Here is a 223,210-nt window from a genome sequence, read left to right as displayed (position 1 = left end):
ACGCGCCGCCGTCAGGACGACGAGGACTGAGGCCCGGCGGGAGCGCTCAGCGCTCGAGCGTCGGGTCCCCGGAATCGACGGGTGTGAGCCGACGCCGCTCTGCCATCGGCTCGGACGCGGGCAGGCCGTGGGCGGCCGGGTCCGTCTCGGCGACGTGGCTCACGGCCTCGGGCGTGTGGTCCCCGTACTGCCGGTACTCCTTCACGCACAGCACCGGCTGATCGATCTCCTGCAGCAGCTCGTCCGAGACCGATCCCATGACGAACCGGCCGAAGCCGCCGCGGCGGCGCACGCCGATGACCACGATGGACGGGTCCAGCTCCGCGGCCACGTCCTTCATCTCCTCCACCGTGGACCGGCCGCGCGCGTACTGACGGAACTCGGCCGTCACGCCGGAGGCGTCCAACCGGGCCTGCACGCCGCGCTGCTGCTCCTCCGTGACGAGGGACTTGGTGCGGTGCTCGCCGCCGGGGCCCGCATTGACCACCACCACGTGCTCGCCGGTGGAGCGGGCGATGTCCAGGGCGGTGTCCAGAGCGGCGTCCGCGGCCTTCGAGGGGGCGTAGCCGACGAGGATGGTCATGGGGTGCCTCCGCGGGGTCGAGGGGACGGATCTGAGGTCAGCGTAGTGCGGGCCGGGCCCGCGGCGGAGGGGCTCAGCCCTCGCGCAGGTGGCGCAGGTGCGCGGCCACCGTCTGGACGGCCACGCGGGCCACGGTGCCGGTGAGGCCGGGGTAGATGCGCGGGGCCAGGTCCTCGGGCGTGATCGTCGCCGCCTCGGTCTCGGGCAACGCGGCCAGGGCGGCGCGGATCTGCTCCAGGCGGCCCTCGCGGTGGTGCCGGTAGTCGCGGGCGACGACGTCCAGCGGCTCCGGCACGGGCCCGTGCGCGGGCAGCACCGTGAGCGGGCCCGCCGCCTCGAGGCGGCGCAGGCTGGCCAGATAGTCGGTGAGGGTGCCGTCCGGGTGGTCGAGCATGGTGGTGCCCGAGCCGAGGATGGTGTCGCCCGTGATGACCGCGCCGTGCGCGCCCGCGTCCGGGACGGCGAACGAGTAGGAGTCCGAGGTGTGGCCCGGGGTGTGCCAGGCCAGCACCGGGGTGCCGGCGACGTCGATCCGCTCGTCCGGCGTCAGGACGGCCGCCCCGCCGCGGCACCAGTCCGGGTCCGCGGCGCGCACGGGCGCGCCCGTGGCCGCGTGGAACGCGTCCACCCCGCCGGTGTGGTCGGCGTGCCGGTGCGTCACCAGGATGAGCGCGATCCGGCGCCCCTCGGTCGCCGCACGCACGCGCTCGAGGTGGGCGGCGACGTCGTCCTCCGGGCCCGGGTCCACCACGACGGCCGCGTCCGAGTCCGGTGCGGCGACCACGTACGTGTTGGTGCCCGCGAGGGTCATCGGGGAGGGGTTCTGGGCGGTCACGCAGCGCACCAGCGGGGCGGGCGTGGGGCCGGGCGTGGCGGTGGTCGTCGTCATAGGCTCGAGTGTATGGAGAACCAGCAGACCGGCCAGGCCGCGGACCGCGGCACCATCGACACGCGCGAGGGGCTCACGGGCAACTACGTGCAGTCCGGGGCGGAGTTCACGCGGGACACGAACTACATCGCGGACCGGATCGTGGCGGATCCGGAGGCCGTGCGGGCCCTGCCCGTGGCCGAGCCGTCCACGGTCGGCCGCGTGGGCGGCGGGCTCACCGAGGGGGCCGAGGCGTGGCCCGTCGAGGCGGGCCGCTACCGGCTCGTGGCGGCGCGGGCGTGCCCGTGGGCGAACCGGACGATCATCGTGCGGCGCCTGCTCGGCCTGGAGGACGCGATCTCGCTGGGCACCCCGGGGCCGACCCACGACGAGCGGTCCTGGACCTTCGACCTCGACGAGGGCGGGAAGGACCCCGTGCTGGGCACCGAGCGGCTCCAGGAGAACTACTTCAAGCGGTTCCCGGACTACCCGCGGGGCATCACGGTGCCGGCGATCGTGGACGTGCCGACGGGCGGCGTCGTGACCAACGACTACCCGCAGATCACCCTCGACCTCTCGACGGAGTGGACCGCGTTCCACCGCGACGGCGCCCCGCAGCTGATCCCCGACGCCGGGCCGGAGCGGGACGAGATGTTGGAGGTGATCGAGCGCGTGTTCACCGAGGTGAACAACGGCGTGTACCGGTGTGGCTTCGCGGGCTCGCAGGAGGCGTACGACGCCGCGTACGAGCGGCTGTGGACCGCGATGGACTGGCTCGAGGAGCGCCTGACGACGCGCCGCTTCCTGATGGGGGAGCGGATCACCGAGGCCGACGTGCGGCTGTTCACCACGCTGGTGCGGTTCGACCCCGTGTACCACGGGCACTTCAAGTGCAACCGGAACAGGCTGACCGAGATGCCGGCGCTGTGGGGCTACGCGCGCGACCTGTTCCAGACCCCGGGCTTCGGCGACACGATCGACTTCGCGCAGATCAAGGAGCACTACTACGTGGTGCACGAGGACATCAACCCGACGCGCATCGTGCCCGCGGGCCCGGAGCTGGGGAGCTGGCTGATCGAGCACGGGCGTGAGGCGTTCGGCGGGGACCCGTGGGGCGGCGGCACCGCACCCGGGCCCGTGCGCGAGGGCGAGCGCGTGGACCCGGAGCACACGCCGCTGCGGTGACGTCGCTCGGCCCGGCCCGCAACGCGGGTTGAGTTATCGCGGGTGGCGCGGCTGGACACCCGCGATAACTCAACCCGCGTTGGGGTGCGGACCGGGTGAGCGCCAGGAGGACGCGGCGAGGATTGTTGAACAATCATCCTTCATGCCTCAAGATTGTGTGACCGGCACCTCAGCCGGGCCCGATCCGAGAGGACTGCACTGTGTCTCACGCGCCGCAGATCGACCTGAACTCCGACGTCGGCGAGTCCTTCGGCTCGTGGACGATGGGGGACGACGCCGCCATCATGCCCTCCGTCTCCTCCGCCAACGTCGCGTGCGGCTTCCACGCGGGCGATCCCTCGGGGATCGCCCAGACCTGCCGTGACGCGGTCGCCGCCGGCGTCACGATCGGCGCGCACGTGGGCTACCGCGACCTCGCCGGCTTCGGCCGCCGCTTCCTGGACTGTACGCCCACCGAGCTGGCCGACGACGTCCTCTACCAGATCGGCGCCCTCGACGCGCTCGCCCGCGCGGCCGGCGGCCGGGTCCGCTACGTGAAGCCGCACGGCGCCCTCTACAACACGATCGTCCGTCACGAGGCGCACGCCCAGGCCGTCGTCGACGGCGTCAGGGCGTTCGGCTCCGACCTCCCGCTGCTGCTCCTGCCCGGCTCCGTCGCCCTGGACAAGGCGGCCGCCGCGGGGCTGCGCGGCGTCGCCGAGGCCTTCGCGGACCGCGGCTACAACCCGGACGGCACGCTCGTCTCCCGCCGCGAGCCCGGCGCGGTCCTCCACGACGAGGACGACGTCGCCGCCCGCATGGTGCGCCTGGCCACCGAGGGCGTCGTCGCGGCGGTGGACGGCACGGACGTGCGCGTCGACGCCGAGAGCATCTGCCTGCACGGCGACACGCCCGGCGCCGTGGCCATGGCCGCGGCCGTGCGCCGCGCGCTCGAGGGCGCGGGCGTGTCCATCAAGGCCTTCGCATGAGCGCCCCATATCACCCCGCCGCCGAGCCGCCGGCCCGCCCGATCCGCTGGGTCGGCACCCAGGGCTTCCTCGTCGAGTGCGCCTCGCTCGAGGACGTCATGGCCGTCCACGCCCACCTCACGGCCCACCCGGAGCGCGGCCAGCGCCAGGTCATGGCCGCCGCCGCGACCGTCCTGGTGACCTTCACCTCGCAGGCCGCCGCCGAGCACGCCGCACCGCGGGTCAGCACTCTCACCCCCGACGCCGGTGAGGTGACGGGGGGTCGGATCGTCGAGATCCCCGTGGTCTACGACGGCGAAGATCTCGCCGAGGTCGGCCGGCTCACCGGGCTCGGCGTCGACGGCGTCATCCGGGCCCACAGCGAGGCCGACTGGTTCGCCGCGTTCGGCGGCTTCGCGCCGGGGTTCATGTACTGCGCCTCCGAAGCGGCCCCGTTCGAGGCGCCCCGCCGCAGCTCGCCCCGCACGGCCGTCCCCGCGGGCGCCGTCGCCGTCGCCGGGGCCTTCTCCGCCGTCTACCCGCGCACCTCGCCCGGCGGCTGGCAGCTGCTCGGGCACACCACCGCGGCCCTGTGGGACCTCGGCCGCGAGCAGCCCGCCCTGCTGCAGCCCGGCGACCGTGTCCGCTACGTCCCCGTGCGCCCGACGGCGTCCGTCACCTCCGGCACGGACGCGGCGGTCGACGCCACCCCGCCCGCCGACGCCGCGGCCGGCCTCCCGTCCGTGGCCGGCCGCCGCGGCGTCACCGTCGTGGACCCGGGGCTCCTGACCCTGGTCCAGGACCTGGGCCGCCCGGGCCTGGGCGACCTCGGCGTCGTCGCGTCCGGCGCGGCCGACCGGGACGCGGCACGCCAGGCGAACCGGCTCGTGGGCAACCGCTCACGCGAGGCGGTGCTGGAGACCGTCCTGGGCGGCCTCACCCTCACCGCGCACGGCCACCAGGTGATGGCCCTGGCCGGCGCCGAGGCCGGCGGGACGATCACCGCGGCCGACGGCGCCACGCGCCGGGTGCTCGCCCGCACGCCGTTCGTCGTGCTGGACGGCCAGACGCTGACGGTGGACGAGCCGGTCGGCGGCCTGCGCGTGTACGTGGGCCTCCGGGGCGGGATCGACGTGCCGCCCGTGCTCGGCAGCCGCTCGACCGACACCCTGTCCGGGCTCGGCCCCGCCCCGCTGACGGCGGGGGACCGCCTCGCCCGCCGCGTCGGCCCGGATGCGAGGGGCGCCGCCGGCGCCTCCGCCGCGCGCCCGACCGCCGCCGGCGCCCCCGCCTCGGCGGAGGCCGGCGTCGCGACGGTGGGGGACCCGGAGACCTCGCTGCGCCCCATGCCCGCGCCCGGCCAGGTGGCCGTGCTGCGCGTGGTCCCCGGCCCCCGCGACGACTGGTTCGGCGAGGCGGGCCTGGAGCGCCTGTTCACGCAGGACTGGGACGTGAGCCAGCAGACCGACCGGATCGGCGTGCGCCTCACGGCCCCCGACGACGGCGCGCCGCTCGAGCGCGTGCGGGAGGGCGAGCTGAAGTCCGAGGGCGCCGTGCGCGGCGCGCTGCAGGTGCCGCCCTCGGGTGAGCCCGTCCTGTTCCTCTCCGACCATCCGGTCACCGGCGGCTACCCGGTGATCGGCGTCGTGGCCCGCGCGGACCTCAGCCTGGCGGCCCAGCTGCCGCCGGGCGCCCGCGTCCGCTTCGTCCCCCATCCCCGCCCCGGCGCCGAGACCGTCGTCGACTCCGCATCGCCCTCCGAGGAGACCCCCGCATGACCACCACCCCCGCCGCCCGCCCCGTCACGCGGGTGCTCATCGCCAACCGCGGCGAGATCGCCGTGCGCGTGGCCCGCGCCGCCCGCGACCACGGCATCGCGTCGATCGCCGTCTACTCGGATCCGGACGCCGACGCCCTGCACGTGGCCGTCGCGGACGAGGCCTTCCACCTGCCGGGCGCGTCCTCGGCGGACACCTACCTGAGGATCGACGCGGTCCTCGACGTCGCCCGCCGCGCCGGCGCCGACGCCGTGCACCCGGGCTACGGCTTCCTCTCCGAGAACGCCGACTTCGCGCAGGCCGTGATCGACGCCGGGATGACCTGGATCGGCCCGTCGCCGGACGCGATCCGCGCCCTCGGGGACAAGATCACCGCCCGCTCCCTCGCCCAGCAGGCGGGCGCCCCGCTCGTGCCGGGCTCGGACGGCCCCGTGCCGGACGCCGCCGCCGCGCGCACGTTCGCCGAGGAGCACGGCCTGCCGATCGCCATCAAGGCGGCCTTCGGCGGCGGCGGCCGCGGCATCCGCGTGGTGCGTGAGCTCGGCGACGTCGAGGACGCGTTCGAGGCGACCGTCCGCGAGGCCGTGGCCGCGTTCGGCCGCGGCGAGTGCTTCGTGGAGCGCTTCCTGGACCGCCCCCGCCACGTGGAGGCCCAGGTCCTCGCCGACGAGCACGGCCACGTGGCCGTGCTCGGCACCCGCGACTGCTCCCTGCAGCGCCGCAACCAGAAGCTCGTGGAGGAGGCCCCGGCGCCGTTCCTCACGGACGAGCAGCGCGAGCGCATCCACACCTCCGCCCGCGAGATCTGCCGCGCCGCCGGGTACACCGGGGCCGGCACGGTCGAGTACCTCGTGGCCCCGGACGGCCTCATCAGCTTCCTGGAGGTCAACACCCGCCTGCAGGTGGAGCACCCCGTGACCGAGGAGGTCTTCGGCGTGGACCTGGTGCGCGAGCAGTTCCGCATCGCCGCCGGCGAGCCGCTGAGCATCCCCGAGGACCCGACCCCGCGCGGCCACGCCCTCGAGTTCCGACTCAACGCCGAGGACCCGGCGTACGGCTTCCTGCCCGTGCCCGGCCCGATCGACGCGTTCGAGGCCCCCACCGGCCCCGGGGTCCGCATGGACTCGGGCGTCCGCACCGGCTCCGTGGTGCCGGGCGAGTACGACTCCCTGCTCGCCAAGCTCATCGTGTGGGGCGAGGACCGCGCCCAGGCCATCGCCCGCGCCCGCGACGCCCTGGCCGAGCTGCGCATCGACGGCGTGCCCACCGTGGTGCCGTTCCACCGCGCCGTGCTCGAGCAGGACGCCTTCACCTCGGGGGACCGCCTCGGCGTCTACACCACGTGGATCGAGTCCGAGTTCGCCGAGCCGCTGGCCGAGTCCCCCTACCTGGGCGCCGAGGTTCCCGCGGGCGGCCGCACCTCCGTCACCGTGGAGCTGGACGGCCGCGCCGTGCGCCTGGGCCTGCCCGCGGATCTCTACGCGGCCCTCCTCGGCGGCGGCGGTGCGGGTGCCGCGGCCCCGGCTGACGCCGCGGGCGCCGGGAAGCCCGACGACGACGGCGCCGTGGCCTCGCCGGTCACCGGCACCCTGGCCTCGTGGAAGGTCGAGGACGGCGCCGAGGTGGCCGAGGGTGACACGGTCGCGATCGTGGAGGCGATGAAGATGGAGACGCCGATCCGTGCCCCGCGTGCGGGCCGGATCCAGCTCCTCGTGGCCGAGACCCCGGCCTCGGTGACGCGCGGCCAGGCGATCGCCCGGCTGGGGGCGTGAGGGTGCCGACGCGCGACGGTGTCACCGGGGACGACCTCGCGCCCGGCGCCGGTGACGGGGAGTCCGCCCCGGCGCCGGCTCCCGTGGCCGCGGCCGCGCAGCTGCGGCAGCGGATCGCGGCGGCCGGGCTCGTGCCGGGGGAGCGGCTGGGGGAGGTGGCGCTGGCCGCCGAGCTCCAGGTCAGTCGCAACAGCCTGCGCGAGGCGTTCACCATGCTGGCCTCGGAGGGCCTCGTGGAGCGACGGCCGCACCGCGGGGTGTTCGTGGCGGCGCCGGGTCCGGAGGACGTGCGCGGGCTGTACCGCACGCGTCGGGTGATCCAGCTCGGCGCCCTCGAGCACGGAGAGCTCACCCCCGGCGCGGCGCGCCACCTGCGCTGTGCCCAGGACCTGCTCTCGGGCGGCCCGGACACCCCCGCGCGGGTCCTGGGCGACGCCAACCATCGCGTCCACGTCGGTATCGTGGACCTGGCAGGCGCCCCCGAGCTCACGCGGCTCATGGCGTCGGTGCAGGCCCGCGTGCGCCTGGCGTTCCACCCCATGGACGAGCAGACGCGCCTGCACGTGCAGTTCGCGGACCGCAACCGGTGGATCGTGGAGCGGCTGCTGGCCGGCGACCTCCCCGCGGTGCACGCCATGTTCGGCGACTACCTGGACGAGGCGGAGCAGTTCGTCCTGGCGCACCTCGCCGCCGTGGGGGACTGACCGCCTGCCCGGGCCCTGACGGTCACGGGACCTGGAACATCCGGTCCGGCAGGTCCGTGATGAGCATGTGCCCGGGCGCGTGCGTGATGGCCAGCGGCGGGCGGGACTCCATGATCGCCGCCTGCGGCGTCACCCCGCACGCCCAGAACACGGGCAGGTGGCCCTGCGGGACCTCGACGGCGTCGCCGAAGTCCGGTGCCGACAGGTCCGTGATCCCGAGGCCGGCCGGGTCGCCCACGTGCACGGGCGCGCCGTGCACCGCGGGGTAGCGGGAGGTGATGCGCACGGCGTCGGCCACACGGTCGGCGGGGATGGGGCGCATCGAGACCACGAGCGGGCCCGAGAGGCGGCCCGCCGAGGCGCAGCGCCGCGTGGTGCGGTACATCGGCACGTTCACACCGGCGTCCTGGTGGGCCATCCGGATGCCCTCGGCCACCAGGGCGGACTCGAAGGTGAACGAGCAGCCGATCACGAACGTCACGAGGTCGTCCCGCCACACGTCGAGCAGATCCGTGGGGCGGTCCGTCTCGACGCCGTCGCGGTACACCACGTACTGCGGCACGTCCGTGCGGACGTCGCCGTCCAGCGCGGGGCCGTTGACCTCGCCGGCCTCGAACACGCCGAGCAGCGGCAGGGCCTGGGGGTTGCGCTGGGCGAAGAGCAGGACGTCGTAGGCGTGGTCCTGCGGGATCGAGACGAGGTTCGCCTGCGCGTAGCCGTCGGCGATCCCCGAGGTCGGCCGCACGAGCCCCGCGCGGAACCGCTCGCGGGCCTGCGCGGGGGTCGTGGCGCCGTCCAGCGGCGGCAGCGGCGTCGTCGTGGTCATCTCAGGCACCGGTGATCATCTCGACCATGGGGATGAACCCGCGCACCGCGATGAACACGGAGACGATCCACGCGAGCGCGCCGATCACGAGCAGCCACCCGGGGTAGCGGTAGCCGTGCAGCAGGTCGCGGCGGCGCCAGGCCACGTACAGGAGGGCGGCGAAGCCGACCGGCAGGATCATGCCGTTGAACGCGCCGGCGAACACGAGCAGCGTCTGCGGGGCCTGGCGCAGCGCCAGGTAGAGGGCGGTGCAGACCACGATGAAGGCGACCGTCAGCAGGTTGCGGGTGCGGGCGCTGGTGGTGGAGCGGGTGACGAAGCTGATCGAGGTGTACGACGCGCCGATCACGGAGGTGACGGCGGCGGCCCACAGGACGATGCCGAACATGCGCAGGCCGATGTCGCCGGCGGCGGCCTGGAAGGCGGAGGCGGCCAGGTTGTCCTTGGACAGCACCGCCCCCGAGGCGACGACGCCGAGGATCGCCAGGAACAGGAGGGCGCGCATCAGGCCGGTCACGAGGATCGAGGCCACGGAGCTGCGGGTGATGTCCTGGACGTCGTCCACGCCCTTCACTCCGGAGTCGATCATGCGGTGGGCACCCGCGTAGGTGATGTAGCCGCCGATGGTGCCGCCCACGAGGGTGACGATCACGAAGAAGTCGACCTCCTCCGGCATCACGGACTGGCGCAGGGCCTCGCCCACGGGCGGGGCGGAGGTGATGGCCACGTACAGCATCAGCAGGATCATGACGGCGCCGAGCGCCACCACGATCCGGTCCAGGGCCACGCCGGCGCGCTTGGAGAGGAAGATCAGCAGCGCGATGAGCGCGGAGACGCCGCCACCGATCAGGGGGTCGACGCCGAGCATGGCGTTCGCGCCGAGGCCGGTGCCGGCGATGTTGCCGATGTTGAAGACCATGCCGCCGAGGAACACGAGCGCGGCGAGGACCCAGCCGAGGCCGGGCAGGACGCGGTTCGCCAGCTCCTGGGCGCGCATGCCGGAGACGCCGATGACGCGCCACACGTTCATCTGGACGGCGATGTCGATGAGGATCGAGACCAGGATGGCGAACGCGAACGCGGCGCCCATCCGGACGGTGAACGTGGCGGTCTGCGTGATGAAGCCGGGGCCGATGGCCGAGGTGGCCATGAGGAACATGGCGCCGAGCAGTGCGGTGCGCCGGGTGGCGCTCGCGGCACGGGAGTCCGTCTTCGGTGCGGTGCCCGAGGGGGTCGCGCCGTCCGGCCCGGCGTGGGGGATGTCTGCGTGGGACACGGTGGTCACCTTCGTCGAGGGCGCCGGGCGAGGTGACGGGCGTCACGAGGCGCTGGGGGAGACGGTAGCTGTTGTTGAACAATCCTGGCAACAGCGAGACCGGGTGTCGTGGCGTCCCCGTCCGAAGGAACGCCTCACCTGTCTGGCGCGCCCCGCCCGGCGCCGCGAGCATGGAGACATGTCGCACACGTCTGAACAGTCCTCGCCCCTGGCAGATCAGCTCCCGCCGGGCGGTCCCGACGAGCCGCACGCCACCGGCGGCGTGCATGCCCGCCTCAACTGGCTCCGCGCGGGCGTGCTCGGTGCCAACGACGGCATCGTGTCCGTCGCGGCCACCGTCGTCGGTGTCGCCGGTGCGACGACGGCGTTCACCCCGATCCTGCTGGCCGGCGCCGCGGCCGTGGTCGGCGGCGCCTTCTCCATGGCGCTGGGCGAGTACGTGTCCGTCTCCTCGTCCTCCGACTCGCAGAAGTCGCTGATCGCCAAGGAGCGCCGTGAGCTCGAGGAGGATCCCGAGGGTGAGCTGGAGGAGCTCGTGCAGCTCTACGAGGCGGACGGCCTGAGCCGGGCCACGGCCGAGGCCGCCGCGCGGGAGCTCACCGAGAAGGATGCGCTCGCCGCGCATCTGCGCATGGAGCTGGGCATGGCGGAGGAGGACGTCGTCAGCCCGTGGGCCGCCGCCGGGGCGTCCTTCCTTGCGTTCCTCGTGGGCGCGCTGCTGCCCTTCCTGACGGTCGTCCTGGCGCCGGTGGGCCTCCGCGTCCCGTTCACGTTCGCCGTCACCCTCGTGGCCCTCGCCGTCACCGGCTGGGTCGGGGCCCGGCTCGGCGACGCGCCCGCGCTGCGGGCGGCCGTGCGCGTCGTCCTCGGCGGCGCCCTGGCGCTCGGCCTGACCTTCGCGGTGGGCTCGCTGCTGGGGGCGTCGGTCGCCTGATCCACGCCGGAGGGGTGGGCCGGCCCAGCGCCCGTGGCCGCGCCGTGGCGCGCGCGGAGCGGCCCCGGGGGCCGAGGACCGTGCGCATACCACAGGCGCCCCCCCGTCGAGTTGAAGCGACGCCCACGGTTCGCGTAAGGTGGGACGGCGCACGCCGCGTTGTTCTCGTCGTTCCATCGGTCAGGTGACCGGGCGGACGGCGGGTCGGAAAAGCAACGCGCTCCCGCAGACCGGATCCCGGGACGTCCTCAGGGCGGACCGGGGCTCACCGTCCACACCAGCGATCCCATAAGGAACTTCGGTTGGCTCTCACCCAGCCTGGTCCCCCTTTTCGAGAAGTCGCAGTAAGAGTGCGGTGTCCACACCCGGGGCGGGGCTCACAACAGGTGTCCGCGGACAGGTCCGCGGCTCGCCGCCATGCGGGTTCCGCCCGTCCTTTTACTACTACTTGCCACGAGGAGTGATCATGGCAGCTCACTGCCAGGTAACCGGGGCTGGGCCGGGATTCGGCCACAGCATCTCCCACTCGCACCGTCGCACCAAGCGCCGGTTCGACCCGAACATCCAGAAGAAGACCTACTGGGTCCCCTCCCTGCGCCGCAACGTCACGCTGACGCTGTCCGCCAAGGGCATCAAGACCATCGACGTGCGCGGGATCGACGCCGTCGTGGCGGACCTGATCGCGAAGGGAGTGAAGCTCTGACATGGCCAAGGACAAGGACGTTCGTCCGATCATCAAGCTGAAGTCCACCGCCGGGACCGGGTTCACCTACGTGACCCGCAAGAACCGCCGGAACAACCCGGACCGCATCACCCTGAAGAAGTACGACCCGGTGGTCCGCAAGCACGTCGACTTCCGAGAGGAGCGCTGAGATGGCCAAGAAGTCCAAGATCGCCAAGAACGAGCAGCGCAAGGCCATCGTCGCCCGCTACGCCGAGAAGCGTCTCGAGCTGCGCAAGACCCTCGTGGACCCGAACGCCTCGGACGAGGCCCGCGAGGCCGCTCGCCTGGGCCTGCAGAAGCTGCCCCGCGACGCCTCCCCGGTGCGCGTGCGCAACCGCGACGCCATCGACGGCCGTCCGCGCGGCACCTTCCAGCGCTTCGGCATCTCCCGCGTGCGCTTCCGCGACATGGCGCACCGTGGCGAGCTGCCCGGCGTGACCAAGTCCTCCTGGTGACCCGCGGCCCGGTCTCCGGGCGTTAGGCACCACCACGACGGCGGCGCCCCTCCTTGAGAGGGGCGCCGCCGTCGTCGTGCATCGGGGGCGAAGGCCGTCAGGGTCACAGGAAATCGCGGATTCTCGCCGTTCGGGGGGCGAATCGCCGGCCCGGAGGTGGTACGTTCACAACTGGCAGCCCGGTCCGAACGGTCCGGGAACCGTAACCGACGTCCCATAGGGAGGACCCATGGCCATGAACCGCAAGGAACTCGTCGCCGCCGTCGCAGAGCGCTCCGGCAACACCCAGGCCGCTGTCAGCGACGTGCTGGACGCCCTTTTCGAGGTGTTCACCGCTCAGGTCAAGAAGGGCGAGAAGGTCTCGATCCCGGGCTGGCTGGCCGTGGAACGCACCGAGCGCAAGGAGCGCACCGGTCGCAACCCGCGCACCGGTGAGGAGATCACCATCCCGGCCGGTCACTCCGTGAAGGTGACCGCCGGCTCCAAGCTCAAGGCCGCCGCCTCCGAGTGATCCCGGTCGCGACGCGGGTCCCCGGACCCGCGTCGGACACCGCAGGACGGGCGCCCCACCCTCGGGTGGGGCGCCCGTCGTCGTGTCCGGCCGCGTAGGATGGGCGGACGATCGTCCGGCCGACGTGGACCGGGGCCGTCAGGAGAGGAGTCGTGGCATGCGCAGCGCCGTCGCCGCCGCTCCGTGGGCCCCGTCCGGCCTCGAGGACGCCCCTCCGCGCGTCGTGCGTGGGCCGGCCCGTCTGGCCCGGGGCTGGGCCGGGGCCCTGGCGATGACCGCCCTGGCCGCGCTGTTCCACACCGCCGCCGAGCCCGGCCACGGGTTCCCCGAGGTCGGCGTGGTCGCCTTCGCGGCCGTCCTCGCCGCCCCGCTCTGCACCGCCCTGGCGGGCCGCGCCCTCTCGCTGTGGCGCACCGCCGCCGCCGTCGCGATCGCCCAGGGGCTGTTCCACGTGCTCTACGGGCTCGCCGCCGGCGGCCACGCCGTGGCGCCTGCCGCCGGCGTCGACCCCGCCCACCTCGGCCACGCCCGTCCCGGCGCCGGGGCCCTCCTGGCACCGGGGGAGGCCCTGTCCGGCGCCCCCGCCGGCCACCTGACCGACCTGCGCATGCTCGCGGCCCACGTGATCGCCGCGGTCCTCACCGTGCTGGTGCTGCGGCGCGGTGAGGCCCTCGTGCTCACCATCGCCGAACGCGTGGTGGCCGTCGTCTGCCCGCCGCCGGCCGCGCACGGCCCCCTGCCGACGCCGGCCCGCCTCCGTGTCCCCGTCCCGCCGGTGCTCCGGCCGGCGACGTCCCTCGCCCTCCTCAGCTCTCCGGGGCGGCGCGGCCCGCCGTTCGCCCTCGCGGCCTGAGGACGCCGGCTCCGTCCGCGTCTCGAGGCCCGACCGCGCCCGACGACCCTTCGGAACGGTCCGCCCGCGACTCCCGTCCGGGACCGCGGCAGACCCGTGAGGACACCACCATGCATCACCAGACCGCCCCTGTCCGCCGCGCCGCTCGCGCCGCCGCCGGACTCACCCTGCTGCCTGCCCTCGTCGTCGCCGGAGCCGCCCCCGCGGCCGCGCACGACGAGCTCATCCGCACCGCCCCCGCGGTCGGCGAGACGGCCACGACGGCGCCGTCGGAGGTCTCCCTGACCTTCAGCGGCGAGCTGATCGACGGCGAGGGCATCCAGAACCTCCTGCAGGTCCGCGACGCCGACGGCAACCAGTGGCAGTCCGCTGCCGGCACCGTGGACGGCCCCACCTTCTCCGCGCCGCTGTGCGAGGGGCTGCCCAACGGCGACTACGAGGTCGCCTACCGCGTCGTCTACTCGGACGGGCACTCCGAGGAGCGCTCGTTCGACTTCGCGGTGGACGACCCGGCCGCACCGGCCGCCGGCACCGCGCCCCAGGGCTGCGGCACCGCCGTCGCCGGGGCCTCGACCGCCGCCTCCCCGGAGGCCACGGCAGGTCAGGGCGACGCCGCCTCGGCCGAGGCGACCGCGCAGGCGGACGCCTCCGACGCCGCGCAGCCCGCGGACACCGACGCGCTGCCCGCCTGGGTGTGGGTCGCCGGCATCGCCGGCCTGGCCGTGCTCGTCGTGGCCTTCCTCCTGATGGGCCGCCGCGCCCGCGCACTCGGCCACCTCGACGACGGCCGCTGACCTCTGATCCCCGGTCGGCCCCCTGAGGGGGCCGGCCCCGCCCTCGCGCGCCCGAACGCCCCGCGCGTCGTCGCGCGCCCGCCTGACAAGGAACCCCACAGACGTGACCACCACCTCCCCCCGCGCCCCTCGCCGCCTCGGCGCCGCCGCCGTGCTCGCCGTCGCCGCCCTCGGCCTGACGGCCTGCGCCGGAGACGACGCCGGCTCCGCCCCGAGCGCGTCGGACGCCTCGAGCGTCGCGCCGGCCACGGACGCCGCCCCGGCCTCGGATGCCTCGCCGGCCGCGTCCACCGCGGACGGCCAGGCCGCCGGCCTCACGATCACCGACCCCTGGACGAAGGCCACCGAGGAGGGCATGACCGGCTCCTTCGGCATGCTCGAGAACTCCTCGGACCAGGACCTGCACATCGTCGGCGTCCGCTCGGAGCTGGGCGAGACGGTCGAGCTCCACGAGATGGTCTCCGGCGAGGACGGCCAGATGGTGATGCAGGAGAGCCCCGACGGCTTCACCGTGCCCGCGGGCGGGAGCCTCGAGCTCGCCCCGGGCGGCAACCACGTGATGTTCATGGGCCTGACCGACCCGATCGAGCCGGGTGAGGACGTGACCTACGACCTCGAGCTGGAGGACGGCTCCACCCTCGAGGTCACCTCCGTGGTCCGGCCCTTCACCGGCGCCAACGAGTCGTACCACGGCGGCGAGTCCCACGAATCGGAGGACCATGCCGACCACTGACCCCGCCGTCCGGCCGGACGACCACCACGGGTCGGGCGGGCGCGAGGGCGCCCGCCCGGCCCCGGGGGGCCCCTCCCGCCGCGGCCTGCTCCTCGGGGCGGGCGCGGTGGGCGGCGGCCTGCTGGGCACGGCGCTCGGCTACGGCGCCGGCCACGCGTCGGCCTCGACCGCCCCGGGCGCGTCCGCCGCGCCCGGGGCGGGGGCCTCACCCTCCGAGGTCATGGGCGACACCGGCATCGAGGGCGACGTCGGCCGGGCCGGCTGGGCCGAGCCCGGCGGCCAGGCCGCCCGGGTGGCCGTCAGCTCGCCCGTGGGCACGGACACCGTGCCGTTCCACGGGCCGCGCCAGGCCGGCGTCGACACCCCCGCCCAGGCCCACGCCGTCTTCCTCGCCCTCGACCTGCGCGAGGACGCGGACCGGGTGCGCATCGAGCGGATGCTGCGCCTGCTCACCGACGACGCGGCGCGTCTGACCCAGGGCCGCGCCACGATCGCCGACACCGAGCCGGAGCTCGCCGCCGCCCCCGCGCGGCTCACCGTGACGTTCGGCTTCGGCCCGGAGCTCGTCCGCCGCGTGGCCCCGGACCGGGCCCCGGCCTGGCTGCGCCCGCTGCCGGCGTTCGAGCAGATCGACCGCCTGGACCCCGCGTTCAGCGACGGCGACCTGCTGCTGCAGATCTGCGGCGACGACCGGATGTCCGTGGCCCACACCCGGCGCATGCTCCTCAAGGCGGCCCGGCCGTTCGCCACCGAGCGCTGGGTGCAGGAGGGCTTCCGCTCCGCCCGCGGCGCCCACCCCACCGGCACCACGATGCGCAACCTCTTCGGGCAGGTGGACGGCACCGGCAACCCGGCGGCGGACACCCCGCACCTCGACCGCGTGGTGTGGGGCGTGGGCGCCGAGCAGGTGGGCGTCACCCCGTGGATCCCGGACGGCACGTCCGTGGTGATCCGGCGCATCGAGATGCTCATGGACACGTGGGACGAGCTCGACCGCCCGGCCAAGGAGAAGGTCATCGGCCGTCGCCTCGGCACCGGCGCCCCCCTCACGGGGGAGCAGGAGCACGACGAGCCGGACTTCGACGCCGTCGGCCCCACGGGCTTCCCGGTCATCTCGGACATCGCGCACCTGCGGCGGGCCCGTGGGGAGGAGCCCGAGTACGGGATGCTGCGTCGCGGCTACAACTACGACGACCCGCGCGGGGCGCTGGAGGCGGGCTCCGGCCTGATCTTCGCCGCCTACCAGGCGGACGTGGACCGACAGTTCGTCCCCGTCCAGGCCCGGCTCGCGGAGTCGGACCACCTGAACCTGTGGACCGTGCCCGTCGGCTCGGCGGTCTTCGCGATCCCGCCCGGCTGCGCCGAGGGCGGGTTCGTGGGCGACGCCCTGTTCGCCTGACCCAGGGGCCCGACGACGGCGGGGCCGCTCCCGTCGTCGCCGGGCGTCCGCATGCTTTGAGAGGATGGACCCCATGTCCGCCGCCACCGCCCCCGCCCGGGGCAGCCACCCCGCCGAGAACGACGACGCCGCCCGCCCCGGTCCGTCGGGGCCGGTCGGTGTGCCCCGGTGGATCTGGATGCTCGTGGCCGCCGCGGGAGCCGCCGGCCTCGCCGCCGCCGGCTGGCTGACCGGGGTCACCGCCGCGCGCCAGCTCTCCGACCCGGGGTGGATCACCCGCTGGGGCGTGCCCGTGGGGGAGCTCGTCTCCAACCTGGCGATGTCCCTGACCATCGCCGCGCTGATCTTCGCGGCCGGGGTCCTGCCGCCGCACGCAGCGGGCACGGAACGGTGGCACCGCTCCGCCCGGCAGCGGCGCGAGGACGCGGACGCCGCACCGCTGCCCGAGCACCCCGCGTTCACCCGCGTGATGCGGATCGCCGCCGTCAGCGCCGGCGTGTGGACGGTGGCCGCGCTGGCCGTCGGCGTGCTGTCCTACTCGGATCTCGCCGGCATCCCCGTCACGGCGGGGCAGGGCTTCACGGACGGCCTGGCGGCCTACGTGGTCGGCATCTCGGTGGGCCAGGCGTGGTTCTGGGTCACCGTGATCGCCGCCGTCGTGACCACGTTGGCGATCGCCGTCCGCTCCCACAACGGCCTGTTCTGGACCGGCATCCTGGCGATGCTCGCCCTCGTGCCCCTGGCCCTGATCGGGCACGCGGCGGGCGGTGACGACCACACCGGCGCCGTGAACTCGATCGGCCTGCACCTGCTCGGCGTCGTCGTGTGGGTGGGCGGACTGCTCGTGCTCGTCGCGATCTCGGACACCCTCGTGGGGCCCAACGGGGCGCAGGGGCGGGGCCGCAGCCTGCGCCGGCAGGGCCCGGCGCCCCTGCTGCACACGGTCCTGACCCGCTACTCCGTGCTCGCCGGGCTGGGCCTGGTCACGGTGGCGCTGTCCGGCGTGGTCAACGCGTCGATCCGCATGGACGATCCGGCCCAGCTGCTGAGCCCCTACGGCATCCTCGTCTCGGCCAAGTTCCTGGCGGTCCTGGGCCTCGGCCTGATCGGCCTGCTGCACCGCCGGTGGGTCATCCCCCGCCTCGACGCCGGCCCGGACCGTCCCAGCCCCGCCCCCGCGCGTCGCCTGCTGTGGCAGCTCATCGCCGTGGAGGCCGTGATCATGGGCGCCGTCATGGGCGTCTCCTCCGTGCTCTCCCGGACGGCCCCGCCCGTGCCGGAGGAGATCGCGCCGGACGCCTCCCCGGCCCGCATCCTCACCGGCTACGAGCTGCCGCCGGCCCTCGAGGGCGCCCGGTGGATCACGATGTGGCGGTTCGACTGGCTGTGGGTCGCGATCATCGCGTTCCTGACCCTCTGGTACCTGCGCTCCGTGTGGCAGCTGCGCCGCCGCGGCGACCGCTGGCCCGTGCTGCGCACCGTCGCGTGGCTCGCGGGCCTGGCCGTGCTGCTGTGGGCGACCTCCGGGTCCCCGGCCGTGTACGGCCGCGTCCTGTTCAGCGCGCACATGGTGGGCCACATGACGCTGACGATGCTCAGCCCCGTCTTCCTCGTCCTGGGCGCGCCGATCACCCTGGCGCTGCGGGCCCTGCCGTCCCGCACGGACGGGACGCGCGGCCCGCGCGAGTGGATCCTGTGGATCGTGCACTCCCCGTGGGGGCGGTTCATCACGAACCCGATCGTGGCGGGGGTCAACTTCGCCGGCTCGATCCTGGTGTTCTACTACACGGACTTCTTCCGGTTCTCGCTGGAGACCCACGTGGGCCACGAGTTCATGAACGTCCACTTCCTGCTGACCGGGTTCCTGTTCGCCCTGGTCATGATCGGCTCGGATCCGCTGCCGCGCCGGCCCCCGTACGCCCTGCGGCTCGTGCTCCTGATGGCCACGATGGTCTTCCACGCCTTCATCGGCGTCGCCATGACCACCTCCACCGGTCTGCTGCAGGCGTCCTGGTTCGGCAACATGGGCCGCGACTGGGGCCCCACCGCCCTCGAGGATCAGCGCATCGGCGGCGCGGTGATGTGGGGCATCGGCGAGTTCCCCACCGTGATGATGGCGGTGATGGTGGCCGTGCTCTGGTATCGCAGCGACCGCAAGAACGCGGTCCGGCTGGACCGGCAGGCCGACCGCGACGGCGACGCGGAGCTGCGCCGCTGGAACGAGATGTATGCCCGCATGCACGGCACCCCGGCCACCGACGCCCCGAGCGGCGCCGAGCCCGCGGCCCGTGACTCCTCCACCGGCCCCGAGGAGGCCCGTGATGTCCGCTGACCGTGTCCGTCCCCTCCGCCGCCCGGCCGCGCCCCGGCGTGGTCGGCTGCGCCTCGTGGCCGCCGTCGCCGCCGGCCTGCTGGCCCTGACGGGCTGCGGGGCCGGGGACAACGATCCGGCCGCCGCGTCCGTGCCCGCGGACGGGGTCCACGACGACGCCGGCACCGCGGTGCACACGGAGTCGGCGGCCCCGGAGGGGCTCGGCCTGGGCGACCGTCAGGACGAGCGCATGGCGGAGGCCGCGGCCGAGCGTGCGGCCACGTTCGGCTTCGTCCGGCAGCGGGCCGCCACGGCGGAGGAGATCGACGCGGCCCGCGAGGACTCCCGGGACCGGCGTGCGGACGCGGACCGGACCACCGTGCAGCCGGCGCAGTGCAAGGCGCCGCTGACCGCCCTGGACTTCTCTCCGATCGCCCTCGACGGGGCCGAGGCCACGCGCGTGGACGTCGGCGCCGACACCTTCACGGGCACGGGCACCGTGGAGGTCGCCCGGCTCACGGGCCAGGGCCGCCAGGACGTCGAGCGGCACATCCAGACCGTCAACGCCCTGCGCGCCGACTGCCGCGAGATGACCATGACCGTGCAGGAGGGGGACGCGACCGTCGACTACCGCCTCGAGGTCTCCGACGCGCCGCTGTCCGACGGCACGCCGGCGCAGTCCGCCCTCGTGTGGGAGCGGACCGTGGCCTCGGAGTCCGAGCCCCAGCTCACGGCCCAGGTGCTCACCGCCGTCACCTCCGACGCCGTGGTGATGGTCTCCTTCGTGGGCCGGCCCGAGGCCGGGCGCAAGGAGTTCACCCTCATCGCGGAGGAGATGCTGGCCGCCGCCCTGGCCGCCGACTGAGCCGGACCCGCCCGGCGGCGTCGTCTTTCCCCCTGTGACGCCGCGGCGTCCGCTCACGGCTGACGCGTCCGGGACGTGCGCCATGATGGTGGGCATGACCGCACCGCAGACCCCGAACCCCGCCCCGTCCGCTGACGCCCCCGCCGCCGTGCCGCGCGCGGCCACCCGGGTGCGCGCGTCCGAGCTGGTGGGCCGCGGCTGGCTGAACACCGGCGGTGAGCAGGTGACCCTCGAGGACCTGCGCGGCAAGGTCGTCCTCCTCGACTTCTGGACGTTCTGCTGCATCAACTGCCTGCACGTCCTGGACGAACTGCGCCCGCTCGAGGAGGAGTTCGCGGACGTGCTCGTCACGGTGGGCGTGCACTCGCCCAAGTTCGAGCACGAGGCGGACCCGGACGCGCTCGCGGCCGCCGTCGAGCGCTACGCCATCGAGCACCCCGTGCTGGACGACCCCGAGCTGACCACGTGGCAGGCGTACTCGGCGCGCGCGTGGCCCACCCTCGTGGTGGTGGACCCGGAGGGCTACATCGCCGCGCACCTGTCCGGAGAGGGGCACGTGGCCGGGCTCTACGGGCTCGTGCGCGAGCTCGTGGCCGAGCACGAGGCCAAGGGCACGCTGCACCGCGGCTCGGGCCCCTACGTCCCGCCCGCCCCCGTGGCCCGGGACCTGTCGTTCCCCGGCAAGGCCGTGTCGCTCGGCGGCCGCGGCTCCCGCCCGGGCACGTTCCTCGTCTCGGACACCGGCCACCACCGCCTCCTGGAGGTCGCCGAGGACCTGACCACGGTGCTCCGCGCGTTCGGCGGCGGGGACCCCGCCACGGCGGACGCGGGCCAGGCCGAGCTCGCATTCCCCACGCCCGGGGAGAAGGGCCACGCGGACGGCGGGCCGGACCAGGCGCTGTTCAACGAGCCGCAGGGCCTGGCGCTGCTGCCCGAGGACGTCGCCCAGCGCGTCGGCTACGACGTCGTCGTGGCGGACTCCGTCAACCACCGGCTGCGGGGCCTGCGCCTGTCGGACGGGCACGTCAGCACCCTCGCCGGCAACGGCGTGCAGAAGCTCATCGACTCCGAGCGCGCCAAGGAGGCCGCCGCCGTCGACGACGAGGGGGACGTCGCCGTCGACCTCGCGGACCTGCCCGGGGAGCCGACCGCGATCTCGCTGTCCTCCCCGTGGGACGTCGTGTGGCACCCCGCCCTGGGGCGTGTGGTGATCGCGATGGCCGGCACGCACCAGCTCTTCGACTTCGACCCCGTCACAGACGCGCTCGCGGTGCACGCGGGCACGGCGCTCGAGGGCCTGCTGGACGGCGACGCCGGACGGGCCTGGTTTGCGCAGCCCTCGGGGCTGTCCGTGGGCGCGGACGGCACGCTGTGGGTCGCGGACTCGGAGACCTCCGCGGTGCGCTGGGTGCGGACCGGGGAGGACGGGCGCCGCGAGGTCGGGACCGCCGTCGGGGCGGGCCTGTTCGACTTCGGCCACGTGGACGGGGAGGCGGACCGCGCGCGCCTGCAGCACGCGCTGGGCGTCACGGCCCTGCCGGACGGCTCCGTGCTGATCGCCGACACGTACAACGGCGCGATCCGCCGGTACGCGCCGGCCGGCGAGGACGCCGCGGGCCGGGCGGTCCCGGCCACGGTGACCACGGTGGCGCGCGGGCTGCTCGAGCCCTCGGACGTGCTCGTGGAGCACGACGCGGACGGGAACGACACCGCGATCGTGGTGGTCGAGTCCAACGCCCACCGGCTCACGCGGCTGGCGGTGCCGGAGGAGTTCCTCACCGTGGACGAGGGCGCGCGGCAGACGCAGCGTCCCCGCACCCCGGTGGTGGCCGGCGACCTGGACCTGACGATCGGCTTCGCCGCGCCCACGGGGCAGAAGCTGGACGACCGCTGGGGCGATCCCACGCAGCTGAAGGTCTCCTCGTCCCCGGAGGAGCTGCTGCTCGAGGGCGCCGGCACGTCCACGGGGCTGCACCGGACGCTGCGGCTGAACCCCGAGGTCGAGGAGGGCGTCCTGCACATCACCGCCCGGGCCGCCGCGTGTGACGGGGAGAAGGGGCAGCCCATCCCGGACCACGCCGCCTGCCACCTGTACCAGCAGGACTGGGGCATCCCGGTCACGGTGCACACCCCGGACCGGGCCCCGGAGGGCGCCGAGACCCGCCTGGACCTGGACCTGCGCGGGATACACTGAGCGCGTCGTCCGCCCCCGACCCCGAAGGCTGCGCCCCACCATGACCACGCTCATCGTCACCTCGTCCGCCCACGGATCCACGCGAGAGATCGCCGAGCGGGTCGCGGAGGTGCTGCGCACGTCGCAGGCCGTCCCGACCGTGGTGGAGGACGTCAAGGGCGCCGCTGCGTGGCTGGCCACGGCGGACGCGGTGATCGTCGCGGCCCCGGTCTACACGGGCTCGCTCGCCGCCGACGCCCGGGCGTTCCTCGACACCCGTCGGGCCGAGCTGGCGGACCTGCCGCTCGTGATCCTGGCCTCCGGCGGCGCGCCCGAGCTGGCCCGGCCGGTGCGGGAGAAGCTCGAGTCCTACGGCCCGCGCGAGGTGGCGTACTTCCGCGGGGCGCTCGTCGAGGAGCGCCTGGGCCGGCTGGAGAAGCTCAAGCTCAAGCTCTCCCGCAACGAGCACTACGGCGACTTCCGCGACTGGGACGCCATCGAGGCCTGGGCCAAGACCCTCTCCGGCGCCGGCGTGCGCTGACCTCACCCGCCGCGCTCGTCGACGAGACGGCGGAGGCGCCTCCGCAGACGCTGTCGTTGAGGAAACGGCGCCGGAGGCTCTCGTGTCCGCAGCGGAGGCGAGCGGTTAGCCTGGCCGCATGTCCCCATCCGCCCGTCGCCCCGCCGCGTCCTCCCGCCCCGCCCGGCCCCGCCCGACGACGGCGCCCCTCGCCCTGCCCGACCGGCCCGGCTGGGTGCGGCTCGCCGCCGGTGCGGTGGTCCCGGGCGTCGTCGCGGCCGTCGCGGCGCTCGCGGCCCTGCAGGTGTTCGTCCTCAACCCGTTGGCCGCCGCGCCCGGCGACCGCGGCCTCGGGAGGATCTACGCGGACCTGAGCGCGGCGGGCCAGCTCGGCGTCCCCTTCGTCCTGTCGGCCGTGATCCTGGCGGCCGGGCTCGGTGTGGCCGCGATCCTGTGGTTCCTCACGTGGCGTCGCGAGGAGGTCGACCCGCTGGCGGTCCTCGCCCTGGGCCTCGCCTCGCTCGTCGCCGCGTCTCCGGCCTACTTCATGGCCTCGTTCGGGCCGGGCATGGCGCTCGCGGACACCTACGGCATCGGCGGGGGAGACCACAGCCCGTGGGCCTGGCCGATCTACGTGGTCAGCGTGCTGGCGTTGGCGGGGCTGGTCGCCGTCGTCGTGCTCCTGCTGCGCGGTCCGGCCGGCGGACTCGGCGCCCCGCGGCGCCGGGCCTAGGCTGGCGGGACCGACCTGACCACGACCCCTCCAGGAGGACGCACATGACCATCCGCGCCGGCATCGTCGGATACGGGAACCTCGGCCGCAGTGTGGAGAAGCTCGTGAAGCTCCAGCCGGACATGGAGCTGGTGGGCATCTTCTCGCGCCGCACCGGCCTGGACACGGACACGCCCGTGCTCCCGGCGGAGCGGGCCGCCGAGCACGCCGGGGAGATCGACGTGCTGTTCCTCTGCCTCGGCAGCGCCACGGACATCCCCGAGCAGGCGGCCGGCTACGCGCGGCACTTCACCACCGTGGACACCTACGACAACCACCAGCTCATCCCGCGGCACCGCGCCGAGATGGACGCCGCGGCCCGGGAGGGCGGGCACGTGGCGATGATCTCCACCGGCTGGGACCCGGGCCTGTTCTCGGTGAATCGGGTGCTGGGCGCGGCGCTGTTCCCGCAGCCGCAGCAGAACACGTTCTGGGGCAAGGGCCTCTCGCAGGGCCATTCCGACGCCGTCCGGCGGGTCCCCGGCGTCCGGCGCGGCGTGCAGTACACGATCCCCAGCGAGGAGGCGATCGCCGAGGCCCGCGCCGGTCGGGGCGCCGAGATCACCGGCGCCTCCGCGCACGTGCGTGAGTGCTACGTGGTGGCCGACGAGGCCGACCACGCGGCCATCACCGAGGCCATCACCACGATGCCGGACTACTTCGCCCCGTACGAGACCACCGTGCACTTCATCTCCGAGGAGGAGTTCGAGCGCGACCACCAGGGCATGCCGCACGGCGGCCACGTCGTCACCTCGGGCGACCTCGGCGGCTCGCGCAGCGCGGTCGAGTTCGTGCTGGAGCTGGAGTCCAACCCCGACTTCACCGCCGCCGCGCAGGTCGCCTACGGCCGTGCCGCCGCGCGCCTGAAGGCCCAGGGGGAGACGGGGGCGCGCACCGTGCTCGAGGTCGCTCCGTACCTGCTCTCGCCCACGGGGCTGGACGAGCTGATCCGCCGGGACGTCTGAGCCGCGGCGAGGCGCCCGGCGCGTGGCACCGGGCCGGGCGCCGCCGTCGTCGGCCTCAGGCCAGCAGCAGGGCGACGGCGATCATCGCCGGGATCGCGACGATCGTGGTGACCAGGATCGTGTCCTTCGAGACGCGCAGGCCCGTGTCGTAGCGGACGGCGGTGACGAACACGTTCTGTGCGGTGGGCAGGGAGGCCAGGACGACGGCGACGAACACGTGCCGCGCATCCAGACCGAACACGAACTGCGCGAGCAGCCAGGCCAGCAGCGGATGCACCACCAGCTTCACCGCCGAGGCGAGCAGCACGTCCGCGCGTCGCCCGCCGGCCCGCTCGAGCGGCCGCGAGCCGACCAGCGACATGCCGAACGCCAGGAGCATCGCCGGGATGGACAGTCCGCCGATGAGCTCCACGGACTCCATGAGGGGGCCCTGCAACGACCAGCCGGTGAGGGAGAAGACCAGGCCGGCCACCGAGCCCAGGATCAGGGGGTTGGTGACCGTGTGGCGGACCTGGTCGGCCACGGCGCGCCCGGGGGAGCGGCGCACCGCCCGGCGCCGGCCCGCCGTCGTGCGTCGTCGGGCCTCGCGCGCGGTGGCGGCGTCCATCGCGGCCACGTAGAGCGGCGTGTAGATCGCCAGCTGGAAGATGAGCGCCGGGGCGGCCAGGGCGGCGTCGCCGAGGACGTAGGCCGCGATGGGGATGCCGAGGTTCGCCGAGTTCACGAGCGAGGCGCTGAGCGCGGACATGATCCGCTCCGAGGCCGACCTGCCCTTCAGCAGCGGGACCGTCACCGCGAGGTACAGTGCGGCCGCGGTGAACGCGGACAGCGTGGCCACCCACAGCTGGGGGCCCAGCACGGCGCCCACGTCCGCGCGGGAGAGCGTGACGAACAGCAGGGCCGGGTTGCCGATGAAGAACGCCGCACGGGAGAGCACGGTGCGGCCGTGCTCGCCGAGCACCCCCGTGCGCCCCACCAGGACGCCCACGAGGATGATCACCCACACGACCGCGAAGCCGGAGAGCACCTGGGTCACGGACGGGCCTCCACGGGTCGGGGTGGGGCGGTCCGCGGCGGGGTCAGGTGCATGGCGCGATCCTACGCGGCGGGCTTCGGCTAGCCTGGATCACGACGGCGGCGCCCACCGCCGAGCGCGCCACGCGGCCCGGCCCCGCGCGGCAGGGCCCGGCGGCCCGGCGCGAAGGGGAGCGGATCCTCGGGCCCACCGCACGCGACGGACGTCGTCCCCGACCCGCGGCGCGGCATGGCCGGGAGCGCGCCGGCGAGGATGCACCATGACCCGTCAGTCCGACCTCAAGACCCTGATCCGTGCCCGCATGGCCGTCACCGGTGAGCGGTACACCGCCGCGGCGGCGGCCCTCGCTGACGAGTGGCAGTCCGCCGAGCGCTACCACGCGACCGTGCTTGCCCGCTTCTTCGACGGGGACCGGCTGCGCTCCATCCCTGCGCGTCGCAAGCCGCGGGTGGCCGTCCTTCTCGAGCTGTTGCGTCGCTTCAGAGCGGGCCGCGCCTACGCGGAGGCCGAGGTCAACGACCTGCTGCGCCCCGCCCACGAGGACGTGGCCACGCTGCGTCGCGAACTCGTGGACTACGGGTTCCTCGCCCGCGCCGACGGCGTCTACCGACTGGCGGACGCCGGGCCCGACCTCGACCCGCGCTTCGCCGCGGACCTGCCGGTCGACCTGGAACGCCGGCTGCGCGAGATCCGCGCGGGCCGTTGAGGGGAGCGGGACCCCGCACGTCGACCTGGAACGCCAGCGGTCGCCATGACGCCGGAATGTGGCCGTATTCCGACGTCTTGCGTTCCCGGTGCGGCCGTGGCGGGGCGACGTGGACCGACACGGCCCCGGGTCCCTCGCGTGAGGGGCCCGGGGCCGTCGTCGTGGTGTGGAGCGGGCGACGGGAATCGAACCCGCGTATCTTGCTTGGGAAGCAAGCGCTCTACCATTGAGCTACGCCCGCGCAACCGCTCAGCTTCCGCCTGCGGCGCGGGCACCACCATACACCAGCCCGGCCGGTGCACCGGCCCCGCGTCGTCATCGAGCCCCGCGGACCCGTACGTCAGTGCACCGGGTCCGCTGCGGCGACCTCGCGCGCCCGCACCCGCCGCGTCGCCGCCCGGGCGCGCGAGCGACCGAACGCGTCCGCGTACCGCGTGAGCACCGGCCCGGCGATCACGATGGAGAACTCCCCGCGGATGGTCAGGGCCGCACCCGCGCGCCAGCGGCCGGCCACGCCGTTTCCCGAACGAAAGCGCACCAGGGGCCGCCGTTTCCCGAACGAAAGCGCGCCGGGGGCCGCTGGTAGAGTCCGAACCGCGCCCGGCCGCGGCCGGACGCGTCCGGCAGCCCCTGTCCCGGAAGGACGTCCCATGCGCGACACCACGGCCGACGCGGCCCAGGTCCCCGCCCGCCCCGACGACGCGGCGGTGTACCGCTACCTCGCGTTCGGGGAGGCGGACCGCCCCTTCCTCGTCGGCGGTCCCCGGCCCGCACCGCTGGCCCCCGCCGCGACGCCGTCCCCGGTCGCCGACCTCGAGTCGGTCCGCGCCGCGATCCGCGCCCACGGCGGCCCCCTGGCCTCGACCGCGCACGTGTGCGGCCGCCCCGCCCCGACGCCTTCGGCCGCCGACGCGCCCCGCGGCCTGCGCGGTGCCGCGCGCACCCTGACCGCGACCCGCCGCGACGTCGCCGCACGCCTGGCCGACTCCCGCGAGCGCGCCGACGTGCCCGTCGAGGCGCTGCTGAACTCGGCCTTCGTCGACGCCCACGCGGACGAGCGCCCCGCCGATCGCGGCGTGCCGCGCGGGCGGCTCGCCGGCCTGGTGGACGCCGTCCTCCCGCCGGCCCGCCACGCGGACGACGACGCCGCGGCCGGCCTGCTGCTCGCCCTGCGCGAGCCGGTCCGCGAGGTGTTCGCCTCCGACTCGTTCGCCGCCCGCCCGTACGCCGACGCGCCCACCGTCCGCGCGCTCTTCGAGGACTTCCTCGCCCACCCGCGCCGGCACGACCCCGAGCGCTTCTGGCGCCTGCTCAACCTCGAGCTCTGGCTGCGCGACGCGGTGGACGCGGACGCCGCCCCGGCCGGCCCCGCCACCGCGGTCGACGAGGCCCCCACCGCCCCGGCACCGGCCAAACCGGACCACGAGCCGAACCCGGGCAAGGAGCTCGACCTGGTCTCCGCCGAGGACGGCCGCCGCTACCGCCGCTTCCCGGTGCAGACCGGCCTGGTGGACCGGGACACGGACCTGCAGGCCTACCTGCGCGGCGAGATCGAGGACTTCTTCCGCGACCTGCCCGCGGACGCGATGCCGCAGGACGCCCCGTGGCACTTCTCCGTGTCCGAGAAGATCGTGGCCATCACCCAGGGTCGCTCCTACTACACGTGGGAGGTCCGCCCCTCCGTGGCCGCCCGCGTCCTCTCCCGCCTGGTCACCCGCACGCCCGCGGGCATCGGCCTGGGCGATCCCACCACCATGCAGCTGGCCATCCAGGAGGCGGGCCTGCCGCGCATCGTGCTCTCCGCGGCGGCCGGCGCCGCCGGCAAGGTCGCCGGCAAGCGCGGTGTGTTCTACAACGTGGTGGGCGGCAACGTCCGCGCGATCGACGGGCCCACCACCTACTCCACGTTCCCGGCCAACGTCTCGGCCAAGCTGCCGCCGGCCGAGCCGGACCGGGTGGCCGCCGAGGTCTCGGCGATGATCCGGGCGGCGGACATCCCGGCCTGGGCGAAGGCCTCCTTCGCCGGCACCGTCGTGATGGACGCCAACGACATCGGCCGCAACGCCCTCGGCAAGGACACCGCCGCGTCGGCCGCCGTCCTCGAAGCCGCCTTCGCGGACAACCCGCTGGGCCAGGGCCGCGAGCGCACCCCGCTGGCCGTCGTCGTGCGAATGGACTGAGCCGTGCTGCTCTCCGACCGCGACATCCGCGCCGAGCTCGACTCCGGGCGCGTCGGCCTGGACCCCCTCGACCCGGCGATGGTCCAGCCCGCGTCCGTGGACGTGCGCCTGGACCGGTTCTTCCGGCTCTTCGACAACCACCGGTACGCGCACATCGACCCGCGCCAGAAGCAGGACGAGCTGACCCGGCTGGTGGAGGTGGACCCGGACGAGGCGTTCATCCTGCACCCGGGGGAGTTCGTGCTCGGCTCCACCTATGAGCAGGTCACCCTGCCGGACGACCTCGCCGCCCGCCTCGAGGGCAAGTCCTCGCTGGGGCGGCTGGGCCTGCTGACGCACTCGACCGCCGGGTTCATCGACCCCGGGTTCTCCGGGCACGTCACGCTCGAGCTGTCCAACGTGGCCACGCTGCCCATCACGCTGTGGCCGGGGATGAAGATCGGCCAGCTGTGCTTCTTCCGGCTCTCCTCGTCGGCCCAGTCGCCGTACGGCACCGGGGCCAACCAGAACCGGTACCAGGGTCAGCGCGGGCCCACGGCCTCCCGGGCGCACCGGGACTTCCACCTCACCCGCATCGAGCGATGACCGACGTCGCGCTCCCGCCGGTCGCCTCCGCCGCCCCGCGCCGCCAGGTGGCCGCGTGGGCGCTGTGGGACTGGGGCTCGGCCGCGTTCAACGCGGTCATGGTCACCTTCGTGTTCGGCACCTACCTGGCCTCGGACGCGTTCGGGCCGGACGAGCGGGGCACGGCCTGGCTCTCGACGGCGATGGCGGTGGCCGGCGTCGTCATCGCGGTCACCGCGCCCGTGCTGGGGCGTCGGGCGGACGGCGCGGGACGGCGCCGCCTCTGGCTGGCGCTGACCACGGGCGCCGTGATCGCGTGCACCGCAGCTTGCTTCTGGGTCACCCCGGAGGAGTCCTCCCTGCTGCTGGGCGTCACCCTGATCGCCCTGGGCACGGTGTTCTTCGAGTTCGCGGAGGTGCAGGTCAACGCGATCCTCGTGCACATCTCGACGCCGGCCACGATCGGCCGGATCTCGGGCATCGGCTGGGGCGCGGGGTATCTCGGCGGCATCCTGCTGCTGCTGATCGTGTTCGTGGGCTTCGTCTCGGGGGACGCGCACTGGTTCGGCGTCACGGAGGACGCGGCGCTGAACATCCGGGTGGTCGCGCTCGTGGCCGCCGCGTGGTTCCTCGTGTTCGCGATCCCCGTGCTGGTGGCCGTGCCGGACCCGGCCCCCGCCCCGGCGGCGGACGGCGGGCCGCGCCGTGAGTCGGTGCTGGGCTCCTACCGCGAGCTGGGGGCCACGCTGGCCCGGATGTGGCGCGAGGACCGGAACACGCTGTGGTTCCTCGTGGCCTCGGCGGTGTTCCGCGACGGCGTGGGCGCGGTGTTCGTCTACGGCGCCATCCTGGGCACCACGGTCTACGGGCTGGCGGCCTCGGACGTGATCCTGTTCGCGATCGCGGCCAACGTGGTGGCCGCCCTGGGCGCCTTCGTGGGCGGGCGGCTCGACGACGCGGTCGGTCCGCGCCGGGTGATCCTCGGTTCGCTGGCCGCCATGGTCCTCGTGGCCGGGGCGCTCTTCTTCGCCTCGGGCACCCTCGCGTTCTGGGTCGGCGGGCTGGCGCTGTGCCTGTTCGTGGGCCCGGTGCAGTCGGCCTCGCGCGCGTTCCTGGGCCGGCTCACCACGCCGCGGACGGCTGGCGAGGTGTTCGGGCTGTACGCCACCACGGGCCGCGCGGTCGGGTTCATCACGCCCGCGCTCGTCACGCTCGCGCTCGCCCTGCACCCGGACAACCGGGTGGTCATCCCCGTGATCGCCGTCGTGCTCGTGGCCGGTGGGCTGCTGTTCGCCCGGGTCACGGAGCCGATCACGCGGAGCGCGGAATCGGTCCGCTGACCCCGGGTGGGGCGCATCCCTCCGTTAGGCTGGACCGGACCCTCGCCCGTGCCTGACGAAGGGACCGCATGCTCGTCATCCTGACCGCGCTCTTCGTCGTCGCGCTCGCCGCCCCGGTGCTCTTCCGGTGGACGGGACGTCAGGGGTTCTATCTGCTCGCCGCCGCTCCCGCGGCGGGCTTCGTTTGGCTGCTCACTCAGCTGCCGCACGTGTTCGCGCTGCAGGAGGCGCTCGACGCCGGCCGGCCGGTCCCGGCCTCGGCGGCGCGCCTGGACCGCGCCGTGCCGTGGGTGCCGTACCTCGAGACCGAGCTCGCGTTCCGCATGGACGTGCTGGCCGCGTTCATGTCCCTGATCGTGCTGGGAGTCGGCGCGCTGGTCCTGGCCTACTGCGCCCGCTACTTCCGGGAGCACGAGCCGCGCAACGCGGTGTTCGGCGGGCAGCTGCTGGCGTTCGCCGGCGCGATGTTCGGGCTCGTCACCACGGACGACCTGATGGTGCTCTACACCTTCTGGGAGATCACGTCCGTCCTGTCCTTCCTGCTGATCGGCTACTCGGGCCACCGCATCTTCGCCCGCCGCTCCGCCATCACCGCCCTGATCGTCACCACGTTCGGCGGCCTGGCCATGCTCGCGGGCCTGATCATGCTGGCCCACTTCGCCGGGTCCTGGCGGATCTCCGGGGTCCTCGAGGCCGCCCCCGCCCTCATGGCCGACGCCGGGCTGCGCGGGCTGCTCGAGGTCGCCGTCGCCCTGGTGCTGATCGGCGCCCTCACGAAGTCCGCCCAGGCCCCCTTCCACTTCTGGCTGCCGGGCGCGATGGCCGCGCCGACCCCCGTGTCCGCGTACCTGCACGCGGCGGCCATGGTGAAGGCCGGCGTCTTCCTCGTGGCCCGCCTGGCCCCGGAGTTCCACGGCCTCGCCATGTGGCAGGTCCTCGTGATCGGCGTGGGTCTGTGGACCCTGCTGCTCGGCGGCTGGCGCGCCCTGCGGCAGACAGACATCAAGCTCGTCCTCGCGTATGGCACGGTCTCCCAGCTCGGCTTCCTCATGGTGGCCAACGGGCTGGGCACCCGCGACGCCGCCATGGCCGGCCTCGCCATGCTCCTGGCCCACGCGGTGTTCAAGGCCCCCCTGTTCATGGTGGTCGGCATCATCGACCACGAGGCCGGCACGCGCGATCTGCGCCAGCTCTCCGGGATCGGCCGCCGCCACCCGGCCCTGGCCGCCGTCGCCGTGGTGGCGGGCCTGTCCATGGCCGGCCTGCCTCCGCTGTTCGGCTTCGTGGCCAAGGAGTCCGTCCTGGAGGGCCTGGCCGCCCACGGCGTGGCGCACGCGGACGTGTGGGGCTGGACGCCGCTCGTGCTCATGACCGTGGGCTCGGTGCTCACCTTCGCCTACACGTGGCGGTTCCTGTGGGGCTCGTTCGCCGCCAAGCGGGACGAGGAGGGGGCCGCGGTCCCCGTCACGCGCTTCCACACCCGCGTCACCACCCTCGAGCTGGCCCCGGCCGCGCTGCTCGCGCTCGCCGGCCTGGTGCTCGCCTTCCTGCCCGGCCCGGTGGAGGGGATCATCACCGCCCACACGGGCTCCCTGCCGCCGCTGGACCCGGAGGAGGCGCCGGCCTACCTGGCCCTGTGGCACGGCTGGACGCCCATCCTCGCCCTCTCCGCGGGGGTCTGGGTGCTCGGCGCGCTGCTCGCCCTCGGCCGGCCGGGAGTCGAGGCGTTCCAGCGCCGCGTCGAGTTCCCGGTCGACGCCCTGCGCACGTACCGGAAGATCACCGGCGCCCTCGACGAGGTCGCCATCTGGGTCACGGGGCGCACCCAGACCGGCTCCCTGCGCCGCTACCTGGGCATCATCCTGGCCACCGCGTTCCTGCTGCCGGCCGCGTTCCTGCTCTTCCCCGTGGGGCGCAGCGAGCGCACGCTGGCCACCTCGTTCCTCTCCGCGGACGTCGCCTGGTTCCAGACCCCGGCGCAGCTGGTCGTGGTGCTGATGATCGCCGTCGCCACCTTCTTCGCCGTCCGCGCGCGCCGCCGCTTCAAGGCGATCATGCTGGTGTCCGTGACCGGCTACGGCGCCGCCGCCCTGTTCGCGATGCGCGGCGCCCCGGACCTCGCGATCACCCAGGTGCTCGTGGAGACCATCATCCTGGTCACCCTCATCCTGGGCCTGCGCGTGCTGCCGCCGGACTGGTACGACCGCCGCACCGGCTCGCGGCGGCTGGGCCGCCTGGCCGTGGCCGTCGGGTTCGCGCTGACCATGATGTGGATCGCCGCCACCGCGCTGGCCGCCCGCACCGCCGAGCCCATCTCCCTGGCCATACCGGAGCAGGCCTATGTCCACGGCCACGGGCTGAACGCGGTCAACGTGACCCTCGTGGACCTGCGCGGGTGGGACACGTGGGGCGAGATCACGGTGCTGGCCGCCGCGGCCACCGGCGTGGCCTCCCTGATCTTCCTGCAGCACCGCGACGGGCGCACCCGCAGCATCGACGACGTCGCCCCCGGCTCCGTCGGCGACTTCGGCGCCGACTCCTCGCTCGGGGCCCGCGAGCTGTCCGTCGTGCGCAGCTTCGCTGTGGACGATCGCAAGGGCCAGTGGCTCGTGGCCGGCCACACGATGGCCCCCGAGCGGCGCTCGATCATCCTCGAGGTCGTCACCCGCTTCATGTTCCCGATCATGATGCTGCTCTCCGTCTACCTGCTGCTGGCCGGGCACAACACCCCCGGCGGCGGCTTCGCCGGCGGCCTGCTCGCAGGCCTGGCCCTCACGCTGCGCTTCCTCGCCGGCGGCCGGTACGAGCTGCAGGAGGCCTCCGTGATCCCGGCCGGGCCCATGATCGGCCTGGGCCTGGCGATCGCCACGCTCACCGGGATCGCCCCGCTCTTCTTCGGCGGGCAGATCCTGCAGTCCTATGTGGTGGAGTTCACCGACCTGCCGCTGTTCGGCGACGCCCTCAAGCTGGTCTCGGCCACGGCGTTCGACATCGGCGTGTACCTCGTGGTGGTCGGGCTCGTGATCGACGTGCTGCGCTCGCTCGGCGGTGAGGTGGACCGCCGGGGCGAGGAGGCCCGCCGCGCCCGCCTGCGCGCCGCGGCCCGCCGTCGCCATCCGCGCATGCCCACCCCGTCCACTCCGTCCACCCAGGAGGCCGCCCGATGATGACCGTCGACCTGGCCCTGCTCCTGGCCATGGGCGTGATGTTCGCCGGGGGCATCTACCTCGTGCTCGAGCGCAGCCTGACGCGCATCCTGCTCGGCATCGTGCTGATCAACAACGGCGCCATCATGCTGCTGTTCCTCTCCTCGGGCGGCACGGGCCTGGCCCCGCTGTTCGTGCGCGGACGGGACCCGCACGAGTACGCGGACACGCTGCCGCAGGCGCTGATCCTCACCGCGATCGTGATCGGCTTCGCCGTGATCGCGTTCCTGACCGCCATGATCTACCGCTCGTGGCTGCTCGTCCGCGAGGACGAGGTCGAGGTGGACGCGGAGGACGTCAAGATCGCCCGGATGCCCGCCTGGGACGCGGAGGACGACGCGGAGCTCGTGGAGGAGTCCTCGGAGTTCCTGGACGACGCCGCGGACCCCAACGCCCACTACGAGCACGCCACGGAGTCCCGACCCCACGTGCGCCACGCCTCACCCACGCCGCCCGCCCATCCCGGCCCGGCGTCCGCCGTCCGTGCCCACCGCGCCGACGGGGGGCCGCGCCCGTGAGCATCGGCACCCTCCCCCTGACCGACCTGGCCCCGCTGGCCGTCATGCTGCCCGTGCTGGGCGCGGCCGTGACCTTCATGCTCGTGCGCCGCCCCCGCGCGCAGATCACCGTCACGGTCTCCGCGCTCGTGCTCACCCTCGTGCTGGACGCGCTGCTGCTGGCCGCGGTCTGGGACACCGGGGTCGCGGCCGTCCACCTCGGCGGCTGGCCGGCCCCGCTGGGCATCAGCCTCGTGGTGGATCGGCTCTCGGCCCTCATGCTCGTGGTGTCGGCGCTGATCACCCTGGCGGTGCTGCTGTACGCCTCGGCGCAGGGGCTGATCAACCGGGACGAGGGTGGGCCGGTCTCGATCTTCCACCCCACGTTCCTGATCCTCGTGGCGGGCGTGTCCAACGCGTTCCTCGCCGGCGACCTGTTCAACCTCTACGTGGGCTTCGAGATCCTCCTGACGTCCTCCTACGTGCTGCTGACCATGGGGGGCACCGCCCAGCGCATCCGCGCGGGCGTCACCTACGTGGTGGTCTCCGTGCTCTCCTCGGTGGTGTTCCTGATCGCGATCGCGATGATCTACGCGGCCACCGGCACCGTGAACATGGCGGACCTGGCCGTGAAGCTGGGCGAGCTGCCCACCGACGTGCAGATGGTCCTGCACGTGCTGCTCCTGGTGGGCTTCGGCATCAAGGCGGCCGTGTTCCCGCTGTCCTTCTGGCTGCCGGACTCGTACCCCACCGCGCCCGCCCCGGTGACCGCGGTGTTCGCGGGCCTGCTCACCAAGGTGGGCGTGTACGCGATGATCCGCACCGAGACGCTGCTCTTCCCGGGGGAGCACGTCAACGCGCTCCTGCTCGTGGTGGCCGCGCTGACCATGGTGGTGGGCATCCTCGGCGCGCTGGCCCAGACGGACATCAAGCGCATCCTGTCCTTCATCCTCGTCTCCCACATCGGCTACATGATCTTCGGCCTGGGCCTGGCCACGGAGGCGGGGCTGGCGGCCACCGTGTACTACGTGGCCCATCACATCACCGTGCAGACCGCGCTCTTCCTCGTCACGGGCCTGATCGAGAACCGCGCCGGCACAGCGAACATCGACCGCCTCGGGTCCCTGGCGAAGGTCTCCCCGTTCGTGAGCGTCCTGTTCCTCGTGCCCGCGCTCAACCTCGGCGGCATCCCGCCGTTCTCCGGCTTCCTCGGCAAGGTCGGCCTGCTGCGCGGCGGCGTCGAGCAGGCCACGCCCCTGGCCTACACGCTGGTGGGCGTGTCCCTGCTCGTGTCCCTGCTGACCCTGCTCGTGGTGGTGCGCGTGTGGACCCGCGCGTTCTGGCGCCGCGTCGAGGACGTGGAGCACCCGCCCGCCCAGCTCGTGGCCGCCTACGAGCGGGCCGTCGCCCGTGGCGAGCGCCCCCGCCCGCTCGAGCCGGGCCTCGTGCTGCCCACCACGGCGCTCGTGGGCCTGACGCTGGTGTTCACGGTGGCCGCCGGTCCGCTGTTCGCGCTGGCCGACGAGGCCGCCACGGACATGCTCGACCGCTCGCCCTACATCGCGGCGGTGCTCGACGACGCCGCGGCCGAGCGGGCCGCGGCCACCCTCAGCGTCGACCCGACGGAGGTGCACGATGCCCGGAAGTGACTCCGCCCGCCGCGGCGTGGTGCGCCCCGACCGGATCCGGGGCATCGTGGCCCAGTGGCCGCTGATCCTCGTGATGGTGGCCGTGTGGTGCGCCCTGTGGCAGGACTTCGCTCCGCACGTGGCCCTGACCGGCCTCGCCTTCGCGCTGCTGATCATCGGGCTCTTCCCGATGCCGAGCATCCCGTTCAGCGGCCGTCTGAACCCCTGGTGGTCCCTCGTGTTCACGGTGCGGTTCCTCGTCGACGTCGTGCGCGCCTCAGTCAACGTGGCCGGGACGGTGCTGCTGCGTGGCCGCCGCGCCCGCGGCTCGATCGTGGGCGTCCCGCTGCGCAGCCACGACGACCTCATCATCACGCTCGTCAGCCACGCCCTGGCCCTGGTGCCGGGCTCGATCGTGCTGGACGTGGACCGGGTCCGCTCCGTCCTGTACCTGCACGTGCTCGACGCGACCACGGACGAGGACGTGGCGGGCTTCCGCGCCAAGGCCCTCGACGTGGAGGCGGGCATCATCCGCGCCGTCGGCACGCGTGAGGACCTCGAGCTGGTCCGCCGCTTCCCGAGTTCGGCGCCCCCCGCCGCCCGCCCCCCGAAGGAGGAGGCCTGATGGACCCCATGGACCTGGCCACGTGGGCCGGCGGGGCGCTGCTCGTGGTCGGCGCCGTCGGTGCGCTCTACCGGATCGTGCGCGGCCCCTCGCTGCTGGACCGGGCGGTCGCCACGGACGTGCTGCTCGTGGTGTTCTCCGGGATGCTCGTCCTGGAGATGGCCGTGCACCGCCACACCCACCACGTGGTCCTCGTGGTGCTGGCCGCCACCGTCGGCTTCGTCGGCTCGGTGACGGTGGCGCGCTTCGCGGAGGACCGGCGCCCGGACCACTCGCTCGAGGACCAGGCGCGCGTGCCCGGCACCACGGACGTGCCGGGCGGGGAGGAGGGCCGATGACCGACACCGCCACGCTCCTGGACTGGCTGGCCGCGTTCCTGCTCGTCAGCGGTGCCTTCTTCTCCCTGGTGGCCGGCGTGGGCCTGTTCGTGCTCCCGGACCTGCTGGCCCGCATGCACGCCGCCGCCAAGCCGCAGGTCCTCGGCCTGCTGCTCATGCTCGCCGGGCTGGCGATCGAGTGGCGGTCGTGGGTGTGGCTGCCCGTGCTGTTGCTGGCGTGGGTCACCCAGATGGTCACGGCCCCGGTGGCCTCCCACCTGGTGGGCCGTACGGGCTACCGCACCAAGCACGCCCGCCGTGAGCTGTTGCACCGGGACGAGCTGGCCGCCGTCGTCCGTCGCGCCGAGCCCCCGGCGGACCCCGGGCCGCGCCGCGCCGGCGCCCGGCCGCGCGGGCGCCGCTGACACCACCCCGCATAGCACGACGGCCGCCGTCCGGATCCCTCCGGGCGGCGGCCGTCGTCGTGGTGGTGGCGGGGCGGCTCAGACCTCGTGGTCCACGCGGTGCGCGGTGGACTCGGACACCTTGCGGATCGCGGCGCCGGCGCCGCGCTGGCCGGCGACCTTCAGCAGCGCCGCGACGCCCGCGGAGATGAACGCGAAGGACAGGGCCTCGATGAGGGGCAGCGTCTCGTCGGCCGCGTCGTTCGGGGCGCTGTGGCCGGTGACGAGCCGCCAGCCGCCCGCCACCACGCGGGAGCCGACGATGCCGCCGACCAGCGTGATGCCGGCGGACAGGGCCTTCTGGGCGAGCGTGTTCATGGTGCGCCTTCCGTGGTCGGGGATCTCACGTGCGGTTGCGGCCGCGGCCGACGACGCCGGACGGGCCGGTCCCCAGCCTAGCCCGCGGTGGGCACCGGGTCGCCGCTGACGTGCCGGCCGGGGTCGCCGTCGGCGTCCAGATGGGCCTGCAGCATGCCGGTGAGCTCGTGGTCCACGGGGATCTCGACGCCGTCGACGGCGCGCACCGGCAGGACGCCGCGCACCGAGGAGACGAGCCAGACGCCCTCGGCGCCCTGGAGGTCCGCCGGGACGAGCGGGCCGTAGCCGAGCTCCCAGCCGTCCGCGTGGGCGGCCGCGAAGATCACGGCCTGCGACGTGCCGGCGAGGATGCCCTTCTGGCGCAGCGGGGTGAGGAGGCGGCGGACGCCGTCCTCCCCGGTGCGCACGATCAGCACCGTGGAGGTGGGGCCCTCGAGCAGGTAGCCGTCCGCGCTGGTGAAGACGACGTCGTCGGCGCCGTGCGCGCGGGCGTAGCGCAGGGCGGCCATGTTCACGGCGTAGGAGAGGGTCTTCGCGCCGGTGAGCAGCCACGGGGAGCGCTCGGGGGCCTGCGAGTCGATGCCGCGGTCCAGCAGCAGCACCCGCAGCCCCCGCTGCCGCTCCTCGTCCTGGATCGCCGGGGCCGGGCTCAGCAGCGCCCACGCGGTGGGCGTGGGCACCGCGCCGGGAGCCGCGTCCGGGCCGCGGGTGACGGTCAGGCGCACGGCGAGACGGTCCCCGGGCGCGACGTCGTTGGCCTCGGTGAACGCCCGCAGGCCGAGCGCGACGGCGGCCTCCCACGCCGCCGCCTCGGGGGCGGCCAGCTGCAGGGCGGCGGCGGACGCGGCCAGCCGGCCGAGGTGGGCTCCGAGCTTGCGCATGCGCAGGGTCCCGAGCCCGTCGGCGACGGCGAGCGCCGTCTCGAAGATGCCGTCGCCGCGCGTGACCCCCTGGTCCGTGACGCTCAGGTGCGGGACGGCCGGGTCCGCGAGCCGCGGGGCGGGGGCGCCGTCCGCGTCCGTCTCGAGCAGGACGAGGACGGGCGAGCCGGCGGCGGGGGAGAAGGCGGTGGGACGCATCCGCCCAGGATAGACGCCCGCCCCCGGCCGATCGGGGCCGGGGGCGGGCATCAGTCGGGGGCGGTCAGGCCCGGTGGGCGCCGCCGTCCGGGGCGGGGACGGAGGGCTGCGCCGGGGCGTGGGCGCGCTCGAGCTGGGCGCCCTCCACGTCCACGTCCGGCATGATCCGGTCGAGCCAGCGCGGCAGCCACCACGCCTTCTCGCCGAGCAGGTGCATCAGCGCCGGCATCAGGAGCAGGCGCACCACGAACGCGTCCAGCAGCACGCCGAAGGCCAGGCCGAAGCCCATCGGGCGGATCATCGCGTCGTGGGCGAAGATGAACCCGCCGAACACGGAGATCATGATGATCGCCGCGGCGATCACGACGGCCCGGCCCGAGCGCAGGCCGGTCAGCACGGCCTGGCGGGCGGGCAGGCCGTGGGCGTAGGCCTCGCGCATGCCGGAGGCGATGAACAGCTGGTAGTCCATGGCCAGGCCGAACAGCACGCCGATCATGATGGTCGGCAGGAAGCTGAGCACGGGGCCGGGGTTGTGGACCCCGAACACCGAGCCGAGCCAGCCCCACTGGTAGATGGCCACCACGCCGCCCATGGCGGCGAACATGGAGAGCACGAACCCGCCGGTGGCGATCAGCGGCACCAGGATCGAGCGGAACACCAGCACCATGATCAGCAGGGACAGGCCCACCACCACGCCCAGGTAGAGGGGCAGGGCGTCGGAGAGCTTCTCCGAGACGTCGATGAACCCGCTGGTCATGCCGGCCACGCCGAGGTTGGAGGCCTCGCCGGCCGGCTCGGTGGCGCGCAGGTCGCGCACCAGCTCCTCGGTGGAGACGGCGTTCGGGCCCTCCTCGGGCAGCACCTGGAACATGGTGACGGTGCGGTCCTCGTTGAAGCCCGCGGGCACCACGGCGTGCGCGTGCTCGAGGCCGGCGAGCTGCTCGCCCACCGCCAGGCGGGCGTCCTCGGCCGCGTCCTCGTCCAGGCCGGCGGGCAGGTCCACGGTCACCACGAGCGGGCCGTTGTAGCCCTCGCCGAACTTCTCGGCGGTGAGCTCGTACGCAACCTGCGAGTCGGAGCCCTCCGGCTCGGACCCGCCGTCCGGCAGGCCCAGGCGCATCGAGCCGACCGGCAGGGCCACGAGCACCAGCAGGGCGACGGCCGCCAGGGCCGAGGCGATCGCGGCCGGGGTGGACATGGTCGAGCGGCGCCCGGCGCGGCGCACGGCGGCGGAGCCCTCGGCGACGGAGGCGGGACCCTCGTCGGCGAGGCGGGCCCGCTCCTTCTTCGAGAGGATCCGCATCCCGGCCAGGGAGAGCAGGGCCGGGGTCAGGGTGACGGCCACCAGCACGGCCACGGCCACGCAGACCGCGCCCACGGTGCCCATCAGGCCCAGGAACGGGATGCCGGTGACGTTCAGGCCCACGAGGGCGACGATCACGGTGATGCCGGCAAACACCACGGCGTTGCCGGAGGTGCCGTTGGCCAGCGCGATCGACTCGTGCAGGCCCGTGCCGCGACGCAGCTCCTGGCGGTGCCGGTTGACGATGAACAGCGCGTAGTCGATGCCCACGGCCAGGCCCAGCATCACCCCGAGCACCGGGGTCACGGAGATCATCTCCACGGCGGAGGAGAACGCGAGCGCCCCGGCGGCGCCCACGCCCACGCCCACCAGCGCGTTGACCAGCGGCAGACCCGCGCCCACGAGGGTGCCGAGCATGACCACCAGCACGATCGCGGCGACCACGAGGCCCACGACCTCGCCCGGGCCGAGCAGGGAGGGCGCGGTGGCGTTGAGCTCCTGGGAGGGATGCACGGCGACGCCGTCGATGTCCGCGCCGGTGAGGGCGCCGGTGACCGCCTCCTTGTCCTCGGCGGTCACGTCCAGGGTCGGCGTGGTGAAGGTGACGATCCCGACGGCGGTGCTGCCGTCCTCGGACACGGTGCGGAAGTCCTCCGCGAGGGCCAGGGTGCGCTCGCCGCGCTCGGCCTCGACGCGGCCGTCCTCCAGCTCGGCGCGGCCGTCGGCGAGGTCCGCCTCGGCCTGGTCCAGGCGCTCCGCGCCGGCGGCCAGCTGGGCCCGGCCGTCCTCGAGCTCGGCGACGCCGCGCTCGTACTCGGCCCGGCCCTCGTCGATCTTCTGCTGCTGCGCGTCGAGCTCGGCCTCGGCCGCGTCCAGGGCCTGCTGCCGTCCCGCGGCCACCTGCTCGCGGCCGGCCTCGAGCTCGGCCTCGGACTCCTGCAGCTGCTGCCGGCCGGCGGCGAGTCGGGCGGCGCCGTCGTCGGCCTCGGCCTGGGCGGCCGCGAGCTGTTCGGCGCCCGCGTCGGCCTCGGCCTGGGCGGCCTCCAGCTGGGCGCGGGCGGCGTCGGCCTGGTCCTGACCGGCCGCCAGCTGTGCCTCGGCGGCGGCGAGCTGCGCCTCCTGGTCGGCGAACTGCTCGGTGACCTGCTCCGCCGGGATGCCGGCGGCCTCGGCCTCGGCCAGTGCGGCGTCCCGGGCCTGCTCGAGCTCGGCGCGGCCCGCGGCCAGCTGCTCGGCCCGGGCGTCGAGCTCGGCCTGCCCGGCCTCGAGCTCGGCCCACCGGGCGTCGAGCTCGGCCTGCGCGGCCTCGAGCTCCTGACGCTGTGCGTCGAGCTTGGCCTGCCCGGCCTCGAGGCGCTCCGCCTGCTCCTCGAGCTCGGCGCGGCCGGCGTCGAGCTGCTCCTGGCCTTCGGCCACCTGCTGCTCGGCCTCCCGGAGCGGGGCCAGGGCCTCGGCCGGCAGGGCGTCCAGGCCACGCTCCTCGAGGTCGGCGCGCGCGGCGTCGAGCTTCGCCTGCCCCTCCTCCAGCTGGGCGGCGGCCTCGGCCAGGCGCTGCTCGGCCGCGTCGGCCTCGGCCGTGCGACGCTCGAGCTCGGCCCGGCCGTCCTCGATCTCCTGGCGTCCGTCCGCGAGGCGCTGCTCGCCGTCGGCCAGCTCGGTGCGGCCCTCGTCCAGCCGGGTGCGGGCGTCGTCCTGCTGGGCCTGGGCCTCGAACGGGTTCACGACGCCCTCCACGGCCGGCTGCTCGGCGACGTCGTCCAACAGGGCGGTGATCTGCTCGCGCTGGGCGTCGGTCAGGGGGGAGCCGTCCTCGGTGGTGAACACGACCTGGCCCCTGCCGCGGGAGGCCTCGGGGAACTCCTCCTTGAGGCGGTCCGTGACCTGGGCGGTGGGCGTGCCGGGGATGGTGACGGTGGAGGAGAGCGTGCCGCCGAAGGCGAGGAACCCGCCGACGGCGAGGGCCAGGGCGAGCACCCAGGCGAGGATCACGAGGAGGGGGCGGCGGGCGGCGCCGAGGCCGAGACGGTAGAGCAGTTTTGCCATGGGAAGGGGAGGTCTCCGTGCGCTGGGGTGGGACGCGGCCGGACGCGGCGCGCCGCCTCCGATGCTACACCTAAGCGGAGCGAACCGCTCCGGTCCCAGCGCGGGCGCCCGACCGGCCCGCACGCAGACCCCGACGCCCCCGGCCCCGGGCACCGCCGCCGTCAGGCGGAGGGCGGGTGCAGGACCAGGTCCGCCGCGGCGCGCGGGGCATGCCGGGCCAGGTAGTCCTCCTCCTGTGCGGCCCAGCGGTCCCAGTGCGGGGCGAAGGTCTCACCGTCCCGGGCCAGCGCCCGCGTGCGCCGCGCGGGGGTCTCGAGCTCGAGCCACACCGCCAGGTCGAGCAGCGGCCGGGCGGCGGTGCTGAGCGCGCCCACGCCCTCGCACACCACGACGTCGGCCGGCGCGGTCCCCCGCGGCGGACCGGGGGCGGCACGGTGCCAGTCCCACGTGGTCCAGGTCGCCGTGCCGCCCTCCCGCAGCGCGCGCACGACGGCCGGGTAGGGGCCGTCGTCGCCCACCGCCGCGGCCAGCCCGTCCCAGCCCCGGTACATGGACTCGATCTCGATCACCTCGACGCGCGCGAACGGTGCGATCCGGGCCGCGAGCGCGGCGGCGAGGACGGTCTTGCCCGACCCCGAGCGGCCGTCCAGGCCGATGAGCGCCGGTCGAGTCACGGGTCCTCCGGGGCGGGGTCCGTCAGTGCGGCGGTGGCCGCCTCGAGCACCCGCACCGCAGCCCGCAGCTCCGCGGCGGAGAACCCCTCGAGGGCGGCGCTCAGCCGCTGGGACATCGGTTCGAACGCGCGCTGTCCGTCGCGGCGGGCCGTGTCCGTGTGCTCCACCAGCACGCGCCGCCGATCGCCCTCGTCCCGGCGGCGGCGGACGTGGCCCGCGGCGGCCAGGCGGTCCACGAGGGCGGTGGCCGAGGCCCGGGTGAGGTGCAGGTGGGCGCCGAGGTCCGAGGCCGTGACGGGCTCACCGGCCGCCGCGCGGGCCATCAGGTACGCGAGGGCTCTGAGGTCCGTGCGGTGCAGGCCGACGCCGCGGCCGGCCTCGTCGACGGCGTGCTCCGCGCTCTCGCTGAAGACGCGCAGCGCGTGGACCACGGCGAGGTGCTCCGCGGGGGCGGAGGGGGGCTGCGTGGTCATGGCCGGGAGTCTAGCCAGCCCCCATGGTTGTTTGATCATCGAACCACCCCCTACGCTCGGGGCATGCCCACCCCGCCCGACCTCTCCGCCTTCCGCACCCCCGCCGCCACGGGGCGTCCCTCCCGGGGGCTGCGGCTGGGCCTGGCCGCGGCGCTGGCCGTGGTCTGGTTCGCCGTGCTCGGCCTGGGCGGCCCCGTGTTCGGCAAGATCGGCGACGTCTCCTCGAACGACCAGGCCACCTTCCTGCCGGCGTCGGCCGAGTCCACCCGCGCGGGGCAGGAGGCGGCGGCCTTCCAGGACGGTGAGGCCGTGCCCGCCGTCGTCATGGGCCCGGCGAGCACAGCGGACCCCGCGGCCGCCTTCCCCGCGCTCGCGGACCTCGCGGGCCGGCTGGGTGAGGTGCCGGGCGTGACCGACGTCGCCGGCCCGATCCCCTCCGACGACGGCGCGGCGGTGCAGTTCCTGGCCTTCGTCGACTCCTCGGCCGGGGCTGAGCGACCCGTGGCCGACGTGGTGGCCGACCTGCGGGAGGTCGTGGCGGACCCGGCGGCCGCCGCCCCCGCCCTCGCCGGGACCGTGGCCGCGGACACCGAGTGGCACGTGGGCGGTCCGGCGGGCCTGGTCGCGGAGCTGGGCGGCGCGTTCGCGGGGATCGACGGGCTGCTGCTGCTCGTGGCGCTCGTGGTGGTGTTCGTGATCCTCGTGGCGGTCTACCGCTCCGTCCTGCTGCCGGTCCTCGTGCTCCTGACGGCCGTGGCCGCGCTCTGCGGCGCGATCGTGGCCGTCTACGGGATGGCCCTGGCGGGCTGGATCCAGCTCAACGGCCAGGCCCAGGGCATCCTCTCGATCCTCGTGATCGGCGCGGCCACGGACTACTGCCTCCTGCTCGTGGCCCGGCACCGCGAGGAGCTGCTGGTCCGCGCGGAGGTCGGGGAGGCGCTGCGGGCCGCCGTGCGCGGGTCCTTCGGCGCGATCACCGCGTCCGCCTCCACCGTGGCCCTCGCCCTGCTGATCCTGATGGCCTCGGACCTCAACTCGACGCGCTCCCTCGGCCCCGTGGCCGCCACGGGTGTGGCCTTCGCGTGGCTCGCCGCCCTGACCCTGCTGCCGGCGCTGCTGCGGCTGACCGGGCGTGCCGCCTTCTGGCCCACGATCCCGTCCCCCGAGCGCGCGCGCCGTCGCACGGAGCGCCGCGCCGCCCGGGGCCGGGCCTTCACCCCGCCGCGCGACGGCGCGGGCCGGCCCATCGCCGGCCTCGAGGAGGACCACGGGGTGTGGACGCGGGTGGGCACCGTTGTCGCGCGCCGGCCCCGCCCCGTCTGGGTCGCCACGACAGTCGGGCTCCTCGCCCTCTGCGGCGGCCTGCTGCAGCTGCGCGCGGACGGCGTCGCCCAGGAGGACGTGCTGCTCGGCGACTCCGACGCCCGGCAGGCCCAGGCCCTGCTGAGCGAGCACTTCGACGCCGGCGCGGGCGCCCCCGCCCAGATCCTCGCCCCGGCCGGGGACGCGGAGGCGGTGCTCGCCGCCGTCGCGGAGGACCCCGGCGTGGCCGAGGCCGAGGTCACCGCGGACGCCCCCGAGGCCGCCGCGGGCCCACCCCCGGGCGTGACCGACGCGGAGGGCGGGGCGGGTGCCGCGTCGGCGCCGGAGCCGCAGCCCCGCGTGGTGGACGGCCGCGTGCTGGTCTCGGCCACTCTGGCGGACCCGGGCGAGTCCCTCGCCGCGCAGCAGACCGTGGCCCGCCTGCGCGACCGGCTCGCGGACCTCCCGACCTCGGGCGAGATCCTCGTGGGCGGCCCGGCGGCCCAGGCGCTGGACACGAACGTCACCACGCAGCGCGACCTGCGGGTCGTCATCCCGCTGATCCTCGCGATGCTGCTGGTCATCCTCGCGGTGCTGCTGCGCTCGCTCCTGGCACCCGTGCTGCTCGTGGCGGCCACCGTGGTCAGCTTCGGTGCGGCCCTGGGCGTCTCGGCCCTCGTGTTCCGGCACGTGTTCGGCTTCGAGGACGCCGACCCCACCGTGCCGCTGTACGGCTTCGTCTTCCTCGTGGCGCTCGGGATCGACTACACGATCTTCCTGATGACCCGGGCGCGGGAGGAGACCCCGCGGCACGGCACGCGGGCGGGCGTGCTGCGCGCCCTCACCGTCACGGGCGGGGTCATCACCTCGGCCGGCGTCGTGCTGGCGGCCACCTTCGCCGCGCTCGCGGTGATCCCGCTGATGTTCATGGTGCAGTTGGCGTTCATCGTGGCCTTCGGCGTGCTGCTGGACACGCTGATCGTGCGCTCCCTGCTGATCCCGGCGCTCGTGCGGGACATCGGCCCGAAGGTGTGGTGGCCGGCGAAGGTCGACTGAACCGCGCAGGAGGGAGGGGCCCGACCGTCAGTGCGGTCGGGCCCCTCCGGTGCACGGGCGCCTCAGGGGCGCGCGGTCACTTCTTCTTGGCCTTCTTCGCGTCCGACTTCTTCGTGCGCCCGGCCTTCGGGGCGGGCGCGGACTGGGCGCCCTTCACGCGGCCCGCGGCGGCGGCCTCGGTGGTGGTGCCTGCGCTGCTCAGCCGGCCGTCGTCGGTGGTCAGGAACGAGCGCATGAACCACTGGAACAGCTCGAGCTGGGCCACCTGGTCGATGAGGATGTCCTGCGTGACCGGGTCGAGGTCCTCGGTGGCGTCGATCGCGGCGCGGTGGTCCGTCACGACGCCGTCGTAGACGAGGTCCAGGGCGGCCAGGTGCTCCAGGGTCGACGCGCGGCCCAGCGTGTAGTCGTCCCACGTGCGGGCGGCCACGAGCGCGCCCGGGGTGCCCGCGGGGGAGACGCCCAGGGTGGCGATGCGCTCCGCGACGACGTCGACCATGCCGCGGACCAGCTCGATCTGGGGGTCGAGCATCTCGTGCACGCCGATGAAGCCGGGGCCCACCACGTTCCAGTGGGCGTGCTTCAGGGTGAGCTGCAGGTCGTTGAGGGCGTGCAGGCGGCCCTGGAGGATCTCGGCGGTGCGGCGGCCCGTGCTCAGGGACAGGCCCGGGACGGTGTACTCGGCGGCGTTCTTCTCGGCCATGGTGGCGCTCCTTCTCCGTCGGGACGGGCGCGCCGTCGGCGACGCCCCGTGATCCGCCATCCAACCGCGCGAGACCCCCGCGCTTCCAGGGCCGGGCGCCTGCACCGGAACGGAGCGCAGACGAATCCGGGGCCTCGGGAATGGATCGTGGACGGCCCGCGTTGACCCTCGCAGAAGCAGAAGTGAGTGAAGTCGACTCAGGTTCACTTGACAGTCCACCGCCCCGGTGGCAACCTGAGTCATGAAGGCTCAAGTCCCTGCGGCGCCGGTGCCCCGGCCCGCCGGTCCGGCCCCCGCTTCACCGTCAGACAGGAAGGACCCCATCATGTCCCGTGCAGTCGGCATCGACCTCGGCACCACCAACTCCGTCGTCGCCGCCCTCGAGGGTGGCGACCCGGTCGTCATCGCGAACGCCGAGGGCGCCCGCACCACCCCGTCCGTCGTCGCGTTCTCCAAGGGCGGGGACGTCCTGGTCGGCGAGGTCGCCAAGCGCCAGGCCGTCAACAACCCCGAGCGCACCTTCGCGTCCGTCAAGCGCCACATGGGCACCGACTGGACCGCCGAGGTGGACGGCAAGAAGTACACCCCGCAGGAGATCTCGGCCCGCACGCTGATGAAGCTCAAGCACGACGCCGAGGAGTACCTGGGTGAGAAGGTCACCGACGCGGTGATCACCGTGCCCGCCTACTTCAACGACGCCGAGCGCCAGGCCACCAAGGAGGCCGGCGAGATCGCGGGCCTGAACGTCACCCGTATCATCAACGAGCCCACCGCGGCCGCCCTGGCCTACGGCCTGGAGAAGGGCAAGGAGGACGAGCTCATCCTGGTCTTCGACCTGGGCGGCGGCACCTTCGACGTGTCCCTGCTCGAGGTCGCCAAGGACGAGGACGACTTCGCCACCATCCAGGTGCGCGCCACCGCCGGCGACAACCGCCTCGGCGGCGACGACTGGGACCAGCGGATCGTGGACTGGCTGCTCCAGCAGGCCAAGTCCAAGGGCGCGGACCTGTCCAAGGACAAGATCGCCCTGCAGCGTCTGAAGGAGGCAGCGGAGCAGGCCAAGAAGGAGCTCTCCTCGGCCACCTCCACCAACATCTCGCTGCAGTACCTGTCCGTGACCCCCGAGGGCCCGGTGCACCTGGACGAGCACCTCTCCCGCGCCAAGTTCCAGGACCTCACCAAGGACCTGCTCGAGCGCACCCGCAAGCCGTTCGAGGACGTCATCAAGGAGGCCGGCGTCAAGGTCTCCGACATCGACCACGTGATCCTCGTCGGCGGCTCCACCCGCATGCCCGCCGTCTCCGACCTGGTGAAGGAGCTGACCGGCGGCAAGGAGCCCAACAAGGGCGTGAACCCGGACGAGGTCGTCGCCATCGGCGCCGCGGTGCAGGCCGGCGTGCTCGCCGGCGAGCGCAAGGACGTGCTCCTGATCGACGTGACCCCGCTGTCGCTGGGCATCGAGACCAAGGGCGGCGTGATGGCCAAGCTCATCGAGCGCAACACGGCCATCCCGACCAAGCGCTCCGAGACGTTCACCACGGCCGAGGACAACCAGCCCTCCGTGTCCATCCAGGTCTTCCAGGGCGAGCGCGAGTTCACCCGGGACAACAAGGCGCTGGGCACCTTCGAGCTGACCGGCATCGCCCCGGCCCCGCGCGGCATGCCCCAGATCGAGGTCACCTTCGACATCGACGCGAACGGCATCGTGCACGTCTCCGCGAAGGACAAGGGCACCGGCACCGAGCAGTCGATGACCATCACGGGCGGCTCCTCGCTGTCCAAGGAGGACATCGACCGCATGGTCAAGGACGCCGAGGCCCACGCGGACGAGGACAGGAAGCGCCGCGAGGCCGCCGACCGCCGCAACCAGGCGGAGCAGTCCGCGTACTCCGTGGACAAGCTCCTGCAGGACAACGCGGACAAGCTGCCCGAGGACGTCAAGACCGAGGTGCAGGCCGACGTCGACGCCCTGAAGGCCGCCCTGGAGAAGCAGGACAACGACGACGAGGTCGCCGCCGCGTTCGAGAAGCTCCAGGCCTCCCAGGTCAAGATCGGCGAGGCCCTCTACGCCCAGCAGGGCGCGGAGTCGGCCGACGCCGGCGCCGAGTCCGCCGCCCCGCAGGGCGACGACGAGGACATCGTCGACGCCGAGGTGGTCGACGAGGACGACGAGAAGAAGGCCTGACACCCCGGGGCCGGGGCGGGCGTCCACGCCCGCCCCGTCCCGAGACCCACGACGCCGGCGGGCCGGCCCGGCAGCGCCCCTGCCGGGCCGGCCCGCCGGCCTTCCCGCACCACCCCCCGCGCGGCGGACCCGCCGCGCCCACCCAGCTTCGAAAGGACACACCATGAGCGCCGACCAGCAGCGTCCGCACGGCTCCTCCGACGCCGAGCGTGGCTCCGAGGAGGAGCCCATCGTGTTCAACGACCGTCGCCGCATCGACCCCGAGACCGGTGAGCCCCGGGTCTCGGCGGAGAGCGCGGCAGAGCAGGCCGAGGACGGCGACGCCCTCGCCCAGGCCGAGCGCATCCTCGACGAGGCCGGCGCGCAGGCCGGGACCGAGGCGCCGCAGCCCGAGGCCTCGGACCGCGAGGCCGAGCTCGAGGCCGACCTGCGCCGGCTGCAGGCCGAGTATGTGAACTACAAGCGCCGCGTGGACCGCGACCGCGACCTGGCCAGAGACGCCGGCGTGCTCAAGGCCGTCACCGCGCTGCTGCCGGTGCTCGACGACATCGACGCCGCCCGCGCCGCCGGCGACCTGACGGACGGTCCGTTCGCCGCCATCGCGACCAAGCTCGACACCGCCCTGGCCGGCCTGGGCCTCGAGCGCCATGACCAGGAGGCGCTGGCCGGCGTCGAGTTCGACCCGGCCGTGCACGAGGCCGTGATGCGCCAGCCGCACGCGGAGGTGCCCGCGGACCACGTGGTCCAGGTCTTCCGCAACGGCTACGTCCGGGACGGCCGCGTGCTGCGCGCCGCCCAGGTGATGGTCTCCGCCGGAGACGAGTGACCCCGTCGGCCGGCGGCCCACCCCGCCGCCGGCCGACCCCCCTGACCGATGCACACGAGAGGAGGCACCATGGCCTCGCAGGATTGGATGGACAAGGACTTCTACGCGACCCTGGGGGTGTCCAAGGACGCCTCCGACGCGGACGTGAAGAAGGCCTACCGCAAGCTCGCCCGCATGTACCACCCGGACCAGAACCCCGGGGACGAGGCGGCCGAGAAGAAGTTCAAGGAGATCTCGGAGGCGTACGCCGTCCTGAGCGACCCCCAGGAGCGGCAGGAATACGACGCGATCCGCGCGATGGGCGGCGGGGCCCGGTTCTCCGCCCCGGGCGGTGCCGGCGGCGGAGGCTTCGAGGACGTCTTCGGCGGCATGTTCGGCGGCGGGGGCGGCCCCCGCGCCACGCAGTCCGAGCCCGACCTGTCCGACCTGTTCAGCGGGATGTTCAGTGGCGCCGCCGGCCAGCCCGGCGGCTTCGGCCCCGGCGGCTTCGGCGACGCCGGCTACGCACGGCCGCGCCCCACGAAGGGCGCGGACCGCACCGCCACCACCACGATCTCCTTCCGCGGCTCGATTCAGGGCACCACGGTGTCCCTGCGCGGCCCGGACGGCGAGACGATCGAGGTGAAGATCCCGAAGGGCATCCGCGACGGCCAGAAGGTCCGTGCCCGCGGCAAGGGCTCGCCCGGCCCGGCCGGCCGCGGCGACCTGCTGGTCACCGTGCACGTGCGCGAGCACGAGTTCTTCCGCCGGGACGGGGACGACCTGCGGATCACCGTGCCGATCACCTTCCCCGAGGCCGCCCTCGGCGCCACGATCGAGGTGCCGACGCTGGAGCGCCCCGTGAAGGTGAAGGTGCCGGCGGGCTCCCAGTGTGGCCGCGTGCTGCGCCTGAAGGGCCGCGGTGTCGAGCGCGGGAAGACGACGGGTGACCTGCTCGTGGAGCTGCGCGTCACCGTGCCCACCACGCTCAACGACGACGCCCGCGCCGCCGTCGAGGCCCTGCAGTCCGCCACTGCCGGCGACGATCCGCGGCGGGAGCTGGCCCGGAAGGCAGCCTGGTGAGCGCCCGCGACGGCGCCGCCCGTGCGGACCGGGGCCGCGAGGGGGGTCCCGACCGGCACGCCCCGGTCTTCGTGATCTCCGTGGCCGCCGAGATGGCGGACATGCATCCGCAGACCCTGCGCCAGTACGACCGGCTCGGCCTCGTGGTCCCCGCCCGCCAGGACGGACGGCACCGCCGCTACTCCCTCGCCGACGTCGAGCGGCTGCAGACCGTGCAGACCCTGAGCCGTGAAGGCATCTCGCTGGAGGGCATCCGCCGCGTGATCGCGCTGCAGCGCGAGGTCGAGCAGCTGCAGGACACCGTGGTCGAGCTGGCTGCCCAGGTGGACCGCCTCCACCACGCCTCCCGCCTGGCCCGCGTCTTCACCGTGGGCTCCGGCGGTGACGTCTCGGCCCGCTACGCCGACCGGATGGCCGTCCGCCGTCACGCCGCGGCACGGGCCGGGGCGGACACCGCGGGCGAGGCCTGCCCGAGCGGCCTGCGGAGGCTGCCCTCCGGCGTCGCAGGCCTCCGACGGGTGCCCACGTGGCAGTCCGAGCAGGACTGAGCCGGGCGTCGTTCGGGGCAGCCGCGCGGTCCCGCGTGCAGGAGCGGCTGCGCGCCGACATGGCCCGGCGCGACGGCCTCGGCCGGCAGGCCCGGAGCGCCCTGGACGGGATCGTCCACGCCCTCAAGCCGGAGGGCATGGACCCGCACCTGCCCGCCCGGCATCTGCTGGACTACGTCCTCGAGGGCCCGGACGGGCCGCGCGCGGTGGTCGCCGCGGGGGACCCCGCGACCGCCACCCACCTGACCTGGCTCGTCTCCGGCATGGGCATCCGCCCCCAGACGGCCTTGTGGGGGACGGCCCGGGAGGCCGCCCACCTCGCCGCCGCCCAGCGCGCCGCCGGCGCACCCCGCCCCGTCGTCATCGGGTGGCTCGGCTACCCCGCACCCACGCCCTGGCGGGTGGTGCTCGACGGCCCCGGCCGGCGCGGCGGCGCGATGCTCGCCGCGGATGTGCGGGCCTGGTGGGAGTTCCTGCGCCACGGGCCGGGGGAGGACGACGATGTCGCCCCGGCCCTGCGCGCCCGCGGGACCGCCGTGCACGGGGCCGTGGAGGCCCACTCGTACGGCTCGCTCGTGGCCGCGCACGCCCTGCGCCTGCTCGCGGACCGGGGCCTGCAGCCCGACGACGCGGAGGCCCCGTGGCCGGCCGAGCGTCCCGTCGAGGCCCTCGTGGTCTCGGGCACGGTCGGCCTGCCCGCCGCCCTGGCGGCCCGTTCCGCGCACCTCGGCCTGCGGTCCGGGCGGACGTTCCGCGCCCTGGCCCCGGGCGATCTCCTCGCCCGGGTCGGCCGCGCGGTCGGCCGTCGTCGGGACTGGACGGACGCCGCCGTGCTGCCGGTGGCCCCGCGGCCCGGCCTGGCGGGGGCCGCCGTCCGCGGCCACCGCACGGCCCGCTGGTCGCCGACGGCCCCCGAGGACGCCCCGAGGGGCTACCGGGACGCCGGGTCCGTGACGCTCGCGGCGACCGCGCGGGTGACCGCCGGCCTGCCGCTGTCGCCCGTTCCGGACGGCGCCGACCCGGCCGGGCCGGTCGCCCCGGCCTGAGCGACCCCGTCGGGCCCCGTGCTCAGCGGCGGCGGTACGCCAGGTCGAACACGAGCCGCCCGGCCCGCTGGGACTTCGCCTCGAAGCTCGTGATCGGTCGGCCCTCGAACCGGGGCGCCCAGCCGCCGTCGTGGTCCACGGGGTCCGCGGCCGCCGCGCCGGCCCGCGCCTCGCCCAGGCCGGCGCGCAGGGGGCGCTCCTCCTCGGCCGCGCTCTCCCATCCCGCGGGCAGCGGCTGGGCACCCACCTCGGTCTCCCTGCCCTCGCGGCGCACCCGCGTGAGCGGAGAGTCCTCGCCCGCGGCGCGCCCGGGGAAGAGGTTCTCGAACTCCGGGTGCGCCTCGAGCACCTCGCGCATCTGCACGGCGTAGCCCGACCAGTCCGTCGCCAGCCGCAGCACCCCGCCGGGGGTGAGCACCCGCGCCACGCGGTCCGCGAAGGCGGGGGAGACCAGGCGGCGCTTGTGGTGCCGCTTCTTGTGCCACGGGTCCGGGAAGAACACCCACACCTCGGAGACGGAGCCGGGCGTGAGCAGGGCGTCCAGCAGCTCGGGGGCGTTGGCCTCCACGGCGCGGACGTTCTCCAGGCCCTGCTGCTCCACGCGCGTCATGAGCGCGGCCAGGCCGGGCACGTAGACCTCGACGGCGAGCACGTTCCAGTCCGGCCGGTCGGCGGCGGCCTGCGCCGTTGACTCGCCCAGCCCGGAGCCGATGTCGACCAGCAGGGGGGCCTCGCGCCCGAACACCCCCGCCCAGTCCAGTCGGGCCTGGCCGTCCACCGAGGTGGCGCCGCGGCCGCGAGGCACGTCCACGAGGACCCGCTCCGCCTGGCGGTCCCACACGGCCTGCCGCCCCGCGTTCAGGCGCGCACCACGTCGGACGAAGGAGACCGGCTCCCGTCGGACGAGGGCGGGGTCCTTGTCCCGATTGTGGTCGTGCGCGTGGACGCGCTCGGCGGGCGGCGGCACGGCGTCGGGGCCGGGTGCGTCCGGGCAGGGGCGGGGCAGGTGCTCAGTCATCGCCCCGATCCTGCCACGGCCGCGCGTCGACGGTGCAGACCGCGGCCGACGACGGCGCCCGGCGCCGGGGTCAGGGGGTGCTGCTGGAGCGGTCCCCCGACGTGGGCGACGCGGACGCGGAGGCCGTGGTGGCGGTCGGCTCGGGTGCGGACTCGGTCGGGTCCGGCGCAGGGTCCGTGGCCGGCGCGCTCGTGGACGGACCGGACGCGCTCGTGGACGGACCGGACGGGCTCGGGGACGTCGGGGTCGGGGACGTCGGGGTCGGCGTCGCGGAGGTCGGCGTCGGGTCGGGGGTGCTCGGCGTCGGACTGCCGGATCCCGTGCCCGACGGCGAGGACGAGGTGGGGGGAGACGACGGGGAGGACGGCGTGGCCGAGCGGGTGGGCGCGGGGGCCGAGGAGGACGGGGCCGTGCTGCTCGGCACCGGGGTGGTCACGCTGGGCGTCGGGGCCGCCGTGTCGGCGGGCGCGGACGGGGGCGGCACGGGTGCGCCGGTGGCCTCCTCCGTCCACGAGGACGTCTCGGGCTCCGGCTCGGGGGCGGGCTCCGGCTGCTGCTCCTCGGGGGTCGGGGTGGAGCGGTCCGGCAGACGCAGGTCGGCGGGGGCGGAGGCGGCGTCCGCGGCGACGTGGCCCAGGTCGGACAGCCAGGCGGTCGCCGTGTCCCGAGGGATCCGCACCGTCAGCACGCCCGCGGCGGCCGGCGCCATGGACGCCTGGTCCGCCTCGAGCATCAGGCTGCCGTCCGGCAGGAAGACCACCGCGTCCCAGACGCGACGGTTCTCCACCTGCTCCGGGGCGTCGACCGCCGAGTCCAGGCGCGAGCCGATCACGTCCGGGTCGTTGGCCATGCGCTGGCGCACCTCGGCGCGGAACGCGTCCCAGCCGTCGGGGGTGAAGAGATCGGCGGTCTCGAGCACGCGGTCCTCGCGGGCCGAGTACCAGATCACGTGCGAGGTGGACACGGAGTCCGTGCCGCGCCGCTCCGTGGCGAGCAGGCGGGCCGCGGCGATGTCCTCGGCCACGACGGCGAGCTGCGGCTGGATCTCCAGGCGCGGGTCCGCGCTCGGGTCGGTGTCCCGGCGGTACTGGTCGATCTGGTCGCGCACGGCCCCGGCCATGGCGTCCGTCCAGGCCGGCGCCCCGGACACCTGCAGCCACGCCCCGTGGTGGTCCGGGTCCTCGCCCTCGAGCACGGCGACGCTCGCCTCCGGCACCCGCTCGAGGTCGTGTGAGGGGACCTCGACCGTGAACGGGGCCATGTCCATGGACGGCAGGGCGGAGGCCGCCGTCGTGGCGGGCGCAGGCTCGGGCTGCGGCTCGGTGCGAGCACAGGCGCTCAGCGCCACCAGGGCGACGGCGGCCAGGCCGAGGGCCGCGCGGCCACGGCGGGGGGAGGGCAGGACGGGGTGCATGCGATTCACTTCCGGTGGTCGGAGGACTCCAGGATGGCCTCGACGCGGGCGGCCATCTCATCCGCGGTCGGCGGGCGCCAGTCCGGGTCGTTCCGGCGGCGGGCGTCACGGCGCAGGCGCAGGACCACCCAGATCGCGAGGAAGGCCAGGATCAGGACCAGGACGATGTTGGAGAAGACGTCCGCGTACTCGGAGACGACGTGGAACCGCTCCCCGAGCGCGTAGCCGCCGTAGACGAAGATCGCGTTCCAGATCAGGGAGCCCAGCGCCGTGAACAGGGTGAACTTCGCGAGGTTCATCCGCTCGATGCCCGCGGGGATGGAGATCAGGGAGCGGAACACGGGGACCATGCGGCCCAGGAACACGGTCCAGTAGCCGTATCGGATGAACCAGCGCTCGGTCTTGGCCACGTCCTCCATGTCCACCAGCGGCATGCGGTCCGCGAGGCGGTACATGCGGTGGCGGCCGAGCCACGCGCCGAGGCCGTAGAGGGCCAGCGCTCCGACGATCGAGCCGACCGTCGCCCAGACCAGCGCGGCATGCGGGCTGAAGGCGCCGCCGGCCGCGGTGAAGCCTGCCAGGGGCAGGATCACCTCGGACGGGATGGGCGGGAAGATGTTCTCCGCGAAGACGGCCAGGCCGACGCCGATCGGGCCGACCGCCTCCATGATGTCCACGACGATGTTGCCGAGCCAGCCGTAGTCGGTGGGCGCGGCGGCGGCCACGGTCAGGGGTGCGACGAGGGGGAGCATGCGCCCCATTGTCCATCATCGACCGCCTCCGCGACGTGGTGGAGGCGCCGACGTCGTCCGCTCTGCGCGCACAGCCGCGCCTCCGGGCGGGCGGGAGCGGGCTGCCGTTGGTACTGTCGGAGGTGCAGACCGCTCACCGACCGTTCGCGCCACACCCCACTCCACGTGCGTGCCGCGGGCCCTACTGGAAGGAAGACTCCATGAGCATCGTCCAGATTCCGCTGCGCCTGGCCTCCGGCGCGTTCATCCTGAACTCCGGCCTGAACAAGCGCGGCATCTCCGCGGAGCAGGCCCAGGGCCTGCGCGACATGAGCGCCCGCGGCCTGCCCGCGCTGGCCAACCTGTCACCGGAGCAGTTCAAGAAGTTCCTCGTGACCACCGAGATCGGCGTGGGCTCGGCCCTGCTGGCCCCGTTCGTCCCGGGCTGGCTCGCCGGCTCCGCCCTGACCGCGTTCTCCGGCGGCCTGTTCTCCATGTACCTGAACACCCCGGAGATGACCGAGGCGGACGGCGTGCGCCCGTCCCAGGAGGGCACCGCCGTCGCCAAGGACATCTTCCTGGTCGGCTCCGGCCTGGCCATCGCCGCCGACTCCGTGGCCAACCGCCCCGGCAAGCGCCGCAAGGCCGCCAAGAAGCGCGCCGCCCGCATCGAGGGCGCCCGCGACGCCAAGGTGCAGGCCATCCGCGACGCCCAGGACGAGAAGGTCGCCGCGATCCACGCCGCCCGTGAGGAGCAGGTCGCCGCGCTGCGCGAGGCCCGTGACGAGCTGAAGAAGCTGCGCAAGAAGGCCTGACGCCCCCGCCGCATGCCTGAGGGGCCCCGCCCGGACCACGGTCCAGGCGGGGCCCCTCACGCATGCGCCCGCCCACCGGGGCACGGCGGGCGGGCAGGCTCAGAGATCGATCTCGGTGGGGTGCAGCAGGCGGCGCAGGAAGTCCTGGGTGCGCGGCTGCTGGGGATCGGAGATCACCGCGGCGGCCGGGCCGGCCTCCACCACGACGCCGCCGTCCATGAACACGACCCGGTCGGCCACCTCGCGGGCGAAGCCCATCTCATGGGTGACCACGAGCATGGTCATGCCGTCGCGGGCCAGCTGACGCATGATCGCCAGGACGTCGCCGACGGTCTCGGGGTCGAGGGCCGAGGTGGGCTCGTCGAAGAGCATCAGCTGCGGGTCCATGGCCAGCGCACGGGCGATCGCCACGCGCTGCTGCTGACCGCCGGAGAGCTGGTCCGGGTAGCGGTCCTCGAGCTCGGCCAGGCCCACGCGGGCCAGCTGCCGACGGGCGACGTCCACCGCCTCGGCCTTGCCCCGCTTGAGCACCTTGAGCTGGGCCACGGTGCAGTTCTCCAGCACGGACAGGTGCGGGAACAGGTTGAACTGCTGGAACACCATGCCCACGTGCCGGCGCAGCACGTCCAGGTCCACGTCCTCGTCCGTGACCGTGAACTCACCGACCGTGACGACGCCCGAGTCGGGCTTCTCCAGCAGGTTCACGCAGCGCAGGAGGGTGGACTTGCCCGAGCCGGACGGGCCGATCAGGCACACGACCTCGCCGGGGGCGACGTCGAGGTCGATGCCGCGCAGCACGTGGTTGGCGCCGAAGGACTTGTTGAGGCCGGCCACGTGCACGCCGGCGGCGTCCGCGGCGGCCACCGCGCCGAAGGATCCGGTGATGGGGTTCTGCTGGGCCATCTCAGTGCCCCTTCTTGGTCGAACGGGCCTCGAACCGGCGGGCCAACAGGGACAGCGGCACGGTGATCACGAGGTAGAACAGGCCGGCCACAAGGATCGGCGTCATGCCGGCGTCGAGGGCGGAGATGCCGTCGCGACCGAACTTGGTGAGCTCGTACTCGTGCGCGGCCAGGCCGAGCACGTAGACCAGCGAGGAGTCCTTGGTCAGGAGGATGACCTCATTGGTGAGCGGCGGCAGCACGATGCGGAACGCCTGGGGGATCACGATGGTGACCATGGCCCGCCACGTCGGCATGCCGAGGGACCGGGCCGCCTCCATCTGGCCGCGGGGCACCGCCTGCAGGCCGGCACGCAGGGTCTCGGCGATGTACGCGGCCGAGACCATGCCCAGGGCCACCATCACGACGACGGGGATCGGCCAGGACACCCCGAACGCGAAGGGCACCCCGTAGCCGAAGGCGAGGAACACCAGCAGCGCGGGGACGCCGCGGAAGAACTCCACGTAGGCGGTGGCCAGCCACCGGTACGGGCCGAACGAGCTCAGGCGCATGAGCGCGAGCACGATGCCGCCCAGCAGGCCGACGACGAACGAGGTGACCGTGTAGAACAGCGTGTTGCCCAGCCCCACGAGGATCACGTTGGGGAACATCGGGGCCACGGCGGGGAAGTTCAGGACGTTCTCGGCGAGCGCGCCCCAGTCGATGAGGACGGCCAGGACGACGAGGGCGAGGACGAAGACGGCCGCCTGGATGATCAGGGACAGCCGACGACGGCGGCGCGCGCGGCCGGGCTTCATGGCCGGTGCCGGCGAGACGGGGGCCTGCGTGCTCATCGGTAGTCCTCCTGTGCCTGACCGAACCAGCGCTCCTGGAGCTCGGCCACGGTGCCGTCGTTGCGCAGCTCCTGCAGCGCGCGGTTCACGGCGGAGCCGAGCTGCGCCTTCTGCGGGCCGACCGCCATGCCGAGCTGCTCGCCCGTGGGCAGCGACTCGACCACCTCGAAGCGATCGTCGTCCTTGAGGGAGTAGAGCAACACGGACTGGTTGCCCAGGGCGGCGTCCACGGTGCCGGCCTGCAGGGCCTGGACCTGCATGCCGCCGTCCTCGAACTGCACGGGGCTCAGGCCGTTCTGCTGGGCGTATTCGTCGCCGGTGGTCGCGGCCTGCACGCCGATCCGGCGGCCCTTCGCGGACTCGACGTCGGTGATGCCGGAGCCCTTCTTCGCGACCAGGACGAGGTCGTCGTCGAGGTACGGGAGGGTGAAGGCCATGACGCGCTGGCGGGCCTCGGTGATGGAGATCGACGAGGCGTTCACGTCGCAGCCGGTGAGCGAGGCACCCGACTCGATGGCCTCGAAGGAGGAGTCGATCACGTTCACCCCGAGGCCCAGCTTCTCCGCCACCGCCTCGACCAGCTGGATGTCGTAGCCGGTCAGCTCACCCTTCTCCTCGAACTCGAAGGGCGGGTAGGGGATGTCGGAGCAGACCGTCAGGACGCCGGGCTGGACGAGGCCGTACGAGGTGCTCAGGTCGTCGTCGGACACGATGCCGGCGGATCCGGCGTCGCCGCCGAGGACGGCGCAGCCGGTGAGCAGCGCCGCCGACGCGGTGAGCCCCACGGCGCCGAGGAGGCGGGAGTGGATGCGGGTCATGGAGTGCCTTCTGTGCCGCCGTCGGGAGGACGGGCGTGCGGGTCGGAGGGAGCCGGCAGAGTGACGTGTGCCGCCGTGATTGGTGGTCATCGTAGTGCGTCGGGCGCCGTCGCGGGCGCCGGGAGACGACTCGTCCCCGCGGACCGAGCCGATCGACCGGTGGCCCTGCCGCGGCCCGCCTCGGCAGAGGAAGACTGGCCTTGCGCTGTGGGGATTGTCAGACTGGTCACATCGTCGTCACCCGGTCTGAGAGGTCTCTCATGCTCCGCACCGCCGGCCCCGCTCGCACCGCCGCCCCCCTGTCCCTGCTCGCCGTGGGCGCCCTCGCGCTCGTCGGCTGCGGTGGGGGAGGCGGCGAGGCCTCGTCCTCCTCGGCCGACGCGTCCGAGTCCGCCCCGGCGGGGGCCGGCTCGGACCTCACGGACGAGCAGGAGGAGCGCGTGGAGGCGCTCGAGGACGTCCTGCTCACCCCGGAGACCGCGCCCGGCGGCGTGTTCACGGGCATGGAGACCCAGGCCGGCGGCGGCGGCGAGCCGATCAGCACCAGCCTGAGCCTGACGGGCGTCACCCCCACGGGCGCCTGCGCGGACCTCATCGAGCAGATCAACACGCAGCAGGCGCCCGGGCTCGGCGGTGCGCTGGCCCAGTACGAGGTGGACCCGGCCGCCGTCACCGGCCTGGCCGGTTCCCAGGCCGGGGCGTTCGGCATGGTCGCGGTCACCGACGACGGCACCGATCTGCTGGCGCCCTTCGGCAAGCTGGCCGACACGTGCGGCACGTTCGGCGACCCGGACGGCGTCGAGGCGGCCTTCACGAAGGTGCCCGGCGTGCCGGACGCGGTCCACATCGCCCTGGGCAACTCGGGCATGGACACGGCCATGTTCACCATGACCGTCGGCGGCGTCACGGACGGGGACGAGCTCGTGTACCTCGGCATGGTGGGCCTCGACGAGGAGATCGCGGCCGAGACGCTGCGTGCCCAGGTCGAGGCGTTTGAGGCCCGGGAGCGCTGACCTCTCAGTCGTCGGGCCGGGACGTCGGCTCGAGGCGGGCGCCGTCGTCGGACACCGGGTCCGCGTGGAACGGGCTGCCCGAGCTGACGTCCTCCGGGTCCCGCCGCCCCGACTCCACCGCGAGGAGGCGCCCCTCCTCGGAGAGCAGGGGTGTGGCGTCGATCGTCAGGTCCTCGCCGGCGCGCACGGCGTCGGCCACGAGCCGGGCCAGGCGGCGGTTGCGGGCCTCGTGCCGCTCGGAGGCCTCGAGCACCGCGGTGTGCCGCGTCGCCAGCTGGATCTCGACGGAGGCGTCGATGCCGACGGCCAGCTGGCGGGCACGCAGCACCTCCGCGTCGAAGGCCGCCCCGGCCAACAGCACGATGCACGCCACCCACGCGAGGGCGAGCACGCCGATCGCGGAGTTGATCCGCCCGACCACGGCGAACTGGCCGAACCGGTCCGTGATCCAGCCCAGGGCCACGGTCGCGCCGAAGAGCAGCACCACCACGGCCACGGCGCCGAGCGAGAGCGGGCGGTAGCGGGGCTGCCGGACGTTGGGCCCCAGGCGGTAGGCGAGGGTCACGATCAGGGCGATCACCACGAGGATGACCGGCCACTTCACCACGTTCCACGTCTGGACCGTCTCCTCCGGCAGGCCGACGGCCTGGCCGAGGCGCTGGGAGAGGTCCCCGCCGACGACCACCAGGATCGTGATCAGCACGGCGCCGAGCATGAGGGCGAGCGTCTCGATGAAGACCACGAGGCGGAAGTGGAGGAAGGGCCGGCCCTCGCGGGTGTCGTGGATGCGGTGCATGGCCCGGTGGAACGCGCCGACGGCGCCCGAGGCGGACACCACGGTGCCGACGGCCCCCAGGACGACGGCGCCGGTGCCGGGCCCGGCCGAGCCGAGGGTCAGGATCCACTCGCGGACGACGTCGGGCGTCAGCGACGGCCAGATCTCGGCGGCCAGGTGGGCCGCGGCGTCCACGGTCTCCTCCTCGACGCCCAGCAGCGAGACCACGGAGAGCAGGGCGATGACGGTGGGCAGCAGGGACAGCGCCCCGAAGAAGGTCATGGCGGCGGCCACGTCCCAGACCTGCAGCTCGAAGAGCCGGTGCAGGGTGCGGCGCAGGACGTACAGCAGGGACACCCGCGGTCGGGTGTACGTGCGGAGGCGCCGGGGCGCTGCTGTGGAGCCGGCCATGGCACCAACGTACCGGCGCGCGGGGGAATAGCCCTGGCACGAGGGGGGTTGAGCTACATAGACTCAACTTTGTCTCGGCGGTGGGAACGGCCCGCCGTCGACGGTTGTCCGACACCCCCGGGACACGGGGGAGAGAAGGAGCGAGGCGCACATGGATGCCAAGTTCACCACCAAGAGCCAGGAGGCGCTCTCGGCCGCGGCCATGAACGCCTCCACCGCCGGCAACCCCCAGATCGAGCCGGCCCACCTGCTGAAGGCCCTGATGGACCAGCGGGAGTCCGTCGCCGTGGCCGTCCTCAAGGCCGCCGGGGCCGACCCCGACGCCGTCTCCACGGCGGCCTCCTCGGCCATCCGGCGCCTGCCCTCCACCCAGGGCAGCACGGTGGCCCAGGCGCAGCTCTCGCGCGCCGCCCTGCAGGTCGTGCAGAACGCGCGCACCCAGGCCGAGCAGCGCTCGGACCAGTTCGTCTCCACCGAGCACCTGCTGCTCGGCGTGGCCGCGGATCCGGGCGATGCCGGTGAGGCACTGCGCTCGAACGGGGCGAGCCTCGAGGCGCTCGCCGCCGCCCTGACCCAGGTGCGCGGCGACTCGCGCGTCACCACCCAGGACCCGGAGAACACCTTCCAGTCCCTGGAGAAGTACGGCACGGACCTCACCGAGGTCGCCCGCTCCGGCAAGCTCGACCCGGTGATCGGCCGCGACGCCGAGATCCGCCGCGTGGTGCAGGTGCTCTCGCGCCGCACCAAGAACAACCCCGTGCTCATCGGCGAGCCCGGCGTCGGCAAGACCGCCGTCGTCGAGGGCCTGGCCCAGCGGATGGTGGCCGGGGACGTCCCCGAGTCCCTGCGCGGCAAGACGCTGATCAGCCTGGACCTGGGCGCCATGGTCGCCGGCGCCAAGTACCGCGGCGAGTTCGAGGAGCGCCTGAAGGCCGTGCTCGAGGAGATCAAGGCCGCCGAGGGTCAGGTCGTCACGTTCATCGACGAGATCCACACCGTCGTGGGCGCGGGCGCGTCCGAGGGCGCCATGGACGCGGGCAACATGCTCAAGCCCATGCTGGCCCGCGGCGAGCTGCGCCTGATCGGCGCGACCACCCTGGACGAGTACCGCGAGAACATCGAGAAGGACCCCGCCCTGGAGCGCCGCTTCCAGCAGGTCTACGTGGGCGAGCCCAGCGTGGACGACACGATCGCCATCCTGCGCGGGCTCAAGGAGCGCTACGAGGCCCACCACAAGGTGGCCATCGCCGACTCCGCGCTCGTGGCCGCGGCCACGCTGTCCCACCGGTACATCACCGGCCGCCAGCTGCCCGACAAGGCCATCGACCTCGTGGACGAGGCCGCCTCGCGCCTGCGCATGGAGATCGACTCCGCCCCGGAGGAGATCGACGTCCTGCGCCGCCAGGTGGACCGCCTGACCATGGAGGAGCTCGCCCTCGAGGGCGAGACGGACCCGGCATCCGTCGAGCGGCTCGAGGCCCTGCGCGCCGAGAAGGCGGACCGCGAGGAGGAGCTCACCGCCCTCACCGCCCGCTGGGACGCGGAGAAGGCCACCCTCAACGAGGCCGGTGACCTGCGCGCCAAGGTGGACGAGCTGCGCTCGCTGGCCGAGAAGGCCCAGCGCGACGGCGACCTCGCCGAGGCCTCCCGCCTGCTGTACGGCGAGATCCCCGCGCTGGAGAAGCAGCTCGAGGAGGCGGACCGCGCCGCCCGTGAGGCCGACCGCTCGACCACCGAGCCGATGGTTTCCGAGGAGGTCACGGCGGACGACATCGCCGAGGTGGTCTCCGCGTGGACCGGCATCCCCGCCGGCCGCATGCTCACCGCCGAGTCCGAGAAGCTGCTCACCATGGAGGAGCACCTCGGCGAGCGGCTGATCGGGCAGCGGGACGCCGTCGTCGCCGTCGCGGACGCGGTGCGCCGCTCGCGGGCCGGCATCGCGGACCCGAACCGGCCCACCGGCTCGTTCCTGTTCCTGGGCCCCACGGGCGTGGGCAAGACCGAGCTCGCCAAGGCGCTCGCGGAGTTCCTCTTCGACGACGAGCGCGCCATGGTGCGGATCGACATGTCCGAGTACGCGGAGAAGCACTCGGTCTCCCGCCTGGTCGGCGCCCCTCCGGGCTACGTCGGCTACGACGAGGGCGGCCAGCTCACGGAGGCCGTGCGGCGTCGCCCGTACTCGGTGGTGCTGCTGGACGAGGTGGAGAAGGCCCACCCCGAGGTCTTCGACATCCTGCTCCAGGTGCTCGACGACGGCCGCCTCACCGACGGCCAGGGCCGCACCGTGGACTTCCGCAACGTGATCCTGATCCTCACCTCGAACCTGGGCTCGCAGTTCCTCGTGGACCCGACCCTGGACGAGGCCGCCAAGCGCGAGTCCGTGATGTCCGTGGTGCGCGGGGCGTTCAAGCCCGAGTTCCTCAACCGCCTGGACGAGATCGTGCAGTTCGACGCGCTCACCGTGGCCGAGCTGACGCGGATCGTGGACCTGCAGGTCGAGTCCCTGCAGGCGCGCCTGACGGACCGCCGCCTCACCCTCGAGGTGTCCGACGCCGCCAAGGCGTGGCTCGCCGCGACCGGGTTCGACCCGGCCTACGGCGCCCGGCCCCTGCGCCGCCTGGTGCAGCGCGAGATCGGCGACCGCCTGGCCCGCGGCATCCTCGCCGGGGAGATCGCGGACGGGGACACCGTGGTCGTGGACCGTGTCGAGGGCGAGAACGGCCTCACCGTGACCCGGAAGGGCTGACGCCGGGACCGACGGACCGTGTTCCTCCTCCCTCTGGCGCGTCGGGGGCGGTTTCGGGTGGTATCCGGCCTGGATACCACCCGAAACCGCCCCCGACGGCGTCTGCGGGTCGGACGGAGCCGCGCGGGTCAGCGGGTGCCGAGGGCGTCGGCGTCCTGCTGGAGGGTGCCGATCAGGTTCGCCACCGCGCGGGCCGTGTGGGTCAGCGTGGTGATGGAGACGTTGTCGATGTCGTCCTGGGGCGTGTGGTAGTTGTCGTCGCGGATCGAGAGCAGGCCCGTCGAGGCGATGCCCGCGTCCACGAACGGCGCGTAGTCCGAGCGGCCGTTGCTGCCCTCGGGCTGGTGCGTGTGGCCGTCGCGGTCGAGCTGCGCGCCGAGCAGGGACTCAGCACCGATCGACCAGTCGGCCGTGAGCACGCCGAGCGTGTTCTGGTGGTCCAGCGGGGCCACCATGTCCAGGTTGGTGTAGAGGATGATGTCCTCGCGCTCCGCGGCGGTCAGGGTGTCCACGTAGTGGTGCGAGCCCAGCAGGCCGATCTCCTCGGCACCCCACAGGGCGAAGCGGACCTTGCTCTCGGCCTTGTTGGCCTTGGCGGCCTGGCGCGCGACCTCGAGGGTCGCCGCGACGCCCGAGGCGTTGTCGTGGATGCCCGGGCCCTCCGGCACGCCATCCAGGTGGGCGCCGAGCATCACGACGTCGTCGTCGCTGCCCGTGCGCGTCTCCGCCAGCACGTTCCAGGTGGGCCGCTGCTCCACGAGCTGCTCGAGGTCCAGGGTGACGGTCGCGCCGCCGGCGCGGGTCTGGGCCAGCAGGTCGGCGCCCAGCTCGCGGGTCACGCCCACGGTCCCGACGACGTCGCCCGGCGCGGCGCCCAGGGTGCCGTTCAGCGCGCCCTCGGCGTTGTTGTAGATGATGACGGCCTCGGCGCCCGAGGCGGCCGCGACCTGGGACTTCTGGGCGAAGGTGCAGTCGCCCCGGGAGACCAGGGCGACGCTGCCGGTCAGGTCCGCGCCGGCCCAGTCCGCGTCGGCGCAGCCGGTGGCGGCGCCGGCGGGGGCGGCGAGCGGGGCGTCGGTGACCTGCGCCGACGGCGAGGACGTGAAGACGGTGTGCTCGAGGTCGCGCTGGACGGGTCCGGTTTGCTGAAGCCGGTCCCGCAGGGTCTCGGTGTAGGTGATCTCGAACTCCTGGAGCTCGACGTCGTAGCCGGCCTCCTCGAGCTCGCCCACGGCGTAGTCGAGCGAGGCCTGGAAGCCCGGCGTGCCCGCGGCGCGGTTGCCGTGCTCGTCCGCGATGGCCGCGAACGCCTCGATGTCCTGGCGGAGGTGGTCCGAGGAGATGGATCGGACCAGCTTCTCCGGTGAGTTCGGGTTGCCGCCGGCACGGTTCTGGCCGGGGCCCAGGCCCCGGTCGGCGGTCTGCGCGGTGGCGGCGCTGGCCTTCGCCGGGGCGGCCGGGGCGGCCGGGGCGGCGAGTGAGACGGGGGCGGCGGTCAGCGTGGCGGCCAGGGTGGCGGCGGCCAGCAGGGTGGGGGTGCGGCGCATGGGCATCCTCATCGTCGGAGTGGGTGTGACGTACGCAACCTAGCCGGTCGTCCAGCGTCCGTACAGGGTGTGTGTCACGCCCGTCCAGCCGGATGCCGCCCGTGTCGCGGCCGCCCGCGCCGCGCCCGGCGCCACTGCACGCCCCGCCGGACCGGGCCGGTCGTCGTCGTCCACAGGCCGTCCGGCGGGTCATGTATCCTTGTCCGCACGAACCATATTGACCAGTGAAGACCTCGGCGGGCCCCTGTGCGCCACAGATCCGAGGCGGCGAGAGATGCGAAGGGGGTCACGCTCATGGGGCGCGGCCGTCAGAAGGCGAAGGCCACGAAGCAGGCACGGGAGATGAAGTACTTCTCTCCCGGAACAGACCTCTCGGCACTGGAGCGAGAGCTCACGGGCGGACGCACGCGCGGCCCGGAGCAGGACCAGGAGCCCGAGTACGAGGATCCGTACGCGGACCTCTACGCGGAGGACGAGGACGACGACGCGCGGGCGCGATGACGCCCGCACGGCATCCGGCCCTGGACGGGTATCAGGCCGCCCTGCGGTCGATCGCCAGGGTGGTGGATGAGACAGCACCGCTGCAGGACCCCGAGACGGCGTCTCGGGGTCTGCTGCGTCTGATGGAGGAGTCCCGCCCGCTCGTGATCACCGGGGCCGGCGTGTCCACGGACTCCGGCATCCCGGACTACCGGGGGCCAAACGGGTCCCTGCACCGCCACCGGCCGATGACGTACCAGGAGTTCCGGGACGACCCGGCCGCCCGCCACCGCTACTGGGCGCGCTCGTTCGTGGGCTGGCGCCGCATGGACCAGGCCCGCCCGAACGAGGCGCACCGCATCCTCGCGCGCTGGGCGGCCGAGGGGCGGATCGCCGGCGTCCTGACCCAGAACGTGGACGGGCTGCACGCCGAGGCCGGACGCGCGGCGGGGATGCCGGAGGACCGGCTGATCGAGCTCCACGGGGACCTGGCGCGCGTGGCCTGCCTGAACTGTGGGGCCACCGAGTCCCGCCGTGACCTGGACCTGCGGCTCGAGGCCGCCAATCCGGGTTACCTCGAGCGCGTGGCGATCGACCCGGACGCCGTGAACCCCGACGGGGACGTCTCCCTCGACCAGCACTGGGTGGAGGAGTTCACGATGGTCGGTTGCCGGGTCTGCGGCTCCGTGAAGCTCAAGCCGGACGTCGTGTACTTCGGTGAGTCCGTGCCCGCGGCGCGGCGCGCGGCCGCGGAGGCGATGGCCGACGACGGCGGCACGGTGCTCGCCGTCGGCACCTCGCTGGCCGTGATGAGCGGCTACCGGTTCGTGCTGCGGGCCGAGCGGGCCGGGCATGAGACGGGGCTGATCAACCTCGGCCCCACCCGCGCCGACGCCAAGGCCCGCTGGCGCTGGCGCGCCCCGGTCGCCGACGCGCTGGCCTGGCTCGACGCCCGCCTCTGACCCCCACCCACGTTTTCGTGCGGGAAACGGCGGACGCCGGGGCGTTTTCGTGCGGGAAACGGCGGGCGCCGGGGGTGTGGACACCGGGTGGCCCGGGGCCACGCACGACTCCTGCACAGGTGGCGCCGCCGGTGTCGTCGTCCACGGTGGGTGCTCCTGAGCGGGCGGGATAGGCCGGGTTGAGCCATCGTCACGGGCATGGCCACGTCTTCCCTGCCCCTGCCGGACATCGTCGAGACCGGCCGGCCGTTCACCCGTGGCGACCTGCGCGCGGCCGGGGTCTCGGAGCGACTGGTCCGCGGCGGTGACGTGCGGCGCGTGACGCATGGGGTCCATCGGCTCCGGACTGACCACCTCGGCTCGTGGGCGGAGCTCGGCTACGCCGAGGCGCCCGCTCCCTTCGCGCCGGAGGAGACGGCCGCGGTCGTGGAGGCGAGCGGGGGAGTGGCCTCCCACCTCACGGCGCTGCTCCTGCACCGCGTGCCGCTGCCGCCGTTCCTGGCGGAGGACGGCACGGTGCACGTGTCCCGGCCACACCCGCGCGGGGCGAGCGTCCGCCCAGAGATCACCTCGCATGCCCGCCTCGTCCCGGCCGCGGATGTGACCGTCCTCCACGGGATCCGCCTGACGAGCCTGGAGCGATCCTGGGCGGATCTGGCCGCACTGCTCCGTCCAGGCATGCTCGTGCCCGTCGTGGCGGCCGGGGACGCTCTCGTCCACCGGCCGTGGTCGCCGGAGGGGCGCCGCTCACCACGGACCACGACGGCGGCCCTGCGGTCCGCGCTCCTGCGTGCCGGGCGGTTCAAGGGAGTGCGCACCGCCCGTGCCGCCCTCCAGCTGGTGCGGGTGGGCGCGGACTCCCCACAGGAGACAGCCCTGCGACTGGCCCTGCTCCACGCCGGCCTGCCCGAGCCGGAGCTCCAGCTGGTGCTGCACCCGGGCCGGGCGCGGTCGCCGGACGCGGATCTGGGGTGGCGGCAGTGGCGCATGGTGGTCCACTACGACGGCGGTCACCACCTCGACCCGGCACAGGTCGCCGTGGACGCGTGGCGAGACGAGGGCTGGGCGCGCGCGGGCTGGACGCAGATCTGGGCCACGGTGGACGACGCACGGGACGACTTCCGGCGCGTCGTCGCCGAGGTGCAGACGCACCGGGCCCGGCTCGGCGGGCGGGTGTTCGCGTCGTGAACCGCCGTTTCCCGAACGAAAACACCCCGGAGCCCGCCGTTTCCCGAACGAAAACGCCCCCCGGGGGGTCAGGCGGCGTACTGGCCGCGCATCAGCACGGCGCCGCCGTCGACGCCCTTGGCGCCCTGCACGAAGTCCAGGCCCGCGGCCGCCGCGTCGTCGGTGAGGGCGCCGATGGTGCCCATCTCCCACGCGTCGATGCCGGCGTCCACGAGCACGGAGATCGACGTCGCGGCCACCTCCGGGTCCACCACGGCCACCATGCCCACGCCGAGGTTGAGGGTGCGCTCGAGGTCGGACTGCGGAACGCGGCCGAGCTCGCCCACCAGGCGGAACACGGGCGGCAGGGACCAGGTGTCGCGCTCGACGGTCGCCATGAGGCCCTGCGGGAGCACGCGCGCCAGGTTCGCGGCCAGGCCGCCGCCGGTCACGTGGCTGAACGCGCGCACCGGCAGGTCCGAGCCGCCCTCGTGGCCGTTGAGGCGCTGCACCAGGTCGAGGCAGGCGCGGGAGTAGATGCGGGTAGGCACGAGCAGCTCCTCGCCGAGGGTGCAGCCGAGCTCGGTGACCTCGCGGTCGAGGGACCAGCCCGCGGCGTTCACCACCCGGCGCACGAGCGAGTAGCCATTCGAGTGGATGCCGGAGGAGGCCATGCCGATCACGACGTCGCCGGACTGCACCCGCTCCGCGCCCAGGACCATGTCCGCCTCGACCACGCCGGTGGCCGCGCCCGCCACGTCGTACTCGTCCACGGCCAGCAGGCCCGGGTGCTCGGCGGTCTCGCCGCCCACGAGCGCGGTGTCGGCCAGGCGGCAGCCCTCGGCCACGCCGCGCACGATGTCCGCGATGCGCTCGGGCACGACCTTGCCGCACGCGATGTAGTCGGTCATGAACAGGGGCTGGGCGCCGACTACCACGATGTCGTCCACGACCATGCCCACGAGGTCCTGGCCGATGGTGTCGTGCTTGTCCATCGCCTGTGCGATCGCCACCTTGGTGCCGACGCCGTCCGTGGACGTGGTCAGCAGCGGCTTGCGGTACTGCAGCAGCGCGGAGGCGTCCCACATGCCGGCGAAGCCGCCGATGCCGCCCATGACCTCGGGGGTGTGGGTGGCCTTCACGGCGTCCTTCATCAGCTCGACGGCGCGGTCGCCGGCCTCCACGTCGACGCCGGCCGAGGCGTAGGTGATCGGGGCGGCGGAGGAGGGGGTCTGGTTCGGGGTCACAGCGGGGTCCTGTCCGTCTCGGTGAGCAGCTTCTCGTCGTCGGCGTCCGGGCCGGGCTCGCAGCCCGTGGCGGTCACGGTGGTGGTCTCGCCGCCCTCGTCCAGCACCACGGTGGACGCGGGCGACACGGCGACCGGCTCCAGCAGGCCCTTGCCGCGCTCGCCCTCGTCGGCCAGCGGGATCGGGTAGTCGCCGGTGAAGCAGGCGGTGCACAGGCGCTCGCGCGGCTGCCCGGTGGCCTCGATCATGCCGTCCTCGCTGATGTAGGCCAGCGAGTCGGCGCCGATGGACGCGGCGATCTGGTCCACCGCGGCGCCGTTGGCGATGAGCTCGGCGCGGGTGGCGAAGTCGATGCCGTAGAAGCAGGGCCACTTCACGGGCGGGGAGGAGATCTTCACGTGCACCTCGGCGGCGCCGGCCTCCTTGAGCATCCGCACGACGGCGCGCTGGGTGTTGCCCCGCACGATCGAGTCGTCCACCACCACGACGCGCTTGCCGGCCACCACGGTGGACTGGACGTTGAGCTTGAGGCGGATGCCGAGCTGGCGCAGCGTCTGGGACGGCTGGATGAAGGTGCGGCCCACGTACGCGTTCTTCACGAAGCCCTGGCGGAACGGCAGGCCCGAGGCGTCCGCGTAGCCCACGGCGGCGGGCGTGCCGGACTCGGGCACGGGGATCACGACGTCGGCCTCGACCGGCTGCTCGAGCGCGAGGCGGCGGCCCATCTCCACGCGGGACTCGTACACGGAGCGCCCGGCGATCGTGGCGTCCGGCCGGGCGAGGTAGACGTACTCGAACACGCAGCCGGCCGGCTTGGACTCGGCGAAGCGGGTGGAGCGGATGCCCTCCTCGTCGATCGCGATCATCTCGCCGGGCTCGACCTCCCGAATGAAGGAGGCGCCGACGGTGGCGAGGGCCGACTGCTCGGAGGCCACCACCCAGCCCCGCTCGAGGCGGCCGAGCACGAGCGGGCGCACGCCCTGCGGGTCGCGGGCGGCGTAGAGGGTGTGCTCGTCCATGAACACGAAGCAGTAGGCGCCGCGGATCTTCGGCAGCAGCTCGAGGGCGGTTTCCTCGAGGCGGTCCCCGGGGGTGCCGTGCAGCAGGGCCGTGACCAGGGCGGTGTCCGTGGTGTTGCCCTGCTTCATCTCACCGTGGGTGTGGCGTCCGTCCGCGGCGTGCACCATGCGCAGCAGCTCGGCGGAGTTCACGAGGTTGCCGTTGTGCGCCAGGGCGACCGTGCCGTCGTCGGCGGTGGCGCCCAGGGTGGGCTGGGCGTTGGCCCACTTGTTCACGCCGGTTGTGGAGTAGCGGCAGTGGCCGACGGCGATGTGGCCGCTCAGTGCGGTCAGGGTGGCCTCGTCGAACACCTGGGAGACCAGGCCGATGTCCTTGTAGACGGCGATGCGCCCGCCGTCCGAGACGGCGATGCCCGCGGACTCCTGGCCGCGGTGCTGGAGGGCGTACAGGCCGTAGTAGGCCAGTTTCGCGACCTCCTCGCCCGGCGCCCACACGCCGAACACGCCGCATTCGTCCTGCGGCCCCTGGTCCTGGGGGTCGAGGGCGGCGGTCAGGCGGCCGTCGCCTCGTCGGGTGCGCGGTGCGATCACTGCTCGGGGGTCCTTTCGGTGGGGGTGGTGCGGGCGGGCGGGGCACCCGCGTCCACACGGTCCAGGCGGACGTCCGCCACGGCCGGGTCGTCGGTGCGCTCGAGGACCACGGTGCGCGCGGTCGACCGGGAGCGGCGGTCCAGCAGCAGCCACACGAGCAGCCCGAGCACGCTCGTGCCGAGCATGCTCAGCAGCGATGCGAAGCCGAACGTCTCCGAGAAGGAGAGCGGGATGCCGGAGTACGGGTCCGCGGGCGGGGTGGGGGAGGCGTGGACCGCGGTGGTGATCACGAGTGCGATCAGCAGGCCGAGCGCGAGCGCCACCGCGAGCACCGCGGTCAGCCGCGGGGCGCGACGGACGGTGTAGGCGCGCTGATCGGGGGTCGGCTCGGGGGCGGAGGTCATGCGCGCCAGTCTATCGAGTCGGCCGCTGGGGCCAGTCGCGCGTGCCCGCGGCGGTGGCGGCACTCCCGGAGCACGCTCTGGCCGGCGCGTTGCGTGACGTTGAGCTCGTCGACCGCGGCCTGATACTCCTCCAGCGGGAGCACGACCTGCCCGCAGGCACGGGCGAACTGTGCCTTCGCCGCGGTGTCCGGGGCGGGATCGGCAGAGCTGCATCCCGCGACGAGGAACGGTGCCGACGTTCGAACGGTCGGTGCCGCCGAGAGGACTGCCGGACACCCCTCGCTCACGGCCGCACGAGCGGCAGGTGCGCGCCGAGGTCGGCCCGCACGCCCGAGGCGCGCACGCCGCCGGCCGCCGTCGCGTCCTCCCAGGTCGTCAGCCCCGTGGCCAGGGACAGCCATGTCACGGCGTCCATCTCCACCACGTTGGGCGGGGTGCCGCGGGTGTGCCGGGGCCCGGGGAGGCACTGGGCGACGCCGAAGGGCGGCACGCGCACCTCCACCGAGTTCCCGGGCACGCGGGTCGCCAGCTCCTCGAGCGCGAAGCGCACCGCCATGGCCCGCGTGGGGCGCGGCAGCGCGGCGGCCGCCGCGGGGTCCTCCTCGTGGGCGCGTGCCCACGCCAGCAGCGCCGCGTGGCCCTCGACGACAGGCACCCGGCGGCGGGGCACGGAGCCGGTGGTCACGCCCGCGCCTCGAAGGCCGGCAGGACGTCCCCCACGAGGTCCCGCACCGGCGCGGCCAGGCGGATCTCACCGACCGGCTCACCCCGGCCGAGCACCGGGGGCACGACGGCGGCCAGCACGCCCGGCAGCGTCGCCCGGTCCACGTGGTCCGGGGCGAACCGGGCCAGCAGCGCGAGCGCGACCAGGTCGCCGGCCCGCGTGCCGCCGTCGAGCGCCTTGACGGCCACGGCCGTGCCGTCCGGCGCGGCCATGACGAGGACGCCGTCCGCGCCCGCCTTGGCGAGCAGGCCGAGCTCGCGCATCACCACGGTGTTGGAGCTCGTCTCCCCGTGGACGGCCCACGGGTGCTCGAGCATCGCGGTGGCGACGGCGGCCGCGTGCGGGTCCGCGTCGGCGCGGCCGGGTGCCGCGGCGACCCGCCCGATGCCGCGGGCCAGGCCCGCCAGCGAGATGACGGCGGCGGGGGCGCCGCAGCCGTCCACACCGGTGTGGGCCACCGGCTCGCCGCAGTATTCGGCGATCACCGCGTCCACCTCGCGCTGCAGGGGGTGCGCCGGGTCGAGGTACGTGGCGACGTCGTGCCCGGATGCCGCGCAGGCCGCGAGGAAGCCGGCGTGCTTGCCGGAGCAGTTGAAGGCCAGCGGGGTCGCGGCGGCGGCCTCGCCGTCGCGGCGGACCTGGGCCACGACCTCGGAGGTGTCCGCGGGCCAGGCCGGCGGACACCGCAGGGCGGACGCGTCGAGGCCGGCGTCCGCGAGCATGCGCTCGGCCAGCGCCTGGTGCCGGAGCGTGCCCCGGTGCGAGCCGCACGCGATGGACAGGGCCTCACCTGCCAGCGCCGCCCCGTGGCGCAGCGACGCGATGGCCTGGAACGGCTTCAGCGTGGAGCGCGGGTAGATCAGCGCGTCTGCGGGGCCGAGCCCGGCCAGCACCCGCCCGTCGGGGCCGGTCACGACGGCGGCGCCCGCCGTGCGGGACTCGACGAAGCCGTTGCGGACGGTCTCCACGAGCTCGACGGCGTCGGACAGGGCGAAGGTCTCGCCCGCGGGGGCGACGGTGGCGTGGGTCATGCGGTCCAGGGTAGCGAGGGCCCCAGACGCGCCGGGCGTCCGGGGCCGGTGGGCCGGGTCAGGTCCGGCGGCATCACCGGCTCACTCCGCGGAGAGCCGCCCGTCCACCATGGTCAGGGTGCGGTCCGTGGCGGAGAGGAACTCGTGGTCGTGCGTGACCATGAGCGTCGCCACCTGCTCCTCGCGGGTCAGCGTGCCCAGCAGGTCCACGACGGCGGCCGAGCGCTCGCGGTCCAGCGCGGAGGTGGGCTCGTCCACGAGCAGCAGCGTCGGCGAGGCCATCAGCGCGCGCACGATGTTCACGCGCTGCCGCTGACCGCCCGAGAGCTGGTGCGGGCGCTTGCCGGCCTGGTCGGCCAGGTCCACACGCTCGAGCAGCTCCAGGGCCCGCGCCTTGGCGGCCCTGCGGTCGGCGCGGGTGGCGTCACGGTCCAGGTGCACGGTCAGCTCCAGCTGCTCGGCCGCCGTGAGGGACGGGATGAGGTTGGGCTGCTGGAAGATCATGCCGATCTCCTGGCCGCGCAGCGCGGTGCGCTCCTTCCGGGACAGCCCGGCCATCTCGCGGCCGGCCACGGACACGCAGCCGGAGGTGGGCGTCACCAGGCCCGCGGCCACCGCCAGCAGGGAGGACTTGCCCGAGCCGGACGGGCCGACCATCGCGGTGAACGTGCCGGGGAGCAGGTCCAGGCTCACCTCGTCCAGGGCGCGCAGCACGCCGCGCTCGCCGTCCGGGTACTCCAGCACGAGGTCGCGCACGGACAGCGCGGGGGTGGCGTCGGCCGCGGCGGCGGGGCGCTCGCCGGCGACGCGGTGGGCGGCCGCGGCGGCCGGGGTGCGGAGGGCGTCGAGGTCGGCCTGCGGGGCGGTGAGGGTGGTCATGGGGAGGTCCTTTCTCCAGGCGGGGGCGAGGCGGAGCCGAGGGGGACGACGGCGCCGGGCGGCGCCGTCGTCGGGGCGGTCAGTTGCCGCCGAGGGCGACCAGCGGGTCGATCCGGGTGACGCGGTAGACCGCGACGACGGCGGCGAGCATGCCGAGCACGAGGACCCCGGCGGCGGGCACCGCGGTGGTGGCCCACGAGAGCTCGAACGGGACGGCCCGCCCCGCGAACGCGCCGACCACGGCGGCCAGCCCGGTGCCCACGGCCACGCCGCCGACGAGCACGAACGCGGCCTGCGCGAGCGAGTCCTTCAGCACCCAGCCGTTCGAGCCGCCGAGGGCCTTGAGCACCGCGATGTCGCGGGTGCGCTGCACCGTCCAGATGGACAGGAACGCGATCACCACGAGCGCCGAGATGCCGTACAGGAAGCCCTGCATGGTCATCAGGGAGCCGTTCTCGGACCGGTAGCTGGGCAGGGCGGCGTAGGAGCCCTTCACGGTCTCCGCGACGGTGCCCGCGGCGTCGTCGCCGGCGGCGGCCACGGCGTCGACGTCGGCGCCCGCGTCGAAGCGCACGAGGCCGGCGGTGCCGAGCACCGCGTCGTCGGCGGTGTGCGAGATGGCGTTCCAGTCCTCGAGCGCCAGCCACGTCACGGGGGAGTGGGAGTAGTACTCGGTCGGCACGACGTCGGCCACGGTGTAGACGAAGCCGGAGACCGCGACGGCGTCACCCGCCTGGGCGTGGAGGGAGTCGGCCACGTCCTGGCTGAGCACGATCTGCCCGAGCTCGACGCCGGCCGGCGCGTCGGAGCCGCCCGGGGTGAGACCGATGAACGCGGTGGTGGCCACGCCGGTGGTGGGCTCGCCGGACACGTCCGCGCGGCCCTGCGGGTCCGTGTCCACGGGGTGCTCGAGGCCGATGGCCCGGCCCTGGCTCACACCGAGCGGCTCGACGGAGGCCACGCCGTCCGTGGCCGCCCACGCGTCGCGCTGGGCCACGGTGAACTCGGACTGGGTGAACGACGCGGTGGGCTCCTGGCCCGCCGCACCGCCGAAGACCAGACGCTGCACGCCCTGCTCGCCGAGGCGGTCGATCGCGGCCGTGTTCTGCCCGCCCAGGCCGGCCGTGAGGCCGGAGAGCATGACGAGCAGCAGGCTGATGAGGGCCACCACGGAGCCCATGAGGGCGAACCGTCCGGTGGCGAAGCGGAGGTCGCGGAGTGCGAGGAACACGGGGCGCGTCCTTTCCTGACGAGGTCTGTCCTGAGGTTGCCTCCACGGTCTCGCGCGGGGAGGGGTCGCCACATCGCCCGCGGCGGCTGGACCCGGTCAACCGAATGGTTGATCCCGGCGGCGCAGCGGCGCGGCCCCGGGGCATCGGGCCGTTGTCGCGTCCGGGGCGCGCCCTAGGGTGGAGCCATGTCCGTCGCACCCCGCGCCGCCGTGCCCCCCGCGCCCACCGAGACCGGCACCACCGCCGTGCTCGCCGGCCTGCGCGTGGCCCTGCACGTCACGTTCGCCGCGCTGCTCACCGTGGGGCTGGCGCGCGCGCTCGCGGACCGGTCCCCGGAGGCGTCCTCCGGTCCGTTCCCGGCCACCACCCTGGTGCTGCTGACCGCCGCGCTGGCGGGCGTCTACCTGGCCGGGACCGTGCTGGAGCGGCGCCGGTGGGCCCGGGGCGACGACGTCGGCCGCGGTCCGGCGGTCGCCTGGCTGGCCCTGGTGCTGCTGCTGTGGGGCCTGCTCGTGGCCCACCACGGCGACTTCGCGTGGGTCGCCTTCCCCCTCTTCTTCGTCGTCCTGCACGTGGTCGACCGGGTGGCCCGGCAGGCCTGGGTGCGCCACGTGGTCGGGCCCGCGCTGGTGGTGGCGATGGCCGTCGTCGTGGTGGCCGGGATGGCGGCGGGCGCCGGCGGCGTGCGGGTGCCGGCCGTCATTGGTCCGCTGGTGGGCGCCGCCGTGGCCGTGGTGCTCTCCGGGGCGTACCGCGCCCTGCACGCCGAGTCCGAGCGCCAGCGTGCCGTGGCCGAGCAGCTGCGCGCCGCGCAGGCCGAGCTCGCGCGCACCGAGCACCGGGCGGGGGTGAGCGCCGAGAGGGAGCGGCTCGCCCGCGAGATCCACGACACCCTCACCCAGGGGCTGGCCTCGATCGTGCTGGTCTCGCGCGCGGCCCAGGACGCGCTCGACGCCGCCGACCCCGCCCTCGCCCGGCAGCGCATGGAGACCGTGCGCGCCACGGCCGCCGAGAACCTCGCCGAGTCCCGCCGCTTCGTCCGCGACCTGCGCGGCACCGGGGCACCGTCCCTCATCGAGGCGCTCGAACGAGCGGTCACCGGGTTCGCCGACCGGCAGGCCGCCGCCGGGACACCCGTGGCCGCGGACGTCGAGGTCGTGGGCGAGCCGGTCGCGGTCGCCGAGGCCGTGGAGACCGCCGTGCTGCGAGCCGTGCAGGCCTCCCTGGCGAACGTCGGCGCCCACGCGGGCGCCCATCGCGCCCGCGTCACGCTGGGCTACCTCGGCGACGAGCTGACGGTGGACGTGGCCGACGACGGCGCGGGGTTCGACCCGGCCGTCGTCGCGGCCCGCGCCCGGGCCGGAGCCGCCGGTGCCGACCCGGGGGTGGGGACCGGCGTGGGACTGGCGAGCGTGCGCGAGCGCCTCGCGGCGGTGGGCGGCGAGGCCACCGTCGAGTCGGCCCCCGGCGAGGGCACCGTGGTGGCGCTGCGGGTGCCGCTGGTCGCCGCCGGGGCCGGCCGGAGCGCTGATCCCGAGCAGACCGAGAGCGAGGAGACCGCATGAGCGTGCGCGTGATGCTGGTGGACGACCACCCCGTGGTCCGGGCGGGGGTGCGGGCCGTTGTCGAAGCGCACCCGGACCTGACCGTGGTGGCCGAGGCCGCCGACGGGGCGGAGGCGATCGGCGTCCTGGAGGCGGGCGAGCCCGCGGTGGACGTCGTGCTCATGGACCTGCAGATGGGCGCGGGCATGGACGGCGTGACCGCCACCCGCGCGGTGCGGGAGCGGTGGCCGGGGGTGCAGGTGCTCATCCTGACGACCTTCGACACGGAGGCGGACATCCTCGCGGCCGTGAACGCGGGCGCCGCCGGCTACCTGCTCAAGGATGCCCCGAGCGAGGAGATCGCCTCGGCGGTGCGGCAGGCGGCGGCGGGGCACAAGGCGCTGGCCCCGCAGGTCGCGGCCACGCTGATGGGGCGCATGTCCGGCGGCTCCGAGGTGCTGTCCGAGCGGGAGATCGAGCTGCTCGAGCTGATCGCGCGGGGCGCCACGAACAAGGTGGCCGCGAAGGAGCTGTTCATTTCCGAGGCCACCGTGAAGACGCACCTGGTGCACATCTTCCAGAAGCTCGGCGTGGACAACCGCACCCGCGCCGTCGACGAGGCCCGGCGACGGCGCATCATCCGCTGACCGACAGGCCGGGGCGGCCGACCCCCGCGGACCCGGTCCTGCTCAGCGGCGCCGCACGTACCGGGTGATCACCGCCGCGGCGACGGCGGCCAGCGCCAGCACGCCGAGCGCGGCGGGCAGGCTGAGGTCGCCGCGCTGGACGCCCAGCCCCCGCAGCGTCCAGAAGACGATCAGGGCGCACGTGAACATCACGCCGACGAACGTCCAGGCCGTTCGCAGCCCGGGTCCCAGCCCCGCACCGGGCCGGTGGCGGGGGTCACGGGGATCACGGTCGTCGCCGGGCTGACCGTGGTGGAGGGGAGGCATCGTCATGCGCTCCACCGTAGGGGCCACGGGCCGGACCGGGCCAGGGCCACCGCGTAGGCTTGAGGCTCGTGAAGACCCTTGTGCTCGGCAACGGCGGCCGCGAACACGCGCTGCTCACCGCCCTCTCCCGTGATCCGCAGGTCAGCGCCCTCCACGCGGCGCCCGGCAACGCCGGCATGGCCGACCTGGCCACCCTCCACGCCGTCGAGGCCACCGACCCGGCCGCCGTCGTGGAGCTCGCGCGCGAGCTGGGGGCCGACCTCGTCGTCGTCGGTCCCGAGGCCCCGCTGGCCGCCGGCGTCTCCGACGCCCTGCGCGAGGCCGGGTTCGCCGTGTTCGGCCCCTCGCAGGCGGCCGCGCAGCTCGAGGCGTCCAAGGCCTTCGCCAAGGAGGTCATGGCCGCCGCGGGCGTGCCCACCGCCGGCTCCCGCGTGTGCACCACCGCCGCGGAGGCCGCCGCCGCCCTCGATGAGTTCGGCGCCCCGCACGTCGTCAAGGACGACGGCCTGGCCGCGGGCAAGGGCGTCGTGGTCACCTCCGACCGCGCCGAGGCCCTCGCCCACGCCGAGGCCTGCTTCGCCGCCGGCGGCACCGTGGTGATCGAGGACTTCCTGGACGGCCCCGAGGTATCCCTCTTCGTGATCTGCGACGGCGAGGACGCCGTCGCCCTCACCCCCGCGCAGGACTTCAAGCGCATCCACGACGGCGACGCCGGCCCCAACACCGGCGGCATGGGCGCGTACACGCCGCTGCCGTGGCTGCCCGAGGGCTTCACGGACGAGGTGATGGACCGGGTGGCCCGCCCCGTGCTCGCCGAGATGGCCCGCCGCGGCACCCCGTTCACGGGCGTGTTGTTCTGTGGCCTGGCCGTGACCGCCAAGGGCGTGGAGGTCATCGAGTTCAACGTGCGCTTCGGCGACCCCGAGACCCAGGCCGTGCTCGCCCGCCTCGAGACACCCCTGGGCGGGCTGCTCGCCGACGCCGCGGCCGGCCGGCTCGGCGCGGACCGTCGGCTCGAGTGGAGCGACGACGTCGCCGTGGACGTGGTCATGGCCTCGGCCGGCTACCCGGCCTCCTCCTCGACGGGCGACGTGATCACCGGGCTGGCCGACGCGGCCGCCCTCGAGGGCGTGCACGTGATCCACGCCGGCACCGCGGCGTCCGGTGAGGACGTGGTGACGGCGGGCGGCCGGGTGCTGGCCGTCGTCGGGCGCGGGGCGGACCTGGCCCAGGCGCGTGAGCGCGCCTACGCGGGCGTCGAGCGGATCCGGTTCGACGGGGCCCAGTGGCGCACGGACATCGGACTCAAGGCCGAGCGCGGCGAGATCACCGTGCCCGGGACGGGGGGAGCGAAGTGAGCGGGGAGCGCGTGGGGTTCACGGGGGCCGAGGCCCTCTGGCTGCCGGGCTGGCGGCACGTCTACTCGGGCAAGGTGCGGGACCTGTACGAGCCCGCCGACGCCGAGCCGGGACGGTCCGCGACGCTGCTCGTGGTGGCCTCCGACCGGATCAGCGCCTACGACCACGTGCTGGAGCCGCCGATCCCGGACAAGGGCACCATCCTCACCCGGCTGACCCTGTGGTGGTTCGAGAAGCTGGCCGAGGGCTACAACGGGGCCCACGCCGAGCCGGTCGAGCACCATGTGGTGGGCACGGACGTGCCCGCGGCCGTGGCCGGGCGGGCGATGGTCGTCAAGCGCCTGGACATGTTCCCCGTGGAGTGCATCGCCCGCGGCTACCTGACAGGGTCCGGCCTGGCCGAGTACCGCGCGTCGGGCACGGTGGCCGGCCTGCCGCTGCCCGCCGGGCTCGTGGACGGCTCGCGGGTCGACCCGCCGATCTTCACGCCGTCCGCGAAGGCCGAGGTCGGCGAGCACGACGAGAACATCACGTTCGAGCAGATGGTCGAGCGCGTGGGCACCGAGGCCGCCGAGCGCCTGCGGTTCCTCACCCTGGACCTGTACGCCCGCGCCGAGGCGATCGCCCGCGAGGCCGGCATCATCCTGGCGGACACGAAGGTCGAGTTCGGTGTGGACCCGGCCACCGGCCAGGTGGTGCTGGGCGACGAGGTCCTCACCCCGGACTCCTCCCGGTTCTGGGACGCCGAGGACTACGAGCCCGGCCGCCCCCAGGCGAGCTTCGACAAGCAGTTCGTCCGCGACTGGCTCACGGGCCCCGACTCCGGCTGGGACAAGACCAGCGGGGAGGCCCCGCCGGCGCTGCCCGCCGACGTCGTGGCCAAGACCCGCGACCGCTACGTGGAGGCGTACGAGCGCCTGACGGGCCGGCCCTTCGACGCCTGACCCGGACTTTCGAACGTGGGGTAGGCCCTCTGCCACGTTCGAAAGTCCCCATTCGCCCGATTTCACGTTCGAAAGTCCGGGGTGGGGCGGGGTGGGGCGGGTCCTGCACAGGTGTTCGGCCCCGCACAGGAGGGGGCCGGACGCCCGCCCACGACGACGGCGCCCGCATCCTGGCCGCATGCCCCGCCGCCCCGCACCCCTTCCGCCGGCCCTCGCCGGCCGCGTCTTCACCCGGCGCGAAGCCCTGGACCGCCTCTCCTCCGACCGGCTGCGCAGCCTCGACCTGCGCCAGGTCACCCACGGGGCACACCGCGCGGTCGTCGACGTGCCGGGGTCGTGGGGCGCGCTCGGATACCCCCGCCCCGTGGCGGCCCTGCCGCCGGAGGAGGCCGCCGTCGTGGTGGCTCTGACCCGTGGGGTCACCTCGCATCTGACGGCGGCGCGGCTGCACGGGCTCGTCCTGCCGTGGTGGGCCGAGGAGGACATGCGGGTGCACGTGAGCCGGCCGCACCGCACGGGTCGGACAGGGCGCGCGGGCGTCGCCTGCCACGGACGCACGGTGCCGGCCGAGGACCGCGTGGAGGTGCACGGGGTCCCGGTCACCTCGCTCGAGCGGACGTGGGTGGACCTCTGCTCCCTGCTGCGGCCGGATCAGGTGGCGGACGCCGTCGTCGCGGGGGACGCGCTGGTGAACCGTCCGTGGGCCGACGGGACCCGACTCCCGCCGCGCACGACGGCGTCGCGGCTCTCCGCGGCGCTGGAGCGGGCGGGCCGGTTCAAGGGCGTGCGGGTGGCCCGGGCTGCGCTGGCGCTGATCCGGGTGGGGGCGGACTCGCCTCCGGAGACGCGGCTGCGGCTGGCGCTCCTCGACGCCGGGCTCCCCGAGCCGCGCCTCCAGGCGCAGCTGGTCTCACCGGCAGGGGAGCGGACCGACGCGGACATGGTGGTCGAACGGTCCCGCGTGGCCCTCCACTACGACGGCGGCCACCACCGCACGCCGGAGCAGCAGCGACGCGACGCACGGCGGGACCGTCTCTGGCAGGAGGCCGGCCACCTGTCCATCACGGTGATGGGCGCCGACCTGGCCGAGGACTTCCGAACCGTGGTGGCCGCCGTCGTCCGCCACGACCGGGCCGTGCGGGCGGCCTCCACCTCCGGCCCCGCCCCGCAGAACTTTCGAACGTGAAATCGGGCGAATGGGCACTTTCGAACGTGGGGTAGGCCCTCTGCCACGTTCGAAAGCGCGTCGGGCGCGCCACCCATCAGGCGAGCGAGTCCTCCCAGGCCCGGTGCAGCGCCGCGAACCGGCCGTCGGCCGCCACCAGCTCGGCGGGGCTGCCGTCCTCGATGATCCGGCCATCGTGCATCACGAGCACCCGGTCGGCGGTCTCGACGGTGCTGAGCCGGTGGGCGATGATCAGCGCCGTCCGGTTCCCCAGCAGCCGCTCCAGCCCGGCCTGCACGAGACGCTCGCTCGGCAGGTCCAGCGACGACGTCGCCTCGTCCAGGATCAGCACGGCGGGGTCCGCGAGGAACGCCCGCGCGAACGACACGAGCTGCCGCTGTCCCGCGCTCAGCCGCCCGCCGCGCTTGGCGACGTCGGTCGCGTAGCCCTCGGGCAGCCCCAGGATGAAGTCGTGCGCCCCCACCGCCCGGGCGGCCGCCTGGATCTCGGCCTCGGTGGCGTCGGGCCGGCCGAGGGCGATGTTCTCCGCGATCGACCCGGAGAACAGGAACGCCTCCTGGGTCACCATCACCACGTTGCGCCGCAGATCCGCCTGGCTGAGCTCGCGCAGCTCCACCCCGTCCAGCGTCAGCGAGCCGGCAGAGACGTCGTAGAACCGGGCGATGAGCTTGGCCAGCGTCGACTTGCCCGCACCCGTCTGGCCCACCACGGCCACGGTCTGCCCGGCCGGGATCACGAGGTCGAACTCCGGCAGCACCACCCGGTCCGGTCCGTAGCTGAACACCGCGTCCCGGAACTCCACCCGCCCGGACGCCACGCCCGTCCCCGGAGCGTCGGCCCCGGGCAGCGGCGTGGGCTCGGCGGCCTCCACCACGGTGGGCTCCTCCTCGAGCAGGCCGGAGACCTTCTCGAGCGCCGCCGTCGCGGACTGCAGCGACGAGTAGAACATCGCCACCATCTCCATGGGCTGGAACACGCGCCGTCCGGCCAGCAGGAGCGCCACGAGCACCCCCACCTCGAGGTCGCCGTCGAGGACGCGCAGGCCCCCGGTCACGAGCAGCGCCGCCACCGTCAGGTTGCCCGTCGCCACGAGCACCGGCTGCAGGATGCCGAACAGGTTGAGCGTGGCCACCATGTCGTCCCGGTAGGCCGTGGCCAAGTCGCGGTACCGCGCGTCGTTGTCCCGTTCCCGTCGGAAGGCCTGGACCGCGCGGATGCCGGTCATGGTCTCCACGAAGTGCACGATCGACCGCGCCGAGGACACCCGCGACCCCCGGTACGCCTCCTCGGACCGCACCTGGTACCAGCGCGTCACGATCGCCACCGGCACGGCCGCGCCCAGCAGCACGAGGAACGACGGCGGGTCCAGCAGCAGGATGGACGCCGCGGTGAACGACATGAACATCAGCCCGGACACGAGCGAGGACACGCCCTGGTCCAGCAGCTCCCGCAGCGCCTCCAGGTCCGAGGTCTGCCGCGAGATCACCCGCCCGGACGTGTACCGCTCGTGGAAGCCGAGGCTCAGCCGCTGCGTGTGCCGGAACACGCGCAGCCGCAGGCTCAGCAGCATGGCCTGGCTCGCCCGCGCGGTGAGCCACGTGTACGCCCCCAGGAGGCCGCCGGAGACGACGGCCGCCGCCACGTACGCCCCGCCCACGGGGACGAGGATGGGCCAGACGGACTCGCCGGCCCGCACGGCTTCGACGACGCGCGGCAGCTCCGCGTCGATCGCCCAGGCGATGATCAGCGGCCCGGCCGCCCGCGCCGCGTTGGACACGAGCACGAAGACCGCGGTGAGCAGCAGCGTCCCCCGGACCGGCCGCGCGAGCTCGCCGAGCAGCCGGAAGGACCGGCGCCGGATGTGGCGGCGCTCCGCGCGGGTGTAGTCGAGGTCCTCTTCGGCCCCCACGCCGCGCACGCGGCTCACGTCGGCGGCGCTCATGCCTGCTCCTCCGGTCGGCTCGAGATGATGTGCCGGTACACGGCGCTGCGGGCCAGCAGTTCGGGGTGCGTCCCCACGTCCTCGATCCGCCCGTCCGCCAGCACCGCGACCCGGTCCGCGAGGGCCACGGTGGAGGGACGGTGCGCCACGATCAGGGTGGTCGTCCCGTCGAGGACCTCGCGCAGGCGCGCGGTCACGGCCTCCTCGGTGCGCACGTCGAGGGCGGAGAGGGGGTCGTCCAGCACGAGCACGTCCGGGCGCGCCGCGATCGCGCGGGCGAGGGCGATCCGCTGGCGCTGTCCGCCGGAGAGGCTGAGGCCCTCCTCGCCGATCTCGGTCTCGACGCCGTCCGCCAGGTCCGCCACGAAGCCCGCCTGCGCGGTCTCGAGCGCGAGGTCGAGCAGGGCGTCCGCCGCGGGGGAGTGGAGGCCGTCCGCGAGCACGTCCGCCGGGGCGCCGAGCAGCACGTTCTGCCGGATGGTCGCGGAGAACAGCGTGGCGTCCTCGAACGCCACGGACACCCGCCGGCGCAGCTCCTCGAGCGGCATCCGGCGCACGTCCACCCCGTCCACGCAGACGGAACCCGCCGTGACGTCGAGCAGCCGGGGGACCAGCTGCAGCAGCGTCGACTTGCCGGCGCCGGTCGCGCCGACCAGGGCCATCGTCTCGCCGGGCACCAGCTCGAGGTCGACGCCGTCGAGCAGGTCGCGCTCCCCGCGCCCCGGGTCCGCGTCCGGCCAGCGGAAGCGCACCCCGTGGAACGCGAGCGCGCCGGTGGCCGGGGGCACGACGGCGGCCTCCCCGGTGGGCGAGGCGATGTCCACGGGCGTGGCGAGGACGTCCACGTGGCGGTCGATCGCCGTGCGAGCCGAGAGCGTCATGCCCATCAGCTGGCCCACCGACTCGACCGGCCCGGCCAGCACGGCCGCGGTGGCGAAGTAGGCGGCGAGCGCACCCACCGTCAGCTCCCCGGTCGCCACGAGCCACAGGCCCAGGGCGAGACCCAGGCCCAGCACGGTCTCCGGCAGGGCCACGATGAGCGCGATGAACCGGGCCAGCACCGAGGCCTTGTGCACCTCGGTGCCCTGCAGCGTGCGGGCGCGCCCGCGGAAGCCGTCGAGGGCGTGCGCGCCGCGGCCGAACGCCTTGAGGACGCGGATGCCGTGCACCGACTCCTCGACGGACGTGGCGAGGTCCCCGGCCTGGTCCTGGGAGAGCCGGGACGCGGCGCGGAAGTCGTTGCGGAACCCGAACGACGCCCACATGATCGGCACGGCCGCGGCGAGGTAGAGCAGGGCCAGCTGCCAGGACAGCAGGAACAGCAGGACGAGGCCGACGGTGATGGTCACCACGTCCACCACGAGCATGACCGAGCCGAACGCGATCCACCGCCGCAACAGCGAGAGGTCGCCCTGGGCCCGGGAGAGCAGCTGCCCCGAGGGCCACGCGTCATGGAACGCCACCGGCAGGCGCTGGAGCCGTTCGAACAGGGCGATGCGCGCCCGGTTCTCCACCCCGGCGGCCGGCGGGAGGATGAAGTACCGGCGCAGGCCGATGAACGCGGCCTCGGCGAGGCCGAGCACGGTGAGCAGGCCGGCGGCCCGCCACACGTCTGCGCGGGAGTCGGGGGAGGAGGGCCGGGCGAGCACGGTCTCCGTGAACACGGTGTCCACGAGCAGGTGGATGACCTGCGGGATGGCCAGGGCCACGAGACCCGCCGCCATGGCCGAGGCGAGCCCGAGCACCCAGCGCGCCCGCACGCCCTCGAGGTACGGTGCGATCCCGCCCAGGGCGTCACGCAGGGACGAGGCGGCGGGAGAGGTGGCGCGGGTCACGGGGCCCCACTGTACCCGCGGCCTCGGACGGGACAGGCGGCTCAGCCCCGTGGGACCAGGTCCAGCACCACGGCCTCGGGCCGGCACGCGAACCGCACGGGCGCGGACGGAGCGGTCCCCAGGCCGGCCGACACCTCGAGGGGGACGGTCCGCCCCGCGGCCGTCCACGTCGAGACCCCGGAGGCCTGGCGGCGGGGCAGGTCGCAGTTGGTGACGAGTGCCCCGAGGAACGGCACGCACACCTGCCCGCCGTGGGTGTGGCCGGCGAGCAGCAGGTCGGCGCCGTCGGCGGTCATGGCGTCCAGCACGCGGCGGTACGGGGCGTGGGTGACGCCCAGCCGGAACCGCCCGTCGTCACCGGGCCGCCCGGCGTTCTCGTCGGGTGCGGCGCCGGGGAAGCCGGCCCAGGCGTCCAGACCGAGGTGCGGGTCGTCGGTGCCGGCGGCGAGGACCTCGAGCGTGGTCCCGGCGCGGGTCGGCACGGCCAGGGCGGCGCCCCGGTTCGTCAGGTCGGCCCAGCCGGCGGCGCGGAACGCGCCGAACAGGACGTCGGAGGAAAGCCGGGGCCGGTCCTCGTCCATGCGCGAGGGGCCCGCGAAGTACCGCAGGGGGTTGGCCGCCTTGGGCGCGTAGTAGTCGTTGGAGCCGGGCACGAACACGCCGGGCCGCGCCAGCAGCGGCCCGAGCGCGTCGAGCACGAGCGGCACCGACGCCGCGGCGGACACGTTGTCTCCCGTGTTGACCACGAGGTCAGGCTCGAGTGCATCCAGCCCGCGCAGCCACGCCCGCTTGGCCCGGTGCCGGGGCAGCAGGTGGATGTCCGAGAGGTGCAGCACCCGCAACGGCGCCGACCCGGCCGGCAGCACGGCCAGTCGGTGCGTGCGCACCGTCCGGGCCTCAGCCTCGGCGAGGCCCCAGGCCAGGCCGAGGCCCGCCGTCGCGGCCATCCCGACGGCGGCAGGCGCTGCGGAACGGAGCATGCGGCGGGTGGGGGAGGCGGCGGGGGGCATCGCGGTCAGAAGCCCGGGACCGCCTCGGGCAACGGCCCGCCTCGGTCCAGGTCGTCGATGTGGAACTGGCGTCCGTCCGGGTGCTCGCCGGCCTCGCCCGGGTCCTCCGACTGCGGGCCGTCCCACTCGGGCAGTTCACCCGGCGGGAACTTCTCCTTGGCCAACTGGTTGTACTCGAGCCAGGACGGGCCGTTGATGGAGGTCGAGTAGAACGGGTTGCGGACCTCGCCGTTGACGGTCTCGCCCGTCATGGACTTCAGGTTGTTGTAGCGGCCGGTCCACACGGCGGTGGCCAGCTTGCTGGTGAATCCGACGAACCACGTGGAGGACACGTTGTCGTTCGTGCCCGTCTTGCCGCCGAACTCGTAGCCGGCGCCCTCCTCGGCGATGTTGAAGCCGGCGATGTGGCGCAGGACCGGCATCAGCTCCCGGACGTGGTCCGGGTCGATGACCTGGTCGCACTGAGGGTCGGCGACGTCGTACTGGTTGCCGACGGTGTCCGTGACCTCCAGGATGGCGCGCGGCTCGCAGTACAGGCCGTTCGCGGCGATGGCGGCGTACGCGCCGGCCAAGGACAGCGGGGCCACCGAGTCCTTGCCGAGCAGGAAGGACGGGTCGTCCGGCTGCAGCGGGGAGCTGTCCAGGGCGCGGGTGATGCCCAGCTGGGTGGTGAGGCTCGTGATGTCGCACAGGTCCAGCTGGTACGCGGTGGCGACGGTCGGGGTGTTCACCGACCAGAAGAGGCCCTCGTCCACGCGCACCTGCCGCAGCATGCCCGGGATCACGTTCTTGAACTGCCAGGTGCCGCCGATCGTGGTGTAGCCGCCCGGGCGGCACGAGGCAGCGAACCGCGTGCCCGTGGGGTAGACGTTCCGGGAGGCGTCCACGGAGTCGACCAGGCGGTTGCCGTTGCGCAGCCACGTCAGTGCCACGAAGGGCTTGAGCGTGGAGCCGGCCTGGAAGCCCTGGCCGCCACCCCACTGCTTGTCCACGTTGAAGTTCAGCGAGGTGTGGCCGAGCTCGTCCTGGATGGCGTACTCGGTGTTCTGGGCCATGGTGCGGATGTTGCCGGTGCCGGCCTCCACCGAGGTGAGCGCGTGGCCGGCGCCCAGCGACTCGTTGTTGGGCACCGAGGCGCGCAGGTTCTTCTCGGTCTCCTTCTGGAGCGTCGAGTCGATCGTTGTGCGGATGGTGAGTCCGCCGCGGTCCAGCAGGGCCTGGCGGGACTGGACGTCCGGGCCGAACGTGGGGTCGGCGAGGATCTGCCGCTCCACGTAGTCGCAGAAGTAGGTGCCGAACTTGGCGTAGAGGCAGCCCGAGGGGCGGGACTCCATGACCACCTCCATCGGCTGGGCGACGGCGTGGTCGTACTCCTCCTGGGAGAGGTAGCCGTTGTCCTTCATCGCGTTCAGCACGAGGTTGCGCCGCTCCGTGGCCTCCTCCGGGTTGCGGGCCGGGTTGAACCGGGTGGGGGACTGGACCATGCCGGCCAGCGTGGCGGCCTCCCAGCTCTCCAGGTCGGCGGCGGACTTGCCGAACACGTACTGCGAGGCAGCCTCGACCCCGTAGGCACGGCCGGAGAACAGCACGATGTTGAGGTAGCCCTCGAGGATCTCGTCCTTCGACATCTGCTTCTCGACGGCGACGGCCAGCTTGATCTCCTTGACCTTGTCCGCGATGTTCTTGGAGCCGGAGAGGGTGAGGCGGGAGTCGCCGCGGATCTGCTGCACGTTCACCAGCATGTTGTTCACGAACTGCTGGGTGAGGGTGGAGGCGCCCTGCGTGGAGTCGGAGGTGGCGTTGTTGACGGTCGCGCGAATGAGGCCGCGCGCGTCCACGCCGTCGTGATCGTAGAAGCGCTCGTCCTCGATGGCCACGATCGCGTGCTGCATGTGCTTTGAGATCTTGTCCAGTGGGACCGGGGTGCGGTTCTCCTCATAGAAGACGGCGATCTCCTCACCGTCCTCCGAGAGGATGCGCGACGGGACGGACACCGGCTCCGCGGGCAGCTCGTCCGGCAGCTCGTCCAGCATCTCCCGACCCGACGCGGCGGCGACACCGGCCAGGCCCGCGACGGGCAGCAGGAGGGCCGCCACGAGCAGGCCAGCCAGCGCCGACAGGCCCACGAAGGCGAGGAGGCGGCCGGGGGCGCTCGAGGGCGCGGGGAAGCGGGTCGTGCGGGAGGCCATGGGCGCGAGTGTAGCGCGGGCACCTGGGACCTCTTCCGGGGTCCGCGCCGGTGGCTAGGGTGGGTCCCATGACTCAGCAGACGCAGTGGGAGTACGCCACGATCCCCCTCCTCATCCACGCGACCAAGCAGATCCTCGACCAGTGGGGTGAGGACGGCTGGGAGCTCGTCACGGTGATCCCGGGCCCCGAGGGGAACAACCCCGTGGCCTACCTCAAGCGTCCGAAGGCGGCGTGAACGTGACGGCGCAGTCCTCGGCCCCCGCCTGGGGCGACGGCGCAGTCGCGGCCCGCCTCGCGGAGCTCGGCATCGACCGACCCGCCGTCGCGGCGCCGGTCGGCTCCTATGTCCCGGCCCTGCGGGACGGCGACCTCGTGCTGACCTCCGGCCAGCTCCCCTTCGTGGCCGGCGCCCTGCCCGCCACTGGCAAGGTGGGCGCGGAGGTCACCCCGGAACGCGCCCAGGAGCTCGCGCGGGTGTGCGCCGTGAACGCGGTGGCCGCGGTGCACGAGCTGTTGGGCGACCTGGACCGGGTCGCCCAGGTCGTCAAGGTCGTCGGTTTCGTGGCCTCCGACCCCGCGTTCACCGGTCAGCCCGGCGTGGTGAACGGCGCCTCGGACGTGCTGGCCGAGATCTTCGGCGAGGTCGGCCGCCACGCGCGCTCCGCCGTCGGCGTGGCCGTGCTGCCCATGGATGCTCCCGTCGAGGTGGAGATCACCGTCCGTGTCCGCTGATCCGGCCGGCCTGCTGCTGCCGGTCCCGGAGCAGGAGGAGGACCTCACCCGCCAGTGGCTGGACCGGCGCTTCCGCCAGGTGCGCCCGGCCCGGCCCGGGTCGGCCGTGGTGCTCGTACGCGACGGCGACGACGGCCCGGAGGTCTTCCTCCGTCACCGCGCGGGACGCACCCCGCTCGGCCGCGTGGGTCTGCCCGGCGGCGCGCTCATCGAGTCCGACGCCGACCTGTGCCCGTGGTACGGGCCCGAGCCCTCCCAGTGGGCCCACACGTTCGGGACCACGGATCGGCGGCGTGCGCGGCAGCACGTGGTGGCCGCCGTCCGTCAGCTCCACGACGAGGCCGGAGTGCTCCTCGCCGGTCGCTCCGACACGGACGTCGTGTCCACGGCGCGCGTCGAGACCTGGGGCGGGGGCCGCAGCTCCCTCGAGGAGGGCTCGGAGAGTCTGCCCCATCTGCTGGCCTCGCGCGGCCTCGGACTGCGCGCCGACCTGCTGCGCCCCGTCATGCGCTGGCATTCCGCGCCCCACGTCCACCGACGTTTCGACACGGCCGTGTTCGCCACGACGACCCCACCGGTGCAGTCCGCGCCGGCATCCGAGGAACCCGGTCCCGAACTCCAGGCGTGGGTGCCCGCGTGTCGCGCGCTGGCCGGCCCGCTGCGGCTGCCCGGACCCGCCGGGGCGGAGGGCACGGCACCCTTCGACCAGGTGGCGACCCCGCTGACGCAGGTGATCGTGCGTCGGGTCGCGGCGCACCGGACGGCCGCCGCCTTCCTGCTCTCCGTCACGCCCTGTGCCCGGCGTGGCCCCGTGCCGGAATACCACCTGGTCACCGAGGCCGGCGACGACGGCACCCCCCGGATGCGGGTGGAGCGGGCCACCCGGGACTGACCGGGGTGGCCCGCTCCAGGGCGGGGAGCGTCAGCGCGAACGCTGGCGCAGACGCTGCAGGTCCAGGATGACCACGGCGCGGTTCTCCAGGCGGATCCAGCCGCGCTGGACGAACTCGGCCAGGGCCTTGTTCACGGTCTCGCGGGACGCGCCCACCAGCTGGGCGAGTTCCTCCTGCGTGAGGTCGTGCGCCACCAGCAGGCCGTCCGCGGCCGGGCGGCCGAAGCGGTCCGCGAGGTCCAGGAGCGCCTTGGCCACGCGGCCCGGCACGTCCGAGAACACCAGGTCCGCCAGGGACTCGTTGGTCTTGGACAGACGCTGGGCCAGGGCCTGGAGCAGCTGGACCGACACGTCCGGCGACGAGGCGATGGCGCGGCGCAGGTTCTCGTGGCGCAGACCGGCCAGGCGCGTGGCGGACACCGCGGTGGCGGTGGCGTTGCGCGGGGCGGGGTTGAACAGGGCCATTTCGCCGAAGATCTCGCCGGGGCCGAGCACGGCCACGAGGTTCTCGCGGCCGTCCGAGGCGGTGCGGCCGAGCTTGATCTTGCCGGACATGATCACGTACAGCTGATCGCCCTGGTCGCCCTCGTGGAACGCGGACGCGCCGCGGGAGAGCTCGACCTCGGTCAGCTCCGAGGTGAGGATGGCGAACACCTCGTCGTCCAGGTTGGTGAACAGCGGAGCCTTCCGCAGAACCTCGAGATCCATGTGTGCGTGTCCTCTCTGTGGCCAGTTCCTCACACCGCGGCGGAGGAGCCGCCCGGTTCACTGGCGTCCATTGTGCCCCATACCCCAGTGCGGGCCGATACCCTGGATCCTCCACCGGGTGCGCGGGCCGTCCCCGTGCGTGGCCGGTGCCGTCACATCCGAAGGAGGTCGCCCATGCCGCTGGGTCTGACGTGGCTGGACGTCCTGCTCATCGTCGCGCTCGCGATGCTCCTGGTCCAGGGTCACCGTCGCGGCCTGTGGGTGGTGCTGGGCAACCTCGTCGGCCTGGTCGGCGGCGCCGCGATCGCGTTCTACGCCCTGCCTGAGGTGGCGAAGTTCGTCACCGCGCCGCAGTGGCGGTGGGCCGCGCTGATCGCCACCCTCGTCGTGCTCGTGGCGGCGGGCCAGTACGTGGGCGCCGCCATCGGCGAGGCGATCCGGTTGCGCGTGAACCTGCCGGCGCTGCGACTCGTCGACCGCCTGCTCGGCGCGCTCGCCACCGGTCTCGCGGGCGCCCTCGTCCTCTGGCTCGTGGCGTTCTCCATCGCGGCCTCCGGCTCCACCGCGGTCACCCGTGAGGTGACCCGCTCGCGGGTGATCGCAGCGCTGGACACCGTGATGCCCGACTCGCTCCTGGCCTGGGCCGCCCGCTCGCGTTCCGCCGTCGCCGACCTGGACGTGCTGCCGGAGCTCGAGCTGCCCGCCCCCGTCCCGGAGACCGACGACGGCGTCCGCGCCGCTCCGGCCCCGGCCGCGACGCCGGGTCTGCCCTCGGCCGCCTCCTCCCCGTCCGCCCCGCCCGCGACGTCCGCCGCGGCGACCCCCGAGGAGCCCGACGACGCCGCCGCGGCCTCGTCGTCCACGTCCGCCGCGCCGTCGGCCACGACGACCGCCCCCGCCTCGTCGACGTCGACGGCCGCCCCCTCGACTCCCGCCGCCTCCTCGGCGTCGGCCGCCGTCGTCCGGCTGACCGGGACGGCCGCGCAGTGCAACCAGGTGCAGAGCGGCTCGGGCGTGGCCGTGGCCCCGGACCGCGTGCTCACGAACGCGCACGTGGTCCTCGGCGTGGACGCCCCCACCGTGACGGACCGCGCCCGCGGCGTGCACGCGGCGCGGATCGTCCACCTGGACACGGCGCACGACCTCGCCGTCCTGGCGGTCGACGACGCGGACCTGCCCGTCATGCCGGTCGGGGCCGAGCTGACGGGCGGCGCGTCGGCCTCCGTCCTGGGGTACCCCGACGGCGGCCCGTTCGCCTCCACCCCCGCGACCGTGCAGGCTGTCGGCGAGGTGCCGCTCGGCGACGTCCTGACCGGGGCCGCGAGCATGGTGGACGTCTACACCCTCGCGGCGGACATCCGCCACGGCTACTCGGGCGGCCCGGTGGTGGACGCCGCCGGGAACCTGGCCGGTCTGGTGTTCGCCCGGGCCCCGGGCTCGGACGCCGTCGGCTACGCCCTGACGGCGGACACCATCGCCCCCGTCGTCGCCGCGGCCCCGGGGATGACAGCCACGGTCCCCTCGGGGGACTGCGTCCCGGGCGGCTGAGCCGGCGCCGCGCCACGCGCCTGACGCCCGCATTCCGGACCGGACTGTCCGGTAACGGCCCGCGTCGACTATTGTGGCATCCGTCACACTCGAGTTTCCCCGACCCTCGGAGGTCCTGCATGTCCAGCACCGTCTCCGCGCCCGCCACGGCGCCGAAGCGCACCCGGGAGGAGTTCACCGGCCGGTGGGCCTTCATCCTGGCGGCCATCGGCTCCGCCGTGGGCCTCGGCAACATCTGGCGCTTCCCCTACGTCGCCTATGAGAACGGCGGTGGCGCGTTCGTCATCCCCTACCTGATCGCGCTGCTCACGGCGGGCATCCCGCTGCTGTTCTTCGACTACGCGATCGGCCACCGCTTCCGCGGCTCCGCGCCTCTGGCGTTCCGGCGCCTGTCCCGGTGGACCGAGACCGTCGGCTGGTGGCAGGTGCTCATCTGCGTCGTCATCGGGATCTACTACGCCGCGATCATCGGCTGGGCGATCATGTACACCTGGTTCTCCGTGGACCAGCGGTGGGGCGAGGACCCGGAGACCTTCCTCATGGGCGACTACCTGCGGGTCGCCGACGACCCGTCCCCGTCCTTCGACTTCGTCTCGGGCGTCTTCTGGCCCATGCTCGCCGTCTGGGTGATCACGCTGCTCATCATGGGCTTCGGCGTGCGCCGGGGCGTGGCCCTGGCCTCGATGGTCGGCATCCCGCTGCTCATCGTGATGTTCCTGATCCTCGTCGGCATCGCCCTCACCCTGCCGGGCGCCGCCCAGGGCCTGGACGCCCTGTTCACGCCGAACTGGGCCGCGCTCGCTGACCCCGGCGTCTGGATCGCCGCCTACGGCCAGATCTTCTTCTCGCTGTCCGTCGGTTTCGGCATCATGATCACCTACGCCTCCTACCTCAACCGCCGGACGAACCTTACCGGCTCCGGCCTGGTCGTCGGCTTCTCCAACTCGGGCTTCGAGATCCTAGCCGGCATCGGCGTGTTCTCCGCCCTGGGCTTCATGGCGCAGGCCTCCGGCGTGTCCGTGTCCGAGGTGGCCGGCAGCGGCATCGGCCTGGCGTTCATCGCCTTCCCCACCCTGATCTCGCAGGCCCCGCTCGGCGCCCTGATCGGCGTGCTGTTCTTCGGCTCGCTCGTGGTCGCCGGCTTCACCTCGCTGATCTCGATCCTCGAGGTCGTCATCTCCGCCGTGAAGGACAAGCTCGGCTGGGGCCGCTGGACGGCCACGATCGTCGTGATCGGCCTGTCCGGGGTGGTCTCCCTCGCCCTGTTCTCCACCACCACGGGCCTGCAGATGCTCGACACCATGGACGCGTTCGCCAACAACTTCGGCATCGTGGGCGCGGCGCTCCTGTCGGTGCTCCTGGTCACCGGCGCACTGGGCTCGGCCCGCCGCATCACGGCGCACCTCAACGCCGTCTCCTCCTTCAAGGTCGGCCGCGGGTACGTGCTGCTGATCGGCGTGCTCATGCCGATCGTGCTCGCCTACATCTGGCTCTCCTGGATCATGAAGGTGATCGCGGAGGGCTATGAGGGCTACCCGGGCGACTTCCTCGGCGTCTTCGGCTGGGGCATCGCGCTCGGCTCCGTCGCCCTGGCCGTCCTGCTCTCCCTGATCCCGTGGTCCCGCAAGTCCAACCTCTACGCGGAGGACCTGGACAGCGAGATCCACGGCGACCTCATCCCGCACAACGCCGTGCCCGAGGGCACCGTCCCCACCGGCGCCCTGCCGGTGGTGCCCGCGGCCACCACCCGGAAGGAGCTCTGACCGATGAGCACCGCAGCGATCGTCATGATGTCCCTGGCCATCCTCCTGGTGTGGGGCGGCCTCGCGGTCTCCGCCATCCACCTGCTCCGCCACCCGGACGACTCCTCGGGCGACCTCGCCATCGAGGACGAGCTGGCCCCCGCCGTGCGGGAGCGCGAGGATGGCCGTCTCGACGCGCGGCACCGGTGAGTCGATGAGGCTCCCCGGTCCGTTCGCGGCGGCCCCGGTCGCCGACGGGGCCGCGGGCGTGGTCTCCGCCTCCCTGCCGGTCGTGGCGGTGGACGCGAGCCTGCCGGCCCCGCCCTACCGGCAGATCGTGGACGCGGTCCTGGCCGGCGTCGCCTCCGGATCCCTGGCCCGCGGGGACCGACTGCCGCCCGTGCGCGTGCTCGCCGCCGAGCTCGGCGTGGCACCGGGCACCGTGGCCCGGGCCTACAAGGAGCTCGAGGCGCACGGCACCATCCGCACCCGGGGTCGCGCGGGCACGTTCGTGGCCGCCTCGGCGGACGCCCGCGCCGACGCCGCGCACCAGGCCGTGCGGCGCTGTCTGGACACCCTGCTCGAGCGCCTCGGGTACACGCCCGACGAGGCCGTGGAGCTGGTCCGCCGGGACGCGGCCGCCCGCGCCTGAGGCGGGCCCGCCCACCGACGACGCCGCCCCGGACCGCACGCAGCGTGCGGTCCGGGGCGGCGTCGTCGTGCCGGCTCAGGCCTTCGGGGCGAGCGTCTCCACGATGCGCTGCATGACCGTGGGGTCGGCCAGCGTGGTGGAGTCGCCCGGGTCGCGGCCCTCGGCCACGTCCTTGAGCAGGCGGCGCATGATCTTGCCGGAGCGCGTCTTGGGCAGCTCGGGGACCACGAGCACGCGCTTGGGCTTGGCGATGGGGCCGATGTCCTTGCCCACGTGCTGCCGCAGCTCCTCCTCGACCTCGGCGACGTCGCGATCGGCCGCGGCGGCGTCCTCGGTGAGCAGGACGAACGCGACGACCGCCTCGCCCGTGGTCTCATCCTTCGCGCCGACCACCGCGGACTCGGCCACGGACGGGTGCGCCACGAGGGAGGACTCGATCTCGGTGGTGGACAGGCGGTGGCCGGAGACGTTCATGACGTCGTCCACGCGGCCCAGCAGCCAGATGTCGCCGTCCTCGTCGTAGCGGGCGCCGTCGCCGGCGAAGTACATGCCGGGGAAGCGGGACCAGTAGGTCTCCTTGAAGCGCTCCGGGTTTCCCCAGATGCCGCGCAGCATGGACGGCCACGGCTCGCGCACCACGAGGAAGCCCGCGCTCGTGTCCGTCATGGGCTCGCCGAGCTCGTCCACGACCTCCAGCACGACGCCGGGCACCGGCCGCTGGGCGGAACCGGGCTTGAGAGTGGTCACGCCGGGCAGCGGGGTGAGCATGTGGGCGCCCGTCTCGGTCTGCCACCAGGTGTCCACGATGGGGCAGCGGCCGGCGCCGATGACCTCGTGGTACCAGCGCCAGGCCTCCGGGTTGATGGCCTCGCCCACGGAGCCGAGCACGCGCAGGCTGGAGAGGTCGTACTCGTCCGGGATGTGCCGGCCCCACTTCATGAACGTGCGGATCGCCGTCGGCGCCGTGTAGAGGATGCTCACGCCGTACTTCTGCACGATCTCCCACCAGCGGCCCTGGTGCGGGGAGTCCGGGGTGCCCTCGTAGATCACCTGGGTGGCGCCGTTGACCAGCGGTGCGTAGGCGACATAGGAGTGCCCGGTGACCCAGCCGACGTCGGCGGTGCACCAGAAGACGTCCGACTCCGGGTGCAGGTCGAAGGTGTCGTGGTGGGTGACCGCGGCCTGCACGAGGTAGCCGCCGGTGGTGTGCAGGATGCCCTTCGGCTTCCCGGTGGTGCCGGAGGTGTACAGGATGTAGAGCGGGTGCTCGGCGTCGTGCCACACGAGCTCGTGCTCGTCGGACTGGCCGTCCACGACGTCGTGCCACCACAGGTCGCGGCCCTCGGTCATCTCGACCTCGGCCTCGTTGCGGCGGACCACGAGCACGTGCTCGGCGGTGTGGCCGGGCGCGGAGAGGGCCTGGTCCACGGCGGGCTTGAGCATGGAGGGTTTGCCGCGGCGGAAGGAGCCGTCCGCCGTGACGACGAGCTTGGCCTCGGCGTCGTCCACGCGGGAGCGCAGGGCATCGGAGGAGAAGCCGCCGAACACCACGGAGTGGACCGCGCCGATGCGCGCGCACGCGAGCATCGTGATGACGGCCTCGGGGATCATCGGCAGGTAGACGGCCACGCGGTCGCCCTTGGTCACGCCGAGGGACTCGAACGCGTTGGCGGCGCGCCGGACCTCGGCGGCCAGGTCGGCGTAGGTGTAGGTCCGGGTGTCGCCGGGCTCGCCCTCGAAGTGGATGGCCACGCGGTCGCCGTGGCCGGCCTCGACGTGGCGGTCCAGGGCGTTGTACGCGGCGTTGGTGGTGCCGCCGACGAACCACTTCGCGAAGGGTGCGTCGGACCAGTCCAGGACGTCGGTGAAGTCCTGCTCCCAGTGCAGGACCTCGCGGGCGCGGCGGGCCCAGTAGGCCAGGCGGTCCTCGGCGGCCTCCTCGTACAGGTCGGCTCCGGCCACCGCCTGGGCGGCGAACTCGGCCGGGGGCGGGAACGTGGGGATCTGCTCGTCCATCGACGGGGTCCTTTCGGGGTGGTGCGGTCGGTGCGTGGCACGGATGTGACGCGTCCCACACTAGTCTCCCGCCTCAGCATGCCGCGCGCGGCGTCGTCGCCACAAATCCTCGGGTCCGGTGTGTCGCATCGTGCCCGGAAGCCGGGGCCGGACCCGGTGTGGACGTCGGCACGCGCCCCGCTCCCTAGGATGGTCGGACCTGAGCGGATCGGACGAGGGCGGGAGGACGCGCGGATGGAGACGGAGTCGACGGGCACGCCGACCGGGGAGACCCAGCTGGCACTGGTGCGCCGGGCGCGGCGGATCAACCGGATCCTGGCCGAGACGTACCCGTACGCCGTCGCCGAGCTGGACTTCGAGACGCCGTTCGAGCTGCTCGTGGCCACGGTGCTGTCCGCCCAGACCACCGACGTGCGGGTCAACGCGGCCACGCCGGCGCTGTTCGCCCGCTTCCCGGACGCCCACGCGATGGCCGCGGCCACCGAGCCCGAGCTGCAGGAGCTCGTGCGCTCCACGGGGTTCTACCGGAACAAGGCCTCCGCGATCCTGCGGCTGTCCCAGGAGCTCGTGGCCCGGCACGACGGCGAGGTCCCCGCCCGTCTCGAGGACCTCGTGGCGCTGCCCGGGGTGGGCCGCAAGACCGCGTTCGTGGTGCTCGGCAACGCCTTCGGCCAGCCCGGGATCACCGTGGACACGCACGTCGGCCGGCTCGCCCGGCGCCTGGGGTTCACGGACGAGACCGACCCGGTGAAGGTCGAGCACGCCGTGGGCGCCCTGTTCCCGCGCCGGGACTGGACGATGCTCTCCCACCGGCTGATCTTCCACGGCCGCCGCGTGTGCCACGCGCGCCGCCCGGCGTGCGGGGCGTGCCCGATCGCCCGCTGGTGCCCGTCCTACGGCGAGGGGGAGACCGACCCCGAGCGGGCGCGCGCCCTGCTGGCCTACGAGCTCAAGCCCGGCCGGGAGGAGCTGCTCGAGCTCCTGCGCGCGGGGCGGACGCGCCGGGAGCTGCGCGCCCTCGGCCACGGGCTGGAGGCCTGAGCGCCCGGCCGGCGCGCCCGCTCAGCCCGCGGTGAGGCCCGCGAGGATCGCGTCGACGGCCCGGCGCGCATGCACCCCCACGCCGGCGAGCGTGGCCGAGGCGGCCCCGCACCAGTCGTCGTAGCCGAGCAGGTGCAGTCCCGGCACGTCCACCGAGGCGGTCGGCAGCGCACGCTCCGTCGCCGGCACCCCGGACGGGCGGCGGGTCAGCTCGAGGCCCCGCAGATGGCGCAGGTCCGCCCGGAAGCCCGTGCACCAGACGACGTCGTCCACCGGGTGCTCGGCACCGCGCACCCGGGCCGCGGCGCGGCTGGCGGCGGGCCAGCCGTGGCTCGCGCCGGCGTCGTGGTCCCAGCGGACGCCCTCCGGCGTGAGCGCGGTGGGCGCGGGGACCGCGTGGAGCCCGGCCTCGTCGCGGGCGCGGATCACCGAGGGCACCATGACGATGTCCCCGAGGTCGCCCACGCGCGCCTCGGAGCGGCCCAGCACGCGCGCCGAGGCCCGGTCGAAGAGCACCCGCCCGTCCACGTCGTCCGGCATGAACCGGGGCGGACGCCGGGTGGCCCACGTGGTGGCGACACCCGCCAGCAGCAGGTCAGCCGCGATCTGGGCGCCCGAGTTGCCGCCGCCCACCACGAGGACGCGCCGCCCGGCGAACGCGTCGGGGGAGCGGTACGCGGCGGAGTGCCGCTGCGTGCCGCCGAAGCGGTCGGCGCCCGGGAGAGCCGGCACGAACGGGCGGGTGAACGAGCCGGTCGCGGAGACCACCGCGCGGGCGCTCAGGGCCGTGCCGTCCTCGAGCCGCAGGGTGAACGGCGGGGACGCGGCGGCGTCGTGCGTCACCGCCGTGACGCGCACGCCGCGCCGCACCGGCAGGCCGTAGCGGTCCTCGTAGTCGGCCAGGTACGCGACGACGTGCCCGGCGTCCGGGGTGCCGGGGCCGGGCGACGGCGGCATGGGTCGGCCCGGCAGGGAGGAGTGCTCGGCGGGGGAGAACAGGCGCAGGGAGTCCCAGTGGTGCGGCCACGCGCCGCCGGGGTGGGCGGACGCGTCGAGCAGGACGAACGACGGCGGCGGGCCCGGCCGGCGCCCGCGGTCGACGTCCCGCGCGGCCCGCGCCAGGAAGTAGCCGGCCGCCAGTCCGGCCTGGCCGGCGCCGATCACCGCGACGTCCACCGGATCCGGGGACGCGGTGGTCGCCGGGAGCGAGGTCAGGGGAGCCGTCATGCCCCGAGGCTACGACCGGCGACTAGCGTGGGGGCCATGCCTGAGACCCCCGCGAGCCCCCGCCCGACCTCCCGCGACGCCGCCGGGACGTCCGACGCGTCCCTGGCGGGCGCGCGTGAGCAGCTGGCGGACCTCGTGGCCCGGTGGGGCGCGCCCCCTGCGGAGGCGCCCGGTCACCACGACCCGGCGTCGCTCACGACGGTCCCGCCCGAGGCCGTGCCGATGTGGGGCTTCGACTGGCCCCGGTCCGGCGATCCGCGCCCCTCCGCCGTGCTGATCCTGTTCGGCGCCCTCGACGACGTCCCCGCCCGTCACGACGCCGGGCGCGTGCACCCGCACGTGGACGTGCTGCTGACCCAGCGCGCCGCCACCCTGCGCCAGCACGCCGGGCAGATCGCGTTCCCCGGCGGTCGCGTCGACCCCGAGGACGCCGACGTCGTGGCCACGGCCCTGCGCGAGGCGCAGGAGGAGACCGGCCTGGACCCGGCCGGCGTGGAGGTCCTGGGCGTGCTGCCGGCGGTGCCGGTGGTGGTCTCCGGGCACGTGGTGCACCCGGTGCTCGGGTGGTGGCGGGACCCCAGCCGCGTGGCGGTGGTCGACCAGGCCGAGGCCGCGGCCGTGTTCCGGATGCCGGTCGCGGACCTGGTGGACCCCGCGAACCGGTGCCGCGTGGCCCGGCCCGGCGGCCGCCGCGGCGAGACGCCGGGCTTCCTCGTGGGCGAGCGCCTGGTGTGGGGGTTCACGGCGGCGCTGCTCGACCGCGTGCTGGCGCTGCTGGGCTGGGACGTGCCGTGGGACGACTCCCGCGTGCGCGACGCGCGGACCCACCGGATCCTGCGCGACTGACGGCTGCGCGCCGCCGCCCGCTCCTGCACAGGCGCCGGAGGGCGGGCCCGTGTCCCCAGCGGCGGGACCGGGGGCGCGGGCACCCGGGCGGGACGGTGGACTGGACGGGCCGGCGGCCGCGGACCGCGGCGGCCGCCCCGACCCGCAGGAGGCCCGCCATGCGCCCGTTCGTCCCCGCCGCCCCGGCCCGCCCGCCCCGGGGCCGACGACGCCGCCCCGCCCCGCCCGAGGGCGGCCGGCGGTTCCCGTGGCCCCGCACCGGCCCGGCCGAGCCGGAACGCACGCAGGTCGCCGCGCCGCCGCTCGCCGCACCCGCAGCGGGCCCCGACGGGCTGGACGCCGCCGTCGTACGCCGACGCGTGGCCGAGGCCCGTGCCTCGGCCGCGGACGGGGCGGAGCCGCCGCTGGCCCCGCTGATCGCCGAGGCCCTCGACGCGCCGATCGACGACCCGCGCGTGGCGGCGCTGGTCGATGAGCTCGACGGCTTCGGCCCGCTCGCACCCTGGGTGCGCACGCCGGGCGTGACCGACGTGCTCGTGGACGGCGCGGGCGCGGTGTGGACCGACGGGGACGAGGGCCTCGTCCGCCGCCCCGGTCGGCTCGACCCCGAGGCCGCCCGGGCGCTCGCGGTGCGGCTGCTGCACCGGGCCGGCCGCCGCCTCGATGCGGCGGTGCCGCTGGCCGACGCCCGCGTGGGCGGCGTGCGCGTCCACGCGGTCCTGCCCCCGGTCAGCGGCGGCGGCACCCTGCTGAGCCTGCGGATCCCGGCCGCGGCGACGCCGTCGCTGGCCGCGCTGGCCGACGGCTGGCCGGACGGCGCCCTCTGGGCCGACGCCCTCGAAGCGCTCGTGCGCGACCGCGCCACCGTCCTGGTCAGCGGCGCGACCGGGGCGGGCAAGACCACGCTGCTCTCCGCGGCCCTCGGCCGGGTGCCGGGGGACGAACGGATCGTCGTCGTGGAGGACACGGCCGAGGCCGCGCCCGATCACCCGCACGTGGTCGCCCTGCAGTGCCGCGCCGCCAACGCGGAGGGCGCCGGCGAGGTCGGACTGGCCGAGCTCGTCCGCCACGCGCTGCGGATGCGGCCGGACCGGCTCGTGGTCGGCGAGTGCCGCGGCGCCGAGGTGGCCGACGTCCTCACCGCCCTGAACACCGGCCACCAGGGCGCGTGGGGCACCCTGCACGCCAACGCCGCCGCCGAGGTGCCCGCCCGGCTGACGGCCATGGCCTCCCTGGCCGGCTGGCGGCCCGAGACGGTGGCCGCGCAGGCCCGCGCCGGCGTGGACGCCGTGCTGCACATCGCCCGCGACGGCCACGGGCGGCACCCCGTCGAGCTCGCCGTCCCGGACCCGCGCGCCGACGGGTTCGCCCTGCTGCCCGCCCTCACGTGGCGGCCCGGGACGGAGGCGACGGGCGGGCGGACCGTCGAAGGACCCGGCATGCCCGCGCTCGCGGCCCGGCTGGCGGGGCGGAGCGGCCGGTGAGCACGACGACGGCGGCCGGGCAGGCACGACGGTCGCGCGCTGGGCGTGCCGAGCCGCTGCTGCCCTGGTGGGCGGGGCGGGCGAGGCCGGAGGAGGAGACGGAGGTGCTCGTCGGCGCGCTGCGCCGCTGGGCCGCCCTCGTCGCGGCCGGCCTGACCGAGGAGCAGGCCTGGCGGGAGACCGCGTGCACCCTGCCCGCCTGCGGGTCGGGCCCGGGCGAGGCGGGTGCCGCATGCTGTGCCCATCACCGCGCCCGACGCCGGGCCGAGGCGCTGGCCTGGGATGTGGAGGCGGGGGACGCGATGGCTCATGACGCCACCCTGCACCGGGAGGCGGCGCGCCGCGGCGGGACCCCGTCCTGGCGGACCCCCGCACGGGACCCGGGCTGGGCGCTGATCGATGCGGCGCTCGAGGCCGGGGCCCGGGCGGGCGCGGCTCCCGCAGCCGTGGCCCGGCGGTTGGCCCACAGCCTCGAGGCGGACGTGGACGCGGCCCGGGCCCGCCGCTCGGCCGCGGCGGGGCCGGGCGCGACGTCCCGACTGCTGCAGTGGCTGCCCCTGGGCGGCCTCGGCCTCGCGTGGCTGCTCGGCACCTCCCCGTGGGACCTGGTCCGCTCGCCCTTCGGCGCCGTGGTCGCCGCGGTGGGGCTGCTGTTCTGGCTGGCCGGGCGGTCCTGGACGCGCCTGCTGCTGCGTTCGGCCGCGCGCGAGCCGGCGGCCGTGGGCGCCGCCGTCGTGCTGGACGTGCTGGCGGCGCTGCTCAGCGCCGGCCGATCCCTGCCCGCCGCGCTGGACGACCTCGGCCGGACCCTGCCGGGCGCCCGCGACCTGCGCGCCACGGCGGCGCTGCTGCTCTGGGGCCGGGACTGGGACGAGGCGTGGGCGGGCCTCGACACGGACCCGGTGTGGACCGAGACCGCCGCCCGACTGCGACCGCTGCACCGGTCCGGGATGGCCGTCGCCCGCACGCTGGCCGAGACCGCCGCCGCCGTCCGTCAGCAGACCCGGCGGGCCGACGAACGGGCGGCCGAGGAGCTCGCCGTGCGCCTGGTGATGCCGCTGGGGCTGTGCCTGCTGCCCGCCTTCGTGTGCTGGGGCGTGGTGCCCGTCGTCATGGCCCTGCTCGGGGCGGGACCGGGCTGAGGCCGTGGCGACGCCAGGGCGTCCGGTCCTGCACAGGGCCCCGATCGCCCCGGCCCATCCCCGGATCCGCATCGCCCCCGGCGCGCGGGCCCCGGAGCGGGCCAGCCTGGGACCAGCGGCCCGGCCGGGCCGTCACCACCGCCCCGCACCGCGGGGCCCACTCCAGGAGGACCACCATGACCCACCGCTCCCACTCCGCCCAGCCCGCCGTCACCCGCCCGAGCGAGCGCGACCGCCTCGCCCGCGTCGTCGACGCCGCGGGCGAGGAGACCGGCGCGATCACGGCCGAGTACGGCATCCTCACGCTCGCCGCCGTGGGCTTCGCGGGCGTGCTGGCCGTCGTGCTCACCAGCCCGGACGTGCAGTCGCTGCTCGTGGACCTCGTCACCGGGGCGCTCCAGCGTGACTGAGCACCCGACCTCCGCCCCGCCGTCCGCGCGCCGTACGGGCGCCCGGACGGCGGGGCGGCCCCGGGGGCTCCGGGGCGGCGAGACCGGGGCCGTCACGGCCGAGTACGCGGTGCTGCTGCCCGTGATCGCGTTCGTGCTCGTGTCCGTCCTGCTGGCCGGCGCCGCCGCGGTGCAGCAGGTGCGGGGTCAGGACGCGGCGGCGTCGGCCGCCCGCATCCTCGCCCGGGGCGACGACGAGGCGGCGGCCCGCGACGCGGTGGCGCGCATGGCCGGCGACGACGCCTCGCTCTCGCACACCGTCGAGGGCGGCTGGGTGACCGTCGAGGTCGTCCAGCCCGGCCCCGGGCCGCTCGCCTGGGCCGAGGCCCTCACCCTCACCGCGCACGCCGCCGCCCCCGAGCAGCGGCCCGGAACGCCCGCCGCCGGGCCGGAGGACCGGTCATGACCCGCGGGAGGGCGCCCGCGTGGGGCGAACGCGGTTCGGGCACCGTGTCCGTCCTGGGCACGGCCGCCCTGGGGGCGGGGCTGCTGCTGGCCGTCGCGGCGCTGGGGCAGGCCTCGGTCACCGGCGCCCGGGCGGCCGGGGCCGCCGACCTGGCGGCGCTCGCCGCCTCCGACGCCCGGCGCGGGCTCTCCGACCACGAGCCGTGCGTCCTGGCCGGGCGGACCGCCGAACGCAACGGGGCCGCCGTCGTGGCGTGCGAGGTGCGCGAGGACGGGACGGTGCGCGTCGCGGTCGAACTCGCTCGCGCCCCGCTGCCGGCGGCCACGGCCGATGCCGTCGCGGGTCCGCCGCGGTCTCAGGCCCCGGGCGCCGCGTCCGCGGACCCGCCGGAGGCGCCGCCGCCCGAGCCGTCGGTCGAGGCGTCCGCCGGGACGAGGTGATCGGCGTGGTCCATCAGGAACCGCAGGACGGTCAGCGCGCCGGCCTTGTCCAGGGGGCTGTTGCGGTTGCCGCACTTGGGGGACTGCACGCAGGACGGGCAGCCCTCCGCGCACTCGCAGGCCGCGATGGCCCCCGCCGTCGCCTCGACCCAGCGTCGCGCCTGCTCGAAGCCGCGTTCGGCGAAGCCCGCCCCGCCGGGCCGGCCGTCGTAGACGAACACGGCGGGGGAGCCGGTGTCCGGGTGCAGGACCATCGAGACGCCGCCGATGTCCCAGCGGTCGTTCGAGGCGACGAGCGGCATCATGCCGATCATCGCGTGCTCGGCCGCGTGCAGGGCGCCGGGCAGGCGATCCGTGGTCAATCCCGCGGCGATGAGCTCGTCCGAGGCCGCCTGGAACCACACCGCCGAGGTGAACAGGTCCCGCGCCGGCAGGTCGAGGGGCTCCTCGCCGAGCACCTCCCCGGAGACCAAGGCCTTGCGCTGGAAGGACACCACCTGGGTGCGGACCTGCACATCCCCGAGGCACCAGCGCAGGGTGCCCTCCCGCGCGTCCAGGCGGCGGTGCACCGCCACGATCTCGATCTCCGTGACGTCCCGGGCCTGCGTGGTGAAGTCCGGCCAGGCGCGCGTGACGACCACCGCGTGCGCGTCCTCGTCCAGCTCCTCCACGAGGTACGTGCGGTCCTGGTGCACGTACACCGCGCCGGGATGCGCCTGGTAGTGGGTCTGGGGCGAGTCCATCGTGCCCAGCAGGGCGCCGGACTCGGCGTCGATGATGTCCATGGGGCCGCCGCCGTCGTCCCGCAGGGAGACCATGCCGGCGGCGTGCTCGGGGTGCGTCCAGAACCAGCCGGCCGGCCGACGGCGCAGCAGCCCCTGCTCGACCAGCACGTCCAGCAGGGCGCGCACCCGCTCCGGCACCCCGAACCAGCCGAACGCCTCGGGCGTGATCGGCAGCTCCGCGGCGGCCGCGCACAGCTGCGGGCCGAGCAGGTGCGGGTTCTCCGGGTCCACCACGGTGTCCTCCACGCCCAGGTCGAACACGGCCTCCGGGTGGTCCACCACGAACGTGTCCAGGGGGTCGTCCGAGGCCACGAAGAACGCGAGCGCATCCTGGCCGCCGCGCCCGGCGCGGCCGATCTGCTGGAAGAACGACGCGCGGGTGCCCGGCCAGCCGGCCACCACCACCGCGTCCAGCCCCGCGACGTCGATGCCCATCTCCAGCGCCGGCGTCGAGGCCATGCCCAGCAGCCGACCCGAGCGCAGGTCCGCCTCCAGCTCCCGCCGCTCCTCGGGCAGGTAGCCCGAGCGGTAGGCCGCGACCCGGGTGCCGAGCCCCGGCTCGACCTCCTCGAGCTGCCGCTTGGCCGCGCTCGCGATGGCCTCGGCCCCGCGCCGCGAGCGGATGAACGCCAGCGTGCGCACCTGCTGCAGGGCCAGGTCCGTGACCAGGTCGGCGGCGGCGGCCATCGCCGAGCGGCGGACGGGCGCGCCGTTCTCGCCCCGACGGTCCGTCAGCTCCGGCTCCCAGAACGCCACCGTGACCGCCCCGTGCGGGGACGCGTCCTCGGTGACGGCCGTGGCCGGCGCCCCGATCAGTCGGGCGAAGTGCCCGGCCGGATCCGCCGACGTCGCCGACGCCCCGATGAACACGGTCTCCGGACGGTCCCCGCGGTAGTGGGCGGCGATGCGCCGCAGTCGACGCAGCAGGATCCCCACCTGCGAGCCGAAGACGCCCCGGTACGTGTGCGACTCGTCCACCACCACGAACGTCAGATTCCGGAAGAACGCGGCCCACCGCTCGTGGTGCGGCAGGATCCCCACGTGGAGCATGTCCGGGTTGGTCATGAGCACGGTGGCGTGCTCGCGGGCCCAGATCCGATCCTGCGGTGCGGTGTCGCCGTCGTAGGGAGCCGCGCGCAGCCCCGGGGCGCCGTCCCGCTCGAGGGCGCGCCAGGAGGTCAGCTGGTCCGCCGCGAGGGCCTTGGTGGGGGCGAGGTAGAGCGCGGTGGCCCGGGGGTCGGCGGCCAGCCGGGTGCCGACCGCCAGCTGGTAACCCAGCGACTTGCCCGACGCCGTGCCCGTGGCGAGCACGGTGTGCGTCCCCGCACCGGCCAGGTTCGCGGCGCGCACCTGGTGCAGCCACGGCCGCTCGACGCCGCGCGCCGCGAACGCCCTGACCAGGCCCTCCGGCGCGTCCGCGGGCCAGTCCGTGTGCCGGGCCTGCCGGGCGGGCAGCTCGGTGACGTGGCGGATCTGTTCGGGCAGCCCGGTCCGGCCCAGTGCCGCACGGAGTGCGGCCCCCGCCGGCGTGTCCGGGCGCAGGTCGCCGGGTGCCGTGACGGACAGCCCGGCCACGACGTCGGCCACCACCTCACCGACGGGCTGCGGCTCCGGTCCGGAGGAGTCCGGGGCGGCGTCGTCGACGGGCGGCGCGGCGTCCGCCGTGCCGGGCAGCCCCCAGCCGCCCGCGGGATCCGCCCAGGGATCGTGCTCCGGGAGGTGGCCGGTCACGCCCCCATGGTGCCGGTGTGCTCGGCGGTGGGGTTGTCCTCGGCCAGGCCGCGACCCCAGATGGACACGGGGCCGAGGTCGGTCCAGGCCAGGTGGCGGTACAGCTTCTGGCCGTCCGGGGAGGCGACGAGCAGGCCGCGGCTGATCTCACCGTCGCTCATGACCTCGGAGGTGAGGTAGCGCATCACGAGGGAGCCGAGGCCGCGGCGACGGTGGTTCGGGGACGTCCAGATCCGGTCGTAGACGGCGGTGCCGTCCTCCTCGGTGACCCAGCCGAGGGCGGCGAGCTCCTCCTCGCCCTCCGGAGCGGTCGAGGCGCCGACGGCCAGGATGCGCAGGCGACGGCTGCCCTCCATCGGCTGGTCCACGCGGGCCTCATAGCCCTCGGGCAGCAGCGGGGGCTCCACGTCCTGCAGCTCGGGGTCCATGTCCATGGTCATGAAGCGCTCCGGCTCGGCCTGGGCCTTCAGGCCCATGGCCTTCGGGTCCTCGCCGGCGTCGCCGAACACGGTGAGCAGGATCTGCTCCTGGTCCCGCACCGCCTCGCGCAGGTCTTCGAGCTCCGCGCGGGAGGGGTTCACCACCACGTGCTCCCACGTGGCCGGCACGTCCACCGTGGCGCGACCGGAGCCGCCGGGGATCATGCGGGCGGGGCAAGGGGTGCGCAGGGCCGCGCGTCGCCCCGCCTCCTGGCTCGTGCGGTAGCCGCGCGATCGCGACCAGGCCGCGAACCAGATGTCGACCAGTGCCGGATCCAGATGCTCAGTCATGTCTGAAGGGTAAGGCGTGAGGCCGGTGCGGGCCAGGCCCCGCCCGTCGCTCACGGCCGTCACGTCCGGGGCCGCGCACTAGCCTGGACCTCGATGAGCACCGCCCCCCTCTCCCGCATCGCGCTGTACTACCGGTTCACCCCGCTCGCCGACCCCGAGGCGGTGCGGCTGTGGCAGCGCACGCTCGCGGCGTCCCTCGGCCTGACCGGCCGGATCATCGTGTCGCCGCAGGGGATCAACGGGACCGTCGGCGGACCGGTCGACGCGGTCAAGCGCTACGTGCGCGGCACGCGGGAGCATCCGGCGTTCCGGGACCTCGAGGTGAAGTGGTCGGACGGCTCGGCGGCGGACTTCCCCCGCCTCTCCGTCAAGGTCAAGCCCGAGCTCGTTGCGTTCGGGGCCCCCGAGCGCATCACCGTGGACGCGGACGGGGTCGTCGGCACGGGGGAACGGCTCACCCCCGCCCAGGTGGACGCGCTCGTCGCCGAGCGCGCCGGCAGCGCGAACCCCGTGCGCTTCCTCGACGGCCGCAACACGGTGGAGGCGGCCATCGGCCGCTTCGACGGGGCCGTGGTCCCGGACGCGCACACCACCCGCGACCTGCTCGCCGCCGTCGACTCCGGGGCCCTGGACCACCTCAAGGACGTGCCGCTGATCACCTACTGCACGGGCGGCGTGCGCTGCGAGGTCCTCTCCGCCCTGCTCAAGGACCGCGGCTTCGCCGAGGTCTACCAGCTCGACGGCGGCATCGTCCGCTACGGCGAGGCCCGCGGCGACGCCGGACTGTGGCGCGGTGAGCTGGCCGTGTTCGACCGACGCCTGTCCACCCGCTTCACCGCCGACGCCGAGACCATCGGCCGGTGCGTCACGTGCGAGGCCCCGACCTCGGCGCTGCGCAACTGCACCGACCCGGCCTGCACCACGCTCGAGGTCCGCTGCGCGGCCTGCGCCGTCGACGACCCCGAGCACCGCTGCCCCGTCTGCGCCCACCGCCCCCACCCCGCCGAGAGGACCGAGGCATGAGTCCCGTCCCGACACCCCCGTCGCCCCCCGCCCCGCGGCTGACCCCGGCCACGGCCGTGGCCCTCGCCGCGGACCTGGCGGCCCTGCCGTTCACCACCGCCGCCGTCGAGGGTCTGCTCGGACCCGTGGCCACGCGCGCCCTGGACCGCGAGCACGCCGAGGCCGCCCGCCGCGTCGTCGCCGGTCACCTGGCCGGCCCCGGCGACCGGCACGGCATGCGGGGCCTCGCCGCCGCCGTCGGGGCCTGGCTGCTCGGCGACTCCGTCCCCGCCGCCGACCTCGACGCCGCGCTGCCCAGCCTCGGCCTGTCCGGGGCCGTGGCGGCCGGGCTCGTCGTCGAGGGACCGGACGGGCGCGTGCGCGGCGCGGTGGACCTCTCGCCGTACGAGGCGGACGAGCCGGGCCGGATGTGGATCGCCTCGGACCTGACGGCCCTGCAGCGGCGCGGCCCGCTGCCTCCCGAGCACGTGCTCGGCGTCGGTCGGGCCTCCCTCACGCTCGCCGGCGCCACGCAGCGCCGTCCCGTGGCCCGCGCCCTCGACGTGGGGGTGGGTTGCGGGATCCAGACCCTGCACCTGCTCGCCCACGCCGACCACGTCACCGCCACGGACCTGTCCGAGCGCGCCCTGGCGTTCACCCGGTTCAACCTGCTGCTCAACGCGGACGTGCTCGGCCTCGACCGGGAGCGGCTCGAGGACCGGGTCCGGCTGGCGGCCGGGGATCTGCTGGCGCCGGTGGCGGGGGAGCGGTTCGACCTCGTGGTCTCGAACCCGCCGTTCGTGATCACCCCGCGCACGGACCCGGACGCGCCCGTGCTGACCTACCGCGACGGCGGCCGCGAGGGCGACCGGATCGTTGCGGAACTGATCGCGGCCCTGCCGGACGTGCTCGCCGAGGGCGGCACCGCGCAGCTGCTCGCCAACTGGGAGATCCCGGCGGGAGACACCGCCGACGCCGACACCGCACCGTGGGACGCGCGCCCGCGCTCGTGGGTGGCGCCGGGGATGCAGGCCTGGTTCCTCCAGCGCGACCGGCAGGACCCCGCGGGCTACGCGGAGACGTGGCTGCAGGACTCCTCGCTCGAGCTCGACCCGCCCGCCTACGAGGCCGCCTACCGCGGGTACCTCGAGGACTTCGACGCCCGCGGCGTGGCCGGGGTCGGCTTCGGACACGTATGGCTGCGCCGGCCCGCCGCGGACGGCTCCCAGGGCCGGGGGTGGGTGGTCGCCGAGGAGCTGACCCAGCCGGTCGACGAGGCCCTCGGCGGGGCGTGGGCCGCCGCCGTCGCCCGCCGGGACCGGCTCGCCGCGGGCCCCGGGGCGGGGGACGCCGTGGGAGACCCGGCCCTGGCCGCGCTGCGCGGACTGCACCTGCGCGTGGCCGCGGACGTCACGGAGGAGCGGCACCAGCGCTTCGGGGCGGAGCACCCCGAGGTGATCCTGGCCCGTCAGGGCTCCGGGTTCCGGCGTGTGGCGCGCCTGGACACCGCGACGGCGGGCGTCCTCTCGGCCAGCGACGGCGAGCTGTCCGTGGGGCAGCTGGTGGGCGCGGTCGCGGCGCTGCTGGAGCTGGACGAAGCGGGCCGGGCCGGCCTGCTGGCCGCGCTGCGGGAGCTGCACGAGGACGGGTTCCTCGTGGAGGGCTGAGCGGACGGGCGGTGGCGGGCGCGTGGACGCCGGGCGTTATCGTGGTCAGCGCGCCCTACGATGTGGGGACGTCCGCCCCCGGCGGACACGGGTCGGCTCGCGTCGGCCCCGGACCCGCAGCAATCCCGTCCCAGGAGGACCCGTTGTCCACTACCCCCGCTTCCGTGACCGCTTCCGTGCCCGAGGGCAAGAAGCTGGTCATCGTGGAGTCCCCGGCCAAGAGCAAGTCCATCGCGAAGTACCTCAACGCGGTGGGCTCCGGCTGGGTGGTGGACTCCTCCGTGGGGCACATCCGCGACCTGCCCAAGCCCTCGGACCTGCCGGCGGACATGAAGAAGGGCCCGTTCGGCAAGTTCGCCGTGGACACGGAGCACGGCTTCACCCCGTACTACGTGGTGCACCCGGACAAGAAGAAGAAGGTCACGGAGCTCAAGCGCGAGCTCAAGGACGCCGAGGCCCTCTACCTCGCCACGGATGCGGACCGGGAGGGCGAGGCCATCGCCTGGCACCTGCTGGACACCCTCAAGCCCACGGTGCCGGTGTACCGGATGACCTTCGGGGAGATCACCAAGGAGGGTGTGCGCCGCGGTCTGGAGAACATCCGTGAGCTGGACAAGGCCCTCGTGGACGCCCAGGAGACGCGCCGCATCCTCGACCGCCTGTTCGGCTACGAGCTCTCGCCGGTGCTGTGGCGCAAGGTCTCCCGCGGGCTCTCGGCGGGCCGCGTGCAGTCGGTGGCCACCCGCCTCGTCGTCGAGCGCGAGCGGGAGCGCATGGCCTTCGTCTCCGCCCACTACTGGGGCGTGGAGGGCACCTTCACGGTGGCCGAGGGCGCGCAGGCCGCGGACGCCGTGGGCAGCTCGTTCACGGCCCGCCTCAGCACGGTGGACGGCGAGCGCGTGGCCACGGGCCGCGACTTCGACGACGCCGGGCGACTCAAGGCCTCCGCCGGCAAGAAGGTGACCCACCTGGACGAGGCCGGCGCCCGCTCGCTGGCCGAGGGGCTGCGCGGGGCGGACTTCACGGTCGACTCGGTGGAGGACAAGCCGTACACCCGCCGCCCGGCCGCCCCCTTCACCACCTCCACGCTGCAGCAGGAGGCCGCCCGCAAGCTCCGGATGAGCTCCCGCGTCTCCATGCAGGTGGCCCAGCGCCTGTACGAGAACGGCTACATCACGTACATGCGCACGGACTCGGTGAACCTCTCGCAGGAGGCCGTGCAGGCCGCCCGGCGCCAGGCCACCGAGCTCTACGGGGCGGACGCCGTGCCGGCCCAGCCGCGCGTCTACGCCAAGCGCAACGAGACCGCGCAGGAGGCCCACGAGGCCATCCGGCCCGCGGGGGACTCCTTCCGGACCCCGGCCCAGGTCAAGGCCGAGCTGCGCCCGGACGAGTTCCGCCTGTACGAGCTGATCTGGAAGCGCACCGTGGCCTCGCAGATGGCCGACGCCAAGGGCTACACCGCCACGCTGCGGCTCTCGGCCACCGCGCAGGACGGCCGCCTCGCGCAGTTCAGCGCCTCGGGCACCGTCATCACGTTCAAGGGCTTCCTCGACGCGTACGAGGAGGGCCGGGACGCCGAGGTCGACGGCGAGAACGCGGAGGCCAAGGACCGCCGCCTGCCGCAGGTGGCCCAGGGCGAGCGCCTCACCGGTGACCCGATCGAGGCCACCGGGCACGAGACCTCCCCGCCGGCCCGCTACACCGAGGCGTCGATCGTCGCCGAGCTGGAGCGCCGCGAGATCGGGCGTCCCTCCACGTACGCCCCGACGATCTCCACGATCATGGACCGCGGCTACGTGTCCAAGCGCGGCACCGCGCTCGTCCCGTCGTGGACCGCGTTCGCGGTGATCGGGCTGCTCGAGGACTACTTCGCGAAGTACGTGGACTACGACTTCACGGCCCGCATGGAGGACGACCTCGACCGGATCGCGGCGGGCGAGCTCGGCCGCGAGGCCTGGCTGCAGACCTTCTACTTCGGGGCCCCCGCCGCGGAGACGGAGAAGGGCGTCGAGGGCCTCAAGCACGTGGTGGACAACCTCGGCGAGATCGACGCGCGGGCCGTGAACTCGCTGCCGATCACCGAGGACATCACCCTGCGGGTGGGCCAGTACGGCCCGTACCTGGAGCGGTCGCTGCCGGCCGACGCGGAGGCGGGCGCCACCCCGCCGCGCGCCAACGTCCCCGAGGACCTGGCCCCGGACGAGCTCACCCCGGCCAAGGCCGAGGAGCTGTTCGCCACCGCCCAGCCCTCCGAGCGCGAGCTCGGCACGGACCCGGAGACGGGCCGGACCGTCGTCGCCAGGGACGGGCGCTACGGGCCCTACGTCACCGAGGTCATCCCGGAGATGACCGAGGAGGAGCTGCAGGCCTGGCTCGACGCCCAGCCCACCGAGTACTACAAGAACGGCAAGCCCAAGCCGAAGAAGAAGCCGGCCAAGGAGAAGCCCCGCACCGGCTCCCTCTTCAAGAGCATGTCCGTGGACACCGTGACCCTCGAGCAGGCGCTGCAGCTGATGTCCCTGCCGCGCGTCGTGGGCGCGGACGCCGAGGGCGAGGTCATCACCGCCCAGAACGGCCGCTTCGGGCCCTACCTGAAGAAGGGCTCGGACTCGCGCTCGCTCGAGTCCGAGGACCAGATCTTCAGCATCACGCAGGAGCAGGCCCTCGAGATCTACGCCCAGCCGAAGCAGCGTGGCCGCGGGGCCGCCAAGCCGCCGCTGGCCGAGTTCGGCGAGGACCCGGTCTCCGGCAAGAAGGTCACCGTGAAGGAGGGCCGCTTCGGCCCGTACGTCACGGACGGGGTCACCAACATCACCGTCCCGCGCGGCCGTCAGCCCGAGGAGCTCACGGCGGAGGAGGCCTACCAGCTGCTCGCGGACAAGCGTGCCAAGGGCCCGGCCACCCGCGGCGGTGCCAAGAAGCCGGCGGCCCGCAAGGCCCCGGCCAAGAAGACCACCGCGCGGAAGAAGGCCTGAGCGCCATGCGCCTCGGCGTCCTGGACATCGGGTCCAACACCGTCCACCTGCTGCTCGTGGACGCCCACCCGGGGGCCCGCCCCGTCGCCTACGCGGAGCACAAGCGCTCCCTTCCGCTGATCCGCTACCAGGACGCCGACGGGGCGATCACGGAGGAGGGACAGCGGGAGCTCGTGGACTTCGTCCGGGAGGCCGCCGCGTTCGCGGAGGAGCATCGGGCGGAGGACATGATCTCGTTCTGCACCTCGGCGATCCGCGAGTCCGCGAACGGCGCCGCCGTGCTGGCCCGCGTGCAGGCCGAGACCGGTGTGCACCTCTCCGAGCTCACGGGGGACCAGGAGTCGGCCATGACGTACTTCGCCGTGCGCCGCTGGCAGGGCTGGGGCGCCGGCTCCATCCTGAACTTCGACATCGGCGGCGGCTCCTTCGAGATCGCCTACGGCCAGGACGAGCTGCCCTCGCACGCCCTGTCCCTGCCGCTGGGCGCCGGCCGCCTCACCCGCGACTGGGTGCTCGAGGACCCGCCCAGCCCCAAGGCGGTGAAGAAGCTCCGCAAGCACGTGGAGAAGCGACTCGAGGAGGCGTATACGGCCTTCCCGCGCATCGAGTCGCCCGTGGTGGTCACCGCCACCTCGAAGACGTTCCGCTCCCTCGCCCGGATCACCGGGGCGGCGCCGTCGGCGGCGGGCCCCTTCGTGAAGCGGCACCTGCGCGCGGACGACCTGCACCTGTGGGTGAACCGCCTCGCGGCGATGACCGTCGCGGAGCGGGCGGAGCTGCCCGGCGTCTCGGACGTGCGCGCGCACCAGGTGTTCGCGGGGGCGATCGTCGCGCTGACGGCCATGCGCACGTTCGGCATCGCCCAGCTCGAGATCTGCCCGTGGGCGCTGCGCGAGGGCCTGATCCTCAACCGCCTCGACGCGCTCATGCTCGAGGGCCACCTCACCCGGGACGGCCGGCCCGGCGTCGGCCACGTGAACCTCAACCCGGACACCCTCCTGCCGGGACTGAGCCTGGGGGTGCGCTGACCATGCCGGACTCCACCGCGCACCTGGCCCCCGCGGCGCGCTTCGGAGCGGACATCCCCGTGACCCTGTCCTCCTCGTCCGTGTTCCCCCTGGGCACCCAGGACGTGTTCGCCACCGCCGAGGACCTCGGCTACGACGGCGTGGAGGTCATGGTCACGCACAACGCGTGGAGCCAGGACGCGCGGCGGCTGACGCGGCTGTCCGAGCGGCACGGGATGCCCATCGACTCCATCCACGCGCCCACCCTGCTGTTCACGCAGCAGGTCTGGGGCTCCGCGTGGTCCAAGATCCGCCGCTCCGTGGAGCTGGCGCAGGCCGTGGGCGCGGCCACCGTGGTCGCCCACCCGCCGTTCCGCTGGCAGGGCACGTACGCGGTGCGCTTCGCCGAGGGCATCCACGAGCTCATGGCGGAGACCGGCGTCGTGATCGCCGTGGAGAACATGTACCCGTGGCGGGCCTACGGCCGCAAGGCCAAGATGTACCTGCCGCACTGGAACCCGCTGCCCGAGCCGTACGAGCACATCTGCTGGGACTTCTCCCACGCGGCCATCGCGCGGGCGGACTCCCTGGCGGCCGTCCGCGAGCTCGGCCCGCGGCTGCGGCACGTCCACCTCACCGACGGCAACGACTCCGGCAAGGACGACCACCTGGTCCCCGGCGAGGGCACCCAGCCCGTGGCCGAGACCCTGCGCCACCTGGCGACCGCGGGCCTGGCCGGCACGGTGTGCGTGGAGGTGGGCACGCGCGGCGTGGAGTACGCGGGCCAGCGGGAGGAGATGCTCGCCGCCTCGCTCGCGTTCGCCCGCGAGCACCTGGCCGCCGGCGGGACCGACCACCACCACGACGGCGGCGTTCTGCGCCCGACCACGAAGGAGATGGACCGACCATGAAGCTGACCATCCTGGGCCTGGGCACCATGACCGGCGCGATCCTCGCCGGAGCCCTCGAGGCCGGCGCCGTGCGCGCCGAGGACGTCACCGCGACCACCCGCTCCGCCGCCTCCGCCGAGAAGGCCGCCGCGCAGCACGGCGTCACCGTGACCTCCCAGGAGCGGGACGAACGCGCCAACCATGCCGCGGTCGCTGAGGCGGACATCGTCCTGGTGGGCGTGAAGCCGAAGGACATGGTCGCCACCCTCACGGACCTGGCGCCGTCGCTGCGCCCCGAGACCGTGGTGGTGTCCGTGGCAGCCGGCGTCACCGCCGCGACCATGGCCGCCGTGCTGCCGGCGGGGCAGCCGATCGTGCGGACCATGCCGAACACGCCCCTGACGGTGGGCTCCGGCGTCGTGGGCGTGGCCCCCGGGCCGGGCGTCACCGAGGAGCAGACCACCGCCGTGCGCGCTCTCTTCGAGGGCTCCGGCCTGGTGGTGCCGGTGGCCGAGGAGCAGCTCTCCGCCGTGGTGGCGACCGCCGGCTCCGCCCCGGCCTACGTGTTTCTGCTGGCCGAGCTGATCGCCGCCCACGGTGCGGAGATGGGACTGGACGCCGCCTCCGCCGAGGCCATGGCCGCGGCCACCGTCAAGGGAGCCGGCATCATGCTCCAGCAGGAGGGGGCCAGGGCCGAGGCTCTGCGCAAGGCCGTGATGAGCCCGAACGGGACCACCGAGAAGGCCGTGGAGGCGTTCCTGGACGGCGGCATGGGCGACCTCGTGAACCGTGCCATGGACGCGGCCGCGCAGCGCGACAAGGAGATGGCCGAGGAGTTCGGGGCCTGACGGCGCGGGCATGCCTCAGGGCCGGGCCGCGAACCGGTCGATGAGGTCGGTGTGGCCAGAGACGATGAGGGTGTCGCGCGGGCCCACCCGGGTGTCCGGCTGGGCGTAGGTGAAGTCCTCGCCCGGGGTCTTCACGCCCACCACGGTCACGCCGTACTTGGAGCGCACCTTGGACTCGGCGAGCGTGAAGCCCACGCACTCGGCCGGCGGGTACATCTTCACGATCGCGAAGTCGTCGTCGAACTCGATGAAGTCGAGCATGCGCCCGTTCACGAGGTGGGCGGCGCGCACGCCGGCGTCGTGCTCCGGGAAGATCACGTGGTTCGCCCCGATCCGCTTGAGGATCGTGCCGTGCGCCTCGCTGATCGCCTTCACCCAGATGTGGGGGATCTCCAGGTCCACGAGGTTCACGGTGATCAGCACCGATGCCTCGATGGAGGTGCCCACGCCGACCACCGCCGTCGAGAAGTCCTGCGCACCGAGCTGGCGCAGGGCCTCGGAGTCGGTGGCGTCCGCCTCCACCACGTGGGTCAACGAGGGGGCGTAGCGCTGCACGAGGACGGGGTCCCGCTCGACGGCGAGCACCTCGCGGCCCTGTGCGACGAGCTCCTCGGCCGTGGCGGCGCCGAAGCGGCCCAGCCCCACGAGGAGCACGGGGGCGTTGGGATCGGTGCGCTGCGGGGTGTCAGCCAATGACCGGCCTCTCGACGGGGTAGCGGTAGAGCACGCGCCGCTGGCGCAGGGCCAGGGCGGCGGCGAACGTGATCGTACCAACGCGGCCCGCGAACATCATGGCCGTCAGGACGTACTTGCCGGCCGGTGGGCTCTCCGCGGAGACGCCCACGGAGAGCCCGCACGTGCCGAACGCGGAGATCACCTCGAACAGGGGCCGCTGGAGGGACTCGTCGGTGATGTGCACCAGCGCCAGAGTGGCCACGAGCACGAGGGTGGCACCGAGGGCGAGCACCGCGATGGCCACGCGCAGGGACTCGGGGGCGATCGTGCGGCCGTGCGCCGTCACCTCGCGGTCGCCGCGCGCCTCCGCCACGATCGCGAGGAACATGATCGCCAGCGTGGTCACCTTGATGCCGCCCGCGGTGGAGGCGGACCCGCCGCCCACGAACATCAGCGCGTCCATGAGCAGCAGGGACTCGGGCCGGTGCGCGTTCGTGTCGTCGATCGCGAAGCCGCCGGAGCGGGTCATCACGGAACCGAAGAGCGAGTGCCCGACCCGCTGCCAGAAGCCCATCCCGGCCTGGGTCGCCGGGTTGCCCGCCTCGAAGAAGAAGAGGGCGACGGCGCCGAGCACCAGCAGCGCCAGCGTCACCTCGACCGTGAGCTTGGTGTGCAGGTTCCACTGCCGGAACCGCCACCCCTTCTCCAGCAGCACCATGACCACGGGGAAGCCGAGCGCACCGAAGAACACGCCGACGCCGAGCACCGTGATGATCACCGGGTCGTGCATGATCTCCGGCAGGCCGTCCACGTGCAGGCTGAACCCCGCGTTGTTGAAGGCGCTGACCGAGTAGAAGACCCCGTGCCACAGGCCGGTGAGCCACGAACCCGAGATGGCCGCGAACCGCGGCACGAGGAAGAGCGCCAGCGCGGCCTCGGCGGTCAGCACCGTCAGGACGACGACGCGCAGCAGCTGGCCGACCTCGCCGAGACTGCCGGAGGTCATGCCCGCCTGCTGCGTCGCCAGCTTCGATCTCAGGCCCAGGTGCCGGGAGACGGCCAGCGTGAGCAGCGAGGCCATCGAGAGGATGCCCAGGCCGCCGATCTGGATGGCCACGAGGATGATCACCTGGCCCGCGGGGGACCAGTGCACGGCCGTGTTGACGGTGGTCAGACCGGTCACGGAGAAGGCGGAGACCGCGGTGAACATGGCGTCGTGCAGGGGGGTGGCGTGACCGTCCGCCGCGGCCCACGGCAGGGCGAGGAGCCCGGTGAACACCAGGGCCATGAGGGCGAAGGCGGAGAGGGCGGCGCGGGCCGGGGAGCCACCCACCACGGAGCTGACGGCGCGGCCCGAGCGCCGCAGCACCGTGCGCAGGTCGGTCGAGGACTCCAGCGTGGAGGCCTGGCCGGGCCGGGGGAGGCCGCCGGGCCGGCGCACCCCGCCGTGGCGGCGGGCGTGCGGAGTCGGACGGGGACCTGCCACGGGGCACCTCCTGCACGGGGGACGGGAAACGGACCGGCTCCCAGTATCGCGCGCGCCGTGGCCCGCGCGTCACGCGGGCGAGACATCCGAGGCGATCGTCGCCACCGTGCCGCCCGGAGCCCTAGGCTGGACCGTGATGAGCACCACGTCCACCCCTCCCGCTCCCACCCCCGCTGCTGTGGTGTGGGACTCCAGCCTGCTCCGCTACCGGTTCAGCGCGGAGCACCCGATGGCGCCCCTGCGGCTGGATCTCACGCACCGGCTCGTGGAGGCGTTCGGCCTGCTGGACGCGCCCCACGTGCGGATCGTGGAGCCGCCCGTGGCCACGGACGAGCAGCTCGCCCTCGTCCACGACCCCGAGTACGTCGCCGCCGTCCGCCGGGCCGCGGCGACGTCGTCGGCCGAGGACGGCCGCTTCGGCCTGGGCACCGAGGACTGTCCCGTGTTCCCGGACCTGCACGAGTCCGCCGCCCGGATCGCGGGCGGCTCCCTCGTCGCCGCGGAGGCGATCTGGTCCGGCGAGGTGGACCGCGCCGTGAACTTCGCGGGCGGCATGCACCACGCCGCCCGGTCCTCGGCGTCCGGGTTCTGCATCTACAACGACTGCGCCGTGGCCATCCAGCGCCTGCTGGACCTCGGCGCGGAGCGCGTGGCCTACGTCGACGTGGACGCGCACCACGGCGACGGCACGCAGTCGATCTTCTACGACGACCCCCGCGTGCTCACCATCTCCCTGCACGAGACGGGCATCAGCCTGTTCCCGGGCACGGGCTTCGCCAACGAGATCGGCGGCTCGGCCGCCCAGGGCACGGCGGTGAACGTCGCGCTGCCCCCGCGCACCGGCGACGCCGGCTTCCTGCGCGCCGCCCACGCCGTGGTCCCCCCGCTGCTGCAGGCGTTCGCCCCGGACGTGCTGGTCAGCCAGCACGGCTGCGACGGTCACCGCACGGACCCGCTCGCCGACCTGCGGCTGAGCGTGGACGGCCAGCGCCAGCTCGCATTCGACGTCGGCGACTGGGCCGACCGGTTCGCGCACGGCCGGTGGCTGGCCACCGGGGGCGGCGGCTACAACCCGCTGCGGGTGGTGCCGCGCGCGTGGGCCCACCTGACCGCCGCCGTCCTGCAGACCCCGATCCCGGTGAAGAGCGAGATCCCCGCCGCCTGGATCGAGCACGTCCGGACCCTCACCGCGGACGAGCTGACCGGGGACATGTCCGTGCACGAGGGGGACGACGCCGAGCGGATCCCCACCGTGATGGGCGAGGACGCGGACGTGTGGTGGCGCTCGTGGGAGGTGGGCTACGACCCGGCCGACCCGGTGGACCAGTCGATCATGGCCACGCGCCGCGAGGTGTTCCCGCTGCACGGGCTGGACCCCTGGTTCGACTGAGCCGGCCCGCGTCCCGGTTCGACCGCGGCCCGTGCGGCCGGTATTGTGGCCGAGAACGTTTCCAGGCGTTCCACATCCGGTGGAATGCGGGTCGGCGTGTCCGGCGCCCCGGATGCCTGCGGTCCCACGACCGCCGACCCTCGCCCCGATTCAAGGAGTCCCCATGGGATCTGTGATCAAGAAGCGCCGCAAGCGCATGTCGAAGAAGAAGCACCGCAAGCTGCTTCGCAAGACCCGTCACCAGCGTCGCAACAAGAAGTGACGCCCGCGCCCTCCGGGCGCTGACGAGACGAAGCCGCCGTCCCCTTCCGGGGGGACGGCGGCTTCGTCGTGGACGGCGATCCGTAGAGTGGGGCCATGACCGCCGACCTGCCTGCCGCCACCGCCCGTGTCCAGCTGCTCGTGAAGCCCGGCTGTCACCTGTGCGCCGAGGCCGAGGCCGCGGTGGCGCAGGTGTGCGATGCGCGGGGCGAGGCCTGGGAGGCCGTCGACGGCGCCGCGCACCCGGCCCTGCTCGAGCGGTTCGCGGACGAGGTGCCCGTGCTGTTCGTCGACGGCGTCCAGCGCGACTTCTGGCGCGTGGACCCGGCCCGCCTGGGCCGGCACCTGGACGCCCCGCGGGCCTGAGCGGGCTCAGCGGCGCGCGAAGCGCTGCCAGGCCTTCAGCCGCATGTACTCCGTGGCGTCCGGGCGGTAGGCGAGCACGATGCCGGCGACGCCGAGGCCCACCCACACCAGGTCCAGCGGGCTGAACGCCCCCATCACCGCGTTGGAGACCAGCACCAGCACGGACAGGGACGCCAGCACCGTTCCGACGATGCGCGCGGCGCGCGAGCCGCCGCGGATTGCGAACGCCACCCACAGGTAGACGAGGAACGCGACCACGCCGAACACGGCCGCCGTCGTGGCGAGGGCCGGAAGCATCCCGTCCATCATGGCGCGCATCTGCTCCGCCTGGTCGGCGGGCAGATTCATCTGCTCGACGGACCGGTCCAGCTCCTGCTGGATCGCTGCCTGACCTTCCGGCTGGGTGAGGGCGAAGGCCGCGAGCAGGGTCGTCGCCAGCAGCAGGAGGCCGCCCGAGACGATCAGCCAGAACGCGGCTGTCAGGGAGCGCGGTCGCGGGGGCAGCTCGACCGGGCCGGGAGACTGCCAGCCGGCCGGGCCGCGGGGGGAGGGGGCCGGGGGCATCCCCGCCTGGCCCGGGGCGCCGTACGGAGTCGCCGGCGGTGCGCCGTAGGGGTTCTGGCCGTACGGGCTCGCGCCCGCCGGGTCGGGGGAGCCTGGGGTCGGCCTCTGCGGGGCGGCGCCGTACGGGTCGGCGCCGTACGGGTTCTGGCTGCCGTGGGGATCGGTGGGCGAGGTGCCGGACATGGGGCCTCCTAGCGACGCCGACGCTCGCGGCGCCTCGGTGCGGACGGGGGTTGGCGGCGCGGTCGCGCCGAGCTGTGCCCCACGCTACCGCCGGGGCCGCCGGTCCGCCTCTGCCAGACTGGCCCCATGCAGACGCTCGCCACCGTCCACCTGGTCCGCCACGGAGAAGTCCACAACCCCGATCGTGTCCTCTACGGCCGCCTGCCGGAGTTCGGGCTCTCGGAGCTCGGCCACGAGATGGCCCGGGGCGTGGCCGCGTGGTTCGAGGAGCGTGCCGCGCAGACCGGCCGGGCGCCCGCCGTCGTCGCCGCCTCCCCGCTGACCCGCGCGCAGCAGACCGCCGCGCCCATCGCGGCCGCGTTCGACCTGCCGCTGGTCACCGAGCCGGACCTGATCGAGGCGGAGAACGCCTTCGAGGGCATGTCCCAGGTGGCGGCGTCGCTGAAGCGGAACCCGCGGCTGTGGCCCCGGCTGCGCAATCCCCTGCGCCCGTCCTGGGGCGAGCCGTACCGCGCGCAGGCCGCCCGGATGCTGGCCGTCGTCGACCGGCTCCGCGGCGAGGCCGTGGCCGCCGAGGGGCCCGGCGCCGAGTCCGTGCTCGTCTCGCACCAGCTGCCGATCTGGGTGACGCGCCTGGCCGTCGAGGGCCGTCCGCTGTGGCACGACCCGCGCCGGCGTGAGTGCTCGCTGACCTCCGTGACCTCGCTCGTGTACGAGGAAGGGCGCAGGGTGCCGCGCGTCGAGTACCACGAACCGAACCAGGCCCTGCTCAAGGACGCCTCCTCCCTGCCGGGCGCCTGAGGCCCCGACGGCGGCCGGCGTCGACGACGCCGGCCGCGGCCTCCCACGGGGTGGGGGTGTGACGTCCAGGGTTCAGTCAGAATGCGGGGCGGACAGTAGACTCCCCAGGTCCCCGGAATCCAGCGCCGCGCATCCCCTGGAGGGCAGTCACGCCATGCACACCCCGCCCCGTCCGTCCCGCCGCACCCTGCTGACCGGCCTCGCCCTCGCCAGCCTGGCGCCGGCGCTCGCGGCCTGCTCGGGCGGTGACGACTCGCTCGCGCGGCAGGCGGGCAACGCGGACGGCAAGAACTACATCGCCGGCGACGGCTCCGTCCTGGAGATCGCCCCCGCCGAGCGCGGCGCCCCCGTGGAGTTCGCCGCCGAGCTCTTCGACGGCACCCCCGTGACCGGCGCGAGCCTGCGCGGCACCCCCGCCCTGCTGAACTTCTGGTACGCCGCCTGCGCGCCGTGCCGCGTCGAGGCCCCCCACCTCGTCTCCCTGCACGAGCAGTTCGCCCCGCAGGGGGTGCGGTTCCTCGGCGTGAACGTCCGGGACACCGTCACCACCGCGCAGGCCTTCGAGCGCACCTTCGAGATCCCCTACCCGTCCATCGAGGACGCCCGCGGGGACGTGCTCCTGAACATGACCGACTACGTGCCCCCGCAGGCCGTGCCCTCCACCCTCGTCCTGGACGTCGAGGGCCGCGTGGCCGCCCGCGTGCTCGGCGCCGTGGAGGAGTCCACCCTGCGCGCCCTGCTCACCACCGTGGTGGACGAGGCCGCGGCCTGACCCGGCCGCCGTGTCCATGCAGAGCAACCCCTTCGCCGAGATCGCCCTCGACGGCTCCCTGCTGCTGGCCGCGCCGATCGCCGTGCTGGCCGGCCTGATCTCCTTCCTCTCCCCGTGCGTGCTGCCGCTCGTGCCCGGCTACCTCGGGTACGTCACCGGCCTCGGCGGGGACGTGCTCACCAGCCGCCGCCGCGGGCGCCTCGTGCTCGGCTCCGTGCTGTTCGTGCTCGGGTTCGCCGTGGTGTTCGTGGGCATCACCGTGGTGTTCACCCAGGCCATGGTCTGGCTGCGGCGCGACGGCGCCTGGGTCACCCCCGTGCTCGGCGTGCTCGTGATGCTCATGGGCCTCGTGTTCCTCGGCGGCGGCGGCCGGCTTCAGCAGGAGCGCCGCGTCCACTTCAAGCCCGCCGCCGGCCTGGTCGGCGCGCCCCTGCTGGGCATGACCTTCGGCCTGGGCTGGGCGCCGTGCATCGGCCCCACCATGGCCGCCGTCCTGGCCATGTCCACGGCCAGCTCCGGCTCCGTGGGCCGCGGCGCCCTGCTCGCCTTCCTCTACTGCCTCGGCCTGGGCCTGCCGTTCGTGCTCATGGCCCTCGGCATGGAGCGCGGCATGCGGGCCCTCGGGTTCTTCCGCCGGCACCGCGTGCTGATCATGCGCCTCGGCGGCGCCCTGCTGATCGCGCTGGGCCTGCTCATGGTCACCGGCGTCTGGACCGCCTGGACCACGCAGCTGCAGCTGTGGTTCGCCAACGAATGGGAGATGCCCCTGTGAGCTCCAAGGCCGCCCGGACGCGCTCCGAGCCCGTCACCCTGCCGCGCCTCGGCCTGGCGGGCACCCTGCGCTGGATCTGGACCCAGCTGACCAGCATGAGCACCGCGCTCATGCTGCTGCTCCTGCTCGCCGTCGCCGCCGTGCCCGGCTCCCTCGTGCCCCAGCGCCGTGCCGGCCCCGAGATCGTGGACCAGTGGATCGAGGACAACCCCGTGTGGGGCCCCGTCCTGGACGCCCTGCAGTTCTTCGACGTCTACAACTCCGTCTGGTTCTCGGCCATCTACCTGCTGCTGTTCGTCTCCCTCGTGGGCTGCGTGTGGCCGCGCGCCATCCAGCACGCCAAGGCCCTGCGCCAGCCCCCGGCCCGCACCCCCCGCAACCTGACGCGCCTGCCGGCCTCCGGCGTCGTCGTCCTCGAGGAGGGCGGCCCGAGCCCCGAGGAGGCCGTGGCCAGAGCCCAGGCGTGGCTGCGCAAGCGCCGCTACCGCGTGGAGCACCGCCCCGAGGCCGGCGGCGCGTCCGTGGGCGCCGAGCGCGGATACCTGCGCGAGATCGGCAACATCCTGTTCCACGTCTCGCTGATCGGCGTGCTCGTGTTCATGGCCTACGGCGGCATGACCAAGTACGGCGGGCAGAAGATCATCGTGGAGGGCGAGGGCTTCGCCAACAACCTCGTGGCCTACGACTCCTTCACCCCCGGCACCTACTTCAGCGCGGACGACCTCCAGCCGTTCTCCCTCACCCTCGACTCCTTCGACGCCGTGTTCGACCGCGAGTCCGAGACCCACTACGGCCAGCCGCTGGACTACACCGCCGTCATGGACGTCCGCGAGGGCTCCGGCGGCGAGCTCCAGCGCCAGATCCTCAAGGTCAACCAGCCGCTGGACATCGACGGCGTGCGCGTCTACCTCGTGGGCAACGGCTACGCGCCCGTGGTGACCATCCGCGACGGCGCCGGGGACGTGGCCTTCCAGGGCCCCGTGGTCACCCGCGTGTTCGACCAGAACTACGGCTCGCAGGCCACCATCAAGGTCCCCGACGCGCGGCCGGACCAGCTGGGCTTCGTCGGCTTCTTCCTGCCCTCGGCGGTGGAGGACGAGGAAGGCGCCGCGTTCTCCGCGGACCCCGAGCTGCTCAACCCGGAGCTGCAGCTGAACTCGTACTACGGGGACCTCGGCCTGGACACCGGCCGCCCGCAGAACGTGTACGTGCTGGACACCGCATCCCTCACCGAGCTCAACAGCCGCACCAACGAGAACGGCGGCATCGTGCTCAGCCCGGGCCAGACGTACGAGCTGCCCGAGGGCAAGGGCTCCATCAGCTTCGACGGCGTCCGCCGCTACGTCGGCCTGGACATCCACTACGACCCGGGCAAGTGGGGCGTCGGCGTGTTCGCCGGCACCGCCCTGCTCGGCCTGGCGATCAGTCTGTTCGTCCGCCGCCGCCGCGTGTGGGTGCGCGCCCGCACCGACGACGACGGCCGCACCCGCGTGGAGTACGCGCTGCTCGCCCGCGGCGAGGAGTTCGGCCTCCACGAGGAGCACGTGGCCCTGCGCGCCGCCATGGAGAAGTGGTGGCCCATCGTCGCCGCCACCGAGACGGCCGACGACGCCGCGGCCGGTGCCGCCCCCCAGTCCACCTCCACCACCCCCGAGACCCCCGCCGGCCCCGCCGACGCCCGATCAGGAGACTGACAGTGTTCAACCCCACGGCCCCCGTGAACGAGCAGCTGGCGCTGTACAGCGACCTCTTCATGCTCATCGCCGCGCTCGTGTACGCGGCGGCGTTCATCCTGTTCACCATCGACATGGCCACCGCCTCGGCCACCATCCGCCGCCTCGAGGCCGACCTCGCGGCCCAACGCGGGCAGGTGCGCACCGCTCCGGCCCACGAGACCGTGGGGGTCGCCGTCGGCGGGTCCACGGCGGTCGGCGCGAGCGACTCCGACACGGCCCGGCCGGCCGCCGCCGCCGAGCCCGGCGTCGACGCGGACGGTGACCTCGTGGACGAGGACATGGACTACACGGGCGGCGGCCGCCGCCCGGTCGCCAACGTGGCCGTGGCCGTGCTGGCCGTCGGCTGGGCGCTGCACGCGTTCGCCGTCGTCGCCCGCGGCCTCGCCGCCTCCCGCGTGCCGTGGGGCAACCTGTACGAGTTCATGACCACGGGCGCGCTCGTGATCACGACCGTCTACCTGCTGTTCCTCTTCCGCAAGGACCTGCGCTTCGTGGGCACGTTCGTCACCGGTCTCGTGGTGGCCATGATGTGCGCGGCCACCATGGGCTTCCCGACGCCGGTGGGCCACCTCCAGCCGCCGCTGCAGTCGCCGTGGCTCGTCATCCACGTGTCCATCGCCGTGCTCGCCAGCTCGCTGTTCGCGCTGACCGCGGCGATGTCCGTGCTGCAGCTGCTGCAGGACCGTGCGGAGAAGCGCGCCGCGGCGGGCGAGCGCTCGTGGGCGTTCCTGCGCCTCGTGCCGGCCGCGCAGGGGCTGGAGAACTGGTCCTACCGCCTCAACGCGATCGCCTTCGTGATGTGGACGTTCACCGTGATCGCCGGCGCCATCTGGGCCGAAGCCGCGTGGGGCCGGTACTGGAACTGGGACACCAAGGAGGTCTGGTCCTTCGTCATCTGGGTGGTCTACGCGGCGTACCTGCACGCCCGCGCCACCCGCGGCTGGACCGGCGCCCGCGCGGCCTGGCTGAGCATCGTGGGCTTCCTGTGCATCGTGTTCAACTACACGATCGTGAACACGTACTTCCCGGGCCTGCACTCGTACGCGGGTCTGCCCGGCTGAGTCCGGCGGGGCCCCTCAGGCGCGCGGGCCGTCGCCGTCCGGGTCGGCGTCGTCGTCGCCCTGCTCCCGACGACGGCGCAGCTCCTCCTCGCGGGCGCGCAGCTCGGCCTCGCGGCGGTCCAGGTCCTGCTCGCGGGCGTCCTGGCGGCGCTGCGCGCGCAGGCTGCGCAGGAACGCCTCGTCATCGTCCGGGGCCCCGGTGGGCCGGGGCGCGGCACGGCCGGCCGGGCGGGCGCGGCCGAGCAGCAGCCACAGCAGCGGCCCCACGAGCGGCACGAGCACGATGACCGCCACCCACGCCGCCTTCGGCAGGCTGCGCACCTCGCGGGCGGGGGTCAACAGCGCCTCGAACAGCGCGTAGAGGGTCAGGCCCGCGAGGATGATCGCGGCGGGGATGATGAAGCGGCCCATCCCGCCAGTCTAGGCGCGGGCTGTGGGGTCGGCGGGCGGGGCGTCCGTCCTCGTAGGATGGACCGGTGCGCATCTTCTTCTACGGTCTGGTCCGCGTGGTCGTCTTCGTCGCCCTGTGGGCGCTGTTCTACTACGTGATGGACCTCGGGATGATCTTCGGGGTGATCGCGGCCACGATCCTGACGTTCGCGGTCAGCTACCTCTTCCTCGGCCGCCTGCGCACGGGGGCCACCGAGGACCTGTCCGCCGCGTGGGAGGGCCGCCCGGGCCGCCGGGGCCGCACCGAGACCGCCGACGCGGACGCCGAGGACGCCTACACCGAGGGCCGGTTCCGCGAGTGAACCCCGCGGGGCGACGGGGCGCATGACGCCGCCGACGCCGCCGTCATCCCGTGCTGCTCAGAGCAGCGCGCCGAGGGTGAACGTGATCGCGTAGACGATCCCGATCACGCCGGTCGCGCGCAGCACCGGGATCAGTGTCCGGCGGTCGTCGGCGCGCAGTACCGTGCGGATCGGCCGGATCGCGAGCAGGCTGCCGATCGGCACGAGCAGCAGTCCCGGGTGCTCCGCCACCCAGAACAGCGACAGCAGCAGGGCGACGGCCAGCATGACGCCGTAGGACGCCCGCGCGGGTCCGTCGCCCAGACGGGCGGCCAGCGTCATCTTCCCGACCTCGCGGTCCGTGGGGATGTCCCGGATGTTGTTGACCATGAGCAGGGCCGTGGAGATCAGCCCGCAGCCGATCGCGCCGGCCCAGGCCAGGCCGCTGACGGCGCCGGCTTGGGTGTACGTGGTGCCGAGGACGGCCACCAGCCCGAAGAACACGAACACGAACACCTCGCCGAGGCCGAGGTACCCGTACGGCCGCTTCCCGCCGGTGTAGAACCACGCGGCCAGCACGCAGGCGACGCCGATCAGCAGGAACCACCAGTGCCCCGAGAGCAGGATGAGCCCCAGGCCGGCCAGCCCGGCGAGGCCGAAGAACGCGAAGGCCGCCTGCTTCACCTGGGCCGCGGGCACGAGCCCGGAGACGGTGAGCCGGAAGGGGCCCACGCGCTCGTCGTCGGTGCCGCGGATGCCGTCCGAGTAGTCGTTGGCGTAGTTCACGCCGATCTGCAGCGCGAGCGACACCACGAGGGCCAGCAGCGCCGCGCCGAGGTGGAAGGAGCCGAGCTCCGCGGCGGCGGCCGAACCGACGATCACGGGGGCGATCGCCATGGGCAGCGTGCGCGGGCGCGCGGCGGCGACCCACTGGGAGAGCGTGGCGGCCATGGGCGGGGGTTCCTCCTGGGGAGCGGGGTGGGCAGCGGCGCGCGGCGGGCCGGGTCGACGGCGGCGCGCGGCCGGGGCCCGACGTCGGCCGGGCCCGGGTCATTCTCCCACGCGGGCGGGGCGACGCTCAGCCGGCGGTGAACCGGGCGGCGAGGGCCTGCCGGTCGGTCTTGCCGGTGGAGAGCAGGGGCAGGGCGTCGAGGACGAGCCACGTCTTGGGCACCGCGGCCGCACCCAGCGCCTCGCGCACGTGGGCGCGCAGGACGGCCTCGTCGGGGGCCGCGGCCGGGTGGGCGGGCACGACGGCGGCGCACAGCCGGGCGCCCCACTCGGGATCCGGCACGCCGGCCACGTGGGCCGCCGCGACGCCCGGGTGCGCCTCGAGCACCGCGGTCACCGCCGCCGCGGACACCTTCACCCCGCCCGTGATGACGACGTCGTCCAGGCGGCCGGTCACGGCCAGCCGCACGCCGCCGTCGTCGGTGGGGGAGAGCACGCCCGTGTCCTCGGTCAGGAAGGCGCGGGCGCCGTCCGCGGCGGTGACGAAGTGGGCGGCGGTGCGGGCGGGGTCGTCGAGGTAGCCGGCCGCCACCATGGGCCCGGCCAGGCGCACGCGCGGCGGGGCGTCGGGATCGTCCGGGGCCACCGCGGCGGTGACGCCGGGCAACGGGACGCCGTCGTAGACGCAGCCGCCGCACGTCTCGGCCATGCCGTAGGTGGCGGTGAGGCGCACCCCCGCCGCCTCGGCCGCGGCCCGCAGCGCGGGATCGAGCCGGGCGCCGCCCACGAGCACGCGGTCGAAGGAACGCAGGGCCGCCCGCCCGGCCGGGTCGGCGTCGGCCGCGAGGAGGCGGGCGAGCTGGGTGGGGACGAGCGAGACGAGCCGGGGGCCGGCATCGTCGGGCAGGGCGGCCGCCCCGGTGGCGAACGCCGCGGGCGTGAACGGGCCCGGGGGCAGGGCCACGGGTGCGGTCCCGGCCGCGATCGAGCGGGAGAGCACGGCGAGCCCGGCCACGTAGTGCACGCCGAGGGCCAGCAGCCACGCCCCCTCGCCGCCGAGCCGCCGGGCCGTGGCCGCGGCCGAGGCGCGCAGGGCCGCGCCGGTCAGGACGATCTGCTTCGGCGTGCCCGTGGACCCGGAGGTGCGCACCACGGCGACGGCGTCCGGGTCGCCGCAGCGGCGCGGGTCGCGGGCCTCGGGTCGGGGGAGCGCGGCGCCGTCGGCGGTCAGCTCGACGGGGGCGCCGCCGTCGAAGGCCGCCGCGAGGGCGTCCGTGGCGCGGGCGAGGGCATCGGCGGTGGCGGGCATGGCCCCGAGTGTAGGAGGCCCGACGGTCGGACGGATCCGCCCGGCGGACCGGACCCGCCCGGCCGGTCAGAGCATGAACGGCACGGTGGCGATCTTGACCACCATGATCAGCGCGAACAGCTGGGCGTACCCCTCGGTCACGCGGGCGTCGGTGGACCGGGAGAGCGCGTAGTCCAGGATCGCCGGCTGGCCCGTGATGCCCGCCAGCGCCCCGTAGGTGCGATCCACGGACTGCCCCAGCAGCCGCGCCGCGGCGATGAGCAGGGCCGCGGTCAGCGCGGTGAGCACGGCGGACATCAGGATGGCCAGCCCGCCGACCCGGGTGAACACCGTCTCGATGAACGCCGGGCCGGCGGCCAGGCCCACCACGCCCAGGAAGAGCATGAGGCCGAACTGCCGCAGCGTCAGCGCGATCTCCGTGGACGGCTCCCACACCGTGGGTCCCGTTCGGCCGATCGCACCGAGGGTGAGGCCGACGAGGATGCACCCGGCCGCCGGGCCGAGGGAGAAGGAGGCCCCGCCCGGAAGCGGGATCGTCACCATGCCCAGCAGGTAGCCCAGCGCCATGCCCGTGCCCAGGGAGATCCAGTCCAGGTTCGAGAGCCCGCGCGTCGAGTTGCCGAAGAAGTCGCGCACCGCCTCCATCCGCGGCGCGGTGGTCACGATGAGCACCCGGTCGCCGACCTTGAGCTCGGTCTGCGGGGTGGCCAGCGACTCGACGTCGTCGCGCCGCAGCCGGGCGACGTCGGTGCCGAAGCGCTCGCGCAGGGACAGCGTGCCCAGGCGGCGATCGGCCAGGGCGCGGGCCGTGACGATGACCATGGAGGTCTGCAGCGGGGTCATCACCCGCGCCGGGTCGGCGTCGGTGCGGCGGCCGAAGGCCTGCACGGCCGCGTCGATGTTCTTCTCCGTGCCGTCCAGGACGACCTCGTCCCCGGGTTCGATCCGGTCGGCGGAGCCGGCGATCCGGGCCACGCCGCCGTGGCGCAGCGCCACCACGCGCACCAGCCCCTCGGAGATCCCGGGGATCTCCCGCACGGCGAGGGCGGAGGTGGCGACCACGGCGGTGAAGCGCAGCTTGCCGTCGGTCACCGGCGCCGGATCGCGCGGGGAACTGCTCCACGGGCGGGCGGCGAGCACGGTGATCGCGATGATGGTGCCGACCACGCCCACCAGGTAGGACAGCCCGTAGCCTACGGCCGGGGCCTGCCCGCCGGTGAGCTGGTTCGCCAGCGCCATCGCCGGCGTCGCGGTGAGCGAACCCGTCCACACGCCGATCGCCGTCGGCAGGTCCAGGTTGAGCAGCGCGGCCAGCGGGTGCACCGTGAAGGCGGTGAGGATCACCACGACGACGGCGGCCAGCATCAGGGGCAGGTTGCGGCGCAGGTCCCGGAAGAACACCTTGCCGGCGCCGAGCCCGATCAGGTAGGCGAACAGGGCCAGGCCGAAGCTCTGGAACAGGGCCAGCCGGTCGCCGACGTCGGGCAGCACCGCCCCGACGAGCAGGCCCACGAACAGTGCTCCCGAGGCGCCGAGGCGGATCTTGCCCAGGGGGATGGTGCCGACGGCGGCGCCCAGGGCGACCGTGGCCATGAGGACGAGGATGGGCTGGTCGTTGAGCAGAGCGAGCATGGGCGGGTCTCCGTCCTGCCGTGGTGGTCGGTCAGAAGTGGTACAGGAAGGCGGACCAGTCCGGGTCGCGCTTCTGCAGGAACGCGTCCCGGCCCTCCACGGCCTCGTCCGTCATGTAGGCCATGCGCGTGGCCTCGCCGGCGAAGACCTGCTGGCCGGCCATGCCGTCGTCGGGAAGGTTGAACGCGAACTTGAGCATGCGCAGGGCCTGCGGGGACTGACGGTTGATGTCCGCGGCGTACTCGAGGGCGACCTCCTCGAGGCGCTCGTGGTCCACGGCCTCGTTCACCGCGCCCATGGCCACCATCTCCTCGGCCGAGTACTCGCGGGCGGTGAAGAAGATCTCGCGGGCGCGCTTCTGGCCCACCTGCCGGGCGAGCAGGGCCGAGCCGTAGCCGGCGTCGAAGGAGCCCACGGTGGCGTCCGTCTGCTTGAACTTCCCGTGCTCGCGGGAGGCGAGGGTGAGGTCCGCGACCACGTGCAGCGAGTGGCCGCCGCCGGCCGCCCAGCCGTTCACGACGGCGATGATCGCCTTGGGCGAGGTGCGCATCAGCCGCTGGACCTCGAGGATGTGCAGGCGGCCGGCCCGGGCGGGGTCGATGGTCTCCGCCGTGTCCCCCTCGGCGTAGCGGTAGCCGTCGCGGCCGCGGATGCGCTGGTCGCCGCCCGAGCAGAACGCGTGGCCCCCGTCCTTGGGGGAGGGACCGTTGCCGGTGAGCAGCACCGTGCCGACGTCCGGGGTCATCCGGGCGTGGTCCAGCGCGCGGTAGAGCTCGTCCACGGTGCCGGGACGGAACGCGTTGCGCACCTCGGGGCGGTCGAAGGCGATGCGGACCGTGGGCAGGTCGCGCACCCAGCGGCCCTGCGCGTCGCGCTCCACCTGCCGGTGGTAGGTCATGTCCTCGAAGTCGAAGCCCTCCACCACGCGCCAGCGCACGGGGTCGAAGAGGTCGGAGACCTGCTCGGGGAGGCGGTCACGGTCCAGGCGGTGCTGCTCGCTCATGCCCAGAACAGTACCGGCGGCCCGCCACCCCGCGCCTTCGTTCGGGAAACGGGAGCCCCCAGCGGCGCTCTCGTTCGAGGAACGGGAGCTCAGCCGCGCAGCATCCCCGGCACCGGAACGGCCCTTCTCAGGGACTGAAGAGCGCTGAGAAGGGTCATATCGGTGCCACGGCGCCTCTCGGCCCCGCCCCTCACCCCCAGCCCGCCGGCCCCGCCGACCCGGCCGGGTACTCGTCCAGCGGCACCTCCTCGGCCTCCCACGCGGCGAGCACCGGCGCCAGGATCCGCCAGCACTCCTCGGCGGCGTCGCCGCGCACGCTCAGCAGCGTCTGCCCGGTGAGGATGCCGCGCAGCACCTCCCCGTAGGCGTCCACCTGCTCCTCGCCCAGGTCGGCGGCGAGGGTGCGCCGCTCGGCGTCGAACGGGGTGTCGGCCCCGTCCACGGCGAGCTCGATCCGCACCTCGCGCGGGTCCAGGCCCACCACGATCCGGTCCCGGCCCTCCGCGGGCGAGAGGCCCTCCGGCACGTCCTCGGGCGCCCGCAGGGTCAGCGCCACCTCCCACCGCTTCCGGCCCAGCGCCTTGCCGGAGCGCAGCCGGAACGGCACGCCGCGCCACCGCTCGGTGTCCACGGCGAGGGTGACCTCGGCCAGCGTCTCGGTCCGCAGCCCGGGGTCCACGCCCTCCTCCTCCGCGTAGGCGGGGATCCGCTCGCCGTCCACCTCGCCGGCGGTGTAGCGGGCGCGGCGGGAGGCGGCCACGGGGTCGTCCTGCCACACCCGGGTGGCGCGCAGGACCTCGACGACGGCGTCGTGCAGTTCCTGCGGACGCAGCCGCTCCGGCGGCTCGAGCGCCGCCATGGCCAGCACCTGCAGCAGGTGCGACTGGACCATGTCCTTTAGCGCGCCGGTGCCGTCGTAGAACTCGGCGCGCCCCTCGAGCGCGATCGTCTCGTCCACCACCACGTCGACCCGCTCCACGTCACGCCCGCCCCACACGCGCCCCAGCAGCCGGTTCGCGGTGCGCAGCCCGAGCAGCGCGGTGACCATGGACTCGCCCAGGAAGTGGTCCACGCGGAACACGCGGTCCTCCTCGACGACGTCGGCCAGCACCGCGTTGAGCTCGCGGGCGCTCTCCTCGTCCTCGCCGAACGGCTTCTCCAGGGCCAGGCGCAGCCCGTCCGGCAGGTCTTCCAAGCCGGCGAGCGCGCCCACGGCCTCCCGCGTGATGCCGGGGCCGAGGGCGAAGTACAGCACGGGCGCGGCGTCCGGGCCGGCGGCCTCGCGGGCCGTCTCGAACAGGGCGCGCAGGTCGTCGGCGTCCGTGGCGTCGGCGGTGTGCCACGCGGCGCGCGCGACGAGGTCCTCGACCTCGTCCTCGTCCAGGGCGGCGCCCGCGAGGCCCTCGCGCACGATCGAGCGCCACTCGTCCGTGCTGTGCTCGCTGTGGGAGGAGCCCACGAGCGTCACCCGCGGCAGGTCGTGGGCGGCCAGCGCACCGGCCAGGCCGGGCAGCAGCAGGCGCGAGGTGAGGTCACCGGTGGCGCCCAGGATGATCAGGGCGACATCGTCGCGGTCGGCGGGGGAGGTCATGGGTGTCCTTCGGCGTCGGCGGCGGGCGGTCCCGGCCAGTCTCCCGTCGGCCCGCCGATCCAGTCCATGCGTGCCCGTCCATGCGTGCCCGTCCATGCCCGCCGGGCCGGGCGCGGCCTCAGCCCTGGCCCGCCGCGCGTCGCGGATGATGGACTGGAGGGCATGACCACGACGACCCCCCGCCGCCCGCCGCTCATCGAGGACCACGCGTACCTGTCCAACCAGCACTCGGGGGCGCTCGTCACCCGCGAGGGGGACGTGACGTGGCTGTGCCTGCCCCGGTTCGACGCCCCGTCCGTATTCACCTCCCTGCTGGGCGAGCCGGAGCACGGGCAGTGGAGCCTGCGGATCGCCGACGGCGAGGTCGTGGAGCGCGCCTACCTGCCCGGCACGCTCGTGCTGCGCACGCGCTGGCGCGGCCCCGAGGGGGAGGCGGAGGTCCTCGAGTTCATGCCGCTGACCAGCCATCGCGGCTCCGGCGTGGCGGTGGACGACGACGGCGGCGCGCTCGCCTCGACGGGCGAGGGCGAACAGGCCCGGGCGGACCTGGTGCGGCTCGTGCGCTGCACCGCCGGCCGCGTGAGCGTGGAGCAGCGGCTCCACGTCCGGCTGGACTACGGCGAGGTGACCCCGTGGGTGTCCCGGCAGACCGACCCGGCGGGGGAGTCCTTCCTCGCGGTGGTCGCCGGCGGCGACGCCCTGGCCGTGCACGGGCCGGACCTGAGCCCGGACGGGCTGAGCCACCGCGGCAGCACCCCGCTGGAGGAGGGCGGGTCCGCCGCATGGACGCTCGCCTGGTACCCCTCGTGGTTCATGGCGCCGGCCGCCCCGAACGCGGAGCGGGCCCTCGAGGCCACCGTGGCCGGCTGGGTGGAGTGGCTGGGCGAGCTGGAGGCCACCGGCCCGCGCGCCGACCGGGTGGCCCGCTCCCTGCTGGTGCTCAAGGGCCTGACCCACCGGGACACGGGCGGCATCGTGGCCGCCCCCACCGCGAGCCTGCCGGAGGACATCGGGGGCGTGCGCAACTGGGACTACCGCTACGTGTGGCTGCGGGACACCGCCCTCACCATCGAGGCGCTCATGGCCCACAACCACACGGAGGACGCCAAGGCCTGGCGGGACTGGCTGCTGCGCGCGATCGCCGGCGACCCGCAGGACGTGCAGATCATGTACACGCTCTCCGGCGGGCGCCGCATGCCCGAGCGGGACCTCGAGCACCTGCCCGGCTACGAGGGCTCGCGCCCCGTGCACGTGGGCAACGGGGCCGCGGACCAGTGGCAGGCGGACGTGATCGGCACGGTGATGCTCGCCCTCGGGAAGCTGCGGGACGCGGGCGTGGGGGAGGACCCGTGGTCCTGGACGCTGCAGAAGCGGCTCGTGGAGCGCCTGCTGGCGCACCGGGACACGAAGGAGCACGGCCTGTGGGAGATGCGGGGCGAGCCCGCGTTCTTCACGCACGGCCGCGTGATGATGTGGGCCGCCCTGGACCAGGCCCTGCACGCCGCCCGGGACCACGGGCTGCCGGCCCGCGACGACGAGCTCGAGGCCTGGGAGCGGGCGCGGGAGGAGCTGCGGGAGGAGATCCTCACCGAGGGCGTGGACGAGGACGGCGCCTTCCGGCAGACCTACGGCTCCACGGAGACGGACGCCTCCCTGCTGCAGATCCCCCACACCGGCTTCGTGCCCCACGACGATCCGCACATGCTCGCCACGGTGGCCCGCGTGGAGGAGGACCTCGTCACCCAGACCGGCCTGGTGATGCGGTACCGCGCCACCGGCATGGACGGGCTGCCGGGCGAGGAGGCGCCGTTCATCATGTGCGCCTTCTGGCTCGTGGAGCAGTACGCCCGATCCGGCCGCGTCGAGGACGCGGAGCGCCTCATGGCCCGCCTGGACGACTGTGCCAACGACCTGCTGCTCATGGCCGAGGAGTACGACGACGAGCTGGACCGGATGGCGGGCAACTTCCCGCAGGCGTTCTCCCACCTGGGCCTGATCCGCGCCGTGGACGCCCTGGAGGACGCCCGCGGCGCGGCCGAGGCTTGACCGTCCGCCCCGTCAGTCCAGCCGCTCGACGGCCCCCAGCGCCGTGAGCAGGAACGCGTACTCCCACGCGGTGTCCTCCCAGCCCTGGTACCGGCCGGAGGCGCCCCCGTGCCCACCGTCCATCTCGGTGCGCAGCAGCACGGGCGCGCCGCCGTCGGCCAGCGGCCTCGCCTGGTCCGAGGTGACGGTGCGGCGCAGCTGCGCCACCCACTTGGCGGGCTCCACGTAGAGCACGCGGGTGTCGTGCAGGCTGGTGACCGCGGCGATCGCCGGGTAGTCCACCGCCCGCACGTTCTCGTAGGGGGTGTACGCGCGCATGGCCGCGTACACCTCGGGGTCCTCGATTGGGTTGCCCCACTCCTCCCACTCGAGCGCGGACAGCGGCAGCTCCGGGTCGAGGATGGTGGTGAGCGCGTCCACGAACGGCACCACGGCCAGGCACGCCCGGTACAGCTCCGGCGCGAGGTTCAGCACCGCGCCCATGAGCAGGCCGCCGGCCGAGCCGCCCATGCAGGCCACGCGCGCCGGGTCCGCCCAGCCGAGGTCCACGAGGTGCCGGGTGGCGTCCACGAAGTCCGTGAAGGAGTGCCGCTTGGCCAGCTTCTTGCCGTCCTCGTACCAGCGCCGGCCCAGTTCGCCGCCGCCGCGCACGTGCGCGACCGCGAACACCACGCCCCGATCCAGCAGGGACAGCCGGGCCACACCCAGCACGGGGTCCATGGACATCTCGTAGGAGCCGTAGCCGTACACCACGCACGGGGCCGTCCCGTCCGGCTTCACGTCGCGGTGCCGGATCACGGTGACGGGGATCCGCACGTCCTCCCCGGTCACCGACGACGGCTCGGAGGCCGGCGCCCACACGCGCTCGGCCACGTAGTCGGCCGGGTCGTAGCCGGGCACCTCCGTCTCGCGGCGCAGGTGCACTTCGCCTGTCGCCGCCGAGACGTCCAGCACGCGCGCGGGCGTGATCCAGGACGTGTAGGCCAGCCGCAGGAACGGGGACTCGGCCGCCGTCGCGGACAGGTGGCACGCGTAGAGCTCCTCGTCGAACGCGGGCTCGCGCCAGTCGGCGCCCTCACCCGCCAGCACCGCCTCCAGCTCGGCGACGACGACGCGCGGGGTCGTCTCCCGGCGCACGGCCAGGGCGGCATGGGTCAGGGTGACCATGACGCCGTCGACCTTCACGTCCTCGCGGTGCGGGACGACCGTGCGCCAGGCGCCGCGGTCGGCGACGTCCGCCTCGGCGACCACCGAGAGCATCCCGTTGGGCGCGGCGACGGGGGCGCCGTCGTCGTCCAGGGCGCGGTCGTGGACCACGAGCAGCCGGCGGACGCCGTCGGCGTCGGTGACGGGCTCGACGTCGGCGAGCATCCGCCACGCGCGGGGGATCAGCACGCGCGGGGCGGGCAGGGGTGCGGCGGGGTCCTCCGGCAGATCGACCACGAGGGTCTCGGAGACCTCCGAGTTGCCGACGCCGATCAGCAGCTGGGTGCGGTCGGCGACGCCCTCGAAGCCGGTCCACATGCCCGGGTCGGCCTCCTCGTGCAGGAGCACGTCCTCGGCCGGGTCGGTGCCGAGCACGTGGGCCCTGACCTGGTACGGCCGCCACGAGTCGTCCCACACGGTGTAGAACACGCGGGTGCCCGAGCGGTCGAAGCGGACGCCGTGGGCCACGTTCTCGACCGCGTCCGGCAGGTCCTCGCCCGTGGCGATCTCGCGCACGCGCAGGGTGAAGCGCTCGTCGCCGGTGTGGTCCACGGCGTAGGCCACCCGGGTGGCGTCCGGGCTGATGTGCAGGCCGCCGAGCGCGAAGAACGGGTGGCCCTCGGCCTCGGCGTTGCCGTCCAGGATCACCTGCTCGCCCGGCAGGGCGGCGTCCGGGGTGATGACGGGCGGGGTCCAGTCGGCCTCCAGGTCGCCGGTGTCGCGTGCGGGCACGCGGCAGTGGATCGGGTACTCGGCGCCCTCGCGGGTGCGCACGAAGTACCACCACCCGTCCCGGCGGGCGGGCACGGAGCGGTCCGTCTCCACCGTGCGGGCCTTGATCTCGCCGACGATCGCCTCGCGCAGCGGCGCCTGGTCCGCGGTCACGGCCTCGGTGTACGCGTTCTCGGCGGCCAGGTGCTCGAGCACGCGGGGCTCCGCCTTGCCGCGCAGCCACTCGAAGTCGTCCTGGAACGTGTGGCCGTGGTGGCGGCGGGTCACGGGCTCGGCGGAGGCGGACGGCGGGACGGGGGCGTGCGAAGTGGTCTGGGGCATGCGGCCCATCCCATCACGCCGCGCGGGGCGGGGCCGACACCCCGCGCCGCACACGGCGACGGCGGCGCACCGGTCCGGTGCGCCGCCGTCGGGGGTGGCGGGTCAGTTCAGGCCGAGCGCCGCCCGGACCACGCCGAGCCCGAAGTACGCGACGAACGCGAGCGCCACGAACCACAGCAGCGGGTGCACCTCGCGGCCGCGGCCCTGGCCCGTGCGGATCACCGCGTAGGCCACCACGCCGGCGCCGATGCCGTTGACGATCGAGTAGGTGAACGGCATGAGGATGAACGTGAGGAACGCGGGGAAGGCCGCGCCCGGGTCTGACCAGTCGATCTGCACCACGTGCTGGCACATCATGAACCCGACCACCACGAGCGCGGGGGCCACGGCCTCGAACGGCACGAGGTGGATGAGCGGGGAGAGGAACACGGCCGCGAGGAAGAACAGGCCGGTGAACACGGAGGCCAGACCGGTCCGGGCGCCCTCGCCGATGCCGGTGCCGGACTCCACGAAGATCTGGTGTGCCGAGCCGGAGGCGCCGCCGCCCACGGTGACCGCGAGCGCGTCCGCGGCGAGCACCCGGTTCAGGTCGGGGATGGAGCCGTCCGGGTTCACGGTGCCGGCCTCGCGGGCCAGGCCCACGGAGACGCCCATCGCGTCGAAGAACACGGAGAGCAGGATCGCGAACACGAGCAGGGAGGCCATCAGCCCGCCCACGGAGGTGAAGGCGCCGAACAGGTCCACGCTGCCGAGCAGGTGCAGGTCCGGGGCGGTCCACTCGGGCAGGGAGGGGGCGATCAGGGACCAGCCGGTGGGCACCGCGTTCCCGTCGGCGTCCACGGAGGGGCCGATGTGGAACACGGCCTCCAGCACGTTGGCGAGGATCGTCGCCACGACGATGCCGATCAGGATGGCGCCGCGCACCTTGCGGATCACGAGGACCGCGGTCAGCAGCAGCCCGACGACGAAGACCAGCACGGGCCAGCCCTCGAGCTCGCCGCCCGTGCCCAGGCCCACCGGGACCGTGGTGTCGGCGGCGTCCGGCAGCCGCCGCACGAACCCGGCGTTGACGAGGCCGATCAGCGCGATGAACAGGCCGATGCCCACCACGATGCCGGACTTCAGCGCCTCCGGGACCGCGTCGAACACGGCGCGGCGGAAGCCGGTGACCACGAGCAGGAGCATCACGAGACCGGCGAGGGTGACGAGGCCCATCAGCTGGGGCCAGGTGAGCCCCGGCGTCGTGGCGATGGTGATGGAGACGAACGCGGAGACGCCCAGGCCCGCGGCCACCGCGAACGGGTGCCGCGCCCACACGCCCATGACGATGGTCATGACGCCCGCCACGAGCGCGGTGACGGCGGCCACGGCGGGGATGCCCAGGGTGTTCCCGGCCGAGTCGGGCCCGGACAGGATCAGCGGGTTCAGCACCACGATGTAGCTCATCGCCAGGAACGTGGCGAGGCCGCCGCGGAACTCCTGGCCCACCGACGAGCCGCGCTCGGTGATGCGGAAGTACCGGTCCAGGGCGCCGCGGGGAGCGGCGGTGGACGGGGCGGGCGAGGGCGGTGGAGAGGCGGTGCGGGAGGCCATGGCACCAGCGTAGTGACCCGGTCCCACGACGATGGCGCGCGTGCCGTCCCGCTACGCTCGCGGGCATGCGTCCCCGCTCCGCCTCCGCCGCCCGCACCCGGGAGGCGCTGCGCGACGCCGTGCAGATCTACGCCCCCTCCACCGTCTACGCCGTCGGCCTGGGCGCCATGACGCCCGCGCTCGCGGTGGCGGCGCTGGCCCTCGGCCTGGACGCGGCGCGGGCGGCCGCCGTGGTGCTGCTGGTGGGGCTCGGCTCGCTCGTGGCCAACGGGCCGGCCTCGGCGCTCGCGGCCCGGGCGGGGGAGCGGGTCACCATGGTCGTCTCCGCCGTGCTCGGCACGGCCGGCGCGGGCCTGGCCTGGGCGACGACGGCCGGGGTGTCCTCCGGGCCGTCGGCGGCGGGGGTGGCCGAGCCGGGGCGGCTGGCGCTGTTCCTGGCCGCGGTGCTCGCCGTGGGCATGGCCGGGGCCGGGTTCAACCTGGCCCGGCAGGCGTACCTGGCGGTGGCGGTGCCGGCCACGCACCGGGCCCGCGCGATGTCCACGCTCGGCGGGACCGTGCGGATCGGGACCTTCCTGGGCCCGTTCCTGGGCGCCGCCGCGCAGGCCCCGCTCGGGCTGGACGGCGCGTTCGCCGCGGCCGCCGCGGCCATGGCCGTCGGCGCCCTGCTGTGCCTGCGGATCCGGGATCTGCCGGTGCCGGCGTCCGGTCCGGCGGCGGGGGAGGACTCCGCCCCGGCCGGCCGACCCCGCCTGCTGGACGTGGCGCGCGCCCGGCGGGGGGCGTTGCTCACGGCCGGCTTCGGTGTCGTGGCCGTCTCCGCCGCCCGCGCGGCGCGCAACGCCGTCATCCCGCTGTGGGCCACGCACCTGGGCCTGGACGCGGCGACGGCGTCGCTCGTCTTCGGCCTGGCCGGCGCGGCGGACCTGCTGCTCTTCTACCCCTCGGGTCGGCTCATGGACCGCTTCGGCCGGCGCGCCGTGGCGGTGCCGTGCCTGACCCTGCTGGGGGCGGGGTTCCTGGCCATCAGCTTCACCCGGGAGCCGACGGCGTTCGCGGCGGCGGCGGTGCTGCTGGGCATCGGCAACGGCTTCGGCGCGGGGATCGTGATGACCCTCGGGGCGGACCACTCGCCGCCCAACGCGCGCGCCCAGTTCCTCGGCCTGTGGCGCTCGATGTCCGACGCGGGGATGCTGGCCGGGCCGCTGCTGCTGTCCGGGGTGACCGCCGCGGCCGGGCTGGCCGTCGGCGTCGGCTCCCTCGCGGTCGTCTGCGGTGTCGGAGCGGTCGTGTTCGCCGCGGTGCTGCCGCGCGGGCCGGGGGCCGTGGCGGACCCGCCGGCCGTCGTCGTGCGCTCCCGCTGACCGGGGCGCCGGGCCGTCGGCTCAGTCGGCGGTCTCGTCCGGGGGGATGGTCTGCCCGGAGGCCTGATCGTCGAAGACCATGTAGGTCTGCGTGTCGACGACGCTCGGCAGGGTCTGCAGCTCGTCGAAGATCACGCGGCGCAGGTCGGCGGTGTCCCGCGCGCGGACCAGCAGGATCACGTCCATGTTCCCGCCCACGAGGGAGACGTGGGAGACCTCGGGGATGGCCAGGAGCGTGGCACGCAGCTCGCGCCAGTCGTGCTGACGCAGCTTCATGGTCACGTGGGCGGAGGCCCCGAAGCCGACCTTGACGGGGTCGACCCGCACGGTGAAGCCTGTGATCACGCCCGCGTCCTGCAGGCGGTTCAGGCGCGAGTAGCAGTGCGCGCGGGAGATGTGCACGCGCTCGGCCAGGGCCGCGACGGACATCCGCCCGTCCTGCGTCAGTTCGCGGACGATCGCGCGGTCCACGCGGTCCAGCGGCTCGGCGGCCATGGCTCCTCCTGGGGCGGGGCGGACGGGGTCGGCCACGCGGCGGCGGACCGTCTACGTGGCACGAGTCACCATAGCAGTTCGTCCGATGGAGTGCCTGGTTTGCACCCGATTGTCTCGTGATCCCGGGCGGGCGAGCGACACATTGACCCTCTTGGGCACACTGAAGGCCACAGATCGAGAGGACCCGCCATGAGTGACCCCACCCCCGCCGTGCCCGGGGCCGCCCGGACCGACGAGGCCGAGACCCGCCCGAACGCCGGCGCCGCCTTCGGCATCTCCCTCGAGGAGTACCTGCTCCCCGCCGCCCGCCGCATCCAGCTGATCGGCGAGGACGGCACTCTGCTGGCCCCGGAGGAGCAGGGCACCGAGCCCGGCCACGAGTATCCCCTGCCCTCCGACGAGGAGCTGTTGGCCGCCTACCGCCACCTCGTCATCGGCCGCCGCGTCAACGACCAGGCCTACGCCCTGGTGCGTCAGGGCCGCATGGCCGTCTACCCGTCCTCACACGGCCAGGAGGCCTCCGAGGTCGCCGCCGCCGTCTGCCTGGGCGAGGACGACTGGCTGTTCCCGACCTACCGCGACACCGTGGCCGTGATCGCCCGCGGCGTCCCGCCGCTCGAGGTGATGGTGGCCTACCAGGGCACCTGGCACCAGGGCTACGACCCCCAGAGGCACCACGTCTCCATCCAGTCCACGCCCCTGACCACCCAGATGCTGCACGCCGTCGGGATGGCCAAGGCCGCCCGCCTGCGCGGCGAGGAGGTCGTGTGCCTGGCCATGGTCGGCGACGGCGGCACCTCCGAGGGCGACTTCCACGAGGCGCTGAACTTCGCGGCCGTGTTCAAGCTGCCGGTGATCTTCTTCGTGCAGAACAACAAGTTCGCCATCTCCGTGCCGTTCGCCAAGCAGTCGGCTGCCCCGTCCCTGGCCCACAAGGCCGTGGGCTACGGCCTGGCCGGCGAGCGCGTGGACGGCAACGACCTCGGCGCCCTGCTGGCCGTGCTGGGCCGCGCCGTGGACCTGTGCCGGCAGGGCCAGGGCCCCTTCCTCGTGGAGGCGGACACCTACCGCATGCAGGCGCACACCAACACGGACGACCCCTCGCGCTACCGCGACGACGCCGAGGTGAAGGAGTGGGAGGCGCGCGACCCGCTGCGCCGCATGACCGCCTACCTCGAGTCCACCGGCGCCCTCACCGAGGAGGTCTCGGCCCAGATCGCCCGCGACGCGGAGGACGTCGCGCAGCAGCTGCGTGACGCCATGAACGCCGAGACGGAGCTCGATCCGCTCGAGCTCTTCGACCACGTCTACTCCGTGCAGACCCCGCAGCTCGCCGCCCAGCGCGCGCAGCTGGCCGAGGAGCTGTCCCGTTCCGAGAACCAGGAGGCCTGAGCATGACGACCCTGACCTTCGCCGCCGCGCTCAACGCGGCGCTGGCCGACGAGATGGCCGCCGACGACATGGTGGTGGTGTTCGGCGAGGACGTCGGCACCCTCGGCGGCGTCTTCCGCATCACGGACGGGCTGACCGCGCGCTTCGGCGAGGAGCGCTGCTTCGACACCCCGCTGGCCGAGTCCGGCATCGCGGGCATGGCCGTGGGCATGGCCCTCGGCGGCGCCCGCCCCGTGATCGAGATGCAGTTCGACGCGTTCGCGTACCCGGCCTTCGAGCAGATCGCCTCGCACGTGGCCAAGATGCGCAACCGCACCAAGGGCGCCACGCCCATGCCGATCACCATCCGCATCCCCTACGGCGGCGGCATCGGCGGCGTGGAGCACCACTGCGACTCCTCCGAGTCCTACTACGCGCACACCCCGGGCCTGAAGGTGTACACCCCGGCCTCGGTGAAGGACGCGTACATGATGCTGCGCTCGGCCATCCGCCTGGACGATCCGGTGGTCTTCATGGAGCCCAAGAAGATGTACTGGACCAAGGCCGAGCTCGACCTCGACCAGCTGCGCGCCGAGTTCGAGGAGGGCTGGGCCCGCGTCGAGGACAAGAAGGAGCACGGCGAGGCCTGGGCCCGCGCCGCCGTCGTCCGCGAGGGCACGGACGTCACCCTCGTCTCCTACGGCCCCTCCGTCCCCACCTGCCTCGCCGCCGCCCAGGCGGCCGCGGAGGAGGGGCTCTCGGTGGAGGTCGTGGACCTGCGCACCGTGAACCCGCTGGACGAGGACACGATGACCGCCTCGGTCGCCAAGACCGGCCGCGCCGTCGTCGTCGCCGAGCCGCAGGGCTTCGCGTCCGTGGCCTCCGAGCTGGTGGCCCGGATCCAGCAGCGCTGCTTCCACTCGCTGGCGGCGCCCGTGGGCCGCGTGACCGGCTTCGACATCCCGTTCCCCGCGCCGAAGCTCGAGGAGCACCACCTGCCGAACATCGACCGCATCCTGGACGCGATCGACGACCTGAACTGGGACCTGGACGCCGAGGAGGCCCGCGCATGAGCAACACCTTCCTGCTGCCCGACCTGGGCGAGGGCCTGACCGAGGCCGACATCGTCCGCTGGCTCGTCGCCGAGGGCGACACCGTGGCCGTCGACCAGCCCATGGTCGAGGTCGAGACCGCCAAGGCCCTCGTCGAGGTGCCGAGCCCGTACGCCGGCACCGTGCTGACCCTGCACGGCGCCGAGGGCGAGACCATGGACGTCGGCAGCCCGCTGATCACCATCGGCGAGGCCGGCGAGTCCGGTGAGGGCTCCGCGCCCGTCGCCGGCACCGAGGCCCTGGCCGTCCCGCCGTCCACGGGTGCGGCCGCGGCCGAGGCCGCCCGCCCCGGTGCGCTGAGCTACCGCGAGGAGGAGATGGCCGGCGTCCAGCCGAAGCCGGACAAGGCCCGCGGCGGAGACGGCGACGTCGCCGGCTCCGACGACGAGGCATCCGGCGCCGTGCTCATCGGCTACGGCACCTCCGGCCACAAGGCCACCTCCCGCAGCCGTCCGTCCAAGCGCGGCCGCGGCGCCGCCCGCCCGACGCCGGCCCCCACGGCCGTGGCCGGCGCCCCGCGCGTGACCTCCCCGATCGTCCGCAAGCTCGCCCGCGAGAAGGGTGTGGACGTGGCCGCGCTGACCGGCACGGGCTCGGACGGCCTGATCACCCGCGCCGACGTGCTCGCCGCGGCCGAGGGCTCCGCCCCGCAGGCCACCCCGGCCCAGGCCCCGTCGGTCGCAGCCGTCCCGGCGGCCGAGGCCACCGCGCAGCCGGGCGCCGTGGACGGGCGGACCGGCCTGGCCGTCGTCGCCCGCACCCCGATCACGGGGGTGCGCAAGGTGATCGCGGACCAGCTCTCCCGCTCGCGCCGCGAGGTCCCGGAGGTCACGGCGTGGCTGGACGTCGACGTCACCGCCCTGCTCGAGCTGCGGGCCGCGCTCAAGGCGAAGGACCCGGAGAACGCGCCCTCGCTGCTCGGCCTGATCGCCCGCTTCACCCTGGCCGGCCTGCGCCGGTACCCGGTGATGAACGCGCGCATCGAGGCCGGGGCGGACGGCAAGGACGAGATCGTGGAGGTCGACGGCGTCCACCTCGGCCTGGCCGTGCAGACCGACCGCGGCCTCATGGTGCCGTCGGTCGAGCACGCTGAGAAGCTGTCCGCGGACGAGCTCACCGCCGCCATCAACGACACCGTCAGCCGCGCCCGCGCGGGCCGGGCCGCCCCGGCCGAGCTCACCCGCGGCACGTTCACGCTGAACAACTACGGCCCGCTGGGCACGGACGGCGCCACGCCGATCATCAACGTGCCCGAGGTCGGGATGCTCGGCATCGGCCGGATCATCGACCGCCCGTGGGTCGTGGACGGGGAGATCGTGGTCCGCAAGGTCACCGAGATGACCGTGACCTTCGACCACCGCGTCACCGACGGCGCCACCGCGAGCGCGTTCCTCACGTTCGTGGCGGACTGCCTCCACGATCCGACGGCGGCCCTCGCCCGGATCTGATCCGGACGATCCCGGCCCGCCTCAGCCCCTGACGAGCCCTGCGATGTGGCGGCCATTCCTCGCGGATGGCCGCCACATCGCAGGGCTCGTCGTCTGGTGGGCGTGCGGGGAGGGGTCAGTCCGCGCGGCCGCGGCGGAAGGCCGTGCCGAGCGCGCCCCACAGCAGGACCGCGGGGGAGGCGCTGAGCAGGATCCCGGCCGGCTCGGCCGCCGGGTGGGGGCCGGCGCCGCTGGTCGCGGGGGTGTCGAGGGTGAGGGCCAGCAGCGTCAGCCCGGCCGCCAGGCCCGCGACGCCCAGGGACCAGAGCGTGGCCTCCACGCCGCGGGCGCCGCGCGGTGCGGGCCGCGGTGCGCCGTCGTACCGGGCGAACGGCACGGCGAGCAGGCCCCAGGCGGCGGACACGAGCGCCGCGGCGGCCATGTCCGACGGCCGGTGCCAGGCCTCCGTGTAGGCGACGGCGCCGGTGCAGGAGCTCACCACGGCGCCGAGGACGGTGGTGAGAGGTCGCCACCGGGCGGGCACGAGCAGCAGCGCGGCCACCGCGGCGCCCGTCGCGAGCGTCATGTGGCCCGAGGGCAGTGAGTTGCCGCCGGACCACGGGACCCCGTCGGCGTGCTCGGGCCGCGGAAGCGCCGCCTTGAGCAGCTGCGTGGTGAGGTTGGACCCGGCCAGCACGAGGAGGGCGAGCAGCCCCCGCCGCCGCCACCGGGCCACGGCGAGCGCGCCGAGCGAGGCCAGCGCCATGCCGACCGCCAGCCCGAGCGGCAGGATCCGCACCACCTGGGAGGCCACGTCCGGCACGGTGTCCGCGTAGCGCTCCTCGACGGCGCGGAACACCTGGTACTCGAGCACCTGGCCGGCGGAGGACCACACCAGGGCGGCGTAGACCAGCACGACGCCGGCCACGCACGCGGCCAGCGCCAGCCACCACGTCCACGAGGGGAGGCGGCGCGGGGCGCGGGCGGTGGGGGGCATGGGTTCCATTGTGTCGGACGCGCAGCCGTCATGCAGGCTTCATCGGACGGTCACGCCTCCGTCGCCGTCCCGTCCTCCGCGCCCCTGAGCCGCCTGCCTAGCCTGGGGCCATGACCCGCGTGCCCCCCGCCCACGGACATCGCCCGGCCCTCCGCGACTCCACCGGCTCGGCCCCCGGCCCGGGTGCCGAACCGGGCGCCCGGCCCCGTCTCTCGGCCGAGGACCTGCTGGCCGCCCGGGACGCCCTGGCCCCGTTCGGCCGGCTGAGCCGGCAGGAGCCCATCGAGTGGGCCGCCGAGGAGCCCCTCGCCCCGGACCTGGCCGACTTCTACCGCTACGTGGGGCCGGAGTGGCTGGAGATCGACACCCTCGGCCTGCCCGTGATGTTCTTCCCGCTGGACCGCCTCTGGGACGAGCAGGCCGGCTACCGGTGGAACCACCGCACCGGTGCCCTGCTGGTGGACTGGAACGAGGACTGGACGGTGGTGGCCAAGCAGGGCGCCGACCCGTTCATCCACGCGGCCTCCACCGGTCAGGTGCTCATGGCCCCGGGAGACGAGGGCTGGGAGGACCGCCTGGACGAGCCGCGACCGGTCTTCCGGGACCTCACGGAGATGACCCGCGCGCTCGCGGCCGTGGGCACGGCGTGGGCGCGCTTCGACGACCCGTTCACCGTCGACTGGCATCTCACCGAGGAGGTGACGACCGCCGTCGTCGCCGGCCTGGAGGAGGTGCTCGGCGCCCACGACCGCGCCGTGGACCTGGCCCGAGCCCTCGGCTACCTCCGCGCCGTCTGAGCGTCGGCGCCGCCGCGGGAGCCCCACCCCGCCGGCGCCCGTCGGAACGGGAGCCGAGCGCCCTTCCTACACTGGCCGCATGAGCACCGCCCCCGCCCTGCCCCCGCTGCCCGGCGCGCCGGGCGGTCCCGCCCTGCCGAGCATCGAGGAGCTGCTGGCCGACGCCGTCGCGGTCGCCCTGCCGATGCGCGTGCGGTTCCGCGGCACGGACCTGCGCCACGCCCTGCTGCTGCGCGGCCCGGCGGGCTGGGCCGAGTTCTCCCCGTTCCCGGAGTACGGTCCGCACGAGTGCGCCGCGTGGCTGGCCGCCGCGATCGAGGCCGGCTGGCAGGGCTGGCCCGCCCCGGTCCGCGAGACGGTCCCCGTCAACGCCACCGTGCCCGCGGTGGCCGCGGACGACGTCGAGGCCGTCCTGGCCCGCTACGGCGACGGCATCACCGCGGTCAAGGTCAAGGTGGCGGAGCACGGCCCCGAGGGCGAGCTCGTCCCCGGCAGCCGCGAGGCCGACCTGGCCCGCGTGCGGCGGGTGCGCGCGCTGCTGCCCCACGCGCAGGTCCGCGTCGACGCCAACGCCGGCTGGACGCCCACCGAGGCCGTGGACGTGCTCACCGCGCTGGCCGACGTGGGCCTCGAGTACGCGGAGCAGCCCGTGCCCGGCATCACCGACCTCGCGGAGGTCCGCGCGGAGCTGCGCGCCCGGGGCGTCCCCACCCCGATCGCCGCGGACGAGGCGGTCCGCAAGGCCGAGGACCCCCTCGCCGTCGCGGCCGCCGGGGCCGCGGACCTGATCGTGGTGAAGGTCCAGCCGCTCGGGGGCGTGCGCCGGGCCGCGGCGATCGTGGCGGCCGCGGGGCTGCCCGCGGTGGTCTCCTCAGCGCTGGACACCTCCGTGGGCATTGCCGGCGGCGCCGCGCTCGCCGCCTGCCTGCCGTCCCTGCCGCACGCATGCGGGCTCGGCACCGCGGCCCTCTTCGAGCACGACGTCGTCGCCCCGGCCTGGGGCCCCCGCGCGGGGGCCCTCCCGGCACCGGGGGAGCGGGCACCCGCTCCCGACCCGGGCCTGCTCGACCGCGTCCGGGCGGACGGGGCGCGGCAGGCGTGGTGGGCCGACCGCGTGCGAGCGGCCCACGCGGTGCTGGCCGCGCAGGGCTGACGGGCCCGCCCGGTCCCCGTCGGCGCGGGGCATGTGAGACGGATTACAGCACGCCGACGGGACGAAATCCGGCGGCCGGGAAGAGTTCAACTCGCGGCCACCTGGGCGTGGCTCCCCGCTCGGAGCGAGGGGCCAGGGTGATGGCGGCCCCGGTCGGTCTCACCCCGGGGTCGTCTCCGGCCCGGCACCGGATCCCGGACCATCCCCACGACGCGAAGGACCCCGTCATGCTGAAGCGCCTCCTCCCCATGGCCGGCCACACCCGTGGCAACCGCTCCGCCGTCACGTGCGAGCTCAAGTGCGGCAACGCGTGCGCCCACCCGGTGCCCAACACCTCGGCGAACCCGACCTTCCAGCAGATCGCGGAGACCGCCATCTCGCGCCGCTCCGCCCTGGTCGGCGGCACCGGTCTCGCCGCCGCCGTCGTCATCGGCTCCCAGGTGGCCCAGGCCCCCGAGGCGCTCGCGGACAACGGCCGGCGCCCGACCGGCGGCGGCAAGCTCCCCTTCGAGCCCATCGCCCCGGTGACCCGCACCGTGGACACCATGACCGTGCCGGAGGGCTACGACTGGGGCACCGTGATCCGCTGGGGCGACCCGCTGTTCGCCGACTCCCCGGAGTTCGACATCGAGCACCAGACCGGTGCGTCGCAGGCCGCCCAGTTCGGCTACAACAACGACTACCTGAACATCATCACCGACGGCGGCAACGACCGCTCCGGCTACCTCGTCTCCAACCACGAGTACACCAACGAGAACATCATGTTCTCCCCGGAGTACGTCGCCTCGAACTTCGAGGACGTCGTCAACGTCGGCCTCCAGGCCCACGGCCTGTCCATCGTGGACCTCAAGCGCGCCAAGCGCGGCGCCCAGTGGGAGTACGTCCGCGGCGGCCGCCGCAACCGCCGCATCACCGGCACCACCGAGTTCGAGGTCCGCGGCCCGGCCGCCGGCCACGCGCTGCTCAAGACCGTCGAGGACCCGACCGGCACCCGCGTGCTGGGCACCCTGAACAACTGCGCCGGCGGCACCACCCCGTGGGGCACCGTGCTCTCCGGCGAGGAGAACTTCAACCAGTACTTCAAGGGTCGCGGCACCGCCGAGGAGAAGCGCTACGGCATCTCCGCCTCCGCCACCCGCCGTGGCTGGGAGAAGGTCCACGACCGCTTCGACCTGACCAAGCCCGGCTACGAGAACGAGGCCAACCGCTTCGGCTGGGTCGTCGAGATCGACCCCGAGGACCCCACCTCCACGCCCGTGAAGCACACCCTCCTGGGCCGCTTCAAGCACGAGGCCGGCACCGCCGTGATCTCCCCGTCCGGCCACGCCGTGGTCTACTCCGGCGACGACGAGCGCCACGACTACCTGTACAAGTTCGTCTCGGCCGAGAAGGTCCGCGAGGGCGACAAGAAGCACAACATGCGCCTGATGGACAAGGGCACCCTCTACGTGGCCAAGTTCTCCGGCGACTCCCCGGCCGCCCAGATCGACGGCAGGGGCACCCTGCCCTCGGACGGGGCCTTCGACGGCTCCGGCGAGTGGATCGCCCTGGCCGACGAGAAGACGTCCTTCGTCCCGGGCATGTCCCTGGCCGAGGTCCTCGTCTACACCCGCCTCGCGGCAGACAAGATGGGCGCCACCAAGATGGACCGTCCGGAGGACGTCGAGACCAACCCGGTCACCGGCAAGGTCTACGCGGCCCTGACCAACAACACCAAGCGCACCGCCGTGGACGAGGCCAACCCGGTCATCGGCAACCGCGACGGCCACGTCATCGAGATCACCGAGCGGGGCGGGGATCACACCTCCACCACCTTCACCTGGGTCATCCTGCTGCTCGCCGGCGACCCGGCGGTCTCCTCCTCGGCCTACTTCGCCGGCTACCCGAAGGAGAAGGTCTCCCCGATCTCCTGCCCGGACAACCTGGCGTTCGACTCCGAGGGCAACCTCTGGATCTCCACCGACGGCCAGCCCGGCACCATCGGCTACGCCGACGCGCTGCACAAGGTCACCCTCGACGGCGCCGAGCGCGGCCGCGTCCAGCAGTTCCTCGCTGTCCCCCGCGACGCCGAGACCTGCGGCCCCGTGATCCACGACCGCGACAACTCCGTGTTCGTCAACGTCCAGCACCCGGGCGAGGACGGCACCTGGGGCGCGCACACCTCCTACTTCCCGGACTTCCTGAGCCCGACCGGCCCGGTCCAGGTGGGCGACAAGGTCGCGGCCCCGCGTCCGAGCGTCGTCCAGGTGTTCAACGCCACCGGGAACAACGGCATCGGCAAGGGCGCCGGCAAGGAGAAGGGCAACAAGGGCAAGGGCAACAACGGCAAGGGCAACGGCAAGGGCCCGAAGGGCTGACCCCCGCCTCCGCGAGGACCCTCGACGAGGCCGTCACGGCCGGCGCCACCGCGTCACCGTGGCGGCCTCGCCGCGTCCGGGGCCCGTCCGCGCCCGGGCCTAGACTGGTGGCCACCATGACCTCCGTCGACTCCCTCTCCGTGGCGCGCGCCGTCGCCACCGCCCTGATCGACGCCGGCATGCGGGACGCGGTGGTCTGCCCCGGCTCCCGCTCCGCCCCGCTGGCCTACGCGCTCGCGGCCCTCGAGCGCGCCGGCGAGGTCCGCCTGCACGTGCGGGTGGACGAGCGCTCGGCCGGCTTCCTCGCCCACGGGCTCTCGCTGGCCTCGGGGCGCCCGGTGGGCGTGCTGACCACGTCGGGCACCGCCGTCGGGAACCTGCTGCCCGCCCTGATGGAGTCCTTCCACGCCGGCACGCGCGTGATCGCGCTGACCGCGGATCGTCCGCCCGAGCTGCACGGCACCGGCGCAAACCAGACCACGGGCCAGAGGGATGTGTTCGGCACGCACGTCCGCCATGCCGCCTCCCTCGGCTGCGAGGGGGCCGACGGCGTGGACGCCGAGCAGCATCTGCGCCACGTGCGGGCCACCGTGCGCCGGGCCCTGCTGGCGGCCGAGGGGGTCGTCGCCGAGACCGGTCCCGACGACGGCGGGCCCGGTCCGGTGACGATGGCAGAGGCCCCGGCCGGACCCGTCCATTTGAACCTGCACTTCCGCGATCCGCTCGTGCCGAGCCCTGAGGAGGCGGCCGCCATGGGCGCCGCCGCCGCGGTGCCGCACGCCCCTGTTCCGGCCGTCGCCCCGTCCGGCGCGAGTCCGGCCCCCGCCGCCGCGTCGGCCTACCGGGCACCCGGGGCGGTGCTCTCGGGTCTGCCCGAGCTGGACGTCGCCCGCCTGGACCAGCGGCGCACCGTCGTGCTGGCCTGTCACGGCGCCGGCCCCGCGGCCGCCGCCTTCGCGCTGTCCCTGGGCCTGCCCCTGCTGGCCGAGCCGTCCTCGAACGCGCGGTTCTCCGCCAACGCCATCGCCGCCTATCCGCTCCTGCTGGGCGCGGCCGGCGGGCGCGACGCGGACGCACACCCTCTGGCCGCCCGCATCGAACGGGTCGTGCTGTTCGGCCGGCCCACGCTCACCCGGACGGTCAACGCCCTGCTGGCCCGCCCCGACGTCGCCACGGCCCTGCACGCCCCCGAGCCCGCACCGTGGTTCGAGCCGGGCCGGCGCCGGGAGACGCCCGTGGAGACCCTCGAGGAGCTCGCCGCCTTCGCCGGGCAGGGCGAGCCCGGCTGGCTCGCCGCGTGGCAGCACGCCTCGATGCGCGCCCAGGCCGCCGTGGAGGACGTGCTCGTCACCACCGACGCCGGCGACCGGCTCAGCCCGCAGACGGTGGCGCACGTGAGCGCCGCCATGGTCCGGGGCCCGCTCGTGCTGGGCTCGTCCTCGGTGATCCGGGACGTGGACCTGACCTGGCGGCCCCCCTCGGCGCCGGACGCGGAGGTGTACGCCAACCGCGGGCTCGCCGGGATCGACGGGACCGTCTCCACGGCCGCGGGCGTCGCACTGGCGCGCGGACGGCGGACCGTGGCCCTGCTCGGCGACCTCACCGCCCTGCACGAGGCGGGCGGCCTGCTCGTGGGCCCCACCGAGACCGAGCCGGACCTCGACCTCGTGGTCGTCAACGACGACGGCGGGGCGATCTTCGCGAGCCTCGAACACGGGGCCGTGGCCGAGGCGCCCGGCATGGCGGACCCCGTCGAACGGCTCTTCGGCACCCCGCACGGCGTGGACCTGGCCGCCCTGGCCGCCGCGTACGGCGTCCCGCACACGCGGGTCACCGACCGCGTCGACCTCGTCCGAGCCCTCGCCGACCCGGTACGGGGCCGGCGCCTGCTCGAGATCCGCTGCGACCGCGCCGACCGCCCGCGCGTCGCCGCCGCCCTGGCCGCGGCGGTGCGCGCCACGTTCCCGCCGGCGTGCCCCGTCCCGGACCCCGCGCCGGACGCCGGCCCGGCCCCCGCCCCGCCCACCGCCGAGCTCGCCGCCGAGGAGGCCCCCCAGTGACCGACACGCCGACGTCGCCCGCGCCCGACTCGACCCCCGCCGTCGTGCGCCGTGCCGACGTGCTGATCTCCGGCTGCGGCCCCGCCGGCGCCACCGCCGCCGCCCACCTCGCCGCGGCGGGGCTGGACGTGGTGGTGCTCGAGAAGACCGCGCACCCGCGTGAGAAGGTCTGCGGCGACGGCCTGACCCCGCAGGCGGTCCGGGAGCTGCAGCTGCTCGGCGTGCCCCACCGGGGCGAGCCCGGCGACGACGGCGGCTGGCGCGTCATCCGCGGCCTGCGGCTGCGCGCGGGCGAGCGCAGCGTGGACGTGCCGTGGGCGCCCACCCAGACCTGGCCGGACTACGCGCTCACGCGCACCCGCCGCGATTTCGACGCCCTCCTGGCGGACCTGGCGCGCACCCGCGGCGCCGAGGTCCGCGAGCGGCACGCCGTCACCGGCGTCGTGCGGGACGAGGCCGGACGCGTGGTCGGGCTGGACGCGGAGCTGATCGCGCCGAACGGCCGCAAGACCGGGGAGACCGCCCGCTTCACCGCGCCGATCGTGCTCGCGTGCGACGGCGTCTCCGCCCGTGCCGCCGTCTCCGCGGGCCTGCACCGCCGCGAGGACCGGCCCATGGGCGTGGCCGTGCGGGCCTACTACACCGCCGGCGCCGCCGTCGACGGGGCGATCCCCGCCCCGCCCGGCGACCGCGGGGAGTGGATGGAGTCCTGGCTGCGCCTGCCGGATGCCGAGGGCAACCCGCTGCCCGGCTACGGCTGGCTGTTCCCGCTCGCGGACGGCACCGTGAACGTGGGCCTGGGCATCCTGGACACCTCCCCGCAGTTCGGGAAGCTGGACTACCGCGGGCTGCTGAAGTCCTGGACCGGGGCGCTCACCGCGGACTGGGGGATCGCCGAGCAGACGCGCACCTCGCGGATCCTCGGCGCCGCCCTGCCGATGGCGTTCAACCGCACCCCCCAGCACGTGCCGGGCATGCTCCTGGTGGGCGACGCGGCCGGCATGGTCTCCCCGTTCAACGGCGAGGGCATCGGGTTCGCGATGGAGGCGGCCCGCCTGGCCGCGGACCTGGCGGTGCAGGCGCACGCGGCCGGGACCGACGGCGCCGCGGACGCGATCCTGTCCCGTTACCCGGTGATCACCCAGCACCTGTGGGGCCGACACTTCGCCCTCGGCGCCCGGTTCGCCCGCCTGATCGGCGATCCGCGCGTGATGAAGGCGGCACTGGGCGCCGGGATGGCCGCACCCCCGCTGCTGCGGGCCGCGGTGAAGGTCATGGGCAACACGGTGGACGCGCGGGGCGGCGACGCCGTCGACCGGGCCGTCCGCGTGCTCGAGGCGCTCACCCCCGCGCTGACGACCGCGGGCGGCGCGCCGTTGGGTAGGCTTGCCCGGTGACCACCGCAGACCCCGGCTTCGCCCTGCCCTCCGGCTTCGAACCCCTCGCCGAGCACGGCCGTGTCCTGGAGGTCGTGCTGACCGCGCTCGAGCAGGTCGAGGAGCAGCTGGACAGCGCCCTCGGCTTCGACGACCTCTTCTCCGACACCGCCGCCCACCACCTGCTGGCCGCCGGCGGCAAGCGGGTCCGTCCGGTCCTGACGGTGCTCGCCTCCCTCCTGGGCGACCCCGCCCTGGCCTCCGGCGAGGTCGCCGACGTGGACGCGCCCGCCCGCCAGGCCGCCGTCGTGATGGAGCTGACGCACCTGGCCACGCTGTACCACGACGACGTGATGGACGAGGCCCCCGTGCGCCGCGGCGCCCCCGCCGCCCACCGGCTGTGGGGCAACTCGGCGGCGATCCTGGCCGGCGACCTGATCTTCGCCCGCGCCTCCCAGCTCATGGCCGAGCTCGGCCCGCGGCCCGTGCAGATCCAGGCGGACACCTTCGAACGCCTCGTGCAGGGCCAGCTGTGGGAGACCCGCGGCCCGGCCGAGGGTGCGGACCCGATCGAGCACTACTACGCGGTGCTCTCCGGCAAGACCGGCTCGCTGATCGCCGCGGCCGGCATGCTCGGCGCGCTGCTGGGCGGAGCCGACGAGGCCGCCGTCCAGGTGATGCGCGCCTACGGCGAGAAGGTGGGCCTGGCCTTCCAGCTCGCCGACGACCTGATCGACCTCACCGGCGACGCCGAGCGGATCGGCAAGGTCCCCGGCACGGACCTGCGCGAGCGCGTGCCCACCCTGACCACGCTGCTGCTGGCCCGCGCCGCGCAGGGCGAGGGGCCGGAGGCCGAGGACGCCCACCGGGTGCGCGCGCTCGTGGACGGGCCGCTCGACTCGGACGAGCAGCTGGCCGCCGCCGTCGCCGCGCTCACGGGCCACCCCGCCATCGACGAGGCGTGGGCGATCACCCGTGACTGGGCGGAACAGGCGAAGCAGGCGCTCACCCCGTTGCCGGACTCCGCCGTGAAGGCGGCGCTCGAGGCGTTCGCCGACTACGTGGTCGGGCGCTCGGCCTGACGCCGCGGTCGGAGGCGTCGCCGCCTCGATCCGGGGCGGCCGCTCAGTCCAGGCGGGTCGGGGCGGGGTCCAGCGCGGCCGCGAGCTCCCGCGCCTTGCGGGCGCGGACCTCCGGGGCCACCGGGTGGCGCAGCTGCCGGTAGAGCATGTCCCCCTCGAAGCGGGGGAACACGTGCAGGTGGTAGTGCCACACGTGCTGGTTGCCGGCGGGCTCGTTGTGCTGGCGCGTGGAGACCCCGTCCGGGGCCCACGCGCGCTTCATGGCCAGCGCCACCTGCTGGGCCATCAGGGCGATGCGCTGCAGCGCGCGCGGGGGCAGGTCGTAGAGGTTCTCGTAGTGCTCGGCCGGGCAGACCATGGCGTGGCCCTCGTGGTCGCCGAACCCGTCCACGGCGATCAGCACGAGCAGGTCCTCGTCCTGGTAGACGGTGTCCCCGAGCTCGCACCGGTTGCCCGGGTCGGAGACGTCGCCGGCCACGAGCCCGCAGAACGGGCAGACGTAGTCGTCCGGGGCGTGGGAGACCGGGGCGGGCGTGGTCACCGGTCCAGCCCCTCGCCGTCGTCCTCGGGGTCTTCGAAGGTCCACGCGAGCAGGTCCGTCAGGAACTCGCTGAAGGTGCCGCCCTCGTCCTGCCACTCGCCCTCGGGCGCGTCGGCGCCGGCGGAGCGCCGCCACACCAGCGGGTCCGGCAACGCCAGGTTGTCCACCGGCAGGCCCCACACGACCGTCTCGTCCGCGTCCTCCAGGAACATGAGGAAGCCGTCCCGCACCTCGAGGTCTTCGGGGTCCCACACGTAGTGGTCCGTCTCCATGAGGTCGCCGCAGTTGCCCAGGGCGAGGTAGAACTCGCGCAGGGCGGCCGGGATCATGAGCCCGGCACCGAGCTGCTCCGCCGCGGGGGACTGGGCCAGTCGGGCGTCGACGTCGGCCGGGGAGAGGCCGTCGTCCTCGGCCCAGGCGTCGCCCAGCAGGTCCGGGACGAGCCGCTGGAAGGCCGGGAGGTACACGGGGGCGGGGGGCTTGGCGGGCATGTCGTCAGTCTAGGCGTGCGCGCCCTGCCCGGCCCGGACCGCCCGACGCTGCAGGCGGGAGGCGTTCAGCTGGTCGAGGGTGAAGACCGCCAGCGAGAGCCAGATGAGCCCGAAGCCCGCCCAGCGGGCCGCGGGCATCTGCTCGCCGAGGACCGTGACCGCCACGAGGAACTGCAGGATGGGCGCCGTGTACTGCAGCATCCCGAGCGTGGTCAGCGTCAGGGAGCGGGCCGCCGCCGAGAACAGGATGAGCGGAACGGCGGTGAGCACGCCGAGCCCGGCCATGAGCCAGAAGTGGCCGGGCCCCTCGGTGACGGTGGTGAGCAGCCCGGCCTGCGCCAGCAGCACGCTGCCCACCACGAACACGGGGATCAGCACCACGGTCTCGGCGGTCATCGCGGTCACCGCGTGCACGGGGGAGGGGAAGCGCTTCTTCACGAAGCCGTAGAGCCCGAACGAGGTGGCCAGCCCGAGCGCGATCCACGGCACCTGCCCCATCGCCGCGGACATCACGACGACGGCGGCCACCGCGATCCCGACGGCCACCCACTGGCCCCGCCGCAGCCGCTCCCCGAGGAAGAGCACGCCGAGCAGGACATTCACCAGCGGGTTCATGAAGTAGCCCAGCGACGCCTGGAGCACGTTGCCCGTGGTGACCGAGACCGCGTACAGCAGCCAGTTCACCGCGATGATTCCGGCGGCCAGACCCGTGGTGCCCCAGCGGCCGGGCGTGGCCAGCGCCGTCCCCAGCTCGCGCAGGCGGCGCATCACGGTCAGCAGCAGCAGGCAGAAGATCAGGGCGAAGCCGATGCGCACCACCACGATCTCCAGGGCCCCGGCGGGCGCGAGCACCGCCATGTAGAGCGGCAGCAGGCCCCACACGAAGTAGGCGGTGAAGCCGAGGGCCAGCCCACGCGGGTCATCGGCCGGGGCGGGGGAGACGGTGGGCAGGGCGCCGGTGTCGGGGGCGGCGCCGTCGGGGGTCACGCCGGGCCGGACAGCGGGGGAGGAGGGGCTCACGCGGACCACTGTACGGTCCGGGTGAGCACTCTCACCCAGGTTCCTCCCGGTCACGGCGGTAGACTGGGGGGTCGATCCCGCGCGCCGGTGCCGGGCCTTGCCCCGCGCTCCGCCGGCGTGCCCCGCCGTCGTCGAAAAGGACCCACCCGCCGTGACCGCTCGCCCTGACCGCCCGTTGCGCATCGCCATCATCGGTGCCGGACCCGCCGGGGTGTACACGGCGGACATCCTGACCAAGGAGGAACGGGACTTCCGTGTCAGCATCGACCTGTTCGACCGGTACCCGGCCCCGTTCGGTCTGATCCGCTACGGGGTGGCCCCGGACCATCCGCGCATCAAGGGCATCGTCACCGCGCTGCACAAGGTCATGGACCGCGGGGACATCCGTTTCCTGGGGAACGTGGACTACGGCACGGACCTGAGCCTGGCGGACCTGCGTCGGCACTACGACGCGATCGTGTTCTCCACCGGGGCTGTGCGCGACGCGGCCCTGGACGTGCCCGGCGTCGAGCTGGCCGGCTCATTCGGTGGCGCGGACTTCGCGTCCTGGTACGACGGGCACCCGGATGTGCCGCGGCACTGGCCGTTGGAGGCCACGCAGGTGGCGGTGATCGGCAACGGGAACGTGGCCCTGGATGTGGCCCGGATCCTGTCCAAGCATGCCGAGGACCTGTTGCCCACCGAGATCCCGGACAACGTGTACCGGGACCTGGCCGCTTCCCCGGTCACGGACGTGCACGTGTTCGGTCGGCGCGGGCCGGCGCAGGTGAAGTTCACCCCGCTGGAGCTGCGGGAGCTGGCGCACTCCCGGGATGTGGACATCGTGCTGTACGAGGAGGACTTCGACTTCGATGCGGCCTCGGAGAAGGCGATCGAGGAGAACAACCAGGTCCGCACCATGGTGGGCACGTTGACGAACTGGCTCATGGAGCAGGAGGACCGTCAGCAGAGCGCCTCGCGTCGGCTGCACCTGCATTTCCTGCAGGCCCCCGAGGAGTTCCTGGACGAGGACGGCGACGGCCGGGTGGACGGCCTGCGGATGCGCCGAATGGAGCTGGACGGTTCCGGTGGGGTCCGCCCGACGGACGAGACCGTGGACTACCCGGTGCAGGCGATCTACCGGGCGGTGGGCTACTTCGGTTCGCCCGTGGAGGGGGTGGAGTTCGATGAGGTGCGCGGGGTGATCCCGAACGCGGAAGGCCGGGTGCTCGACGCGGACGGTGCCCCCGTGCCGGGCCTGTACGCCTCGGGGTGGATCAAGCGGGGCCCGGTGGGGTTGATCGGGCACACCAAGGGTGACTCCCTGGAGACGATCAAGCATCTGATCGAGGACGAGCCGGGGCTGTGGACGGCCCAGGAGCCGTCGGAGGAGTCCGTGATCGAGCTGCTCGAGTCCCGTGAGGTCCCGTACACCACGTGGGCTGGTTGGCATGCTCTGGATGAGCATGAGAAGTCCTTGGGTGCGCAGGCGACGGAGGCCGGGCCGGTGGCGCGGGAGCGGGTGAAGGTCGTGGACCGGGAGGAGATGACCCGCATCTCCCGCGACGGGGCCTCCGTCCCGACCGCCTGATCCGGGGCGGGCCCTGGCCGCCCCGGCGCTAGGCTTCCGGGGTGGCCCGCCTCCTCCTCGACATCACCCCGCTGCGGGTCTCACCCGCCTACCGGCGGCTGTGGCTCGGCAACACGCTCGCGTACGTGGGCACGCAGCTCACGCTCGTGGCGGTGTCCCTCGAGGTGTTCGCCCTGACCGGCTCCTCGTTCGCGGTGGGCCTGCTCGGCCTCGCCGCGCTCGTGCCGCTCGTGGTCGCGGGCCTGTACGGCGGCGCGATCGCGGACCGGCACGACCGCCGCCGCGTCGCGCTGACCTCCTCGGCCGTCATGTGGCTGACCACGGTCGGCATCGCCGCGCAGGCCTGGGCCGGGCTCGAGTCGGTGCCGGTGCTGTACGCCCTCGTGGCCCTGCACTCCGGCGCGTCCGGCATCAACCAGCCCACCCGCGGCGCGATCATCCCCGCGCTCGTGGGCCTGCCGCTCGTGCCGGCGGCGAACGCGCTGAACATGATGACGTTCTCCGTGGCCCTCATGGTCGGCCCCGTGCTGGGCGGCGTGCTCGTGGCGGCGGTCGGCTACGCGTGGACCTACTCGATCGACGTCGTCACCTTCCTGGCCGCCCTGTACGCCGTGTGGCGGCTGCCGTCCCTGCCGCCGCAGCAGGCCGAGGCCGCGGCCGCCTCGGGCACGCGCGGGGGCCTGGCCTCGGTGGTCGAGGGCCTGCGCTTCCTCGGCTCGCGACCGAACCTGCGGATGACCTTCCTGGCGGACATCGTGGCCATGACGACGGCGTTCCCGCGCGCCCTGCTGCCCGCCATCGGCGCCGTGGTGCTCGGCGGGGGTGAGGCCGCCGTCGGGGTGCTGCTGGCCGCGATGGCGGCGGGCGCGTTCCTCGCGGGGCTGTTCTCCGCTCCGTTCACCCGCCTGCATGCGCAGGGCTGGGGCGTGTACGTCTCGATCCTCGTGTGGGGCGGGGCGGTGGCCGCGTTCGGCGGCGTGGTCTGGTGGGCACAGTCGCTGCCCGACGGCGATCCCCGCCTCACGCTCGCGTTCGCCCTCGCCGCGCTGTGCATGGCGGTGGGCGGGGCCGCGGACTCGCTCTCCGGCGTCTTCCGCGGCTCGATCCTGCAGTCCGCGACCCCGGACCACCTGCGCGGCCGGCTGCAGGGCGTGTTCGTCGTCGTGGTGGCGGGCGGGCCGCGCCTGGGCGAGCTGATCACCGGCGGTGCGTCCGTGGTCCTGGGGGAGGGGCCGACCCTGCTGGCCGGCGGTGTGCTGTGCATGCTCGGCGTGAGCGCGCTGATGCGGTGGCAGCCCGGCTTCCTGCGCTACGACGCCCGGAACCCCACGCCCTGAGCAGGCGCGGGGTTCCGTGGCGGTGGCGAGGCGGGAGGCTGCGAGCCAGCGAGCGCCGGGGATCACCAGGGAGCGCCGAGCCCGACGTTTCTGCCCGTGAGCCAGATGATTCTGCTGCAGATCGGGCCGCGAGACCGCCGAAACGTCTGGCTCGCGGCGGCCTGAGCCGCCCTCCGCGGGAGCCACCACGACGACGGCGGCCGGCGAGTCAGCGGTCGCGGCCGGCCTGGAGCGTGGCCGGGACCGCGCCACCCAGGCGCGTCCAGTGGCGGACGAGGTCCTCGTCCGGGGCCGCCTGGAGCGTCTCGCGGGCCGCCTCCTCCGCCTTCTTGATGCGGCGCTCCAGACTCTGGTCCGCGCCCTCGTAGGCGGCCGCGTGCCGGTGGGAGCGCAGCGATCCGACGTCCTCCGTGCGACGTTCCACCACCGCGAGCTGCTCGGCGATCGCGTCCTGGTTGGCGCGCTGGGCCTTCAGGTTCGCGGGGGCGAGCACCTGGGCCACGAACCCGTGGTCGAGGAGGAGGCCCCGCGGGGCGGCGACGCCGTGACGCAGCGCGAGGTCCACATGGTCGTCGAAGGTCAGGAGCATGGCGGCCTTGGCGAACTTCAGGTCGTCGACCGGGCGGCCGTCCACGCGGGCCCGGGCCCGCGCCCGGCCGATCGTGGTGTCGGCGGACCACACGGCCCCGCGAGGGTCGATCAGGTACAGCATGGGGACTCCTGGTGGGATCGGAGGGGAGGCGGCGTGCGGATCAGCGGAAGTTCACGAACTGCAGGTCCGCGTCCTCGAAGTCCTTGAGCATCGCGATGACCGACTGCAGGTCGTCGCGGGACTTGGAGGACACGCGCAGCTCGTCCCCCTGGATCTGGGCCTTGACGGACTTGGGGCCCTCATCGCGGATCAGCTTGGTGATCTTCTTCGCGGTGGGCTGGTCGATGCCCTCCTTCATGGTCGCCTCGATGCGGTACTCCTTGCCGGAAGCGAACGGGGCGCCGGCGTCGAGGGACTTGAGGGAGATGCCGCGCTTGACGAGCTTGGACTCGAACACGTCCTTGACGGCCTTGACGCGCTCCTCGGAGGAGGCCCTCATGAGGATCTTCTCGCCGGAGAAGTCGATCTCGGCGCCGACGCCCTTGAAGTCGTAGCGCTGGGCGATCTCCTTCTGCGCCTGGTTCAGGGCGTTGGACACCTCCTGGCTGTCCACCTTGCTGACGACGTCGAACGTGGAATCGCTGGCCACGGGTGCTCTCCTTCAGGGTCTGCGGACGGGGTGCGCCCGTCGACGACGGCCACTGCGGGGCCGCGCCGGGCGCTCTGCGGGCCAGCCTACCGGGGACGGCGGACGCGGTCCCGGGCCGATTGGCGGCGTGGCGCGGGGATGCTGTACAGTCGACTCTCGCCCGGCCGGTGCGGTCGTCCTCGAGACGCCCGGCAGCCGCCGGGTGGCACGGCAGATTTCCCGAGCGGCCAAAGGGGGCTGACTGTAAATCAGCTGGCATTGCCTTCACTGGTTCGAATCCAGTATCTGCCACCGGAACGAAGACCCCGGGACCACACGGTCCCGGGGTCTTCTGCCGTCCGGGGCCGTGGCACCCCCCGTGTCCCCGCCCCGGGAGGTGGCGGCCTCCCGCCAGGCGACGTAGCCTGCCTGTGGTCCGTGTCACACCCGATGCCCTGTGCGGTCCGGTGGCGGCACGGCCCTGCATCGTGACGCCGTGCGGCGTCGCCCGACCATCCGCGAGGAGCGCCCGATGACCGAGTCCACCGCCCCCGAGTCCTTCACCCAGGGACCGACCGACGTCGAGCTGCTCGAGCAGACCCTGGCCCAGAACCTCGACGACACCGCCCGCCGGTTCGCCGACCGCGCCGCGCTCCTGGAGTGTGGACCGGACGGGGACCCGGCCACCGGCCGCACCTGGACCTACGGGCAGCTGCGTGAGGAGTCCGTGACGGTGGCCAAGGCGCTCATGGCCGCGGGCTACGAGGCGGGGGACCGGATCGGCATGTGGAGCCCCAACGTCGCCGAGTGGGTCTCGCTGCTCTACGGCGCGGCGCGTGCCGGCGTCATCCTCGTGAACCTCAACCCGGCGTACCGCGCCCACGAGCTGACCTACGTGGTCGAGCAGTGCGACATGCGCGGGCTGGTGGTGGCCTGCGCGGACGCACGCATGGACCCGCCCGCCACCGCACGCGCCGTGGCCCGTGAGTCGGCGCCGCACCTGCGGCAGCTGATCATGCTGCCGGCCGGGAGCGGCGAGGACGCCTACGCGCACGTGCAGGCCGGCGACGTGGCCGGCCGACACGCCGCCGATCCCGTGGCCGAGGGCACGTGGGCCGACTTCCTGGCCGAGGCCGCGCGGGTCTCGGACGAGGACCTGGCCGTGCGCGAGGCCGCCACCGGGCCGGCGGACCCCGTGAACCTGCAGTACACCTCGGGCACCACCGGCTTCCCCAAGGGCGTCACGCTGACGCATCGCAACGTGCTGAACAACGGCTTCCACATCGGCGAGCTTCTGGGCTACACGGAGGAGGACACCGTGGTGATCCCAGTGCCGTTCTTCCACTGCTTCGGCATGGTGATCGGCGTGATCGCCACCGTCTCCCACGGCTCGCTCGCCGTCATCCCGGCGCGCAGCTTCGAGCCGGTCTCGGCGCTGCGGGCTGTGGCCGCCACCGGTGCGACGAGCCTGTACGGCGTGCCGGCGATGTTCATCGCCATGCTCGCCCGGCCTGAGGCGGACGCGTTGGACCTGTCCACGCTGCGCACCGGCGTGATGGCCGGCTCCACGTGCCCCGTCGAGGTGATGAAGAAGGTCATCGACCGGTTCCACATGTCCGAGGTCGCCATCTGCTACGGCATGACGGAGACCGCGCCCGTGTCCACCATGACCCGCCGCGACGACTCCCTGGAGGTGCGCACCCAGACCGTCGGCCGGACCATGCCCCACGTGGAGACGAAGATCGTGGACCCCGCCACCGGTGACGTCGTCCCGCGCGGGGCCACGGGCGAGCTGTGCACTCGCGGCTACTCCGTGATGCTCGGCTACTGGGACGCCCCCGAGAAGACCGCCGAGGTGCTGGACGCCGACGGCTGGATGCACTCCGGCGACCTCGCCTCCATGGACGAGGACGGCTCCGTGCGCATCGAGGGCCGCATCAAGGACCTCGTGATCCGCGGCGGCGAGAACATCTCCCCGCGCGAGGTGGAGGAGTTCCTCTACACCCACCCGGACATCCAGGACGTCCAGGTGGTGGGCGTGCCGGATGAGAAGTACGGCGAGCAGCTCATGGCCTGCGTGATCATGAAGGACGGCGTCGAGCCGCTCACGGTGGACGCCGTCCGCGAGTTCGCCGCGGGCCGGATCGCGCACTTCAAGATCCCGGCCCACGTCCGCGTGCTCGACGCCTTCCCCATGACCGTCTCCGGCAAGGTCCGCAAGGTCGAGCTGCGCGAGGAGGGCGCGAAGGTCGTCCAGGCCCAGGCCCAGGCCCAGGCCCAGGCCCAGGCCCAGGCCCAGGCCCAGAGCGTGGGCTGACGGCGGCCGTCACCCTCAGGCGGCGGGCAGCGGGAACACGTCCCAGATGGTGCAGACCGCCTCGGGGGCGGCGCCCAGGATGGCGGCACGGTACGTGGTCGACCACGCCCGCGGGTCGGCGTCGCGCAGGCGCCACGTGCCGTCCGTGAGCACCGCGTCCACGAACGCGGAGGTGTCGGCGGGGCTGCCGTCCTCGTGGACCAGGGGGCCGCGGCGCAGGGCCTCGCCCAGGTCACCGGCCCGTCCGACGGCGTAGAGCGCGGTCTCGTCCGTGTCCAGCACGAGGCCGCAGTCCTCCTCGAAGGCGGTGATCCAGGCCATCGCGTGCCGCATGGCCTCGTCCGGGTCGGGATGGCGGGTCACGATGAGCACGGAGCCGCGCGCGCCCGGACGCAGGGAGCCGGCCGTGCCGGGGCCGTGCGGGTCGGGCTCGCGCGGGGCGGCGGCGGCGTGCGGGCGGGGCTCGAAGGCGGTGGTCATGGCGGTCTCCTCCCGGGTGGGGACTCATCAGGGTCCCGGCGGCGCCGCACCGGCCGGGGCGGCATCGCCCACGCTAGGAACCCGGGGCGGTCGGCCGGTCGGGCCCGGCCGGGGCTGGGGAGGACGCGCCGGGAGCAGTGGCCTGTGCAGGAGTGGAGGGGCCGCGCGGACGCGCCGGCACGGCCCCGGCCGATCCGGCGTCGCGTCAGTGGGCGCGGTGGTCGGCCGGGGCGAGCTTGGGTCCGAACCCCTGCTTGCGCTCTCCGGAGAGCCCGATCATCCGCACCACCCGCTGCCGGTGCCCGGCCCACGGCGCGAGCAGGCGGAGCATCCCGGCGTCGTCGGTCCGGCGTCCCGTGAGGACCTGCCCCACGTACTGCGCCAGGTGGTAGTCGCCCACGGAGACGAGGTCCGCCGCCCCGTGGCTGCGCTGCAGCGCCTCGGCCGTGGTCCACGGCCCGATCCCGGGCACCGATTCCAGGCGCCGGGCCAGCGCGGCCACCCCGGCCGTGTCCCCGGGGGCGACCGCGTCGCCGAGCCGGTCGATGCTCGCGGCCCGCCGGGCGACCTCCAGCATGGTCCGTGACTGGGAGGGCTGCACCCAGGCCCGCGCATGCCAGTCCCACGAGGGGATCCGCAGGACGGCGGCCGGGGTCGGCGGCGGCAGCATCCCCGGCGGCACCGGGCCGGGGGCGGGCCCGTCGTCGTCGATCCGGGCGGCCAGCCGCACGAGGGTGCGCCAGCCGTGCCGCGCCTGGTCGTGGGTGACCTTCTGCTCGAGCACGGCGGTGAGCAGCTGCCGGGACAGCGCGCCCGCCGCCGGCAGCCGCAGCCCGGCCCGCGTCCGCCGCGCCTCGCGCACGTGCCGCGGCAGCGCGGGCGCGCCGGAGTCCGGCCGCAGCAGGGCGTCGAAGGCGGCCCAGCCGTCGTCGTGCAGGCCGAGCAGACGCTCCACGTCGGCGACGGCGGTGCGCGCGCCCGCGCCCCACGCGCGGGCCGTCACCGCGGTGCCGCCCCCTGCGGCCTCCCGGGCGCCGGAGACCAGCAAGGACGTCGGCCGGCCCGGCCCGCCCGACGCCGCGTCCGGGGCGGGGGAGCGCAGGGTGAGCCAGACGCCCTGCGGTGTGGCGCGGACCGTGGGGTCGGCCGCGCCGCGCTGCAGGGGACGCAGGGTGAGCGCGACGTCCACGGGGACGGGCACGCGTACGCGGCGCTCGGCGTCCGGGGCGATCATGCCCGCACCGTACACCCGGGCCCGGACAGGACGACGTCGGCCGTGACGGCGCGCACGCCGGGCGTTGCCCCGCGTGTCCGGGGCCCTCCTTCGGCGTCCGGCCCCTGGCGTAGCGTGGGGTGCGTGACTGAACAGACCCCCGCGCCCACCCCTGCGCAGCCCATGCAGTACGCCGAGAACGTCCTCGAGCTGATCGGGCACACCCCGCTCGTGAAGCTGCACTCCGTGACGGAGGGCATCGAGGCCACCGTGCTGGTGAAGGTCGAATACCTGAACCCCGGTGGCTCCGTGAAGGACCGCATCGCGCTGAAGATGATCGAGGAGGCCGAGCGCGAGGGCCTGCTCGGCCCGGGCGGCACCGTCGTGGAGCCCACCTCGGGCAACACGGGCGTAGGGCTGGCCCTGGTCTCGCAGCTCAAGGGCTACCGCACCGTGTTCGTCACCCCGGACAAGGTGGGTCAGGAGAAGCGGGACGTGCTCAGCGCGTACGGCGCCGAGCTCGTCGTCACGCCCACCGCCGTGGACCCGACGTCCGAGGAGTCCTACTACGGGGTCGCCGACCGCCTCGTGCGGGAGATCCCCGGGGCCTATCAGCCCAACCAGTTCTTCAACCCCGCCGCCCCGGCCTCCCACTACGAGACCACCGGCCCCGAGATCTGGGAGGACACGGCCGGCCGCGTCACCCACGTCGTGATGGGCGCCGGCACGGGCGGCACCATCACGGGCACCGGCCGCTACCTCAAGGAGGTCTCGGCGGACCGCCCGTCCGGTCCCGTCCGCGTGATCGGCGCGGACCCCAGCGGCTCGGTGTACTCCGGCGGCACCGGCCGGCCCTACTTCGTCGAGGGTGTCGGCGAGGACATGTGGGTGGACAACTACGACCCCGCGGTCCCGGACGAGGTCATCGCCGTCGAGGACGCCGAGGCCCTGGCCATGACCCGCCGCCTCGCCGCCGAGGAGGGCCTGCTCGTGGGCGGCTCCTCCGGTCTGGCCGTCGTGGCCGGCCTGCGCGCCGCCCGCGAGCTCGGCCCGGAGGACGTCATGGTGATCGTGCTGCCCGACTCGGGCCGCGGCTACCTCGCCAAGATCTTCAACGACCCGTGGATGGACGAGCGCGGCTTCGACTACGACGTCCGCGAGACCGTGCTGCCGGCGTGGGCGCGCGGGCGCACCCGCTCGGCGGTCCCGCAGACGGACGACGACGGCGCCACGGGGGCCGCCGGCGGGGCCGGAACGCCCGTCGAGGTGCTCGAGCACGCCGACGCCGAGCCGGCGACCCGCGCGGGCGCCCCCGCCGAGACCGACCGCTGGTCCGCGACGGCGGGGGAGCTGCTGACCGAGAAGGCCGACCTGTTCCCGGGATCCGTGCCCACCCTCGTCACCGCGGCCCCGACCACCTCGGTGGCGGACGCCGTCGCGACCATGAACCGGTACGGCGTCGACGCCCTGCCCGTGATCCTCGAGCCCCGGCACGACCTGCGGATCGGCGAGGTCCGCGGCACCGTCTCCACCGCCGCGCTCGCGGACGCCCTCGCTGAGGGGCGGGCCACCGCGCAGACCCCCGTGGCCGACGTCATGGGCCCCGTGCTGCCCTGCCTGGGGGCGCGCACCCCGCTGCGCGCCGTCGCCCGCCGCCTCGCCCAGGACCCCGTGCTGCTGGTGCTCGAGGCCGGCCGCGTCCAGGGCGTCGTCACCCTGCACGACGTCCTCGCCCACGTCACCGCCTGAGGCCGGCCGCGCCGGCCGTGCCCGCCCCACCCGACCCGATCTCTCCGAGGAGGCTCCTGAGATGACCGAGCAGAACGTCCACGAGGACCCGCACGCCACCACCCCCGACACCGGCGCCGAAGACGCCGCCGCCCACCCCCGGGGGGGAGGCTTCGGCACGCGCGCCGTGCACGCGGGCCAGCACCTGGATGAGGTGTTCGGCGCCGTCGTCCCGCCGATCCACCTCTCGAGCACGTACGCGCCCACGGCCGTCGGCGAGCTGCGGCGCGGCTACGACTACGGCCGCGGCACCAACCCCACCCGGGACGCGCTGCAGGAGCAGCTGGCCGCGCTCGAGGCCGGCGTCGACGAGTCCGGCGCGCCCCGGGCCACCGGCCTCACGTTCGCCTCCGGCCTGGCCGCGGAGACCGCGCTGATCATGGGCGCGGGCCGGCCGGGCATGACGATCGTGCTGGGCAACGACGTGTACGGCGGCTCCTACCGCCTCATCTCCCGCGTGCTCGCCCCCTGGGGCGTGGAGCACGTCGTCGTGGACATGGGGGACGCCGAGCAGGTCGCCGCCGCCGTCGAGCGCGCCGCCGCCACGGGGCCGGTCATGGTGTGGCTGGAGACCCCGTCCAACCCGATGATGAAGATCTCCGACGTCGCCGCGGTCGCCGAGGCGGCCCACGCGCACGGCGCCCTGCTCGTGGTGGACAACACCTTCGCGACGCCGTACCTGCAGTCCCCGATCGCCCTCGGCGCGGACGTGGTGGTGCACTCCACCACGAAGTACATCGGCGGCCACTCGGACGTGATCGGCGGGGCGCTCGTGATCCCGGACGCCGCACTCGCCGAGCAGGTGAAGTTCCAGCAGTTCGCGGCGGGGGCCGTGAACGGGCCCATGGACGCGTACCTGACCACGCGCGGCCTCAAGACGCTCGGGGTGCGCATGGACCGTCACCAGGCCAACGCCCAGGCGGTCGCCGAGTGGCTCACCGGCCGCGCCGAGGTCTCCCAGGTGCTCTACCCGGGGCTGCCGGACCACCCCGGCCATGAGCTCGCGCAGCGGCAGATGCGCGGTTTCGGCGGCATGGTCTCGCTGCGCCTGTCCGGCGGCGCCGCGGCGGCCCGCCGCGTGGCCGAGTCGACCCGCCTGTTCCAGCTCGCCGAGTCCCTGGGCGGCATCGAGTCGCTGATGAACTACCCGGCGGAGATGACCCACGCCTCCGTGGCCGGCACCGAGCTGGCCGTGCCGGACGACCTGCTGCGCCTGTCGGTGGGCATCGAGGACGCCGAGGACCTCGTGGCGGACCTGGAGCGGGCTCTGGGCAGCCTCTGACCCGCCGACGTCCGCCAGAGGTCTAGCGCACGGGTGGGGAGCACGGGGCGGCGTAGTGTGACGGGCATGACCCTCACCGCCTTCGTCAACGCCCATGTCGTCCCCGTCGCCGCCGAGCCGTTCGACGGCGCCCTGCTCGTCGAGGACGGCCGGATCACCGCGCTCGGCCCCGACGTCGAGGCGCCCGACGGCGCCGAGGTGGTGGACTGCGAGGGGCGCTGGCTGCTGCCCGGCTTCGTGGATGCCCACGTCCACCTCGGCATGCACGCCGAGGGCGAGGTCGGTGCGACCGCGGACGTCAACGAGATGACGGACCCGGTGATGGCCGGGGTGCGGGCGATCGACGCCGTCGACCCGAACGAGCCGGGCTGGAAGGACGCCCTGGCCGGCGGGGTGACCACCGTGAACGTGAACCCCGGCTCGGGCAACCCGATCGGCGGCCAGGCGGTGGCGCTGCACACCCACGGACGCACCGTGGACGAGATGGTGCTGCGCAGTCCCTCGGGCGTGAAGTCCGCCCTCGGCGAGAACCCCAAGAACGTCTACAAGGAGAAGGGCCGCACCCCGTCCACGCGGCTGGGCACCGCCCTCGTGATCCGCGAGGCGTTCCTGCGGGCGCAGGGCTACATGGCCCGCCGCGCGGAGGCCGAGCGCGAGGACAAGCCCTTCACCCGCGACCCCCACCTCGACGCCCTCGCCCTCGTCCTGGAGCGCACGATCCCCTGGCGCCAGCACTGCCACCGCACCGACGACGTCGCCACCGCCCTGCGCCTGGCCGACGAGTTCGGCTACGACCTCGTCCTGGACCACGGCACCGAGGCGCACCCGCTGGCCGACCAGCTCGCGGCCCGCGGCGTGCCGGTGCTGATCGGCCCGCTGTTCACCACCAAGTCCAAGCCGGAGCTGCGGGGCCGCTCGATGCGCAACCCGGGCCGTCTGGCGCGGGCCGGCGTCGAGATCAGCATCATCACCGACCACCCGGTGGTGCCCATCGACTTCCTCGTCTACCAGGCGGCGCTGTCGGTGAAGGAGGGCCTGGACCGGGAGACCGCCCTGCGCGCCATCACCCTGCATCCCGCGCGCGTGCTGGGGCTGGACGACCGCATCGGCTCCCTCGAGGTGGGCAAGGATGCCGACCTGGTGCTCTGGTCCGGCGACCCGCTCGATGTCATGCAGCGGGCCCTGCGCGTGTGGATCGGCGGCCGTCAGGTCATGGAGTACGACCTCGCCACGGCCCGGCCCGTCGTCGCCTCCGCCCGTCCCGTGGAGGACTGAGCGGCGCCGCCGCCCGGCGGCGGGGGCGGGACGCGCGGGCTCAGCGCCGCACGCGCGAGCGCACGGGCGGCAGCCAGACGAGCGCGGCGCCCAGGAGCATCACGACGGCGAGGATGATCAGCAGGCCGTTGGCCCGCAGGAACGCGGGGGCGGCCAGCAGGACGGCGATGAACGTCAGGGTCCCGATCGCCGAACGACGGCGGCGCAGCAGACCGATCCAGCCCCACAGGGACGCCGCGGCCAGCAGGGCGACGGCGGTGCCCATCGTGAACTGCCCCGTCGCGCCGCCCAGCACGCCCACCGACTCCATGCCGGTGAGCGGATCGATGACGGGCTCGCCGCTGTCCTGTGCGCGGGCCCCGTTCCAGAGGAACGCGCCCGCGATGCCGACCAGCACCACGGTGACCGCGAGCCAGTAGAGGCGCGCGACCTTCAGGAGCGGGTGGACGAGGCCGGCGTCGGACTCGGCCGCGTCCCGCGCGGCCAGGTCGCGCTCGCGGTCCGCGCGGCGCCGTTCCAGGCGCTCCTCGTCCTCGGCGGTGAGGCGGGCGCGCTCGGCGCGCAGCCGTGCGTCGTCGGCCCGCTGATTCTCCCGGAAGGACTGGGTGGCGCGGCCGGCGGCCCGGCCGAGCCCGCGGGCGAGGGGGCGGTCTTCGCTGTTCTGGGGCACCTGCCGAGCCTATCGCCCCGGCCGGTGAGCGACCGGGGTGTCCGAGGGCACAGCCCGGCCCGGGATCCGGTGGCGTAGACTGGGCGGACCGGATCCGGTCTCTCCCCCTGTGATGAATGAGCGTGGACGCGTGTGCCACGCCGGACTGCAGATGTCTGTGCAGATGTGTGTGCGGGTCACGAACGTCGTGGCCCTCGGGGGCTGCCGGGTGGACGGAATCATCTGACCCAGCTGGCCCCTGCGCCCCACGACGTCGACCCGCGACCGACGTCCTCCGGCGTGCGCCCGCGCATCCCCACAGGAGGACCCATGTCCGACATCCTCGATCCCCAGACCACCGCCGAGGTCGCCCCCGAGCTCGCCGAGGCGGAGCAGGAGGCCACCGGGACCGTCCCGCAGGTCGACGCCGCCGAGCCCGCCGCCCCCGAGGCCCCGGCCGGGCCCGCCGGCCCCACCTTCCTGGACCTCGGCCTGGACGCCCGCGTGCTGGCCGCCGTCGAGGACCTGGGCTACACCCGCCCCTCGCCGATCCAGGAGGCGACCATCCCGCTGCTGCTGGACGGCCGCGACGTCGTGGGCCTGGCCCAGACCGGCACCGGCAAGACCGGCGCGTTCGCGCTGCCGGCCCTGTCCCGCCTCGCCGAGACCACGGACGTGACCGGGCGCGCGGACACCCCGCAGGTGCTCGCGCTCGCCCCGACCCGCGAGCTCGCCCTCCAGGTGGCCGACGCCTTCGACAGCTACGCCAAGCATCTCGACGACGTCTCCGTGCTCGCGGTCTACGGCGGCTCCCCGTACGGCCCGCAGCTGGCCGGACTGCGGCGGGGCGCGCAGGTCGTCGTCGGCACGCCGGGCCGCGTGATCGACCACCTCGAGCGCGGCTCGCTGGACCTCTCCGACCTGCAGACCCTCGTGCTGGACGAGGCGGACGAGATGCTGCGCATGGGCTTCGCGGAGGAGGTGGACCGCATCCTCGCCTCCACCCCGGACACGAAGCAGACCGCGCTGTTCTCCGCCACCATGCCCCCGGCCATCCGCCGCATCTCCGCCCAGTACCTGAACGCCCCGGAGGAGGTGGCCGTCGCCCGTCAGTCGACGACGTCCGCCACGATCCGCCAGCGCTACCTGCAGGTGGGTCACCAGTGGAAGTTCGAGGCCCTGAGCCGGATCCTCGAGACCGAGGAGCACGACGGCGTCATCGCCTTCGTGCGCACCCGTGCCGGTACCGAGGAGCTCGCCCAGAAGCTCACGCGCGCCGGGTTCAAGGCCGTGGCCATCTCCGGCGACGTCGCCCAGAAGCAGCGCGAGAAGACCGTGGAGGACCTGAAGGCCGGCCGCGTGGACATCCTCGTGGCCACCGACGTCGCCGCCCGCGGCCTCGACGTCGAGCGCATCTCGCTCGTGGTCAACTACGACATTCCGCAGGACGCGGAGTCCTACGTGCACCGCATCGGCCGCACCGGCCGCGCCGGCCGGCAGGGCGACGCCGTGCTCTTCATGACCCCGCGCGAGCGCTTCCTGCTCAAGCAGATCGAGCGGACCACCCGCCAGCAGGTCGAGGAGATGGCCGTGCCCTCCGTCGCCGACGTCAACGCGGCCCGCAAGCGCCGCTTCGCCGACGGCATCACCCGCACCCTCGAGCGCGCCTCGGAGGAGGAGCTGGCGGTGTTCGGTGAGATCGTCGCCGCGTACGTCGACGAGCACGAGGTCGAGCCGGCGCGTGTGGCCGCCGCGCTGGGCATGATGGCCCAGGGCGGCCGCCCGCTGCTGGCCCGCGAACAGGAGATCCCGTCCGGCGGCGGCCGGGGCCGCAAGGACCGCGACGGCGGTCGCGAGGGTGGGCGCGACGGCGGCCGTGAGCGCGGCGCGAGCGACGGCCGCGGCTCGCGTGGCCCGGCCCGGGAGCCCGCGGCCGGCAACGCGACGTACTGGATCGCCGTCGGCCACCAGGACCGTGTGCGGCCGGGCAACATCGTGGGCGCGCTGGCGAACGAGGTGGGCCTGCCCGCCTCGGCCATCGGCGCGATCGACCTGCGTGGCAACCACTCGCTCGTCGAGCTGCCGGCAGACCTGACCTCGGCCCAGCTCGAGGCCGCGGCCAACGCCGAGATCAACGGCCGTCGCCTCGGCCTGCGCAAGGACACCGGCCGCCCGACCCGCGCCGAGCGCGACGGCGAGGACCGCGGTGAGCGCCGCGGCGGCTTCCGCAAGGACCGCGGCGAGCGCGGCGAGCGCGGCGGCTTCCGCGGGGACCGCGACGGCGGCCAGCGCGGCGGGTACCGCAAGGACCGGGACGACCGCGGCTCCCGCGAGGATCGTGGCGGCTTCCGCAAGGACCGGGACGACCGCAGCTTCCGTGGCGACCGCAGGGGACGCCCCGGCGGCCGCAAGCCCCGCTGGGGCGCCCAGGAGCGCTCGGATCGGGGCGCCCGCCGCTGATTCCGCCGGGGTGCCGACCCCGCCGGAGGCCGTGACCGGGGCCGATTTTGCATCGGCCCCGGGGCCCTGGTAGAGTCTCACCTCGTTGCCCCGATAGCTCAGTGGTAGAGCGCCATCTTGGTAAGATGGAGGTCCCGGGATCGATTCCCGGTCGGGGCTCTGACATGAGAGCCCGCCCTCGCGGCGTGAAAACCGTGAGTGCGGGCGTTCTCGTGTCGTGGCGGCGTAGCTCAGCTGGTTAGAGCGCACGACTCATAATCGTGAGGTCGGGGGATCGAGTCCCCCCGCCGCTACGGAATCGGACGGACCCGGTCACCTCCTCGGAGGGGCCGGGTCCTTTCGCGTTCCGGGGCCCGTCCGTCGCCCCGGTAGCCTGGCGGGCATGTCCACGCGTCGCCCCGCCCACCAGCCCACCCGCGGCACCGCCGCGCCCCGCGGCTTCGTCTCCCCGTGGGAGCACGGCTCCCGGCTGTACCGGACCCTCGTGCTGACCGGCTCCGCGCTGTTCCTCGTGGGCATCGTGCTGGCGGTCGTCGGCGGCACCACCGGACGCCTCGCCGTCTCCGGGACCGCCCTGGGCGTGCTCGGCGCGGGCGTCGCCGTTCACCTGTCCGCTCAGCTCGTGCGCTTCCGCCAGGCCGCCCGCCGGCAGGGGGAGCGGCGCCCCGGCCGTTAGGCTGGACGGCAGTCGAGAACCGTCCCGCAGGAGGCCCGAGTTGAGCGTGAACCCCGACGTCGCCGGGCGGAGCTATCCGCCCGCGCCCCCCTTCCAGGTCGGTCGTGAGGCGGTCCGCGGCTTCGCCGAGGCCGTGCAGGCCCAGCATCCCGCGCACCACGACGTCGCGGCCGCCCGGGCCCTGGGACACGCCGACCTGGTCGCCCCCCCGACCTTCGCCGTCGTCATCGCCCAGCGCGCCGAGGCCGCCGTCGTCGCCGATCCCGAGCTGGGCATCGACTTCTCGCGCGTGGTCCACGCGGACGAGCGCTTCGTCCACCACCGCCCGCTGGTGGCCGGGGACGAGGTCGTGGCGACCGTGCGGGTCGAGGCCGTGAAGTCCCTCGGCGGCAACCGCATGGTCACCACCGTCACCGAGATCGCAGATCTGGACGGCGCGGCCGTCTCCACCGTCACGTCCACCCTGCTGGTCCGGGGAGAGGAGTCCTGATGAGCACCGCCCCCCGCCTGTCCGACCTCGCCCGGGGCGAGGTGGTCGGCACGCGCACCGTCACGTTCACCCGCGCCGACCTCGTGGCCTACGCGGGTGCCTCCGGCGACCGCAACCCGATCCACTGGTCCCCGTCGTTCGCCGAGCACGTCGGCCTGCCCGGCGTCATCGCCCACGGGATGCTCACCATGGGCGCGGCCGTGCAGCTCGTCTCGGACTGGGCGGGCGACCCGGGCGCCGTCGTCGACTACCAGACCCGCTTCACCGGCATGGTGCCCGTCGCGGACACCACGGGGCGCACGGACGACGACGGCGCGCCCGTCCCCGGCGCCACGCTCGAGGTCGTCGGCACGGTCGGCGCCGTGGATGAGGCTGCCGGGACGGTGCGGATCGACCTGAACGTCACCAACCCGGACGCGGTGAAGCCGCGCGTGCTGACCAAGGCGCAGGCTGTGGTCCGCCTCGGCGGAGCCGCGGGGGAGAGCGCGTGAGCGAGCGGCTGGCGGACCACACCACCACCCGCGTTGGCGGGCCCGCGCGCGCGTGGGTCACCGCGCGCACCGAGGCCGAGGCGATCGAGGCCGTGCGCGCCGCCGACGCGGCAGGCGAGCCCCTGTTCGTCCTCGGCGGCGGTTCCAACACCCTCATGGCGGACGCCGGCTTCCCCGGCACCGTCGTGCGGCTGGCCTTCGAGGGCATCCACGTGCTGGACGGGCCGGCGCCCGGCGAGGGTGAGGCGCCGCCCGCCGGCGACGGGGCCCGGTCCGCGGACCACGAGGGGGAGGCCGTCGTCGTGCGGATCGCGGCGGGCCACCCGTGGGACGACGCCGTCGCATGGACCGTGGCGCACGGGCTCGGCGGGATCGAGGCGCTCTCGGGCATCCCGGGCTCGGCCGGCGCGACGCCCGTGCAGAACGTCGGCGCCTACGGCGCGGACGTCTCGCAGGTGCTCGTCGCCCTGCGCGCGTGGGATCGGGAGGCGGGGGACGTCGTCGAGCTGACGCCCGCGGACCTGCGCTTCGGCTACCGCGACTCCGTGATCAAGCGCTCCATGCTGGAGACCGGCGCGCCGAGTCCCCGGTGGATCGTGCTCTCGGTCGACCTGCGGCTGCGCCGCGCCTCCTCCGACGCCGAGCCGACGGCGCCGGTCCGCTACGGGCAGCTGGCGGCCGCGCTCGACGTCGAGGAGGGCGCCCATGCCCCGCTCGCGGTGGTCCGCCGCGAGGTGCTGGCCCTGCGCGCCGCCAAGGGGATGGTGTCCGACCCGGCGGACCCGGACACGTGGTCCACGGGCAGCTACTTCACGAACCCGATCGTGCCCGCGTCCGTGCGGGCCTCCCTGCCCGAGGGCGCCCCGGCGTTCGCCGCCGGGGAGGCCGAGGACGGGACGCCGCTCGTGAAGCTCTCGGCGGCCTGGCTGATCGATCGCGCGGGCTTCGCGAAGGGCTTCGGGCTGCCCGAGGTCGCACCCCGCGAGGGCGGGCCGGACGGCCGCGGAGTGGACGGCACCGGCCTGGCCGGGGGCCGCGCGTCGGTGTCCACGAAGCACACCCTCGCCATGACCAACCGCGGCGACGCGAGTACCGAGGACGTCCTGACGATCGCGCGCACCGTGCGCGACGGCGTGCGTGAACGCTTCGGCGTCGAGCTGCACCCCGAGCCGATGATCATCGGCACCAGCCTCTGACCCCTCACTTTCGTTCGGGAAACGGCGCCCTCAGGAGTGCTTTCGTTCGGGAAACGGCGCCCCTTGGCGGGGCGGGCGCCGTTTCCCGAACGACAACGACCGAACACCCGCCGTTTCCCGAACGAAAACGGGGGCCGGGGGCGGGGGGCCGGGTACGGGGGCCGGGGCTGGGCCGGGTGCGCGCCGCCGCGCCGGCGTCGCGGCTCAGAGGTTGCCGGTGGCGATCATCAGCATGCGGCGCACGGGCTCGGCCGCACCCCACAGCAGCTGGTCGCCGACGGTGAACGCCGACAGGTACTCGGGACCCATGTTGAGCTTGCGCAGCCGGCCGACGGGGATCTGCAGGGTGCCGGTCGCGGCGATCGGGGTCAGGTCGGTGACCGTGGCCTCCTTGGTGTTCGGCACCACCTGCACCCACTCGTTGTCCGCGGCGATGATCTGCTCGACCTCGTCCAGCGGCACGTCCCGGGTGAGCTTGAGGGTGAGGGCCTGCGAGTGGGAGCGCATGGCGCCGATCCGCACGCACAGCGAGTCGAACGGGATCCGGTCCGCCCCGGTCAGTCCGAGCACCTTGTTGGTCTCGTCGTAGGCCTTGCGCTCCTCGCGGGAGACGCCGTCGCCCAGGTCGGAGTCGATCCAGGGGATCAGCGAGCCGCCCAGCGGCACGCCGAACTGCGTCGAGTCCAGGCCGTCGCGCTGCAGCTCGATCACCTTGCGGTCGATCTCGAGGATCGCCGACGCCGGATCGGCCAGCTCGGCCCGCACCGCGCCGCCCAGCTCGGCGTACTGGATGAGCAGCTCGCGCATGTGCCGGGCACCGCCGCCGGAGGCCGCCTGGTAGGTCATGGCGGTGCCCCACTCGACCAGGCCCGCCTTGAACAGGCCACCGAGGCCCATGAGCATGCAGGAGACGGTGCAGTTGCCGCCGATGAAGTCCTTCGTCCCGTTCGCCAGGGCGGCGTCGATCACGCCGCGGTTCACGGGGTCCAGTGCGATCACGGAGGTGTCCGCCATGCGCAGGGTGGAGGCGGCGTCGATCCAGATGCCGTCCCAGCCGGCGGCGCGCAGCTTCGGGTACACGGCCTGCGTGTAGTCCCCGCCCTGCGCGGTGAGGATCACGGGCAGGGCCTTGAGCGCGTCCACGTCGTACGCGTCCTGGAGCACGCCCGGGTCACCGGCCATGCCCTCGAGCACGGGCGCGGGACCGCCGGCGTTGGACGTGGAGAAGAAGACGGGATGGATACGGGCGAAGTCGCCCTCCTCGGCCATGCGCTGCAGGAGGACGGACCCCACCATGCCGCGCCAGCCGACCAGGCCCACGGTGGGCACGGCGGCCGCGTCGGGGGCGTTCACAGATGCGGGGGCAGCGGAAGTCATGCCCTCCAGGCTAGCGGCCCTGCTGCGCGCGCTTCCGCTTGTTCCACGCGATGAAACCGCCCACGGCGAACACCTGGGTCAGCACGAGCAGGAACACCAGCCCGGCGATGGTCTTGCCCTGCAGCACGAGGATCAGCCCGAACACGGCGCACACGAACGCCAGCACGGGCAGGACGACGAGCGCGAGGAACGAGACCGCCTGCGGGGAGAGCAGACGCTGGTCGGAGTCGGTCGGGGCCATGTCAGTCGCGTTCCCATCGTTCGAAGCGGTGGCGCGGGCCGGAGGCGGAGTCCAGCCACGCGTCGGGGGCGGGCTCGACGGCGGTGCGCCGCCAGCGGGCGTCGAGCAGCGGGGCGTGCGTGTCGCCGTCGACGTCGGCGTCGATCACGGTCACCTCGGCGCGCGAGGCCACGTCGAGGGCCTGCTCGTAGAGCGTCGCCCCGCCGATCACCCACACGGTGTCACAGCCGTCGGCCTCGGCCGCGGCGGCCAGGGCCGCCCCGAAGTCCGGCACGACGACGGCGCCCGCGGCCCGCAGCTCCGCGCCGGCCTCCTCGGTGGCCGTCAGGGTGCGGGAGACCACGATGTTCGTGCGCCCGGGCAGCGGGCGGAAGCGCGCCGGGAACGACTCCCACGTGCGCCGGCCCATGATCACGGGGTGGCCGTGCGTGTGGGCCCGGAAGTGCGCGAGGTCCTCCGGGACGTGCCACGGCATGGTGCCGTCGCGACCGATGACGCGCTCGGGGGTCTGGGCCCAGATCATGGCGATCACGGGCTCGGTGGGACGGGTGGCCCGGCTCATGGGGTCGCTGCGCATCCTCGGCTCAGACGGCGATCGGCGCCGTGATGGTGGGGTGGTGACGGTAGTCGAGGACCTCGAAGTCCTCGTAGTCGTAGTCGAAGATCGACGCGGGGGTGCGCCGCAGCCGCAGCCGCGGGTACGGGTACGGCTCGCGGGAGAGCTGCTCGCGCACCTGCTCCTCGTGGTTCGCGTAGATGTGCACGTCCCCGCCGGTCCACACGAACTCGCCGGGAGTCAGCCCGGTCTGCTGCGCGACCATCACCGTGAGCAGCGCGTACGAGGCGATGTTGAACGGCACGCCGAGGAACAGGTCCGCCGAGCGCTGGTAGAGCTGGCATGAGAGCCGCCCGGGGGCGCCGTCCTGACCGGGGGAGACGTAGAACTGGAACAGCGCGTGGCACGGCGGCAACGCCATCTCGTCCACCTCGGCGGGGTTCCACGCGGTGACGATGTGCCGGCGCGAGTCGGGGTTCGTCCGGATCTGCTCCACGACCTTGGCGATCTGGTCGATGTGGCCCCCGTCCGGGGTGGGCCACGAGCGCCACTGCACGCCGTAGACGGGGCCGAGCTCGCCGTCCTCGTCCGCCCACTCGTTCCAGATCCGCACGCCGCGCTCCTGGAGCCACCGCACGTTCGAGTCCCCGCGCAGGAACCACAGCAGCTCGAGCGCGACCGACTTGAAGTGCACGCGCTTGGTCGTGATCAGCGGGAAGGACTCGGCCAGGTCGAAGCGCAGCTGGCGGCCGAACACGCTGCGCGTGCCCGTGCCGGTCCGGTCCGTCTTGACGGCCCCGTGGGCCATCACGTCGGCGAGGAGGTCCTCGTAGGGGGTGGGGATGCTCACCCGGCCCACTCTAGCGATCCGAGCGGACGCGCTGAGCGTCGTCGACGGCCCGGCGGAGGCGGGTACCGGCAGGGCAGGGCCCCGCCCCCGGTCAGCCGTGGAAGACCATGTCCTGGTACTCGGGGTAGCGGCGCAGGTAGTCCTCCACGTAGGAGCACTCGGGCACGATCCGGTCACCCTCCGCGCGCAGCCGGTCCAGGACCATGGTCACGAGGGCGCGGGCATAACCGCGGCGGCCGAACTGCTCGTCGATGATGGTGTGCTGCAGGCGCAGGACCACGGTGTCCTCGCCGTCCGCGCCGCGCACGGTCTCCTGGTCGTAGCCGAGGAACCCGATGAAGGTCCCGTCCTGGCGCAGCTCGAAGCGCTGACGGTCCGGGTCCCGGGTCACCGTGAGGCGCTCGTGGACGATCTTCTCGGGCTGGCTCTGGGCGGCGGTGTTCTCCATGACCCGAGCCTAGGGCCGGGGGCGGGCCCGCTCAACGGTGGCCCGGTCGTGCGGGCCGAGGCCGGCGCGGGCGGCTCAGTCGTCCCAGGGGTCGTAGACCTCGACGGCCACCACGTCGCCGTCGAGGTCGAGCGCGCGGTGCGCCACCAGCACAGCGCCGGGCCGCAGCCACGGATCCTCGGTCGGCAGGGCCCGCAGCACGCGGTCCGCCTGGCCGGCGGCCGCGTCCTCGACCACCTCGAACAGGGTCGGCAGCACCGGCCGGTGCGTGCACACGACCAGCGGCCGGGAGCGGCCCATGAGCTCGGCCATCACCTTGCGGGTCTTCTTGGGCTTCTCCCGGGCCGTGGTCTCCGTGAACGCGCCCTTGGTCTTCAGCGGCAGCCGGCTGGACTTCACGAGCGGGGCCAGCGTCTCCACGCAGCGGCGCCACGGGGAGGAGACCAGCCGCTCCGGCCGCCAGGCCGACACGAGGCCCTCGACGGCGAGCGCCTGCCGCCGGCCCGTCGCCGCCAGCGGGCGCTCCTGCTCGGCGCGGGACCACGAGGAGCGGGGCTTGGCCTTGGCGTGGCGCAGCACCAGCAGCGGCACGGTCCGCAGGCGCCCCCGGGAGGCGGCACGCAGCAGCAGGTCGAGCGGTTCGTGATCCGAGTCGTTCGTCAGCAGCCGCCGGGCCTCGTCCGGCCCGACCCAGCGGACCTCGTCCACCTCGTCGCCGTCGGGGAGGGCGCGCTGGCCGTCGACCTCGGCGGCCCAGTACCAGACCTCCTTGCTCTGACGTGCGCCCCGCTTGCCGGGCACCTCGTACGCCGTCACGCACAGCGGGATGCCCGGCCGCAGCTCGAGGCCGACCTCCTCGCGCAGCTCGCGCACCGCGCACTCCGGCAGGGTCTCACCCGGATCGAGCTTGCCCTTGGGCCACGACCAGTCGTCGTAGCGGGGCCGGTGGATCACCATCACCTCGAGGCCGCCGGGCACGCGGCGCCACGGCAGCATGCCGGCGGCCAGCACCTCGGCGCGGGGGCCTTCCGAGACACGGTCCTCCGTGGACCAGCGGGCGACGCGGTCGGCGTGGGACGAGGGCATGGGGCGGGTTCCTCTCGGGGTGCGGCGGCCGCGACGACTGCTGGGGCAGGGCACGGGGCGTGGCCGACCCCGCGGGGGCCGGCCACACCAGGATACGAGGCCGCCGGGATGTGCCCGGCCGGCCCCCGCCCGAGGGTCTCAGGGGCGGCGGTACTGGGCGTCGGCGGCGAACAGCTCGAAGCCGAGGGACGCGTAGAGCGCGACGGCGGCCGTGTTGTCCGCGTCCACGTACAGGTCCACGACGTCGACTCCCTGTTCCGCCATCCGGTGCAGCCCCGCCAGCGTCAGGGCCCGACCGAGGCCGAGGCCCTGGGCGTCGGGGGAGACGCCCACGGCGTACACCTCCCCGACGCGCGGGCCGTCGGCTCCGGCATCCGGCTCCACCTTCGTCCAGTGGAAGCCGAGCAGCCGCCCGTCCGCCTCGCGGGCGGCGAGCAGGAGGCCGTCGGCGTCGAACCAGTCCTCCGCCATGCGGTCGTCGAGGTCGGCGCGGGTCAGGCTGCCCTGTTCGGGGTGGTCCGCGAAGGCGGCGGCGTTCACGTCCAGCCAGGCCTGCTCGTCCTGGCCGGGGACGAAGCCGCGCAGGGCCACCCCGTCGGCGAGCCGCACCTCCGGCAGGGCGGCGAGCGCCGCGTGCGACAGGCGCATCCGGCGCAGCTCGCGGACGGGCTCGAGGCCGTGCCGCCGGGCGAGCCGGACCGCCCCCGGGAGCATGCCGTGGGCCCAGACGCTCGTGGTCGCCTCCCGCGCCAGGTCCCGGACCGCGGCGGCCGCGGCGTCGGCCAGGACGGTCCCCCGTCCGGTGCGGCGTGCGGTCGGATCGACGACGAGCTCGAGCACGGCCGCCGCGCCCTCCGGCACGAGCACGGCCGCCCCGTCGATCGCCCCGTCCGTGCCCCGGGTGGCCCCCCACCAGAGCTGCCCGCCGCGGGCGAGCAGCACGCGCGTCTGGTCCGAGAGCGGGGGATGGCCGTCCGCCGCCCCGGCACGGTCGGCCAGGTCCAGGACGGCGCTCGCCTCCTCCGGGCGCGGGGTGACGACGCGCGGCATGCCGTCGGCGTCGGAGGTCGTGGGGGTGGGGTGTTCGGCCATGCCGGCCACCCTACGGAAGGAGGACGGTGGCCCGCGAGGTGCGCCCCGCCGTCGCCCGCCCAGGGCCCAGCCGGTGCGCACCTGGCAGGATGGGGCAGGTGATGCGCTTGTCCATGGCCCTGAGTGCGGCCGTCGCCGCCCTCGTCCTGGGCGGTGCCGCGTTGCTGGGCCCGGTCCCCGCCGCCCTCGCCGCCGCCGTCGTGATCCTGGTCATCGCCTGGGGCTGGCCGCGGCAGATGGGGGCGCCCGCGCGCCTCTCGCTCAGCGTCACCCTGGCCGTCGCCGGGGGCATCGCGGTGCTGCTCATGCTGCTGTGGCCGCCGCTCGAGGACGGCCACAGCGGGGCCTGGACGCTCTTCGAGCCGCTCGCCGTCGTCGTCGCCTGGAGCACCATGGCCTCGTTCGTCGTCCAGCTGGTGCGCGGGACCGGCCGGCCGCTGCGCCTCGAGTCCACCGTCGCCACGATGGGCGGGGCGTTCATGGCCGTCGTGACGGCGTGCTGGGTGGCCGTCTCACGCTGGAGCGACACCCCTGCGGTCGCCGGGCTGGTCATCACGCTGGCGGTCACGGTGGCCGCGGTCTCCCTCGTCGGCCTCACCCCGTGGATGCAGGGCCGGCCGGGAGTCCTGGCGCTCGTCGTCATCCCCCTCGGCACGGTGCTCGCCTGGCCCGTCTCGGCGCTGGCCGGCGTGGGCGCCCGGGACCGGCCGGCCGTCACGGCCGCGGCGCTCGCGGTGGCCGTGCTGGTGTCCCTGACCGCCGCCACGGCGCCGTCGTCGCGGCCGCGACCCGAGGACCGGCCGGTGGGCACCACCCTGCGCCCGCGCCGGGCGGGTTACGCCCTCGCGTTGGCGCCCGTGGGCGCGGCCGGCGTGGTGGCGCACGTCATGGTGGGCTTCCTGGCCTGACAGGTCGGGCCCGCTCGGTAGGATGTCCCGCATGGATACCCTTCTTGCGCTCGAGATCTTCTTCCTGGCCCTCGTGGTCCTGGCCGGCCTGGGCATGGCCGCCGTCGCCGCGGTCGTCATCAGCGGCCTCTTCAAGGGCCAGCGCTGAGGACGCGCGGCCCGCTGTCGGGCCGCGCCGTGATCTGCCATGGCGACTGAACTCCCGTACGACCTCACCCCCGAGCTCGCGCCCCTGTCCTGGCTCATCGGCAGCTGGGAGGGCCAGGGCCGCCTCGGCGACGGCTCCGCCGGGACCGAGATCTTCTATCAGCGGGTGGACTTCACCGAGCACGGTCTGCCGTTCGTGGAGTACCGCGCCGAGTCGTGGCTGTGCGAGGCGGACGGCACGCTGCTGCGTCCGCTGACCGTGGAGTCCGGCTTCTGGCAGGTGGACCGGGCGCGGCGCGACGGCGACGTCGGCCCCGGCATGCGCCCGGCGGACATCGTCCCCGCGTTCCGCTCCGCCGAGGACGTCGAGCGGCTGCGCGCCGGTGACGAGGGCTTCGGCCTGACCGCCACCATCACGCATCCGGGCTCGCTGTCCGAGCTGTACTACGGCCGCATCAAGGGCCCGCAGCTGCAGCTGGCCACGGACGCGGTCCTGCGTGGCTCCGCCGCCGGCCCGTACCACCGGGCCACCCGCATGGCCGGTCTCGTGAACGGGCAGCTGTTCTGGCGCTGGGACGTCGCGGACGCCGCGGGCGCCGAGCTCGAGGCGCACGCCTCCGCCATCCTGGACCGCATGCCGAGCGCGGCCGAGGGTCGGCTCGCTCCGGGGGCCGAGCGTCCTCGCGGGGCTCGCGGGGAGCAGTCGTGACGACCTCCCGCAGCCCGCTGCTGGACCTGGCCGTGGCCGAGCCGCAGGGGCCGGCCGGCGGCGCCGTCGAGGGCCGCGGCCCGGACGCCGGCGTCGCCGCGCACTACGGTCGCCCCCTGCCAGAGCAGCGCGCCCTCGCCCGGGGCCGCGCCCTGGTCGACCTCTCCCACCGGGCCGTGCTCTCCGTGTCCGGCCCGGACCGGCTGAGCTGGCTGCACACGCTCGGCACGCAGCACGTCGAGACGCTGCCCCCCGGCACGAGCACCGAGATCCTCTTCCTCGACGTGCAGGGGCGGATCGAGCACGCCGCCCACCTGCTCGAGGACGGTACCGCGGCCTGGCTCGTCACGGACCGCGAGGACGGCCCGGGCCTGGCCGCGTGGCTCACCTCGATGCGCTTCTCCCACGACGTCACGCTGCGGGACCACACCGGGGCGGTCGCCGTCGTGGGCGCCACCGCGCCCGTGCCCGGCTGGGAGGACCGCACCGTGTGGCTGGACCCGTGGCCGCGCGTCGGGGCGGGCGGCTGGGCCTACACGGCCGATCCGGATCCGGCGACCCACCCGGGTGCGGACTGGTCCTGGCGCGAGTACCTCATCACCCGGGCCGACCTCGAGGCCACCGTCCGCGCGCTCGGCACGGGCGTGCTCGCGGGCTGGTCCCTGGCGGGCACGACGGCGGCCGAGGCGCTGCGCATCGAGGCCGGCCGCCCCCGCCGGGCCCTCGACGTGGACGACCGCGCGATCCCGCACGAGCTGGACCTGCTGCGCACCGCCGTGCACCTCGAGAAGGGCTGCTACCGCGGTCAGGAGACCGTGGCGCGCGTGCACAACCTGGGCCGCCCGCCCCGCCGCCTCACCCGCCTGCTCCTGGACGGCTCCGTCCACGCGCTCCCCGAGCACGGTGCCCCCGTGATCCTCCGGCCGGCCGAGGACACGCCCGAGGCCCGCGCCGCCGCCCGTCCGGTGGGGACGGTCACCGCCGCGGCCCAGCACCATGAGGCGGGCGCCGTCGCCCTGGCGCTGCTCAAGCGCACGGTGCCCGTGGACGCCGAGCTGCTGGTCCGCGAGGACGCTCCCGGCGAGGACGGTGCCGCCGAGGGCGGCTGGATCGCCGCGAGCCAGGAGCCGCTCGTGTCCCCGGACGCCGGGCAGGTCGTCGGCCGACCGCGCGGCGTGGGCCGCCTGCGCTGACCGACTCGCCGGCTCAGTCCAGCGCGAGGACGGTCCGCGTGCCCGCCGCCTCCAGCCCGACGGCGATCGCCACGTGGTGCGCGGCTGTGTGGCCCGCCAGCACCTCGGCGAACGGCAGCAGCCCCTCCAGCGCCGCCCGGTCCATCGCCACGGCCACCGCGTAGCGGCCGAGCCCACGACCGCGCAGCCGCGGTGGGGTGAGGGTGCCCAGCGAGGCCAGCACGCCGCCCGTCACGCGATGCCCCGCCGCCGCCACCGCGGCTTCGATCGCCCGTCCCGCGCCGTCGTCGGGAACGAGCGCGACCGAGGACTCCCAGGAGGGGACACCCGCCTCGGCCATGTCGTCTGCGGGGGCCTGCGCGACCACGGCGTGGACGTGGGCGGGGTCGTCGGACACGGCGACGGTGCGCGAGGGGTCGACCGGCGGCGGTTCCTCGGTCGCGTAGAGCGTGAACTCGCCACGCGAGCGCACCGCCTCCCCGGCGGCGGCCCGCACCGCCGTCCGCAGCAGGGCCGACTCCACGCCCAGCGCCTCGGCGGGCACGCCGCGGCAGGCACGCGTGAACCACGCCGGCCCCGCCACGACGGTGGCCCAGGGCAGGGCCAGCACCTCCGCCTCGGCCCCATCCGGCCGGACCACCTCGATGCGGCGCGGCTCGGCGCCCGCCGCCGGGGCGTCGCCGGGCAGCAGCGCGGTGTCGGGCAGGCCGAGCCGACGCGCCAGCCCGAGGGCCAGCACGCCGACGGCGGGGTGGTCGGGTCTCACCGGCCGAACAGGATCTTCGCCTCGTCGTAGCGCGAGACCGGCACCTTCTTGAGGCCCTTGAGGGCGGCGCTCATGGGGATGGAGATGATCTCCGTGCCGTTGGCCGCCACCATCTGTCCCCAGCGGCGCTGCGCGACGAGGTCGACGGCGCCCATGCCGAAGCGCGTGGAGAGCACGCGGTCCGTGGCGGTGGGGGCGCCGCCGCGCTGGATGTGGCCCAGGATGGTGCTGCGCGTCTCGATGCCCGTCATCTCCTCGATCTCGCGGGTCACCCACTCGCCGATGCCGCCCAGACGCGGCCGGCCGGACGCCTCGACGCCGGCCTCGGCCAGCGGGTCGTCGTGGCCCTCGGGGACGAAGCCCTCCGCCACCACGACCAGCGGGGAGCGACCGCGGTCGTGGACCTGCTGCACCCACTCGGCGACCTGGGACATCGGGGTGCGGACCTCGGGGATGAGGATCGCGTGGGCGCCGGCGGCCATGCCCGAGTGCAGGGCGATCCAGCCGACGTGGCGGCCCATGACCTCGGCGACCATGCAGCGGTGGTGGGACTCGCCCGTGGTGCGCAGCCGGTCCATGGCGTCCGTGGCGATCTGCACGGCCGTGTCGAAGCCGAACGTGTAGTCGGTGCCCTGCAGGTCGTTGTCGATCGTCTTGGGCACGCCCACGATCGGCAGCCCGTCCGCGGCCAGGCGGTTCGCGCCGGCCAGGGTGCCCTCGCCGCCGATGGCGATGACGGCGTCGATGTCCAGCTCGCGCAGGTTGCGGAGCATGTTCTCCGGGCCGCCGCCCTCCGCGTTGTAGGGGTGCGTGCGGGAGGTGCCGAGGATGGTGCCGCCGGTGCGGGCCAGGCCGCGCACGCGGGAGCGGGGCAGGTCCTCGACGTCCTTCTCGATCAGGCCGGACCACCCGTTGCGGATGCCCACCATCTCCATGTCGTACGACTTGATGCCGTGCAGGACGGCGGAGCGGATGACGGCGTTGAGGCCGGGGCAGTCGCCTCCGGAGGTGAGCATTCCGACGCGCATGGGGGTCCTCTCGGGCGTTCTCGTGGGGGTCGGCACCACCCTAGGCGTGCCCGCCGCGTCGCGTCAGGGGACGGGCGACGGGCGGCGGGTCAGCCGAGGGCCACGAGGACGGCGACCTGGAGGGCCGTCGCACCCACGAGGATGCCGCTCGCCGGGCCGAGGGTGCCGGGACGACGGCCGCTGAGCAGAGCGCCCAGCAGGACGGGGGCGATCACCGCGAGCGCGGCGACGAGCATGGGCACCGCCAGCAGCGTGGGGGTCGGACCGACGCCGAGCAGCAGGCTGATCCCGAGGGCGGCGAGCGCGGCGAGGACGGCCCCGGCGTAGGTGGCGGCCTGCGCGATCGGCCCGAGGCGCGGCTTCGCGGCCGTGGCTGCGGACCCCGAGCCGGTCGGGGCGGTGGCCGCCCGGGGGGCCTCCTCGGCCAGGCGCGTCGCGGCTCGCCGCTCGCGGGAGTGGACGTGGTCGCGCCAGGTGCCGGTCGCGGGGTCGATCCACTCGGGGCGGAAGCCGTGCGGGTCGGTGACCTCGGCCGCCCGCTCGCGCGGACCTCCGCCGACGTACCAGGCCGGGCGCGGCACGGCGTGGGCGGGCTGGTCGGCGTCGGGGACCCGGCCCGGGGCCACGCGGGCCTGCGCCCGGCCGTCCCAGCGGGTCACGAGCCACCAGACGAGCACGGCCAGCGCGCCCAGGCCCAGGAGGGAGCCGGGGCCGCCCACGGCCGGGGCGATGAGGGTGAACCCGGCGCCGAGCAGCAGGTTGAGGGCGCCGATCGCCCCGATCACGCCGATGGCCACGGTGGCGTCCTGCCACTCCCTGCGGCGCAGGCGGCCGAACTGCACGCGTCCGTCGGCGTCGGGGAGCACGGCCCAGGCGGCCGCGTAGGCCAGCAGGCCCAGGCCCGCGGAGACCATGCACACGGCGACGAACACGCCGCGGGCGAGCAGCGGGTCGATGCGGTAGCGCTCGGCCACCCCGCCGAGCACCCCGCCGACCCACGAGGCCGGCGAGCGGCGCACGCCCCAGCTCAGGACGGCGCGGCGCAGCCAGCCCGGCAGGGCGTCCAGTCCGTCGGGGCCGGTCTCGCCCGAGGCGGCTCCGTCGGGGGCGACGTGGGGGCCGGGGCCGGTGAACGGGTCGTGTGTGCTCGTCATGTCTCCATCCTCGTCCGCCTGCGGCCCCCGCCCATCCGGGAACTCCCGGAATCCTCCCCGGATGTGCCGCCCCGTCCGACACGGCAGGATGGGGGCATGCCCACCCCGTCCGCGCCCGCGCCGGCCCCGCGTCCGCCGTTGATGCGGCACGGGGCCGACCGTCCGGTGTCCGGCGTCGCCGCGGGGCTCGCCCGGCACCTCGGGATGCCCGCCGGCCGCGTCCGCGCGGCCCTGGCGCTGCTGAGCCTGCTGGGCGGCGCGGGCCTGGCCCTGTACGTGTGGCTCTGGCTGCTCATGCCGGAGGAGGGTCCGGACGGCGCCCCCGCCGCCGACGCCCCCACCCTGCGTGGTCGCGCCCCCGAGGTGCTCGAGCGGGTGCGCGAGGGCGGCTGGCCGGTGCTGCTGGCCGCCGTGGTGCTCGGCGTGGGCGTGCTGACCGTCGCGGACGGCCTCGGCCTCACCGTCGACTGGGCGCTCGTGGGCCCGGTGGCCGTCCTCGTGATCGGCCTCGGCCTGGCCTGGATGCAGCTCGACCTGGCGGGCGGGCCCCGGGCCGGGCGGAGCGGACGACTGGTCCGCCTCGTGCTCGGCACGGCCCTCGTGCTGCTGGCGGTGCTGGCCATCGTCCTGGGCGCCGTGAGCTCGGGCGAGCTGTGGCGGGCTCTGCTGGCCGCCGTCGCGATGCTCGCCGGCGCGGCGCTGGTGGCCATGCCCTACGCCCTGGCCTGGCTGCGCCGACGCGACGCGGAGCGGACCGCGTTCGCGGTGCAGGCCCAGCGCGCCGAGATCGCGGCGCACCTGCACGACTCGGTGCTGCAGTCCCTCGCCCTCATCCAGCGGCGCGCCCAGGACGCGGACGTGGTGGCCCGGGTGGCCCGCGCCCAGGAGCGTGAGCTGCGTCAGTTCCTCGCCCTGGACTCCCGCGGCGGCCCGCACTCCCTGGCGGAGGCGCTCGACCAGCACGCCGCCGCCGTCGAGGACGCCCACGGGGCCCGGGTGGAGGTCGTGGCCGTGGGGCGGGCCGCGGGGGCGTGGCTCGAGCCGCTCGCGGCCGCGGCGCGCGAGGCCATGCAGAACGCGGCCCGGCACGCCGGCGACGCGCAGGTCTTCGCGGAGGCCGGTGAGGACGACCGCGGCCGCACCGTCGCGGAGGTGTTCGTCCGGGACCGCGGCCCCGGCTTCGACCTGCCCACGGTCCCGGCCGACCGGCTCGGCGTGCGGGAGTCGATCCTCGGCCGCATGGAGCGTGCCGGCGGGACCGCCCGCATCCGGTCCGGCCCGGGCGGCACCGAGGTCCACCTGACGCTGGCCGAGCCCGAGGGTGCGCGAGCGCGCACCGGACAGGAGCACCCATGACCGACCCCGCCCCGCGCACGGCCGTCATCGTGGACGACCACGCGATCTTCCGCTCCGGCCTGCGCGCCGACCTGGACCCGGACCGACTGGCCATCGTCGGCGAGGCCGGGGACGTGGACGAGGCCGTCCGCACCGTGCTGGACCTGGCGCCGGATGTGGTGCTGCTGGACGTGCACCTGCCCGGCGGGGCCGGCGGCGGGGGAGCGGAGGTGGCCGAGCGCGTCCTCGCGCGCCGACCCGCGCAGCGGTTCCTGGCCCTGTCCGTCTCGGATGCGGCCGAGGACGTCGTCGCCGTGATCCGTGCGGGGGCCCGCGGCTACATCACCAAGACGGCCTCCGGCGCGGAGGTGGCGGACGCGGCGGTCCGCGTGGCCGACGGCGACGCGGTGTTCTCGCCCCGGCTGGCCGGGTTCGTCCTCGACGCCTTCCGCGGCACGGCGCCCGCGCCCCCGCTCGTCCCCGCCGCGGCGGCGAGCGGGGCTGCGGCCCCCGACGAGGACCTCGACCGGCTCTCGGCACGGGAGCGGGAGGTCATGCGGCTGATTGCCCGCGGCTACACCTACCGGGAGGCCGGGGCGGAGCTGTTCATCTCGGACCGCACGGTCGAGACCCACGTGTCCTCCGTGCTGCGCAAGCTCCAGCTCTCCAACCGCCACGAGCTGACCCGCTGGGCCGCGCGCCGCGGATACGCCTGAGCCCCGCGGCACGCGGCGTCGCGGGGCTCAGGGGCGGGGTGTGCGGCTCAGGCGCTGAGCAGGGCGCGGATGCGCTCGACGCCCTCGGCGAGGTCCGCATCGCCCAGCGCGTAGGACAGTCGCAGGTAGCCGGACGGGCCGAACGCCTCGCCGGGGACCACGGCGACCTCCGCCTCGTCGAGGATGAAGGCGGCCAGCTCGGCCGACGTCGTGGGGGTGACGCCGCCGCGGTAGGTCTTCCCGAGCGCCTCCCGCACGTCCACATACGCGTAGAACGCACCCTGCGGGGTGGGACAGTGGAAGCCCGGCACGGCGTCCATGGCCTCGACCATGGCCCGGCGCCGGCGGTCGAACGCCGTCTTCATCTCCGCCACGGCGTCCAACGGGCCGGCGATGGCGGCCAGCGCGGCCCGCTGCGACACGTTGGCCACGTTCGAGGTGGCGTGGGACTGCAGGTTCGTGGCGGCCTTGACCACGTCCAGCGGGCCGGCCATCCACCCGACGCGCCAGCCCGTCATGGCGTAGGTCTTGGCGACGCCGTTGAGGATCACGGACTGCTCCGCCAGCTCGGGCACGGCGCGGACGATCGAGGTGAACGGCATGCCGTCGTAGGTCAGGTGCTCGTAGATCTCGTCGGTGACCACCCACAGCCCCCGCTCCCGTGCCCACCGGCCGATCGCCGCCGTCTCCTCGGGGGAGTACACGGCGCCGGTGGGGTTGGAGGGGGAGACGAACAGGAGCACCTTGGTGCGGTCCGTGACGGCCTCGTCGAGCTGGTCCACGGTGACCTTGTAGCCCTGCTCGGGGCCGGCGAACACCTCGACCGGCACGCCGCCGGCCAGGCGGATCGCCTCCGGGTAGGTGGTCCAGTAGGGGGCGGGGACGAGCACCTCGTCCTGCGGGTCCAGCAGGGCGGCGAAGGCGTTGTACACGGCCTGCTTCCCGCCGTTGGTCACGAGCACCTGGGCGGCCTCGAGGGACACGCCGGAGTCGCGCAGCGTCTTGGCCGCGATCGCCTCGCGCAGCTCGGGCAGGCCGGCGGCGGGGGAGTAGCGGTGGTTCTTCGGGTCCCGGGCCGCGGCGACGGCGGCCTCCACGATGTAGTCCGGGGTGGGGAAGTCGGGCTCGCCGGCGCCGAAGCCGATCACCGGGCGCCCGGCGGCCTTGAGCTCCTTGGCGCGGGCGTCGACGGCGAGGGTGGCGGAGGGCGCGATGGCGGACAGACGGGCGGAGACGCGGCGGGCGGGCGCGGCCATGAGGACCTTCTTCGAGCTCGACGGGGAGGGCGGGGCGGAGCGGGGCTCCGTCCTGCCAGGGTACTGACTGCCCGGGGCCCGTTCGACTCCCGCCGCCCGATGGCGTATCCTGGATCTCCGGTACCGCGTTCGCGGTCGATCCCGCGAGGGTTCGGTCGGCTCCGTCGGTTCGAAGGGTAGTGGCGCAATTGGTAGCGCAGCGGTCTCCAAAACCGCAGGTTGCAGGTTCGAGTCCTGTCTGCCCTGCTCGATGCCGGGCCTCGTGCTCGGCATCGGACGTGTAGAAAGCGATTCGGCGATCCGACGAGTGAGGCCACGTGACTGAGATGGCGGCGAACGGCGGGGGGCCCGCCCCCACGCCGAGCAGGCAGCGTCGCGGGCTGTTCGCGCGGATCGCGCTGTTCCTGCGCCAGGTGGTGGACGAGCTCCGCAAGGTCGTCACCCCCACGAGCGAGGAGCTGCTGCGCACGACCGGAGTGGTGCTCGCCTTCGTGGCGTTCATGATCCTGCTGGTCATGGGGCTGGACTGGGTGTTCGGCACCGTGGCGGGTCTCCTGTTCGGCGCCGGCGGCCTCTGAGCCCGGCGCGGACGGTCCCGACGTCGCAGGACGCGTCCCCCGCACGCCCGTGAGGGCCCTCCCCGACGGCAGGGCCCGCCGTCCGTCAGCAGAAAGCAGGAACCGTGTCCGAGCAGGAACTGGATCGTCAGCCCGCCGAGGAGTCCGTCCCGATGTCGGAGGACGCCGTGGCCGAGGAGACCGCCGAGACCGCGCAGGACGCCGGCACGCCCGTCGAGGACGCCCTGGACGAGGTCGCCGGCAGCGGTGACGAGACCGCCGAGGCCACCGTGCAGGAGGCCGACCTGGCCGTCGCCGAGGGCGAGGACGCACCGACCCCCGTCGAGGAGCAGTCCGACGACGAGCCCGCCGTGGACCCCGCCGAGGAGCTGCGCACCCGCCTGCGCCGCCAGCCCGGCGACTGGTACGTCGTCCACACCTACGCCGGCTACGAGAAGCGCGTGAAGACGAACCTCGAGGCCCGCATCCTGACCCAGGACATGGAGGACTCGATCTACGAGATCGAGGTCCCCATGGAGGAGGTCGTGGAGATCAAGAACACCACGCGCAAGATCGTCTCGCGCGTGCGCATCCCGGGCTACGTGCTCGTCCGCATGGACCTCGACGACGCCTCGTGGGGCGTCGTACGGCACACCCCGGGCGTCACGGGCTTCGTGGGCAACGACGCCCACCACCCGCAGCCGCTCAGCCTGGACGAGGTGTACGACATGCTCGCCCCGTCCGTGATCCAGGAGGCCGCCCGCGCCGCCGAGAAGGCCGGCCTGGCCGTCCCCGCCGCGGCCGAGTCCGGCGCGCCCGCCGCCCCCGCGATCCACGTGGACTTCGAGGTCGGCGAGTCGGTCACCGTCAACGACGGCCCGTTCGAGACCCTCCCGGCCACGATCTCCGAGATCAAGCCGGAGGCCCAGCAGCTCGTGGTGCTCGTCTCGATCTTCGAGCGCGAGACCCCCGTGACGCTGTCCTTCAACCAGGTGACCAAGGCCATCTGAGGACACCCGACGCTTCCGCACCGGGCCGGCCGCCTGCCGGCCCGGACGCGGCACCGGCCGCCGCGCCACGGCGGCCACCGCCCCCGGTGCGCTCCTGCGCCGAGGGTCCCCCAGTGAGAGAAGGATCCACTCATGGCTCCCAAGAAGAAGGTCACCGGTCTGATCAAGCTTCAGATCCAGGCCGGCGCCGCCAACCCGGCCCCGCCCATCGGCCCCGCCCTGGGCCAGCACGGCGTGAACATCATGGAGTTCTGCAAGGCGTACAACGCCGCCACCGAGTCGCAGCGCGGCAACGTGGTCCCGGTCGAGATCACCGTGTACGAGGACCGCTCGTTCACCTTCGTGACCAAGACCCCGCCGGCCGCCGAGCTCATCAAGAAGGCCGCCGGCGTCGCCAAGGGCTCCGCCACCCCGCACACGGCCAAGGTCGGCACGCTGACCCAGGCCCAGTGCGAGGAGATCGCCCAGACCAAGATGGAGGACCTGAACGCCAACGACGTCCAGGCCGCCGCCAAGATCATCGCGGGCACCGCCCGCTCGATGGGCATCACCGTCGAGGGCTGACGCCCACCCCCACCCCCTTCCAGTGGCAGGGCCGAGCGCGGCCCGCAGACCACGACTGCACAAGGAGAAGAACGCAGATGGCACAGCGCAGCAAGGCATACAAGGCGGCCAAGGCCGCGATCGGCGAGGATCTGTACTCGCCGGTGGAGGCGATCCGCCTCGCCAAGGAGACCAACCCCTCCAAGACCGACGCCACCGTGGAGGTGGCCCTCCGCCTCTCGGTCGACCCCCGCAAGGCCGACCAGATGGTCCGCGGCTCCGTGAGCCTGCCCCACGGCACCGGCAAGACCGCCCGCGTCGTCGTGTTCGCCACCGGTGACCGCGCCGAGGCCGCCCGCGCCGCCGGCGCGGACGTCGTGGGCGACGACGACCTGATCGCCCGGATCTCCGAGGGCTGGGTGGACTTCGACGCCGCCGTGGCCTCCCCGGAGCTCATGGGCAAGGTCGGCCGTCTGGGCAAGGTGCTCGGCCCCCGCAACCTGATGCCGAACCCCAAGACCGGCACCGTGACCCCGGACGTGGCCAAGGCCGTGGCCGACATCAAGGGCGGCAAGATCGACTTCCGCGTCGACAAGCACTCCAACCTGCACTTCATCATCGGCAAGACCTCCTTCGAGGCCAAGGCCCTGGTGGAGAACTACGCCGCAGCCCTCGAGGAGGTCCTGCGTCTGAAGCCGTCCTCCTCCAAGGGCCGCTTCATCTCCAAGGCCACCGTGGCCACCACCTTCGGCCCGGGCGTGCCCATGGACCCGAACGTGACCTCGGTGGACTCCTCCGAGCTCTGAGCCACGCGGCCCCGGTGATCGGGGCCCACGACGTCGGCCGGTCGTCCCCGCAGCGGGGACGACCGGCCGGCGTCGTCCCGGGTCGATTTTGCGGGCCCGCCCCGGACGTGTACGCTGGTGCCTACCGAAGACCGCCGGTCGTGGTGCCCTGCCTCCGGGCAGAGCCCACCGAAGGATCTCCCTGACGGAGACGGCCCGCGCAGGTGAACGTGAGCCACGCTCGCATCCGCACGTCGACCCTCCGGGTCCGGCCGCGTCGATGCTCCTGCTGCGCCCCGTGCATCTGCACGGGGCGCTTTCTCGTCTCGGGGTGGCGGTTCCCACGCATCATCGAGAGGAGTGCCATGGCGACGTCCGCGAAGGAGTCGGCGGTGGCTGAGCTCACGGACCTGTTCCGTGAGTCCAGCGCCGCTGTTCTGACGGAATACCGTGGCCTGACGGTGACGGAGCTCAAGCAGCTGCGCGACTCCATCCGTCAGGACGCGACCTACGCCGTGGCGAAGAACACGCTGGCCGAGATCGCGGCCAAGGACGCCGGTCTGGAGGGCCTCGAGGCTCACCTGTCCGGTCCCACCGCGATCGCGTTCGTGACCGGGGACCCGGTCAACGTCGCGAAGGCCCTGCGTGACTTTGCCAAGGATCACGAGAAGCTCGTGCTCAAGGGCGGCTACATGGATGGCCAGCCCCTGGACGAGGCCGGCATCAAGAAGCTCGCGGACCTCGAGTCCCGCGAGGTGCTGCTGGCCAAGTTCGCCGGCGCGATGAAGGGCAGCATGTCCAAGGCTGCCGCCCTGTTCCAGGCGCCGCTGTCCAAGACCGTCCGCACGGTCGAGGCGCTGCGCGCCGCGCAGGGCGAGGCTGCCTGAGCAGTCCGCCCCGGGCTGCACGGCCCACCACTTCACACGTAGTCAAGACGTACCCGTAAAGGAGCCATCATGGCCAAGCTGACCACCGAAGAGCTGCTCGCCGCGTTCGAGGAGCTGACCCTCATCGAGCTGTCCGAGTTCATCAAGGCGTTCGAGGAGAAGTTCGACGTCACCGCCGCCGCCCCCGTGGCCGTGGCCGCCGCCGGCGGTGCCGCCGGCGGTGCCGAGGCCGCCGCCGCCGAGGAGAAGGACGAGTTCGACGTCGTCCTCGAGGCCGCCGGCGACAAGAAGATCGGCGTCATCAAGGAGGTGCGCGCCCTCACCTCCCTCGGCCTGAAGGAGGCCAAGGACCTGGTGGACGGCGCTCCCAAGCCCATCCTCGAGGGCGTCAACAAGGAGACCGCCGAGAAGGCCAAGGAGCAGCTCGAGGGCGCCGGCGCCACCGTCACCCTCAAGTGATGATCGCGGCCTGAGCCGCATCACGCCTCCTCACGAGGCCCCCGGACCCGCGCTGCGGACCGGGGGCCTCGTGGCGTCCCGGGTCACGCACCCCCGGCTGGACAGGGGCGACGGGCGCGGATAGGATGGATCTTTGCATCTCCCCTGTTCCGTGCCGCCCGCAGGACCTCGCGTCCCGCCGTGGCCCGCACGGTTCCGCACGGCCTTCATATAGCGGTGGGCCGGCGCCGCCGTCTCGCGGCAGGGGAGCGAACGGAACCCAGAAGGCCTGTGGAAGGATCCTACGTGGTCGCCTCGAGCACCTCCAACGAAACCGCTACCGTCTCCCCGCGATCCGGCGCCTCCGCCGGACGCGTCTCCTTCGCCAAGATCTCCGAGCCGCTGGACGTGCCGGACCTGCTGGCGCTGCAGACCGAGTCGTTCGACCGCCTGATCGGCAATGAGCGGTGGGCCGCGCGCGTGGACGCCGCCCTGGCCGCCGACGACCACTCCGTGCCCGTCACCTCGGGACTGACGGACATCTTCGAGGAGATCTCCCCGATCGAGGACTTCCAGGGCACCATGTCCCTGTCCTTCGCCGAGCCCGAGTTCGCCGACGCGAAGATGACGGAGGAGGAGTGCAAGGATCGCGACGCGACCTTCTCCGCCCCGCTGTACGTCAAGGCCGAGTTCATGAACAACACGACCGGCGAGATCAAGCAGCAGACCGTCTTCATGGGCGACTTCCCGCTGATGACCCGCAACGGCACGTTCATCATCAACGGCACCGAGCGCGTCGTCGTCTCCCAGCTGGTCCGCTCCCCGGGCGCCTACTTCGAGCGCACCCCGGACAAGACCTCGGACAAGGAGATCTTCTCCGCGAAGATCATCCCCTCGCGCGGCGCCTGGTTCGAGCTCGAGGTGGACAAGCGTGACCAGGTCGGCGTCCGCCTCGACCGCAAGCGCAAGCAGCCCGTGACGGTGCTGCTCAAGGCCATGGGCTGGACCGAGTCCCGCATCCTGGAGGAGTTCGGCCACTACGACTCCATCCGCGCCACCCTCGAGAAGGACGGCACCGCGGACCAGGACGAGGCCCTGCTCGACATCTACCGCAAGCTGCGCCCGGGCGAGCCGGCCGCCGTCGACGCCGCGCAGACGCTGCTGAACAACCTGTACTTCACCCCGAAGCGCTACGACCTCGCCAAGGTGGGCCGCTACAAGCTCAACCGCAAGCTCGGCGTGGACGTGCACCTCGGCGACCCCAACGCGTCTGTGCTCACCGAGGACGACATCGTCCAGATGGTGCACTTCATCGCCGCGCTGCACGCCGGCGAGACCGTCATCAAGGGCACGCGCGACGGCGAGCCGGTGGATGTGCGCGTGGAGATCGACGACATCGACCACTTCGGCAACCGTCGCATCCGTGCGGTGGGCGAGCTGATCGAGAACCAGATCCGCACCGGCCTGTCCCGCATGGAGCGCGTCGTGCGCGAGCGCATGACCACCCAGGACGTCGAGGCGATCACCCCGCAGACCCTGATCAACATCCGCCCCGTGGTGGCGGCGATCAAGGAGTTCTTCGGCACCTCGCAGCTGTCCCAGTTCATGGACCAGAACAACCCGCTGGCCGGCCTGACGCACAAGCGTCGCCTGTCCGCGCTCGGCCCGGGCGGCCTGTCCCGCGACCGTGCCGGCATGGAGGTCCGTGACGTCCACCCGTCGCACTACGGCCGCATGTGCCCCATCGAGACCCCGGAAGGCCCGAACATCGGCCTCATCGGGTCGCTGGCGACCTTCGGCCGGATCAACTCCTTCGGCTTCATCGAGACCCCGTACCGCCGCGTGGTCGACGGCCGGGTCACGGACACCGTGGACTACCTGACCGCCGACGACGAGCTGGCCTTCCAGATCGCCCAGGCGAACGCCCCGGTGGATGAGGACGGCCGGTTCGAGGAGGAGCTCGTGCTCTGCCGCCAGCGCGGCGGCGACGGCGAGCCCGTGCTCTCGACCGTGGACGAGATCGACTACATGGACGTGTCCCCGCGCCAGATGGTGTCGGCGGCCACCGCCCTGATCCCGTTCCTCGAGCACGACGACGCCAACCGCGCGCTCATGGGCGCGAACATGCAGCGTCAGGCCGTGCCGCTGCTCCGCTCCGAGGCCCCCTACGTGGGCACCGGCATGGAGAAGTACGTGGCCGTGGACGCGGGCGACTCCGTGACGGCCACCCAGGGCGGCGTCGTGACCGAGGTGGCCGCGGACCTGGTGACCGTCATGAACGACGACGGCACCACCACGCACTACCCGATCATGAAGTTCGCCCGCTCGAACCAGGGCAACGCCTACAACCAGCGGGTGCGCGTCTCCGAGGGCGAGCGGGTGGAGCCGCTGAGCATCATCGCCGACGGTCCCGCCACGGACAACGGCGAGCTCGCGCTCGGCAAGAACCTCCTCGTCGCGTTCATGCCCTGGGAGGGCCTGAACTACGAGGACGCGATCATCCTGTCCCAGCGCATGGTCTCGGAGGACGTCCTCACCTCGATCCACATCGAGGAGCACGAGGTCGACGCCCGCGACACCAAGCTGGGCGCCGAGGAGATCACGCGCGACATCCCCAACGTGTCCGAGGAGGTGCTCTCGCAGCTCGACGAGCGCGGCATCATCCACATCGGCGCCGAGGTGGAGGCCGGCGACATCCTGGTCGGCCGCGTGACCCCGAAGGGCGAGACCGAGCTGACCCCGGAGGAGCGCCTGCTGCGCGCGATCTTCGGCGAGAAGTCCCGCGAGGTCCGCGACACGTCCCTGAAGGTGCCGCACGGCGAGTCCGGCACCGTCATCGGCGTGCGCATCTTCGACCGCGACGAGGACGACGACCTGCCCCCGGGCGTGAACCAGCTGGTGCGCGTCTACGTGGCGCAGAAGCGCAAGATCACCGACGGCGACAAGATGGCCGGCCGCCACGGCAACAAGGGCGTCATCTCGAAGATCCTGCCGCTCGAGGACATGCCGTTCCTGGCGGACGGCACCCCGGTGGACATCGTGCTGAACCCGCTCGGCGTCCCCGGCCGCATGAACCTCGGCCAGGTCATGGAGCTGCACCTGGGCTGGGCCGCCTCGCGCGGCTGGGACATCCAGGGCGAGCCGGAGTGGATCAAGGACCTGCCGAACTTCCCGCGGCAGTCCGGTCCGGTCAACGTGGCCACCCCGGTGTTCGACGGCGCCGAGGCGTACGAGATCACGGGCCTGCTCGGCCACGTGAACGTGACCCGCGACGGCGACCGTCTCATGAGCGACAGCGGCAAGGCGCAGCTGTTCGACGGCCGCACCGGCGAGCCGTTCCCGGACCCGGTGTCCGTGGGCTACATGTACATGCTCAAGCTGCACCACCTGGTGGACGACAAGATCCACGCCCGTTCCACGGGCCCGTACTCGATGATCACGCAGCAGCCGCTGGGCGGTAAGGCCCAGTTCGGCGGCCAGCGCTTCGGCGAGATGGAGGTGTGGGCGCTCGAGGCGTACGGCGCGGCGTTCACCCTCCAGGAGCTGCTGACCATCAAGTCCGACGACATCCACGGCCGCGTGAAGGTCTACGAGGCCATCGTCAAGGGCGAGAACATCCCGGAGCCGGGTGTTCCCGAGTCCTTCAAGGTGCTCATCAAGGAGATGCAGTCCCTCTGCCTGAACGTGGAGGTCCTCTCCGCCGACGGCCAGGCCATCGAGATGCGCGACGCGGAGGACGAGGTCTACCGCGCCGCCGAGGAGCTGGGCATCGACCTCTCCCACGCCGAGCCCAGCTCGGTGGAGGAAGTCTGAGCCGGGCCCGATCCCGCATCCACAAGACGTCACCTGAGAACCACTGAACCAAGGGAGTTCACCGGAGCATGAGCGTGAACAGCATGTCCACTGACAACTCTTTCGGCCTGATGCGCATCGGCCTGGCCACGGCGGAGGACATCCGCCGCTGGTCCTACGGCGAGGTCAAGAAGCCGGAGACCATCAACTACCGCACCCTGAAGCCGGAGAAGGACGGACTCTTCTGCGAGAAGATCTTCGGCCCCACCCGTGACTGGGAGTGCGCGTGCGGCAAGTACAAGCGCGTGCGCTTCAAGGGCATCATCTGCGAGCGCTGCGGCGTCGAGGTGACCCGCTCGAAGGTGCGCCGCGACCGCATGGGCCACATCGAGCTGGCCGCGCCGGTCACCCACATCTGGTACTTCAAGGGCGTGCCCTCGCGCCTGGGCTACCTGCTGGACCTGGCGCCGAAGGACCTCGAGAAGGTCATCTACTTCGCGGCGTACATGATCACCTCGGTGGACGAGGAGGCCCGGCACCGCGACCTGGCCAACCTCCAGGCCGAGTACGACCAGGAGACCCGTGTCCTGGCCGACCAGCGTGACTCCGACATCGCCGCGGTGGCCGCCGACCTCGAGAAGGACCTGGCCAAGCTGGAGTCCGAGGGCGCCAAGGCCGCCGAGAAGAAGAAGGCCCGCGACGCCGCGGACAAGACCATGGCGCAGATCCGCAAGCGCGCGGACGCGGACCTGGACCGCAAGGAGCAGGTCTGGGACCGCTTCAAGAACCTCAAGGTCGCCGACCTCGAGGGCGACGAGGGTCTGTACCGCGCCATGCGGGACAAGTACGGCCAGTACTTCGAGGGCTCGATGGGCGCGGAGGCGATCCAGCGTCGCCTGCAGACCTTCGACCTCGAGGCCGAGTCCGAGATGCTGCGTGAGACCATCAAGACGGGCAAGGGCCAGCGCAAGACCCGCGCCCTGAAGCGCCTGAAGGTCGTCAACGCGTTCCTGACCACGGACAACTCGCCCGAGGGCATGGTCCTGGACGCCGTCCCGGTGATCCCGCCGGAGCTGCGTCCGATGGTGCAGCTGGACGGCGGCCGCTTCGCGACCTCCGACCTCAACGACCTGTACCGTCGCGTGATCAACCGCAACAACCGCCTGAAGCGGCTGCTCGACCTCGGCGCGCCCGAGATCATCGTCAACAACGAGAAGCGCATGCTGCAGGAGGCCGTGGACTCGCTGTTCGACAACGGCCGCCGCGGCCGGCCGGTGACCGGCCCGGGCAACCGCCCGCTCAAGTCACTCTCCGACATGCTCAAGGGCAAGCAGGGCCGGTTCCGTCAGAACCTGCTCGGCAAGCGCGTGGACTACTCGGGCCGCTCGGTCATCGTGGTGGGTCCCCAGCTCAAGCTGCACCAGTGCGGCCTGCCGAAGCAGATGGCGCTGGAGCTGTTCAAGCCGTTCGTGATGAAGCGTCTCGTGGACCTGAACCACGCGCAGAACATCAAGTCCGCCAAGCGCATGGTGGAGCGCTTCCGTCCGCAGGTCTGGGACGTGCTCGAGGAGGTCATCACCGAGCACCCGGTCCTGCTGAACCGCGCCCCCACCCTGCACCGTCTGGGCATCCAGGCCTTCGAGCCGCAGCTCGTGGAAGGCAAGGCCCTGCAGCTGCACCCGCTGGTCTGCTCCGCGTTCAACGCGGACTTCGACGGCGACCAGATGGCGGTCCACCTGCCCCTGTCGCCGGAGGCCCAGGCCGAGGCGCGCCTGCTCATGCTCTCGAGCCACAACATCCTGAAGCCCTCGGACGGCCGTGCGGTCGCCGTGCCGGCCCAGGACATGATCATCGGACTGAACCACCTCACCACGGTGCGTCCGGACGAGGTCGGCGCGGGCAACCTGTACGCGACCGTCGGCGAGGCCATCATGGCGTTCGACGGCGGCGACCTGCACCTGAACGCGCCCGCGCGGATCGGCGTCGAGGGCTTCGTGCCGTCGGCGGACGTGCCGGCCCCCGAGGGCTGGTCCGAGGGCGAGATCGCCCTCATCGAGACCACCCTGGGCAAGGTGCTGTTCAACGAGCTGCTGCCGGACGACTACCCGTGGCTGGACAAGCAGGCGACCAAGGGCACCCTCGGTCAGCTGGTCAACGACCTGGCCGAGCGCTACCCGATGGTCGTCACCGCGCAGACGCTGGACAACCTCAAGGACGCCGGCTTCCACTGGGGCACCTGGTCGGGTGTGACCGTGGCGATCTCGGACATCACCTCCGACTTCGACAAGGCCGCCATCATGGAGGGCTACGAGGAGCAGGCCCAGCGCGTGCAGCAGCAGTACGACAAGGGCCTGATCGCGGACGACGAGCGTCGCTCCGAGCTGATCGACATCTGGAACAAGGCCACCGACGAGGTCGCCGCGGCCATGAAGGACGGCCTGCCGGAGCTCAACACCATCAACCGCATGGTGTCCTCCGGTGCGCGAGGCAACTGGCTCCAGGTGCGCCAGATCGCGGGCATCCGCGGCCTCGTGGCCAACCCGAAGGGTGAGATCATCCCGCGTCCGATCAAGTCCTCGTACCGCGAGGGCCTGTCCGTGCTCGAGTACTTCTCCGCCACCCACGGCGCCCGCAAGGGCCTCGCGGACACCGCGCTGAAGACCGCGAACTCGGGCTACCTGACCCGTCGTCTCGTCGATGTGTCCCAGGACGTCATCGTCCGCGAGGACGACTGCGGCACCGAGCGCGGCCTGTCCGTCACGATCGCCGCCCCGAACGCCGACGGCGAGCTGGTGGCCCACGAGCAGGTCGAGAACTCGGCCTTCGCCCGCACGCTGGCCCAGGACGTCACGGGCGAGGACGGCACGGTGCTGGCCTCGGCCGGTGCGGACGTGGGCGACGTGCTGATCGGCGAGCTGGTGGCCGCCGGCGTCACGGAGATCAAGGTCCGCTCGGTCCTGACCTGCGAGTCCGCCGTGGGCACCTGCGCGAAGTGCTACGGCCGCTCCATGGCCACCGGCCAGCTGGTGGACATCGGCGAGGCCGTCGGCATCATCGCGGCCCAGTCGATCGGTGAGCCGGGCACCCAGCTCACCATGCGCACGTTCCACACCGGCGGTGTGGCCTCGGCCGACGACATCACGCAGGGTCTGCCCCGCATCCAGGAGCTCTTCGAGGCCCGCACCCCGAAGGGCGTGGCCCCGATCTCCGAGGTCGCCGGCCGCGTGACCATCGAGGACACCGAGGCGTCCGTGCGCCTGCTGCTCACGCCGGACGACGGCTCCGAGGAGATCGCCTACCCGGTGCTGCGCCGTGCGCGCATCCTCGTGGCCGACGGCGAGCACGTGCCGGTGGGCACGCAGCTCGTGGCCGGCGCCGTGGACCCGAAGCAGGTCCTGCGCGTGCTCGGCCCGCGGGCCGCGCAGCGGTTCCTCGTGGACGAGGTGCAGAACGTGTACCAGTCCCAGGGCGTGGGCATCCACGACAAGCACGTGGAGGTCATCGTCCGGCAGATGCTGCGTCGCATCACCGTCATCGAGTCCGGTGACACCGACCTGCTGCCGGGCGAGCTCACGGACCGGGCGCGCTTCGTGGCCGCCAACCGCGCCGCCGTCGCTGAGGGCCGCCAGCCGGCCTCCGGCCGCGACGAGCTGATGGGCATCACGAAGGCCTCGCTGGCCACGGACTCGTGGCTGTCGGCCGCGTCCTTCCAGGAGACGACCCGCGTCCTGACGCAGGCGGCCATGGAGGGCAAGTCCGACCCGCTGCTGGGCCTGAAGGAGAACGTGATCATCGGCAAGCTGATCCCGGCCGGCACGGGCCTGGACCGCTACACGAAGACCGTCGTGGAGCCGACGGAGGAGGCGAAGGCCAACCTGTTCGCCTCGCCGGCCGGCTTCGCGGACTTCGACTACCCGGGTCTGGACCAGTCGCTCGGCGAGAACGACTTCCACGCCGTCTCGTTGGACGACTACGACCGCGGGGGCGACTTCCGCGCCTGATCCCCGTCCCCCAGGGGGCCCGCCGTTCCGCCGCTCACGCGGGGGAGCGGCGGGCCCCTTGGCGTGCGGGGCCGGCTCGTCGACGGCGCCGGGGCGTGCTATGCTGTCAAGGATTGTTTTTCGTGTGGCAAATTGGACGCTGTCCGGGTCGCGGGGTCATTGCGCGGCAGATGCCACACTTTTGCACGCCTGCGGACGTCTGCTCGTTGCGAGCCCCCACAGGGAGAGGCAGAGCAGAGGAACGAGCAGCCGGCGCCCCGGGCGCCGGTCGATCACGTCAGCGATCACCGAAACACAGGAAGGCTGAAGAGTGCCTACGATTCAGCAGCTGGTCCGCAAGGGCCGCTCACCCAAGGTCGTCAATACGAAGGCCCCTGCCCTGCAGGGGAACCCCATGCGTCGTGGCGTGTGCACCCGTGTGTACACCACCACGCCCAAGAAGCCGAACTCGGCGCTGCGCAAGGTCGCCCGTGTGCGCCTGAACGGCGGCATCGAGGTCACGGCCTACATCCCCGGCGAGGGCCACAACCTGCAGGAGCATTCGATCGTGCTCGTCCGCGGCGGTCGTGTGAAGGACCTGCCCGGCGTGCGCTACAAGATCGTGCGCGGCGCCCTCGACACCCAGGGCGTGAAGAACCGCGGCCAGGCCCGCTCCCGCTACGGCGCCAAGAAGGAGAAGAAGTAATGCCTCGTAAGGGTCCTGCGCCGAAGCGCCCCCTCGTCGTCGATCCCGTCTACGGCTCCCCGCTGGTCACGCAGCTGATCAACAAGGTGCTCGTCGACGGCAAGAAGTCCACCGCCGAGCGCATCGTGTACGGCGCGCTCGAGGGCGCCCGTGCCAAGAACGGCGCCGATCCCGTGGCCACCCTCAAGAAGGCCATGGACAACATCAAGCCGGCCCTCGAGGTGCGCTCCCGCCGCGTCGGCGGCGCCACCTACCAGGTGCCCGTCGAGGTCAAGCCGGGCCGCTCCACGGCCCTGGCCCTGCGCTGGCTGGTCGGCTTCTCCAAGGCCCGCCGTGAGAAGACCATGACCGAGCGTCTGATGAACGAGATCCTGGACGCCTCGAACGGCCTGGGCGGCGCCGTGAAGCGTCGCGAGGACACCCACAAGATGGCCGAGGCCAACAAGGCCTTCGCCCACTACCGCTGGTGATCCGTGTGGCCCGGGGCGCGCGATCCGCGCCTCGGGCCGCAGGTGCGTCCTCTCGGACGGGCCACCCACCGCATCCACCTCACGAGCCCCCCCATTCCACCCGACCAAGGGAGACACCGTGGCACAGGACGTGCTGACCGACCTGCACAAGGTCCGCAACATCGGCATCATGGCCCACATCGATGCCGGCAAGACCACCACCACCGAGCGCATCCTGTTCTACACGGGTGTCAACCACAAGCTGGGCGAGACCCACGACGGCGGCGCGACGACGGACTGGATGGAGCAGGAGAAGGAGCGCGGCATCACCATCACCTCCGCCGCGGTGACCTGCTTCTGGAACGACCACCAGATCAACATCATCGACACCCCCGGCCACGTGGACTTCACGGTCGAGGTGGAGCGCTCGCTGCGCGTGCTCGACGGCGCCGTCGCCGTGTTCGACGGCAAGGAGGGCGTGGAGCCCCAGTCGGAGACCGTGTGGCGCCAGGCGGACAAGTACAACGTCCCGCGCATCTGCTTCGTCAACAAGATGGACAAGCTGGGCGCGGACTTCTACTTCACCGTCGACACCATCGTGAAGCGCCTCGGCGCGCGTCCGCTCGTGATGCAGCTGCCGATCGGCGCCGAGAACGACTTCGTGGGCGTCGTCGACCTGCTCTCCATGAAGGCCTTCGTGTGGCCGGGTGACGCCAAGGGCGACGTCACCATGGGCGCCTCCTATGAGACCCGCGAGATCCCCGCCGAGCTCCAGGAGAAGGCCGAGGAGTACCGCAACGAGCTCGTCGAGGCCGTCGCCGAGACCTCCGAGGAGCTCATGGAGAAGTACCTCGAGGGCGAGGAGCTCACCGTCGAGGAGATCCAGGCCGGCGTGCGCCAGCTGACCGTGAACGCCGAGGCCTACCCGGTGTTCTGCGGCTCCGCGTTCAAGAACCGTGGCGTGCAGCCGATGCTGGACGCCGTGGTCGCCTACCTGCCGAACCCGCTGGACGCCGGCTCCGTCAAGGGCCACGCCGTGAACGACGAGGAGGAGGTGCTGGAGCGCGAGGCGTCGAAGGAGGCCCCGTTCTCGGCGCTCGCCTTCAAGATCGCCACGCACCCCTTCTTCGGCACGCTGACCTTCATCCGCGTGTACTCCGGCCGCCTGGAGTCCGGTGCGCAGATCCTCAACGCCACCAAGGGCAAGAAGGAGCGCATCGGCAAGCTGTTCCAGATGCACGCCAACAAGGAGAACCCGGTGGACGAGGTGGTCGCCGGCCACATCTACGCCGTGATCGGCCTCAAGGACACCACCACGGGCGACACCCTGTGCGATCCCGCGAACCCGATCATCCTCGAGTCGATGACCTTCCCGGAGCCCGTGATCTCCGTGGCCATCGAGCCGAAGACCAAGGGTGACCAGGAGAAGCTCTCCACCGCCATCCAGAAGCTCGTCGCCGAGGACCCCACGTTCCGCGTGAACCTCAACGAGGAGACCGGCCAGACCGAGATCGGCGGCATGGGCGAGCTCCACCTGGACGTGTTCGTGGACCGTATGAAGCGCGAGTTCAAGGTCGAGGCCAACGTGGGCAAGCCCCAGGTCGCGTACCGCGAGACCATCAAGCGCAAGGTCGACAAGGTCGACTACACGCACAAGAAGCAGACCGGCGGCTCCGGCCAGTTCGCCAAGGTGCAGCTGTCCTTCGAGCCCCTGGACACCGCCGAGGGCGAGGTCTACGAGTTCGAGAACGCCGTCACCGGCGGTCGCGTGCCCCGCGAGTACATCCCCTCGGTGGACGCGGGCATCCAGGACGCCATGCAGTTCGGCGTGCTGGCCGGCTACCCGATGGTCGGCGTGAAGGCCACCCTGCTCGACGGCGCGTACCACGACGTCGACTCCTCGGAGATGGCGTTCAAGATCGCCGGCTCCCAGGCCTTCAAGGAGGGTGTCCGCAAGGCCAACCCGATCATCCTCGAGCCGCTGATGGCCGTGGAGGTCCGCACCCCCGAGGAGTTCATGGGCGACGTCATCGGCGACCTGAACTCCCGCCGCGGCCAGATCCAGTCCATGGAGGACGCCACCGGCGTGAAGGTGGTCAACGCCCTCGTGCCGCTGTCGGAGATGTTCGGCTACATCGGCGACCTGCGCTCCAAGACGCAGGGCCGCGCGGTGTACTCGATGACCTTCCACTCCTACGCCGAGGTCCCCAAGGCCGTGGCGGACGAGATCATCCAGAAGTCCCAGGGCGAGTGACCGCAGGTCACCTGCTCTGAACGACCTGCCCCGGGTCGGCCGCCGCAGCCGCGGCCGGCCCGGGGCGACCGGACCGCCCTCCCCGGCGCGGCGGTCCGCGATCAGGACGGGTCAGGTCCGGTCCGCTTCCGGCGGTCCCGACGGCCTGGAACCGGACTGGCCCTCGTGAGGCCGGGATTTCCCCAACCCCGCACCATCCGAGTAGACTCAGTCAAGTTGTCAGCACGTCGCAGGCGGCTGAGCAGTCTTCTTGACGATGAACCAGTTCTTAGGAGGAACTAGTGGCAAAGGCAAAGTTCGAGCGGACGAAGCCGCACGTCAACATCGGCACCATCGGCCACGTTGACCACGGCAAGACCACGCTGACCGCCGCCATCTCGAAGGTCCTGTACGACAAGTACCCGGACCTGAACGAGGCCCGTGACTTCGCGACGATCGACTCCGCCCCCGAGGAGCGTCAGCGCGGCATCACCATCAACATCTCCCACGTGGAGTACCAGACCGAGAAGCGTCACTACGCCCACGTGGACGCCCCCGGTCACGCCGACTACATCAAGAACATGATCACCGGCGCCGCTCAGATGGACGGCGCGATCCTCGTGGTCGCCGCCACCGACGGCCCGATGGCCCAGACCCGTGAGCACGTGCTCCTGGCCCGCCAGGTCGGCGTGCCGGCCCTGCTCGTGGCCCTGAACAAGTCGGACATGGTCGAGGACGAGGAGCTCCTCGAGCTCGTCGAGATGGAGGTCCGCGAGCTGCTGTCCTCCCAGGACTTCGACGGCGACGAGGCCCCGGTCATCCGCACCTCCGGTCTGAAGGCCCTCGAGGGCGACCCCCAGTGGGTCAAGTCCGTCGAGGACCTCATGGAGGCCGTGGACGAGTTCATCCCGGACCCGGTCCGCGACAAGGACAAGCCGTTCCTGATGCCGATCGAGGACGTCTTCACCATCACCGGTCGTGGCACCGTGGTGACCGGTCGCGCCGAGCGCGGCACCCTGAAGATCAACTCCGAGGTCGAGATCGTCGGCATCCGCGACGTGCAGAAGACCACCGTCACCGGCATCGAGATGTTCCACAAGCAGCTCGACGAGGCCTGGGCCGGCGAGAACTGCGGTCTGCTGCTGCGCGGCCTGAAGCGCGACGACGTGGAGCGCGGCCAGGTCGTGGTGGAGCCGGGCTCCATCACCCCGCACACCAACTTCGAGGCGAACGTCTACATCCTGTCCAAGGACGAGGGTGGCCGTCACAACCCGTTCTACTCGAACTACCGCCCGCAGTTCTACTTCCGCACCACCGACGTCACCGGCGTCATCACGCTGCCCGAGGGCACCGAGATGGTCATGCCCGGCGACACCACCGAGATGTCGGTCGAGCTCATCCAGCCGATCGCCATGGAGGAGGGCCTCGGCTTCGCCATCCGCGAGGGTGGCCGCACCGTGGGCTCCGGCCGCGTCACCAAGATCACCAAGTGATCTGACGCATCCCGTCTCGTGGCTCCGTTGAGCCGCTGACGCGCGACGCCCCCGTCTCCGGGTCCCCCGGAGGCGGGGGCGTCGCCGTGTCCGACGACGGCGCGGCGGCGGCGGCTAGGCTGGGGAGCATGCCTGAACTGCTCATCCTCATCGTGGTGCTCGCCGTGGCCGTCGTGGCCGTGCGCTGGGCGCTGCGGACCTTCCGTCCCGAGATCGACCGTGCCCGGCGCATCCGGCGCGCGAACCGCGGCGGGGAGCTGGAGCGATGAGCCTGCCCGGCCCGCGCCGCCTCTTCGCCGTCACGGCGATGGCCGAGATGTTCACCTGGGCCGGTCTGCTGATCGCCATGGGCCTCAAGTACGGCGGAGTCACGGAGCGGATGGTGCCGATCGCCGGCGGCGTCCACGGCTTCGTGTTCCTCTGCTACCTCGTGGTGACGGTCGCCGTGTGGATCGATGGGCGGTGGCCCGTGGCCCGCGGACTCCTCGGCCTCGGTTCGACGATCGTCCCGTTCATGACGGTCCCGTTCGAGCGGGCCCAGCGGCGGCGCGGCGAGCCGGCGTCGCGGTGGCAGGTCGTGGACCGCGCGCCGGGGGAGCGGGGGCCCCTCGAACGGCTTCTCGTCGTGGTGCTGCGCCATCCGGTGGTCAGCGCGCTCCTGGCGGTCGCCGTGGTCGCCGTCGTCTTCACCCTGCTGCTCAATGCCGGCCCGCCCACCGAGTGGGGCCGCTGAGCCCGGGGGACCGCCGGGCCCGGCCCGCCGATTGGCGGACTGGGCCCGCTTCTGTCTATACTGATTCGGTTGCTCAAGCGCCATTGCGCTGTCGTCGTGTGTCTCGCGGCGGCAGCTCGGCCCAGATGTGACGTCACCACTCCGACCCGCCACAGGCGTGTGCCCTCCCAGGAATGCGACACGCCCGACCGCGTGGACCGGAGTCCGGCGGCGGCGAGGAACCCGGTCCGACCGGATTCGCCCCGCGCGGGTGGAGGACAAGAAGGCGGGCACGATCCGCCGCACAGGGACAGGAACAGCACACCCGACGAGAGAGGCGTGACGCCATGGCGGGACAGAAGATCCGCATCCGGCTGAAGTCGTACGACCACGAGGTCATCGACGTCTCGGCCCGCAAGATCGTTGACACGGTCACGCGCGCAGGCGCGACGGTGGTCGGCCCCGTGCCGCTGCCGACGGAGAAGAACGTGTACTGCGTTATCCGTTCTCCCCACAAGTACAAGGACAGCCGCGAGCATTTCGAGATGCGCACCCACAAGCGGCTCATCGACATCATCGACCCGACCCCGAAGGCCGTCGACTCGCTCATGCGACTGGACCTGCCCGCGGACGTCAACATCGAGATCAAGCTCTGAGAGGGAGGTGCTGAGAGACTATGACCAACACCCAGAACATCAAGGGCCTGCTGGGCACGAAGCTCGGCATGACCCAGGTCTGGGATGAGGACAACAAGCTCATCCCTGTGACCGTGGTCAAGGCAGACCCGAACGTCGTCACCCAGCTGCGCTCCGAGGAGACCGACGGCTACACCGCCGTGCAGATCGCCTACGGCCAGATCGATCCCCGCCGCGTGACCAAGCCCCTGGCCGGTCACTTCGAGAAGGCCGGCGTGACCCCGCGTCGCCACCTCGTCGAGCTGCGCACCGCCGACGCCGCCGAGTACTCGCTCGGCCAGGACGTGACCGTGGAGGTCTTCGAGGCCGGCCAGAAGGTCGACGTCGTGGGCACCACCAAGGGCAAGGGCTTCGCCGGCGCCATGAAGCGCCACGGCTTCGCCGGTGTGGGCGCCTCGCACGGCCAGCACAAGAACCACCGCAAGCCCGGCTCCGTGGGCGGCGCGTCCACCCCCGGCCGCGTGTTCAAGGGCCAGCGCATGCCCGGTCGCATGGGCGCCGTGCGCCAGACCACCATGAACCTGACCCTCCACGGCATCGACGTGGAGAACAACCTCCTGCTGATCAAGGGCGCGGTGCCCGGCTCCAAGGGCCAGGTCGTGCTCGTCCGCAGCGCCGTGAAGGGAGCCTGAGACCATGGCTGAGAACTCCGTGAAGACCGTCCAGGTCGATCTGCCCGCCGAGCTCTTCGACGTGCAGTCCAACGTGCCGCTCATGCACCAGGTCGTCGTCGCCCAGCTCGCCGCCGCCCGTCAGGGCACGCACAAGACGAAGCGCCGCGGCGAGGTGTCCGGTGCCGGTCGCAAGCCGTTCAAGCAGAAGGGCACCGGCCGCGCACGTCAGGGCTCCATCCGCGCCCCGCACATGACCGGTGGTGGCGTCGTCCACGGCCCGACCCCGCGTGACTACTCGCAGCGCACCCCCAAGAAGATGAAGGCCGCCGCCCTGCGCGGTGCCCTGTCGGACCGCGCCCGCAACGGCCGCGTCCACGTCATCGAGGCCCTCGTGTCCGGGACCACCCCGTCCACCAAGGCCGCCAAGGCGGGCCTCGCGTCCCTGAACACCGGCCGCAAGAACGTGCTGCTGGTGATCGACCGGGCCGACGACGTCGCCGCCCTGTCCGCCCGCAACCTGCCCGCGGTCCACACCCTGTACGCCGACCAGCTGAACACCTACGACGTGCTCGTCTCCGACGACGTCGTGTTCACCCAGGCGGCCTACGAGGCGTACGTGGCCCAGGCTTCCGGCGCCAAGAAGGAGGATGCCCAGTGAGCGGCTCCATCAACAAGGATCCCCGCGACGTGATCATCGCTCCCGTCGTGTCGGAGAAGAGCTACGGTCTGATCGACGAGGGCAAGTACACCTTCCTGGTCGACCCGCGCTCCAACAAGTCCGAGATCAAGCAGGCGGTGGAGCGCATCTTCAACGTCGACGTGGCCTCGGTCAACACCCTGAACCGTTCCGGCAAGCGCCGTCGCACCCGCTTCGGGTGGGGCCAGCGCAAGTCCACCAAGCGTGCCATCGTCACGCTCAAGGACGGGACCATCGACATCTTCGGAGGTCCGCTCGCCTGATCGGCGTGCGGAGACCACTTAATCGAGGAACTGACACATGGCTATCCGTAAGTACAAGCCGACCACCCCGGGCCTGCGTGGCTCGTCCGTGGCCGACTTCGCAGAGATCACCCGGTCCACGCCGGAGAAGTCCCTTCTCCGTCCGCTGCACAAGACCGGCGGCCGCAACAACACCGGTCGCATCACCACCCGTCACAAGGGCGGCGGCCACAAGCGCCAGTACCGCCTGGTCGACTTCCGTCGCCACGACAAGGACGGCGTGCCCGCCACCGTCGCGCACATCGAGTACGACCCGAACCGCACCGCCCGCATCGCGCTGCTGCACTACGCGGACGGCGCCAAGCGCTACATCCTGGCCCCGGCCAAGCTGAAGCAGGGCGACGTGGTCGAGGCCGGCCCGAACGCCGACATCAAGCCCGGCAACAACCTGCCGATGCGCAACATCCCCGTGGGCACCACCATCCACGCGGTGGAGCTGCGCCCCGGCGGCGGCGCCAAGATGGCCCGCTCCGCCGGCGCGTCCGTGCAGCTGGTCGCCCGCGAGGGCAAGTACGCCCAGCTGCGCCTGCCCTCCGGTGAGATCCGCAACGTCGACGTGCGCTGCCGCGCCACGATCGGCGAGGTCGGCAACGCCGAGCAGTCGAACATCAACTGGGGCAAGGCCGGCCGCATGCGCTGGAAGGGCGTCCGCCCGACCGTCCGCGGCGTCGTCATGAACCCGGTCGACCACCCGCACGGCGGTGGCGAGGGCAAGACCTCCGGCGGTCGTCACCCCGTCAACCGGAACGGCAAGCCCGAGGGCCGCACGCGTCGTCCGAACAAGGAAAGCGACAAGCTCATCGTGCGTCGCCGTCGTACCGGCAAGAACAAGCGATAAGGGAGCAGGGAAGACATGCCTCGCAGCCTGAAGAAGGGCCCCTTCGTCGATCAGCACCTCTACCTGAAGGTTCTGGCCGAGAACGAGAAGGGCAGCAAGAACGTCATCAAGACCTGGTCCCGCCGGTCGATGATCATCCCGGACATGCTGGGTCACACCATCGCGGTCCACGACGGACGCAAGCACGTCCCGGTGTTCGTCACCGAGTCCATGGTGGGTCACAAGCTGGGCGAGTTCGCCCCGACCCGGACCTACCGCGGCCACGTGAAGGACGACAAGAAGGGCAAGCGCCGCTGAGCCTGAGGGCACAGCACGCTTGACCTTCTCGAGAATCGAAAGAGAGAAGCAATGGAAGCCAAGGCAATTGCGCGCCACCTGCGCGTGACGCCGATGAAGGCCCGGCGCGTCGTCGACCTGGTCCGTGGCAAGCAGGCCACCGAAGCACTGGCCATCCTGAAGTTCGCCCAGCAGGGCGCTTCGGAGCCGGTGTACAAGCTGGTGGCCTCCGCGGTGGCGAACGCCCGCGTCAAGGCGGACCGCGAGGGCCAGGCCTTCGACGAGGACGCCCTCTACATCACCGAGGCCTTCGTGGACGAGGGCCCGACCATGAAGCGGTTCCAGCCCCGTGCTCAGGGCCGCGCGTACCGCATCAACAAGCGCACGAGCCACGTGACCGTGGTCGTCGCGTCCAAGGACGAGAAGGGTGGGAACTGACAATGGGCCAGAAGATCAACCCCAACGGGTTCCGCCTCGGCATCACCACCGACCACGTCTCGCACTGGTTCGCGGACTCCCACAAGGAGGGCCAGCGCTACGCTGACTTCCTCAAGGAGGACGTCAAGATCCGCGAGCTGATGACCACCGGCATGGAGCGCGCCGGCATCTCCAAGGTGGAGATCGAGCGCACCCGTGACCGCGTGCGCGTGGACATCCACACCGCGCGTCCGGGCATCGTGATCGGCCGCCGCGGCGCCGAGGCCGACCGCATCCGCGGTGAGCTCGAGAAGCTCACCGGCAAGCAGATCCAGCTGAACATCCTCGAGGTCAAGAACCCCGAGACCGATGCCCAGCTGGTGGCGCAGGGTGTGGCCGAGCAGCTCGCCTCGCGCGTGGCGTTCCGCCGCGCGATGAAGAAGGCGATCCAGTCCGCCATGCGCGCCGGCGCGCAGGGCATCCGCATCCAGTGCTCCGGCCGCCTCGGCGGCGCCGAGATGAGCCGCTCGGAGTTCTACCGCGAGGGTCGCGTGCCGCTGCACACCCTCCGCGCGAACATCGACTTCGGCAAGTTCGAGGCCAAGACCACCTTCGGCCGCATCGGCGTGAAGGTCTGGATCTACAAGGGCGACCTGACCGCCAAGGAGCTCGCGGCCAAGGAGGCCGCGCAGCCCTCCGGCCGTGGCCGTGGCGGCGAGCGCCGCGGCGGCGGTGAGCGTCGTCGTCGCAACGATCGCGCCGAGCGTGCTCCCCGCCAGGAGAACGCCGGCGCCGGCGCCGAGACCCCGGCCGCCGCTCCCGCTGAAGGAGGCAACGCCTGATGCTGATCCCCCGTCGCGTCAAGCACCGCAAGCAGCACCACCCCAAGCGTTCCGGCGCCGCCAAGGGCGGCACCACCGTGACGTTCGGCGAGTGGGGCATCCAGGCGCTCACGCCGGCCTATGTGACCAACCGTCAGATCGAGGCCGCCCGTATCGCCATGACCCGCTACATCAAGCGTGGCGGCAAGGTCTGGATCAACATCTACCCGGACCGTCCGCTCACCAAGAAGCCCGCCGAGACCCGCATGGGCTCCGGCAAGGGCTCGCCGGAGTGGTGGGTCGCCAACGTCAAGCCCGGACGCGTGCTCTTCGAGCTGTCGGGTGTCACGGAGGACGTCGCCCGCGAGGCGCTCCGCCTGGCCATCCACAAGCTGCCGCTGAAGGCCCGTATCATCCGTCGAGAGGGTGGTGAGTGATCCCATGGCGATCGGCACCAAGGATCTGAACGTCGAGTCCCTGGACGGGATGGACAACGCCCGCCTGCTGGAGGCCCTGAAGTCCTCCAAGGAGGAGCTGTTCAACCTGCGCTTCCAGGCCGCCACCGGTCAGCTGGACAACGCCAGCCGGCTGAAGGCCGTCAAGCGTGACATCGCGCGCATCTACACGATCCTGCGCGAGCGCGAGCTGGGCATCCGCGGCGATGTCGCCGCCGAGGCGCAGGCCGAGAAGAACGAGGAGGCTGCCAAGTGACCGAGCAGACCCCGGCCGTCTCCGAGGAGCGCGGCTACCGCAAGGCCCTCCGTGGCATCGTCGTCTCCGACAAGATGGACAAGACCATCGTCGTCGAGGTCGAGGACCGCAAGAAGCACTCGCTCTACGGCAAGGTGCTGAAGACCTCGAAGCGCGTGAAGGCGCACGACGAGGACAACACCGCCGGCGTGGGCGACCGCGTCCGCCTCGCCGAGACCCGCCCGCTGTCCGCCTCCAAGCGGTGGCGTCTGGTGGAGATCGTCGAGCGCGCCAAGTGATCGACCCGGCCCCCTGAGGGCCGGCGACGCAGAGGGCCGCCCCGTGCACTGGCACGGGGCGGCCTTGTGCGTTAGACTCTGATATTCGTGCGCCCTCTCGTTGGCAGGACCATCCATCCTGTGTGCCGAGGGCCGCGCACGCCGATCCCGGATCCGCCTCGGCCCTGCCCTGCGCGCCCCTCCGCTCTCGACCTCCCCGACGCTGTCTGAACACGCGTCGCCGGGGGACGACGGCGGGCGGCCCGCCTCGGGGGAGGGGTAAGCGTCCCGGGATGCCCGTTCAACCGTTCCGCAAGGCTCGCCCATCGTGGGGGAGAACCGGCGCGACGCTAGGAGAGACAAGTGATCCAGCAGGAGTCGCGGCTCAAGGTCGCCGACAACACCGGTGCGAAGGAAATCCTGACCATCCGTGTTCTCGGCGGTTCCGGACGCCGCTACGCAGGCATCGGCGACACCATCGTCGCCACCGTGAAGGACGCCATCCCCGGCGGCAACGTCAAGAAGGGCGACGTCGTCAAGGCCGTGGTGGTCCGCACCCGCAAGCAGTCCCGCCGTCCCGACGGCTCGTACATCAAGTTCGACGAGAACGCGGCGGTCATCCTGAAGACCGACGGCGAGCCCCGTGGCACGCGCATCTTCGGCCCCGTGGGTCGCGAGCTGCGTGACAAGAAGTTCATGAAGATCGTGTCGCTCGCCCCGGAGGTGATCTGACCTCATGGCCAAGATCAAGAAGGACGACCTCGTCCAGGTCATCAGTGGCAAGGACAAGGGCAAGCAGGGCAAGGTCCTGCGCGTGTTCCCGGCGGATGAGCGCGTGCTCGTCGAGGGCGTGAACCGCGTGACCAAGCACCTGCGCGCCGGCCAGGACAACAACGGTTCCACCGAGGGCGGCCTGCAGGTCGTCGAGGCCCCGATCCACATCTCGAACGTGGCCGTGGTGGACCCGGAGACCAAGAAGCCGACCCGTGTGGGCTACCGCTTCGAGACCGTCGAGAAGGACGGCGTGAGCAAGACCGTGAAGGTCCGCTTCGCCAAGGCCTCGGGGAAGGAGCTGTGATGACCGAGGTGCAGCAGACCGAGAAGGTCACCCCGCGTCTGAAGACCAAGTACCGCGACGAGATCCGCGGCGCCCTGCAGGAGCAGTTCCAGTACGGGAACGTCATGCAGGTGCCGGGTCTCGTGAAGGTCGTCGTCAACATGGGCGTCGGGGAGGCCGCCAAGGACTCCAAGATCATCGACGGCGCGGTCGCCGACCTCACCGCCATCACCGGCCAGAAGCCGATGATCACCAAGGCCCGCAAGTCCATCGCGCAGTTCAAGCTGCGTGAGGGCATGCCCATCGGCACGCACGCCACGCTCCGTGGCGACCGCATGTGGGAGTTCCTGGACCGCCTGGTCACGCTCGCGCTGCCGCGCATCCGTGACTTCCGCGGCCTGTCCGACCGCCAGTTCGACGGCAACGGCAACTACACCTTCGGCCTGTCCGAGCAGACCGTGTTCCACGAGATCGATCAGGACAAGATCGACCGCGTGCGCGGCATGGACATCACCGTGGTGACGACCGCCAAGAACGACGACGAGGGCCGCGCGCTGCTCAAGGCGCTGGGCTTCCCGTTCAAGACCGACCAGTAAGACCTCCACGCCACAGGTCCTCCACCGGTGAACCGGTGGCGGAAACCACGGCGAGAAAGGGCGTGAAGCCCACATGACCATGACCGATCCCGTCGCAGACATGCTGACCCGTCTGCGCAACGCAAACTCGGCCTACCACGACACCGTGTCCATGCCGTCCTCGAAGCTGAAGACTCGCGTCGCCGAGATCCTCAAGGCCGAGGGCTACATCCAGGACTGGCGCGAGGAGGAGGCCGAGGTCGGCAAGAAGCTGACCATCGACCTGAAGTTCGGCCCGCAGCGTGAGCGTGCGATCGCCGGCCTGCGCCGCATCTCCAAGCCGGGCCTGCGCGTGTACGCGAAGTCCACGAACCTGCCCCACGTGCTGGGCGGCCTCGGCATCGCCATCCTGTCCACCTCCTCTGGTCTCCTCACGAACCAGCAGGCCGCCAAGAAGGGCGTGGGCGGAGAAGTCCTCGCCTACGTCTGGTGACGGGCAAGACGGAAGAAAGGCTGAACTGACATGTCTCGAATCGGACGTCTCCCGATCACCATCCCCGCCGGCGTCGATGTGACCATCGACGGCGACCGCGTCTCCGTGAAGGGCCCCAAGGGCCAGCTCGAGCACTCGCTGCCCACGCCCATCACGGCCACCCTCGAGGAGGGGCAGGTCACCGTGGCCCGCCCCGACGACGAGCGTGAGTCCCGCTCCCTGCACGGTCTGACCCGCACCCTCATCAGCAACATGGTCGAGGGCGTGACCAACGGCTTCTCCAAGCAGCTCGAGGTCGTCGGCACCGGCTACCGCGTGCAGGCCAAGGGCCAGGACCTCGAGTTCGCCCTGGGCTACTCCCACCCCGTCCCGGTGAAGGCGCCCCAGGGCATCACCTTCACGGTGGAGGGCAACAAGGTCACCGTCGCCGGTATCGACAAGCAGCAGGTCGGCGAGACCGCCGCCAACATCCGCAAGCTGCGCCGCCCCGACCCGTACAAGGGCAAGGGCGTGCGCTACGCGGGCGAGCAGATCCGCCGCAAGGCCGGAAAGGCAGGTAAGTGATGTCTACTCTGAAGGTGAAGGGCAAGGGCAAGTTCAACGCCCGCACCCGCCGCCACCTCCGGGTGCGCAAGCGGATCTCCGGCACCACCGTCCGTCCCCGCCTCGTCGTCAACCGCTCTGCACGGCACATGTTCGTGCAGGTCGTGGACGACACGCAGAGCCGCACGCTCGCGTACGCCTCCACCATGGAGGCCGACGTGCGTGCGCTCGAGGGCGACAAGACGGCCAAGGCCAAGCGCGTGGGCGAGCTCGTCGCCGAGCGTGCCAAGGCGGCCGGCATCGAGGCCGTGGTCTTCGACCGCGGCGGCAACAAGTACCACGGGCGCGTCGCGGCCGTGGCCGACGGTGCGCGAGAGGGTGGGCTGCAGCTGTGACCGAGAACATCAACCAGAAGGACACTCAGGTGACCGAGAGCACCGAGACCACCGTCTCCGAGACCGGGTCGGGCTCGGCGAGCCAGACCACCGAGCGCGCCACCGGTGGCCGCGGCGGTCGCGACGGCGGCCGCGGTGGCCGTGACGGCGATCGTCGTGGCGGCCGTCGCGACGACCGCAACCGTCGTGGCGCCCAGGACGACGAGAAGGACCAGTTCCTCGAGCGCGTCGTGGGCATCAACCGCGTCTCCAAGGTCGTCAAGGGCGGCCGCCGCTTCTCCTTCACCGCCCTCGTGGTGGTGGGTGACGGCGACGGCACCGTCGGCGTCGGCTACGGCAAGGCGAAGGAGGTCCCCGCCGCGATCCAGAAGGCCGTGGAGGAGGCCAAGAAGTCCTTCTTCCGCGTCCCCCGCGTCGGCTCCACCATCCCGCACCTGGTGCAGGGTGAGGACGCCGCCGGCGTCGTGCTGCTCCGCCCGGCCTCCCCGGGTACCGGCGTGATCGCCGGCGGTCCGGTGCGCGCCGTGCTCGAGTGCGCCGGCATCCACGACGTGCTGTCCAAGTCCATGGGCTCCGTGAACGCGATCAACATCGTGCGCGGCACCGTGGACGCACTCAAGAAGCTGGAAGAGCCCCAGGCCGTCGCCGCCCGCCGCGGCAAGGCCCTGGACGAGATCGCCCCCCATGCGATGCTGCGCACCATGGAGAACGATCGCGCCCAGAAGAGCGCGAAGGCAGGTGCGTGAGCCGTGTTTGAGCCCACTCGCAAGAACATCCAGCCCTCGGACGCCACCCTGGTCATCACCCAGACCCGCGGCGTCACGGGCTCCAAGCAGAACCATCGGGACACCCTGCGCTCGCTGGGCCTGAAGCGGATCGGCCACCAGGTCACCCGCAAGGCCGACGCGGTGACGGTCGGCATGGTCAACACCGTGCCGCACCTGGTGTCCGTGGAGGAGGTCAACAATGGCTGACAACGACGCCATCAAGGTCCACGACCTGCGTCCGGCCCCCGGTGCCAAGACCGCCAAGACCCGTGTGGGTCGCGGTGAGGCGTCGAAGGGCAAGACCGCCGGTCGCGGCACCAAGGGCACCAAGGCCCGTTACCAGGTCCGTGCGGGCTTCGAGGGCGGCCAGCTGCCCCTGCAGATGCGTCTGCCGAAGCTCCGCGGCTTCAAGAACCCGTTCCGCACGGAGTACCAGGTCGTGAACCTGGACAAGCTCTCCGCGCACTTCCCCGAGGGCGGTGAGGTCACCGTGGACGCGCTCGTGTCCAAGGGCCTCGTCCGTCGCGGTCAGCCCGTGAAGGTGCTGGGCACGGGGGAGATCACCTCGGCCGTGCAGGTGAAGGCGAACGCCTTCTCCTCGTCCGCCGTGGAGAAGATCCAGGCCGCCGGCGGGTCCACCGAGACCCTCTGACACGCCGACCCATCCACCGAGGGCCCTGGCCCGGAGCAGCCGCTCCGGACCAGGGCCCTCGGTCCGTCCGTGTAGACTCGCACAGCGGCCGCCCCGGTGTGGCCGCCGTCTCGTGCCCCGCCCCGCGGCCGGCGCGCGCCCCACAGGACCACCGCAGGAGGACTCGTGCTCAAGGCCATCGCCCGGATCGTCCGGACGCCTGACCTGTTGCGGAAGATCGCCTTCACGCTCGCGCTCATCGCCGTCTACCGGATGGGCGCCTTCGTACCGGCCCCCGGGGTGGACTACCCGGCGGTGCAGCAGTGTCTCGCGGCGGGCAACGCCCAGGGCGGCCTGTACTCCTTCGTGAACATGTTCTCGGGCGGGGCGCTCCTGCAGGTGTCCGTCTTCGCGCTCGGCATCATGCCCTACATCACGGCGTCGATCATCGTGCAGCTGCTGCGCGTGGTGATCCCGCGCTTCGAGCAGCTCCACCAGGAGGGCCCGCAGGGCCAGGCGACGCTGACGCAGTACACCCGCTACCTGACCCTCGCCCTCGCCCTGCTGCAGGCGACCACGATGGCCTCGCTGGCCCGCACCGGGGCCCTGCTCGGATGCAGCCTGCCGCTGCTGCGCGACGGCTCCATCCTCACGGTGCTGCTCGTGGTCATCGCCCTGACCACCGGCTGTCTCATCGTCATGTGGTTCGGCGAGCGGATCACCGAGAACGGCGTGGGCAACGGCATGTCCCTGCTCATCTTCACCTCCATCGCGGCGGGCTTCCCGGCCGGCCTCGGCCAGGTGGTCCAGACGCAGGGCTGGCGCGTGTTCGCGATCGTCATGGGGATCGGCCTGCTCACCATGCTGGCCATCGTCTTCGTGGAGGAGTCGCAGCGCCGGATCCCGGTCCAGTACGCCAAGCGGCAGATCGGCTCGCGGACCGTGGGCGGGTCGAGCACCTACATCCCGGTCAAGGTGAACATGGCCAACGTCATCCCGGTCATCTTCGCCTCCTCCGTGCTGATGCTCCCGAGCATCCTCATCCAGTTCAACACGCCGCAGGACGGCAGTGCGCCGGCCCCGTGGATCACGTGGCTGAGCCGGTACTTCGGCCCCGGCGACCACCCGGTGTACATGGCCCTGTACTTCCTGCTCATCATCGGCTTCACGTACTTCTACGTGTCCATCACGTTCAACCCGGTGGAGATCTCGGACAACATGAAGCGCTACGGCGGCTTCATCCCCGGCGTCCGCGCCGGCCGGCCCACCGAGCGTTACCTGCAGTACGTCATCAGCCGCATCACGCTCGTGGGCGCCCTCTACCTCGGTATCGTGGCCATGATCCCGCTGATCGCCTTCGCGGTGATCGGCACCAGCCAGAACTTCCCGCTCGGCGGCACGTCCATCCTCATCATGGTGGGCGTCGGCCTCCAGACCGTGAAGCAGGTCAGCGCACAGATGGAGCAGCGCCACTACGAGGGCCTGCTGCGCTGAGCCCCGACCCGATCCCGCAACGCCGTCCGTATCGACAGTGAGGAACACACGATGACCCGCATGCTGCTCATGGGCCCTCCCGGTTCCGGCAAGGGCACCCAGGCCACCCGGATCGCCGACAAGATGGGGATCGTCCCGATCTCCACCGGTGACATCTTCCGCCACAACGTGAAGTCGATGACGCCGCTCGGCGTCGAGGCCAAGAAGTACATCGACAACGGCGACTTCGTCCCCGATGAGGTCACGAACCGCATGGTCGCGGACCGCATCGCCCAGGCCGACGCGGAGCACGGCTTCCTGCTGGACGGCTACCCGCGCACGAAGGGCCAGGTCGAGGCGCTGGACGCCATGCTCGCCGAGTCCGGCCAGTCGCTGTCCGCCGTCGTCGAGCTGGAGGTGCCCGACGAGGAGCTCGTGGAGCGTCTGCTCAAGCGTGCCGAGATCGAGGGCCGCGCGGACGACACCCAGGAGGTCATCGAGCACCGCCTGGACCTGTACCACCGCGAGACCGAGTCCGTCATCCAGGAGTACGTGGAGCGCGGCATCGTCGCCCGCGTGGACGGCACCGGGCAGATCGACGACGTCACCGAGCGCCTGCTGCAGGCCGTGTACTCCGTGCGTGCCGCCACGGGCTCCCTGCCCGTGATCCAGCCGGGCGCGGAGTCCTGACCCCGTGATCGGCCGCCGCTCGCTCGAGCTCAAGACCGCCCCCCAGCTGCAGGCCATGCAGCGCGCGGGGGTGGTCCTGTCCGAGGCGTTGGACGCCACGCTGGCCGCGGCCGCGCCGGGCGTCACCACCGCGGAGCTGGACGCCGTGTTCGCGGGCGTGCTGGCCGAGCGCGGTGCCACGTCCAACTTCCTGGGCTACTACGACTTCCCGGCCTCGATCTGCACCTCGGTCAACGACGAGGTCGTGCACGGCATCCCCGGGGACCGGGTCCTGCAGACCGGCGACGTGCTGAAGGTCGACGGGGGCGCGATCGTGGACGGCTGGCACGCCGACTCGGCCCGCACGGTGATCCTGGGCTCCTCCGCGGCCGGCACCGCGGACCCGGCCGACGAGCGCCTCTCGGCGATCACGCGGGAGGCACTCTGGGTCGGCATCGCGGCCTTCGCCTCCGCCACCCACGTCGGGGACATCGGGGACGCCATCGACGACTTCGTCTCCGCGCAGCCGGGCGAGGAGCTCGGCATCCTCGAGGAGTACGTGGGGCACGGCATCGGCTCGGCCATGCACCTGCCGCCGGACGTGTTCAACTACCGCACCGGCCACCGGGGGCCCAAGATCCGCCCCGGTCTGGCACTCGCCATCGAGCCGATGCTGGTGCGTGGCTCCATCGACACGAAGGTGCTCGCGGACGACTGGACCGTGGTGACCCTCGACGGCGCCCGCGCCAGCCAGTGGGAGCACTCGGTCTGCCGGCACGACGGCGGTGTGTGGGTGCTCACCGCGCCCGACGGCGGCGCCTCCGAGCTCGCCCGGTTCGGCGTGGTCCCGGTCCCGCCGGGGGAGTGAGCGGCCCGAGCTGTCGGCCGTCCGTCCCGCCCGTCCGGCGGACCGGGCGGCCGTCGTCGTCTGTGCTGGTTCTCAGACCGAGAATGCGGTATCATCGAACGTTGTTCGTGTGCGCGCACTCGTGTGCGCCGGCGAGCAGACCCGTTCCCGCCCCGTCACCCGGCCCTCCGCGGCCGTGCCCGGGGCATGACGATTGTGGAGGACATGGCTAAGAAGGAAGGTGTCATCGAGGTCGAGGGCACGGTGTCGGAGGCATTGCCGAACGCGATGTTCCGGGTCCGTCTGCAGAACGAGCACGTCGTGCTCGCCACGATCTCCGGAAAGATGCGTCAGCACTACATCCGCATCCTCCCCGAGGATCGCGTCGTGGTGGAGCTTAGCCCGTACGACCTCAACCGGGGTCGGATCGTGTACCGATACAAGTAAGAACCCCCGTCCAAGCGAGCGCAGGAGGAAGAGCCGTGAAGGTTCAGCCGAGCGTGAAGCGGATTTGTGACAAGTGCCAGGTCGTGCGCCGTAAGGGCCGCGTGCTGGTGATCTGCTCGAACCCGCGCCACAAGCAGCGCCAGGGCTGATCGCCTCCCCGGGAGCCCGGGGAGCGACGCCGTCGCGTTGACCACACCACCCACCGGCCATCGGGCCGAACAGCAGGGACAGCGGTCCACCCCGTGAGGGGAGGGCCCCCACCTCCGGCCGCAGGGGCCGGAGACCGACGACGGCGGACGCCCGCCGCGGAGCACGCCGGATCTTCCCCGGCGCCGCGACGACGGGTCCGCGAGGCCCAGTGCCGCGTCGTGCGGGACGTCTCTGGTGCAGACCCCTGCTGCAGAAGAACAGGAGGACGGCCACATGGCTCGTCTTGCAGGCGTTGACATTCCGCGCGAGAAGCGCGTGATCATCGCACTCACGTACATCTACGGTGTGGGCAAGACCCGCGCTGAGGAGACCCTCGCCGCCACGGGCATCGACCCGAACATCCGCGTGAAGGACCTCTCCGACGAGCAGCTGGTGCAGCTGCGCGACCACATCGAGGGCAGCTACAAGGTGGAGGGCGACCTCCGCCGCGAGGTGGCCGCCGACATCCGTCGCAAGGTGGAGATCGGCTCCTATGAGGGCCTGCGCCACCGCCGCGGCCTGCCGGTGCGCGGCCAGCGCACGAAGACCAACGCCCGTACCCGCAAGGGCCCCAAGAAGACGGTCGCCGGCAAGAAGAAGTGATCCTGCACCGGCGGTGACCGCGTCCACGTCCGGACGCCCCGCCCGCAGCATCAGCACCAGCAGCTTTCCCGGAGGAGAATCACATGCCCCCCAAGACTCGCGCATCGGCTGCCCGCAAGCCGCGTCGCAAGGCCAACAAGAACATCACCGTGGGCCAGGCCCACATCAAGAGCACGTTCAACAACACCATCGTGTCCATCACGGACACCACGGGTGCCGTCATCTCCTGGGCCTCGTCCGGCGAGGTCGGCTTCAAGGGGTCGCGCAAGTCGACCCCGTACGCCGCGCAGATGGCCGCCGAGCAGGCCGCCAAGCGTGCGCAGGAGCACGGCATGAAGAAGGTGGACGTCTTCGTGAAGGGTCCGGGCTCGGGCCGCGAGACCGCCATCCGCTCCCTGCAGGCCGCCGGCCTCGAGGTGGGGTCCATCCAGGACGTCACCCCCATGGCCCACAACGGCGCTCGCCCGGCGAAGCGCCGCCGCGTCTGACCTGAGCGCTGTGTCCGCGTCCGCCCCCGCCCGGGGCGGACGCGGACAGGTCTGCGGACCTGCCCCCACCCCGTCCTCGTTTCCACCCACCGCGTGCGTCATATGGCGGACGCTCGCCGAAAGGAAATGTCCGTGCTCATTGCACAGCGCCCCACGCTGACCGAAGAGGTCGTCTCCGACCGTCGTTCCCGGTTCGTCATCGAGCCCCTGGAGCCCGGCTTCGGCTACACCCTCGGCAACTCCCTGCGCCGCACTCTGCTCTCGTCGATCCCCGGTGCTGCCGTGACCAGCATCCGCGTGGACGGCGTGCTGCACGAGTTCAGCACCGTCAACGGAGTCAAGGAGGATGTCACCGAGATCATCCTCAACATCAAGAAGCTCTCCGTCTCCTCGGAGAACGACGAGCCCGTGGTGGCCTACCTGCGCAAGCAGGGGGCCGGCGTCGTCACCGCCGCGGACATCACCGCGCCGGCCGGCGTCGAGATCCACAACCCGGACCTGCACATCGCGACCCTGAACGCGAAGGGCAAGTTCGACATGGAGCTGACCATCGAGCGCGGTCGCGGCTACGTGACCGCCGCCCAGAACAAGTCCGCGGACGCGGAGATCGGCCGCATCCCGGTCGACTCCATCTACTCCCCGGTCCTCAAGGTGACCTTCAAGGTCGAGGCCACCCGTGTGGAGCAGCGCACCGACTTCGACCGTCTGATCCTGGACGTGGAGACCAAGGAGAACATGCTGCCGCGTGACGCGGTGGCCTCTGCCGGCTCCACCCTGGTCGAGCTGTTCGGCCTGGCCCGCTCGCTCAACGTCGAGGCCGAGGGCATCGACCTGGGTGACGAGCCCGAGGTCGTCGAGGGCTCCGCCGACCTGGCCCAGCCGATCGAGGAGCTCGAGCTCACCGTGCGCTCGTACAACTGCCTCAAGCGCGAGGGCATCCACACCGTGGGCGAGCTCGTGGGCCGTTCCGAGGCCGACCTGATGGACATCCGCAACTTCGGCGCGAAGTCCATCGACGAGGTCAAGGAGAAGCTCCAGGAGCTGGGCCTGTCCTTCAAGGACTCGCCGGCCGGCTACGACCCGCAGGCGCACGCGCGCCAGATGGACGACGACCCGTTCTCGGACTACTGAGCCGATTCCGCACCACCTGACATCTTCGACCCGACGCCGCAGCCGGCTGCAGGGTCCCACCCGAGGAGAAACACCATGCCTACCCCCACCAAGGGTCCGCGTCTGGGCGGCAGCCCGGCCCACGAGCGCATCATGCTGGCGAACATGTCCGCCCAGCTGTTCGAGCACAAGTCGATCACCACGACGCTCACCCGCGCCAAGCGCCTGCGCCCGTACGCCGAGCGCCTGATCACCTTCGCCAAGAAGGGCGATCTGCCGGCCCGCCGCAAGGTGCAGGGTCTCATCGCCGCCAAGAACCGCACCAACAAGGCGGTCGTGCACGAGCTGTTCACCGTGATCGGCCCGGCGATGGCCGAGCGCAACGGCGGCTACACCCGCATCACCAAGATCGGCAACCGCCAGGGCGACAACGCGCCCATGGCCGTGATCGAGCTGATCATGGACCCGATCTCCGGCAAGCAGGCCGTGGTGCGTGAGGCCGAGCAGGCCGCCGCGTCCGCGCCGGCCGCGCCGGCCGAGTCCACCCCGGTGGAGGCCGTCGACCCGGCCGCCACCGAGGAGGTCACCGTGGCCGAGTCGCAGGAGGCCGCCGCCGAGATCGACGGCGCCGTGCCCACCAACGAGGACGGCTCGGCTCCGGCCGAGGCCACCATCAAGGGCAACGCCAGCTCGAAGAAGTACCACGTCCCCGGCTCGCGCTGGTACGACCAGACCACCGCCGAGGTCTGGTTCTCCACCGTCGAGGAGGCCAAGGCCGCGGGCTTCGAGCCCGCCGGTGGCGAGGCCGCCCAGAAGATGGCCTGACGCCATCGCGGGAGTCCGCGTCCGTCCCCGTGACGACGCATCGGCGAAGGGCCGTCCACCACTCGGTGGGCGGCCCTTCGCCGTCCCCGGCCCCGCCCCGCTGAGAGGAGCAGCATGAGCGAGCAGCACCGCCCGGACGCCCCGTCGGCGCCCGGGGAACCCGCGTCCGTGCGAGTCCGCCTGGACCTGGCCTACGACGGCGGCACCTTCCACGGCTGGGCCCGCCAGCCCGGTCTCGACTCGGTCCAGGGTGCGCTGGAGGACGGGCTCGAGCGGATCCTGCGCCGGCCCGTGCGCACGGTGGTCGCCGGCCGCACCGACGCGGGGGTGCACGCGCGCGGCCAGGTCGTCCACCTCGACCTGACCGAGACGGAGTGGGCGGGCCTGACCCGCGGCCGGCCCGGCCTGGAGCCGGCCACCTCCCTCACCCGCCGCCTCGGCGGGGTGCTCTCCGGGTGGGGCGGGGCCGTCGTCGTGCACGGGGCGCGGCGGGCCCCCGCGGGCTTCGACGCGCGGTTCAGCGCGCTGTGGCGCGAGTACGAGTACCGGATCGACGACGCACCCGCCGCGCGTGATCCGCGCACGCGGGGCTTCACCCACTGGCACGGCGCCGCCCTGGACGATCGCCTCATGGCGCTGGAGGCCGACGCCGTCCTCGGACTGCACGACTTCCTGTCCTTCTGCCGGCCCCGCGCGGGCGCCACGACCATCCGCGAGGTGACGCACCTGGAGGTGCGACGCGATGAGGACGGCGTCGTGCGCGTCCGGATCCGGGCCGACGCGTTCTGCCACAACATGGTCCGGGCGATCGTCGGGGCGCTGCTCCAGGTGGGGGAGCGGGCACGCGAGCCCGGCTGGCTCGCTCACCGGGTGGCGAGGCCTGCCCGCGACTCCGAGGTGC

215 protein-coding genes, 5 tRNA genes and 2 pseudogenes (2 of these 222 only partly in view) are annotated in these 223,210 nt (G+C 73.7%); 152 read left to right on the top strand and 70 right to left on the bottom strand.

Annotated elements, in window-relative coordinates; all coding sequences use genetic code 11:
* Positions 1-30, top strand: the 3' portion of a protein-coding gene (locus AC3RJ9_RS09090; protein WP_233569953.1) for a mechanosensitive ion channel family protein. It extends 1,548 nt beyond the left edge of the window; only the last 30 of its 1,578 coding nucleotides appear in the window; its start codon lies beyond the left edge, outside the window; it ends in the stop codon at positions 28-30.
* 16 nt (positions 31-46) lie between these two features.
* Here AC3RJ9_RS09090 and AC3RJ9_RS09085 read toward each other — a convergent pair whose 3' ends face one another.
* Positions 47-583 (bottom strand): universal stress protein, encoded by a 537-nt coding sequence (locus AC3RJ9_RS09085; RefSeq protein WP_049147497.1) that lies wholly within the window; start codon positions 581-583, stop codon positions 47-49.
* Positions 584-656: 73 nt separating this feature from the next.
* The gene (locus AC3RJ9_RS09080; protein WP_036338768.1) at positions 657-1,472 is read right to left on the bottom strand and encodes an MBL fold metallo-hydrolase; all 816 of its coding nucleotides are present in this window, start codon (positions 1,470-1,472) and stop codon (positions 657-659) included.
* Between the two features lie 12 nt (positions 1,473-1,484).
* Here AC3RJ9_RS09080 and AC3RJ9_RS09075 point away from each other — a divergent pair, with 12 nt between their 5' ends.
* The 5 genes from AC3RJ9_RS09075 to AC3RJ9_RS09055 all read left to right on the top strand — a co-directional run bounded on the left by AC3RJ9_RS09075 (position 1,485) and on the right by AC3RJ9_RS09055 (position 7,837).
* On the top strand, positions 1,485-2,636 hold the full coding sequence (locus tag AC3RJ9_RS09075; RefSeq protein WP_123244315.1) for a glutathione S-transferase family protein: 1,152 nt from the start codon (positions 1,485-1,487) through the stop codon (positions 2,634-2,636).
* Positions 2,637-2,836: 200 nt separating this feature from the next.
* The gene (locus tag AC3RJ9_RS09070) at positions 2,837-3,604 is read left to right on the top strand and encodes a LamB/YcsF family protein (protein ID WP_060973977.1); all 768 of its coding nucleotides are present in this window, start codon (positions 2,837-2,839) and stop codon (positions 3,602-3,604) included.
* Positions 3,601-5,361 (top strand): 5-oxoprolinase subunit B/C family protein, encoded by a 1,761-nt coding sequence (locus tag AC3RJ9_RS09065; RefSeq protein ID WP_144869272.1) that lies wholly within the window; start codon positions 3,601-3,603, stop codon positions 5,359-5,361. Before AC3RJ9_RS09070 ends, AC3RJ9_RS09065 begins: the two co-directional genes overlap by 4 nt.
* Positions 5,358-7,133: an acetyl/propionyl/methylcrotonyl-CoA carboxylase subunit alpha gene (locus AC3RJ9_RS09060; RefSeq protein ID WP_144869269.1), complete on the top strand. Its 1,776-nt coding sequence runs from the start codon at positions 5,358-5,360 to the stop codon at positions 7,131-7,133. The genes AC3RJ9_RS09065 and AC3RJ9_RS09060 overlap by 4 nt, the downstream gene beginning before the upstream one ends.
* Positions 7,130-7,837 (top strand): GntR family transcriptional regulator, encoded by a 708-nt coding sequence (locus tag AC3RJ9_RS09055; RefSeq protein WP_123244345.1) that lies wholly within the window; start codon positions 7,130-7,132, stop codon positions 7,835-7,837. The genes AC3RJ9_RS09060 and AC3RJ9_RS09055 overlap by 4 nt, the downstream gene beginning before the upstream one ends.
* A 22-nt stretch (positions 7,838-7,859) precedes the next feature.
* Here the strand turns inward: AC3RJ9_RS09055 and AC3RJ9_RS09050 are convergent, their stop codons facing one another.
* Both AC3RJ9_RS09050 and AC3RJ9_RS09045 read right to left on the bottom strand, forming a co-directional pair.
* Positions 7,860-8,672 carry a putative hydro-lyase gene (locus tag AC3RJ9_RS09050; RefSeq protein WP_070709385.1) on the bottom strand — a complete coding sequence of 271 codons (813 nt, stop codon included), beginning with the start codon at positions 8,670-8,672 and terminating at the stop codon, positions 7,860-7,862.
* A complete protein-coding gene (locus AC3RJ9_RS09045; RefSeq protein WP_070709387.1) occupies positions 8,665-9,948 on the bottom strand; it encodes an NRAMP family divalent metal transporter in 1,284 nt (427 codons plus the stop codon). The genes AC3RJ9_RS09050 and AC3RJ9_RS09045 overlap by 8 nt, the downstream gene beginning before the upstream one ends.
* 169 nt (positions 9,949-10,117) lie before the next feature.
* On the opposite strand from AC3RJ9_RS09045, the gene AC3RJ9_RS09040 reads away from it, so the two are divergent.
* The 15 genes from AC3RJ9_RS09040 (at position 10,118) to AC3RJ9_RS08970 (ending at position 23,948) form a co-directional block, all read left to right on the top strand.
* Positions 10,118-10,873, top strand: a complete 756-nt coding sequence (locus AC3RJ9_RS09040) for a VIT1/CCC1 transporter family protein (RefSeq protein WP_095353969.1) — start codon at positions 10,118-10,120, stop codon at positions 10,871-10,873.
* Positions 10,874-11,339: 466 nt separating this feature from the next.
* Positions 11,340-11,576 (top strand): 50S ribosomal protein L28, encoded by a 237-nt coding sequence (gene rpmB, locus AC3RJ9_RS09035; protein WP_002858335.1) that lies wholly within the window; start codon positions 11,340-11,342, stop codon positions 11,574-11,576.
* Between the two features lies 1 nt (position 11,577).
* Positions 11,578-11,745, top strand: a complete 168-nt coding sequence (gene rpmG / locus AC3RJ9_RS09030) for a 50S ribosomal protein L33 (RefSeq protein WP_002858336.1) — start codon at positions 11,578-11,580, stop codon at positions 11,743-11,745.
* Between the two features lies 1 nt (position 11,746).
* A complete protein-coding gene (gene rpsN / locus AC3RJ9_RS09025) occupies positions 11,747-12,052 on the top strand; it encodes a 30S ribosomal protein S14 (RefSeq protein ID WP_002858338.1) in 306 nt (101 codons plus the stop codon).
* Positions 12,053-12,281: 229 nt separating this feature from the next.
* Positions 12,282-12,563, top strand: a complete 282-nt coding sequence (locus AC3RJ9_RS09020; protein WP_002858339.1) for an HU family DNA-binding protein — start codon at positions 12,282-12,284, stop codon at positions 12,561-12,563.
* Between the two features lie 157 nt (positions 12,564-12,720).
* A complete protein-coding gene (locus tag AC3RJ9_RS09015; protein WP_123244346.1) occupies positions 12,721-13,416 on the top strand; it encodes a hypothetical protein in 696 nt (231 codons plus the stop codon).
* A gap of 110 nt (positions 13,417-13,526) precedes the next feature.
* On the top strand, positions 13,527-14,210 hold the full coding sequence (locus tag AC3RJ9_RS09010) for a copper resistance CopC family protein (RefSeq protein ID WP_123244347.1): 684 nt from the start codon (positions 13,527-13,529) through the stop codon (positions 14,208-14,210).
* A gap of 103 nt (positions 14,211-14,313) precedes the next feature.
* Complete coding sequence (locus AC3RJ9_RS09005) at positions 14,314-14,943, top strand: copper chaperone PCu(A)C (RefSeq protein ID WP_036316813.1); 630 nt, start codon at positions 14,314-14,316, stop codon at positions 14,941-14,943.
* A complete protein-coding gene (locus AC3RJ9_RS09000) occupies positions 14,930-16,342 on the top strand; it encodes a Dyp-type peroxidase (RefSeq protein WP_061873115.1) in 1,413 nt (470 codons plus the stop codon). The genes AC3RJ9_RS09005 and AC3RJ9_RS09000 overlap by 14 nt, the downstream gene beginning before the upstream one ends.
* Before the next feature lie 73 nt (positions 16,343-16,415).
* Positions 16,416-18,674, top strand: coding sequence for a bifunctional copper resistance protein CopD/cytochrome c oxidase assembly protein (locus tag AC3RJ9_RS08995; protein WP_060973470.1), 2,259 nt, complete (start codon positions 16,416-16,418; stop codon positions 18,672-18,674).
* Positions 18,664-19,518, top strand: coding sequence for a hypothetical protein (locus AC3RJ9_RS08990; RefSeq protein WP_228070732.1), 855 nt, complete (start codon positions 18,664-18,666; stop codon positions 19,516-19,518). The genes AC3RJ9_RS08995 and AC3RJ9_RS08990 overlap by 11 nt, the downstream gene beginning before the upstream one ends.
* Positions 19,519-19,612: 94 nt before the next feature.
* Positions 19,613-21,712 carry an NHL domain-containing thioredoxin family protein gene (locus AC3RJ9_RS08985; RefSeq protein WP_123244348.1) on the top strand — a complete coding sequence of 700 codons (2,100 nt, stop codon included), beginning with the start codon at positions 19,613-19,615 and terminating at the stop codon, positions 21,710-21,712.
* Positions 21,713-21,752: 40 nt separating this feature from the next.
* Positions 21,753-22,232: a flavodoxin domain-containing protein gene (locus tag AC3RJ9_RS08980; RefSeq protein ID WP_036384268.1), complete on the top strand. Its 480-nt coding sequence runs from the start codon at positions 21,753-21,755 to the stop codon at positions 22,230-22,232.
* A gap of 118 nt (positions 22,233-22,350) precedes the next feature.
* Positions 22,351-22,944, top strand: a complete 594-nt coding sequence (locus AC3RJ9_RS08975) for a hypothetical protein (RefSeq protein WP_060774884.1) — start codon at positions 22,351-22,353, stop codon at positions 22,942-22,944.
* A gap of 44 nt (positions 22,945-22,988) precedes the next feature.
* A complete protein-coding gene (locus tag AC3RJ9_RS08970) occupies positions 22,989-23,948 on the top strand; it encodes a diaminopimelate dehydrogenase (RefSeq protein WP_036385002.1) in 960 nt (319 codons plus the stop codon).
* Between the two features lie 55 nt (positions 23,949-24,003).
* On the opposite strand, the gene AC3RJ9_RS08965 is transcribed toward AC3RJ9_RS08970, so the two are convergent.
* Entirely contained in the window at positions 24,004-24,984 is a 981-nt protein-coding gene (locus AC3RJ9_RS08965) for an AEC family transporter (RefSeq protein WP_060774885.1), read from the bottom strand.
* A gap of 259 nt (positions 24,985-25,243) precedes the next feature.
* On the opposite strand from AC3RJ9_RS08965, the gene AC3RJ9_RS08960 reads away from it, so the two are divergent.
* Complete coding sequence (locus tag AC3RJ9_RS08960) at positions 25,244-25,690, top strand: DUF2087 domain-containing protein (RefSeq protein WP_036317141.1); 447 nt, start codon at positions 25,244-25,246, stop codon at positions 25,688-25,690.
* Between the two features lie 167 nt (positions 25,691-25,857).
* Here the strand turns inward: AC3RJ9_RS08960 and AC3RJ9_RS08955 are convergent.
* Both AC3RJ9_RS08955 and AC3RJ9_RS08950 read right to left on the bottom strand, forming a co-directional pair.
* Positions 25,858-25,931: transfer RNA gene (locus AC3RJ9_RS08955), tRNA-Gly, on the bottom strand.
* A 99-nt stretch (positions 25,932-26,030) separates the two neighbouring features.
* Positions 26,031-26,219, bottom strand: a pseudogene (locus AC3RJ9_RS08950) (cation:proton antiporter); the annotation flags it as partial.
* Positions 26,220-26,340: 121 nt separating this feature from the next.
* On the opposite strand from AC3RJ9_RS08950, the gene AC3RJ9_RS08945 reads away from it, so the two are divergent.
* From AC3RJ9_RS08945 to mnhG, 9 genes and pseudogenes are all read left to right on the top strand, one after another.
* The gene (locus tag AC3RJ9_RS08945; protein WP_041104513.1) at positions 26,341-27,870 is read left to right on the top strand and encodes a hypothetical protein; all 1,530 of its coding nucleotides are present in this window, start codon (positions 26,341-26,343) and stop codon (positions 27,868-27,870) included.
* 3 nt (positions 27,871-27,873) lie between these two features.
* Positions 27,874-28,455 (top strand): dCTP deaminase, encoded by a 582-nt coding sequence (gene dcd, locus AC3RJ9_RS08940; RefSeq protein WP_041104515.1) that lies wholly within the window; start codon positions 27,874-27,876, stop codon positions 28,453-28,455.
* Positions 28,407-29,774 (top strand): annotated as a pseudogene (locus tag AC3RJ9_RS08935) (MFS transporter); the annotation flags it as partial. The gene dcd and the pseudogene AC3RJ9_RS08935, both read left to right, overlap by 49 nt.
* A 68-nt stretch (positions 29,775-29,842) precedes the next feature.
* On the top strand, positions 29,843-32,941 hold the full coding sequence (locus AC3RJ9_RS08930; protein ID WP_123244384.1) for a Na+/H+ antiporter subunit A: 3,099 nt from the start codon (positions 29,843-29,845) through the stop codon (positions 32,939-32,941).
* A complete protein-coding gene (locus AC3RJ9_RS08925; protein WP_078025521.1) occupies positions 32,938-33,498 on the top strand; it encodes an NADH-quinone oxidoreductase subunit K in 561 nt (186 codons plus the stop codon). The genes AC3RJ9_RS08930 and AC3RJ9_RS08925 overlap by 4 nt, the downstream gene beginning before the upstream one ends.
* Complete coding sequence (locus AC3RJ9_RS08920) at positions 33,495-35,126, top strand: Na+/H+ antiporter subunit D (RefSeq protein WP_036383641.1); 1,632 nt, start codon at positions 33,495-33,497, stop codon at positions 35,124-35,126. Before AC3RJ9_RS08925 ends, AC3RJ9_RS08920 begins: the two co-directional genes overlap by 4 nt.
* A complete protein-coding gene (locus AC3RJ9_RS08915) occupies positions 35,113-35,730 on the top strand; it encodes a Na+/H+ antiporter subunit E (RefSeq protein ID WP_036383643.1) in 618 nt (205 codons plus the stop codon). The genes AC3RJ9_RS08920 and AC3RJ9_RS08915 overlap by 14 nt, the downstream gene beginning before the upstream one ends.
* Positions 35,730-36,068 (top strand): MrpF/PhaF family protein, encoded by a 339-nt coding sequence (locus AC3RJ9_RS08910; protein ID WP_036383645.1) that lies wholly within the window; start codon positions 35,730-35,732, stop codon positions 36,066-36,068. Before AC3RJ9_RS08915 ends, AC3RJ9_RS08910 begins: the two co-directional genes overlap by 1 nt.
* Positions 36,065-36,472: a monovalent cation/H(+) antiporter subunit G gene (gene mnhG / locus AC3RJ9_RS08905; protein ID WP_036383647.1), complete on the top strand. Its 408-nt coding sequence runs from the start codon at positions 36,065-36,067 to the stop codon at positions 36,470-36,472. Before AC3RJ9_RS08910 ends, mnhG begins: the two co-directional genes overlap by 4 nt.
* 78 nt (positions 36,473-36,550) lie before the next feature.
* Here the strand turns inward: mnhG and AC3RJ9_RS08900 are convergent, their stop codons facing one another.
* From AC3RJ9_RS08900 to AC3RJ9_RS08880, 5 genes are all read right to left on the bottom strand, one after another.
* Entirely contained in the window at positions 36,551-36,829 is a 279-nt protein-coding gene (locus tag AC3RJ9_RS08900) for a DUF4235 domain-containing protein (RefSeq protein ID WP_036383649.1), read from the bottom strand.
* Between the two features lie 77 nt (positions 36,830-36,906).
* Positions 36,907-37,908, bottom strand: a complete 1,002-nt coding sequence (locus AC3RJ9_RS08895; protein ID WP_036383651.1) for an aminotransferase class IV — start codon at positions 37,906-37,908, stop codon at positions 36,907-36,909.
* Positions 37,909-37,972: 64 nt separating this feature from the next.
* Entirely contained in the window at positions 37,973-41,254 is a 3,282-nt protein-coding gene (locus tag AC3RJ9_RS08890) for an MMPL family transporter (protein ID WP_489727637.1), read from the bottom strand.
* A 161-nt stretch (positions 41,255-41,415) separates the two neighbouring features.
* Positions 41,416-41,928 carry a nucleoside/nucleotide kinase family protein gene (locus AC3RJ9_RS08885; RefSeq protein WP_123244408.1) on the bottom strand — a complete coding sequence of 171 codons (513 nt, stop codon included), beginning with the start codon at positions 41,926-41,928 and terminating at the stop codon, positions 41,416-41,418.
* Positions 41,925-42,401 (bottom strand): MarR family winged helix-turn-helix transcriptional regulator, encoded by a 477-nt coding sequence (locus AC3RJ9_RS08880; RefSeq protein WP_123244407.1) that lies wholly within the window; start codon positions 42,399-42,401, stop codon positions 41,925-41,927. Before AC3RJ9_RS08880 ends, AC3RJ9_RS08885 begins: the two co-directional genes overlap by 4 nt.
* A gap of 63 nt (positions 42,402-42,464) precedes the next feature.
* Between AC3RJ9_RS08880 and AC3RJ9_RS08875 the strand changes: the two genes are divergently transcribed.
* The gene (locus AC3RJ9_RS08875; RefSeq protein ID WP_123244406.1) at positions 42,465-44,759 is read left to right on the top strand and encodes an MMPL family transporter; all 2,295 of its coding nucleotides are present in this window, start codon (positions 42,465-42,467) and stop codon (positions 44,757-44,759) included.
* A gap of 76 nt (positions 44,760-44,835) precedes the next feature.
* On the opposite strand, the gene AC3RJ9_RS08870 is transcribed toward AC3RJ9_RS08875, so the two are convergent.
* Complete coding sequence (locus AC3RJ9_RS08870) at positions 44,836-45,462, bottom strand: Dps family protein (RefSeq protein WP_044658848.1); 627 nt, start codon at positions 45,460-45,462, stop codon at positions 44,836-44,838.
* A 325-nt stretch (positions 45,463-45,787) separates the two neighbouring features.
* On the opposite strand from AC3RJ9_RS08870, the gene dnaK reads away from it, so the two are divergent.
* From dnaK to AC3RJ9_RS08845, 5 genes are all read left to right on the top strand, one after another.
* Positions 45,788-47,647 carry a molecular chaperone DnaK gene (gene dnaK, locus AC3RJ9_RS08865; RefSeq protein WP_123244405.1) on the top strand — a complete coding sequence of 620 codons (1,860 nt, stop codon included), beginning with the start codon at positions 45,788-45,790 and terminating at the stop codon, positions 47,645-47,647.
* Between the two features lie 163 nt (positions 47,648-47,810).
* Positions 47,811-48,473, top strand: a complete 663-nt coding sequence (locus AC3RJ9_RS08860; RefSeq protein ID WP_078026124.1) for a nucleotide exchange factor GrpE — start codon at positions 47,811-47,813, stop codon at positions 48,471-48,473.
* A 69-nt stretch (positions 48,474-48,542) separates the two neighbouring features.
* On the top strand, positions 48,543-49,535 hold the full coding sequence (locus AC3RJ9_RS08855; RefSeq protein ID WP_078026125.1) for a DnaJ C-terminal domain-containing protein: 993 nt from the start codon (positions 48,543-48,545) through the stop codon (positions 49,533-49,535).
* Positions 49,532-50,083: a heat shock protein transcriptional repressor HspR gene (locus AC3RJ9_RS08850; protein ID WP_020626477.1), complete on the top strand. Its 552-nt coding sequence runs from the start codon at positions 49,532-49,534 to the stop codon at positions 50,081-50,083. The genes AC3RJ9_RS08855 and AC3RJ9_RS08850 overlap by 4 nt, the downstream gene beginning before the upstream one ends.
* Entirely contained in the window at positions 50,062-51,129 is a 1,068-nt protein-coding gene (locus AC3RJ9_RS08845) for an alpha/beta hydrolase (protein ID WP_230259732.1), read from the top strand. The genes AC3RJ9_RS08850 and AC3RJ9_RS08845 overlap by 22 nt, the downstream gene beginning before the upstream one ends.
* A 22-nt stretch (positions 51,130-51,151) precedes the next feature.
* Here AC3RJ9_RS08845 and trmB read toward each other — a convergent pair whose 3' ends face one another.
* The 3 genes from trmB to AC3RJ9_RS08830 all read right to left on the bottom strand — a co-directional run bounded on the left by trmB (position 51,152) and on the right by AC3RJ9_RS08830 (position 54,313).
* Complete coding sequence (gene trmB / locus AC3RJ9_RS08840) at positions 51,152-52,147, bottom strand: tRNA (guanosine(46)-N7)-methyltransferase TrmB (RefSeq protein WP_020626479.1); 996 nt, start codon at positions 52,145-52,147, stop codon at positions 51,152-51,154.
* Positions 52,148-52,217: 70 nt separating this feature from the next.
* Positions 52,218-53,561, bottom strand: coding sequence for a hypothetical protein (locus AC3RJ9_RS08835; RefSeq protein ID WP_043280891.1), 1,344 nt, complete (start codon positions 53,559-53,561; stop codon positions 52,218-52,220).
* A gap of 5 nt (positions 53,562-53,566) precedes the next feature.
* Complete coding sequence (locus tag AC3RJ9_RS08830; RefSeq protein WP_036382290.1) at positions 53,567-54,313, bottom strand: DedA family protein; 747 nt, start codon at positions 54,311-54,313, stop codon at positions 53,567-53,569.
* 200 nt (positions 54,314-54,513) lie between these two features.
* Between AC3RJ9_RS08830 and AC3RJ9_RS08825 the strand changes: the two genes are divergently transcribed.
* Positions 54,514-55,107 carry a hypothetical protein gene (locus AC3RJ9_RS08825; RefSeq protein WP_020626481.1) on the top strand — a complete coding sequence of 198 codons (594 nt, stop codon included), beginning with the start codon at positions 54,514-54,516 and terminating at the stop codon, positions 55,105-55,107.
* A gap of 99 nt (positions 55,108-55,206) precedes the next feature.
* On the opposite strand, the gene AC3RJ9_RS08820 is transcribed toward AC3RJ9_RS08825, so the two are convergent.
* Genes AC3RJ9_RS08820 through AC3RJ9_RS08810 form a run of 3 tightly spaced genes read right to left on the bottom strand, consistent with a single transcriptional unit; the run spans position 55,207 to position 57,660 of the window.
* Positions 55,207-56,010: an amino acid ABC transporter ATP-binding protein gene (locus AC3RJ9_RS08820; protein ID WP_060974021.1), complete on the bottom strand. Its 804-nt coding sequence runs from the start codon at positions 56,008-56,010 to the stop codon at positions 55,207-55,209.
* A gap of 1 nt (position 56,011) precedes the next feature.
* A complete protein-coding gene (locus AC3RJ9_RS08815) occupies positions 56,012-56,842 on the bottom strand; it encodes an amino acid ABC transporter permease (RefSeq protein WP_020626482.1) in 831 nt (276 codons plus the stop codon).
* Positions 56,839-57,660: an ABC transporter substrate-binding protein gene (locus AC3RJ9_RS08810; protein ID WP_060974022.1), complete on the bottom strand. Its 822-nt coding sequence runs from the start codon at positions 57,658-57,660 to the stop codon at positions 56,839-56,841. The genes AC3RJ9_RS08815 and AC3RJ9_RS08810 overlap by 4 nt, the downstream gene beginning before the upstream one ends.
* A 260-nt stretch (positions 57,661-57,920) precedes the next feature.
* Here AC3RJ9_RS08810 and AC3RJ9_RS08805 point away from each other — a divergent pair, with 260 nt between their 5' ends.
* Entirely contained in the window at positions 57,921-58,673 is a 753-nt protein-coding gene (locus AC3RJ9_RS08805; RefSeq protein WP_230956238.1) for a hypothetical protein, read from the top strand.
* 4 nt (positions 58,674-58,677) lie between these two features.
* Here the strand turns inward: AC3RJ9_RS08805 and AC3RJ9_RS08800 are convergent, their stop codons facing one another.
* Complete coding sequence (locus AC3RJ9_RS08800) at positions 58,678-59,859, bottom strand: YihY/virulence factor BrkB family protein (protein WP_060974023.1); 1,182 nt, start codon at positions 59,857-59,859, stop codon at positions 58,678-58,680.
* A 151-nt stretch (positions 59,860-60,010) separates the two neighbouring features.
* Between AC3RJ9_RS08800 and clpB the strand changes: the two genes are divergently transcribed.
* Positions 60,011-62,605: an ATP-dependent chaperone ClpB gene (gene clpB, locus AC3RJ9_RS08795; RefSeq protein WP_123244351.1), complete on the top strand. Its 2,595-nt coding sequence runs from the start codon at positions 60,011-60,013 to the stop codon at positions 62,603-62,605.
* A 128-nt stretch (positions 62,606-62,733) separates the two neighbouring features.
* Here clpB and AC3RJ9_RS08790 read toward each other — a convergent pair whose 3' ends face one another.
* On the bottom strand, positions 62,734-64,152 hold the full coding sequence (locus AC3RJ9_RS08790) for a M20/M25/M40 family metallo-hydrolase (RefSeq protein WP_230278063.1): 1,419 nt from the start codon (positions 64,150-64,152) through the stop codon (positions 62,734-62,736).
* 294 nt (positions 64,153-64,446) lie between these two features.
* Here AC3RJ9_RS08790 and AC3RJ9_RS08785 point away from each other — a divergent pair, with 294 nt between their 5' ends.
* The 3 genes from AC3RJ9_RS08785 to AC3RJ9_RS08775 all read left to right on the top strand — a co-directional run bounded on the left by AC3RJ9_RS08785 (position 64,447) and on the right by AC3RJ9_RS08775 (position 66,782).
* The gene (locus AC3RJ9_RS08785; RefSeq protein ID WP_036314242.1) at positions 64,447-64,653 is read left to right on the top strand and encodes a DUF3073 domain-containing protein; all 207 of its coding nucleotides are present in this window, start codon (positions 64,447-64,449) and stop codon (positions 64,651-64,653) included.
* Positions 64,650-65,594: a Sir2 family NAD-dependent protein deacetylase gene (locus AC3RJ9_RS08780; RefSeq protein ID WP_061867644.1), complete on the top strand. Its 945-nt coding sequence runs from the start codon at positions 64,650-64,652 to the stop codon at positions 65,592-65,594. The genes AC3RJ9_RS08785 and AC3RJ9_RS08780 overlap by 4 nt, the downstream gene beginning before the upstream one ends.
* Positions 65,595-65,792: 198 nt before the next feature.
* Positions 65,793-66,782: a type IV toxin-antitoxin system AbiEi family antitoxin domain-containing protein gene (locus AC3RJ9_RS08775; protein WP_060973675.1), complete on the top strand. Its 990-nt coding sequence runs from the start codon at positions 65,793-65,795 to the stop codon at positions 66,780-66,782.
* Positions 66,783-66,850: 68 nt separating this feature from the next.
* On the opposite strand, the gene purM is transcribed toward AC3RJ9_RS08775, so the two are convergent.
* The 7 genes from purM to AC3RJ9_RS08740 all read right to left on the bottom strand — a co-directional run bounded on the left by purM (position 66,851) and on the right by AC3RJ9_RS08740 (position 73,887).
* On the bottom strand, positions 66,851-68,008 hold the full coding sequence (gene purM, locus AC3RJ9_RS08770; protein WP_060973674.1) for a phosphoribosylformylglycinamidine cyclo-ligase: 1,158 nt from the start codon (positions 68,006-68,008) through the stop codon (positions 66,851-66,853).
* Positions 68,005-69,618 (bottom strand): amidophosphoribosyltransferase, encoded by a 1,614-nt coding sequence (gene purF / locus AC3RJ9_RS08765; RefSeq protein WP_060973673.1) that lies wholly within the window; start codon positions 69,616-69,618, stop codon positions 68,005-68,007. The genes purM and purF overlap by 4 nt, the downstream gene beginning before the upstream one ends.
* Complete coding sequence (locus AC3RJ9_RS08760) at positions 69,615-70,022, bottom strand: hypothetical protein (RefSeq protein WP_044658862.1); 408 nt, start codon at positions 70,020-70,022, stop codon at positions 69,615-69,617. Before AC3RJ9_RS08760 ends, purF begins: the two co-directional genes overlap by 4 nt.
* 283 nt (positions 70,023-70,305) lie before the next feature.
* Positions 70,306-70,707, bottom strand: a complete 402-nt coding sequence (locus AC3RJ9_RS08755) for a sterol carrier family protein (RefSeq protein ID WP_044658863.1) — start codon at positions 70,705-70,707, stop codon at positions 70,306-70,308.
* Complete coding sequence (locus AC3RJ9_RS08750) at positions 70,704-71,777, bottom strand: asparaginase (protein ID WP_049146831.1); 1,074 nt, start codon at positions 71,775-71,777, stop codon at positions 70,704-70,706. The genes AC3RJ9_RS08755 and AC3RJ9_RS08750 overlap by 4 nt, the downstream gene beginning before the upstream one ends.
* Before the next feature lie 81 nt (positions 71,778-71,858).
* The gene (locus AC3RJ9_RS08745) at positions 71,859-72,656 is read right to left on the bottom strand and encodes an ABC transporter ATP-binding protein (RefSeq protein WP_041103971.1); all 798 of its coding nucleotides are present in this window, start codon (positions 72,654-72,656) and stop codon (positions 71,859-71,861) included.
* A 79-nt stretch (positions 72,657-72,735) separates the two neighbouring features.
* Entirely contained in the window at positions 72,736-73,887 is a 1,152-nt protein-coding gene (locus AC3RJ9_RS08740) for an ABC transporter permease (RefSeq protein ID WP_060973809.1), read from the bottom strand.
* Between the two features lie 186 nt (positions 73,888-74,073).
* On the opposite strand from AC3RJ9_RS08740, the gene AC3RJ9_RS08735 reads away from it, so the two are divergent.
* Together AC3RJ9_RS08735 and AC3RJ9_RS08730 are read left to right on the top strand one after the other, a co-directional pair.
* Entirely contained in the window at positions 74,074-75,453 is a 1,380-nt protein-coding gene (locus AC3RJ9_RS08735; RefSeq protein WP_101966070.1) for a sensor histidine kinase, read from the top strand.
* Positions 75,450-76,079, top strand: a complete 630-nt coding sequence (locus AC3RJ9_RS08730; RefSeq protein ID WP_206495785.1) for a response regulator — start codon at positions 75,450-75,452, stop codon at positions 76,077-76,079. Before AC3RJ9_RS08735 ends, AC3RJ9_RS08730 begins: the two co-directional genes overlap by 4 nt.
* 42 nt (positions 76,080-76,121) lie before the next feature.
* Here AC3RJ9_RS08730 and AC3RJ9_RS08725 read toward each other — a convergent pair whose 3' ends face one another.
* Positions 76,122-76,391, bottom strand: a complete 270-nt coding sequence (locus tag AC3RJ9_RS08725; RefSeq protein WP_069941146.1) for a hypothetical protein — start codon at positions 76,389-76,391, stop codon at positions 76,122-76,124.
* Between the two features lie 62 nt (positions 76,392-76,453).
* Here AC3RJ9_RS08725 and purD point away from each other — a divergent pair, with 62 nt between their 5' ends.
* From purD to AC3RJ9_RS08710, 3 genes are all read left to right on the top strand, one after another.
* Positions 76,454-77,743: a phosphoribosylamine--glycine ligase gene (gene purD / locus AC3RJ9_RS08720; protein ID WP_069941147.1), complete on the top strand. Its 1,290-nt coding sequence runs from the start codon at positions 76,454-76,456 to the stop codon at positions 77,741-77,743.
* On the top strand, positions 77,740-78,687 hold the full coding sequence (locus tag AC3RJ9_RS08715) for a phosphoribosylaminoimidazolesuccinocarboxamide synthase (protein WP_122054582.1): 948 nt from the start codon (positions 77,740-77,742) through the stop codon (positions 78,685-78,687). Before purD ends, AC3RJ9_RS08715 begins: the two co-directional genes overlap by 4 nt.
* Positions 78,688-78,865: 178 nt before the next feature.
* Positions 78,866-79,873 (top strand): hypothetical protein, encoded by a 1,008-nt coding sequence (locus AC3RJ9_RS08710; protein WP_020624427.1) that lies wholly within the window; start codon positions 78,866-78,868, stop codon positions 79,871-79,873.
* Positions 79,874-79,949: 76 nt separating this feature from the next.
* Here the strand turns inward: AC3RJ9_RS08710 and AC3RJ9_RS08705 are convergent, their stop codons facing one another.
* The 4 genes from AC3RJ9_RS08705 to AC3RJ9_RS08690 are packed head-to-tail and all read right to left on the bottom strand — an operon-like array spanning position 79,950 to position 86,849.
* Positions 79,950-81,815 (bottom strand): ABC transporter ATP-binding protein, encoded by a 1,866-nt coding sequence (locus AC3RJ9_RS08705; RefSeq protein WP_206495786.1) that lies wholly within the window; start codon positions 81,813-81,815, stop codon positions 79,950-79,952.
* Positions 81,812-83,650, bottom strand: a complete 1,839-nt coding sequence (locus tag AC3RJ9_RS08700) for an ABC transporter transmembrane domain-containing protein (protein ID WP_206495787.1) — start codon at positions 83,648-83,650, stop codon at positions 81,812-81,814. The genes AC3RJ9_RS08705 and AC3RJ9_RS08700 overlap by 4 nt, the downstream gene beginning before the upstream one ends.
* A 41-nt stretch (positions 83,651-83,691) precedes the next feature.
* Entirely contained in the window at positions 83,692-84,660 is a 969-nt protein-coding gene (locus AC3RJ9_RS08695; protein ID WP_095347353.1) for a metallophosphoesterase, read from the bottom strand.
* 5 nt (positions 84,661-84,665) lie between these two features.
* Positions 84,666-86,849 carry a transglycosylase domain-containing protein gene (locus tag AC3RJ9_RS08690; protein ID WP_036338242.1) on the bottom strand — a complete coding sequence of 728 codons (2,184 nt, stop codon included), beginning with the start codon at positions 86,847-86,849 and terminating at the stop codon, positions 84,666-84,668.
* Positions 86,850-86,917: 68 nt separating this feature from the next.
* Here AC3RJ9_RS08690 and sp36 point away from each other — a divergent pair, with 68 nt between their 5' ends.
* Genes sp36 through AC3RJ9_RS08675 form a run of 3 tightly spaced genes read left to right on the top strand, consistent with a single transcriptional unit; the run spans position 86,918 to position 88,474 of the window.
* Positions 86,918-87,085, top strand: a complete 168-nt coding sequence (sp36, locus tag AC3RJ9_RS08685) for a Sp36 family protein (protein ID WP_010080276.1) — start codon at positions 86,918-86,920, stop codon at positions 87,083-87,085.
* Positions 87,082-87,582, top strand: coding sequence for a RidA family protein (locus AC3RJ9_RS08680; protein WP_069941149.1), 501 nt, complete (start codon positions 87,082-87,084; stop codon positions 87,580-87,582). Before sp36 ends, AC3RJ9_RS08680 begins: the two co-directional genes overlap by 4 nt.
* A complete protein-coding gene (locus AC3RJ9_RS08675) occupies positions 87,572-88,474 on the top strand; it encodes an NUDIX hydrolase (protein WP_069941150.1) in 903 nt (300 codons plus the stop codon). The genes AC3RJ9_RS08680 and AC3RJ9_RS08675 overlap by 11 nt, the downstream gene beginning before the upstream one ends.
* 30 nt (positions 88,475-88,504) lie before the next feature.
* Here the strand turns inward: AC3RJ9_RS08675 and AC3RJ9_RS08670 are convergent, their stop codons facing one another.
* Positions 88,505-89,182, bottom strand: coding sequence for a Crp/Fnr family transcriptional regulator (locus AC3RJ9_RS08670; RefSeq protein ID WP_002854021.1), 678 nt, complete (start codon positions 89,180-89,182; stop codon positions 88,505-88,507).
* A gap of 174 nt (positions 89,183-89,356) precedes the next feature.
* Between AC3RJ9_RS08670 and AC3RJ9_RS08665 the strand changes: the two genes are divergently transcribed.
* The 4 genes from AC3RJ9_RS08665 to AC3RJ9_RS08650 all read left to right on the top strand — a co-directional run bounded on the left by AC3RJ9_RS08665 (position 89,357) and on the right by AC3RJ9_RS08650 (position 93,124).
* Positions 89,357-90,730, top strand: a complete 1,374-nt coding sequence (locus tag AC3RJ9_RS08665) for a CvpA family protein (protein ID WP_063189861.1) — start codon at positions 89,357-89,359, stop codon at positions 90,728-90,730.
* Between the two features lie 119 nt (positions 90,731-90,849).
* On the top strand, positions 90,850-92,493 hold the full coding sequence (locus tag AC3RJ9_RS08660) for a sodium-dependent transporter (RefSeq protein ID WP_063189859.1): 1,644 nt from the start codon (positions 90,850-90,852) through the stop codon (positions 92,491-92,493).
* 3 nt (positions 92,494-92,496) lie between these two features.
* Positions 92,497-92,682, top strand: coding sequence for a methionine/alanine import family NSS transporter small subunit (locus AC3RJ9_RS08655; RefSeq protein ID WP_063189857.1), 186 nt, complete (start codon positions 92,497-92,499; stop codon positions 92,680-92,682).
* Positions 92,654-93,124 (top strand): GntR family transcriptional regulator, encoded by a 471-nt coding sequence (locus AC3RJ9_RS08650; protein WP_063189855.1) that lies wholly within the window; start codon positions 92,654-92,656, stop codon positions 93,122-93,124. The genes AC3RJ9_RS08655 and AC3RJ9_RS08650 overlap by 29 nt, the downstream gene beginning before the upstream one ends.
* A gap of 75 nt (positions 93,125-93,199) precedes the next feature.
* Here AC3RJ9_RS08650 and acs read toward each other — a convergent pair whose 3' ends face one another.
* Positions 93,200-95,140 carry an acetate--CoA ligase gene (gene acs / locus AC3RJ9_RS08645; protein ID WP_152743371.1) on the bottom strand — a complete coding sequence of 647 codons (1,941 nt, stop codon included), beginning with the start codon at positions 95,138-95,140 and terminating at the stop codon, positions 93,200-93,202.
* A gap of 234 nt (positions 95,141-95,374) precedes the next feature.
* On the opposite strand from acs, the gene nth reads away from it, so the two are divergent.
* On the top strand, positions 95,375-96,181 hold the full coding sequence (gene nth, locus AC3RJ9_RS08640) for an endonuclease III (protein WP_135040230.1): 807 nt from the start codon (positions 95,375-95,377) through the stop codon (positions 96,179-96,181).
* 21 nt (positions 96,182-96,202) lie between these two features.
* Here nth and AC3RJ9_RS08635 read toward each other — a convergent pair whose 3' ends face one another.
* Positions 96,203-97,408: an NAD(P)-binding domain-containing protein gene (locus AC3RJ9_RS08635; protein WP_152743370.1), complete on the bottom strand. Its 1,206-nt coding sequence runs from the start codon at positions 97,406-97,408 to the stop codon at positions 96,203-96,205.
* A gap of 36 nt (positions 97,409-97,444) precedes the next feature.
* Between AC3RJ9_RS08635 and AC3RJ9_RS08630 the strand changes: the two genes are divergently transcribed.
* The 6 genes from AC3RJ9_RS08630 to AC3RJ9_RS08605 all read left to right on the top strand — a co-directional run bounded on the left by AC3RJ9_RS08630 (position 97,445) and on the right by AC3RJ9_RS08605 (position 102,175).
* Positions 97,445-98,254 (top strand): NUDIX hydrolase, encoded by an 810-nt coding sequence (locus AC3RJ9_RS08630; protein WP_489727636.1) that lies wholly within the window; start codon positions 97,445-97,447, stop codon positions 98,252-98,254.
* Between the two features lie 158 nt (positions 98,255-98,412).
* Positions 98,413-99,738, top strand: coding sequence for a TadA family conjugal transfer-associated ATPase (locus tag AC3RJ9_RS08625; RefSeq protein WP_336575179.1), 1,326 nt, complete (start codon positions 98,413-98,415; stop codon positions 99,736-99,738).
* Positions 99,735-100,880 carry a type II secretion system F family protein gene (locus tag AC3RJ9_RS08620; RefSeq protein ID WP_489727635.1) on the top strand — a complete coding sequence of 382 codons (1,146 nt, stop codon included), beginning with the start codon at positions 99,735-99,737 and terminating at the stop codon, positions 100,878-100,880. The genes AC3RJ9_RS08625 and AC3RJ9_RS08620 overlap by 4 nt, the downstream gene beginning before the upstream one ends.
* 176 nt (positions 100,881-101,056) lie before the next feature.
* Complete coding sequence (locus AC3RJ9_RS08615) at positions 101,057-101,290, top strand: DUF4244 domain-containing protein (protein ID WP_036336908.1); 234 nt, start codon at positions 101,057-101,059, stop codon at positions 101,288-101,290.
* Positions 101,283-101,735, top strand: a complete 453-nt coding sequence (locus AC3RJ9_RS08610; protein ID WP_036317914.1) for a TadE family type IV pilus minor pilin — start codon at positions 101,283-101,285, stop codon at positions 101,733-101,735. The genes AC3RJ9_RS08615 and AC3RJ9_RS08610 overlap by 8 nt, the downstream gene beginning before the upstream one ends.
* On the top strand, positions 101,732-102,175 hold the full coding sequence (locus AC3RJ9_RS08605; protein ID WP_336575172.1) for an Rv3654c family TadE-like protein: 444 nt from the start codon (positions 101,732-101,734) through the stop codon (positions 102,173-102,175). Before AC3RJ9_RS08610 ends, AC3RJ9_RS08605 begins: the two co-directional genes overlap by 4 nt.
* On the opposite strand, the gene AC3RJ9_RS08600 is transcribed toward AC3RJ9_RS08605, so the two are convergent.
* Both AC3RJ9_RS08600 and AC3RJ9_RS08595 read right to left on the bottom strand, forming a co-directional pair.
* Positions 102,091-104,691 carry a DEAD/DEAH box helicase gene (locus tag AC3RJ9_RS08600; RefSeq protein WP_489727634.1) on the bottom strand — a complete coding sequence of 867 codons (2,601 nt, stop codon included), beginning with the start codon at positions 104,689-104,691 and terminating at the stop codon, positions 102,091-102,093. The genes AC3RJ9_RS08605 and AC3RJ9_RS08600 overlap by 85 nt on opposite strands.
* Positions 104,688-105,461 carry a GNAT family N-acetyltransferase gene (locus AC3RJ9_RS08595; RefSeq protein ID WP_095346399.1) on the bottom strand — a complete coding sequence of 258 codons (774 nt, stop codon included), beginning with the start codon at positions 105,459-105,461 and terminating at the stop codon, positions 104,688-104,690. Before AC3RJ9_RS08595 ends, AC3RJ9_RS08600 begins: the two co-directional genes overlap by 4 nt.
* 93 nt (positions 105,462-105,554) lie before the next feature.
* Between AC3RJ9_RS08595 and trhO the strand changes: the two genes are divergently transcribed.
* From trhO to proC, 6 genes are all read left to right on the top strand, one after another.
* Positions 105,555-106,484: an oxygen-dependent tRNA uridine(34) hydroxylase TrhO gene (trhO, locus tag AC3RJ9_RS08590; RefSeq protein WP_489727633.1), complete on the top strand. Its 930-nt coding sequence runs from the start codon at positions 105,555-105,557 to the stop codon at positions 106,482-106,484.
* On the top strand, positions 106,481-108,130 hold the full coding sequence (locus tag AC3RJ9_RS08585; RefSeq protein ID WP_489727632.1) for a DUF7059 domain-containing protein: 1,650 nt from the start codon (positions 106,481-106,483) through the stop codon (positions 108,128-108,130). The genes trhO and AC3RJ9_RS08585 overlap by 4 nt, the downstream gene beginning before the upstream one ends.
* 143 nt (positions 108,131-108,273) lie before the next feature.
* Positions 108,274-111,108 carry a type I DNA topoisomerase gene (gene topA, locus AC3RJ9_RS08580; RefSeq protein WP_489727631.1) on the top strand — a complete coding sequence of 945 codons (2,835 nt, stop codon included), beginning with the start codon at positions 108,274-108,276 and terminating at the stop codon, positions 111,106-111,108.
* A 5-nt stretch (positions 111,109-111,113) separates the two neighbouring features.
* Positions 111,114-112,136 carry a Ppx/GppA family phosphatase gene (locus AC3RJ9_RS08575; RefSeq protein ID WP_036341216.1) on the top strand — a complete coding sequence of 341 codons (1,023 nt, stop codon included), beginning with the start codon at positions 111,114-111,116 and terminating at the stop codon, positions 112,134-112,136.
* A gap of 2 nt (positions 112,137-112,138) precedes the next feature.
* Positions 112,139-113,026 (top strand): sugar phosphate isomerase/epimerase family protein, encoded by an 888-nt coding sequence (locus AC3RJ9_RS08570; protein ID WP_036341218.1) that lies wholly within the window; start codon positions 112,139-112,141, stop codon positions 113,024-113,026.
* Positions 113,023-113,853, top strand: a complete 831-nt coding sequence (gene proC, locus AC3RJ9_RS08565) for a pyrroline-5-carboxylate reductase (RefSeq protein ID WP_036317279.1) — start codon at positions 113,023-113,025, stop codon at positions 113,851-113,853. Before AC3RJ9_RS08570 ends, proC begins: the two co-directional genes overlap by 4 nt.
* Before the next feature lie 15 nt (positions 113,854-113,868).
* Here proC and AC3RJ9_RS08560 read toward each other — a convergent pair whose 3' ends face one another.
* Both AC3RJ9_RS08560 and AC3RJ9_RS08555 read right to left on the bottom strand, forming a co-directional pair.
* Positions 113,869-114,546, bottom strand: coding sequence for a potassium channel family protein (locus tag AC3RJ9_RS08560; protein ID WP_152743364.1), 678 nt, complete (start codon positions 114,544-114,546; stop codon positions 113,869-113,871).
* On the bottom strand, positions 114,539-116,014 hold the full coding sequence (locus tag AC3RJ9_RS08555; protein WP_036317276.1) for a TrkH family potassium uptake protein: 1,476 nt from the start codon (positions 116,012-116,014) through the stop codon (positions 114,539-114,541). The genes AC3RJ9_RS08560 and AC3RJ9_RS08555 overlap by 8 nt, the downstream gene beginning before the upstream one ends.
* Positions 116,015-116,150: 136 nt before the next feature.
* Here AC3RJ9_RS08555 and AC3RJ9_RS08550 point away from each other — a divergent pair, with 136 nt between their 5' ends.
* The 3 genes from AC3RJ9_RS08550 to AC3RJ9_RS08540 all read left to right on the top strand — a co-directional run bounded on the left by AC3RJ9_RS08550 (position 116,151) and on the right by AC3RJ9_RS08540 (position 118,031).
* Complete coding sequence (locus AC3RJ9_RS08550; RefSeq protein ID WP_036317274.1) at positions 116,151-117,404, top strand: acetoin utilization protein AcuC; 1,254 nt, start codon at positions 116,151-116,153, stop codon at positions 117,402-117,404.
* Between the two features lie 163 nt (positions 117,405-117,567).
* A complete protein-coding gene (locus AC3RJ9_RS08545) occupies positions 117,568-117,666 on the top strand; it encodes a 30S ribosomal protein bS22 (protein WP_005504750.1) in 99 nt (32 codons plus the stop codon).
* A 95-nt stretch (positions 117,667-117,761) separates the two neighbouring features.
* Positions 117,762-118,031, top strand: coding sequence for a glutaredoxin family protein (locus tag AC3RJ9_RS08540; RefSeq protein WP_036384316.1), 270 nt, complete (start codon positions 117,762-117,764; stop codon positions 118,029-118,031).
* Positions 118,032-118,037: 6 nt separating this feature from the next.
* Here AC3RJ9_RS08540 and AC3RJ9_RS08535 read toward each other — a convergent pair whose 3' ends face one another.
* Positions 118,038-118,778, bottom strand: a complete 741-nt coding sequence (locus AC3RJ9_RS08535) for a Bax inhibitor 1 family protein (protein ID WP_036384318.1) — start codon at positions 118,776-118,778, stop codon at positions 118,038-118,040.
* Between the two features lie 126 nt (positions 118,779-118,904).
* On the opposite strand from AC3RJ9_RS08535, the gene AC3RJ9_RS08530 reads away from it, so the two are divergent.
* The 5 genes from AC3RJ9_RS08530 to ccsB all read left to right on the top strand — a co-directional run bounded on the left by AC3RJ9_RS08530 (position 118,905) and on the right by ccsB (position 123,920).
* On the top strand, positions 118,905-119,579 hold the full coding sequence (locus AC3RJ9_RS08530; protein WP_036317266.1) for a histidine phosphatase family protein: 675 nt from the start codon (positions 118,905-118,907) through the stop codon (positions 119,577-119,579).
* A gap of 154 nt (positions 119,580-119,733) precedes the next feature.
* On the top strand, positions 119,734-120,351 hold the full coding sequence (locus tag AC3RJ9_RS08525) for a TlpA family protein disulfide reductase (protein WP_036317264.1): 618 nt from the start codon (positions 119,734-119,736) through the stop codon (positions 120,349-120,351).
* 16 nt (positions 120,352-120,367) lie between these two features.
* Positions 120,368-121,123, top strand: coding sequence for a cytochrome c biogenesis CcdA family protein (locus AC3RJ9_RS08520; RefSeq protein ID WP_036336893.1), 756 nt, complete (start codon positions 120,368-120,370; stop codon positions 121,121-121,123).
* Positions 121,120-122,817, top strand: a complete 1,698-nt coding sequence (resB, locus tag AC3RJ9_RS08515) for a cytochrome c biogenesis protein ResB (RefSeq protein ID WP_049147931.1) — start codon at positions 121,120-121,122, stop codon at positions 122,815-122,817. Before AC3RJ9_RS08520 ends, resB begins: the two co-directional genes overlap by 4 nt.
* Before the next feature lie 2 nt (positions 122,818-122,819).
* Positions 122,820-123,920 carry a c-type cytochrome biogenesis protein CcsB gene (gene ccsB / locus AC3RJ9_RS08510; RefSeq protein WP_010080313.1) on the top strand — a complete coding sequence of 367 codons (1,101 nt, stop codon included), beginning with the start codon at positions 122,820-122,822 and terminating at the stop codon, positions 123,918-123,920.
* A gap of 15 nt (positions 123,921-123,935) precedes the next feature.
* Here the strand turns inward: ccsB and AC3RJ9_RS08505 are convergent, their stop codons facing one another.
* Positions 123,936-124,331 carry a PLDc N-terminal domain-containing protein gene (locus AC3RJ9_RS08505; protein ID WP_036336899.1) on the bottom strand — a complete coding sequence of 132 codons (396 nt, stop codon included), beginning with the start codon at positions 124,329-124,331 and terminating at the stop codon, positions 123,936-123,938.
* Positions 124,332-124,396: 65 nt separating this feature from the next.
* Here AC3RJ9_RS08505 and AC3RJ9_RS08500 point away from each other — a divergent pair, with 65 nt between their 5' ends.
* Entirely contained in the window at positions 124,397-124,672 is a 276-nt protein-coding gene (locus tag AC3RJ9_RS08500; protein ID WP_010080315.1) for a DUF4229 domain-containing protein, read from the top strand.
* Between the two features lie 57 nt (positions 124,673-124,729).
* Here the strand turns inward: AC3RJ9_RS08500 and AC3RJ9_RS08495 are convergent, their stop codons facing one another.
* From AC3RJ9_RS08495 to AC3RJ9_RS08475, 5 genes are all read right to left on the bottom strand, one after another.
* Entirely contained in the window at positions 124,730-125,602 is an 873-nt protein-coding gene (locus tag AC3RJ9_RS08495; RefSeq protein ID WP_489727630.1) for a 1,4-dihydroxy-2-naphthoate polyprenyltransferase, read from the bottom strand.
* A gap of 127 nt (positions 125,603-125,729) precedes the next feature.
* Complete coding sequence (locus AC3RJ9_RS08490; protein WP_158183936.1) at positions 125,730-126,911, bottom strand: AMP-binding protein; 1,182 nt, start codon at positions 126,909-126,911, stop codon at positions 125,730-125,732.
* 66 nt (positions 126,912-126,977) lie between these two features.
* Positions 126,978-128,543, bottom strand: coding sequence for an aspartate:alanine exchanger family transporter (locus AC3RJ9_RS08485; RefSeq protein WP_158183935.1), 1,566 nt, complete (start codon positions 128,541-128,543; stop codon positions 126,978-126,980).
* Between the two features lie 31 nt (positions 128,544-128,574).
* Complete coding sequence (locus AC3RJ9_RS08480) at positions 128,575-129,546, bottom strand: 1,4-dihydroxy-2-naphthoyl-CoA synthase (RefSeq protein WP_010080319.1); 972 nt, start codon at positions 129,544-129,546, stop codon at positions 128,575-128,577.
* Between the two features lie 190 nt (positions 129,547-129,736).
* Positions 129,737-131,137 (bottom strand): glucose-6-phosphate dehydrogenase, encoded by a 1,401-nt coding sequence (locus tag AC3RJ9_RS08475; protein WP_010080320.1) that lies wholly within the window; start codon positions 131,135-131,137, stop codon positions 129,737-129,739.
* 162 nt (positions 131,138-131,299) lie between these two features.
* Between AC3RJ9_RS08475 and AC3RJ9_RS08470 the strand changes: the two genes are divergently transcribed.
* A complete protein-coding gene (locus AC3RJ9_RS08470) occupies positions 131,300-133,183 on the top strand; it encodes a glycoside hydrolase family 15 protein (protein ID WP_036339453.1) in 1,884 nt (627 codons plus the stop codon).
* Positions 133,184-133,195: 12 nt separating this feature from the next.
* Here AC3RJ9_RS08470 and AC3RJ9_RS08465 read toward each other — a convergent pair whose 3' ends face one another.
* Together AC3RJ9_RS08465 and AC3RJ9_RS08460 are read right to left on the bottom strand one after the other, a co-directional pair.
* Positions 133,196-135,442, bottom strand: a complete 2,247-nt coding sequence (locus tag AC3RJ9_RS08465) for a S9 family peptidase (RefSeq protein WP_036339458.1) — start codon at positions 135,440-135,442, stop codon at positions 133,196-133,198.
* Between the two features lie 102 nt (positions 135,443-135,544).
* Positions 135,545-137,035, bottom strand: coding sequence for an NCS2 family permease (locus AC3RJ9_RS08460; protein ID WP_036339451.1), 1,491 nt, complete (start codon positions 137,033-137,035; stop codon positions 135,545-135,547).
* A gap of 65 nt (positions 137,036-137,100) precedes the next feature.
* On the opposite strand from AC3RJ9_RS08460, the gene AC3RJ9_RS08455 reads away from it, so the two are divergent.
* On the top strand, positions 137,101-138,399 hold the full coding sequence (locus AC3RJ9_RS08455; RefSeq protein WP_052001190.1) for an MFS transporter: 1,299 nt from the start codon (positions 137,101-137,103) through the stop codon (positions 138,397-138,399).
* A 21-nt stretch (positions 138,400-138,420) separates the two neighbouring features.
* On the opposite strand, the gene AC3RJ9_RS08450 is transcribed toward AC3RJ9_RS08455, so the two are convergent.
* Positions 138,421-138,894, bottom strand: a complete 474-nt coding sequence (locus tag AC3RJ9_RS08450) for an Lrp/AsnC family transcriptional regulator (RefSeq protein WP_036316705.1) — start codon at positions 138,892-138,894, stop codon at positions 138,421-138,423.
* A 189-nt stretch (positions 138,895-139,083) separates the two neighbouring features.
* On the opposite strand from AC3RJ9_RS08450, the gene AC3RJ9_RS08445 reads away from it, so the two are divergent.
* From AC3RJ9_RS08445 to AC3RJ9_RS08435, 3 genes are read left to right on the top strand one after another with little or no spacing between them, the layout of a single operon-like run.
* Positions 139,084-140,286: a thiamine pyrophosphate-dependent enzyme gene (locus AC3RJ9_RS08445; RefSeq protein WP_036339448.1), complete on the top strand. Its 1,203-nt coding sequence runs from the start codon at positions 139,084-139,086 to the stop codon at positions 140,284-140,286.
* A 2-nt stretch (positions 140,287-140,288) separates the two neighbouring features.
* Entirely contained in the window at positions 140,289-141,338 is a 1,050-nt protein-coding gene (locus tag AC3RJ9_RS08440; protein WP_049147940.1) for an alpha-ketoacid dehydrogenase subunit beta, read from the top strand.
* The gene (locus tag AC3RJ9_RS08435) at positions 141,335-142,825 is read left to right on the top strand and encodes a dihydrolipoamide acetyltransferase family protein (RefSeq protein WP_206495899.1); all 1,491 of its coding nucleotides are present in this window, start codon (positions 141,335-141,337) and stop codon (positions 142,823-142,825) included. Before AC3RJ9_RS08440 ends, AC3RJ9_RS08435 begins: the two co-directional genes overlap by 4 nt.
* A gap of 115 nt (positions 142,826-142,940) precedes the next feature.
* Here AC3RJ9_RS08435 and AC3RJ9_RS08430 read toward each other — a convergent pair whose 3' ends face one another.
* Positions 142,941-143,801, bottom strand: a complete 861-nt coding sequence (locus AC3RJ9_RS08430) for a phosphatase PAP2 family protein (protein WP_489727629.1) — start codon at positions 143,799-143,801, stop codon at positions 142,941-142,943.
* Between the two features lie 110 nt (positions 143,802-143,911).
* Between AC3RJ9_RS08430 and AC3RJ9_RS08425 the strand changes: the two genes are divergently transcribed.
* The 6 genes from AC3RJ9_RS08425 (at position 143,912) to AC3RJ9_RS08400 (ending at position 152,626) form a co-directional block, all read left to right on the top strand.
* Positions 143,912-144,598, top strand: coding sequence for a hypothetical protein (locus AC3RJ9_RS08425; protein WP_206495897.1), 687 nt, complete (start codon positions 143,912-143,914; stop codon positions 144,596-144,598).
* Positions 144,599-144,677: 79 nt separating this feature from the next.
* Positions 144,678-145,751 (top strand): o-succinylbenzoate synthase, encoded by a 1,074-nt coding sequence (locus tag AC3RJ9_RS08420; RefSeq protein ID WP_206495896.1) that lies wholly within the window; start codon positions 144,678-144,680, stop codon positions 145,749-145,751.
* 227 nt (positions 145,752-145,978) lie between these two features.
* Positions 145,979-148,108: a PhoX family protein gene (locus tag AC3RJ9_RS08415; protein WP_174233337.1), complete on the top strand. Its 2,130-nt coding sequence runs from the start codon at positions 145,979-145,981 to the stop codon at positions 148,106-148,108.
* A 116-nt stretch (positions 148,109-148,224) separates the two neighbouring features.
* Positions 148,225-150,168: a 2-succinyl-5-enolpyruvyl-6-hydroxy-3-cyclohexene-1-carboxylic-acid synthase gene (menD, locus tag AC3RJ9_RS08410; protein WP_095346401.1), complete on the top strand. Its 1,944-nt coding sequence runs from the start codon at positions 148,225-148,227 to the stop codon at positions 150,166-150,168.
* Positions 150,165-151,565: a geranylgeranyl reductase family protein gene (locus AC3RJ9_RS08405; protein ID WP_095346300.1), complete on the top strand. Its 1,401-nt coding sequence runs from the start codon at positions 150,165-150,167 to the stop codon at positions 151,563-151,565. Before menD ends, AC3RJ9_RS08405 begins: the two co-directional genes overlap by 4 nt.
* Positions 151,562-152,626: a polyprenyl synthetase family protein gene (locus AC3RJ9_RS08400; RefSeq protein ID WP_036337060.1), complete on the top strand. Its 1,065-nt coding sequence runs from the start codon at positions 151,562-151,564 to the stop codon at positions 152,624-152,626. Before AC3RJ9_RS08405 ends, AC3RJ9_RS08400 begins: the two co-directional genes overlap by 4 nt.
* 43 nt (positions 152,627-152,669) lie before the next feature.
* Here the strand turns inward: AC3RJ9_RS08400 and AC3RJ9_RS08395 are convergent, their stop codons facing one another.
* From AC3RJ9_RS08395 to rarD, 3 genes are read right to left on the bottom strand one after another with little or no spacing between them, the layout of a single operon-like run.
* Positions 152,670-153,167, bottom strand: a complete 498-nt coding sequence (locus tag AC3RJ9_RS08395) for an HIT family protein (protein WP_036337071.1) — start codon at positions 153,165-153,167, stop codon at positions 152,670-152,672.
* A complete protein-coding gene (locus AC3RJ9_RS08390; RefSeq protein ID WP_036337079.1) occupies positions 153,164-153,658 on the bottom strand; it encodes a hypothetical protein in 495 nt (164 codons plus the stop codon). The genes AC3RJ9_RS08395 and AC3RJ9_RS08390 overlap by 4 nt, the downstream gene beginning before the upstream one ends.
* A gap of 9 nt (positions 153,659-153,667) precedes the next feature.
* On the bottom strand, positions 153,668-154,687 hold the full coding sequence (gene rarD, locus AC3RJ9_RS08385) for an EamA family transporter RarD (RefSeq protein ID WP_044659539.1): 1,020 nt from the start codon (positions 154,685-154,687) through the stop codon (positions 153,668-153,670).
* A 142-nt stretch (positions 154,688-154,829) separates the two neighbouring features.
* Between rarD and AC3RJ9_RS08380 the strand changes: the two genes are divergently transcribed.
* Both AC3RJ9_RS08380 and AC3RJ9_RS08375 read left to right on the top strand, forming a co-directional pair.
* Positions 154,830-156,248, top strand: a complete 1,419-nt coding sequence (locus tag AC3RJ9_RS08380; protein WP_206495895.1) for an FAD-dependent oxidoreductase — start codon at positions 154,830-154,832, stop codon at positions 156,246-156,248.
* Between the two features lie 41 nt (positions 156,249-156,289).
* Positions 156,290-157,585, top strand: coding sequence for an MFS transporter (locus AC3RJ9_RS08375; RefSeq protein ID WP_036383922.1), 1,296 nt, complete (start codon positions 156,290-156,292; stop codon positions 157,583-157,585).
* Positions 157,586-157,793: 208 nt separating this feature from the next.
* Here AC3RJ9_RS08375 and AC3RJ9_RS08370 read toward each other — a convergent pair whose 3' ends face one another.
* Complete coding sequence (locus tag AC3RJ9_RS08370) at positions 157,794-158,297, bottom strand: hypothetical protein (protein ID WP_036383920.1); 504 nt, start codon at positions 158,295-158,297, stop codon at positions 157,794-157,796.
* 40 nt (positions 158,298-158,337) lie between these two features.
* Positions 158,338-158,826: a YajQ family cyclic di-GMP-binding protein gene (locus tag AC3RJ9_RS08365; RefSeq protein WP_036383893.1), complete on the bottom strand. Its 489-nt coding sequence runs from the start codon at positions 158,824-158,826 to the stop codon at positions 158,338-158,340.
* 209 nt (positions 158,827-159,035) lie between these two features.
* Between AC3RJ9_RS08365 and AC3RJ9_RS08360 the strand changes: the two genes are divergently transcribed.
* Together AC3RJ9_RS08360 and AC3RJ9_RS08355 are read left to right on the top strand one after the other, a co-directional pair.
* Positions 159,036-159,117: transfer RNA gene (locus AC3RJ9_RS08360), tRNA-Tyr, on the top strand.
* Positions 159,118-159,337: 220 nt separating this feature from the next.
* Entirely contained in the window at positions 159,338-161,122 is a 1,785-nt protein-coding gene (locus AC3RJ9_RS08355; RefSeq protein WP_036383891.1) for an AMP-binding protein, read from the top strand.
* A gap of 15 nt (positions 161,123-161,137) precedes the next feature.
* Here the strand turns inward: AC3RJ9_RS08355 and AC3RJ9_RS08350 are convergent, their stop codons facing one another.
* Both AC3RJ9_RS08350 and AC3RJ9_RS08345 read right to left on the bottom strand, forming a co-directional pair.
* Entirely contained in the window at positions 161,138-161,602 is a 465-nt protein-coding gene (locus AC3RJ9_RS08350) for a hypothetical protein (RefSeq protein ID WP_036383888.1), read from the bottom strand.
* Between the two features lie 205 nt (positions 161,603-161,807).
* Positions 161,808-162,836 carry a DNA-3-methyladenine glycosylase family protein gene (locus AC3RJ9_RS08345; protein ID WP_036383886.1) on the bottom strand — a complete coding sequence of 343 codons (1,029 nt, stop codon included), beginning with the start codon at positions 162,834-162,836 and terminating at the stop codon, positions 161,808-161,810.
* Positions 162,837-162,998: 162 nt separating this feature from the next.
* Between AC3RJ9_RS08345 and AC3RJ9_RS08340 the strand changes: the two genes are divergently transcribed.
* The 3 genes from AC3RJ9_RS08340 to AC3RJ9_RS08330 all read left to right on the top strand — a co-directional run bounded on the left by AC3RJ9_RS08340 (position 162,999) and on the right by AC3RJ9_RS08330 (position 167,160).
* Positions 162,999-164,564, top strand: a complete 1,566-nt coding sequence (locus tag AC3RJ9_RS08340; protein ID WP_095346304.1) for a pyridoxal-phosphate dependent enzyme — start codon at positions 162,999-163,001, stop codon at positions 164,562-164,564.
* Between the two features lie 61 nt (positions 164,565-164,625).
* Positions 164,626-165,885, top strand: a complete 1,260-nt coding sequence (locus AC3RJ9_RS08335; protein WP_206495894.1) for a cystathionine gamma-synthase — start codon at positions 164,626-164,628, stop codon at positions 165,883-165,885.
* Positions 165,886-165,951: 66 nt separating this feature from the next.
* Positions 165,952-167,160: an amidohydrolase gene (locus AC3RJ9_RS08330; RefSeq protein ID WP_060974117.1), complete on the top strand. Its 1,209-nt coding sequence runs from the start codon at positions 165,952-165,954 to the stop codon at positions 167,158-167,160.
* A 40-nt stretch (positions 167,161-167,200) separates the two neighbouring features.
* On the opposite strand, the gene AC3RJ9_RS08325 is transcribed toward AC3RJ9_RS08330, so the two are convergent.
* Positions 167,201-167,830, bottom strand: a complete 630-nt coding sequence (locus AC3RJ9_RS08325) for a hypothetical protein (RefSeq protein WP_206495893.1) — start codon at positions 167,828-167,830, stop codon at positions 167,201-167,203.
* Positions 167,831-168,139: 309 nt separating this feature from the next.
* On the opposite strand from AC3RJ9_RS08325, the gene AC3RJ9_RS08320 reads away from it, so the two are divergent.
* The 7 genes from AC3RJ9_RS08320 to AC3RJ9_RS08290 all read left to right on the top strand — a co-directional run bounded on the left by AC3RJ9_RS08320 (position 168,140) and on the right by AC3RJ9_RS08290 (position 173,122).
* A complete protein-coding gene (locus AC3RJ9_RS08320) occupies positions 168,140-170,269 on the top strand; it encodes a DEAD/DEAH box helicase (protein WP_095694881.1) in 2,130 nt (709 codons plus the stop codon).
* 87 nt (positions 170,270-170,356) lie between these two features.
* Positions 170,357-170,428 (top strand) — tRNA-Thr (locus AC3RJ9_RS08315).
* 60 nt (positions 170,429-170,488) lie between these two features.
* Positions 170,489-170,562, top strand: a tRNA-Met gene (locus AC3RJ9_RS08310).
* A gap of 89 nt (positions 170,563-170,651) precedes the next feature.
* Entirely contained in the window at positions 170,652-170,945 is a 294-nt protein-coding gene (locus tag AC3RJ9_RS08305) for a hypothetical protein (protein ID WP_041103577.1), read from the top strand.
* Between the two features lie 40 nt (positions 170,946-170,985).
* Positions 170,986-171,435, top strand: coding sequence for an FAS1-like dehydratase domain-containing protein (locus AC3RJ9_RS08300; protein ID WP_010080353.1), 450 nt, complete (start codon positions 170,986-170,988; stop codon positions 171,433-171,435).
* Positions 171,435-171,926: a MaoC/PaaZ C-terminal domain-containing protein gene (locus AC3RJ9_RS08295; RefSeq protein ID WP_206495891.1), complete on the top strand. Its 492-nt coding sequence runs from the start codon at positions 171,435-171,437 to the stop codon at positions 171,924-171,926. Before AC3RJ9_RS08300 ends, AC3RJ9_RS08295 begins: the two co-directional genes overlap by 1 nt.
* Positions 171,923-173,122 (top strand): UDP-N-acetylmuramate dehydrogenase, encoded by a 1,200-nt coding sequence (locus AC3RJ9_RS08290; protein WP_036381496.1) that lies wholly within the window; start codon positions 171,923-171,925, stop codon positions 173,120-173,122. Before AC3RJ9_RS08295 ends, AC3RJ9_RS08290 begins: the two co-directional genes overlap by 4 nt.
* Positions 173,123-173,326: 204 nt before the next feature.
* Here the strand turns inward: AC3RJ9_RS08290 and asd are convergent, their stop codons facing one another.
* From asd to mshD, 7 genes are all read right to left on the bottom strand, one after another.
* The gene (gene asd / locus AC3RJ9_RS08285) at positions 173,327-174,499 is read right to left on the bottom strand and encodes an aspartate-semialdehyde dehydrogenase (protein ID WP_044659549.1); all 1,173 of its coding nucleotides are present in this window, start codon (positions 174,497-174,499) and stop codon (positions 173,327-173,329) included.
* A gap of 10 nt (positions 174,500-174,509) precedes the next feature.
* Positions 174,510-174,740, bottom strand: coding sequence for an NF038396 family protein (locus AC3RJ9_RS08280; RefSeq protein ID WP_044659550.1), 231 nt, complete (start codon positions 174,738-174,740; stop codon positions 174,510-174,512).
* Between the two features lies 1 nt (position 174,741).
* Positions 174,742-175,302: a dihydrofolate reductase gene (locus AC3RJ9_RS08275; protein ID WP_044659551.1), complete on the bottom strand. Its 561-nt coding sequence runs from the start codon at positions 175,300-175,302 to the stop codon at positions 174,742-174,744.
* 22 nt (positions 175,303-175,324) lie between these two features.
* Positions 175,325-176,155 carry a thymidylate synthase gene (locus tag AC3RJ9_RS08270; RefSeq protein WP_002854751.1) on the bottom strand — a complete coding sequence of 277 codons (831 nt, stop codon included), beginning with the start codon at positions 176,153-176,155 and terminating at the stop codon, positions 175,325-175,327.
* An 82-nt stretch (positions 176,156-176,237) separates the two neighbouring features.
* Positions 176,238-176,594: a GNAT family N-acetyltransferase gene (locus AC3RJ9_RS08265; protein ID WP_041103569.1), complete on the bottom strand. Its 357-nt coding sequence runs from the start codon at positions 176,592-176,594 to the stop codon at positions 176,238-176,240.
* A gap of 75 nt (positions 176,595-176,669) precedes the next feature.
* Positions 176,670-177,680, bottom strand: a complete 1,011-nt coding sequence (locus AC3RJ9_RS08260; RefSeq protein WP_041103568.1) for an NUDIX hydrolase — start codon at positions 177,678-177,680, stop codon at positions 176,670-176,672.
* A 138-nt stretch (positions 177,681-177,818) separates the two neighbouring features.
* Positions 177,819-178,772, bottom strand: a complete 954-nt coding sequence (mshD, locus tag AC3RJ9_RS08255; RefSeq protein ID WP_041103567.1) for a mycothiol synthase — start codon at positions 178,770-178,772, stop codon at positions 177,819-177,821.
* 101 nt (positions 178,773-178,873) lie between these two features.
* Between mshD and AC3RJ9_RS08250 the strand changes: the two genes are divergently transcribed.
* The 3 genes from AC3RJ9_RS08250 to ygfZ all read left to right on the top strand — a co-directional run bounded on the left by AC3RJ9_RS08250 (position 178,874) and on the right by ygfZ (position 181,729).
* The gene (locus tag AC3RJ9_RS08250) at positions 178,874-179,680 is read left to right on the top strand and encodes a hypothetical protein (RefSeq protein ID WP_230594474.1); all 807 of its coding nucleotides are present in this window, start codon (positions 178,874-178,876) and stop codon (positions 179,678-179,680) included.
* A 187-nt stretch (positions 179,681-179,867) separates the two neighbouring features.
* Positions 179,868-180,536: a nitrobindin family protein gene (locus AC3RJ9_RS08245; RefSeq protein WP_036337900.1), complete on the top strand. Its 669-nt coding sequence runs from the start codon at positions 179,868-179,870 to the stop codon at positions 180,534-180,536.
* On the top strand, positions 180,533-181,729 hold the full coding sequence (ygfZ, locus tag AC3RJ9_RS08240; RefSeq protein ID WP_041103565.1) for a CAF17-like 4Fe-4S cluster assembly/insertion protein YgfZ: 1,197 nt from the start codon (positions 180,533-180,535) through the stop codon (positions 181,727-181,729). The genes AC3RJ9_RS08245 and ygfZ overlap by 4 nt, the downstream gene beginning before the upstream one ends.
* Before the next feature lie 13 nt (positions 181,730-181,742).
* Here ygfZ and AC3RJ9_RS08235 read toward each other — a convergent pair whose 3' ends face one another.
* The 3 genes from AC3RJ9_RS08235 to AC3RJ9_RS08225 form a co-directional block, all read right to left on the bottom strand.
* Complete coding sequence (locus AC3RJ9_RS08235) at positions 181,743-182,495, bottom strand: GNAT family N-acetyltransferase (RefSeq protein WP_041103564.1); 753 nt, start codon at positions 182,493-182,495, stop codon at positions 181,743-181,745.
* Positions 182,492-183,523 (bottom strand): 6-phosphofructokinase, encoded by a 1,032-nt coding sequence (locus tag AC3RJ9_RS08230; RefSeq protein WP_036317733.1) that lies wholly within the window; start codon positions 183,521-183,523, stop codon positions 182,492-182,494. The genes AC3RJ9_RS08235 and AC3RJ9_RS08230 overlap by 4 nt, the downstream gene beginning before the upstream one ends.
* Positions 183,524-183,612: 89 nt before the next feature.
* Positions 183,613-184,677: a PspC domain-containing protein gene (locus AC3RJ9_RS08225; RefSeq protein WP_041103563.1), complete on the bottom strand. Its 1,065-nt coding sequence runs from the start codon at positions 184,675-184,677 to the stop codon at positions 183,613-183,615.
* A gap of 96 nt (positions 184,678-184,773) precedes the next feature.
* On the opposite strand from AC3RJ9_RS08225, the gene AC3RJ9_RS08220 reads away from it, so the two are divergent.
* Both AC3RJ9_RS08220 and AC3RJ9_RS08215 read left to right on the top strand, forming a co-directional pair.
* Positions 184,774-186,033, top strand: coding sequence for an ATP-binding protein (locus AC3RJ9_RS08220; protein WP_036317738.1), 1,260 nt, complete (start codon positions 184,774-184,776; stop codon positions 186,031-186,033).
* Complete coding sequence (locus AC3RJ9_RS08215; protein ID WP_041103562.1) at positions 186,030-186,728, top strand: LuxR C-terminal-related transcriptional regulator; 699 nt, start codon at positions 186,030-186,032, stop codon at positions 186,726-186,728. The genes AC3RJ9_RS08220 and AC3RJ9_RS08215 overlap by 4 nt, the downstream gene beginning before the upstream one ends.
* Positions 186,729-186,775: 47 nt before the next feature.
* Here the strand turns inward: AC3RJ9_RS08215 and AC3RJ9_RS08210 are convergent, their stop codons facing one another.
* A complete protein-coding gene (locus tag AC3RJ9_RS08210; protein ID WP_041103561.1) occupies positions 186,776-187,984 on the bottom strand; it encodes a pyridoxal phosphate-dependent aminotransferase in 1,209 nt (402 codons plus the stop codon).
* A 173-nt stretch (positions 187,985-188,157) separates the two neighbouring features.
* On the opposite strand from AC3RJ9_RS08210, the gene AC3RJ9_RS08205 reads away from it, so the two are divergent.
* The 45 genes from AC3RJ9_RS08205 to AC3RJ9_RS07985 all read left to right on the top strand — a co-directional run.
* Positions 188,158-188,230 (top strand) — tRNA-Trp (locus AC3RJ9_RS08205).
* Positions 188,231-188,310: 80 nt separating this feature from the next.
* Complete coding sequence (gene secE / locus AC3RJ9_RS08200; RefSeq protein ID WP_036317743.1) at positions 188,311-188,562, top strand: preprotein translocase subunit SecE; 252 nt, start codon at positions 188,311-188,313, stop codon at positions 188,560-188,562.
* 104 nt (positions 188,563-188,666) lie between these two features.
* Positions 188,667-189,551, top strand: coding sequence for a transcription termination/antitermination protein NusG (gene nusG / locus AC3RJ9_RS08195; RefSeq protein WP_036317744.1), 885 nt, complete (start codon positions 188,667-188,669; stop codon positions 189,549-189,551).
* Positions 189,552-189,683: 132 nt separating this feature from the next.
* The gene (rplK, locus tag AC3RJ9_RS08190) at positions 189,684-190,115 is read left to right on the top strand and encodes a 50S ribosomal protein L11 (protein ID WP_010080374.1); all 432 of its coding nucleotides are present in this window, start codon (positions 189,684-189,686) and stop codon (positions 190,113-190,115) included.
* A 77-nt stretch (positions 190,116-190,192) separates the two neighbouring features.
* Complete coding sequence (rplA, locus tag AC3RJ9_RS08185) at positions 190,193-190,900, top strand: 50S ribosomal protein L1 (protein WP_123243875.1); 708 nt, start codon at positions 190,193-190,195, stop codon at positions 190,898-190,900.
* A gap of 344 nt (positions 190,901-191,244) precedes the next feature.
* On the top strand, positions 191,245-191,766 hold the full coding sequence (gene rplJ / locus AC3RJ9_RS08180) for a 50S ribosomal protein L10 (RefSeq protein WP_002854782.1): 522 nt from the start codon (positions 191,245-191,247) through the stop codon (positions 191,764-191,766).
* A 69-nt stretch (positions 191,767-191,835) separates the two neighbouring features.
* Entirely contained in the window at positions 191,836-192,225 is a 390-nt protein-coding gene (rplL, locus tag AC3RJ9_RS08175; protein WP_036317747.1) for a 50S ribosomal protein L7/L12, read from the top strand.
* Positions 192,226-192,510: 285 nt separating this feature from the next.
* On the top strand, positions 192,511-196,017 hold the full coding sequence (gene rpoB, locus AC3RJ9_RS08170; RefSeq protein WP_036381530.1) for a DNA-directed RNA polymerase subunit beta: 3,507 nt from the start codon (positions 192,511-192,513) through the stop codon (positions 196,015-196,017).
* Positions 196,018-196,100: 83 nt separating this feature from the next.
* Entirely contained in the window at positions 196,101-199,997 is a 3,897-nt protein-coding gene (locus AC3RJ9_RS08165; RefSeq protein ID WP_036317751.1) for a DNA-directed RNA polymerase subunit beta', read from the top strand.
* A 310-nt stretch (positions 199,998-200,307) separates the two neighbouring features.
* Positions 200,308-200,682: a 30S ribosomal protein S12 gene (rpsL, locus tag AC3RJ9_RS08160; protein ID WP_002854787.1), complete on the top strand. Its 375-nt coding sequence runs from the start codon at positions 200,308-200,310 to the stop codon at positions 200,680-200,682.
* Entirely contained in the window at positions 200,682-201,152 is a 471-nt protein-coding gene (rpsG, locus tag AC3RJ9_RS08155) for a 30S ribosomal protein S7 (protein ID WP_010080379.1), read from the top strand. Before rpsL ends, rpsG begins: the two co-directional genes overlap by 1 nt.
* Positions 201,153-201,270: 118 nt before the next feature.
* Positions 201,271-203,385: an elongation factor G gene (gene fusA, locus AC3RJ9_RS08150; RefSeq protein WP_036381535.1), complete on the top strand. Its 2,115-nt coding sequence runs from the start codon at positions 201,271-201,273 to the stop codon at positions 203,383-203,385.
* Positions 203,386-203,666: 281 nt separating this feature from the next.
* Positions 203,667-204,857, top strand: a complete 1,191-nt coding sequence (gene tuf, locus AC3RJ9_RS08145; protein ID WP_036317754.1) for an elongation factor Tu — start codon at positions 203,667-203,669, stop codon at positions 204,855-204,857.
* 128 nt (positions 204,858-204,985) lie between these two features.
* Entirely contained in the window at positions 204,986-205,126 is a 141-nt protein-coding gene (locus AC3RJ9_RS08140) for a hypothetical protein (protein ID WP_162833779.1), read from the top strand.
* Positions 205,123-205,590 (top strand): DUF3817 domain-containing protein, encoded by a 468-nt coding sequence (locus AC3RJ9_RS08135; RefSeq protein ID WP_041103558.1) that lies wholly within the window; start codon positions 205,123-205,125, stop codon positions 205,588-205,590. Before AC3RJ9_RS08140 ends, AC3RJ9_RS08135 begins: the two co-directional genes overlap by 4 nt.
* Before the next feature lie 326 nt (positions 205,591-205,916).
* Positions 205,917-206,225: a 30S ribosomal protein S10 gene (gene rpsJ, locus AC3RJ9_RS08130; protein WP_002857463.1), complete on the top strand. Its 309-nt coding sequence runs from the start codon at positions 205,917-205,919 to the stop codon at positions 206,223-206,225.
* 20 nt (positions 206,226-206,245) lie between these two features.
* The gene (gene rplC / locus AC3RJ9_RS08125) at positions 206,246-206,896 is read left to right on the top strand and encodes a 50S ribosomal protein L3 (protein WP_036317759.1); all 651 of its coding nucleotides are present in this window, start codon (positions 206,246-206,248) and stop codon (positions 206,894-206,896) included.
* A gap of 4 nt (positions 206,897-206,900) precedes the next feature.
* The gene (gene rplD / locus AC3RJ9_RS08120; RefSeq protein WP_041103272.1) at positions 206,901-207,536 is read left to right on the top strand and encodes a 50S ribosomal protein L4; all 636 of its coding nucleotides are present in this window, start codon (positions 206,901-206,903) and stop codon (positions 207,534-207,536) included.
* Positions 207,533-207,838, top strand: a complete 306-nt coding sequence (gene rplW / locus AC3RJ9_RS08115; RefSeq protein WP_002857471.1) for a 50S ribosomal protein L23 — start codon at positions 207,533-207,535, stop codon at positions 207,836-207,838. Before rplD ends, rplW begins: the two co-directional genes overlap by 4 nt.
* Before the next feature lie 37 nt (positions 207,839-207,875).
* Positions 207,876-208,715, top strand: coding sequence for a 50S ribosomal protein L2 (gene rplB, locus AC3RJ9_RS08110; RefSeq protein WP_010080386.1), 840 nt, complete (start codon positions 207,876-207,878; stop codon positions 208,713-208,715).
* 15 nt (positions 208,716-208,730) lie between these two features.
* Positions 208,731-209,012: a 30S ribosomal protein S19 gene (rpsS, locus tag AC3RJ9_RS08105; protein WP_002857475.1), complete on the top strand. Its 282-nt coding sequence runs from the start codon at positions 208,731-208,733 to the stop codon at positions 209,010-209,012.
* Between the two features lie 51 nt (positions 209,013-209,063).
* A complete protein-coding gene (gene rplV, locus AC3RJ9_RS08100) occupies positions 209,064-209,429 on the top strand; it encodes a 50S ribosomal protein L22 (RefSeq protein ID WP_017487837.1) in 366 nt (121 codons plus the stop codon).
* A gap of 2 nt (positions 209,430-209,431) precedes the next feature.
* Positions 209,432-210,250 carry a 30S ribosomal protein S3 gene (gene rpsC, locus AC3RJ9_RS08095; RefSeq protein ID WP_002857479.1) on the top strand — a complete coding sequence of 273 codons (819 nt, stop codon included), beginning with the start codon at positions 209,432-209,434 and terminating at the stop codon, positions 210,248-210,250.
* Entirely contained in the window at positions 210,250-210,666 is a 417-nt protein-coding gene (gene rplP, locus AC3RJ9_RS08090) for a 50S ribosomal protein L16 (protein WP_036317764.1), read from the top strand. The genes rpsC and rplP overlap by 1 nt, the downstream gene beginning before the upstream one ends.
* A gap of 4 nt (positions 210,667-210,670) precedes the next feature.
* Positions 210,671-210,940, top strand: a complete 270-nt coding sequence (gene rpmC / locus AC3RJ9_RS08085; protein ID WP_036317766.1) for a 50S ribosomal protein L29 — start codon at positions 210,671-210,673, stop codon at positions 210,938-210,940.
* Positions 210,937-211,218 carry a 30S ribosomal protein S17 gene (gene rpsQ / locus AC3RJ9_RS08080; RefSeq protein WP_036317768.1) on the top strand — a complete coding sequence of 94 codons (282 nt, stop codon included), beginning with the start codon at positions 210,937-210,939 and terminating at the stop codon, positions 211,216-211,218. The genes rpmC and rpsQ overlap by 4 nt, the downstream gene beginning before the upstream one ends.
* Before the next feature lie 342 nt (positions 211,219-211,560).
* The gene (gene rplN, locus AC3RJ9_RS08075; protein WP_002857487.1) at positions 211,561-211,929 is read left to right on the top strand and encodes a 50S ribosomal protein L14; all 369 of its coding nucleotides are present in this window, start codon (positions 211,561-211,563) and stop codon (positions 211,927-211,929) included.
* Between the two features lie 4 nt (positions 211,930-211,933).
* Positions 211,934-212,275, top strand: a complete 342-nt coding sequence (gene rplX, locus AC3RJ9_RS08070) for a 50S ribosomal protein L24 (RefSeq protein WP_036317770.1) — start codon at positions 211,934-211,936, stop codon at positions 212,273-212,275.
* The gene (gene rplE / locus AC3RJ9_RS08065; RefSeq protein WP_036317773.1) at positions 212,275-212,850 is read left to right on the top strand and encodes a 50S ribosomal protein L5; all 576 of its coding nucleotides are present in this window, start codon (positions 212,275-212,277) and stop codon (positions 212,848-212,850) included. The genes rplX and rplE overlap by 1 nt, the downstream gene beginning before the upstream one ends.
* Before the next feature lie 73 nt (positions 212,851-212,923).
* Positions 212,924-213,322: a 30S ribosomal protein S8 gene (gene rpsH / locus AC3RJ9_RS08060; RefSeq protein WP_002857494.1), complete on the top strand. Its 399-nt coding sequence runs from the start codon at positions 212,924-212,926 to the stop codon at positions 213,320-213,322.
* Positions 213,323-213,352: 30 nt separating this feature from the next.
* The gene (gene rplF / locus AC3RJ9_RS08055) at positions 213,353-213,886 is read left to right on the top strand and encodes a 50S ribosomal protein L6 (RefSeq protein ID WP_036381545.1); all 534 of its coding nucleotides are present in this window, start codon (positions 213,353-213,355) and stop codon (positions 213,884-213,886) included.
* On the top strand, positions 213,886-214,260 hold the full coding sequence (gene rplR, locus AC3RJ9_RS08050; RefSeq protein ID WP_002857498.1) for a 50S ribosomal protein L18: 375 nt from the start codon (positions 213,886-213,888) through the stop codon (positions 214,258-214,260). The genes rplF and rplR overlap by 1 nt, the downstream gene beginning before the upstream one ends.
* Positions 214,257-215,006 (top strand): 30S ribosomal protein S5, encoded by a 750-nt coding sequence (gene rpsE, locus AC3RJ9_RS08045; protein WP_002857500.1) that lies wholly within the window; start codon positions 214,257-214,259, stop codon positions 215,004-215,006. The genes rplR and rpsE overlap by 4 nt, the downstream gene beginning before the upstream one ends.
* A 3-nt stretch (positions 215,007-215,009) precedes the next feature.
* Positions 215,010-215,234, top strand: coding sequence for a 50S ribosomal protein L30 (gene rpmD, locus AC3RJ9_RS08040; protein WP_002857502.1), 225 nt, complete (start codon positions 215,010-215,012; stop codon positions 215,232-215,234).
* Complete coding sequence (gene rplO, locus AC3RJ9_RS08035) at positions 215,227-215,679, top strand: 50S ribosomal protein L15 (RefSeq protein WP_036317776.1); 453 nt, start codon at positions 215,227-215,229, stop codon at positions 215,677-215,679. The genes rpmD and rplO overlap by 8 nt, the downstream gene beginning before the upstream one ends.
* Before the next feature lie 165 nt (positions 215,680-215,844).
* Entirely contained in the window at positions 215,845-217,152 is a 1,308-nt protein-coding gene (gene secY / locus AC3RJ9_RS08030) for a preprotein translocase subunit SecY (protein ID WP_036317778.1), read from the top strand.
* Between the two features lie 51 nt (positions 217,153-217,203).
* Entirely contained in the window at positions 217,204-217,821 is a 618-nt protein-coding gene (locus AC3RJ9_RS08025; protein ID WP_036381548.1) for an adenylate kinase, read from the top strand.
* 4 nt (positions 217,822-217,825) lie between these two features.
* A complete protein-coding gene (map, locus tag AC3RJ9_RS08020; RefSeq protein ID WP_036381552.1) occupies positions 217,826-218,668 on the top strand; it encodes a type I methionyl aminopeptidase in 843 nt (280 codons plus the stop codon).
* 204 nt (positions 218,669-218,872) lie between these two features.
* Positions 218,873-219,094, top strand: coding sequence for a translation initiation factor IF-1 (gene infA / locus AC3RJ9_RS08015; RefSeq protein ID WP_010080397.1), 222 nt, complete (start codon positions 218,873-218,875; stop codon positions 219,092-219,094).
* Between the two features lie 35 nt (positions 219,095-219,129).
* Positions 219,130-219,243 carry a 50S ribosomal protein L36 gene (gene rpmJ / locus AC3RJ9_RS08010; RefSeq protein WP_002857509.1) on the top strand — a complete coding sequence of 38 codons (114 nt, stop codon included), beginning with the start codon at positions 219,130-219,132 and terminating at the stop codon, positions 219,241-219,243.
* A gap of 274 nt (positions 219,244-219,517) precedes the next feature.
* A complete protein-coding gene (gene rpsM / locus AC3RJ9_RS08005; protein WP_017487821.1) occupies positions 219,518-219,886 on the top strand; it encodes a 30S ribosomal protein S13 in 369 nt (122 codons plus the stop codon).
* An 83-nt stretch (positions 219,887-219,969) separates the two neighbouring features.
* Positions 219,970-220,374 carry a 30S ribosomal protein S11 gene (rpsK, locus tag AC3RJ9_RS08000; RefSeq protein WP_002857513.1) on the top strand — a complete coding sequence of 135 codons (405 nt, stop codon included), beginning with the start codon at positions 219,970-219,972 and terminating at the stop codon, positions 220,372-220,374.
* A gap of 132 nt (positions 220,375-220,506) precedes the next feature.
* Complete coding sequence (locus AC3RJ9_RS07995) at positions 220,507-221,505, top strand: DNA-directed RNA polymerase subunit alpha (RefSeq protein ID WP_041103317.1); 999 nt, start codon at positions 220,507-220,509, stop codon at positions 221,503-221,505.
* A gap of 75 nt (positions 221,506-221,580) precedes the next feature.
* On the top strand, positions 221,581-222,309 hold the full coding sequence (gene rplQ / locus AC3RJ9_RS07990) for a 50S ribosomal protein L17, sunset domain variant (RefSeq protein ID WP_041103274.1): 729 nt from the start codon (positions 221,581-221,583) through the stop codon (positions 222,307-222,309).
* Between the two features lie 114 nt (positions 222,310-222,423).
* A protein-coding gene (locus tag AC3RJ9_RS07985; RefSeq protein WP_044659555.1) for a tRNA pseudouridine synthase A crosses the window boundary here: on the top strand, positions 222,424-223,210 show its 5' portion. 107 nt of this gene lie beyond the right edge of the window; only the first 787 of its 894 coding nucleotides appear in the window; it begins with the start codon at positions 222,424-222,426; the stop codon falls past the right edge of the window.

Source organism: Micrococcus sp. 63XJN7_6_ISO-PGPR-S23-444 (assembly GCF_058072765.1).
Note: the sequence above shows the minus strand (reverse complement) of the source record. Positions and strands in the feature narration are given on the sequence as shown.

Excerpts from the sequence above, each read along its gene's own strand:
- AC3RJ9_RS09085 (WP_049147497.1), bottom strand. The coding sequence starts at position 583 with ATGACCATCCTCGTCGGCTACGCCCCCTCGAAGGCCGCGGACGCCGCT.
- AC3RJ9_RS09080 (WP_036338768.1), bottom strand. The coding sequence starts at position 1,472 with ATGACGACGACCACCGCCACGCCCGGCCCCACGCCCGCCCCGCTGGTG.
- AC3RJ9_RS09075 (WP_123244315.1), top strand. The coding sequence starts at position 1,485 with ATGGAGAACCAGCAGACCGGCCAGGCCGCGGACCGCGGCACCATCGAC.
- AC3RJ9_RS09065 (WP_144869272.1), top strand. The coding sequence starts at position 3,601 with ATGAGCGCCCCATATCACCCCGCCGCCGAGCCGCCGGCCCGCCCGATC.
- AC3RJ9_RS09060 (WP_144869269.1), top strand. The coding sequence starts at position 5,358 with ATGACCACCACCCCCGCCGCCCGCCCCGTCACGCGGGTGCTCATCGCC.
- AC3RJ9_RS09040 (WP_095353969.1), top strand. The coding sequence starts at position 10,118 with ATGTCGCACACGTCTGAACAGTCCTCGCCCCTGGCAGATCAGCTCCCG.
- rpmB (WP_002858335.1), top strand. The coding sequence starts at position 11,340 with ATGGCAGCTCACTGCCAGGTAACCGGGGCTGGGCCGGGATTCGGCCAC.
- rpmG (WP_002858336.1), top strand. The coding sequence starts at position 11,578 with ATGGCCAAGGACAAGGACGTTCGTCCGATCATCAAGCTGAAGTCCACC.
- rpsN (WP_002858338.1), top strand. The coding sequence starts at position 11,747 with ATGGCCAAGAAGTCCAAGATCGCCAAGAACGAGCAGCGCAAGGCCATC.
- AC3RJ9_RS09020 (WP_002858339.1), top strand. The coding sequence starts at position 12,282 with ATGGCCATGAACCGCAAGGAACTCGTCGCCGCCGTCGCAGAGCGCTCC.
- AC3RJ9_RS09015 (WP_123244346.1), top strand. The coding sequence starts at position 12,721 with ATGCGCAGCGCCGTCGCCGCCGCTCCGTGGGCCCCGTCCGGCCTCGAG.
- AC3RJ9_RS09010 (WP_123244347.1), top strand. The coding sequence starts at position 13,527 with ATGCATCACCAGACCGCCCCTGTCCGCCGCGCCGCTCGCGCCGCCGCC.
- AC3RJ9_RS09000 (WP_061873115.1), top strand. The coding sequence starts at position 14,930 with ATGCCGACCACTGACCCCGCCGTCCGGCCGGACGACCACCACGGGTCG.
- AC3RJ9_RS08995 (WP_060973470.1), top strand. The coding sequence starts at position 16,416 with ATGTCCGCCGCCACCGCCCCCGCCCGGGGCAGCCACCCCGCCGAGAAC.
- AC3RJ9_RS08990 (WP_228070732.1), top strand. The coding sequence starts at position 18,664 with ATGTCCGCTGACCGTGTCCGTCCCCTCCGCCGCCCGGCCGCGCCCCGG.
- AC3RJ9_RS08985 (WP_123244348.1), top strand. The coding sequence starts at position 19,613 with ATGACCGCACCGCAGACCCCGAACCCCGCCCCGTCCGCTGACGCCCCC.
- AC3RJ9_RS08980 (WP_036384268.1), top strand. The coding sequence starts at position 21,753 with ATGACCACGCTCATCGTCACCTCGTCCGCCCACGGATCCACGCGAGAG.
- AC3RJ9_RS08975 (WP_060774884.1), top strand. The coding sequence starts at position 22,351 with ATGTCCCCATCCGCCCGTCGCCCCGCCGCGTCCTCCCGCCCCGCCCGG.
- AC3RJ9_RS08970 (WP_036385002.1), top strand. The coding sequence starts at position 22,989 with ATGACCATCCGCGCCGGCATCGTCGGATACGGGAACCTCGGCCGCAGT.
- AC3RJ9_RS08960 (WP_036317141.1), top strand. The coding sequence starts at position 25,244 with ATGACCCGTCAGTCCGACCTCAAGACCCTGATCCGTGCCCGCATGGCC.
- AC3RJ9_RS08945 (WP_041104513.1), top strand. The coding sequence starts at position 26,341 with ATGCGCGACACCACGGCCGACGCGGCCCAGGTCCCCGCCCGCCCCGAC.
- AC3RJ9_RS08930 (WP_123244384.1), top strand. The coding sequence starts at position 29,843 with ATGCTCGTCATCCTGACCGCGCTCTTCGTCGTCGCGCTCGCCGCCCCG.
- AC3RJ9_RS08925 (WP_078025521.1), top strand. The coding sequence starts at position 32,938 with ATGATGACCGTCGACCTGGCCCTGCTCCTGGCCATGGGCGTGATGTTC.
- AC3RJ9_RS08915 (WP_036383643.1), top strand. The coding sequence starts at position 35,113 with ATGCCCGGAAGTGACTCCGCCCGCCGCGGCGTGGTGCGCCCCGACCGG.
- AC3RJ9_RS08910 (WP_036383645.1), top strand. The coding sequence starts at position 35,730 with ATGGACCCCATGGACCTGGCCACGTGGGCCGGCGGGGCGCTGCTCGTG.
- mnhG (WP_036383647.1), top strand. The coding sequence starts at position 36,065 with ATGACCGACACCGCCACGCTCCTGGACTGGCTGGCCGCGTTCCTGCTC.
- AC3RJ9_RS08900 (WP_036383649.1), bottom strand. The coding sequence starts at position 36,829 with ATGAACACGCTCGCCCAGAAGGCCCTGTCCGCCGGCATCACGCTGGTC.
- AC3RJ9_RS08895 (WP_036383651.1), bottom strand. The coding sequence starts at position 37,908 with ATGCGTCCCACCGCCTTCTCCCCCGCCGCCGGCTCGCCCGTCCTCGTC.
- AC3RJ9_RS08890 (WP_489727637.1), bottom strand. The coding sequence starts at position 41,254 with ATGGCAAAACTGCTCTACCGTCTCGGCCTCGGCGCCGCCCGCCGCCCC.
- AC3RJ9_RS08880 (WP_123244407.1), bottom strand. The coding sequence starts at position 42,401 with ATGACCACGCAGCCCCCCTCCGCCCCCGCGGAGCACCTCGCCGTGGTC.
- AC3RJ9_RS08875 (WP_123244406.1), top strand. The coding sequence starts at position 42,465 with ATGCCCACCCCGCCCGACCTCTCCGCCTTCCGCACCCCCGCCGCCACG.
- AC3RJ9_RS08870 (WP_044658848.1), bottom strand. The coding sequence starts at position 45,462 with ATGGCCGAGAAGAACGCCGCCGAGTACACCGTCCCGGGCCTGTCCCTG.
- dnaK (WP_123244405.1), top strand. The coding sequence starts at position 45,788 with ATGTCCCGTGCAGTCGGCATCGACCTCGGCACCACCAACTCCGTCGTC.
- AC3RJ9_RS08860 (WP_078026124.1), top strand. The coding sequence starts at position 47,811 with ATGAGCGCCGACCAGCAGCGTCCGCACGGCTCCTCCGACGCCGAGCGT.
- AC3RJ9_RS08855 (WP_078026125.1), top strand. The coding sequence starts at position 48,543 with ATGGCCTCGCAGGATTGGATGGACAAGGACTTCTACGCGACCCTGGGG.
- trmB (WP_020626479.1), bottom strand. The coding sequence starts at position 52,147 with ATGACTGAGCACCTGCCCCGCCCCTGCCCGGACGCACCCGGCCCCGAC.
- AC3RJ9_RS08835 (WP_043280891.1), bottom strand. The coding sequence starts at position 53,561 with ATGCACCCCGTCCTGCCCTCCCCCCGCCGTGGCCGCGCGGCCCTCGGC.
- AC3RJ9_RS08830 (WP_036382290.1), bottom strand. The coding sequence starts at position 54,313 with ATGCTCCCCCTCGTCGCACCCCTGACCGTGGCCGCCGCCGCGCCCACC.
- AC3RJ9_RS08825 (WP_020626481.1), top strand. The coding sequence starts at position 54,514 with ATGAGCATCGTCCAGATTCCGCTGCGCCTGGCCTCCGGCGCGTTCATC.
- AC3RJ9_RS08820 (WP_060974021.1), bottom strand. The coding sequence starts at position 56,010 with ATGGCCCAGCAGAACCCCATCACCGGATCCTTCGGCGCGGTGGCCGCC.
- AC3RJ9_RS08815 (WP_020626482.1), bottom strand. The coding sequence starts at position 56,842 with ATGAGCACGCAGGCCCCCGTCTCGCCGGCACCGGCCATGAAGCCCGGC.
- AC3RJ9_RS08810 (WP_060974022.1), bottom strand. The coding sequence starts at position 57,660 with ATGACCCGCATCCACTCCCGCCTCCTCGGCGCCGTGGGGCTCACCGCG.
- AC3RJ9_RS08805 (WP_230956238.1), top strand. The coding sequence starts at position 57,921 with ATGCTCCGCACCGCCGGCCCCGCTCGCACCGCCGCCCCCCTGTCCCTG.
- AC3RJ9_RS08800 (WP_060974023.1), bottom strand. The coding sequence starts at position 59,859 with ATGGCCGGCTCCACAGCAGCGCCCCGGCGCCTCCGCACGTACACCCGA.
- clpB (WP_123244351.1), top strand. The coding sequence starts at position 60,011 with ATGGATGCCAAGTTCACCACCAAGAGCCAGGAGGCGCTCTCGGCCGCG.
- AC3RJ9_RS08790 (WP_230278063.1), bottom strand. The coding sequence starts at position 64,152 with ATGCGCCGCACCCCCACCCTGCTGGCCGCCGCCACCCTGGCCGCCACG.
- AC3RJ9_RS08785 (WP_036314242.1), top strand. The coding sequence starts at position 64,447 with ATGGGGCGCGGCCGTCAGAAGGCGAAGGCCACGAAGCAGGCACGGGAG.
- AC3RJ9_RS08780 (WP_061867644.1), top strand. The coding sequence starts at position 64,650 with ATGACGCCCGCACGGCATCCGGCCCTGGACGGGTATCAGGCCGCCCTG.
- AC3RJ9_RS08775 (WP_060973675.1), top strand. The coding sequence starts at position 65,793 with ATGGCCACGTCTTCCCTGCCCCTGCCGGACATCGTCGAGACCGGCCGG.
- AC3RJ9_RS08760 (WP_044658862.1), bottom strand. The coding sequence starts at position 70,022 with ATGACCTCCGCCCCCGAGCCGACCCCCGATCAGCGCGCCTACACCGTC.
- AC3RJ9_RS08750 (WP_049146831.1), bottom strand. The coding sequence starts at position 71,777 with ATGACCCACGCCACCGTCGCCCCCGCGGGCGAGACCTTCGCCCTGTCC.
- AC3RJ9_RS08745 (WP_041103971.1), bottom strand. The coding sequence starts at position 72,656 with ATGACCACCCTCACCGCCCCGCAGGCCGACCTCGACGCCCTCCGCACC.
- AC3RJ9_RS08735 (WP_101966070.1), top strand. The coding sequence starts at position 74,074 with ATGTCCGTCGCACCCCGCGCCGCCGTGCCCCCCGCGCCCACCGAGACC.
- AC3RJ9_RS08730 (WP_206495785.1), top strand. The coding sequence starts at position 75,450 with ATGAGCGTGCGCGTGATGCTGGTGGACGACCACCCCGTGGTCCGGGCG.
- AC3RJ9_RS08725 (WP_069941146.1), bottom strand. The coding sequence starts at position 76,391 with ATGACGATGCCTCCCCTCCACCACGGTCAGCCCGGCGACGACCGTGAT.
- AC3RJ9_RS08710 (WP_020624427.1), top strand. The coding sequence starts at position 78,866 with ATGCCCCGCCGCCCCGCACCCCTTCCGCCGGCCCTCGCCGGCCGCGTC.
- AC3RJ9_RS08705 (WP_206495786.1), bottom strand. The coding sequence starts at position 81,815 with ATGAGCGCCGCCGACGTGAGCCGCGTGCGCGGCGTGGGGGCCGAAGAG.
- AC3RJ9_RS08695 (WP_095347353.1), bottom strand. The coding sequence starts at position 84,660 with ATGCCCCCCGCCGCCTCCCCCACCCGCCGCATGCTCCGTTCCGCAGCG.
- AC3RJ9_RS08690 (WP_036338242.1), bottom strand. The coding sequence starts at position 86,849 with ATGGCCTCCCGCACGACCCGCTTCCCCGCGCCCTCGAGCGCCCCCGGC.
- sp36 (WP_010080276.1), top strand. The coding sequence starts at position 86,918 with ATGACTCAGCAGACGCAGTGGGAGTACGCCACGATCCCCCTCCTCATC.
- AC3RJ9_RS08670 (WP_002854021.1), bottom strand. The coding sequence starts at position 89,182 with ATGGATCTCGAGGTTCTGCGGAAGGCTCCGCTGTTCACCAACCTGGAC.
- AC3RJ9_RS08665 (WP_063189861.1), top strand. The coding sequence starts at position 89,357 with ATGCCGCTGGGTCTGACGTGGCTGGACGTCCTGCTCATCGTCGCGCTC.
- AC3RJ9_RS08660 (WP_063189859.1), top strand. The coding sequence starts at position 90,850 with ATGTCCAGCACCGTCTCCGCGCCCGCCACGGCGCCGAAGCGCACCCGG.
- AC3RJ9_RS08655 (WP_063189857.1), top strand. The coding sequence starts at position 92,497 with ATGAGCACCGCAGCGATCGTCATGATGTCCCTGGCCATCCTCCTGGTG.
- AC3RJ9_RS08650 (WP_063189855.1), top strand. The coding sequence starts at position 92,654 with ATGGCCGTCTCGACGCGCGGCACCGGTGAGTCGATGAGGCTCCCCGGT.
- acs (WP_152743371.1), bottom strand. The coding sequence starts at position 95,140 with ATGGACGAGCAGATCCCCACGTTCCCGCCCCCGGCCGAGTTCGCCGCC.
- nth (WP_135040230.1), top strand. The coding sequence starts at position 95,375 with ATGGAGACGGAGTCGACGGGCACGCCGACCGGGGAGACCCAGCTGGCA.
- AC3RJ9_RS08635 (WP_152743370.1), bottom strand. The coding sequence starts at position 97,408 with ATGACGGCTCCCCTGACCTCGCTCCCGGCGACCACCGCGTCCCCGGAT.
- AC3RJ9_RS08630 (WP_489727636.1), top strand. The coding sequence starts at position 97,445 with ATGCCTGAGACCCCCGCGAGCCCCCGCCCGACCTCCCGCGACGCCGCC.
- AC3RJ9_RS08625 (WP_336575179.1), top strand. The coding sequence starts at position 98,413 with ATGCGCCCGTTCGTCCCCGCCGCCCCGGCCCGCCCGCCCCGGGGCCGA.
- AC3RJ9_RS08615 (WP_036336908.1), top strand. The coding sequence starts at position 101,057 with ATGACCCACCGCTCCCACTCCGCCCAGCCCGCCGTCACCCGCCCGAGC.
- AC3RJ9_RS08605 (WP_336575172.1), top strand. The coding sequence starts at position 101,732 with ATGACCCGCGGGAGGGCGCCCGCGTGGGGCGAACGCGGTTCGGGCACC.
- AC3RJ9_RS08595 (WP_095346399.1), bottom strand. The coding sequence starts at position 105,461 with ATGACTGAGCATCTGGATCCGGCACTGGTCGACATCTGGTTCGCGGCC.
- trhO (WP_489727633.1), top strand. The coding sequence starts at position 105,555 with ATGAGCACCGCCCCCCTCTCCCGCATCGCGCTGTACTACCGGTTCACC.
- AC3RJ9_RS08585 (WP_489727632.1), top strand. The coding sequence starts at position 106,481 with ATGAGTCCCGTCCCGACACCCCCGTCGCCCCCCGCCCCGCGGCTGACC.
- AC3RJ9_RS08575 (WP_036341216.1), top strand. The coding sequence starts at position 111,114 with ATGCGCCTCGGCGTCCTGGACATCGGGTCCAACACCGTCCACCTGCTG.
- AC3RJ9_RS08570 (WP_036341218.1), top strand. The coding sequence starts at position 112,139 with ATGCCGGACTCCACCGCGCACCTGGCCCCCGCGGCGCGCTTCGGAGCG.
- proC (WP_036317279.1), top strand. The coding sequence starts at position 113,023 with ATGAAGCTGACCATCCTGGGCCTGGGCACCATGACCGGCGCGATCCTC.
- AC3RJ9_RS08550 (WP_036317274.1), top strand. The coding sequence starts at position 116,151 with ATGAGCACCACGTCCACCCCTCCCGCTCCCACCCCCGCTGCTGTGGTG.
- AC3RJ9_RS08545 (WP_005504750.1), top strand. The coding sequence starts at position 117,568 with ATGGGATCTGTGATCAAGAAGCGCCGCAAGCGCATGTCGAAGAAGAAG.
- AC3RJ9_RS08540 (WP_036384316.1), top strand. The coding sequence starts at position 117,762 with ATGACCGCCGACCTGCCTGCCGCCACCGCCCGTGTCCAGCTGCTCGTG.
- AC3RJ9_RS08535 (WP_036384318.1), bottom strand. The coding sequence starts at position 118,778 with ATGTCCGGCACCTCGCCCACCGATCCCCACGGCAGCCAGAACCCGTAC.
- AC3RJ9_RS08530 (WP_036317266.1), top strand. The coding sequence starts at position 118,905 with ATGCAGACGCTCGCCACCGTCCACCTGGTCCGCCACGGAGAAGTCCAC.
- AC3RJ9_RS08525 (WP_036317264.1), top strand. The coding sequence starts at position 119,734 with ATGCACACCCCGCCCCGTCCGTCCCGCCGCACCCTGCTGACCGGCCTC.
- AC3RJ9_RS08520 (WP_036336893.1), top strand. The coding sequence starts at position 120,368 with ATGCAGAGCAACCCCTTCGCCGAGATCGCCCTCGACGGCTCCCTGCTG.
- AC3RJ9_RS08505 (WP_036336899.1), bottom strand. The coding sequence starts at position 124,331 with ATGGGCCGCTTCATCATCCCCGCCGCGATCATCCTCGCGGGCCTGACC.
- AC3RJ9_RS08495 (WP_489727630.1), bottom strand. The coding sequence starts at position 125,602 with ATGGCCGCCACGCTCTCCCAGTGGGTCGCCGCCGCGCGCCCGCGCACG.
- AC3RJ9_RS08490 (WP_158183936.1), bottom strand. The coding sequence starts at position 126,911 with ATGCCCGCCACCGCCGATGCCCTCGCCCGCGCCACGGACGCCCTCGCG.
- AC3RJ9_RS08485 (WP_158183935.1), bottom strand. The coding sequence starts at position 128,543 with ATGCTCGCTCTGCTCAACGACCAGCCCATCCTCGTCCTCATGGCCACG.
- AC3RJ9_RS08480 (WP_010080319.1), bottom strand. The coding sequence starts at position 129,546 with ATGAGCGAGCAGCACCGCCTGGACCGTGACCGCCTCCCCGAGCAGGTC.
- AC3RJ9_RS08475 (WP_010080320.1), bottom strand. The coding sequence starts at position 131,137 with ATGACCTCCCCCGCCGACCGCGACGATGTCGCCCTGATCATCCTGGGC.
- AC3RJ9_RS08470 (WP_036339453.1), top strand. The coding sequence starts at position 131,300 with ATGACCACGACGACCCCCCGCCGCCCGCCGCTCATCGAGGACCACGCG.
- AC3RJ9_RS08465 (WP_036339458.1), bottom strand. The coding sequence starts at position 135,442 with ATGCCCCAGACCACTTCGCACGCCCCCGTCCCGCCGTCCGCCTCCGCC.
- AC3RJ9_RS08460 (WP_036339451.1), bottom strand. The coding sequence starts at position 137,035 with ATGGCCTCCCGCACCGCCTCTCCACCGCCCTCGCCCGCCCCGTCCACC.
- AC3RJ9_RS08455 (WP_052001190.1), top strand. The coding sequence starts at position 137,101 with ATGCGTCCCCGCTCCGCCTCCGCCGCCCGCACCCGGGAGGCGCTGCGC.
- AC3RJ9_RS08450 (WP_036316705.1), bottom strand. The coding sequence starts at position 138,894 with ATGGCCGCCGAGCCGCTGGACCGCGTGGACCGCGCGATCGTCCGCGAA.
- AC3RJ9_RS08445 (WP_036339448.1), top strand. The coding sequence starts at position 139,084 with ATGAGTGACCCCACCCCCGCCGTGCCCGGGGCCGCCCGGACCGACGAG.
- AC3RJ9_RS08440 (WP_049147940.1), top strand. The coding sequence starts at position 140,289 with ATGACGACCCTGACCTTCGCCGCCGCGCTCAACGCGGCGCTGGCCGAC.
- AC3RJ9_RS08435 (WP_206495899.1), top strand. The coding sequence starts at position 141,335 with ATGAGCAACACCTTCCTGCTGCCCGACCTGGGCGAGGGCCTGACCGAG.
- AC3RJ9_RS08430 (WP_489727629.1), bottom strand. The coding sequence starts at position 143,801 with ATGCCCCCCACCGCCCGCGCCCCGCGCCGCCTCCCCTCGTGGACGTGG.
- AC3RJ9_RS08425 (WP_206495897.1), top strand. The coding sequence starts at position 143,912 with ATGACCCGCGTGCCCCCCGCCCACGGACATCGCCCGGCCCTCCGCGAC.
- AC3RJ9_RS08420 (WP_206495896.1), top strand. The coding sequence starts at position 144,678 with ATGAGCACCGCCCCCGCCCTGCCCCCGCTGCCCGGCGCGCCGGGCGGT.
- AC3RJ9_RS08415 (WP_174233337.1), top strand. The coding sequence starts at position 145,979 with ATGCTGAAGCGCCTCCTCCCCATGGCCGGCCACACCCGTGGCAACCGC.
- menD (WP_095346401.1), top strand. The coding sequence starts at position 148,225 with ATGACCTCCGTCGACTCCCTCTCCGTGGCGCGCGCCGTCGCCACCGCC.
- AC3RJ9_RS08390 (WP_036337079.1), bottom strand. The coding sequence starts at position 153,658 with ATGCCCGCCAAGCCCCCCGCCCCCGTGTACCTCCCGGCCTTCCAGCGG.
- AC3RJ9_RS08370 (WP_036383920.1), bottom strand. The coding sequence starts at position 158,297 with ATGCTGTACCTGATCGACCCTCGCGGGGCCGTGTGGTCCGCCGACACC.
- AC3RJ9_RS08355 (WP_036383891.1), top strand. The coding sequence starts at position 159,338 with ATGACCGAGTCCACCGCCCCCGAGTCCTTCACCCAGGGACCGACCGAC.
- AC3RJ9_RS08350 (WP_036383888.1), bottom strand. The coding sequence starts at position 161,602 with ATGACCACCGCCTTCGAGCCCCGCCCGCACGCCGCCGCCGCCCCGCGC.
- AC3RJ9_RS08345 (WP_036383886.1), bottom strand. The coding sequence starts at position 162,836 with ATGATCGCCCCGGACGCCGAGCGCCGCGTACGCGTGCCCGTCCCCGTG.
- AC3RJ9_RS08340 (WP_095346304.1), top strand. The coding sequence starts at position 162,999 with ATGCAGTACGCCGAGAACGTCCTCGAGCTGATCGGGCACACCCCGCTC.
- AC3RJ9_RS08335 (WP_206495894.1), top strand. The coding sequence starts at position 164,626 with ATGACCGAGCAGAACGTCCACGAGGACCCGCACGCCACCACCCCCGAC.
- AC3RJ9_RS08330 (WP_060974117.1), top strand. The coding sequence starts at position 165,952 with ATGACCCTCACCGCCTTCGTCAACGCCCATGTCGTCCCCGTCGCCGCC.
- AC3RJ9_RS08320 (WP_095694881.1), top strand. The coding sequence starts at position 168,140 with ATGTCCGACATCCTCGATCCCCAGACCACCGCCGAGGTCGCCCCCGAG.
- AC3RJ9_RS08305 (WP_041103577.1), top strand. The coding sequence starts at position 170,652 with ATGTCCACGCGTCGCCCCGCCCACCAGCCCACCCGCGGCACCGCCGCG.
- AC3RJ9_RS08295 (WP_206495891.1), top strand. The coding sequence starts at position 171,435 with ATGAGCACCGCCCCCCGCCTGTCCGACCTCGCCCGGGGCGAGGTGGTC.
- asd (WP_044659549.1), bottom strand. The coding sequence starts at position 174,499 with ATGACTTCCGCTGCCCCCGCATCTGTGAACGCCCCCGACGCGGCCGCC.
- AC3RJ9_RS08280 (WP_044659550.1), bottom strand. The coding sequence starts at position 174,740 with ATGGCCCCGACCGACTCCGACCAGCGTCTGCTCTCCCCGCAGGCGGTC.
- AC3RJ9_RS08275 (WP_044659551.1), bottom strand. The coding sequence starts at position 175,302 with ATGAGCCGGGCCACCCGTCCCACCGAGCCCGTGATCGCCATGATCTGG.
- AC3RJ9_RS08265 (WP_041103569.1), bottom strand. The coding sequence starts at position 176,594 with ATGGAGAACACCGCCGCCCAGAGCCAGCCCGAGAAGATCGTCCACGAG.
- AC3RJ9_RS08260 (WP_041103568.1), bottom strand. The coding sequence starts at position 177,680 with ATGCCCTCGTCCCACGCCGACCGCGTCGCCCGCTGGTCCACGGAGGAC.
- mshD (WP_041103567.1), bottom strand. The coding sequence starts at position 178,772 with ATGGCCGAACACCCCACCCCCACGACCTCCGACGCCGACGGCATGCCG.
- AC3RJ9_RS08250 (WP_230594474.1), top strand. The coding sequence starts at position 178,874 with ATGCGCTTGTCCATGGCCCTGAGTGCGGCCGTCGCCGCCCTCGTCCTG.
- AC3RJ9_RS08245 (WP_036337900.1), top strand. The coding sequence starts at position 179,868 with ATGGCGACTGAACTCCCGTACGACCTCACCCCCGAGCTCGCGCCCCTG.
- AC3RJ9_RS08230 (WP_036317733.1), bottom strand. The coding sequence starts at position 183,523 with ATGCGCGTCGGAATGCTCACCTCCGGAGGCGACTGCCCCGGCCTCAAC.
- AC3RJ9_RS08225 (WP_041103563.1), bottom strand. The coding sequence starts at position 184,677 with ATGACGAGCACACACGACCCGTTCACCGGCCCCGGCCCCCACGTCGCC.
- AC3RJ9_RS08220 (WP_036317738.1), top strand. The coding sequence starts at position 184,774 with ATGCCCACCCCGTCCGCGCCCGCGCCGGCCCCGCGTCCGCCGTTGATG.
- AC3RJ9_RS08215 (WP_041103562.1), top strand. The coding sequence starts at position 186,030 with ATGACCGACCCCGCCCCGCGCACGGCCGTCATCGTGGACGACCACGCG.
- AC3RJ9_RS08210 (WP_041103561.1), bottom strand. The coding sequence starts at position 187,984 with ATGGCCGCGCCCGCCCGCCGCGTCTCCGCCCGTCTGTCCGCCATCGCG.
- secE (WP_036317743.1), top strand. The coding sequence starts at position 188,311 with ATGGCGGCGAACGGCGGGGGGCCCGCCCCCACGCCGAGCAGGCAGCGT.
- rplK (WP_010080374.1), top strand. The coding sequence starts at position 189,684 with ATGGCTCCCAAGAAGAAGGTCACCGGTCTGATCAAGCTTCAGATCCAG.
- rplA (WP_123243875.1), top strand. The coding sequence starts at position 190,193 with ATGGCACAGCGCAGCAAGGCATACAAGGCGGCCAAGGCCGCGATCGGC.
- rplJ (WP_002854782.1), top strand. The coding sequence starts at position 191,245 with ATGGCGACGTCCGCGAAGGAGTCGGCGGTGGCTGAGCTCACGGACCTG.
- rplL (WP_036317747.1), top strand. The coding sequence starts at position 191,836 with ATGGCCAAGCTGACCACCGAAGAGCTGCTCGCCGCGTTCGAGGAGCTG.
- AC3RJ9_RS08165 (WP_036317751.1), top strand. The coding sequence starts at position 196,101 with ATGTCCACTGACAACTCTTTCGGCCTGATGCGCATCGGCCTGGCCACG.
- rpsG (WP_010080379.1), top strand. The coding sequence starts at position 200,682 with ATGCCTCGTAAGGGTCCTGCGCCGAAGCGCCCCCTCGTCGTCGATCCC.
- AC3RJ9_RS08140 (WP_162833779.1), top strand. The coding sequence starts at position 204,986 with ATGCCTGAACTGCTCATCCTCATCGTGGTGCTCGCCGTGGCCGTCGTG.
- AC3RJ9_RS08135 (WP_041103558.1), top strand. The coding sequence starts at position 205,123 with ATGAGCCTGCCCGGCCCGCGCCGCCTCTTCGCCGTCACGGCGATGGCC.
- rpsJ (WP_002857463.1), top strand. The coding sequence starts at position 205,917 with ATGGCGGGACAGAAGATCCGCATCCGGCTGAAGTCGTACGACCACGAG.
- rplC (WP_036317759.1), top strand. The coding sequence starts at position 206,246 with ATGACCAACACCCAGAACATCAAGGGCCTGCTGGGCACGAAGCTCGGC.
- rplD (WP_041103272.1), top strand. The coding sequence starts at position 206,901 with ATGGCTGAGAACTCCGTGAAGACCGTCCAGGTCGATCTGCCCGCCGAG.
- rplB (WP_010080386.1), top strand. The coding sequence starts at position 207,876 with ATGGCTATCCGTAAGTACAAGCCGACCACCCCGGGCCTGCGTGGCTCG.
- rpsS (WP_002857475.1), top strand. The coding sequence starts at position 208,731 with ATGCCTCGCAGCCTGAAGAAGGGCCCCTTCGTCGATCAGCACCTCTAC.
- rplV (WP_017487837.1), top strand. The coding sequence starts at position 209,064 with ATGGAAGCCAAGGCAATTGCGCGCCACCTGCGCGTGACGCCGATGAAG.
- rpsC (WP_002857479.1), top strand. The coding sequence starts at position 209,432 with ATGGGCCAGAAGATCAACCCCAACGGGTTCCGCCTCGGCATCACCACC.
- rplP (WP_036317764.1), top strand. The coding sequence starts at position 210,250 with ATGCTGATCCCCCGTCGCGTCAAGCACCGCAAGCAGCACCACCCCAAG.
- rpmC (WP_036317766.1), top strand. The coding sequence starts at position 210,671 with ATGGCGATCGGCACCAAGGATCTGAACGTCGAGTCCCTGGACGGGATG.
- rplX (WP_036317770.1), top strand. The coding sequence starts at position 211,934 with ATGGCCAAGATCAAGAAGGACGACCTCGTCCAGGTCATCAGTGGCAAG.
- rplE (WP_036317773.1), top strand. The coding sequence starts at position 212,275 with ATGACCGAGGTGCAGCAGACCGAGAAGGTCACCCCGCGTCTGAAGACC.
- rpsH (WP_002857494.1), top strand. The coding sequence starts at position 212,924 with ATGACCATGACCGATCCCGTCGCAGACATGCTGACCCGTCTGCGCAAC.
- rplF (WP_036381545.1), top strand. The coding sequence starts at position 213,353 with ATGTCTCGAATCGGACGTCTCCCGATCACCATCCCCGCCGGCGTCGAT.
- rplR (WP_002857498.1), top strand. The coding sequence starts at position 213,886 with ATGTCTACTCTGAAGGTGAAGGGCAAGGGCAAGTTCAACGCCCGCACC.
- rplO (WP_036317776.1), top strand. The coding sequence starts at position 215,227 with ATGGCTGACAACGACGCCATCAAGGTCCACGACCTGCGTCCGGCCCCC.
- AC3RJ9_RS08025 (WP_036381548.1), top strand. The coding sequence starts at position 217,204 with ATGACCCGCATGCTGCTCATGGGCCCTCCCGGTTCCGGCAAGGGCACC.
- infA (WP_010080397.1), top strand. The coding sequence starts at position 218,873 with ATGGCTAAGAAGGAAGGTGTCATCGAGGTCGAGGGCACGGTGTCGGAG.
- rpsM (WP_017487821.1), top strand. The coding sequence starts at position 219,518 with ATGGCTCGTCTTGCAGGCGTTGACATTCCGCGCGAGAAGCGCGTGATC.
- rpsK (WP_002857513.1), top strand. The coding sequence starts at position 219,970 with ATGCCCCCCAAGACTCGCGCATCGGCTGCCCGCAAGCCGCGTCGCAAG.
- rplQ (WP_041103274.1), top strand. The coding sequence starts at position 221,581 with ATGCCTACCCCCACCAAGGGTCCGCGTCTGGGCGGCAGCCCGGCCCAC.